200 protein-coding genes, 2 tRNA genes, 9 pseudogenes and 2 riboswitches (1 of these 213 running past the window's edge) are annotated in these 230,686 nt (G+C 63.0%); of the genes and pseudogenes, 129 read left to right on the top strand and 82 right to left on the bottom strand.

Annotation, left to right across the window (positions count from 1 at the left end; genetic code table 11):
• Window positions 1–1,071 carry the final stretch of a DNA topoisomerase III gene (locus tag OKW37_RS04650; protein WP_429356405.1) on the top strand. The gene continues 1,596 nt to the left of window position 1, outside the view, so the window shows 1,071 of its 2,667 coding nt (coding positions 1,597–2,667); its start codon lies beyond the left edge, outside the window; its stop codon occupies window positions 1,069–1,071.
• A gap of 188 nt (window positions 1,072–1,259) precedes the next feature.
• On the opposite strand, the gene OKW37_RS04645 is transcribed toward OKW37_RS04650, so the two are convergent.
• A complete protein-coding gene (locus OKW37_RS04645) occupies window positions 1,260–2,366 on the bottom strand; it encodes a LysR family transcriptional regulator (RefSeq protein WP_090802249.1) in 1,107 nt (368 codons plus the stop codon).
• 60 nt (window positions 2,367–2,426) lie between these two features.
• On the opposite strand from OKW37_RS04645, the gene OKW37_RS04640 reads away from it, so the two are divergent.
• Window positions 2,427–2,696 (top strand): hypothetical protein, encoded by a 270-nt coding sequence (locus OKW37_RS04640; protein WP_184146061.1) that lies wholly within the window; start codon window positions 2,427–2,429, stop codon window positions 2,694–2,696.
• A gap of 12 nt (window positions 2,697–2,708) precedes the next feature.
• Here OKW37_RS04640 and OKW37_RS04635 read toward each other — a convergent pair whose 3' ends face one another.
• Window positions 2,709–4,565 (bottom strand): phosphoenolpyruvate carboxykinase (GTP), encoded by a 1,857-nt coding sequence (locus OKW37_RS04635; protein ID WP_429407822.1) that lies wholly within the window; start codon window positions 4,563–4,565, stop codon window positions 2,709–2,711.
• A gap of 387 nt (window positions 4,566–4,952) precedes the next feature.
• Here OKW37_RS04635 and OKW37_RS04630 point away from each other — a divergent pair, with 387 nt between their 5' ends.
• On the top strand, window positions 4,953–5,966 hold the full coding sequence (locus OKW37_RS04630) for a D-2-hydroxyacid dehydrogenase family protein (protein WP_429407824.1): 1,014 nt from the start codon (window positions 4,953–4,955) through the stop codon (window positions 5,964–5,966).
• A gap of 58 nt (window positions 5,967–6,024) precedes the next feature.
• On the opposite strand, the gene OKW37_RS04625 is transcribed toward OKW37_RS04630, so the two are convergent.
• Both OKW37_RS04625 and OKW37_RS04620 read right to left on the bottom strand, forming a co-directional pair.
• Window positions 6,025–6,903 carry a patatin-like phospholipase family protein gene (locus tag OKW37_RS04625; protein WP_090805505.1) on the bottom strand — a complete coding sequence of 293 codons (879 nt, stop codon included), beginning with the start codon at window positions 6,901–6,903 and terminating at the stop codon, window positions 6,025–6,027.
• A gap of 78 nt (window positions 6,904–6,981) precedes the next feature.
• Window positions 6,982–7,384: pseudogene (locus tag OKW37_RS04620) on the bottom strand (PaaI family thioesterase).
• A gap of 200 nt (window positions 7,385–7,584) precedes the next feature.
• Between OKW37_RS04620 and OKW37_RS04615 the strand changes: the two are divergent.
• The 3 genes and pseudogenes from OKW37_RS04615 to traT all read left to right on the top strand — a co-directional run.
• Window positions 7,585–7,660 (top strand) — tRNA-Lys (locus OKW37_RS04615).
• A gap of 365 nt (window positions 7,661–8,025) precedes the next feature.
• A complete protein-coding gene (locus tag OKW37_RS04610) occupies window positions 8,026–8,649 on the top strand; it encodes a complement resistance protein TraT (RefSeq protein WP_429407827.1) in 624 nt (207 codons plus the stop codon).
• A 10-nt stretch (window positions 8,650–8,659) separates the two neighbouring features.
• Window positions 8,660–8,779 (top strand): annotated as a pseudogene (gene traT / locus OKW37_RS04605) (complement resistance protein TraT); the annotation flags it as partial.
• 114 nt (window positions 8,780–8,893) lie between these two features.
• Here the strand turns inward: traT and OKW37_RS04600 are convergent.
• Window positions 8,894–10,411, bottom strand: coding sequence for a sensor domain-containing diguanylate cyclase (locus tag OKW37_RS04600; RefSeq protein WP_429407829.1), 1,518 nt, complete (start codon window positions 10,409–10,411; stop codon window positions 8,894–8,896).
• Between the two features lie 436 nt (window positions 10,412–10,847).
• On the opposite strand from OKW37_RS04600, the gene OKW37_RS04595 reads away from it, so the two are divergent.
• Complete coding sequence (locus OKW37_RS04595) at window positions 10,848–11,435, top strand: LysE family translocator (protein WP_184060918.1); 588 nt, start codon at window positions 10,848–10,850, stop codon at window positions 11,433–11,435.
• 40 nt (window positions 11,436–11,475) lie between these two features.
• Here the strand turns inward: OKW37_RS04595 and OKW37_RS04590 are convergent, their stop codons facing one another.
• From OKW37_RS04590 to OKW37_RS04570, 5 genes are all read right to left on the bottom strand, one after another.
• Entirely contained in the window at window positions 11,476–12,348 is an 873-nt protein-coding gene (locus tag OKW37_RS04590; RefSeq protein ID WP_429407832.1) for an AraC family transcriptional regulator, read from the bottom strand.
• Window positions 12,349–12,489: 141 nt separating this feature from the next.
• Window positions 12,490–13,284 carry an ABC transporter substrate-binding protein gene (locus OKW37_RS04585; RefSeq protein ID WP_184060920.1) on the bottom strand — a complete coding sequence of 265 codons (795 nt, stop codon included), beginning with the start codon at window positions 13,282–13,284 and terminating at the stop codon, window positions 12,490–12,492.
• 64 nt (window positions 13,285–13,348) lie between these two features.
• Window positions 13,349–14,503, bottom strand: a complete 1,155-nt coding sequence (locus OKW37_RS04580) for a pyridoxal phosphate-dependent aminotransferase (RefSeq protein ID WP_429407834.1) — start codon at window positions 14,501–14,503, stop codon at window positions 13,349–13,351.
• Window positions 14,504–14,844: 341 nt separating this feature from the next.
• A complete protein-coding gene (dbpA, locus tag OKW37_RS04575; protein ID WP_429407836.1) occupies window positions 14,845–16,248 on the bottom strand; it encodes an ATP-dependent RNA helicase DbpA in 1,404 nt (467 codons plus the stop codon).
• A gap of 23 nt (window positions 16,249–16,271) precedes the next feature.
• The gene (locus tag OKW37_RS04570) at window positions 16,272–16,472 is read right to left on the bottom strand and encodes a hypothetical protein (protein ID WP_090802271.1); all 201 of its coding nucleotides are present in this window, start codon (window positions 16,470–16,472) and stop codon (window positions 16,272–16,274) included.
• Between OKW37_RS04570 and OKW37_RS04565 the strand changes: the two genes are divergently transcribed.
• Window positions 16,465–16,602: a hypothetical protein gene (locus OKW37_RS04565; protein WP_429407838.1), complete on the top strand. Its 138-nt coding sequence runs from the start codon at window positions 16,465–16,467 to the stop codon at window positions 16,600–16,602. The two genes, OKW37_RS04570 and OKW37_RS04565, sit on opposite strands and share 8 nt — an antisense overlap.
• Here OKW37_RS04565 and cadR read toward each other — a convergent pair.
• Window positions 16,595–17,026, bottom strand: a complete 432-nt coding sequence (cadR, locus tag OKW37_RS04560) for a Cd(II)/Pb(II)-responsive transcriptional regulator (RefSeq protein ID WP_429407840.1) — start codon at window positions 17,024–17,026, stop codon at window positions 16,595–16,597. The two genes, OKW37_RS04565 and cadR, sit on opposite strands and share 8 nt — an antisense overlap.
• Before the next feature lie 81 nt (window positions 17,027–17,107).
• Here cadR and OKW37_RS04555 point away from each other — a divergent pair, with 81 nt between their 5' ends.
• Complete coding sequence (locus OKW37_RS04555) at window positions 17,108–19,543, top strand: heavy metal translocating P-type ATPase (protein WP_429407842.1); 2,436 nt, start codon at window positions 17,108–17,110, stop codon at window positions 19,541–19,543.
• A 31-nt stretch (window positions 19,544–19,574) separates the two neighbouring features.
• Here OKW37_RS04555 and eutC read toward each other — a convergent pair whose 3' ends face one another.
• The gene (gene eutC, locus OKW37_RS04550; RefSeq protein WP_429407844.1) at window positions 19,575–20,366 is read right to left on the bottom strand and encodes an ethanolamine ammonia-lyase subunit EutC; all 792 of its coding nucleotides are present in this window, start codon (window positions 20,364–20,366) and stop codon (window positions 19,575–19,577) included.
• Window positions 20,363–21,757, bottom strand: coding sequence for an ethanolamine ammonia-lyase subunit EutB (locus OKW37_RS04545; protein WP_090802277.1), 1,395 nt, complete (start codon window positions 21,755–21,757; stop codon window positions 20,363–20,365). The genes eutC and OKW37_RS04545 overlap by 4 nt, the downstream gene beginning before the upstream one ends.
• A gap of 318 nt (window positions 21,758–22,075) precedes the next feature.
• Here OKW37_RS04545 and OKW37_RS04540 point away from each other — a divergent pair, with 318 nt between their 5' ends.
• Window positions 22,076–22,957: an AraC family transcriptional regulator gene (locus OKW37_RS04540; protein ID WP_429407847.1), complete on the top strand. Its 882-nt coding sequence runs from the start codon at window positions 22,076–22,078 to the stop codon at window positions 22,955–22,957.
• A 459-nt stretch (window positions 22,958–23,416) separates the two neighbouring features.
• Here OKW37_RS04540 and OKW37_RS04535 read toward each other — a convergent pair whose 3' ends face one another.
• The gene (locus tag OKW37_RS04535; RefSeq protein WP_260321167.1) at window positions 23,417–24,322 is read right to left on the bottom strand and encodes a dienelactone hydrolase family protein; all 906 of its coding nucleotides are present in this window, start codon (window positions 24,320–24,322) and stop codon (window positions 23,417–23,419) included.
• A gap of 424 nt (window positions 24,323–24,746) precedes the next feature.
• On the opposite strand from OKW37_RS04535, the gene OKW37_RS04530 reads away from it, so the two are divergent.
• Both OKW37_RS04530 and OKW37_RS04525 read left to right on the top strand, forming a co-directional pair.
• Complete coding sequence (locus OKW37_RS04530; RefSeq protein WP_429407849.1) at window positions 24,747–24,992, top strand: hypothetical protein; 246 nt, start codon at window positions 24,747–24,749, stop codon at window positions 24,990–24,992.
• A 4-nt stretch (window positions 24,993–24,996) separates the two neighbouring features.
• Window positions 24,997–25,158 carry a CHAD domain-containing protein gene (locus OKW37_RS04525; protein ID WP_429407851.1) on the top strand — a complete coding sequence of 54 codons (162 nt, stop codon included), beginning with the start codon at window positions 24,997–24,999 and terminating at the stop codon, window positions 25,156–25,158.
• Window positions 25,159–25,341: 183 nt separating this feature from the next.
• On the opposite strand, the gene OKW37_RS04520 is transcribed toward OKW37_RS04525, so the two are convergent.
• Together OKW37_RS04520 and OKW37_RS04515 are read right to left on the bottom strand one after the other, a co-directional pair.
• Window positions 25,342–25,566 (bottom strand): hypothetical protein, encoded by a 225-nt coding sequence (locus OKW37_RS04520; RefSeq protein WP_184060931.1) that lies wholly within the window; start codon window positions 25,564–25,566, stop codon window positions 25,342–25,344.
• 155 nt (window positions 25,567–25,721) lie between these two features.
• Complete coding sequence (locus tag OKW37_RS04515; protein WP_184060932.1) at window positions 25,722–25,907, bottom strand: DUF3562 domain-containing protein; 186 nt, start codon at window positions 25,905–25,907, stop codon at window positions 25,722–25,724.
• 384 nt (window positions 25,908–26,291) lie between these two features.
• On the opposite strand from OKW37_RS04515, the gene OKW37_RS04510 reads away from it, so the two are divergent.
• The 3 genes and pseudogenes from OKW37_RS04510 to OKW37_RS04500 all read left to right on the top strand — a co-directional run.
• The gene (locus OKW37_RS04510) at window positions 26,292–26,744 is read left to right on the top strand and encodes a hypothetical protein (protein ID WP_429407854.1); all 453 of its coding nucleotides are present in this window, start codon (window positions 26,292–26,294) and stop codon (window positions 26,742–26,744) included.
• 186 nt (window positions 26,745–26,930) lie between these two features.
• Window positions 26,931–27,638, top strand: coding sequence for a phosphate signaling complex protein PhoU (gene phoU / locus OKW37_RS04505; protein WP_184060934.1), 708 nt, complete (start codon window positions 26,931–26,933; stop codon window positions 27,636–27,638).
• A gap of 60 nt (window positions 27,639–27,698) precedes the next feature.
• Window positions 27,699–28,216: pseudogene (locus OKW37_RS04500) on the top strand (OB-fold nucleic acid binding domain-containing protein); the annotation flags it as partial.
• 90 nt (window positions 28,217–28,306) lie between these two features.
• On the opposite strand, the gene OKW37_RS04495 reads toward OKW37_RS04500, so the two are convergent.
• The 3 genes and pseudogenes from OKW37_RS04495 to OKW37_RS04485 form a co-directional block, all read right to left on the bottom strand.
• A complete protein-coding gene (locus OKW37_RS04495; RefSeq protein WP_184060935.1) occupies window positions 28,307–28,696 on the bottom strand; it encodes a response regulator in 390 nt (129 codons plus the stop codon).
• A 547-nt stretch (window positions 28,697–29,243) separates the two neighbouring features.
• Window positions 29,244–29,423 (bottom strand): DUF2934 domain-containing protein, encoded by a 180-nt coding sequence (locus tag OKW37_RS04490; RefSeq protein WP_184004408.1) that lies wholly within the window; start codon window positions 29,421–29,423, stop codon window positions 29,244–29,246.
• Between the two features lie 307 nt (window positions 29,424–29,730).
• Window positions 29,731–29,931: pseudogene (locus OKW37_RS04485) on the bottom strand (cold-shock protein); the annotation flags it as partial.
• 68 nt (window positions 29,932–29,999) lie between these two features.
• Between OKW37_RS04485 and hfq the strand changes: the two are divergent.
• Window positions 30,000–30,293 (top strand): RNA chaperone Hfq, encoded by a 294-nt coding sequence (gene hfq / locus OKW37_RS04480; RefSeq protein WP_260321168.1) that lies wholly within the window; start codon window positions 30,000–30,002, stop codon window positions 30,291–30,293.
• A 23-nt stretch (window positions 30,294–30,316) separates the two neighbouring features.
• Here hfq and OKW37_RS04475 read toward each other — a convergent pair whose 3' ends face one another.
• Window positions 30,317–30,580, bottom strand: a complete 264-nt coding sequence (locus OKW37_RS04475) for an XRE family transcriptional regulator (RefSeq protein ID WP_184060937.1) — start codon at window positions 30,578–30,580, stop codon at window positions 30,317–30,319.
• Window positions 30,581–31,394: 814 nt separating this feature from the next.
• Between OKW37_RS04475 and phaP the strand changes: the two genes are divergently transcribed.
• Window positions 31,395–31,967 (top strand): TIGR01841 family phasin, encoded by a 573-nt coding sequence (gene phaP / locus OKW37_RS04470; protein ID WP_184060938.1) that lies wholly within the window; start codon window positions 31,395–31,397, stop codon window positions 31,965–31,967.
• 411 nt (window positions 31,968–32,378) lie between these two features.
• A pseudogene (locus tag OKW37_RS04465) lies at window positions 32,379–32,486 on the top strand (cold-shock protein); the annotation flags it as partial.
• Window positions 32,487–32,896: 410 nt separating this feature from the next.
• Here the strand turns inward: OKW37_RS04465 and OKW37_RS04460 are convergent.
• On the bottom strand, window positions 32,897–33,169 hold the full coding sequence (locus tag OKW37_RS04460; RefSeq protein ID WP_260321169.1) for a hypothetical protein: 273 nt from the start codon (window positions 33,167–33,169) through the stop codon (window positions 32,897–32,899).
• Window positions 33,170–33,590: 421 nt separating this feature from the next.
• Here OKW37_RS04460 and OKW37_RS04455 point away from each other — a divergent pair, with 421 nt between their 5' ends.
• Window positions 33,591–34,142, top strand: a complete 552-nt coding sequence (locus tag OKW37_RS04455; RefSeq protein WP_429407858.1) for a hypothetical protein — start codon at window positions 33,591–33,593, stop codon at window positions 34,140–34,142.
• 372 nt (window positions 34,143–34,514) lie between these two features.
• Window positions 34,515–36,290: an SWIM zinc finger family protein gene (locus OKW37_RS04450; protein ID WP_429408491.1), complete on the top strand. Its 1,776-nt coding sequence runs from the start codon at window positions 34,515–34,517 to the stop codon at window positions 36,288–36,290.
• A 209-nt stretch (window positions 36,291–36,499) separates the two neighbouring features.
• On the opposite strand, the gene OKW37_RS04445 is transcribed toward OKW37_RS04450, so the two are convergent.
• On the bottom strand, window positions 36,500–37,828 hold the full coding sequence (locus OKW37_RS04445) for a hybrid sensor histidine kinase/response regulator (protein WP_429407860.1): 1,329 nt from the start codon (window positions 37,826–37,828) through the stop codon (window positions 36,500–36,502).
• A gap of 186 nt (window positions 37,829–38,014) precedes the next feature.
• Window positions 38,015–38,275 (bottom strand): hypothetical protein, encoded by a 261-nt coding sequence (locus tag OKW37_RS04440; protein ID WP_429407862.1) that lies wholly within the window; start codon window positions 38,273–38,275, stop codon window positions 38,015–38,017.
• Window positions 38,276–38,472: 197 nt separating this feature from the next.
• Between OKW37_RS04440 and OKW37_RS04435 the strand changes: the two genes are divergently transcribed.
• Window positions 38,473–39,306: a transporter substrate-binding domain-containing protein gene (locus OKW37_RS04435; RefSeq protein WP_429407864.1), complete on the top strand. Its 834-nt coding sequence runs from the start codon at window positions 38,473–38,475 to the stop codon at window positions 39,304–39,306.
• A 272-nt stretch (window positions 39,307–39,578) separates the two neighbouring features.
• On the opposite strand, the gene OKW37_RS04430 is transcribed toward OKW37_RS04435, so the two are convergent.
• The 3 genes from OKW37_RS04430 to betC all read right to left on the bottom strand — a co-directional run bounded on the left by OKW37_RS04430 (window position 39,579) and on the right by betC (window position 43,029).
• Entirely contained in the window at window positions 39,579–40,451 is an 873-nt protein-coding gene (locus OKW37_RS04430; protein ID WP_429407866.1) for a substrate-binding periplasmic protein, read from the bottom strand.
• 197 nt (window positions 40,452–40,648) lie between these two features.
• The gene (locus OKW37_RS04425; RefSeq protein ID WP_184060942.1) at window positions 40,649–41,374 is read right to left on the bottom strand and encodes a GntR family transcriptional regulator; all 726 of its coding nucleotides are present in this window, start codon (window positions 41,372–41,374) and stop codon (window positions 40,649–40,651) included.
• Window positions 41,375–41,478: 104 nt separating this feature from the next.
• Window positions 41,479–43,029: a choline-sulfatase gene (betC, locus tag OKW37_RS04420; RefSeq protein WP_429407868.1), complete on the bottom strand. Its 1,551-nt coding sequence runs from the start codon at window positions 43,027–43,029 to the stop codon at window positions 41,479–41,481.
• 491 nt (window positions 43,030–43,520) lie between these two features.
• On the opposite strand from betC, the gene OKW37_RS04415 reads away from it, so the two are divergent.
• The 10 genes from OKW37_RS04415 (at window position 43,521) to OKW37_RS04370 (ending at window position 53,904) form a co-directional block, all read left to right on the top strand.
• A complete protein-coding gene (locus tag OKW37_RS04415) occupies window positions 43,521–44,651 on the top strand; it encodes a porin (RefSeq protein ID WP_260321173.1) in 1,131 nt (376 codons plus the stop codon).
• Between the two features lie 466 nt (window positions 44,652–45,117).
• Entirely contained in the window at window positions 45,118–45,951 is an 834-nt protein-coding gene (locus OKW37_RS04410) for an amino acid ABC transporter ATP-binding protein (RefSeq protein WP_184060944.1), read from the top strand.
• A gap of 10 nt (window positions 45,952–45,961) precedes the next feature.
• On the top strand, window positions 45,962–46,633 hold the full coding sequence (locus OKW37_RS04405; protein ID WP_184060945.1) for an amino acid ABC transporter permease: 672 nt from the start codon (window positions 45,962–45,964) through the stop codon (window positions 46,631–46,633).
• 10 nt (window positions 46,634–46,643) lie between these two features.
• A complete protein-coding gene (locus tag OKW37_RS04400; RefSeq protein ID WP_184060946.1) occupies window positions 46,644–47,309 on the top strand; it encodes an amino acid ABC transporter permease in 666 nt (221 codons plus the stop codon).
• A 35-nt stretch (window positions 47,310–47,344) separates the two neighbouring features.
• A complete protein-coding gene (locus tag OKW37_RS04395; RefSeq protein WP_184060947.1) occupies window positions 47,345–48,223 on the top strand; it encodes a dihydrodipicolinate synthase family protein in 879 nt (292 codons plus the stop codon).
• 56 nt (window positions 48,224–48,279) lie between these two features.
• Window positions 48,280–49,296 carry a 4-hydroxyproline epimerase gene (locus OKW37_RS04390; protein WP_184060948.1) on the top strand — a complete coding sequence of 339 codons (1,017 nt, stop codon included), beginning with the start codon at window positions 48,280–48,282 and terminating at the stop codon, window positions 49,294–49,296.
• Window positions 49,293–50,585: an NAD(P)/FAD-dependent oxidoreductase gene (locus tag OKW37_RS04385; RefSeq protein WP_429407872.1), complete on the top strand. Its 1,293-nt coding sequence runs from the start codon at window positions 49,293–49,295 to the stop codon at window positions 50,583–50,585. The genes OKW37_RS04390 and OKW37_RS04385 overlap by 4 nt, the downstream gene beginning before the upstream one ends.
• 13 nt (window positions 50,586–50,598) lie before the next feature.
• A complete protein-coding gene (locus OKW37_RS04380) occupies window positions 50,599–52,080 on the top strand; it encodes an aldehyde dehydrogenase family protein (RefSeq protein WP_429407874.1) in 1,482 nt (493 codons plus the stop codon).
• Window positions 52,081–52,092: 12 nt separating this feature from the next.
• Window positions 52,093–53,124: a proline racemase family protein gene (locus OKW37_RS04375; RefSeq protein WP_429407876.1), complete on the top strand. Its 1,032-nt coding sequence runs from the start codon at window positions 52,093–52,095 to the stop codon at window positions 53,122–53,124.
• A 72-nt stretch (window positions 53,125–53,196) separates the two neighbouring features.
• A complete protein-coding gene (locus OKW37_RS04370) occupies window positions 53,197–53,904 on the top strand; it encodes a GntR family transcriptional regulator (RefSeq protein ID WP_429407878.1) in 708 nt (235 codons plus the stop codon).
• Window positions 53,905–53,952: 48 nt separating this feature from the next.
• Here OKW37_RS04370 and OKW37_RS04365 read toward each other — a convergent pair whose 3' ends face one another.
• The gene (locus OKW37_RS04365; protein WP_429407880.1) at window positions 53,953–55,365 is read right to left on the bottom strand and encodes a PLP-dependent aminotransferase family protein; all 1,413 of its coding nucleotides are present in this window, start codon (window positions 55,363–55,365) and stop codon (window positions 53,953–53,955) included.
• A 114-nt stretch (window positions 55,366–55,479) separates the two neighbouring features.
• Here OKW37_RS04365 and OKW37_RS04360 point away from each other — a divergent pair.
• The 3 genes and pseudogenes from OKW37_RS04360 (at window position 55,480) to OKW37_RS04350 (ending at window position 58,707) form a co-directional block, all read left to right on the top strand.
• Window positions 55,480–56,810, top strand: a pseudogene (locus OKW37_RS04360) (aspartate aminotransferase family protein).
• A 49-nt stretch (window positions 56,811–56,859) separates the two neighbouring features.
• Window positions 56,860–58,383, top strand: coding sequence for a CoA-acylating methylmalonate-semialdehyde dehydrogenase (locus tag OKW37_RS04355; protein ID WP_429407882.1), 1,524 nt, complete (start codon window positions 56,860–56,862; stop codon window positions 58,381–58,383).
• A 171-nt stretch (window positions 58,384–58,554) separates the two neighbouring features.
• A complete protein-coding gene (locus OKW37_RS04350) occupies window positions 58,555–58,707 on the top strand; it encodes a hypothetical protein (RefSeq protein ID WP_184060956.1) in 153 nt (50 codons plus the stop codon).
• A gap of 805 nt (window positions 58,708–59,512) precedes the next feature.
• On the opposite strand, the gene gyrB is transcribed toward OKW37_RS04350, so the two are convergent.
• The 3 genes from gyrB to dnaA form a co-directional block, all read right to left on the bottom strand.
• A complete protein-coding gene (gene gyrB / locus OKW37_RS04345) occupies window positions 59,513–61,984 on the bottom strand; it encodes a DNA topoisomerase (ATP-hydrolyzing) subunit B (RefSeq protein ID WP_429407884.1) in 2,472 nt (823 codons plus the stop codon).
• A gap of 114 nt (window positions 61,985–62,098) precedes the next feature.
• Window positions 62,099–63,202, bottom strand: coding sequence for a DNA polymerase III subunit beta (dnaN, locus tag OKW37_RS04340; protein WP_090802283.1), 1,104 nt, complete (start codon window positions 63,200–63,202; stop codon window positions 62,099–62,101).
• Window positions 63,203–63,732: 530 nt separating this feature from the next.
• On the bottom strand, window positions 63,733–65,331 hold the full coding sequence (gene dnaA, locus OKW37_RS04335) for a chromosomal replication initiator protein DnaA (RefSeq protein WP_429407886.1): 1,599 nt from the start codon (window positions 65,329–65,331) through the stop codon (window positions 63,733–63,735).
• Window positions 65,332–65,714: 383 nt separating this feature from the next.
• Here dnaA and rpmH point away from each other — a divergent pair, with 383 nt between their 5' ends.
• The 4 genes from rpmH (at window position 65,715) to yidC (ending at window position 68,380) form a co-directional block, all read left to right on the top strand.
• Entirely contained in the window at window positions 65,715–65,849 is a 135-nt protein-coding gene (gene rpmH, locus OKW37_RS04330) for a 50S ribosomal protein L34 (RefSeq protein WP_004198824.1), read from the top strand.
• 19 nt (window positions 65,850–65,868) lie between these two features.
• Entirely contained in the window at window positions 65,869–66,348 is a 480-nt protein-coding gene (locus OKW37_RS04325; RefSeq protein WP_429407888.1) for a ribonuclease P protein component, read from the top strand.
• Window positions 66,349–66,460: 112 nt separating this feature from the next.
• On the top strand, window positions 66,461–66,691 hold the full coding sequence (gene yidD / locus OKW37_RS04320) for a membrane protein insertion efficiency factor YidD (protein ID WP_167050029.1): 231 nt from the start codon (window positions 66,461–66,463) through the stop codon (window positions 66,689–66,691).
• A 30-nt stretch (window positions 66,692–66,721) separates the two neighbouring features.
• The gene (gene yidC, locus OKW37_RS04315; protein WP_184060959.1) at window positions 66,722–68,380 is read left to right on the top strand and encodes a membrane protein insertase YidC; all 1,659 of its coding nucleotides are present in this window, start codon (window positions 66,722–66,724) and stop codon (window positions 68,378–68,380) included.
• Window positions 68,381–68,517: 137 nt separating this feature from the next.
• Here yidC and OKW37_RS04310 read toward each other — a convergent pair whose 3' ends face one another.
• Entirely contained in the window at window positions 68,518–68,925 is a 408-nt protein-coding gene (locus OKW37_RS04310; RefSeq protein ID WP_018418931.1) for a helix-turn-helix domain-containing protein, read from the bottom strand.
• A gap of 382 nt (window positions 68,926–69,307) precedes the next feature.
• Here OKW37_RS04310 and mnmE point away from each other — a divergent pair, with 382 nt between their 5' ends.
• The 3 genes from mnmE to OKW37_RS04295 all read left to right on the top strand — a co-directional run bounded on the left by mnmE (window position 69,308) and on the right by OKW37_RS04295 (window position 72,485).
• Window positions 69,308–70,702 (top strand): tRNA uridine-5-carboxymethylaminomethyl(34) synthesis GTPase MnmE, encoded by a 1,395-nt coding sequence (mnmE, locus tag OKW37_RS04305; protein ID WP_429407890.1) that lies wholly within the window; start codon window positions 69,308–69,310, stop codon window positions 70,700–70,702.
• Between the two features lie 184 nt (window positions 70,703–70,886).
• Entirely contained in the window at window positions 70,887–72,077 is a 1,191-nt protein-coding gene (locus OKW37_RS04300) for a tyrosine-type recombinase/integrase (RefSeq protein ID WP_429407892.1), read from the top strand.
• Window positions 72,078–72,323: 246 nt separating this feature from the next.
• The gene (locus OKW37_RS04295) at window positions 72,324–72,485 is read left to right on the top strand and encodes a hypothetical protein (protein WP_184036753.1); all 162 of its coding nucleotides are present in this window, start codon (window positions 72,324–72,326) and stop codon (window positions 72,483–72,485) included.
• Between the two features lie 99 nt (window positions 72,486–72,584).
• Here the strand turns inward: OKW37_RS04295 and OKW37_RS04290 are convergent, their stop codons facing one another.
• Window positions 72,585–72,914: an ecotin precursor gene (locus OKW37_RS04290; protein ID WP_090802296.1), complete on the bottom strand. Its 330-nt coding sequence runs from the start codon at window positions 72,912–72,914 to the stop codon at window positions 72,585–72,587.
• A 285-nt stretch (window positions 72,915–73,199) separates the two neighbouring features.
• Between OKW37_RS04290 and OKW37_RS04285 the strand changes: the two genes are divergently transcribed.
• The gene (locus OKW37_RS04285; RefSeq protein ID WP_429407895.1) at window positions 73,200–74,321 is read left to right on the top strand and encodes a diguanylate cyclase; all 1,122 of its coding nucleotides are present in this window, start codon (window positions 73,200–73,202) and stop codon (window positions 74,319–74,321) included.
• Between the two features lie 29 nt (window positions 74,322–74,350).
• On the opposite strand, the gene OKW37_RS04280 is transcribed toward OKW37_RS04285, so the two are convergent.
• Window positions 74,351–75,190, bottom strand: coding sequence for an SDR family NAD(P)-dependent oxidoreductase (locus OKW37_RS04280; RefSeq protein ID WP_429407897.1), 840 nt, complete (start codon window positions 75,188–75,190; stop codon window positions 74,351–74,353).
• Between the two features lie 175 nt (window positions 75,191–75,365).
• Between OKW37_RS04280 and OKW37_RS04275 the strand changes: the two genes are divergently transcribed.
• On the top strand, window positions 75,366–76,301 hold the full coding sequence (locus OKW37_RS04275; RefSeq protein WP_429407899.1) for a GlxA family transcriptional regulator: 936 nt from the start codon (window positions 75,366–75,368) through the stop codon (window positions 76,299–76,301).
• A gap of 100 nt (window positions 76,302–76,401) precedes the next feature.
• A complete protein-coding gene (locus OKW37_RS04270; RefSeq protein WP_090805510.1) occupies window positions 76,402–76,827 on the top strand; it encodes an HIT family protein in 426 nt (141 codons plus the stop codon).
• 203 nt (window positions 76,828–77,030) lie between these two features.
• Here OKW37_RS04270 and OKW37_RS04265 read toward each other — a convergent pair whose 3' ends face one another.
• Entirely contained in the window at window positions 77,031–77,210 is a 180-nt protein-coding gene (locus tag OKW37_RS04265; RefSeq protein ID WP_090805511.1) for a hypothetical protein, read from the bottom strand.
• 622 nt (window positions 77,211–77,832) lie between these two features.
• Between OKW37_RS04265 and sap1 the strand changes: the two genes are divergently transcribed.
• The gene (sap1, locus tag OKW37_RS04260) at window positions 77,833–78,171 is read left to right on the top strand and encodes a surface attachment protein Sap1 (RefSeq protein WP_018418921.1); all 339 of its coding nucleotides are present in this window, start codon (window positions 77,833–77,835) and stop codon (window positions 78,169–78,171) included.
• Between the two features lie 252 nt (window positions 78,172–78,423).
• On the opposite strand, the gene araH is transcribed toward sap1, so the two are convergent.
• From araH to OKW37_RS04240, 4 genes are all read right to left on the bottom strand, one after another.
• Window positions 78,424–79,428, bottom strand: coding sequence for an L-arabinose ABC transporter permease AraH (gene araH / locus OKW37_RS04255; RefSeq protein ID WP_184060966.1), 1,005 nt, complete (start codon window positions 79,426–79,428; stop codon window positions 78,424–78,426).
• Between the two features lie 74 nt (window positions 79,429–79,502).
• The gene (gene araG, locus OKW37_RS04250; protein WP_184060967.1) at window positions 79,503–81,062 is read right to left on the bottom strand and encodes an L-arabinose ABC transporter ATP-binding protein AraG; all 1,560 of its coding nucleotides are present in this window, start codon (window positions 81,060–81,062) and stop codon (window positions 79,503–79,505) included.
• 92 nt (window positions 81,063–81,154) lie between these two features.
• A complete protein-coding gene (locus OKW37_RS04245; protein ID WP_187615161.1) occupies window positions 81,155–82,159 on the bottom strand; it encodes an arabinose ABC transporter substrate-binding protein in 1,005 nt (334 codons plus the stop codon).
• A gap of 160 nt (window positions 82,160–82,319) precedes the next feature.
• Entirely contained in the window at window positions 82,320–83,768 is a 1,449-nt protein-coding gene (locus tag OKW37_RS04240) for an aldehyde dehydrogenase family protein (protein WP_429407902.1), read from the bottom strand.
• 172 nt (window positions 83,769–83,940) lie between these two features.
• Here OKW37_RS04240 and OKW37_RS04235 point away from each other — a divergent pair, with 172 nt between their 5' ends.
• The gene (locus OKW37_RS04235; RefSeq protein WP_429356371.1) at window positions 83,941–84,918 is read left to right on the top strand and encodes a LysR family transcriptional regulator; all 978 of its coding nucleotides are present in this window, start codon (window positions 83,941–83,943) and stop codon (window positions 84,916–84,918) included.
• Between the two features lie 142 nt (window positions 84,919–85,060).
• Complete coding sequence (locus OKW37_RS04230) at window positions 85,061–85,615, top strand: YaeQ family protein (RefSeq protein WP_184061040.1); 555 nt, start codon at window positions 85,061–85,063, stop codon at window positions 85,613–85,615.
• Between the two features lie 44 nt (window positions 85,616–85,659).
• On the opposite strand, the gene OKW37_RS04225 is transcribed toward OKW37_RS04230, so the two are convergent.
• Entirely contained in the window at window positions 85,660–86,085 is a 426-nt protein-coding gene (locus OKW37_RS04225; protein ID WP_184060970.1) for a VOC family protein, read from the bottom strand.
• Window positions 86,086–86,578: 493 nt separating this feature from the next.
• Here OKW37_RS04225 and ada point away from each other — a divergent pair, with 493 nt between their 5' ends.
• The 4 genes from ada to OKW37_RS04205 all read left to right on the top strand — a co-directional run bounded on the left by ada (window position 86,579) and on the right by OKW37_RS04205 (window position 91,225).
• Window positions 86,579–87,739, top strand: coding sequence for a bifunctional DNA-binding transcriptional regulator/O6-methylguanine-DNA methyltransferase Ada (gene ada, locus OKW37_RS04220; protein WP_429408493.1), 1,161 nt, complete (start codon window positions 86,579–86,581; stop codon window positions 87,737–87,739).
• Window positions 87,736–88,656, top strand: coding sequence for a DNA-3-methyladenine glycosylase family protein (locus OKW37_RS04215; protein ID WP_429407904.1), 921 nt, complete (start codon window positions 87,736–87,738; stop codon window positions 88,654–88,656). The genes ada and OKW37_RS04215 overlap by 4 nt, the downstream gene beginning before the upstream one ends.
• A gap of 213 nt (window positions 88,657–88,869) precedes the next feature.
• On the top strand, window positions 88,870–90,486 hold the full coding sequence (gshA, locus tag OKW37_RS04210; protein ID WP_429407906.1) for a glutamate--cysteine ligase: 1,617 nt from the start codon (window positions 88,870–88,872) through the stop codon (window positions 90,484–90,486).
• 223 nt (window positions 90,487–90,709) lie between these two features.
• Window positions 90,710–91,225, top strand: coding sequence for a hypothetical protein (locus tag OKW37_RS04205; RefSeq protein WP_184060973.1), 516 nt, complete (start codon window positions 90,710–90,712; stop codon window positions 91,223–91,225).
• Window positions 91,226–91,276: 51 nt separating this feature from the next.
• Here the strand turns inward: OKW37_RS04205 and OKW37_RS04200 are convergent, their stop codons facing one another.
• Together OKW37_RS04200 and OKW37_RS04195 are read right to left on the bottom strand one after the other, a co-directional pair.
• Entirely contained in the window at window positions 91,277–92,839 is a 1,563-nt protein-coding gene (locus OKW37_RS04200; protein WP_429407908.1) for a DHA2 family efflux MFS transporter permease subunit, read from the bottom strand.
• Window positions 92,840–93,050: 211 nt separating this feature from the next.
• Entirely contained in the window at window positions 93,051–93,557 is a 507-nt protein-coding gene (locus OKW37_RS04195) for a MarR family winged helix-turn-helix transcriptional regulator (protein WP_429407910.1), read from the bottom strand.
• 258 nt (window positions 93,558–93,815) lie between these two features.
• Between OKW37_RS04195 and OKW37_RS04190 the strand changes: the two genes are divergently transcribed.
• Together OKW37_RS04190 and OKW37_RS04185 are read left to right on the top strand one after the other, a co-directional pair.
• The gene (locus OKW37_RS04190; RefSeq protein ID WP_429407912.1) at window positions 93,816–94,214 is read left to right on the top strand and encodes a hypothetical protein; all 399 of its coding nucleotides are present in this window, start codon (window positions 93,816–93,818) and stop codon (window positions 94,212–94,214) included.
• 279 nt (window positions 94,215–94,493) lie between these two features.
• A complete protein-coding gene (locus tag OKW37_RS04185) occupies window positions 94,494–96,098 on the top strand; it encodes an efflux transporter outer membrane subunit (protein ID WP_429407914.1) in 1,605 nt (534 codons plus the stop codon).
• A gap of 138 nt (window positions 96,099–96,236) precedes the next feature.
• Here the strand turns inward: OKW37_RS04185 and OKW37_RS04180 are convergent, their stop codons facing one another.
• The 8 genes from OKW37_RS04180 to gspG form a co-directional block, all read right to left on the bottom strand.
• On the bottom strand, window positions 96,237–97,016 hold the full coding sequence (locus tag OKW37_RS04180; protein WP_187612253.1) for a type II secretion system protein N: 780 nt from the start codon (window positions 97,014–97,016) through the stop codon (window positions 96,237–96,239).
• A 28-nt stretch (window positions 97,017–97,044) separates the two neighbouring features.
• Window positions 97,045–97,548, bottom strand: a complete 504-nt coding sequence (locus tag OKW37_RS04175) for a type II secretion system protein M (protein ID WP_090802323.1) — start codon at window positions 97,546–97,548, stop codon at window positions 97,045–97,047.
• Window positions 97,545–98,954: a type II secretion system protein GspL gene (gene gspL / locus OKW37_RS04170; protein ID WP_429407916.1), complete on the bottom strand. Its 1,410-nt coding sequence runs from the start codon at window positions 98,952–98,954 to the stop codon at window positions 97,545–97,547. Before gspL ends, OKW37_RS04175 begins: the two co-directional genes overlap by 4 nt.
• Before the next feature lie 28 nt (window positions 98,955–98,982).
• Window positions 98,983–100,098, bottom strand: a complete 1,116-nt coding sequence (gspK, locus tag OKW37_RS04165) for a type II secretion system minor pseudopilin GspK (RefSeq protein ID WP_429407918.1) — start codon at window positions 100,096–100,098, stop codon at window positions 98,983–98,985.
• A gap of 1 nt (window position 100,099) precedes the next feature.
• Window positions 100,100–100,774 (bottom strand): PulJ/GspJ family protein, encoded by a 675-nt coding sequence (locus OKW37_RS04160; protein ID WP_090802328.1) that lies wholly within the window; start codon window positions 100,772–100,774, stop codon window positions 100,100–100,102.
• The gene (gene gspI / locus OKW37_RS04155) at window positions 100,752–101,144 is read right to left on the bottom strand and encodes a type II secretion system minor pseudopilin GspI (RefSeq protein ID WP_429357151.1); all 393 of its coding nucleotides are present in this window, start codon (window positions 101,142–101,144) and stop codon (window positions 100,752–100,754) included. Before gspI ends, OKW37_RS04160 begins: the two co-directional genes overlap by 23 nt.
• Window positions 101,145–101,196: 52 nt before the next feature.
• A complete protein-coding gene (locus OKW37_RS04150; protein ID WP_409259081.1) occupies window positions 101,197–101,724 on the bottom strand; it encodes a GspH/FimT family pseudopilin in 528 nt (175 codons plus the stop codon).
• Window positions 101,725–101,913: 189 nt separating this feature from the next.
• On the bottom strand, window positions 101,914–102,378 hold the full coding sequence (gspG, locus tag OKW37_RS04145; RefSeq protein WP_184060982.1) for a type II secretion system major pseudopilin GspG: 465 nt from the start codon (window positions 102,376–102,378) through the stop codon (window positions 101,914–101,916).
• 135 nt (window positions 102,379–102,513) lie between these two features.
• On the opposite strand from gspG, the gene OKW37_RS04140 reads away from it, so the two are divergent.
• Window positions 102,514–102,927 carry a type II secretion system protein N gene (locus OKW37_RS04140; protein WP_184060983.1) on the top strand — a complete coding sequence of 138 codons (414 nt, stop codon included), beginning with the start codon at window positions 102,514–102,516 and terminating at the stop codon, window positions 102,925–102,927.
• 76 nt (window positions 102,928–103,003) lie between these two features.
• On the opposite strand, the gene gspF is transcribed toward OKW37_RS04140, so the two are convergent.
• Genes gspF through gspD form a run of 3 tightly spaced genes read right to left on the bottom strand, consistent with a single transcriptional unit; the run spans window position 103,004 to window position 108,121 of the window.
• The gene (gene gspF, locus OKW37_RS04135) at window positions 103,004–104,221 is read right to left on the bottom strand and encodes a type II secretion system inner membrane protein GspF (RefSeq protein WP_090802334.1); all 1,218 of its coding nucleotides are present in this window, start codon (window positions 104,219–104,221) and stop codon (window positions 103,004–103,006) included.
• Window positions 104,222–104,225: 4 nt separating this feature from the next.
• The gene (gspE, locus tag OKW37_RS04130) at window positions 104,226–105,746 is read right to left on the bottom strand and encodes a type II secretion system ATPase GspE (protein WP_409259361.1); all 1,521 of its coding nucleotides are present in this window, start codon (window positions 105,744–105,746) and stop codon (window positions 104,226–104,228) included.
• On the bottom strand, window positions 105,743–108,121 hold the full coding sequence (gene gspD, locus OKW37_RS04125; protein WP_429407919.1) for a type II secretion system secretin GspD: 2,379 nt from the start codon (window positions 108,119–108,121) through the stop codon (window positions 105,743–105,745). Before gspD ends, gspE begins: the two co-directional genes overlap by 4 nt.
• 497 nt (window positions 108,122–108,618) lie before the next feature.
• Between gspD and OKW37_RS04120 the strand changes: the two genes are divergently transcribed.
• Together OKW37_RS04120 and OKW37_RS04115 are read left to right on the top strand one after the other, a co-directional pair.
• Window positions 108,619–109,062 (top strand): lytic transglycosylase domain-containing protein, encoded by a 444-nt coding sequence (locus tag OKW37_RS04120; protein WP_184060985.1) that lies wholly within the window; start codon window positions 108,619–108,621, stop codon window positions 109,060–109,062.
• A gap of 145 nt (window positions 109,063–109,207) precedes the next feature.
• Window positions 109,208–110,500: a GTP-binding protein gene (locus OKW37_RS04115; protein ID WP_429407922.1), complete on the top strand. Its 1,293-nt coding sequence runs from the start codon at window positions 109,208–109,210 to the stop codon at window positions 110,498–110,500.
• Window positions 110,501–110,647: 147 nt separating this feature from the next.
• Here OKW37_RS04115 and OKW37_RS04110 read toward each other — a convergent pair whose 3' ends face one another.
• Together OKW37_RS04110 and OKW37_RS04105 are read right to left on the bottom strand one after the other, a co-directional pair.
• Window positions 110,648–110,926, bottom strand: a complete 279-nt coding sequence (locus OKW37_RS04110; RefSeq protein ID WP_018418891.1) for an HU family DNA-binding protein — start codon at window positions 110,924–110,926, stop codon at window positions 110,648–110,650.
• 17 nt (window positions 110,927–110,943) lie between these two features.
• Window positions 110,944–111,141, bottom strand: coding sequence for a hypothetical protein (locus OKW37_RS04105; protein WP_090802341.1), 198 nt, complete (start codon window positions 111,139–111,141; stop codon window positions 110,944–110,946).
• Between the two features lie 230 nt (window positions 111,142–111,371).
• Between OKW37_RS04105 and mnmC the strand changes: the two genes are divergently transcribed.
• From mnmC to OKW37_RS04070, 7 genes are all read left to right on the top strand, one after another.
• On the top strand, window positions 111,372–113,339 hold the full coding sequence (gene mnmC, locus OKW37_RS04100; protein WP_429407924.1) for a bifunctional tRNA (5-methylaminomethyl-2-thiouridine)(34)-methyltransferase MnmD/FAD-dependent 5-carboxymethylaminomethyl-2-thiouridine(34) oxidoreductase MnmC: 1,968 nt from the start codon (window positions 111,372–111,374) through the stop codon (window positions 113,337–113,339).
• A gap of 940 nt (window positions 113,340–114,279) precedes the next feature.
• Window positions 114,280–115,485 carry a cation:proton antiporter gene (locus OKW37_RS04095; protein WP_090802344.1) on the top strand — a complete coding sequence of 402 codons (1,206 nt, stop codon included), beginning with the start codon at window positions 114,280–114,282 and terminating at the stop codon, window positions 115,483–115,485.
• 87 nt (window positions 115,486–115,572) lie between these two features.
• A complete protein-coding gene (locus tag OKW37_RS04090; RefSeq protein WP_429407926.1) occupies window positions 115,573–116,688 on the top strand; it encodes a YbdK family carboxylate-amine ligase in 1,116 nt (371 codons plus the stop codon).
• Window positions 116,689–117,258: 570 nt separating this feature from the next.
• The gene (locus OKW37_RS04085) at window positions 117,259–117,897 is read left to right on the top strand and encodes a MarR family winged helix-turn-helix transcriptional regulator (RefSeq protein WP_429407928.1); all 639 of its coding nucleotides are present in this window, start codon (window positions 117,259–117,261) and stop codon (window positions 117,895–117,897) included.
• 142 nt (window positions 117,898–118,039) lie between these two features.
• Window positions 118,040–118,753: a glutamine amidotransferase gene (locus tag OKW37_RS04080; RefSeq protein ID WP_429407930.1), complete on the top strand. Its 714-nt coding sequence runs from the start codon at window positions 118,040–118,042 to the stop codon at window positions 118,751–118,753.
• A gap of 109 nt (window positions 118,754–118,862) precedes the next feature.
• Window positions 118,863–119,975 (top strand): NADH:flavin oxidoreductase/NADH oxidase, encoded by a 1,113-nt coding sequence (locus OKW37_RS04075; protein ID WP_429407932.1) that lies wholly within the window; start codon window positions 118,863–118,865, stop codon window positions 119,973–119,975.
• 213 nt (window positions 119,976–120,188) lie between these two features.
• Entirely contained in the window at window positions 120,189–120,722 is a 534-nt protein-coding gene (locus OKW37_RS04070) for an SET domain-containing protein (protein ID WP_184060992.1), read from the top strand.
• A gap of 83 nt (window positions 120,723–120,805) precedes the next feature.
• Here the strand turns inward: OKW37_RS04070 and OKW37_RS04065 are convergent, their stop codons facing one another.
• Together OKW37_RS04065 and OKW37_RS04060 are read right to left on the bottom strand one after the other, a co-directional pair.
• Complete coding sequence (locus tag OKW37_RS04065; RefSeq protein ID WP_184060993.1) at window positions 120,806–122,320, bottom strand: sensor histidine kinase; 1,515 nt, start codon at window positions 122,318–122,320, stop codon at window positions 120,806–120,808.
• Window positions 122,321–122,487: 167 nt separating this feature from the next.
• On the bottom strand, window positions 122,488–123,174 hold the full coding sequence (locus tag OKW37_RS04060) for a response regulator (RefSeq protein WP_013090980.1): 687 nt from the start codon (window positions 123,172–123,174) through the stop codon (window positions 122,488–122,490).
• A gap of 149 nt (window positions 123,175–123,323) precedes the next feature.
• Between OKW37_RS04060 and OKW37_RS04055 the strand changes: the two genes are divergently transcribed.
• The gene (locus tag OKW37_RS04055) at window positions 123,324–123,548 is read left to right on the top strand and encodes a DUF3717 domain-containing protein (protein WP_090802357.1); all 225 of its coding nucleotides are present in this window, start codon (window positions 123,324–123,326) and stop codon (window positions 123,546–123,548) included.
• A 104-nt stretch (window positions 123,549–123,652) separates the two neighbouring features.
• On the opposite strand, the gene OKW37_RS04050 is transcribed toward OKW37_RS04055, so the two are convergent.
• Both OKW37_RS04050 and OKW37_RS04045 read right to left on the bottom strand, forming a co-directional pair.
• A complete protein-coding gene (locus OKW37_RS04050) occupies window positions 123,653–123,943 on the bottom strand; it encodes a 4a-hydroxytetrahydrobiopterin dehydratase (RefSeq protein WP_187612237.1) in 291 nt (96 codons plus the stop codon).
• A gap of 209 nt (window positions 123,944–124,152) precedes the next feature.
• Window positions 124,153–124,392: pseudogene (locus tag OKW37_RS04045) on the bottom strand (phenylalanine 4-monooxygenase); the annotation flags it as partial.
• Window positions 124,393–124,542: 150 nt separating this feature from the next.
• Between OKW37_RS04045 and OKW37_RS04040 the strand changes: the two are divergent.
• The gene (locus tag OKW37_RS04040) at window positions 124,543–125,034 is read left to right on the top strand and encodes an Lrp/AsnC family transcriptional regulator (RefSeq protein WP_090805519.1); all 492 of its coding nucleotides are present in this window, start codon (window positions 124,543–124,545) and stop codon (window positions 125,032–125,034) included.
• An 86-nt stretch (window positions 125,035–125,120) separates the two neighbouring features.
• On the opposite strand, the gene OKW37_RS04035 is transcribed toward OKW37_RS04040, so the two are convergent.
• Both OKW37_RS04035 and OKW37_RS04030 read right to left on the bottom strand, forming a co-directional pair.
• The gene (locus tag OKW37_RS04035) at window positions 125,121–125,657 is read right to left on the bottom strand and encodes a class IV adenylate cyclase (protein ID WP_184051682.1); all 537 of its coding nucleotides are present in this window, start codon (window positions 125,655–125,657) and stop codon (window positions 125,121–125,123) included.
• Between the two features lie 235 nt (window positions 125,658–125,892).
• On the bottom strand, window positions 125,893–126,792 hold the full coding sequence (locus OKW37_RS04030) for a LysR family transcriptional regulator (RefSeq protein WP_429407936.1): 900 nt from the start codon (window positions 126,790–126,792) through the stop codon (window positions 125,893–125,895).
• A 145-nt stretch (window positions 126,793–126,937) separates the two neighbouring features.
• Between OKW37_RS04030 and OKW37_RS04025 the strand changes: the two genes are divergently transcribed.
• The 26 genes and pseudogenes from OKW37_RS04025 (at window position 126,938) to OKW37_RS03900 (ending at window position 157,539) form a co-directional block, all read left to right on the top strand.
• Entirely contained in the window at window positions 126,938–128,491 is a 1,554-nt protein-coding gene (locus OKW37_RS04025) for a CoA-acylating methylmalonate-semialdehyde dehydrogenase (RefSeq protein WP_429407938.1), read from the top strand.
• A gap of 150 nt (window positions 128,492–128,641) precedes the next feature.
• Window positions 128,642–130,357 (top strand): GMC family oxidoreductase, encoded by a 1,716-nt coding sequence (locus tag OKW37_RS04020; RefSeq protein WP_429407940.1) that lies wholly within the window; start codon window positions 128,642–128,644, stop codon window positions 130,355–130,357.
• A gap of 289 nt (window positions 130,358–130,646) precedes the next feature.
• Entirely contained in the window at window positions 130,647–131,426 is a 780-nt protein-coding gene (locus tag OKW37_RS04015; RefSeq protein ID WP_018418872.1) for an ABC transporter ATP-binding protein, read from the top strand.
• A complete protein-coding gene (locus OKW37_RS04010) occupies window positions 131,423–132,181 on the top strand; it encodes an ABC transporter ATP-binding protein (protein WP_184036876.1) in 759 nt (252 codons plus the stop codon). The genes OKW37_RS04015 and OKW37_RS04010 overlap by 4 nt, the downstream gene beginning before the upstream one ends.
• Window positions 132,182–132,243: 62 nt before the next feature.
• Window positions 132,244–133,458, top strand: a complete 1,215-nt coding sequence (locus tag OKW37_RS04005; RefSeq protein WP_429407942.1) for an ABC transporter substrate-binding protein — start codon at window positions 132,244–132,246, stop codon at window positions 133,456–133,458.
• A gap of 190 nt (window positions 133,459–133,648) precedes the next feature.
• Complete coding sequence (locus OKW37_RS04000) at window positions 133,649–134,533, top strand: branched-chain amino acid ABC transporter permease (RefSeq protein WP_184036882.1); 885 nt, start codon at window positions 133,649–133,651, stop codon at window positions 134,531–134,533.
• The gene (locus OKW37_RS03995; RefSeq protein ID WP_429408495.1) at window positions 134,533–135,504 is read left to right on the top strand and encodes a branched-chain amino acid ABC transporter permease; all 972 of its coding nucleotides are present in this window, start codon (window positions 134,533–134,535) and stop codon (window positions 135,502–135,504) included. Before OKW37_RS04000 ends, OKW37_RS03995 begins: the two co-directional genes overlap by 1 nt.
• Window positions 135,505–136,062: 558 nt before the next feature.
• Complete coding sequence (locus tag OKW37_RS03990) at window positions 136,063–137,229, top strand: ABC transporter substrate-binding protein (RefSeq protein WP_429407944.1); 1,167 nt, start codon at window positions 136,063–136,065, stop codon at window positions 137,227–137,229.
• Window positions 137,230–137,648: 419 nt separating this feature from the next.
• The gene (locus OKW37_RS03985; protein ID WP_429407946.1) at window positions 137,649–138,809 is read left to right on the top strand and encodes an ABC transporter substrate-binding protein; all 1,161 of its coding nucleotides are present in this window, start codon (window positions 137,649–137,651) and stop codon (window positions 138,807–138,809) included.
• Window positions 138,810–139,029: 220 nt separating this feature from the next.
• A complete protein-coding gene (locus OKW37_RS03980; RefSeq protein ID WP_187612230.1) occupies window positions 139,030–140,085 on the top strand; it encodes a branched-chain amino acid ABC transporter permease in 1,056 nt (351 codons plus the stop codon).
• 4 nt (window positions 140,086–140,089) lie between these two features.
• Window positions 140,090–141,875 (top strand): annotated as a pseudogene (locus OKW37_RS03975) (ABC transporter permease subunit).
• Window positions 141,875–142,651, top strand: coding sequence for an ABC transporter ATP-binding protein (locus OKW37_RS03970; RefSeq protein ID WP_429407949.1), 777 nt, complete (start codon window positions 141,875–141,877; stop codon window positions 142,649–142,651). Before OKW37_RS03975 ends, OKW37_RS03970 begins: the two are co-directional and overlap by 1 nt.
• Before the next feature lie 175 nt (window positions 142,652–142,826).
• The gene (gene mnmG / locus OKW37_RS03965; protein ID WP_429407951.1) at window positions 142,827–144,785 is read left to right on the top strand and encodes a tRNA uridine-5-carboxymethylaminomethyl(34) synthesis enzyme MnmG; all 1,959 of its coding nucleotides are present in this window, start codon (window positions 142,827–142,829) and stop codon (window positions 144,783–144,785) included.
• The gene (gene rsmG / locus OKW37_RS03960) at window positions 144,782–145,465 is read left to right on the top strand and encodes a 16S rRNA (guanine(527)-N(7))-methyltransferase RsmG (protein WP_429407953.1); all 684 of its coding nucleotides are present in this window, start codon (window positions 144,782–144,784) and stop codon (window positions 145,463–145,465) included. The genes mnmG and rsmG overlap by 4 nt, the downstream gene beginning before the upstream one ends.
• A 71-nt stretch (window positions 145,466–145,536) precedes the next feature.
• Entirely contained in the window at window positions 145,537–146,328 is a 792-nt protein-coding gene (locus tag OKW37_RS03955; protein WP_090802387.1) for a ParA family protein, read from the top strand.
• An 18-nt stretch (window positions 146,329–146,346) separates the two neighbouring features.
• A complete protein-coding gene (locus tag OKW37_RS03950; protein ID WP_090802389.1) occupies window positions 146,347–147,234 on the top strand; it encodes a ParB/RepB/Spo0J family partition protein in 888 nt (295 codons plus the stop codon).
• Between the two features lie 575 nt (window positions 147,235–147,809).
• Entirely contained in the window at window positions 147,810–148,355 is a 546-nt protein-coding gene (locus tag OKW37_RS03945) for an ATP synthase subunit I (protein ID WP_429407955.1), read from the top strand.
• Between the two features lie 165 nt (window positions 148,356–148,520).
• Window positions 148,521–149,372: a F0F1 ATP synthase subunit A gene (gene atpB / locus OKW37_RS03940; RefSeq protein ID WP_026225522.1), complete on the top strand. Its 852-nt coding sequence runs from the start codon at window positions 148,521–148,523 to the stop codon at window positions 149,370–149,372.
• Between the two features lie 81 nt (window positions 149,373–149,453).
• Window positions 149,454–149,723, top strand: coding sequence for a F0F1 ATP synthase subunit C (gene atpE / locus OKW37_RS03935; RefSeq protein WP_007180033.1), 270 nt, complete (start codon window positions 149,454–149,456; stop codon window positions 149,721–149,723).
• Between the two features lie 135 nt (window positions 149,724–149,858).
• The gene (locus OKW37_RS03930) at window positions 149,859–150,329 is read left to right on the top strand and encodes a F0F1 ATP synthase subunit B (RefSeq protein ID WP_090802394.1); all 471 of its coding nucleotides are present in this window, start codon (window positions 149,859–149,861) and stop codon (window positions 150,327–150,329) included.
• Window positions 150,330–150,331: 2 nt separating this feature from the next.
• Window positions 150,332–150,871, top strand: a complete 540-nt coding sequence (locus OKW37_RS03925; RefSeq protein ID WP_090802396.1) for a F0F1 ATP synthase subunit delta — start codon at window positions 150,332–150,334, stop codon at window positions 150,869–150,871.
• A 56-nt stretch (window positions 150,872–150,927) separates the two neighbouring features.
• On the top strand, window positions 150,928–152,469 hold the full coding sequence (gene atpA, locus OKW37_RS03920; protein ID WP_090802398.1) for a F0F1 ATP synthase subunit alpha: 1,542 nt from the start codon (window positions 150,928–150,930) through the stop codon (window positions 152,467–152,469).
• Window positions 152,470–152,609: 140 nt separating this feature from the next.
• A complete protein-coding gene (gene atpG, locus OKW37_RS03915; protein WP_184061006.1) occupies window positions 152,610–153,494 on the top strand; it encodes a F0F1 ATP synthase subunit gamma in 885 nt (294 codons plus the stop codon).
• Window positions 153,495–153,595: 101 nt separating this feature from the next.
• Complete coding sequence (gene atpD, locus OKW37_RS03910) at window positions 153,596–154,990, top strand: F0F1 ATP synthase subunit beta (protein ID WP_090802401.1); 1,395 nt, start codon at window positions 153,596–153,598, stop codon at window positions 154,988–154,990.
• A 158-nt stretch (window positions 154,991–155,148) separates the two neighbouring features.
• Window positions 155,149–155,574 carry a F0F1 ATP synthase subunit epsilon gene (locus OKW37_RS03905; RefSeq protein WP_008917918.1) on the top strand — a complete coding sequence of 142 codons (426 nt, stop codon included), beginning with the start codon at window positions 155,149–155,151 and terminating at the stop codon, window positions 155,572–155,574.
• 234 nt (window positions 155,575–155,808) lie between these two features.
• The gene (locus OKW37_RS03900; RefSeq protein ID WP_429407958.1) at window positions 155,809–157,539 is read left to right on the top strand and encodes an AMP-binding protein; all 1,731 of its coding nucleotides are present in this window, start codon (window positions 155,809–155,811) and stop codon (window positions 157,537–157,539) included.
• A 790-nt stretch (window positions 157,540–158,329) separates the two neighbouring features.
• Here the strand turns inward: OKW37_RS03900 and OKW37_RS03895 are convergent.
• Entirely contained in the window at window positions 158,330–159,121 is a 792-nt protein-coding gene (locus OKW37_RS03895; protein ID WP_429407960.1) for a transporter substrate-binding domain-containing protein, read from the bottom strand.
• A 294-nt stretch (window positions 159,122–159,415) separates the two neighbouring features.
• Between OKW37_RS03895 and hemE the strand changes: the two genes are divergently transcribed.
• The 4 genes from hemE to OKW37_RS03875 all read left to right on the top strand — a co-directional run bounded on the left by hemE (window position 159,416) and on the right by OKW37_RS03875 (window position 165,111).
• The gene (gene hemE / locus OKW37_RS03890) at window positions 159,416–160,516 is read left to right on the top strand and encodes a uroporphyrinogen decarboxylase (protein ID WP_429407962.1); all 1,101 of its coding nucleotides are present in this window, start codon (window positions 159,416–159,418) and stop codon (window positions 160,514–160,516) included.
• A gap of 474 nt (window positions 160,517–160,990) precedes the next feature.
• Complete coding sequence (locus OKW37_RS03885; RefSeq protein WP_429407964.1) at window positions 160,991–163,228, top strand: primosomal protein N'; 2,238 nt, start codon at window positions 160,991–160,993, stop codon at window positions 163,226–163,228.
• 169 nt (window positions 163,229–163,397) lie between these two features.
• A complete protein-coding gene (locus OKW37_RS03880) occupies window positions 163,398–164,828 on the top strand; it encodes a YeiH family protein (RefSeq protein WP_429407966.1) in 1,431 nt (476 codons plus the stop codon).
• A gap of 109 nt (window positions 164,829–164,937) precedes the next feature.
• Window positions 164,938–165,111, top strand: a complete 174-nt coding sequence (locus tag OKW37_RS03875; RefSeq protein WP_260321177.1) for a hypothetical protein — start codon at window positions 164,938–164,940, stop codon at window positions 165,109–165,111.
• Window positions 165,112–165,215: 104 nt separating this feature from the next.
• On the opposite strand, the gene OKW37_RS03870 is transcribed toward OKW37_RS03875, so the two are convergent.
• A complete protein-coding gene (locus OKW37_RS03870) occupies window positions 165,216–165,386 on the bottom strand; it encodes a hypothetical protein (protein ID WP_429335503.1) in 171 nt (56 codons plus the stop codon).
• Window positions 165,387–165,709: 323 nt separating this feature from the next.
• Here OKW37_RS03870 and putA point away from each other — a divergent pair, with 323 nt between their 5' ends.
• Together putA and OKW37_RS03860 are read left to right on the top strand one after the other, a co-directional pair.
• Window positions 165,710–169,648 carry a trifunctional transcriptional regulator/proline dehydrogenase/L-glutamate gamma-semialdehyde dehydrogenase gene (gene putA, locus OKW37_RS03865; RefSeq protein ID WP_429407969.1) on the top strand — a complete coding sequence of 1,313 codons (3,939 nt, stop codon included), beginning with the start codon at window positions 165,710–165,712 and terminating at the stop codon, window positions 169,646–169,648.
• 87 nt (window positions 169,649–169,735) lie between these two features.
• Entirely contained in the window at window positions 169,736–170,884 is a 1,149-nt protein-coding gene (locus OKW37_RS03860) for a branched-chain amino acid ABC transporter substrate-binding protein (RefSeq protein WP_090802413.1), read from the top strand.
• A gap of 95 nt (window positions 170,885–170,979) precedes the next feature.
• Here OKW37_RS03860 and OKW37_RS03855 read toward each other — a convergent pair whose 3' ends face one another.
• From OKW37_RS03855 to OKW37_RS03820, 8 genes are all read right to left on the bottom strand, one after another.
• On the bottom strand, window positions 170,980–172,713 hold the full coding sequence (locus OKW37_RS03855; RefSeq protein WP_429407971.1) for a thiamine pyrophosphate-binding protein: 1,734 nt from the start codon (window positions 172,711–172,713) through the stop codon (window positions 170,980–170,982).
• A 238-nt stretch (window positions 172,714–172,951) separates the two neighbouring features.
• The gene (locus tag OKW37_RS03850; RefSeq protein ID WP_090802417.1) at window positions 172,952–174,340 is read right to left on the bottom strand and encodes an L-serine ammonia-lyase; all 1,389 of its coding nucleotides are present in this window, start codon (window positions 174,338–174,340) and stop codon (window positions 172,952–172,954) included.
• Window positions 174,341–174,369: 29 nt separating this feature from the next.
• Window positions 174,370–175,500, bottom strand: a complete 1,131-nt coding sequence (locus tag OKW37_RS03845) for an alginate lyase family protein (protein ID WP_184061016.1) — start codon at window positions 175,498–175,500, stop codon at window positions 174,370–174,372.
• A 139-nt stretch (window positions 175,501–175,639) separates the two neighbouring features.
• Entirely contained in the window at window positions 175,640–178,576 is a 2,937-nt protein-coding gene (gcvP, locus tag OKW37_RS03840) for an aminomethyl-transferring glycine dehydrogenase (protein WP_429407974.1), read from the bottom strand.
• 68 nt (window positions 178,577–178,644) lie between these two features.
• On the bottom strand, window positions 178,645–179,025 hold the full coding sequence (gcvH, locus tag OKW37_RS03835; protein ID WP_184003117.1) for a glycine cleavage system protein GcvH: 381 nt from the start codon (window positions 179,023–179,025) through the stop codon (window positions 178,645–178,647).
• 59 nt (window positions 179,026–179,084) lie between these two features.
• Window positions 179,085–180,200 carry a glycine cleavage system aminomethyltransferase GcvT gene (gene gcvT / locus OKW37_RS03830; protein ID WP_429407976.1) on the bottom strand — a complete coding sequence of 372 codons (1,116 nt, stop codon included), beginning with the start codon at window positions 180,198–180,200 and terminating at the stop codon, window positions 179,085–179,087.
• Window positions 180,201–180,280: 80 nt separating this feature from the next.
• Window positions 180,281–180,440: riboswitch (glycine riboswitch) on the bottom strand.
• Window positions 180,441–180,461: 21 nt separating this feature from the next.
• Window positions 180,462–180,563: riboswitch (glycine riboswitch) on the bottom strand.
• Window positions 180,564–180,782: 219 nt separating this feature from the next.
• The gene (locus OKW37_RS03825; RefSeq protein ID WP_429407978.1) at window positions 180,783–181,133 is read right to left on the bottom strand and encodes a hypothetical protein; all 351 of its coding nucleotides are present in this window, start codon (window positions 181,131–181,133) and stop codon (window positions 180,783–180,785) included.
• Between the two features lie 217 nt (window positions 181,134–181,350).
• The gene (locus OKW37_RS03820; protein ID WP_429407980.1) at window positions 181,351–182,400 is read right to left on the bottom strand and encodes an oxidoreductase; all 1,050 of its coding nucleotides are present in this window, start codon (window positions 182,398–182,400) and stop codon (window positions 181,351–181,353) included.
• Window positions 182,401–182,744: 344 nt separating this feature from the next.
• On the opposite strand from OKW37_RS03820, the gene OKW37_RS03815 reads away from it, so the two are divergent.
• Complete coding sequence (locus OKW37_RS03815) at window positions 182,745–184,835, top strand: UvrD-helicase domain-containing protein (RefSeq protein WP_429407982.1); 2,091 nt, start codon at window positions 182,745–182,747, stop codon at window positions 184,833–184,835.
• Window positions 184,836–184,955: 120 nt separating this feature from the next.
• Here the strand turns inward: OKW37_RS03815 and OKW37_RS03810 are convergent, their stop codons facing one another.
• Window positions 184,956–185,855: a c-type cytochrome gene (locus OKW37_RS03810; RefSeq protein WP_429407984.1), complete on the bottom strand. Its 900-nt coding sequence runs from the start codon at window positions 185,853–185,855 to the stop codon at window positions 184,956–184,958.
• Window positions 185,856–186,163: 308 nt separating this feature from the next.
• Between OKW37_RS03810 and OKW37_RS03805 the strand changes: the two genes are divergently transcribed.
• Both OKW37_RS03805 and OKW37_RS03800 read left to right on the top strand, forming a co-directional pair.
• A tRNA-Arg gene (locus OKW37_RS03805) sits at window positions 186,164–186,239 on the top strand.
• 103 nt (window positions 186,240–186,342) lie between these two features.
• On the top strand, window positions 186,343–186,642 hold the full coding sequence (locus tag OKW37_RS03800) for a hypothetical protein (RefSeq protein ID WP_429407986.1): 300 nt from the start codon (window positions 186,343–186,345) through the stop codon (window positions 186,640–186,642).
• 30 nt (window positions 186,643–186,672) lie between these two features.
• Here the strand turns inward: OKW37_RS03800 and OKW37_RS03795 are convergent, their stop codons facing one another.
• Window positions 186,673–188,805: a tetratricopeptide repeat protein gene (locus OKW37_RS03795; protein WP_429407988.1), complete on the bottom strand. Its 2,133-nt coding sequence runs from the start codon at window positions 188,803–188,805 to the stop codon at window positions 186,673–186,675.
• Between the two features lie 414 nt (window positions 188,806–189,219).
• On the opposite strand from OKW37_RS03795, the gene OKW37_RS03790 reads away from it, so the two are divergent.
• From OKW37_RS03790 to rpsU, 6 genes are all read left to right on the top strand, one after another.
• Window positions 189,220–190,638 carry a flagellin gene (locus OKW37_RS03790; protein ID WP_429407990.1) on the top strand — a complete coding sequence of 473 codons (1,419 nt, stop codon included), beginning with the start codon at window positions 189,220–189,222 and terminating at the stop codon, window positions 190,636–190,638.
• 148 nt (window positions 190,639–190,786) lie between these two features.
• Complete coding sequence (gene fliD / locus OKW37_RS03785) at window positions 190,787–192,412, top strand: flagellar filament capping protein FliD (protein WP_429407992.1); 1,626 nt, start codon at window positions 190,787–190,789, stop codon at window positions 192,410–192,412.
• A 19-nt stretch (window positions 192,413–192,431) separates the two neighbouring features.
• A complete protein-coding gene (locus OKW37_RS03780; RefSeq protein WP_184051749.1) occupies window positions 192,432–192,731 on the top strand; it encodes a flagellar protein FliT in 300 nt (99 codons plus the stop codon).
• A gap of 211 nt (window positions 192,732–192,942) precedes the next feature.
• Complete coding sequence (locus OKW37_RS03775; protein WP_429407995.1) at window positions 192,943–196,377, top strand: tetratricopeptide repeat protein; 3,435 nt, start codon at window positions 192,943–192,945, stop codon at window positions 196,375–196,377.
• Window positions 196,378–196,819: 442 nt separating this feature from the next.
• Window positions 196,820–197,761 carry an aldo/keto reductase gene (locus OKW37_RS03770; RefSeq protein WP_429407997.1) on the top strand — a complete coding sequence of 314 codons (942 nt, stop codon included), beginning with the start codon at window positions 196,820–196,822 and terminating at the stop codon, window positions 197,759–197,761.
• Between the two features lie 418 nt (window positions 197,762–198,179).
• A complete protein-coding gene (rpsU, locus tag OKW37_RS03765; RefSeq protein ID WP_006050883.1) occupies window positions 198,180–198,392 on the top strand; it encodes a 30S ribosomal protein S21 in 213 nt (70 codons plus the stop codon).
• 100 nt (window positions 198,393–198,492) lie between these two features.
• On the opposite strand, the pseudogene OKW37_RS03760 reads toward rpsU, so the two are convergent.
• Window positions 198,493–198,842 (bottom strand): annotated as a pseudogene (locus tag OKW37_RS03760) (hypothetical protein).
• 162 nt (window positions 198,843–199,004) lie between these two features.
• The gene (locus OKW37_RS03755) at window positions 199,005–199,601 is read right to left on the bottom strand and encodes a DNA-3-methyladenine glycosylase I (RefSeq protein ID WP_429407999.1); all 597 of its coding nucleotides are present in this window, start codon (window positions 199,599–199,601) and stop codon (window positions 199,005–199,007) included.
• Between the two features lie 140 nt (window positions 199,602–199,741).
• Here OKW37_RS03755 and OKW37_RS03750 point away from each other — a divergent pair, with 140 nt between their 5' ends.
• Window positions 199,742–200,632 (top strand): BadF/BadG/BcrA/BcrD ATPase family protein, encoded by an 891-nt coding sequence (locus tag OKW37_RS03750; protein ID WP_429408001.1) that lies wholly within the window; start codon window positions 199,742–199,744, stop codon window positions 200,630–200,632.
• Between the two features lie 47 nt (window positions 200,633–200,679).
• Window positions 200,680–201,501, top strand: coding sequence for a Cof-type HAD-IIB family hydrolase (locus OKW37_RS03745; RefSeq protein ID WP_184065998.1), 822 nt, complete (start codon window positions 200,680–200,682; stop codon window positions 201,499–201,501).
• A gap of 101 nt (window positions 201,502–201,602) precedes the next feature.
• Here the strand turns inward: OKW37_RS03745 and OKW37_RS03740 are convergent, their stop codons facing one another.
• The 3 genes from OKW37_RS03740 to aqpZ form a co-directional block, all read right to left on the bottom strand.
• Window positions 201,603–201,896: a PXPV repeat protein gene (locus tag OKW37_RS03740; protein ID WP_018418797.1), complete on the bottom strand. Its 294-nt coding sequence runs from the start codon at window positions 201,894–201,896 to the stop codon at window positions 201,603–201,605.
• A 287-nt stretch (window positions 201,897–202,183) separates the two neighbouring features.
• Window positions 202,184–202,951, bottom strand: coding sequence for a histidine phosphatase family protein (locus tag OKW37_RS03735; RefSeq protein WP_429408003.1), 768 nt, complete (start codon window positions 202,949–202,951; stop codon window positions 202,184–202,186).
• A gap of 173 nt (window positions 202,952–203,124) precedes the next feature.
• Complete coding sequence (aqpZ, locus tag OKW37_RS03730; RefSeq protein WP_429408005.1) at window positions 203,125–203,865, bottom strand: aquaporin Z; 741 nt, start codon at window positions 203,863–203,865, stop codon at window positions 203,125–203,127.
• 287 nt (window positions 203,866–204,152) lie between these two features.
• Between aqpZ and OKW37_RS03725 the strand changes: the two genes are divergently transcribed.
• Window positions 204,153–204,455, top strand: coding sequence for an H-NS family nucleoid-associated regulatory protein (locus tag OKW37_RS03725; protein ID WP_013090908.1), 303 nt, complete (start codon window positions 204,153–204,155; stop codon window positions 204,453–204,455).
• A 299-nt stretch (window positions 204,456–204,754) separates the two neighbouring features.
• Here the strand turns inward: OKW37_RS03725 and OKW37_RS03720 are convergent, their stop codons facing one another.
• The gene (locus OKW37_RS03720) at window positions 204,755–205,819 is read right to left on the bottom strand and encodes a glycosyltransferase family 4 protein (protein WP_090802471.1); all 1,065 of its coding nucleotides are present in this window, start codon (window positions 205,817–205,819) and stop codon (window positions 204,755–204,757) included.
• Between the two features lie 797 nt (window positions 205,820–206,616).
• Between OKW37_RS03720 and flhD the strand changes: the two genes are divergently transcribed.
• From flhD to OKW37_RS03620, 20 genes are all read left to right on the top strand, one after another.
• On the top strand, window positions 206,617–206,937 hold the full coding sequence (gene flhD / locus OKW37_RS03715) for a flagellar transcriptional regulator FlhD (protein ID WP_090802472.1): 321 nt from the start codon (window positions 206,617–206,619) through the stop codon (window positions 206,935–206,937).
• Window positions 206,937–207,587 carry a flagellar transcriptional regulator FlhC gene (gene flhC, locus OKW37_RS03710; protein WP_184065986.1) on the top strand — a complete coding sequence of 217 codons (651 nt, stop codon included), beginning with the start codon at window positions 206,937–206,939 and terminating at the stop codon, window positions 207,585–207,587. The genes flhD and flhC overlap by 1 nt, the downstream gene beginning before the upstream one ends.
• Before the next feature lie 136 nt (window positions 207,588–207,723).
• Entirely contained in the window at window positions 207,724–208,584 is an 861-nt protein-coding gene (gene motA, locus OKW37_RS03705) for a flagellar motor stator protein MotA (RefSeq protein WP_090802475.1), read from the top strand.
• Window positions 208,585–208,606: 22 nt separating this feature from the next.
• Window positions 208,607–209,617 carry a flagellar motor protein MotB gene (gene motB / locus OKW37_RS03700; RefSeq protein WP_090802477.1) on the top strand — a complete coding sequence of 337 codons (1,011 nt, stop codon included), beginning with the start codon at window positions 208,607–208,609 and terminating at the stop codon, window positions 209,615–209,617.
• A gap of 83 nt (window positions 209,618–209,700) precedes the next feature.
• Window positions 209,701–210,078 carry a response regulator gene (locus OKW37_RS03695; RefSeq protein WP_018418789.1) on the top strand — a complete coding sequence of 126 codons (378 nt, stop codon included), beginning with the start codon at window positions 209,701–209,703 and terminating at the stop codon, window positions 210,076–210,078.
• A gap of 96 nt (window positions 210,079–210,174) precedes the next feature.
• Complete coding sequence (gene cheA, locus OKW37_RS03690) at window positions 210,175–212,544, top strand: chemotaxis protein CheA (RefSeq protein WP_184065983.1); 2,370 nt, start codon at window positions 210,175–210,177, stop codon at window positions 212,542–212,544.
• Between the two features lie 78 nt (window positions 212,545–212,622).
• Window positions 212,623–213,156 carry a chemotaxis protein CheW gene (locus tag OKW37_RS03685; RefSeq protein WP_090802480.1) on the top strand — a complete coding sequence of 178 codons (534 nt, stop codon included), beginning with the start codon at window positions 212,623–212,625 and terminating at the stop codon, window positions 213,154–213,156.
• Between the two features lie 39 nt (window positions 213,157–213,195).
• On the top strand, window positions 213,196–215,052 hold the full coding sequence (locus tag OKW37_RS03680; RefSeq protein WP_429408007.1) for a methyl-accepting chemotaxis protein: 1,857 nt from the start codon (window positions 213,196–213,198) through the stop codon (window positions 215,050–215,052).
• A 204-nt stretch (window positions 215,053–215,256) separates the two neighbouring features.
• A complete protein-coding gene (locus OKW37_RS03675; protein ID WP_429408009.1) occupies window positions 215,257–216,216 on the top strand; it encodes a CheR family methyltransferase in 960 nt (319 codons plus the stop codon).
• Window positions 216,213–216,932, top strand: a complete 720-nt coding sequence (gene cheD / locus OKW37_RS03670; RefSeq protein WP_018418784.1) for a chemoreceptor glutamine deamidase CheD — start codon at window positions 216,213–216,215, stop codon at window positions 216,930–216,932. The genes OKW37_RS03675 and cheD overlap by 4 nt, the downstream gene beginning before the upstream one ends.
• A gap of 5 nt (window positions 216,933–216,937) precedes the next feature.
• Window positions 216,938–218,026 carry a protein-glutamate methylesterase/protein-glutamine glutaminase gene (locus OKW37_RS03665; RefSeq protein ID WP_184066053.1) on the top strand — a complete coding sequence of 363 codons (1,089 nt, stop codon included), beginning with the start codon at window positions 216,938–216,940 and terminating at the stop codon, window positions 218,024–218,026.
• Window positions 218,027–218,087: 61 nt separating this feature from the next.
• Entirely contained in the window at window positions 218,088–218,483 is a 396-nt protein-coding gene (gene cheY, locus OKW37_RS03660; RefSeq protein WP_018418782.1) for a chemotaxis response regulator CheY, read from the top strand.
• A gap of 1 nt (window position 218,484) precedes the next feature.
• Window positions 218,485–219,195, top strand: coding sequence for a protein phosphatase CheZ (cheZ, locus tag OKW37_RS03655; protein WP_429408011.1), 711 nt, complete (start codon window positions 218,485–218,487; stop codon window positions 219,193–219,195).
• A 337-nt stretch (window positions 219,196–219,532) separates the two neighbouring features.
• Complete coding sequence (locus OKW37_RS03650) at window positions 219,533–220,078, top strand: DUF2844 domain-containing protein (protein ID WP_184065972.1); 546 nt, start codon at window positions 219,533–219,535, stop codon at window positions 220,076–220,078.
• 14 nt (window positions 220,079–220,092) lie between these two features.
• Window positions 220,093–221,412: a DUF3443 domain-containing protein gene (locus OKW37_RS03645; RefSeq protein ID WP_429408013.1), complete on the top strand. Its 1,320-nt coding sequence runs from the start codon at window positions 220,093–220,095 to the stop codon at window positions 221,410–221,412.
• Window positions 221,413–221,587: 175 nt separating this feature from the next.
• Window positions 221,588–222,823: a flagellar biosynthesis protein FlhB gene (gene flhB, locus OKW37_RS03640; RefSeq protein WP_429408015.1), complete on the top strand. Its 1,236-nt coding sequence runs from the start codon at window positions 221,588–221,590 to the stop codon at window positions 222,821–222,823.
• Complete coding sequence (gene flhA / locus OKW37_RS03635) at window positions 222,820–224,922, top strand: flagellar biosynthesis protein FlhA (RefSeq protein WP_184065964.1); 2,103 nt, start codon at window positions 222,820–222,822, stop codon at window positions 224,920–224,922. Before flhB ends, flhA begins: the two co-directional genes overlap by 4 nt.
• Before the next feature lie 247 nt (window positions 224,923–225,169).
• Window positions 225,170–227,119 (top strand): flagellar biosynthesis protein FlhF, encoded by a 1,950-nt coding sequence (gene flhF, locus OKW37_RS03630; RefSeq protein ID WP_429408017.1) that lies wholly within the window; start codon window positions 225,170–225,172, stop codon window positions 227,117–227,119.
• A complete protein-coding gene (locus OKW37_RS03625) occupies window positions 227,112–227,981 on the top strand; it encodes a MinD/ParA family ATP-binding protein (RefSeq protein WP_429408019.1) in 870 nt (289 codons plus the stop codon). Before flhF ends, OKW37_RS03625 begins: the two co-directional genes overlap by 8 nt.
• A gap of 30 nt (window positions 227,982–228,011) precedes the next feature.
• Complete coding sequence (locus tag OKW37_RS03620; RefSeq protein WP_090802497.1) at window positions 228,012–228,746, top strand: RNA polymerase sigma factor FliA; 735 nt, start codon at window positions 228,012–228,014, stop codon at window positions 228,744–228,746.
• Between the two features lie 93 nt (window positions 228,747–228,839).
• On the opposite strand, the gene OKW37_RS03615 is transcribed toward OKW37_RS03620, so the two are convergent.
• The 4 genes from OKW37_RS03615 to flgM all read right to left on the bottom strand — a co-directional run bounded on the left by OKW37_RS03615 (window position 228,840) and on the right by flgM (window position 230,620).
• Window positions 228,840–229,250, bottom strand: coding sequence for a type II toxin-antitoxin system HicB family antitoxin (locus tag OKW37_RS03615; RefSeq protein ID WP_090802498.1), 411 nt, complete (start codon window positions 229,248–229,250; stop codon window positions 228,840–228,842).
• Window positions 229,247–229,429, bottom strand: coding sequence for a type II toxin-antitoxin system HicA family toxin (locus OKW37_RS03610; RefSeq protein WP_013090886.1), 183 nt, complete (start codon window positions 229,427–229,429; stop codon window positions 229,247–229,249). Before OKW37_RS03610 ends, OKW37_RS03615 begins: the two co-directional genes overlap by 4 nt.
• 290 nt (window positions 229,430–229,719) lie before the next feature.
• On the bottom strand, window positions 229,720–230,166 hold the full coding sequence (locus tag OKW37_RS03605; RefSeq protein WP_090802500.1) for a flagella synthesis protein FlgN: 447 nt from the start codon (window positions 230,164–230,166) through the stop codon (window positions 229,720–229,722).
• 94 nt (window positions 230,167–230,260) lie between these two features.
• Window positions 230,261–230,620, bottom strand: a complete 360-nt coding sequence (gene flgM, locus OKW37_RS03600) for a flagellar biosynthesis anti-sigma factor FlgM (RefSeq protein ID WP_090802502.1) — start codon at window positions 230,618–230,620, stop codon at window positions 230,261–230,263.
• Window positions 230,621–230,686 lie beyond the last annotated feature (66 nt).

The raw sequence follows: 230,686 nt of genomic DNA, 5'->3' as shown, positions 1-230,686 counted from the left end.
CTGCTCACCGAAAAGTACCTGATCCGCGAAGGCCGTGATCTGATTCCGACCGCCAAGGCCTTCCAGCTGATGACGCTGCTACGCGGCCTCGGCGTGAAGGAGCTGACTGCGCCGGAGCTAACCGGCGAATGGGAATACAAGCTGTCGCAGATGGAGCGCGGCAACCTGCCACGCGACGCGTTCATGCAGGAAATCGCGCGCATGACGCAGACTATCGTCAAGCGCGCGAAGGAATACGATTCCGACACGATCCCGGGCGATTACGCGACATTGCAGACACCTTGCCCGCATTGCGGTGGCCAGGTGAAGGAAAACTACCGGCGTTTCGCGTGCTCGAAGTGCGAGTTCTCGATCTCGAAGATTCCGGGCGGCCGTCAGTTCGAGATCGCCGAAGTCGAAGAACTGCTGCAGAACAAGACGATCGGGCCGCTGTCGGGCTTCCGCAGCAAGATGGGGCGGCCGTTCTCGGCGATCCTGAAACTGTCGCTCGACGACGAGATCAAGAATTACAAGCTCGAGTTCGACTTCGGCCAGGACGCAGCCGGCGAAGACGGCGAGCCGCCCGACTTCTCCGATCAGCAGCCGGTCGGCGCGTGTCCGAAGTGCCAAGGCCGCGTTTTCGAGCACGGCATGAGCTACGTCTGCGAAAACTCGGTGGCGAATCCGAAGTCGTGCGACTTCCGTTCCGGCAAGGTGATCCTGCAGCAGGAAATCGCCCGCGAGCAGATGGCCAAACTGCTCGAGGAGGGTCGCACCGATCTGCTGACGAACTTCAAGTCGTCGCGTACCGGCCGTAACTTCAAAGCTTTCCTCGTCAAGCAGAACGACGGCAAGATCGGCTTCGAATTCGAGAAGAAGGAGCCGGCGGCGGCGAAGACCGCAGCGGCGAAGACTTCGGGTGCTCGTTCCGCGGCCAAGGCGATGCCGGAAGCGGACGAAGGTGATACCGCGGTGGCCGTGAAGGCCGAGCCGGCGGAAAAGAAGGTGGCGGCGAAGAAGGCGCCCGCCGCCAAGTCCGCGGCGGCCAGGAAGGCACCGGCGAAAAAGACCGCGGCGCGAAAAACCGGCTAGTAGGGCGAGATTCGGATCGGCGGCTCGCGGTGGTAGCAGGAATAGCTACATTAGCCACCGCAGTCGGCGATCCGTGCACAGCCCGCGGCGTAGTCCGCATCTGTCCATGAAAAAAGGCGCAGTCACTTGAGGTGACTGCGCCTTTTTAATGCCGGCCCGCATCGCTGCGGGCTTCGACATTCAGAGATTTACAGCGGCGATAACGCCGTCGGGCGTGGACTGCGATTGGACGACTTCGTCATCGGCTTCGGCACGGCCGGCGACAGCTCGCTATCGAGAAGCCGCGACAGCGGCTCGGCGCCATCGAACGCTTCCGGTGCGCGCGACTCGGCAGTCTCGAACGCGGCCGAGGTCGCCGGACGCTCCAGGCCGTCCTTGATCCACTGCTCGCCGAGCACGCTGTTCGGCGTCTGGTTGAAGTGCTCGACCAGATGGTCGATGAACGTGCGCACCTTGGCCGGCAGGTGACGGCGGCTTGGGTACGCAATATTGATCTCGACCTGCGGCAAACGGTAATCGCCGAGCAAACGCACGAGCCGGCCGCGCGTCATGTCGCGACCGATCAGATAGCTCGGCAGAATCGCGGTGCCCATGCCGAGCAGCGCAAACTGTCTCAGCATCTCCGTGTTGTTCGCGACGATCACGTTCGACGGCCGCACGCGCACTTCGCCTTCCGGCCCCGTAAACACGCGTTCATCGCCCCAGTATTCGGATGGCAGGCTCAGGCACGGGTGCTCGAGCAGATGTTCGGGACGCGTCGGCATGCCATGCTTTTCCAGATAAGCCGGCGTCGCGCAGACGGTCATGCAGCCCGTGGTCAGACGCCGCGTAACGATACTCGCGCTGCGCATTTGCCGCGCGATCACGACGCCGACGTCGAAGCCCTCCTCGACGAGGTCCACCTGACGATCGACCAGCGTGACGTCGGGAATGACTTTTGGATAGCGCTCCGCGTACGTTTGCAGCACGGGCGCGAGGTTATGCAGCCCGAACACGACGGGCGCGACGATGCGTAGCGTGCCGACGGGTTCGTGATTGCGAGCGACCACCATCTGTTCGACGTCTTCCAGTTCGTCGAGAATCTGACGGGCGCGCTCGAGGTAGACCTGACCGGATTCGGTCAGCGACAAGCTGCGGGTCGTGCGATTGAGCAGCCGCGTACCAAGACGGCCCTCGAGGTCGGCAACGTGACGGGTGGCGACCGCGTTGGAAATATCCATGGCGCTCGCGGCGCGGGCAAAACTGCCGAGATCCGCCACCTTGACGAAAACTCGCATCGACTGCAAATGATCCATATGACAACTCCCTGCCTTGTTACTGCTTCCTGACAATTGGTGAAAACCAGTGAAGCGAACTTGGAATTCTCCTACGACTCGCAAAATCGTGCAGAAGTTGCCCGCAAAATAGGAAATATTGTCAATTTTGGTACGACTGTGTCGATAAAACCGGGGTCTGACCAGCGATTATTCCCAAATCAAAAACAATCTGCTGCGCTGCATCTTGCTCTGTCTTTTTTGTTCGAACAGACGCAACGGTCGTTCGGCCGTTGCGGAACTCGAAAAAACGGAAGTAAACCGGGCGCCCAACGAAAAAACCGCCCGAGGGCGGCTTTTTATGCTGAGTGAGCACTCACATAATCACGCTGTAAGTTTTTCCTCGAGCGCGCGCTTCGCCTCAGTCAGTGCCGGCGGCAGACCGTGTTGCAGCGTGTCAAACAGCTTCGTGTGCAACACGAGCTCGTCGCGCCATGCAGCGTCATCGACGGAAATCACCTGCTCGAACTGCTCGCGGCTGAAGTTCAGCCCGCTCCAGTCGATGTCCTCATAGTGCGGCGAAATGCCGAACGCATGCTCTTCGCCCTGCGCGGTGCCTTCGATGCGGCCGACCATCCAGCTCAGCACGCGCATGTTCTCGCCGAAGCCAGGCCACACGAACTTGCCGTCCGCGCCCTTGCGGAACCAGTTCACGCAGAAGATTTTCGGCAGCTTCTCGCTCAACTGCTGCAGACGCTCGCCGGTCTTCAGCCAATGAGTGAAATAGTCGCTCATGTTGTAGCCGCAGAACGGCAGCATCGCGAACGGATCGCGGCGCACCACGCCCTGCTGTCCAGCCGCCGCGGCGGTGGTTTCAGAGCCCATCGTCGCCGCCATGTAGACGCCCTCGACCCAGTTGCGCGCTTCAGTGACGAGCGGCACGGTGGTCGAGCGGCGGCCACCGAAGATGAATGCGTCGATTGCGACACCGGCCGGGTTTTCCCAGTCCGCGTCGATCGACGGGCACTGCGAAGCCGGCGCCGTGAAGCGCGCGTTCGGATGCGCCGCCTTGCGGCCGGTTTCCTTTGCCTCGGCCGGCGTCCAGTCCTTGCCCTGCCAGTCGATCAGATGCGCCGGCGGCTCGTCGGTCATGCCCTCCCACCAGACGTCGCCGTCGTCGGTCAGCGCGACGTTCGTGAAGATCACGTTTTCCTTCAACGTGGCGAGCGCATTGTAGTTGGTCTTTTCGCTCGTGCCCGGCGCAACGCCGAAGTAGCCGGCTTCCGGATTGATCGCGTACAGGCGGCCGTCCTTGCCCGGCTTGATCCACGCGATGTCGTCGCCGATCGTCGAGATTTTCCAGCCGTTCAGGCCCGCCGGCGGGATCAGCATCGCAAAGTTGGTCTTGCCGCACGCCGACGGAAACGCCGCCGCCACGTGATGCTTGCGCCCGTCCGGCGAGGTGACGCCGAGAATCAGCATGTGTTCGGCGAGCCAGCCCTCGTCGCGGCCCATCGTCGATGCGATGCGCAGCGCGAAGCACTTCTTGCCGAGCAGCGCATTGCCGCCATAGCCCGAGCCAAAGCTCCAGATTTCGCGCGATTCGGGGAAATGCACGATGTACTTGGTCTTGTTGCAAGGCCACGACACGTCCTGCTCGCCCGCCGCGAGCGGCGCGCCGACCGAATGCACGCATGGCACGAACTCGCCGTCCTCGCCGAGCACGTCATACACCTTGCGGCCCATGCGCGTCATGATGCGCATATTGGTCGCGACGTACGGGCTGTCGCTCAACTCGACGCCGATATGCGCGATCGGCGAGCCGAGCGGGCCCATCGAGAACGGCACCACGTACATCGTGCGGCCGCGCATCGCGCCATCGAACAGGCCGTCGAGCGTCGAGCGCATTTCGGCCGGGGCGATCCAGTTGTTGGTGGGGCCGGCGTCCTCGGCGCGCTGCGAGCAGATGAAGGTGCGATCCTCGACGCGCGCGACGTCGGACGGATCGGACCAGGCGAGATAGGAATTGGGACGCTTGGCGGGGTTGAGTTTCTTCAGCGTTCCGGCTTCGACCATCTGCGCGCACAGGCGGTCATATTCTTCCTGCGAGCCGTCGCACCAGACCACTTTTTCAGGCTTGGTCAGCGCGGCGATGCGCTGGACCCAGTCGATCAGCTTGCGGTGTTTGATCCATGTGGGCGCCTCGATAGTGGGCTGGCCTTCGAACGAGGGATGATTCATCGACTTGTCTCCGTTTGAAGCAATAGAAAAACGGTACAAGCCCGGGGACGCTGCATGCGAGAGGCATTGAATTCATCGCGCCGACGTGTCAATTTTCCACTGGCGGCGCATGATCGCGCAGATCGTCCTGGGCCACACAGCTTGCCAGGCGGAGGCGCGCTTCCTACAAGGCTTCTGCAACCTTGTGTAAAGCGGCTTGCCTCAACACGCAACAAACTGCTAAAAACGTTCTCAATTCGTCCTCACGTAGCGTTGCCGTTCGGTTTGTGTGCGACAGCTTCTACGGTAGGACATCTAGCCAGACCAACGTGTGAGCTAAGTCACATGATGGGACAGTCAGCATAACATTCGGTTCGCACCAACGAGGTGCGCCGCAAATTACATACCATGAAGATTGCCATCCTCGACGATTACCAGGACGCCGTTCGCAAGCTCGACTGCTTTCAATTGCTGGCCGACCAGGAAGTCAAAGTATTCAACAATACCGTGCGCGGTCTCGGACAACTTGCGAGCCGTCTTGCGGAAGTCGACGCCCTCGTTCTGATTCGCGAGCGTACCCGCATCACGTCGCAACTACTCGACAAGCTGCCGCGTTTGCGCATGATCAGTCAGACTGGCAAAGTGTCGGGCCACATCGATCTAGCGGCCTGTACCGAGCGCGGCATTGCCGTGCTCGAGGGCAGCGGTTCGCCGGTCGCGCCGGCCGAACTGACGTGGGCACTCATCATGGCCGCCCAACGGCGTATTCCGCAATACGTGGCAAACCTTAAACAGGGCGCCTGGCAGCAGTCGGGGCTGAAGACGTCGGCGCTGCCGCCGAACTTCGGTTTGGGGCAAGTGCTGCGCGGACAGACGCTAGGGATCTGGGGCTACGGCAAGATCGGCCGACTGCTCGCTGGCTACGGCAAGGCGTTCGGCATGAACGTGCTGATCTGGGGCCGCGAGCACTCGCGCGAAGCCGCTCGCGCCGATGGCTACAGCGTCGCGGCGAGTCGTGAGGAACTGTTCGAGACCAGCGATGTGCTGTCCCTGCATCTGCGTCTGCACGACGACACGCGTGGCATCGTCAAGCAGGACGATTTGATGCGCATGAAACCGACCGCGCTGCTCGTGAACACGAGCCGCGCCGAGCTGCTCGAAGAGAGTGCGCTCGTGAACGCGCTGTCGCACAACCGTCCGGGGATGGTCGCGATCGACGTCTACGAAAGCGAACCGATCCTGCAAGGCTACAGCCTTCTGCGCATGGAGAACGTGATCTGCACGCCGCACATCGGCTACGTGGAGCGCGAGAGCTACGAGCTGTATTTTTCGGCGGCGTTCAACAACATCCTCGCGTTCGATGCCGGCGATACCGCCAGTGTCGCGAATCCGGAGGCGTTGCAGGGCGGGCGTCGGCGGTGATTGGTGGGCGAGGCGGCCGGCGGATCAGCTGTGTGCACGCCCCGCCCTGTCGCGTCGCTCATCGCGCTTCGTGCGCTCCCGCCTCCATCAATGCAGGGATGCGTTCAAGGAAGACCTCACCGTCGGCACGGCCAAGGTTATAGGCGTGCACCATCTGCGACGGACTCGTGTAATCCCAACTCGAAATCGGCACCTTGCGCGACGGTTGCACGTAAAGCCGCTGCTGCACGCCGTGTGGCACGACGAACATCTGCGGCCGCGGATAAAGACGCGTGACCATCACGAGCACGTTGCCCGGCGCGTCGGCATCTAGCGCGCCGACCGGCACGTTGTCGACCATGCCGCCGTCCAGCACCGGCCGGCCGTTGCGCCGCAGAACCGGCGTGAACGGCGGTGTACTCGACGATTGCAGGATCAGGTCGGCCAACTCGTCGACGCTTGCGCAATCCTGCGCGCGCACGAATTCCGGATGAAAGCCAAGCGTCCGACCGAGCGTCGGATGCAGCGTCTTACGCACGTATTTTTCGATGTTGTACGCGACCAGCCCTGCCGCGACCGCACTTCTCGCGCCGAGCCAGCGCGGCAGATGCGACACGCCGATGCGGATTTCCGGCGCCTGCGCGAGCCTGGAAAACTTGTCGCCATAGATATCGAGCAGCGCCTGACGGTAGATCCGGTAATGCGGGAACACCGACTCGCCGCGCAGCAGATTGCCCCAGTAGGCGTTGCGCGTGTTATGGCGCAGTGCGTCTTCGTAATAGCGCATAACCCAGTCGGCGTCGCCGCGCGTGTAAATCATGCACGCGGTTGCGGCGCCGGCCGAAATGCCGGTGATCACGCGCGGACGGATGTCGAGCTGCGGCTGCACGACGTCCCAGAAACCCGCCTGCCACCAGCAGCGGTTGCCGCCGCCGGCGAATACGACCTGATCGAACATGCTGCTTTTCCTTGCTTTCCTTTGCTCTTGCTGCGCGCAGATTGTGTTGGCGGCCCCCTCGGGTCCGACGCGCATTCACTAGAGCAGCGCGTAAGTCGTAGTGGCTTGAACCGCCATGTTGCCGCCTTCGTCGAACAGTTCGACTTCGCCAAACACGAGATTGCGGCCCATGCGCAGCACGCGCGCCTTGATCAGCACATCGCCCTTGCGGACCGCGCGCATGAAGTTGATGTTCAGCGACACCGTGCTCATCGGCTTGAAGCCGCCGAGCGCGGCGGTGATGGCGACGACCATCGCCGTATCCGCGGCCGCCATGAATACCTGGCCGCTGATCATGCCGCCCGAGTGTCGCCACTCGCCAGAGAACGGCAGACGCAGCGTGCGCACTTTCCTCGTCGACCTTGATCGGCGTCAACGTGAGCGCCCGGACCCATGGGGCGAGAACTCGGTCGAGCAGCTCGGTAATCTCTTTGTCATCCATGGGAATCCCCGGGCGAAAGCCGCGATGCTGCGTGCGGGAGGTGTCCGCGACATGATACCGGCAGCGTTGGACGCGTCGATGTTTTCGGGATGACGGCTTTGTCGAGGGAACGCTCAAGTTCGGGCGATGCGATCTTTTTAATAACACTGCGAAAAGGGCTTGGCAATCTCAAAAAGATCCTGCATAATTTCGTTCTTGTTGGGGCGTTAGCTCAGTTGGTAGAGCAGCGGACTCTTAATCCGTAGGTCGAGTGTTCGAGTCACTCACGCCCCACCACCAGATTCAAGCAAAAAGCCCGGTCACTGCGACCGGGCTTTTTGCGTTCTGGCGCCTGTGCAGGCAAATGGGACAACGCGGCTGCGGCACACCCATTCGCAAACTACTGCGAGATTGCGCAAGCTGCGCAGCCCTATCACCATACGCCCAACATCCGCTCCCCCGTAATGGCCATGCCATTACCCAATTAGCATAATTTCGCTTCTAACCCTAAAGATTCCCAAGCTAGCAGCCGACATTCCACATGCCCTTCCTTTCCTCATAAGCATGCAAGGACGGGTATCAGCGAAGAAATTAATTCAAATGATTGGCCAGCGTGCAGCAGGGGGACCGTAGTGATCTGCTGCAGAAACACAGGGGAAATTATGAAATTGAACAAACTTGCACTTACAGCAGTTCTTCTGGCTACGGCCGGCACCACCAGCTTGCTGACCGGGTGTGCGGCGACCCAGGTTGCGATCAGCAAGCACGACCTCGATGTCCAGACAAAGATGTCGGACACGATCTTCCTGGACCCGGTCGCCGATTCGAAAAAGACTGTTTTCGTGCAGATCCGCAATACCTCCGACAAGCCTGATTTCGACATCGCGGCTGACGTGAAAGCGGCCGTCTCGGGCAAGGGATACCGCATTGTCGGAGACCCCGACCATGCGCAATATATTCTTCAGGCAAACATCCTGCAGGTAGGCAAGGTCGCTCCGTCGGCGGCCCAGGAAGCATTCGGCGGATATGGCGCCCCTCTTGGCGGTGCCTTTCTTGGCGCGGCCGCCGCGGCATCATTTGGTAGCACGCATGCCGCGCCGATCGCTGGCGCGGCCCTCGCGGGCGGCCTGATCGAACTGGTCGCCAACGCTGCAGTTAAAGACGTGTACTACACCGCCATTACCGACGTGCAAATCAAGGAGCGCCAGCACAGTGGCGTAGCGAGCCACGAAAACTCCACACACAACCTGCACCAAGGCAACAGTGGCGGCACAACCGTGACGTAGCGAAGATACGAACTATCGTACGTATCAGACCCGCATCTTAAGCGTCGCCAACAAGGTGAATCTCGAGTTCGCTGAAGCAGCGCCGCCGCTGCGCAGTGGGCTGGTGCGCGTTATCGCTGGCTCGTTCTAATCCAGGCATCGACAACCGGCGCGAGGTAGCACGTCGCGGAAATCAGAAAGGGTTGCACGCGAAAGCGTCGCAACCCTTCTTCATTTCCGGCGCAGAAAAATCAGGAGCGACCGGTCACCCAACTCCCATCTGCGCGACCCTATTCCTGCCACGGGCCTTTGCCGTATACAACGCCTCATCGGCAGCCCGAACGACGACGCTGACATCCGTCACCCGATCCGACCGCGACGTGGTCGCGCCGATGCTGACCGTCACGCGACCGAACTCGCCGCCCTGGTGCGCGATGCCCAACTCGCCGATCGCCACGCGGATGTTCTCGCCGACCACCCCGGCGCCGGCGGCGTCGGTATCCGGCAGCACCACGACGAACTCCTCGCCGCCGTATCGACCGACGCAATCGCCCGGCCGCTGGATCACCCTGCGGATGCAGCGCGCGACCGCGGTCAGCGCGACGTCGCCGGCCTGATGACCATACGTATCGTTATAGGCTTTGAAGTGATCGATATCGACGAACAGCAGCGATAACACGCTGCCCGTGCGGCGCGCGCGCAGCCATTCGCGCTCGAGCGTTTCGCACAGCGCGCGGCGATTGGGCAGGCCGGTGAGTCCGTCCGTGCCGGCAAGCCGTTCGAGCTCGTGCTCCACCCGCTGTCGACGCTGCAACTCGGCGCCGAGCCACGCCGCCAACACGATCACGCCGATCCCGAAGATCAGCATCAGCGAACCGATCGTCAGCGCGCGCCCCCACCAGCCCGCGTAGATATCGTCGGTCGCCTCGGCGACCAGCACGATCAGCGGCAATTGCGGAATCCGTCTGAACGAGTAAAGCCGCTCGGCGCCATCGAGCGGCGAAGACGCGATTAAGCTGCCCTCGTCTTTCGCGAGCAGGTGCTGGAAGAACGGCGTCTTGCTGATGTCGCTGCCCGTCACGTGTCGATCGTCGGGCCGTCGCACGATGATCGTGCCGTCCGTTCTGACGATCGACACCGAGCCATGCTGCCCGATCCGCAGATCCGCGAACAGGCTCGTGAAATACTCCTGATCGATACCGAGCGCGACGATTCCCGCAAACGATCCGTCAGGCCGGGACAGTCGCCGGCTCAGCGCGATGCTGCGCGAACCGGGTCTGAGTCTCGAGTTGTACGGCGCGCTGACATCGAGCCCGAGATCCGGATCTTCACGATGAATCCTGAAGTACGGACGGTCCGAGAGGTTTCCCCCGCGCGGCACGTCGCTATCCGAATCGATCACGACGTTGCCCAGTGCGTCGATCACCACCATCGCGCCGACGTATTGCCCGGTCGCCGCGCGATCGAACAGGATCTCGCGCCGCAAACGCGGCGAATCGAGCACGCCCGGACGCCCGAGGCCATCGGCGACGGCCTGCAGCGACAGCGCGTACAGCTCGAAATTGCGCGCGATATCGCGCTCGGTGATCGTCGCGACATCGCGCGTCGAATCGAGAGCGCGCGCAATCGCATCCTCGCGGCTCTGATACAGCGCGTAGCCACACAGCGCGAGCATTGCGAGCACCACGCCGCATCCCGCGTAGATGACACCATCGCGTGGCATCCGCCATCTGCGCGCCCATGCGATCAGGACGTGAAACCGGGCCTTTCTTTTGTGGATCATGTGCTCTGCGTTTCCAACGGCGGGAGTCCGTTTGTCGAAGTACTCACTACGCTTCCGGTTTGTTGGGACAGAGCACCCAGCAGATAGCGAATCCATACGCAAGTGGAATCACGCATTTTCGAGGCTTCGGACTGTTTATCGGGCCGAATAATCGCCCGCTGCATAGGGGCATATCATAAGTTTCGATAAATAGAATTTACCTGATAATTCAAAAATTGTTTTTCCTCGGTAACGTTTGCGCGTATTTCTTTTTTAAATTCAAACGCGTGTTTGTTATCGAATCATCGCGTCATCGCCTAATGTTTTTGTGAACCGTTGAAGCCGCAGCGGTTTTAGCTTCTTATCGATTGGGCAATTTCCTTCAATACATGCCCTCGCCGCCTCGTTACCGTTGAGCGTCGCAATCCATTCGCACACTCACGTTTCGAGGCATCCGATGACCGCATTACTCTCGATGGCCGCGTTCGCGCTCGCCAGTTCCATTTCTCCCGGCCCGGTCAACGTCGTCGCGCTGAGCGCCGGCGCGCAGCACGGGCTCGCCGCGAGTCTGCGGCACGTCACTGGCGCGACGGTCGGTTTCACGTTGCTGCTTCTGTTGATCGGCCTCGGCCTGCACGAATTGCTCGCGCGCTTTCCCAATCTGATCGAGATCGTCAAATGGGCGGGCGTGGGCTTTCTGCTCTACATGGCCTACAAGCTCACCATCGATGACGGCCAGCTCGGCGCGGACAAGCCGGCGCGCGGGCCGTCGTTCGCGCACGGCGCGGCCATGCAATGGCTCAATCCAAAGGCGTGGCTCGCGTCGCTGGCCGGCATGAGCGCGTATGCGGCAGGCGGCGACGGCGGGCTCGTCTGGCAATTCACGGCGCTGTACTTCGTGATCTGCTATCTATCGATCGCGAGCTGGGCGTATGCCGGCACGTTTTTGCGCAGGCATCTGCGTGAAGCGAAGCGGGTCCGGGTGTTCAATCGCGTGATGGCGGCGCTGCTCGCGCTCAGTGCGATGTATCTGCTCGTCGAGTGACGCGAGCCGCGCCTGCTTCCCGAGGCGGCTTGATGCCGCGTCACGCTCCACTGCGATATTGGCCCGGCGTCGCCGCCACCAGCCGCTTGAAGGTGCGCTGCAAATGCGCCTGATCGGCGAAGCCGGCATCGAGCGCGACATCGGCGATCAGTGCCCCGCGCCGCAGTTGCCCGCGACTGTACTGGATGCGTCGGTTGATCAGATACGCGTGGGGCGTCATGCCGTAGCGCAGCTTGAACGCGCGTATCAGGTGCGACGCGGACAGCCCGGTGGCTTCGCACACATCGTCGAGTTTCAGCGCGCGCGTGCAGTTTTCGGCGATGTACTCCGCGGCGCGCGCGAGTTGGCCGCTCACGGCACGCTCGGGCAGGCTCGCCGGATTGAGCGTTTGCTGCACGCTGGAGAAGAAGGTGATGGCCGCGCTTTCCTTGCGCAGGGTGTCGTTGTCGTCGTCGTTACCGGCGAGAATCGCACACAGCCGGTTCAGGCTGTCGAACAGCGCGGCATCGAGCGTCATGATCTGCGAAAACGCGCGGAACGCATGGTTCTCGTTGAAGCCCAGCTCGTGCTGCAGTTTCGTGAACCACGCAACGTCGACGTGCAGCATCCGATACGACCACCGCTCGCCGGCAACCGGGTTGCACGCGTGCACATCGTCGGGGTTCATCATCACGACGGCGCCCGCACCGACCCATTCCCGCGCGTGGCGGTTCAGGTACACGCTGCGGCCTCCCGTCACCGCGCCGATCGAAAACGTTTCGTGCGAATGTTTGGCGTAGCAGACCTTGCGGCCATCGTCGATGGAACGCGCCTCGATGAACGGCAGCGCCGCGCTGCGCCAGAAGCGCGGCGCGTCTGCGCCTTTTGCGCGTGCGGTGTTCGCAGCGCTTGCCGCTTCGATCGTCTCGCTCATGCGCGCTCTCCGGTTGATCCGCCGACTTCGCCGTTGTCTCCGACTTCGCGAAGCCTACGTATCGTAGCCGTCAAACGCATGGCCAACAAGCGAACGCGCGGCGCCGCTCGCAAACGGCGCCGCCGGCCGAACGCGACGCGATTACTTCGCGCTGACGTCGATATTGCCGAGATATTTCGCGGCGAGCGTCTTCACCGTGCCGTCGGCTTGCACCTTCGCGATCGCGGCGTTCAACTGATCGCGCAGCGCGGTATCACCCTTGCGAATGCCGTATGCGATGCCGCTGCCGAGAATCTTGTCGTCACGCACAGGCTGACCGACGAACGCGTAGCCCTTACCTTCGGGCTTCGACAGAAAGCCCGTTTGTCCGGCCGGCGCGAGCACGAGCGTGCCGTCGAGACGGCCAGCCGTCAGATCGGCATAGACCTGGTTCTGATCCTGATACGGCAGCACGATCACGCCGGCCGGTTCCCAATGCACCTTAGCGAAGGTCTCCTGAATCGAGCCTTGCAGTACGCCGATGCGCTTGCCCTTCAGCGACTCAGGCGTCGGCTGCAAACCGCTGTCGCTGCGCGCGATCAGCTGCGACGGCACGCGATAGACGACGGTCGTGAAATCGATCGCCTGGCGGCGCTGCTCGGTCGCGTTCATCGCTGAATTGATCGCGTCGAACTTGCGGCCTTGCAGGGCCGGAATCAGGCCGTCGAACGAGGTTTCGACCCACTTGCACGTCATGTGCGCGGCCGCGCAGACCGCATTGCCCACGTCGATATCGAGCCCTTGCAGTTCGCCGTTCGGTCCTTTCGACTCGAACGGCGGGTACTGCGCTTCGAGGCCGAAACGCAGCGTCGCGGTATCGGCGGCGCTTGCGGCCGACGATGCTGCGAGCGACGCGCCGGCACAGGCCAGCGCCAACAAGCACTTGAGCAACTTCATGACATCTCCCTTCATACTTCGAATACTTTGACGACTTCGACACTTCGAGTGTGCTCTCGCGCGCTCAGATTTCACACAAACGCCGCGCGCCTTCGAGCAGCGTCGCGTCGTCCTTCGAGAAACTCAGGCGAATCAGCCCTGAATCCGTGCCGTCGGTGTAGAACGCCGACAACGGAATCGTCGCGACGCGCGCATCGCGGATCAGGCGCAGCACGAAATCGCTGTCGCTTTCATCGGAGAAGCCGCGGAACCGGGCGAGCATAAAGAAACTGCCTTCGCTCGGCAACAGCTCGAAGCGCGATTCGCGCAGCGCATGCGCGAGCAGATCGCGTTTCTTCTGATAGAAGTCGGACAGGCCGAGGTAACTGTCGCGATTGGCGAGCGCGTCGACGAACGCGTGTTGCATCGGCGTATCCGCGGAGAACACCATGAACTGATGGACCTTGCGGATCTCGTCCATCAGCGCGGCGGGCGCGAGGCAGTAGCCGACGCGCCAGCCGGTCACGTGGTACGACTTGCCGAACGACGACACGATCACGCTGCGCTCGGCGAGTTCCTGATGGCGCGCCATGCTCTGATGCTTCGCGCCGTCGAACACGACGTGTTCGTAGACCTCGTCGGACAGAATCACGATGTCGGTGTTGCGCGTGAGCACCTTCAGCCGCTCGATATCGGCGTCGCTAAAAATCGTCGCGGTCGGATTGTGCGGTGTGTTGACGATGATCATGCGCGTCTTCGGCGTGATCGCGGCGGCGACTTCATCCCAGTTCACGCGGAAGTGATCGAGCGACAGCTTGATCGCGACCGGCTTCGCGCCCTGCAGGCGCACGATCGGACCGTAGCTGTCGAACGATGGCTCGAAGTAGATCACTTCGTCGCCCGGATGCACGAGCGCGCTGATCGTCGAATAAAGACCTTCGCTCGCGCTCGCGAGCACGGTCACCTCGCTGGCGGGGTCGTAGCGCACGCCGTACAGCGTTTCGACCTTGTCGGCGAGCGCTTCGCGCAGCGCGCCGATGCCGGCCATCGGCGCGTACTGGTTGTGGCCGGCGCGCATCGCCCGCGCGACGCCGTCGACGAGCTTCGGGTCCGGCGCGAAATTCGGCGCGCCCTGCGACAGGTTCAACGCATCGTGTTGCGCGGCCAGTTGGCCGATCACGGTAAAAATGGTGGTGCCGACGTCCGGCAGTTTCGAGCGGGCTTGCATGGCGCTCTGCATAAGACTTTCTCCCTATCTACACCCGCCGGCGGCCGCGCGAATGGCGGCGGCGGGGCATTCCTTCCGGTGGGGTGATTAGGCATCAGCCAAAGAACGCTCACAATCGAAACTTTGTCATGCGCGGCATGCGTTTTCTTCATGGCTCGCGCGAAGCCGCTCGACGCAGGCCTAAGCCGGCAGGTTCATGGTTTGCGGGGACGCGGTGTGGATTTCGGGGAATGCGGGTAACTGCGTAGGTATGAAGGAATGTGATGCTGAGCGGCCCGGTCGCGAAAACGGCCACTGACGCGGCCGTTTTTCGAGTTATTGGACTTTCAATGAAAGCCGGAGCTTCGGGTGAATCAGGCTTCGTCCATCAAACGAACCTTGACCTTGCGCCCCTTCAGCTTGCCCGCGCTGAGCCGGCGCACCGCCTCGCGCGCGATGCTGCGCTCCACCGCGACATAGGTCGACATGTCGGTCACGTTGATCTTGCCGATCTGCGAGCCCGCGAAGCCGGCGTCGCCGGTCAGCGCGCCGAGCACGTCGCCGGGACGGATCTTGTCCTTGCGGCCGCCGAGGATCTGCAGCGTTTCCATCGGCGGCAGCAGCGGTTCGTTGTTGCCCGCCTTCAGCTCGGCCAGCTTGTGCCATTCGACGTCGCGCTTGTGCGCCTGCTCGATCCCACCGACGCGCCCCATCTCGTCCATACTCGCGAGACTCAGCGCCCAGCCTTCCTGATCGGCGCGGCCCGTGCGGCCGATGCGATGCGTGTGCACTTCCGGGTCCGGCGTCACGTCGACATTGATCACCGCTTCGAGTTGCGCGATGTCGAGGCCGCGCGCGGCGACGTCGGTCGCGACGAGCACCGAGCAGCTGCGGTTCGCGAACTGGATCAGCACCTGATCGCGCTCGCGCTGATCGAGTTCGCCGTGCAGCGCAAGCGCATGGAAGCCCTGCGCGCGCAGCACGTCGAGCAGATCGCGGCACTGCTGCTTCGTGTTGCAGAACGCGATCGTGCTGACCGGACGATAGTGATTCAACAGCAGACCGACCGCGTGCAGACGCTCGTCTTCGGTCACTTCGTAGAAGCGCTGACGGATCTTGCTGTCGTCGTGCCGCTCGGCGAGTTTGACTTCCTTCGGGTTTCGCAGGAATTGCTGGCTCAGCTTCGCGATGCCCTCGGGGTACGTCGCCGAAAACAGCAGCGTTTGGCGCTCTTTCGGGCATTGCCTTGCGACCTTCGCGATGTCGTCGAAGAAACCCATGTCGAGCATGCGGTCGGCTTCGTCGAGCACGAGCGTGTTCAGCGATTGCAAATCGAGGCTGCCGCGTTCGAGGTGATCCATGATGCGGCCCGGCGTGCCGACCACGACGTGCGCGCCGTGCTCGAGGCTCGCCGTCTGCGGGCGCATCGGCGTGCCGCCGCACAAGGACAGCACCTTGATGTTTTCTTCCGCGCGCGCGAGACGGCGGATTTCCTGCGTGACCTGATCGGCGAGTTCGCGCGTCGGGCACAGCACCATTGCCTGCGTGCCGAATTTGCGTACATCGAGGCGCGCGAGCAGCGCCAGCGAAAACGCCGCGGTCTTGCCGCTGCCGGTTTTCGCCTGCGCGATCAGATCTTGACCGGCGAGCGCGATCGGCAGGCTCGCGGCCTGGATCGGCGTCATCTCGACGTAGCCGAGCTGCGTCAGGTTCGCGAGCGTGGCGGGCGGTAGCGGCAACTCGCTGAATGCGGCGCCGGCGGGGGTGGGACTGTTCATAGGATCGTCTGTAGGAATCGCGATTACTCGGCCATCGGGCCCTGATCGGGGCGGCCCGGCAACTGCTCGTACAGCACCGCGCCGTTGTCGCCGTCGAAACGCTCGACGTAATTGCGCGCGCCGCACAGCGGGCAGCGGAACAGCAGCCCCTGGCCTTCGTTCTTGATGACGACGTCGGATTGCTCCCACTGCGCGCCGCAGGACTGGTTTCTACAGGTGAACACGTTGATTCTCCAACTGGATTCGATGATCGATCGGCAAGGTCGCACATGCGGCCTTGCCGTGTATGGGGTTGCCGCGCCGGCGCTGCGTCGTGACGGGATAGCGCTCGACGGCAAGCATGGCGTCAGCTGAGATGCGTATGCCGCGGACGCGGCACGGCCACATCCATGTCGGTCAGGCCGTGCACGATGCCGCAGTCTTCGACCGGATGCTCGCCGTGGCATTGGTCGCGCAGCGTCGTCAGTTGCGCCTTCAGCTGCTGCAGTTCTTCGATACGCGTGTCGATGTGCGCGATGTGCTCGTCGACCAGCGTATGCATGCCGCCACAGCCGTTCGCCGGCGCGTCGGTCAGACGCAGCAATGCGCGGATTTCGTCGTGAGTCATGTCGAGCGCGCGGCAATTGCGGATGAAGCGCAGGCGCTCGACATGCTTTGCCGTGTAACTGCGGTAATTGGCTTCGGTGCGCTCCGCCTCGGGCAGCAGGCGCTCTTTCTCGTAGAAACGGATGGTTTCCGTCGTGCAATGGGCGATTTTCGCCAGTTCGCCGATTTTCATGGACCCTTCCTCCACGCGGCCTTGACCTTGTAGTGGCTTCAGGGTGTTTACTAGACCACAAATCGCACGAGGAAGCCACCAATGCCTGACACCTGCCGTATTGCCACCGATCGTCCGGAACTGGACGAAGCCTGTATGCACGGGGGTTGCGGCGACGTTGATGCGCGGCGCGACCATGATCACGGCAGGGGCACGGGTGAGGGATGTGGGCATTCGCATGGCGGTGAACATGCTTGTGGCGCCGACGTGGGCGGCGGTGATCGGCATGAAGGGCACGATCATCAGGACGGTCATGATCACGGCCACGCCCATGATCATGCTGCTGTCGCTTGCTGCGCCGCTAGCGCTTTTGCGCCTGCGTCGCTGCGCCTGCCTCCGTCCGAAGCCCTCGGCGACGACCTTCGCACCGCAATCCGCATCCTGCAGATGGACTGCCCGACCGAGGAAGCGCTGATCCGCAAGAAACTCGGCCGTATGCCGGTCGTGCGTAGCATGGACTTCAACCTGATGCAGCGCGTGCTGACTGTCGTCCACGCGCCGGAGGCGCTCGAGTCGGTCCTCGCCGCCCTGCGCTCGCTCGACTTCACGCCCGAACTGGCAAGCGACGCCGGAAAGGGTGGGAACGCCGACGCGGTGCCCCAAGCAGCCACTGACGCAATGCGCAAGCCGTGGTGGCCCCTGGTCCTCGCCGGCATCGTCGCGGGAGCCTCAGAAGCCGCTGGCTGGCTCGGCGCGCCGGCCTGGTTGGTGGCGGGTATGGCGGTCGTCGCGATTGCCTCCTGTGGCCTCACGACATATCGCAAGGGCTGGGTCGCGCTGCGCAACGGCAACTTGAACATCAACGCGCTGATGAGCATCGCCGTGACCGGCGCGGCGCTGCTCGGCCAGTGGCCCGAAGCCGCAATGGTGATGGTGCTCTTCACGATCGCCGAGCTGATCGAGGTACGCTCGCTCGACCGCGCGCGCAACGCGATCGAAGGGCTCATGCTGCTCACGCCCGAACAGGCCAGCGTGCAGCAGCCCGATGGAGCGTGGCAGCCCGTCCGCGTCGACGCGATCGTGCCCGGGACGCTCGTGCGCGTGAAGCCGGGCGAGCGGATCGCGCTCGATGGCGAAATCGTCGCGGGCCGCTCGAGCGTCGATCAGGCGCCGATCACCGGCGAGAGCCTGCCCGTCGACAAGGCGATCGGCGACGCCGTATTCGCCGGCACGATCAACCAGGCGGGCTCGTTCGATTATCAAGTGACGGCGGCCGCCGGCAACACGACGCTCGCGCGGATCATCCACGCGGTCGAGGAGGCGCAGGGCACGAAGGCGCCGACGCAGCGCTTCGTCGATGAATTCGCGCGCGTTTATACGCCGATCGTGTTCGCGATTGCGCTCGCCGTCGCTCTGGTCCCACCACTCGTGTTCGGTGGAGCGTGGCACGCGTGGGTGTACAAGGCGCTGGTGCTGCTCGTGATCGCGTGTCCGTGCGCGCTCGTCATTTCGACACCGGTGACGATCGTCAGCGGGCTCGCGGCCGCGGCGCGCAAGGGGATTCTGATCAAGGGTGGCGTTTATCTCGAACAGGGTCGCAAGCTGACCCGGTTGGCGCTCGATAAGACCGGGACGATTACGCACGGGAAGCCAGTGCAGACGGAGTTTGAGGTGGTTGGTGACGCGCGTGAAACGTTCCGATACCGCACGCTTGCGGCAAGCCTCGGGGGCCGCTCCGACCACCCTGTTTCGATGGCGATCGCTGCTGCCGCCAATGACGACGGCGTCGAACACCTGCACGTCGATGCGTTCGAAGCGATCGCTGGACGCGGCGTGCGCGGCGATATCGACGGTATCGCGTACTGGCTCGGCAATCATCGCCTGGTCGAAGAGTTGGGCCGCTGCTCGCCGCAACTCGAAGCGCGTCTCGATGCGCTCGAACAGCACGGCAAAACCGTCGTGATGCTCGCCGATGCGCAGCGCGTGCTCGCGCTGTTTGCGGTCGCTGACACGGTGAAGGAAACGAGCCGCGCCGCCGTCGCCGAATTACGGCGGCTCGGCGTCGGCACCACGATGCTGACCGGCGACAACCGTCATACCGCCGAGGCGATCGCGCAGCAGGTCGGCGTCGATGAAGCGCGCGGCGATCAGTTGCCCGAGGACAAGCTCGACGTGGTCACGCAATGGTCGAGCGATGGCGCGACGGTCGGCATGGTCGGCGACGGCATCAACGATGCGCCCGCGCTCGCGCGCGCTGACATCGGCTTCGCGATGGGTGCGATGGGTACCGACACCGCGATCGAAACCGCCGACGTCGCGTTGATGGACGACGATCTGCGGAAGATTCCGACGTTTATCCGGTTGTCAAAGGCGACCTACGGGGTGCTGGTGCAGAACATCGCGCTCGCGCTTGGCATCAAGAGCGTGTTCCTCGTGCTGACGTTGATGGGCTTCGGCACGATGTGGATGGCGGTGTGCGCAGACGTCGGTGCGAGTTTGCTGGTAGTGGGCAATGGGTTGAGGTTGTTGCGCAAGTGAGTGGGCGTGCGAGATTTACGCTCGTTGCTTCCTACGCTGAACCGTCGTTCACGGCAGGATGCATCGGAGCGCTGGCTAGCAGCTCATCGCTGTCGTCTTTCAAGCCCACCCCTGTCAGTCTCAGCTTCCTCGCCTGCGTGAGCAGGTAATGCAGCTTGTGCGCGGCCTGCGGATAGTCGAGGCCTTGCGGGCGCACGTTGGAAATGCAGTTGCGCTGGGCGTCGCTGCACCCCGTTTTCGGCGCGTACGTGACGTAGATGCCGAGGCTATCCGGTGAACTCAAACCCGGCCGCTCGCCGATCAGCATCACAACGATTTTCGCGTCGAGCAATTCGCCGATCTCGTCGCCGAGTGCGACGCGCGCCTGACGCGCGACCACTACGGGACCGATGGTCCAACCCGCGAGCTTTGGATGTATAGCTTGCAGCAACGGTACAGCCTGCTTCGATGCGGCGAACGCCGATAGACCATCGCCGATCATAAACAGCACATCGCTTGATTGCGATGGCAGTCGGGCAAGCGTCGCGCGACTCTCCTCCGACAGACGCCGCCCAAGATCGGGGCGCCTCAAATAATGCTCGCGATCCGGCGCGGCGCTATGCACGTCGAGCGTGTTGAAACCTTGCGCGCGCAGCTGTGCGTGCAGCGGGTCCACGTCGAGCGGATGGTGCACGGCGTCGCGCGCCTGCGCATGCGCGAGATTGAACGCGAGCAATGGTGCCGTCGGCAGGCTGTTGCCCGCTCGGCCCAACGCGATGCGTGCCTGCGTAAACCGACGCAGTGCGCTCCACGGGTCCTTGTCGAGTGCGTCGTTCTCGCTCATGCAATCCCCATCCAGTCGCGCGCACCTTCGAGCAGCGGTTGCCGCGCCGATGCGCCGATCAACGCGCCGCGTGCGTCGATGATCTGCATCGACTCCAGCCATTCCTCGAATTCCGGCGCCCGGCGCAAACCGAGCACGTCGCGCACGTACAGCGCGTCGTGAAAGGACGTGCTCTGATAGTTGAGCATGACGTCGTCCGCGCCAGGTACGCCCATGATGAAATTGATGCCCGCTACGCCGAGCAGCGTCAGCAGATTGTCCATGTCGTCCTGGTCCGCTTCGGCGTGGTTCGTGTAGCAGATGTCGCAACCCATCGGCACGCCGAGCAGCTTGCCGCAGAAGTGATCCTCGAGACCCGCTCGCGTGATCTGCTTGCCATCGTATAAATACTCGGGGCCGATGAAACCGACTACCGTGTTCACCAGAAACGGCTTGAACTTGCGCGCGACCGCATAGGCGCGCGCCTCGCAGGTCTGCTGGTCAACGCCGAAATGCGCATCCGCCGACAACGCGCTGCCCTGCCCCGTTTCGAAGTACATCAGATTGCTGCCGACGGTGCCGCGTTGGAGCGACAGCCCCGCCTCGTACGCTTCCTGCAGCAGCGCGAGCGAAATGCCAAAGCTCGCGTTCGCTTTTTCGGTACCGGCGATCGACTGGAATACGAGATCGACCGGCGCGCCTTTTTCCATCGCGGCGATCGTGCTCGTCACGTGCGTGAGTACGCACGACTGCGTCGGTACCTGATAGCGCTGGCGGAAGTCGTCGATCATCTGCAGCAGCTTCGTGATCGCGGCGAGGTTGTCGCTCGCGGGGTTGATGCCGATCAGCGCGTCGCCGCAGCCGTACATCAGGCCGTCGAGCATCGAGGCGGCGATGCCTTTGACGTCGTCGGTTGGGTGGTTCGGTTGCAGGCGTACGGACATGCGGCCCGGTAAACCGACCGTGTTGCGAAAGCGTGTGATGACCGGGCGTTTACGGGCGGCGGTGATCAGGTCCTGGTTGCGCATCAGCTTTGAGACGGCGGCGACCATTTCTGGTGTTAGGCCCTCGGTGATGCGGGTGAGTGCGTCGGTGTCGGTTGTGGTGCTGAGTAGCCAATTGCGGAAGTCGCCTACTGTCAGATGGGAGATTTCGGCGAAGGCTGCTGGCGAGTGATCGTCGATGATCAGGCGGGTGACTTCGTCGGTTTCGTAGGGGATCAGCGGTTCGTTCAGGAACGTGCGTAGCGGCACCTCGGCGAGCGCCATTTTGGCGGCGACCCGCTCTTCTTCGCTCGCTGCCGCGATGCTTGCGAGCTGGTCGCCCGAGCGTTGCGGGCTCGCTTTCGCGAGCAGGGTCTTCAGGTCGGCGAAGCGGTACGTGCGACTGCCGATCGACTCGGTGTAGCTCATGTTTGCGGCTCCATCGCCTCGCGCGAACGCGGGTAGGAATGGGAACGGCGGTTACATGCTGCAGGTTGCTTGCTGCTGGTGCTGGTGCTGCTCACTACACGATAGCGCCAAACGGCGGCAGCGTCACGTTGCGGAGATTGGGGCTGTTTGCCGATGCTGTGTTTGGCGCTCCTGCTCGCGTCCACGGGGCGCGGTCAACAGGCGCTCAATCCCCTTTGTGCGCACCGCTTGAAATCCGCAGGATTTGGTAAACGGCCGACACTCGCTGACGTGATACTTTGTTCGCATCCTCTCGCGACAATTTTCTGCGGTCCAGTCATGAACGAATCAGACCATCGGGCTCGATACGAGACGCGACTCGCACGCGTGCTCGACCATATCTACGATCACCTCGACGAACCGCTCGATATAGGACGGCTTGCGGAGATTGCGTGTCTGTCGCCGTATCACTGGCACCGGATTTATCAGGCGATGTATGGCGAGACGGTCGCGACGACCGTGCGGCGTTTACGGTTGCATCGCGCAGCGGGTTTTCTTGCGAGTAGTTCGATGCCGATTGCTCAGATTGCCGAGCGTTCGGGGTATAGCAGTTTGCAGTCTTTTTCGCGGACGTTTTGCGCGGTGTTTGGTGTGCCGCCGGCGCAGTATCGCAGGCAAGGCACGCATAGCCGGTTTCGTCCGGCGCTTTCAGGAGACGATCAGATGACGATGATTCGTGAGGTCGTGATTCGTTATGTGGAGCCGATGGAGATTTTGTCGGTCGATCATGTCGGACCTTATATGCAGATCGGAAAGGCTTTTGATGCTTTGTTGGGGTGGCTTGCGAAACATACTCTGCTCGAGGCGCAGGTGCGGATGATCGGGGTTTACTTCGATGATCCGGGAGTGGTCGAGGAGAAGGCGTTGCGCTCGAAGGCGGGTGTGTTGTTGCCGGGGCCTGTGATGGCTGAAGTGGCTTCGGCTGTTGGGATGGGTGGGGCGGTTTCTGCTACGCGTATACGCGGTGGGGAATATGCGGTGTTGCGGCATGTGGGGCCGTATAGCGATATGCGAGCGGCTTATGAGTGGTTGTACGGGACCTGGCTCGTGCAGTCTGGGAGGGAGGCAGCGGATGCGCCGGTGTTTGAGGAGTATTTGAACAGTCCCAAGGAGACTGCGCCTGCGGAGTTGGTTACGGAGATTTGTTTGCCGTTGGGGTGAGGTGTGGGTGGCTGGGTTGGTGCTCGCTGGTTCTGCGTCCTGCGATGTTGCTGTCGTTATGTGCGTATACGTTGCGCGTGTTTCGGCGTGCTTCTCCGGTTTTTATAGTCTTTATATATGTATACGTAGTAATAGTTAACAAGTGGGGCGTTCGGCTGTGGATAACGTGGAAGTTCGTTTACGGATCAATGCGCTGCAGAATCGATAACCCTTGGGAGCGCGGGCGGACAGGTTAACGGAGCCAGGGAGAATTTTTAGCCGACCGGTTACCGCGGCGCATTTATCAAGGTTTCGCCCACAATGTGTTCGGCTGTTTTTACAAAAGTTTTCCAAAGGGGGATGTGGATAAGTGGCCTCGAGTGGAAGGCCATTTTTTGAAGAAGATCTCGCAGAAAGCAAATCTCCGCGCGTTTTACGTAACAGCCCAAAGCAATGCTGTTCCCGCCAGTCTCAACGGAATCACGGGGCACGTGTCGGTGTCGGCTTAAGCGTAGTGGTAACCAGGTTGGCTATTGCCTTCTTCGTTTGCTCCGTCGCGCTCTCGTCGTACCCGATTGTCACGCCCCGTTCGACACAGGGGTCCGCATATGAGAACGGCAGGTTGCTTTTGACGTTAAGCAAATGTCCCGCACTGCGTTCTTCCCATGCACAATTGCGCACTGTTTGCGCTTTCGGCAGGGAGGTTGGATGTGCGAAGGCGCGCGCATCGAAAATATGATTAACCCCGGCAAACTCGGTCAGCTCTACGTCCGCCCCCTTGGCTTTCAGCCGTTCCACATAGGCCTTGCAAGGCGCGACCGGGTCATAGTTGTCTGCGCTTCCATGGAATATGCGAATGGGAGCCTGTGATACGTTGTCGTCATCGAGGTAGTGGGCACTGCAGTCTGGGTAAAGCGGAACATAGGCTGCAAATCCTGGAGTCGACGCATCGGCATGCGCTTTCTGGAAGCGCACCATGCTCGCGTAGAGCGTGTCTTGCCCTCCACGGGAAAAGCCCATTAGCATCACGCGGCTCGCGTCGACATGAGGGTTTTTGGAAATAAGGCTGAGCGCGCGATACGCGTCTTCTGTCTGGGCGAGTCTGCCAAGCTGACTCTGGTCATTGATTGTGTTTTCTATGCCTCGGCTCGTGAAACTGTCGACAACGAAAGTGGCAACGCCCAACGACAGGAACCACTGCTCCCAGTCCGCTATCTGGCCGCCGATACCCCCAGACGGGTGCAGCAGTATGACGGCGGGCAGCCTGTCGGTCCCGGATCGAGGCAGCCGCAATTCACCGGCTATCGTCACGCGCTTGCCGTCTTCGCTTCCGGCCAGAAATTGCTCGTCTGTGAGCGTCATCGACTCGAATGGAATGACTTCCATTCGCGCCACCTGCGCGTAGGGGACGCGCGGAATGCAAAGGAGCACAAGGACTAGCAAAAGGAACGGCAAGCCTCTCACACTTGCGAACATGGCCGTCTCCCATGAGTACGGACAGAGTTATTTATGCAGCGTTATAGGCGGTCCGGGCAGGAATGCAATGCAAATGACAGAATTGTCGTGATACGACAGACGGTGACGGCAGACGGCAGGCACTTTATCGATTCGCCGGGTCGCGCATGTCCAGAAAATCGAGGATTCGAGTCGCTTTTAGCCGTCCGGAGTCGCCGAGCGCGGTCGGCGCGCGAGCGTAGCGCCGATTTCACTTCGCCGCCCCCAGGTTGATTCCTGAGCGGGAGATGTTTGGCCTGAATGTCGACTCCGCGAGCAGGAAGAAAAGCTCAAGCAGTATCAGCACGTCGACGTATTGTTCATCAGCCTGACTATTAATGAAAAGTTTAAAACTCTTATTGAACGGGTCGACCGGTATCGAAGTGATGCACTATCGTTCAGCAACAGGACAATCGCAAATGCTGGTGTTGAACGGATAGTTCAACACGCGATGGCCGCCGCCGAAAATCAGATTTGTGCACAAACTGTCCTGACGCCACTGGATGAATTTGCGGCGCGGCGCGCGGAGCAAGCCAGCAGGATGTTGAAAGAAGCGCGTTAGGCGCGTGGTCTCGAATCGGGACGCTGACTACGCAGCGCTTCACGATGTACGTATCGCGGGGAAGAGGCTGCGATATTCACTCGAATTCTTCACGCCGGTACTTGACGACCACTACCTGGCGGCGATTGAACAACTCGCACAGGTCCAGGAGCACCTGGCCATTTGAACGACTTGGTGACCAGCTAAACCTTACTCCGCGAATATGCTTTTCAGCTCGGCGAACCGCATGCGTTGAAGAAGGCAGTCAAATATCTGGGGGAGCAGCAGCAACTCCACGGACGGGTCGCGCTCGAAATGCTGCGTACAGGCTGTCAGGTGGGGCCGTGAGTACAGCCATTCCTGAATCATTCTAGCTACCAGACGCTTTCCGCTTCCTCGACTCGACCCGTCGCGACAGGTCGGTCAGCAGCCATCTAGCAACTACGTCAGGCCCGTTCATGTCATGGCTGGCGAACTTGATTTCGTCCTCGAAGTAGACGATAACCGTGCCGCTCATGACGCGGTAGCGGCCCCGATAGCGGGTGCCATCCAACTCGACTTCGATTTCCCTGGTTGTTTCGTAATCTTCGACCATCAACACCGCCCTGTAATAACTATGACCAGTCGAACTTACCCAATCACATGAGGTACGTCAACGACACAGGAGCAGGAGCCTTTCGGTGCACTTCTTCAATGCGGCAGAATGCGGCGTTGCACGGCGTCGCGATGGTTATTGATGTCAATTCGGCCCTAGTGCCGATGTCGCAAATTCTCGCGAACACGCTTGGCCACGAGAACTGTCATGTAATCCATCACCCGCGCGCCGTCGCTGTATTCGGCCCGCGTGTCCTCATACAGCTTCGACACGGTCTCGGTGGGGGTATTGGTGTCGGAGGCAATAGCCTTGATGACATCCTCAGCGTTGGGCTGGGCCATGGCGCTCTCCTAGCGTTGAGTAGGAACGGCAACTTCGGGAGGTCGATTAGACGACGCTGCCCAACCGCATGCAAATTGAATAGACCTATCGCTTCGTTTTGTCTTTAGGGACGCTTTTGTGTTCTGTTGACCACTGGTGCGCTTACTCCACTGCCTGGTGCCCGACACAGATGAGCTGCGAAAGGCACATGTTCGGCGCGCACTGCACAAAATCAATCTTTTCAGCTACTTGTCCCGCTTGCCCGGGAATTGTCCATAGCCTTGCAAACAGATTGTGTGGACAACTTGATGGTCCTGGCATGAGGGCGGCATCTCGAATGCGGTCTGGCAATCGCAAATTAACGGTATATACTGTTTATACCGTTTATCAGTCTGGAGATGGTCATGAGTGAACCCAGCGTGAGGAAGCCGACGAAGAAGGCCTTTCACTTCCCGAAGAATGTCAACGGCCATGCGAAAGCCGATGAGAAGCCAGCGGATGAGAAGAGCGTGGCCGCAGCCGCAGCACCGGATGCCCAGCCGGCTCCGACGAAGGCCGGCAAACAGAAGCGCGCGAAACCCGTTGAGGCAGCGCAAGTCAGTCCGGCAGCCGAGGTGAAAGCGAAACGCGCGAAGAAAGAGAAGGTGGTTCGCGACAGCTTCACGATGCCGAGGTCCGACTACGAGAAAATCGCGGCGCTGAAAAAGAAGTGTCTCGACGCAGGCGTCTCGGTGAAAAAAAGCGAGCTTCTTCGCGCTGGTCTGCTCTTGCTGGACTCGGCCCCCACCGCCGAGGGTCTGCTGGCAGCTGTTTCTGCGGTCGAAACCGTCAAGACTGGTCGACCAGCAAAATCGTAGCTGTACCACGGTCCGAGCGGATTGCCCGTGCGGGCCGGGGTTCGCCGCTGTGCTTCGCTGAATGCTTCTGCACGGTTCCTGGAACATCGGCCACTGTTCCATACGACGCGCGCCATGACGTGATGGAGCGGTCACGAAACCGCGCGGCGATTACAAAAACAGCTGGGTTGGCTGGCACGGATTCCTATGCCCGATAACCACCTTTCCAGTCGATTCGACGCTGACATCAACCACGTATTGTCCAAAGTTTTCGAGATGGGCGGTTTCGTTGAATCGCAAGTCATGAATGCGATGCAGGCGCTTAACCACCTCGATTTGGACCTGGTCGACAGAATCATCGCCGACGAGCGTCGAGTCAATGCCATCGAAGCAGAGGCCGATGAAGAGTGCATCAACATCATCGCGCGGTACCAGCCGGCTGCACGCGACCTGCGTCTGCTGATGGCCATTTCGAAGATCGTCACGAACCTCGAGCGTGCTGGGGATGAAGCGCGGAAGGTCGCTAAGCGGACTCGACGAATTGCAGAAGACCACAATGCACCGACCATCAATGTCGCGGAAATCGCGTTATCCGGTGAGATGGCCATGACTATCCTCCGCGGTGCGCTTGATGCATTCGCGCGCCTCGACACAGTTGCCGCAGCACAAATCGTCCGCGACGACGACGCTATCGATGACCAGTTTCGTTTGTTCGTCCATGAGCTGGTGAAGTACATGATGGAGGCTCCCCGAATCATCCCCATCGCGCTGGACTACCTCTTCATCGCAAAGGCCATCGAACGCATTGGCGACCATGCGACGAACATAGCGGAATTCATTATCTACGTAGTCAAAGGCAAGGACGTGCGCCACGTTTCCCGTGAACAACTCGAACGCGAAGCATTCGGTCAATGATAGAGCGTGAAAGCAGGACGAAGCAGGGAGCGCATCGGTCGCGAAGACGGACTGACAGCGATGCGCTTCTCCTCGCCTTCGCAGTTAGTACGGGATGCACAACGCCATGGCGTCAAGGTGCTGCCAGTCGATGTGGCCATCAGCGTTTGGGACTCGTCGCTTGAGCACAGTGCTGGCATCGTCGCTGACTATCTCGGTCTGTCGGTCTTACGCTTGGTCGACATCCGCTCGAACTGCTGCGGCCGGAGTTGCTCGCAAACCGGCTGATGCCAGCGTCGACTCTGCGCACCTATCGCGACGAGCGGCTCGCACGAGGCTGCGGTCTTGTTACCGCACGGCAACGGCCGGGCACTGCGAAGGGGGTCATGTTTGTGACGCTTGAAGACGAGACCGGCAACGTGAATGTAATCGTGTAGCCGAGCCTGCTCGAGAAGCAGAGAAAGGAAGCGCTCGGCGCATCGCTACTTGCCGTGTACGGAACATGGCAATGCGAAGGTGAGGTTCGACATCTGGTCGCGCAGCGCCTTGTCGATATGTCTCACCTGCTTGGCGGCCTGATTACTGCGAGCAGAAATTTTGCTGACTTACCAACGTGCCTTTGGAATCGGCATTTCCTTTCAACAGCCATCTTTCGATTTCCCTCGTCAGCACAAGAGGCGGCTTTTCGACTACGTTGTCTTGCGGCGCTGTTGCTCGCGATGGGTTATGTGGTCCGCCAGCAGCCGTCGCATTGTGGCCAGCAACACCGGTCCGTCCACGGGTTTGGGAAGGAAGCCGTCGTAATTGATGAAGGCCGGTGGACTGGGTTCGCCGGAAACCAGTATGAAAGCAACGTCAGCTAGTCCAGGCAGCGTGCGCAAACGATGACAGAGTTCGCTGCCCGACATCACCGGCATGCGCCAGTCGGCGACCACTATGTCGACTGGGGATTCGATGAACATTGCCAATGCTGACTGGCCGTCGCTCGCGCTTCTTACATCAAATCCGTCAGTGGCACAGATCGCGCCCCACGCGGCCAAAGCCTCCGCATCATCGTCTACCAGCAGTACGCTTGTCATGACCAATTGCAAGAGTCGCCACATGTCGTTTGGCAGCTTGATGCAGGTCAAAGTTCACGGGCCATGCATCGACGCCGCATACGCGCAGGGTGCGGGAACAGGTGGTGGAGGGGGCGCCGGTGCAGGCCAGGTGGCACCGGAATGGGAACGCCGAAAGCAAGCGGCGCTACAAAGTCACCATCTGGCGCGTCCGGCGCAAACACCATGGGTAAGTCGGGCGATATGTCGCAGAAACAGACGAAGCCGAAAATGCAGAAGAAGAGGGAATGAATGCGCCCGCCTCTGACAGCAGTGGAATGAAGAAGACTTACAAGGGTGTCGCTGCGGAGGCACGCCGTTTAACCTGCCAGGTCAGCCTCGCGGTCAGGAGCGCGGTGCGGCAGGACACCAGCGACGCTGGATAGCGTCCGGAACGTCGAGTGGTCGGCGCAAAGCGACAACGAAGAGGCTCGTTGCGAGCATTGCGCCGCTGTCGCTCCGCTTTCAATAATTGCAACTCGACCAAGCGGTCAATGGCGGCTCTTCGTCAGCGCCATTCCAGTTTTCGTCACAGCGGCAGCCGCCCCTTTAGGTCGGCTCCGCTCCCGTCGGCATCGGATTCTTCCTCTTCTATCTGTGCGCGGGGTTGCTCCCAATACTCGTCGGCGCGACCGTCGGGGCTGCCGTCTTTTTCCCGGAGCTCGTAGGCCCGTACACGAATCTTCTCTTCCCGCGAAACGTTGTCCATTGCTCAATCCTCCAGAGATTTTTCGCGAGCAGCTACTCGTGAAGTTGCTCCGCGTGCCAGTTTCACAGCGGAAGGCGAAAGCGTCGATGCGGGAGCAGAAAGGCCCACGCCGACGAACGGGTCGAAGCAATTGGCGTCCGAGTCATGCGTGATGACGCCGCCGCGCCGCGCTTCGCGTTGACTTCCAATCTCGGCGCTTGGTGGCGGATTCTGCTTTTTCGACAGGCGCTCCTGGCCGACTCCGCTTTGAAAGTACGACGCCTGACGAACCGGCGCCGTAAGCGGCAAAGAGACAGACTATCTCCTGGACTGGCTTGATATTCGCGGCTTGCTTGCCCTTCGGCCCTATCTTCACGTCGAAGCTGACCTCCTGATTCTCTTGCGGCGACTTGAACCCGTCTGCGCTGATTCCCGAGAAGAGGGCAAACAGGTCTTCACCGCTGCCATCCGACGTGATGAAACCAAAACCCATCGCATCATTGAACCACTTTACGGTACCGCTTGCCATCATTGTGTCCAGAATCGAAAAGGCTGGCCGCTTCAGGTATCGCCGGTACAATCCAAGGACCTATCGCCTTGACCTTGAACATGACCGGACGCCCAGGCGTACAAGACGATTTTTTGCAGATGCCCGTGAACGACAAGACCACCGTAAACGTGTTCCTCGTGAACGGCATCAGACTGAGCGGTCAACTGGCCGCCTTTGACCAGTTTGCAGTTCTGCTGGAGTCTGGCCCGGGTGCGCAACTTGTCTTCAAACATGCCACTTCGACCGTGTTGCCGGTCAATGGCAGGAGCCAGGCACGTGACCCGACCGAGGTGCCGGTGAGTGGCGACAAGCCGAACCGCGTGCGAGGCCGTGTCCGATGAGAACTGCCATGACATGCTGTCGCTTACGCTTGACCTGCGCATAGCCAGACGACGTCCACGTCGAGAAGTTCAGAAAGGCGCGCACAATCCGTGCTCTTCGGAACGGTAACTCCGGCGCGCCAAAGGGTCACCTCGTGTTCCGGTACGCCGAGTGACCTGGCCACCCGACCGGAGGTCACCTTGGCGCGCTTGATGGTCATGTCCAGTCGTGCAGCGAAGGCCCGCCTGGAGCCGTTGTGTTTGAGAGTGCCTTGCAGATGTACATCAAGATTCGGACGACGATTCATGACGTGCAATGCTCCTGTAACTCATCGTGACCAAACCTACGTGCTTCAGGCTACGAAGGTGTGACACGACTTCGACGTTGATGCTTGCGGTCGAACGCCATCAACCGGGCTGGCATGTCGTTCGCGTGAACTTCACTGCACCTGAACGCCCGTTGCGGCGCGCCTTCCCCGCTCTGAGTTAACGCTTTAAATGCCCGGTGTAATCGACACGGATACCGTTTTCCTATCCCGTACGTGGCCAGAAGTCACTCCGCCGCTTTCTTCGAGTGAAGTAGCAGCGCAATGACAACGCTCGCAGACGTAGGTCTGTCGGAAAACCTACCCGGAGGTCGGCACCTGTTCGTGCGTCACCGGCTTTGGTCACCAGCGGGTCCGGGAAGTTCCAGTGGCGAATATCTGCTTGCGTGGAAAAGAGCGGCGTTGTTCCACGACCTCGTCACACATCGCGATGATGGTCTCCGGCGAAAGCGCCATCGCAATAAGGACGCAGACGCATCCAGCAGGTGGCGGCGAGAGAAAAAACACCCTTTTTCAAGTGTGCCCCAGATAGGCAGATTCAATTGGCGCCCCGACCGCTGCCGTCCTGTAATTGTATTTTCGTCGTCTGCAGTTCCTGCATCTGTCGACGTCCGCAGAGCACCCTTACGCAGCCCAGTGCTGAGGACGTTGTACGGGCTCGTGGCCAAGACCAATACGCCTGCGGAGCCGGTGTCGAAAATACAGCTGCTCGGGAGCTTCCATACGACGCGCTTCATCAGTTGGTCACCGTTGCCGAACATGCTGGGCGTTGGGCATACATCTTCCGGAGGCGAACATGGCTGATTTTCAGGGACAGGCTGCTACAGCGCAGCAAGCTAATCTTGACTTCTTTTTCGGCCTGGCCAGCAGAATGCTGGAGGGCGAGGAAAAGCTCGTCAGACTGAATCTGGATACGGCGAAAACGACGCTTGCCGATTGGCACCAACGCGAGCAAGACGGGCTGGCGAAGAAGGACCGACAGGAAGTTACCGGTCTGCAAGATGCGCTGGCGCTGCACTCGGCGGAGAAGGTCCTGACGTACGAACGTCAGGTTGCGGAGATTGCGTCGACCACGCAAACGCAACTGGCAGAGGTCGTCAATGCGCGGTACCAGGAGGTCAGCCGCCAGGTTCAATCGTTCGTCGAGAATCTCGCGCAAAACGCCCCGGTCGGCTCCGAAGCCGCAATCGCATTTCTGAAACAAGCTATCACGCTGGCCAACACCACTCAGGAAAGCGTGCAAAAGGCCACGAAGCAGGCAGTCGAAGTCGCGCAAAGTAACCTGGACGCCGCAACAAAAGCCGCATCGGAGGTGACCGAAGCGGCTGACCAGGCAGTCGAGAAAGCAGCAAAAGCGGCGAAGCAATAATTTGAAGGAACGTTGAACCCGTGGTCGCACGGCGCGGCGACCTAACGCGCCTGGCCGCACACTGCGACCTGGCCGCTACCGGACAAGCCCAGCTCTCGTGGGCGCTGGTCGGCCGTTCGGGCGCACGTCATGTCCGCCCACGTCTGTTACCAGGCTCGCGCCGAGACGGGTGCTTTTCAAATTTTGTCGGGAACGGACGTCCCACGTAAAAAAACAGCCTCGTACAGAGGCGGCAAGTCACTACTTGGGAATACTGGGCGATGAAATCTCCCCTTAACGCTAAAGGGGCCTCAGACGTTCGAGTGAGCTGTGCGCCTATTGGACTTCCACTCAGAGAACATTGCGCAACGGGTATTGTTTCGTCAAAGCCATCCAATCCAAAACCGTGGGAGGATCTGTTGCGCACTTCCCGAGGTTCAGGCAAAGGGCTTCAAATCGCTGCAGGAAAACCAGAAGGTAAGCTTTGGCCGGAAGCAAGGCCCGAAGGGTAAGCAGGCAGCGAAAATCTATCCAAGCTAACACCTCAGCGCAACTCGCTGACACGCAAAAGAATGGCCTTAGCTCAATCGCAGTTACGTTATCCGAGACTCCGACAGTGAAGTTGTAGTCTGCTGTGGTACATGGGTCAATCCGGGTAAAACGCCGATTCTGAGCGCTCGACATTTCGCTCGTTCCCGGCGCGGCCGCGTCGAGATGCTTAGCAGCAAAACTCAGAACTCGTTCAGTTCCCGTCGCTCGGGCGGTCTGCACCTGCATAGCTCACGCTTGCTCGATTTGTGCCGGGACGGCCGAGGCGCCGTGCAGTGGCGCCCCACGTGTCCGTGGACTTCGCTCATCTTACGAAAATGCGGCTCGATAGCCGTGCACCGGCCCGAAACCAGATTGAATCCCGAGCGCCGCGATTGAGCGCGGCGAACTCGTGACCGTCATCAAAAGGTGGCGGCGGCCCCCTGTACGAGAGGGTGCTCTGCAGTTGACTTCCGCCTATTGGCAGTGGGCGGGAACACGCTCCACCTGCCGTCATCGTGCCTGAAGAAAAACAACGCGCGCGCTCCGGCTGGTGACGACGTTTCGACGCACACGTAGCGTCTCCCATTCCCTGCGGTGCGACTGAATCTGGTTACATGAACGTGCATCGTGGGAGCCGGTGCGAGCCACTTTTCGACCTGACAACGCAGGGACTGCCCGTTCGTGTTTTTCATGTTCCGCTCCAGCAGGTTTTCCGTTCAGGTAACGGGACGGTTTTCACCGTTCATCTCCTTAACGCCGCAGACGCCCGCAATGTTGACCAGGGATTTGTGATTTCTGAAACCGGATATTTCGAGGTGAGTGGGCCTCAGAGAATTGCCAGGAGCTGGACGGCCGACGGCACAGGCCGGCCCGAACCCTGACCATCGACATCCGCGGCGCCCGCGTTGCCTGAGGGCGACTCCTGTCGCCTCGCCATGCATCGGCAGTTCCGGGTTGCTGATAAATCGACAGGATGGACGCCTTGTCAGACAGGTCCGCGAAGAAGTCCGAGTTTTTGCCGCTCAAGGAAAACGCGAACACCGTGCCTCTCACAGCGCTGCGCGACGGGCAAGCTAGAATTGTGCTTCGACTCACGTAGAGAGAAATGAGCAGATGAATGATGCATTCGAGCGCCGTGCCTTGTTGCTTCACCTTGGAGATGTACTGGAGGTCGTGAACCGTCTCCTGAAATGTGGTGACGGCCACAAGACCGTACGCGAACTGGCCGCAGCGCACGACCCGCTTGAAGGCTTCCCGCTCCTCGAACAGGTATCGCCGCGGATGACAGCAGAGCAGTTTGTTCAGCGAGTGTCAGACGCCTTCTTCGCATGGCCACGGGAACTGCTTGAGCCTGAGCTGAATCGCAAGCGTCTTGCTTCCACTGTTCGACGGAGTCTGTTTGCCGACAACGCAAACGGATGGCGTGCGTACGTCGCTGCGTTGCGTAGCGACGTTCGGTGGTTCGGTGTGGGCTTGCCGTCGGTGAAAGCTGGCGAGGACGTGTGCGCTGACTCGACCGATGGCAGTTCCGAAAGCTTGCAGGCGGACGAGGCTCCGAGCGCTGGCGATGTCGAGCGTAATGACGGACAAGCCGAGGACCAACGGGAGAGCGTTGAAAGCAGTGGGCGAGTCTACCCCTCATGGCCGTGGAAGTCCGACGCGTAAGTTGTGGAGACGACGTGAGGGTAGATGAATGGTTCGCTTGACCTGACTCCACGTCGCCGCTGATTCCGCTGCGTTCGTCGACGTCGACAGGGTCCGAATTGTGCGCGCCGCCGCTCTACGGGAGCGTTACGCTTGGGGCGCTGACAAACCGTGCTGGTAGTACCCCTCGACTGCTTATATCTGTCGTATCGCTCAAGGAAAGACGTAGTACCAACGGACGCGCCTGGTCCCTCCCGAAATTGGAATTCCTCCTGCAGAGTCAGGGAATTTCGCATGCGACGGGCGCCTTTGGGTGGCCGTTGGTTTTGCGGATTCGTGCCACAGCCGATTGGCTCGTGCATCCTTCTTTCTCGCATATCTCCAACGTACGCCATGTCCAGCCAGTCACCACTTCACGACATCATTACCCTCGCCGAAATCCAGTCGCTCGCGGACACGAAAACGTTCGGGCGCGGCAAGGCGTATTTTCATGAGGGCGCCGTATCACGCCTCGAAGAGCGCGATGGTGTCCTTCGCGCGAACGTACGTGGCACGCACAGGTACCGCGTCGAACTTGGCGCGGGCGACGACGGCGAGCTGACCTACGAATGCGACTGTCCGGTCGGCGAGGACGGTATCTTCTGCAAGCACGGGGTCGCGGTCGCCCTGTCGTGGCTCGAGAATACCGGCGCGGAAGTGTTTCATGCCGATGAGTCAAAGCCGGCAAAGCCTCGTAAAAAGCGCAAGACGTACGAGGAGCAGATTCGTGAATATGTTGCGACGCTGAATGCGGAAGCCGTGCGCGAACTGTTGCTGGAAGCGGTCGAGCGCGACATGGCGCTGCGCGACAGGCTGTTGCTCGCGGCGCGTGCGGCAAACGCCGGTGACCTCCCGGGCATGAAGACCGCGGTACGACAGGCGACGCGCATTTCGCGGCCGCTCGACTGGCGCGAAGCCGGCGCGTACGGCGACGGCCTGATGGCGCTCGCGGACATGCTGCGGCAGCGGCTTGCCAGTCCTCAGGCCGCCCAGGTGGTCGAGCTTGCGGAACTGGCGATTGCCGGCGCCGAAGCAAGTCTCGAGCAGATTGATGACTCCCGGGGTGATGTGATGCCGGCCATCATGGAGCTTGCCGCCGTACATCTCGAAGCATGTCGACAGACGCGACCGGACCCAACGAAGCTCGCGGAGCGACTGTTCCGGTTCCAGACCGACGGCATGTGGGATACCTTCTACGATGTGTTGCCGGCTTACGCCGAACCGCTCGGCGACCTTGGGATTCATCGGTACCGCATGCTTGTAGAAGACGGATGGGACGGCCTGCCGGCACTGGCGCCGAGCAATGAGTTTCGCCGGTCGTTCGACCCGCTACGCATGCGACTGGAACGCGCGATGGAGGCGCTGGCCGACCTCGACGGCGATGTGGACGCACTGGTTCGCATCCGGTCAAAGGACCTGTCGAGTCCCTACCGCTTCCTGCTGGTCGCAGAGCTTTGCGCGAAGCACGGGCGCTACGACGAAGGACTCGCGTGGGCCGAACGCGGCCTCATGGAGTCAGGCAAGAACGTGGACCAGCGTCTGCTCGACTTCTGCATCCAGGAGCACCTGCGGCGCGGCGAATTCGAGAAGGCTGATGTGCTCGCGTGGCAGCGTTTCGGGATGCACCCGGGTGCAGAAGCATTCGCCGCCCTGATGGATGTCGCCAGCGCGACTGGCCAGCATGATATGACACGCGAGCGCGCGCTCAATCATCTGTGGAGTCTTGTTCGTGCTGAAGAGGCGCCGACCAAAGCGAAGCGCAATTCCTGGCAGATGCCGACGCGAACCGAACTGGTCAAAATCTTTCTCACCGGGCGCGAGTACGACACGGCGTGGAAGACGTTCTGCGGCGGTCCCGTGGCGACAACTATGTGGGCAACGATGGCATCCATTCGCTCAAAGACCCATCCGCACGACGCCATTGTCCTGTATCACCGCCTGCTACCCATCGCCGCCGAGAGTGGAACGCGTAACGCCCGTTATGAGGAGGCGTTCGGCATCGTGCGGACTATCGGGAAATTGCGAGCAGAACTGAAGGAGCATGCGCAGTTCGCCGATGAACTGCAGACCATCCGCGAGACCTATCGTGCCAAGCGCAACTTCATGAAGCTGCTGGCGACACTGGGTTAGTCGTGGCTGTCTACTCAAGCGCGCGGCCAATCAGGTCCTGGGGCATGCGCTTCGCCCCCGGTTTCGAAGCTGGCGACGATGCGGGAATCCTTGATGAGTTTTGTTCCCTGCACAATACTCCCGCCGACGGCATATTGGCCGTTCGGGGCGATGGCATGTCCCGTGAGGGGTAGCCTCCTTTATATGTTCCGGATGCCGTCCTCGATGTGTCACGAGCGGTGCCAGTCTTTACGATGTCGGGTCGCGTCCCAACGTCTGTGCCAGATTTTCGTAACCAGTGAGTCGGCGGAATTAGCGCTGCCCGGGAATGATGCCGTCCCCATCGACACTTTCCGCCGACCGCGACGCCATGAGCGCATGACATCCGCGAGGTCATCGAGCGACAGCGGTTTGATGAGATGGCAGTCAAATATCCGCTCATCAATCTGAGGTCTGCCTGGGGTATCGGTACTGCCGGTCAATGCGACCAGTTTCGTCAGGGAGCATTGGGCGCGAAGGCGAAGTAGTTGTGCGAGCTCGATGCCATCCATCCCTGGCATCGTGATATCAATCAGCGCAACGTCCGGCGTGAATGATTCCACTATCGAGAGCGCGTCGGGTCCGCTCTGTGCCCGCTTCACCTCGTGCCCCTCCAGCTCCAGCAATGTGCCGAGCGCCGCCGTGGCGTCTGCGTTGTCGTCCACGAGAAGGATGCGAGCCGGTGCCATGGTGCGTGTCGCGGACGCGACGGGGGCACTCGTGCTTTTGCAGACAATGGGGAGCTGCACGGTGACTTCCGTCCCTTGGCCTTCACCGTCGCTCGCAACGATAACCGTGCCGTTGTGTGCGGCAACCAGATGCTTCACGACCGCCAGTCCGATTCCGAGTCCGCCTTCTGCCTTTCCGCGTGCTGACGCCGACTGGGCAAACATCTCGAAGACGTGTGGCAGCAGTGACGGCGAAATGCCCGCGCCGTTGTCCCTCACCGTGATGACCGCAGTGCGGGGCGATGAATCGTGTATCGGCTCGATGCTCAGGTCCGGTGCCTCGACTGACAAAGTGATGTCGCCGCCGGGAGGGGTGTATTTCACTGCATTCGTCAGCAGATTCGATATGACCTGGGTGAGTCGGGCAGCGTCGGCGTGAACGGTCACCGGAAACGGCGGAATGGTCACATGGATGCGGTGCTCACCGTTTTTGACGTCGGCTTTCATCGCCGTCACTGCATCGGCCACGATATCCTGGAGCAGCCCGTATGAAGGGCGAGTGGAGAGCTTTCCATGCCTTATCCGGGACGCGTCGAGCAGGTCGCCGACGAGTCGTTTGAGTATCCGCATCTGCCTGTCGGCGATGCCGAGCGCAGACAACACGGCGGGATTATCTGTAGCGAGCTTTCGTGCGGCCGTCAGGGCACTGTCAATGGGTGCGAGAGGATTGCGCAGTTCATGGCTCAGCAACGCAATGAAGTCGTCCTTGCGTGCTTCGGCGAGAGTCAGAGCATTCCTTGATGCCTCCGCCTCTGACGCGCGCGCTTCGGCGTCGGCCTTTGCCCGGGTCATCGTGAGCGCTGCACAGGTGAAGTTCGCGAGACTGGTGAGGATTCTACGGTCCTCGGTATCGAAAACGCGTTCCCTGTCGTGAGACATCACCCACAGGGTGCCCCACGGGTCAGGTTCGCCCGGAATCGGTACGACCAGTTCTTCGATAATCTCGGGGGCAATGTGTTTCAGAAAGGCGAAGTGGCGCTAGGGAAAGGAAAAGAGTTGCCCCGTTGCCAGTTCAAGCGTCACGCCGCCTGGACTCTCCGCTATCGGGATGGTGCTGCTCACGGCGGCAAGGCATGCACCCGAAACCGCGACCCAGCGGAAGATGGGCGTGCCGTCGGTGTCCGTTTCCACTAGGCCGATGCCAGCGCTGCCCGCATCACACACCCTCAGTGCCATATCCGAGAGCGTCTGCAGCATGGTGCCGTCCCACAACGTCAGTGCCTGTGCCAGACGGTGCATCGCGCTGCTTTGCCGCCTCCGCTTCTACCGCCCGGCTTTTGCGTCGGCCTTCGCCCGGAAGGCCAGGGCAATCGCCTAGTTGACAAGTCGAATTTTGACTTCCTATTATGCATACACAGGTGCACACATCTAAGCACACATAGTTGTGTGACGTACGCATGTTCGTCGCCGGGATTCCCCTTGTTTGAGAGGTCATCATGGTTCGGCTGTCTCGTTTTACCCGTCAAGCTTTGTTGTGTCTGGTTGCCGCTGGTTGCGTCATTGCCAGTGTGCCGGCTCGCGCTGACGACTCCTCCGCATGGCTGAGCGTGAAAACGGCAGGTGTCCTGCGATGCGGCGCGGCGGTCGCGCCTCCGTATGTGATGCGCGACCCGAAGACCGCGGAATACAGCGGCTTCTTCTCCGAGCTTTGCCGAAACTTCGGACAGAACGTCCTGAAGGTGAAGGTCGAGTTCGTCGACACCACGTGGGACAACATCGTTGCAGGTCTGCAGTCGGAAAAGTGGGACCTTTCGATGGCGCTGAACGACACACCGGACCGCGAAAAGGCGATTTCCTTCTCGGTGCCGGCAACGGATTACAACGTTTCGTTCGTCTATAACAAGAACAACCCGAAAATTCCGAAGGGTGCTCACACTGTTGCGGAAATTGACAAGCAGGGCGTGACTATCGCGGTCATGTCAGGAACTGCGCAAGACAAGGCTATTTCGGCAGTTATCAAACAGGCTAAAATCATGCGCTTGCCAGGCAACGATGAGACGCGTCTTGCTCTCATGTCGAAACGCGCTGACCTTCTTGCTGACGCCAACATCACTAACATGCTGTTGACCGAGGCGCATCCCGAATGGGCGGCCACCGTCCAGCCGACCCCGCCTCTTGCTCAGCAGGAAGTCGCATTCGGCGTTCGGAAAGAGACGCCTGCGGCTGACATCGCCGTCCTGAACAAGTACGTCAATGAGCAGGTCAAATCGGGCGCCGTCAATCGCCTCATCAAGACATCGGTCCAGGCCATGCTCACCTCGAACAAGTAACACATAGAGAAGTAATACACCGAGCGCTGCGATGGCCCTGCCGGCATCGCGGCGCCGTTCCATTTGCGATGCGTACAAGTTGCGCAAGTCCTCTCTCCCTGTTCCATTTGCATGGCGCTGCAGCCCAGCCCATTTCAATGACTGTTCGGCTACCTGCGGCTTCAGAGTGGCCTCGAGTTATGCGCTCTCGTCGGGGCGCTGTTCAATCAGTCTCCAATCAGACCGCCAACGGGGTTTTTTAGAGGTCGTTGGCGGCTTGAATACGGAAGTTGTTACTTTGCGGCGTCGAGCATTTGTTGAACCGAAGCCTTCACAAGCTTGTCGACCGACCCAGACTTCACCTGAGACGCAATGAAGTCGTTGAGAACTGCAACGTCCGCAGGCGGAGTACCCTTGCGAAGACCAAACGCAACGTTCTGGTGCGCGAGTGGGGGCGTTGGGCTGAACGCTGCTGCCCAGTCCGGGTGCGCCTGCGTAAGAAGCATGTTCGTGATGCTCGGGTCTGCAACCAAATCTGCTCGGCGGGAAAGAAGGGAAAGCCGTACCTCATCGTCCCCCGGCAAGCGAACAATCTCTGCCTGCTTCAGGGCAGCAGTAATGGCTTTGTCCGCGGCGGTGCCAGACATGACGGCAATTCTGATGTCCTTCTTGTCGATGTCGGCAAGGGAGTGGATACCTCCCGCGAACTTGGGATTCTTCTTGTTGTACGCGAACGACAGGCTGTAGTCGATGGCCGGAGCGGAAAAATCGATGGCTTCCCGTCGGGCAGGCGTGTCGTTGAGCGCCATGGAGAGGTCCCACTTTTCCGACTGCAAGCCGGCGACGATGTTGTCCCACGTAGTGTCAACGAACTCCACTTTGACCTTCAGAATCTTCTCACCGAAGTCACGGCACAGGCTGCTGAAGAATCCGCTGTGCGTCCCGGTACTGGGGTCGCGCATAACATAGGGAGGTGCGACAGCGGCGCCACAGCGAAGTACGCCCGCCTTTTTGACGGCTTGCCACGTGTTTGCATCATCGGCCTTGGCCGGCATGCTTGCGAGGGCAGCGGAGAGAAATGCCGCACATGCTGCGGCACCAAGAGTCAAGCGAGAGTTACCTAACATGTCGACCCCAAAAAAGAAAATGATGGTGTGGTCAATCAATCCGTTCGAATGGTGCACATCAGTGCATTGAGCTTCTTCACCTGGCAATATTTGACTGGAAATCCGACAAATTAAAATGTCGTCCTAACAAAACTGTCTGAAGCCCGTACCTCCAGTTGACGTAACCCGCTTGTTAAAGGCGACAACCGCCGGATGTCGCGTTCAATACGTCAACCAGCCGACCCAGAACAGGCACCTCATGACCCCTCGACGGTTTTGCTCAGGTCAACCTCAGAGACCTGGTCGCTTCGCATGAATTCGAAAAAGCTCTCCCGAAAGTGCCTTGTCTGTTCCAGCGCCAGGTTGTCTGCCAGGTCGGGTTCGCAGGCGCGGATGGCTTTCAACATCATCTCGTGCTGTTGATACAACTGATTCGCATCGTGTGTCTGTCCCAGGTGCTCGATGTGCAGATTGAACATCCGACGGCGTTCGTCGAGCAGGCGCTCATAGAACGCAGCCAGGTAGGGATTCCGGCCTGCACGCGCTGTCGCCATATTGCAGTTCTTGTGGGCCGCAGAAACGCTGAGATAGTCACCTGTTGCGATTGTCTCGAGCAATTCCTTGTTAGCAGCCGCAATCATGACCAGATCCTCGTCCGTACGATTTGTCGCGGCGAGTCTGCAGTTCAGGCGATGAGCGATACCGAGCGCCTCGACGTACTTCGGGAACGCCTCCAGTTCGATTGGCGACACAATCGTGCTTCGGTTGGGAAGCACGACTGCGAGACCGTCGCCGACCAGCCGAATCAACGCTTCGCGTATCGGGGAACGGGACATCTGAAACCGGTCGGCCAGCGTTGCCTCGTCAAGAAGCCTTCCTGGTCGTTGCGCAAGGTTCAGAATCTCGGTGCGAAGCGTCTGATACACCGTTTTGGTGCTGGTTACCTTTCCTCGGCGCTCGTCGTCAGTTAGGAGAGTGTTCATAGCATGCTTCGTTTTGATTGGATACCGCAGTCAATCTGGTTTGTTCGGGAAGATTGCGGAGAGCCTTCCAGGACTTCCCGACTATCTGGGTCGCCGGGCCGTGTTCAATCGCTGTCGGGCAATCTCAGGTACGACCGCTGTTCTACCTCGGGGAAATACTCTCCGCGACGAACAAACTTCGTGTGGTCGCGAACCGCATTCGGATAAGTTTCCCAGTCGATAACCCGACCAGTCTGCAGCGAGCGCATCAGGAACTGCCTAGTTCGCTGATTGGCCGCGACTTCTTCCCGAAGGTCTTCAAGGTTCCACGTTTCCGCCAGAATCGTCTTGAGTTCTTCGAGGATGGGGCGAGCCTCCGGGTCGTCGGCGAGGTTATTGACCTCACCCGGGTCTGCATCAAGATTATAAAGCTGGGAAGGATACGCCCTGGAATAGACCAGCTTGTACTTTCCCTTTCGCACCATGACGCGTGGAGCTTTCGTCCCGCCGTCAAGGTGCTCAGCAAGAACCACCCGGTCGGGCTCATCTTTCTTCATCAAAGACAGAAGGCTGCTGCCTTCGTAGGCCGTCACGATGGCTTTCTCGTCTCCATTAGCAATGTCAACCAGAGTGGGGAGCACATCGACGAGTGATACGGGGGCCTTTACGCGTCCGGGACCCTTTGCGCGCGGGTCGTAGAAGAAGAGCGGTATGGATAGCGCGGGTTCGAACAGGTTTTTCTTGAACCATAGACCGCGCTCGCCAACCATGTCGCCGTGGTCCGACGTGAACATCAGAATCGTGTCTTTTGCCATCCCGGTGGCTTCGAGGGCCGCCCGTAGTTCTCCCACGCGCTGGTCGATATAGGAAATCATAGCGTAGTAGCCATGCCGCGCGCGCCGATAGACTTCGTCAGTCACGTTGTACGTGTCGAGACCGTAGTGAAAGTACAGGCCGCGGCTATGGGGGTCCATCTTGTCGAGTTCAATTTCGGCGACGCGAGGCTCGTCGATTTCCTCGTCCTTGTAGAGATTCCAGAACTCGGGAGTCGAGACGTACGGGTCGTGAGGCTGCGTGAACGAAACTGTCATGAATAGAGGGCGACCGTCACCATATCGACGCCAGTCGTAGATTTGCTGAACCGCACGCCTGGCGACTTCATCGTCGTAGTCGATTTGGAGTGACCGCGCGACGGCATTCGCGTCGGCGACCGTTTCAACGCTTGACACGCCCTGGGTCTTGACATGCGTTTCCGGGTGCTCCGGGTCGCCGACCTCGTCATAAGTCAGCGGCGTCCAGCTGAAATCCGCGGGGTAAATTTCGGTGGTCAGACGGTCCTCGAACCCATGGTGCTGGTCGGGGCCGACGAAATGCATCTTGCCGGACAGACACGTGTAATAGCCGGCGTCCCTAAGGTAGTGAGCGAATGTGGGAACGGACGCGGGAAACTCGGCCGCGTTGTCGTAAGCGCCAATCCGGGAAGGCAGGCGCCCACTCATTAAAGCAAAGCGCGATGGCGCGCAGAGCGGGTACGGACAGTATGCGTGCTCGAAAACGGTGCCCTCAGACGCTAGCTTGTCCAGATGCGGCGTTTTGCAGACTTTGTTGCCATACGCAGGGAGCGCGTAAGCCGTCAACTGGTCGGCCATGATGAACACAATGTTGGGCTTCTTCATCGAACGTTCCTTGTCACCTCGTCTCACGGCACAACCAGCATCGGTTTTTCGAGGGTTGAGCCATCCCTGTGCTATCCGTTGCATCCCGTTTGGGCCTTCCGGATTTCCTTCAATCATTTTGTCGACTAAAATTCGACAAGTAAACTGTTTTTTTGGGTCGCCCACCGGTTTTTCACCTCCGCGTTAACCCGATATATCGCGACACTTCGGTTCGAGCGGTACCTATCCGGTTTTTGTTCGCTTGACCTTGTCGAAAATTGGGCGACATAATCGGCGCAAGTTGCACACTTTGATGTATACACTGCAGCGTTTGAATATCTGAGAGCGCTGTTAGCCGGGCGGTTCGTGGAAGCGAGGCCGGCGGTTCCTCAGGGTGGTGCTGCTGTCGGAGGCGGCAACAGATGTCGACTCCGTGCATGGTGCGGCAGGTCTCCTGCAGGTTGGGTCTTCGTAACGCAAGCTGATTTAAACAATATATTGAGGAGTCCGATATGAAAGCTTCACGGCTGTTTGGCGCTGCTATTGCAATGATGCTCGCAAATGTCGCCAACGCTCAGAGCGGCGCCACCTTGTACGGAATTATCGACGCGGGATTCAACTACGTGAGCAATCTCAAAACCGGCAACGGTGCGCACGCGTTTATGTTGTCCGATGGCCCTCCGCAGGCAAGTCGATTCGGCCTGAAGGGGGCAGAGGATATCGGGGCTGGGAACAAGGTTATCTTTCAGCTCGAGAATGGTTTTAGCGTGGCGAACGGCAATCTCGGCCAAGGTGGCCGGATATTCGGGCGCCTCGCCTGGGTGGGGATGTCGGGGCAGTCTTGGGGTAAGGTTACCCTCGGTCGTCAGTACGACCCGGTTGTTGACTACCTTTATCCGCTGACTTCGTGCGGCACCTACGGCGGCGGATACATGTGCCATCCGTTCGACAGTGACAACATCGGCAACGACTTCCGCGTCAACAATTCCGTCAAGTACACGAGTCCGAACCTGGGTGGTTTCACGTTCGGAACGATGTACGGGATGAGTAATCAGGCCGGAGGGTTCAAGCAAAACCGTGCGTATAGCGTTGGGGGTTCCTATGCGAACGGGCCTATCTATCTCGGCGCGGCATTCGAGCAACTGGATAATCCAGGCACAAACGCCGATGGCGCTGTTTCATCCAATGCAGACGCTCCGTTCGTCGCAGCCCGTCAGCGCATCTACGGTGCGGGTGGAACGTACACGATTGGCCCCGTGAAGCTGGCAGCGTCATGGGCCCGGACGGTGCTTGATGGCATCAAGTCAGGCCCCATCGTTTCCAGCTACCTGCGACTCGACAATTACGAAGTAAACGCGACCTACACGTTCACACCGAGCGTCCTTTTGTCCGGCGGCTACTATTTCACGAGCGGCAATCAAGCTTCCGCAACCGGGGACCTGCATCCGAAATGGCACGAATTTAACGTGATGCTGGATTACATCCTTTCAAAGCGCACGGACGTATTCGCAATGGCCATTTACCAGAAGGCAGCCGGGGATGCGACCTTTGCGAGCATCTACGCAATCGGGCCCACCGCGACGGAGGCACCGGGAAGCGCCCGCCAGACCGTAGTGCGGCTGGGTATCCGTCACAAGTTCTAAATCAAATTAAAGGCTTTCGCATCAGCGGAGGCCTCTTTGCGCACCTTAGCACGCACCGTCTCCCAGGCATCGCAGCGATGCAGTGAGCATGGAGCGGCCGCAGCTGACGTGTTTTTCAACCTTTCACTTTTGCCTGAATTGCTGTCGATATAAGCCTCTCAGCAGCAAGAAATCACTGGCAATTCTGTGCTGCGGGTTAACCCCCTGAGCGGTTTCCCTGAAAACCTCGAATAGAGGTTGACAGTGCAAATTTCAGCCGCCTAAACTGTGTGCAACGCTGCATACATCAGAGAATGCAATGCAGCACGCGGCGAGATGTATGGTGAAGGGCGGTCCGCCCGAAACCCTCCCTGCCGGGTACCAGCCGCCGGACATGAGCGCCTCGGCCGGAGTTGCTTGAAGACCGTCAGTTTTGGCTCGCTTACTTATTCAGGCGCATCGCACGCGCTTCGCTGGAGAGACTTCAATGTTGTCACCCCAAACCATGGCCATTCAACCCAACGGACAATCCGCCGTCCATGACGTTCCCGTCTCCACAACCGGAGACTTCGTCCAGTTTCGCCAGGTGTACAAGTCTTACGGCGAGAACCTTGTCGTCATGGACAAGATGGACCTCGACATGCGTGCTGACGACCGCCTTGTCATCATCGGCCCTAGCGGAAGCGGAAAAAGCTCCCTGCTGCGCGTCATGATGGGCCTCGAGGGAATTCAAAGTGGCGAGATTGGCTTCCGGGGCCAGCCCTACATTCGAGGCGCTGATGCAGGACGTGCAAAACGCATTGACGCCAAGCTCCAGAAGCAAATCGGCATGGTGTTTCAGCACTACACTCTCTTTCCTCATCTGTCGGTGCTCGGCAACCTCATTCTCGCCCCCGTCAAGGCTGGCGGCCTGTCGAAAGCAGAGGCCACCGAGCGTGCGCGGATATATCTCGCCCGGCTGGGGCTGGAAAGCAAGCTGCATGCATATCCGAGCCAGCTCTCCGGCGGTCAGAAGCAGCGCGTTGCAATCGCCCGCGCATTGATGCTCGAGCCAAAGCTGATGCTGTTCGACGAAGTCACGTCGGCACTCGACCCGGAAATGGTCGTTGAAGTGCAGAACGTAATGCTGCAGTTGGCTGAACAGACGATGGCCATGATTATCGTCACGCACGATATGCATTTTGCGCGTGATATCGGCACTCGTGTGGTGTTCTGCGCAAGCGGAAAAATCGTGGAACAGGGCGCACCTGCCGAAATGTTCAAGTGTCCGAAAGAGGCTCGCACTCGCGAGTTCCTCGAGAAAGTTCTGCATCTCGACTGAGGTTAAAGCCATGAACTACCACTTTGACTTTAGTTTTCTTGAAGGCAGTGTTGGGGCATTGCTTTCTGGCCTCAGGGTGACGTTGGAGCTGGCTATTGCCTCCAACGCCATGGGCCTTGTTCTGGGCTTCCTTCTTTGTCTCTTGGCGATGAGCCGCTGGGCAGTCGTTCGATGGCCGGCTCAGCTCTTCATCGAGTTTTTCCGCTGCACACCCGCACTGCTGCAGATTGTGTGGTTCTTCTACTGCATTCCGATGCTCGCAGATGTGTTCATCGACCCCATCGTTATGGGCGTGCTTGCGCTCGGCCTGAATCTCACTGCCTTCAACGCGGAAGCGTATCGAGCCGGTGTCCAGGCAGTTCCCAAGGAGCATCTCGACGCGTGCGTTGCGTTGGGACTGCGTCCCTGGCAGCGTACGTTCTACGTCGTGCTGCCACAAGCCCTGCGAAATGCGATGCCTGTTCTGATGACCAACGGCATCGGCAGTCTTCAGCAAAGTGCTCTGGTTGCCATCGTTGCTGTTGCTGACCTGATGTACGTCGCCAAGAGTCTCGCGACTGAAGCTTATCGTCCTCTCGAGACTTACTCCGTCGTGGCGCTGATTTACTTTGCACTAACCTTGCCCATCTCGAAGCTAGTGCATCTTGTCGAGCGCCGGCAGGACGCGGCTATGCAGCGATAAGGAACTGAACATGAGCCTCAACTTTTTTGCCGTCTTTCCCTATTGGCACGTCCTGCTTAAGGGGCTGGGCGTTACGCTGGCTTTTACAAGCAGCTGTGCAGTGATAGGGAGCCTCGCAGGATTCATGTTGAGCCTGCTGCGGATGTCGCCGACACCATGGGTTAAAGGGCTGACCACTTTTTATGTCCAGTTCTTCCGCGGCACGCCACTGCTGATTCAGCTTTTCTGGGTCTTCTTTTGCTTCCCGGTTATTTTCCGGATACCGATTCCTCCGTACCTGTCAGTCGTCATCTCACTGACCATGTACATGGCGGCGGTTACGAGCGAGACCTTCCGTGGAGCCCTGAAATCAATTTCGGCCGAACAGCATGACGCATGCACCGCCCTCAGCCTCACGCCGCAAGCGAAGGTTCTCTATGTGATTTTTCCACAGGCACTGCTCAGGGCGGTTCCGCCGCTCCTTTCGAACATTGTCAGCCTGTTCAAGGAGAGCGCGCTCATCTCGTCGGTGGGTGTCGCAGACCTGATGTTTGTTGGAGAGAGCATTTCCAACAGCACGGCTCGGCCGGTGGAGTTCCTGACCGCAGTTGCAATTATTTACTTCCTTGTCGCGTTCCCGCTGACACGTCTGGTCGGGCTGGTTGAATCGCGCTTCCTCAGACGTTTTGCCTATTAACCCAAACAGTATTTTTGATTGTCGGAGTAACTCAAATGCAGATGAAAGGTATCCTGCCCGCACTCGTCACCCCGTTCAATGTGTCCGGTGCGGTCGACCACGACACGCTTGCGTCCATCCTCGAGTTCCAGCTCAAGGCTGGCGTCAGTGGATTCGTTCCGCTGGGCTCGACGGGCGAATACTACGCGCTTACGCACGACGAGCGACGCGCCATCCTGAAGACGGTCCTTGAAGTCGTGGGTGACCGCGGCATGCTCATCGGCGGCGCAAACGGCTCGTGCACGCGCGAAGTCATCGAACAGGTCCAACTGGTCCGCGACGCGGGCTACAAGAACGTTCTCATTGCTCCGCCGTACTACGCGCTGCCGTCGCAGGAAGAGCTTATCGGCCACTACGAAGCCATCCTGAAAGCAGTTCCGGACGTCGACATCGTCCTGTACAACTACCCTGTTCGCACGAATGTCGAAGTGGGCTTCGGCGTGCTGGACGCGTTCAAGGACAACCCGCGCGTCATCGGCATCAAGGAAAGTAGCGGCAACCTGTTGCGCGCCATCGAAATCGGCGAGAAGTACAAGGACAATTACCAACTGTCGTGCGGCTCGGACGACCAGGCGCTCGACTTCTTCCTCTGGGGCGCGAGCAGCTGGATTTGCGGTCCGGCAAACTGCTTCGTGAAGCCGGTGGTTGATTTCTACAACAAGTTCACCGCTGGCGATATCCGCGGCGCGCAGGACGTGATGCGTTCTCTGTTTCCGGTTATGGCGACCATGGAAGCAGGCAAGTTTGTGCAGAAGGTGAAGTACGGCTGCGAACTCGCCGGCTTCAAGGTCGGTCCTGCACGTATGCCGCTCAAGCCGCTCACGGACGAAGAAAAGACAGCGTTCCGCGCTGTTTTTGAGGCCGCCCAGGTCTGACGCACGCGCGCCGACGGACACATTCCGTAGGCGCATTTCTTTCACGAGACATCGGAATGACGAGACATAGTTTCAGGTGCATCGAAGGGCACGCAGAGGGCATGCCAGTCCGCATGGTGATTGACGGCGCGCCTCAGCTTACGGGGAAGTCGATGAACGAGCGCCGTGAAGAGTTCGTCGCGACGTACGACTGGATTCGTCGTTCTCTTATGCTCGAGCCCCGCGGGCACTCTCACATGTCGGGCACCATCCTCTATCCGGCATTGTCTGCTGGGTCGGATATGAGCCTGCTCTTCATAGAGACGTCTGGTTGCCTCCCCATGTGTGGGCATGCGTCAATCGGATCCATTTCGTTCGCACTTGAAGCAGGTCTTGTTCATCCGAAGTCGCCCGGCAAGGTCGTTGTCGATGTGCCTGCCGGGCAGCTTACTGCTCACTATGAGACGGAAGGCAGGCGTTTGACCTCCGTCCGCTTTACAAATGTACCGAGCTTCCTGCTGTATCGCGATGTGGAAGTGGTCCATCCGCGGTTCGGCAAACTGACCATCGATATTGCCTACGGTGGCAACTTCTATCCGATAGTCGAGGTGCAGCCGAACTTCCCTGGCTGCGAGCATTTCTCCCCCGAGGAACTGCTTGATTGCGGCCGCCAGATGCAGGTCTTGGTCAACCACACGGTCGATGTTGTTCACCCCGACAACCCGAACATTCGCGGCGTCAAGCACTGTATGTGGACGGGTGCTCCGATTTCGAAGGACGCCGATGCTCGCGCCGTCGTCATCGCAGGTGACAGCCTGATTGACCGTTCGCCTTGTGGAACGGGCACGTCGGCGCGCGTGGCTCAGCGCCATGCAATGGGGCTGCTGCAGCAAGGAGAGACTTTCACCCATCAAAGCCTCATCGGTAGCCATTTTATCGGCCGTGTTGAATCTACGCTGAAGTTAAAAAGTGGTATCGATGCCGTGCTGCCGAGTGTTGAGGGACGCGCCTGGATGACTGGGCGTTCGGAGCACTACGTCGATGACTCGCAACCCTACGCGCATGGCTTTGACCTGCAGGAGTTCTCCAAGTGAACGCCGTTCCTCGTGATTCTTTCACGGCCAGCCAGGCTCCTGTAGTGCAGGAATCCGCCGCTGTCGTCGGTGGCGGCATCATCGGAGTCTGCTGCGCACTCTATCTTCAGCGCGGTGGCTACGCCGTTACGCTGGTTGACCCCGAAGCGCCAGGCAACAGTACGGCGAAATGGAGTTGTGGCCAGATGGCGGTGAGCGAAATCATCCCGTTGTCGAAACCCGGCATTTTGATGAAGGTACCTGGCTGGTTGATGGACCAGAAAGGTCCTCTTGCATTGCGCCCAAGTGCACTGCCGGGCATCGTGCCGTGGTTTTTCCGTTTTCTCATGTGCGCGCGCCATTCGAAGATTGTCGACATTGCGCAGTCAATGGCGACGCTCACGCACGACGTGTATGCCGACTATGCACCGTTGCTTGATGCCTGTGAGGACAAGACCTTGATGGGTGAGCGTCCGATTCTTGAAGTCTTCGACAATCCAGCGGGCATCACCCACGAGCAACCACACCTCGACCTGCGCACATCCCTCGGCTTCAAATCGCAGCGGCTGAACGCAAAAGAAATCGGTGACCTTGAGCCCGCATTGGCAGGACGCTTCGCTCACGGTTTGCTCTTTGCTGACTGGCGAGCGGTCAGCGACACAGAGGGCTTCGTTGCCGCGCTCACGGAAAGTTTCGTTGCCCACGGTGGTCGGCGCATTCGCGCGGAGGTCACCCGCATCGACGAGTCGAATGGGCGAGCAACGGGTGTCACGCTAGCAAACGGCCAACGCGTGCAGGCCAGTGCGGTTGTTGTGGCCTCTGGCATCGGTTCGCGACGGTTTTTCGACGCACTAGGTGTCAGCATCCCGCTCGAGGGTATTGCAGGCTACCAGGCCGTACTTGCGAATCCGGGCGTCGAAATCCGTCATTCCACAATCTATGCGGACGGAGGCTTCTGCTTCAGCCCGATGACGCGTGGCCTTCAGATTGGCGGCACGATTGAATTCGCTGGACGCGACGCGAAACCGAACTTCAGGCGCGCCGACATCATCCTTGAAAAAGCAAAGCGGGTGTTACCGGAACTCCAGACGGACGATGTCGAGTATGGCGTTGGCTATCGTCCCTTCCTGCCAGACACTAAACCCATCATCGACCGTTCACGTCGTCTGCAGAACGTGTTTATGGCATTCGGCCACGGCCAGCTCGGTCTCACATTAGGCGCAACAACTGGACGTCTGATTGCAGACATGGTTGCCGGGCACCCGACGAAACAGAACCTCACACCATTCAGCGCCTACCGCTTCTCCTGACGGGACGAATTCGATGAAATCGTACGAGCATCTCTATATCAACGGCCAATGGGTTTCGCCCCTGCAGGGTGGGACTTTCGATACGGTTGACCCGAGCAATGAGAAGGTGATTGCAAAGGTCGCTGCCGCAACCTCGGAAGACGTCGACCTTGCAGTCAACGCTGCCCGCAAAGCATTCGACGAAGGCCCATGGCCCCGTATGAGCGGCGCCGAGCGCGCCGCTGTCCTTCGCAGAATCGGGAAGGGCATTCGTGACCGTTTGCAGGAGCTTGCGGAAATCGAAGTTCGTGACAATGGCAAACCGCTTCCGGAGGCCCTATGGGACCTGGGCGATGCAGCCGGTTGCTTCGAATTCTATGCGAGTCTCGCCGAGAGGCTGGATGCCGATGCCGAGAAGCCTGTTGCGCTTTCCGATGACCGCTTCAGCTCGGTTGCTCGCAAGGAACCGGTCGGTGTCGCGGGGGCCATCATCCCCTGGAACTTTCCGATGTTGATGGCCGCATGGAAGGTCGCGCCTGCTCTCGCAGCTGGCTGTACCATGGTCCTGAAACCGTCGGAGCTCACGCCTCTGACTGCGCTTGAGCTCGCCGACATTGCGGCCGGTGCTGAACTTCCTCCCGGCGTGCTCAACGTGGTCACCGGTCTTGGCAAGGACGCAGGCGCCCCGCTGAGCGAGCATCCGGGTATCGACAAGCTGGCGTTCACCGGTAGCGTTCCGACCGGTACCCGAATCATGCAGGCCGCTGCGCGCGACATCAAGAATGTGAGCCTCGAACTGGGCGGCAAGTCGCCGTTCATTGTCTTCGAAGATAGCGATATCGATGCGGCCGTCGAATGGATTATGTTCGGCATCTTCTGGAACCAGGGAGAGGTTTGCTCTGCGACGTCGCGCGTTCTCGTGCAGCGCGAAATTTACGGGCGCCTGCTCGAGCGGCTGGAAGAGGAAACGCGCAAAATCACTATCGGGAACGGTCTTGAGGACGGCGTGCTGCTTGGACCACTCGTTAGCGAGGGGCAGTATGAGAAAGTGCTCGAAGCCGTCGCGCGTGGCAAGGAAGAAGGCGCGCGACTGGTAACTGGCGGAGAACGACCCGCACACCTCGATAAGGGTTACTTTATGGAGCCCGTCGTTTTTGCCGATGTACCGGAAGAAAGCTGGGTCTGGCGTGAGGAAATCTTCGGGCCGGTCGTATGCATTCGACCGTTCGACACTGAGGCGGACGCGGTGCGGTCCGCAAACGATTCGCGCTTCGGCCTTGCTGCGGCGGTGATGTCGCGCGATAACGAGCGCTGCGAACGTGTCGCGCGAGCGCTGCGCGCCGGCATTGTCTGGATTAACTGCTCGCAACCGACTTTTACGGAAGCTCCATGGGGTGGCTATAAGCAAAGCGGTATCGGCCGCGAACTTGGCGAATGGGGCCTTAACAACTATCTGGAAACAAAACAGATTACGCGGTACGACAGTGACAAGCCATGGGGCTGGTACATCAAGTAAGGTGGGTCAATCATGCGCTGGAAAAAGACACTCCAACTCGTAGACGTGCACTGCGAAGGCGAGATTGGCAAGGTTATCACGGCAGGAGTCGTCGGCATCCCCGGTGAGACCATGCTCGACAAGATGAACTACATCAACGAGGTGGACGACAGTCTGCGCAGACTGGTCGTGCTTGAGCCGCGAGGCTGCCTGCAGATGTCGGTCAATCTCCTGCTGCCGCCGACTCGTCCTGAAGCACACGCCGGATTCATCGTGCTGCAGGCGGACAAGGCGCATCCGATGTCGGGCAGCAATGCCATTTGCGTGGTCACAGCGTTGCTTGAACTCGGTATGGTCGAGATGCAGGAGCCGGAAACGACTGTGGTGCTCGACACGCCAGCGGGATTGGTTACCGCCCACGCGAGCTGTAAGGACGGGCGTTGCACCGAGGTCTCACTCGACATGATGCCGTCGTTTGTCGAACAGCTGGACTTTAGCTTCCAGACGTCGCACTTCGGAACAATCAAGGCGGACATTGCGTTCGGCGGCGTCTATTACGCGCTCATCGACGTCGAACAGGTTGGGCTGGAGATTGCGCCAGAGAAGGCCCGCGAGCTTGCCGAGCTTGGCGTGTCGCTGAAGGATGTCATCAACGGGCAGATTCGGATACAGCATCCGCTCTACCCACAGATTAACGAGGTCGCCTACGTGATGTTCCGCAATCGCGTGACTGACGAACTGTATCAGACGTGCACGACACTGCCTCCTGGTCGGGTCGACAGGTCACCGTGCGGAACGGGAAGCTCGGCCAATCTGGCGACGCTGGCCGCCCGAGGCCTGGCGGACGTTGGCAGTCGGCTGAAATCGCGCTCGACAATCGGAGGCGAATTTACCATCGAGCTCCTCGGCAAAACCGAGGTAGGAGGCAGGCCGGCGGTGCTCCCGCGTGTTCAAGGGCGGGCGTGGGTCTACGGAATCCAGCAGATTGGGGTCGACCCTGACGACCCGCTCGCCGCCGGCTTCATGCTGAGCGACACCTGGGGCTCGGGTTTCCTGAAGGCCTGAGGCGGAGTGCGCGCGATGATAAACTTGAATGCGCGCCCGTCTTTCCGGGCCCACGATGATGGCGGTGAAACGATGAGCAAAGGCACGACAGAGACTGAGACCAACGTGCGCCGGCATGGCGGACGGTACATCTACGAGGAGTTGCGAAAGCAGATTCTGACGCTGCAACTCAAGCCAGGCGCCCCGCTGGACGAGGTATCGCTTGCGGAGCAGTTTGGCCTTTCGCGTTCGCCGGTGCGCGATGCGCTTGCGCGACTGACTAGCGAAGGCCTGGTGACCATTCTTCCGAACCGCACGACTCTTGTCACGCCGTTCGAAATTGAAGAATTCCCCAAATACATTTCGGCACTTGACCTCATCCAGCGAGCGGTCACGCGGTTGGCAGCACTGCACCGAACCGATACCGACCTCGCCCGCATCCGTAAGGCAGATGACGTGTACATGCAGGCGGTGGCAAGTGGCGATTTCCAGGCGATGTCCGAAACGAACAAGGCTCTGCACATGGCCATCGCGCATGCGGCGAACAACCCTTACTTCGTCGGATATTACGAGCGGCTATTGGGTGAAGGCCAGCGACTGTTGCATCTGCATTTTGACTTCACGGTCACTTCGCCGACAGCGGCGAAGCTCGGACGCGACCACGACGAACTGATAGACGCGATAGCGAGGAAAGACGCCGAGGCGGCGGAAAAGGCCGCGCACGAGCACACCATGCTGTTCCAGAAACGGTTTCTTGATTACATGCGACAGAACATGACGGAATCGATGGCCGTTCTGTGACCCGTTGCAGGCAGCTTTGGTCTCTCCAAGTCTGCCTTTTTCGCAAAGCTAGGCGGCGCCGCTGGTCAGCCCCTTCATAAACGTCCACAGTTCCGGAACGTCGGACGCCGCTGCATTGAATCTGAACCACTCAGATGCGGGCTCCCCTGGTCGGAAATATGAGCCAGGAGCAAGCCAGATGCCCTTGCTCAACGCATCATTTGCAACTGCGATGCTGTCTTCCGGCCGAATAGGCAACTTCGCCCACAAAAACAGCCCTGCATTGGGCGCGTGGAATATTTCGAGGCCGGCTCTGGCCATGGACTCAGTCACGCGCGCGTGCGCATTGAACAGCCGTTCCCGGATGTGAGCGGTATGACGGTCGTAGTGCCCTTCTATAAGGACGGTCGCGACAGCACGCTCGGTAACTTCGGATGAGGTAAGGCCGACCGCCATCTTTGTCAGGGCGAACCGCGAAACGAGGTCTCGGCTGGCGGCGATATATCCGACTCGCATTGCGGGTGTGATGGTTTTTGAAAAGCCTGATACGTAGATGACCCGTTGCAGACCTTCCATCGCCGCGAGGCATGGCGCGCCAGGCGGAGCGAGCTCTCTGGAGATATCGTCTTCAACAATCCACAGACCTTCGCGGTCGGCAATCTGAAGCAGGCGGAACGCTGACGAAGCGCTAAGCGATGTTCCCGAAGGATTCTGCAACACGGTATTGATGAACAGGCCCTTCGGGCGATGTCGCTTCACCACCTCTTCAAGTTGCGCGCTATCGATGCCGTCAGGTGTACGCGGAACACTCACCACGTTGACGAATGCCACCTTGAGAATCTGCAGCAGATTGCAATAGCACGGGTCTTCAACAATCACCGTGTCACCGGGCCGAAGAAGAGTCCGAACGAGGAGGTCCAGCGCCTGAGTGACGCCTTGCGTCAACAGAACGTCAGTGGTACCTACGGACAGCGAATATCTACGCAACGAATTAGCGATATGCTCGCGCAGTGTCGCGAGTCCGTACGGATGGCCGTAGCCTCCGATGCGGGGTCCTGGCACGCGGCTTACTACGCGCAACGCGTGTTGAACGCCACTCTCGTTTATCCAGTCGTTTGGAATCCACCCGCATCCCGCCTTGATGGGCACAGACTGGTCCGCAAAAACGTCGGACAGTAGCCACGCGGCGTTTAAACTTGGAGCGCTCCAGACAGGCGCAGCAGGCGCTTTGGCTGCTGGAGTTGCGACACGGTAACCTGCTCCGGCACGGGCGTTCACAAGCCCTAGCGAAACAAGCCGTTGGTATGCTTCAGAGACTGTGTACGTGCTCAGGTTATGAGCTTTCGCAAGCGTTCGTACAGAAGGCAGCATGGTGCCGGCGGGGTACGTACCCTGTCTCAGTTCCTGCCCGATTGACGAGACAATCTGGTCGACCAGCGTACCTTCGTTCTTCCTGACGCGGGACAGGTTCAGTTCGAACATTTCAATACAGTCCGGGAGAAGTAGTTAGTACAGTCTGACCGTTTGTTTTCGGCTGTCCAGTGATTGTAGCGTGCGAAGTCGATAGAGTTGACTCCATATTCACGGAGTCAACTCATGAGCACAACGCAAACCGGGCCGGACCTCTCGAACTTCTGGATGCCGTTCACGGCGAACCGGCAATTCAAGGCAGCACCCCGACTGTTCAAATCTGCGAAGGGCATGTACTACACGACCGTGGACGACCGTCCCGTGCTCGACGCGACGGCAGGTCTTTGGTGCGTGAACGCGGGCCATGGCCGCTCGGAAATCACGGAGGCTGTCGCTGAGCAACTCGCAACGATGGACTATGCGCCGACGTTTCAGATGGGCCACCCGCTCGCATTCGAAGCAGCGACCGCGGTCGCCGAATTGATGCCGGTGGGCCTCGACCGTATCTTCTTTACAAACTCGGGTTCGGAGTCGGTCGACACAGCGTTGAAGATAGCACTCGCCTATCATCGTGCGCGCGGTGAAGGGCAACGTACCCGCTTCATCGGCCGGGAGCGTGGTTATCACGGTGTTGGGTTCGGCGGCATTTCAGTCGGTGGCATCCTGGCAAACCGCAAGACGTTCTCCGGTAACCTGATGCCACATGTGGACCACCTTCCGCATACGCTGAACATCGCGGAGGCAGCGTTCACGCGTAGCCAACCGACCTGGGGTGGACATCTGGCAGATGAGCTTGAGCGGCTCGTCGCGCTCCACGACGCCTCGACCATCGCCGCCGTTATAGTCGAACCGCTTGCAGGGTCGACTGGCGTAATCGTTCCTCCGAAGGGCTACCTTGAGCGACTCCGCGAGCTGTGCACCAGGCACGGCATCCTGCTGATTTTCGACGAGGTGATTACCGGATTCGGGCGCTTGGGCGCGCCGACGGCGAGCGAATATTTCGGCGTAGTTCCGGACGTCCTCACGATGGCGAAGGCAATCAATAACGCGGCCATTCCAATGGGTGCCGTTGCGGCCAGCCGCGCGGTCCATGACACGGTGGTCAATGCAGGAGCGGAGAATGCTATCGAGTTTTTTCATGGCTACACCTACACTGCGCATCCCGCCGCGGCAGCAGCTGCTATTGCAACGCTCGATATCTACAAGCGGGACCGACTCTTCGAGCGTGCAAAAGAGTTGTCCGGCGTTTTTTCGAAGATGCTGTACACGAGCTGCATGGCTCACCGTACGTGAAGGACATCCGGAACCTCGGTCTGGTCGCCGGTATCGAGCTCGAATCGCGTCCGGGTGCACCGGGTGCACGCGGATACGACGTATTCCTCAAATGCTTCGAGGCTGGCGTACTCGTGCGTTACACCGGTGACATTCTTGCCTTCTCGCCGCCACTGATTATCGACGAGCAGAAGATTGACCAGATTTTCTCAACGGTGCAAGACGTACTGCGCAACGCTGCCTGATTTTAACCACCAGGCCGCCATCGGCCAGACAAGCATCTGGAGTTCCGAAATGAATGTAGCAAATGAAACAGCGAACCTCTCTATCAAGCAGGTTAGCCACTTCATCAACGGTCAAATCGTTGTGCCGTCGAGCGACCGCTTCAAGGATATTTTCAACCCCGCAACCGGAGAGGTGACCGGCGGAGTGGCCCTTGCCTCCGTCGAAGAAGTCGACCAGGCGGTGCAGGCAGCCGCGGCAGCTTTCCCGAGCTGGAGCGAGACTGCTCCGCTCAAGCGTGCGCGCATCCTGTTCAAGTTCAAGGAACTGCTGAACAAGCACCACGACGAGCTGGCGATGCTCATCACGCGTGAGCACGGCAAGGTCTTCACCGATGCGCAGGGCGAAGTGGTACGTGGCATCGAAGTTGTCGAATTCGCTTGCGGCATTCCCAATCTCCTGAAGACGGACTTCACCGACCAGATTGGCGGCGGCATCGATAACTGGAACCTGCGTCAGCCGTTGGGCGTGGTGGCGGGCATTACGCCGTTCAATTTCCCCGTGATGGTGCCGATGTGGATGTTCCCGGTTGCGCTGGCCTGCGGCAACACGTTCTTGTTGAAGCCGTCCGAGCGCGACCCGTCCGCTTCGGTGCGCCTCGCCGAACTGCTCAAGGAAGCTGGCTTGCCGGATGGCGTCTTCAACGTGGTCAATGGCGACAAGGTGGCAGTCGACGCGCTCATCGACCATCCGGACGTCGCCGCCCTGTCGTTCGTCGGCTCGACGCCGATTGCGGAGTACATCCATACGGAAGCGTCGCGTCGCGGCAAGCGCGTGCAGGCGTTGGGCGGCGCGAAGAATCACCTCGTGGTGATGCCGGACGCAGACCTGGACCAGGCGGTGGATGCGCTGATTGGTGCCGCCTACGGCTCCGCCGGCGAGCGCTGTATGGCTATCTCGGTGGCGGTCGCCGTGGGTGACACCGGGGACGCCCTCATCGAGAAGTTAATTCCGCGCGTCAAATCGCTTGTTATCAAGAATGGCGAGAAACTCGACGCTGAAATGGGGCCGCTCGTGACGGCCGAACACAAGGCGAAAGTGGCCGGCTACATCGCTTCCGGCGAAGCCGAAGGTGCCAGGCTCATCGTTGACGGGCGAACTCACCCGGTCTATTCGAGGCCAGGGTATTTCATCGGCGGTACCCTCTTCGACGACGTTCGGACGGACATGAAAATCTACAAGGAAGAGATATTTGGGCCTGTTCTTGCGGTGATTCGAGTGCCCGATGTCGCGAGCGCAGTGAAGCTAATTAACGCGCATGAGTTCGCGAACGGTGTCTCGCTTTACACGTCGGACGGCGGCGTGGCCCGGGCGTTCGCGCGACAGATTCAGGTCGGCATGGTCGGCGTGAACGTGCCCATCCCGGTTCCGATGGCATGGCATTCGTTCGGCGGCTGGAAGCGTTCCCTTTTTGGCGACCATCATGCTTACGGCGAAGAAGGCGTACGCTTCTATACGCGCTACAAGAGCGTCATGCAGCGTTGGCCGGATAGCATTGCCAAGGGAGCCGAGTTCACAATGCCCGTTGCGAAGTAAGCTCATGACTTGGCGCGGTCGGCGGTTGCGGATGGCGTCCACTGGCCGAGCCGAGCCAGGCTCAGTCGCTTGGGTCATACCACAACAAGATTGTAGTGGCGGCAAGCGCGCCCCCGCGTTTCAACGCGGGCGCCAGAAGTCGCATGGAGGATTGAAAACATGGAGGCTTGGATGTTTCGTCGCGGTCCTCTCAAGTGGCTCTTGGGGGCGAACCGCGACGAGACGGCGCTGCAGATGCAAGATGCGGTGGATTTGCTGGCAAGGGGGTGGCCGGAAGATTATCCGGCCGGAACGGTGGAATGGTTGATTGCGGGACAGGTTTGACCCAGTGAGTTCGAGCGGGCTCTGATGGTGCCTGTAGACCCATCCGCGATTCGTACGGAGGGCTTTCACGCCTCGCGTGACGCTTCGGAGCCCCCTCCCTAAAAGTGTCCCTCAGCCGCCCTGCGCCCAAAAATTTCAAAGAAAACGGGGGGTAAAAAGACGAGCCGCTCGATGGTTACATGCGCTACCGAATAAATGCGTCCCTAGCCATAGCTGACAAGGCTTTGACCGTTTCGGCACTCTCCGTCAGGGAGGCTTCCATGACGAGGTCGAGGGACACTTTCTTTTTTGCCGGGCACACGGGATGCCGGCCAGCGCCCACGCACTCCACCGTCACCGACTTCGCCAGATTCCAGGTTTTTGCCGGCGTCAGATAGGAGCGCATCAACGGCCATCGCCGCTAGGAGTCGTTCTGAGGCGGTCAGCGCAGTGCGTCTATCTAAAAGAGGCGCATTCGCTAGAGAAGCAAACCGGGTCACCCCAACTACGATGCTCTGGCGCGACCAACGAAGCCGCTGTGCGTGAGCTGGGCGATGCTGTCGCAGGCGAAATCGTTTTCAGTACATTGGGCGGGAGCACAGACGAAAACCGCGGACCAGCGGACGCAGCAGAAGTCCGGCTGAAAAGCCCCCCTGATTGTTGCCGAGACCGAAAAAACTACGGCCACCTCAACACTGTGGCCGTCATTCGTGCGGCTGTGACGTTAGTAAGGTGCCGTCATGTGAGCTATCGGAGCGCGTCTATCGATAAATGTCTCAATGGATGCTTCCCAAAATCTCAGGTTATGACTCCTGCTACAACACCCTCAAACGTCGATATTCCCCGCCCTCAACGCATTCGACTCAATAAAAGCCCTGCGCGGCTCCACATCGTCCCCCATGAGCGTAGTAAAGATGCCATCAGCAGCAATAGCATCCTCAATCTGCACCCGAAGAAGACGCCGCACCGCAGGATCCATAGTCGTCTCCCAAAGCTGCTCCGGATTCATCTCCCCGAGGCCTTTATAGCGCTGCTTGGACATATTCCTCTCAGCATCAGCCAGCAGCCACTTCATCGCACTCTTAAAGTCGGTGACAGCCATACTCCGCTCCCCACGCTTGATCACAGCGCCAGAGCCGATCAACCCCTTGAACGTATTAGCGGTGGTCACAAGCTGCTGATAATCCGCAGTCAACTGAAACTCTTCATCGATCACAGAAATCTTCTGATTCCCATGATGCGTCCGCGCGACGCGCAGCGAGCGCAGCTCCCGCACCGGGTCATACATCGTCGTAACGCGCACTTCCGGCTTCAGCGCATCATCCCGCAGCTTCGCCTCAAGCGCGCGAGCCGAAGCTTCGGCCGCCTGCTCGCTGGAGAGGTCGATAACGACGCCATCCATCACGGCCTCGAGCGCACCCGCGTCATACAGCCGGCTCAACCGATCAACCACTGCCTGCGCCAACAGATAAGCCCGAGCCAACTCACCCAACGCATCCCCGGTAATCGGAGTCGCACCTTCAGAAGCCACCAACTCCGACCCCTGCAACGCGAGCCGAAGAATATGAGCGTTGACTTCCGACTCATCCTTCAGATACCGCTCATCCTTCCCCGCCTTGATCTTGTAAAGCGGCGGCTGCGCGATATAGATATACCCGCGCTCGATCATCTCCGGCATCTGCCGATAGAAGAACGTCAACAACAGCGTCCGGATGTGCGCGCCGTCGACGTCAGCATCGGTCATGATGATGATGCGGTGATAGCGCAGCTTGTCGAGGTTGTAATCTTCCTTGCCGATCCCGCAGCCAAGCGCAGTAATCAGCGTAACGATCTGCTCGGAAGAAAGCAGCTTGTCGTAACGCGCCTTCTCGACGTTCAGCACCTTGCCGCGCAGCGGCAAGATAGCCTGAAACTTCCGATCACGCCCCTGCTTCGCCGACCCTCCCGCCGAGTCACCCTCGACGATATAAATCTCCGACTTCGCCGGATCCTTCTCCTGGCAATCGGCGAGCTTCCCGGGCAAACCGACGCCATCGAGCACGCCCTTACGGCGCGTCATCTCACGCGCCTTGCGCGCCGCATCGCGGGCACGCGCCGCATCGACGATCTTGCCGCAGATGATCTTCGCGTCGCCCGGCGTCTCGAGCAGGAATTCCTCGAGCGCCTTTGCGACCACTTCTTCCACCTGCGCGCGCACTTCCGACGACACGAGCTTGTCCTTCGTCTGCGAGCTGAACTTCGGCTCAGGCACCTTCACCGACAGCACGCACGACAGCCCTTCACGCATGTCATCGCCCGACGTTTCGACCTTCGCCTTCTTCGCGACTTCGTGATCGGCGATGTACTTATTGAGCACGCGCGTCATCGCCGCACGCAGACCGGTAAGGTGCGTGCCGCCATCGCGCTGCGGAATGTTGTTCGTGAAGCACAGCACGTTTTCGTTGTAGCTGTCGTTCCACTGCATCGCCACTTCGACGCCCACACCATCCTTCTCGCCGATGATGTGGAAGATGTTCGGGTGCAGCACGGACTTGTTCTTGTTGATGTACTCGACAAAACCCTTCACGCCGCCGACGAACGCGAAATCCTCTTCCTTGCCCGAGCGCTGATCCACCAATCGAATCCGCACGCCGTTATTGAGGAACGAAAGCTCACGAATCCGCTTCGCGAGAATGTCGTAGTGGTATTCAACATTGCCGAAAATCTTTTCATCGGCCATGAAATGCACTTCGGTGCCGCGGTTTTCGGTGTCGCCGATCACCTGTATCGGCGACGTGGTCACGCCGTCGATCTCTTCGAGCACGCGGTTCTGCGGCACACCACGGTGGAATTCCATGAAGTGCTTCTTGCCATCGCGGCGCACGGTGAGGCGCAACCACGCCGACAGCGCGTTCACGCACGACACGCCCACGCCGTGCAGGCCGCCCGACACCTTGTAGCTGTTCTGGTCGAACTTGCCGCCGGCGTGCAGCTCGGTCATCACGATTTCGGCGGCGCTGCGCTTCGGATCGTGCTTGTCGTCCATCTTGAGGCCGGTCGGCACGCCGCGGCCGTTGTCGGTGATCGACACGGAGTTGTCCGCGTGGATGATCACCTGGATGTCGTTGCAATGGCCGGCGAGCGCTTCGTCGATCGAGTTGTCGAGCACTTCGAACACGAGGTGGTGCAAACCGGTGCCATCCGATGTATCCCCGATGTACATCCCAGGCCGCTTGCGCACGGCTTCCAGACCTTCGAGGATCTGGATGGACGAGGCGCCGTAGCTGTTATCGGGCTGCGTATTGTTCGTTTCAGTCATGGATTTTTTCCGGTTCTGCGTTACTGCAAGGTTGCTGCTCTGGACTTTTCAAAACGCCATAAAAACGCCAAAGGGGCGCTGCGCCCCTTGGTGTTCTTCTTGATGTTGGACGCGTCAGATGCGCATCGGCATCACCACGTACTTGAATTCGTCGTTCTCGGGAATCGTGATCAACGCGCTGGAGCTGGCATCACCCAGGCTCACCTGCAGCATGTCGACCTTCAAATTCGCGAGCACGTCGAGCAGATACGTGACGTTGAACCCGATATCGACGCTGTCGCCGTCGTATGCGATTTCCAGTTCTTCCTGCGCCTCTTCCTGATCGGCGTTGGTCGACATGATCTTCAACTGGCCCGGCTCGACGATGCAGCGCACGCCCTTGAACTTATCCGACGTCAGAATCGCCGCGCGTTGCAGCGAACGCTGCAGTTCTTCGCGGCCAATCTGGAATTTGTTCTTGTGCGACTTCGGAATCACGCGCTGGAAGTCGGGGAACTTGCCTTCCACGAGCTTCGACACGAGTTCAACCTGACCGAACGTGAACTTGACCTGCGTCTGCGCGATGTCAATCTTCAGCGTGTCGTCGATGTCTTCGAGCAGGCGCTGCAGTTCGAGAATCGTCTTGCGCGGAATGATCACTTCGTGGCGCGCGAAGGAGCCCTCGATCTTCATCGACGAGAACGCGAGACGGTGACCGTCGGTCGCGACCGCCATCAGCTGATCGCCGTCCACCACCAGCAGCATGCCGTTCAGGTAGTAGCGGATGTCCTGCTGGGCCATCGAGAAATGGACCATGCCGAGCAGCTGGCGGAACGTCTTTTGAGGAACCACCAGGCTCGCGCCGTAGTCTTTGGCCTGAGCGACGGTCGGGAATTCGTCCGCGGCGAGCGTCTGCAGCGCAAAGCGGCTCTTGCCGGATTGCACGGTCAGACGCTTGTCGTTCAGCGTCAGCGTGACCTGGCCGTCAGGCATCGCGCGCAGAATGTCGAGGAGCTTGCGCGCTGCCACCGTGGTCGCGACCGAATCGCCGCCCACGCCGAAATCGGCGCGCGTGGTGATCTGCAACTCCAGGTCGGTCGACAGGAACGATACGTCAGGACCGTTCTTGGTGATCAGCAAATTGGCGAGGATCGGCAACGTATGGCGGCGTTCGACGATGCCGCTCACGGTTTGCAGCGGCCTGAGGAGGTTGTCGCGTTCGGTCTTGACCAGTTGCATAGGGTTCCTTCGTTGGTATAACGGCCTGCACGCCTTACGGGACAAGCGTTTCAGCGCGCAGCCACGGCTCCCCGCCGGCGCCCTGAAAAGCGCCCGACACGGCGTGAAATCCGCCCGTCGCCGCCGGGCGGTTAAACCTGTATTGTGCCTGAAAACGGGACCGCCTCACTAAAATGGGGGCGAGTTCGGGAATAAACAGGTCGATTTTCTAGGGCGTGGTCCGGGCTGCCGCCGACTTGTCGCGCCGCTGCGCGGCGCTACCGGTTCGCAGGCTCGTTGTTCCGCCACTTCTGGCCGGTTGCGCCGCAAATTCGCCACGGGTTTGCCGCGCTTTTTACGTCGCTTCTGCCCGCTTACCGTCGCGTTCCTTGTCATTTCCCGTTCGGACCCGACAGCGCCGCCGGGTTGTGAGTCCCCTGCCCGTTTCTCGATTTACAGCGTTTTCGCGGCCTCATTCAAACCACTGCGTAGCCGCTTCCGGCGTTTCCTGCCGCCGACGTCCGTTTCACGGTCGCGTGCGGCCAGCCCGTTTAGCCCTTCAGCGTCTGCTCCAGCACGTGCAGTTCGTGATTCAGCTGCGCGTCCTTGCTGCGCTCGTCGGCGATCTTGCGCACCGCGTGCAGCACCGTCGTGTGGTCGCGCCCGCCGAAAAGCTCACCGATTTCCGGCAGACTCTTCTGCGTCAATTCCTTCGCCAGGTACATCGCGATCTGCCGCGGCCGCGCGATGTTCGCCGGACGCTTCTTCGAATACATGTCCGCGACCTTGATGCTGTAGAAGTCGGCGACCGTTTTCTGGATGTTTTCCACCGAAATCTGCCGGTTCTGCACCGTCAGCAGGTCTTTCAGCGCTTCCTTGGTCAGTTCGATCGTGATTTCGCGGCCGTGGAACTTCGAATACGCGAGGATCTTGCGCAGCGCGCCCTCGAGTTCGCGCACGTTCGAGCGGAGATGCTTCGCGACGAAGAACGCGACGTCCTCATTGAGGCTCACGAACTCCGATTGCGCTTTGCGCATCAGAATCGCGACGCGCATTTCGAGTTCGGGCGGCTCGATCGCCACCGTCAGTCCGGAGTCGAAGCGCGAGATCAGGCGATCGTCGATACCCGAGATTTCCTTCGGATACGTATCGCTCGTGATAATCACTTGCGCCTTGTTGGCGACCAGCGCCTCAAAAGCGTAGAAGAATTCCTCCTGCGTGCGCGACTTGCCCGAGAAGAACTGAATATCGTCGATCAGCAGCAGGTCGAGCGAGTGGTAGTAGCGCTTGAAGTCGTCGAACGCCTTGCGCTGGTACGCCTTCACGACATCGGACACGTACTGTTCCGCGTGGATGTAGCGAATCCGCGCGCCGGGTTTGTCCATCAGCAACTGATTTCCGATAGCATGGATCAGGTGTGTCTTGCCGAGGCCCACGCCACCGTACAGGAACAGCGGGTTATACGAAATGCCGGGGTTGTCGGCGACCTGGATCGCCGCGGCGCGCGCGAGCTGATTCGCCTTACCGGTCACGAAGTTGTCGAAGGTCAGCACGGGGTTCAGCTTCGAGCGCTCGTACATCGAGTCGCTCTCGCTGGATGCCGTCGCGCCCACGCCTTGGCCTGGGCGCCACGTGCGACGTCCGGCGGCGGCTTCGTTCGCGTCCAGGCTCGGCAGATCGAGATCTGCGACGTTTTCGGCGGCGCTGCGCGAATTCGCGTTTTGCGCTGCGAGCGCCGCAGCCGCGGCTGCGGGATTCGCGCGCGCGGCATGCGCGGCATGCACGGCGCCGACAGCCGCATCGACGGCCGCGACGCCGCCGGCATTACCGCCCTGCGGCGCGGCCGAAGCCGGGCGTGCCGACGACGGAGCCGGCGCCGCGGCCGTTGGGCTACGCATACCGGCCTTCGGATCCAATACGAATTGCACGTCCACCGGCGCATGCCAGAAATCGCGGGCCATATCCGCGATGCGGCCGGAGAACTGGCTCTTGACCCAGTCGAGCTTGAAGCGGTTCGGCGCGGCAATGCTCAACGTGTTCGCATCGGCGTCGAAGGCGACCGGGGCCAAGGGTTTGATCCACGTCACGTACTGCTGGGGCGTAAGCTCACGCTCCAGCAATGCGGAACAGTGTTGCCAGAATTCGTTCATCAAGTTGCTATCGTTATGGTGTGCACGGCGGTCGCCGCTGCCCCTGTCGCGCACGCGCAACAAGGCCCTGAGCAGCCAGGCGTAACAGCCCCAGGCGCCTGTGCCACAAGGGTCTGCGGGACAAGCGTGCCGGAGCGGCGTGCAACATTTTTGGGAAGTAAGGCGAGATTCTAACGCCAAAACGAACCCGAAAGTGAGTTATCCACAGGGACCGATCGCTTGGTCCGGCAACCCCCGGCTGCGCCAGACGACGGCTAAACTATTGACGGCCAACGGAAAACCAGTTTAAATAGCGGGTTCCGCGAAAACCAATTTCAGTAAACCACCGGCCATTGCGCTTTCAGCGATGATCGCGCGGTTTTTTTCGATCAAGTGAGAGCAACATGAAACGTACTTACCAACCTTCCGTTACCCGTCGCAAGCGCACCCATGGCTTCCGCGTTCGCATGAAGACCGCTGGCGGCCGCAAGGTCATCAACGCACGTCGCGCGAAGGGCCGCAAGCGCCTCGCGATCTAAGGCAAGCGGATTGCGCGCTGTGACCGAAACCCGCGGCGAAGCGGGAGCGGCCGGGGCGCAGCAACCGGGCTCGGTTCCGTTGCGAGCGCAAGCCGCCTTCCCCAAAGCCGCAAGGCTGCTAAAAACGGATGAATTTTCATCCGTTTTTCGTTTGCGGCCGTGGCGCCGTACCGCACACTTCGTCGTGTACGGCCGGCCCACCGGCAACGAGGCGCGTCTTGGCCTCGTGATCGGTAAGAAGTATGCGCCGCGCGCGGCCACGCGGAATCTGGTGCGCCGGATCGCGCGCGAAGCCTTCCGGCTGCGTCGCGCGGAATTCGGCGGTTGGGATGTGCTGCTGCGTCTACACACGCGTTTCGACAAAAAAGCTTTGCCGAGCGCGTCATCGCCGCCGTTGAAGGCGCTGTGCCGCAGCGAAATCGAGGCGCTGCTCGACAAGGCAGCGCGCGAAATTACCCGTCGTCAGGCGCCGCCCGCGGAGGCGCCCAAGACGGAATGACGCAGTGACCGCCCGCACCACGGTCGCCGCAATGGGCGTTGCGCCGGCAGCTTCAGAGCGCGGGCGTCGTCCTGTACTTCACGTTGCGCGGCGCCGTACGGCCGCACCTGCCATGCAAACGGTACTCTTCGCTTTATTGCGCTTTTACAAGCTTGCCGTGAGCCCCATGCTCGGCAACCGGTGCCGTTTTTACCCTTCCTGCTCTGATTACGCGCGCGAGGCAATCCAGTATCATGGCGCCGCGCGCGGGACTTATCTCGCCGTGAGGCGTGTTTGCCGCTGCCACCCGTTTTCCGCGGGCGGCATCGATCTCGTCCCGCCACCCACTTCTGAAAAGCGCTGACGCGCCGTTCCATCGACACTGAGACAACGCATGGATATCAAACGCACCGTCCTATGGGTCATCTTTTTCATGTCAGCTGTCATGCTGTTCGACAACTGGCAACGCGACCACGGACGCCCGTCGATGTTCTTCCCGAGCACGACGCCGACCCAGACCGCCGGCAGCGCCACGCCGGGCACCACGACACCGGGCACCCAGCCGGCCGATCTGCCGACAACCAACGCGGCCGCGCCGGGCAACGCGCCAGCGGCCGAGCAATCGCAGCTCGTGAAGTTCGGCACCGACGTCTATAGCGGCGAAATCGACACCCGCGGTGGCACATTGTCGCGCCTGTCGCTCGTCAAGCAGGGCGACGGCAAGCAGCCGGATCTCGTGATCACGCTGTTCGACAAAACGAACAATCACACGTATCTGGCGCGCACAGGCCTGCTCGGCGGTGACTTCCCGAATCACAACGACATCTTTACGCTGATGCCGAATCAGCCGACCCATCTGGCCGACGGCCAGAACTCGTTCCAGATGAGCTTCGAGTCGCCGGAAAAGGGCGGCCTCCGGGTCATCAAGACGTATACGTTCACGCGCGGCAGCTACGTGATCGGCGTCGAGACGAAGGTCCAGAACGTCGGCACCACGCCGGTGACGCCGCAGCTCTATATGGAACTCGTGCGCGACGACCAGCCGGTCGAAACGCCGCGCTTCTCGCACACGTTCATCGGACCGGCTGTCTACACGAACGAGCATCACTTCCAGAAGATGACGTTCAGCGATCTCGACAAGAACAAGCAGAACTTCGCGACGTCGGCCAACGACGGCTGGGTCGCGATGGTCCAGCACTACTTCGCGTCGGCCTGGATTCCGCAGGAAGGCGTGAAGCGCGAGTTCTACGCCGAGAAGATCGATCCGTCGCTGTATCGCGTCGGCATGAAGGAGGCGATGCCGACCATCCAGCCGGGCCAGACCGTCAGCGTGTCCGCGCGTCTGTTCGCCGGTCCGGAAGAAGAAAAGATGCTCGCAGGTATCGCGCCGGGTCTCGATCTGGTGAAGGACTACGGCTGGGTCACGATCATCGCGAAGCCGCTGTTCTGGCTGCTGTCGAAGATCCACGGCTATGTCGGCAACTGGGGCTGGTCGATCGTGCTGCTCACGGTGCTGATCAAGGCGGTGTTCTTCCCGCTGTCGGCCGCGAGCTACAAGTCGATGGCGCGCATGAAGGCGATCACGCCGCGCATGCAGGCGCTGCGCGAGCGTTTCAAGGGCGATCCGCAGAAGATGAACGCGGCGCTGATGGAGCTGTACAAGACCGAGAAGGTCAATCCGTTCGGCGGCTGTCTGCCGGTCGTGATCCAGATCCCGGTGTTCATCTCGCTGTACTGGGTGTTGCTGTCGTCGGTGGAAATGCGCGGCGCGCCGTGGATTCTATGGATCCATGATCTGTCACAGCAGGACCCGTACTTCATCCTGCCGATCCTGATGGCCGTGTCGATGTTCCTGCAGACCCGCTTGAACCCGACGCCGCCGGACCCAGTCCAGGCGAAGATGATGATGTTCATGCCGATCGCGTTCTCGGTGATGTTCTTCTTCTTCCCCGCAGGTCTCGTGTTGTACTACGTCGTGAACAACGTGCTGTCGATCGCGCAGCAGTACTACATCACGCGGATGATGGGCAGCTCGAAGGTGAAGCCGGCCTGATGTTCCGTCCGGTGGCGGCCCGCAGGGCCGCCGTGACGCAAGCTCAAAACGAAAAGCCGCCCGGTGCGAACCGGGCGGCTTTTTTTATGGTGCGGCTGAAGGAAATGCGGCGGGCGGCTGCGCTTGAGTTTCGTCGTTCACTCTTCGTCGGAATCTTCGCCGTAAAAACGCACGATCATTTCCTCGACCAGATTCCGGTCCTTCGGGGTCAACGATGCGATCTTCGAAGCGAGTTCGATCGTTTCGGGTGTCGGCGGATATTTTTCGCCACGTGCCATCGGTCGTGCGCTGGCGCCGGGCGGTGGTCCGTAATGGAGCCAGTGCTCCTTGACGTTCAACCATTCGGCGAGCGTGCGCAACTTGTCCGGCTTCGGGATCGTCGTGCCCGTCAGCCATTTGTGTGCGGTCTGGGGCGTCACGGGCCGCTCGCCGTAATAGCGAAGATTGAATTGCTCGGCGAGTTTGGTCCCGCCGCGGATTTTCAGCGGCTCGAGCAGATCCTTCAGCCTCTTGGCGAAGGCGGCTTTTTCTTTGTCGGTCGGCATGGGCCAGATTGTGCAATTCGGAGTTCAGCCAGTTGACAACCGATCAAGCTTTGTTTTCTCTTATTTGAGATAGTTTTAGCTTGTAGCGCGCGCCCCGTAACGCGTTGCGCGAATTTGATTTTTTTCATCTCTCGATTGCCAGGCTTGGCTTTGCCTGAACCGCAGTTCCTGCCGAGTCTCAACAATTCCTAAGTAGCGCGGTAACAATCCTAGCTTAATTGAGATAAATCTGAGTTGTTCAAACAATAGAGGCGAACGGGCACGTCATCCGCTTCGCGTCCTTGTCGCCAGCGCTTCCGTGCGAAGCGCGCGCGTTACAATGCCTCGCGCCGGCTCGACCGACGCGGCCCTGCTCCTCCCCTCCCGTTTCACCCGACTTCACATGCTCACGACCGACTCCGATCCCATCGTTGCCATTGCTACCGCGCCCGGCCGGGGAGGCATCGGCGTCGTGCGGATTTCGTCCGGCCGCGCTGGCGCGGCGGCGGCCCAGCCGTTGATGCAGGCCCTCACCGGCCAGACGCTCGCGGCGCGTCACGCGAGCTACGTGCCGTTTCTCGACGCGAGCGGCAATCCGCTCGATCGCGGCATCGCGCTGTACTTTCCGGCGCCGCATTCGTACACCGGCGAGCACGTGCTTGAACTGCAAGGCCATGGCGGCCCGGTCGTGCTGCAATTGGTCCTGCAACGCTGCATCGACGCCGGCCGCGCGTTCGGTCTACGGCTCGCCGAGCCCGGCGAATTCACGCGTCGCGCGTTTCTGAACGACAAGCTCGACCTCGCGCAGGCCGAGGCCGTCGCCGATCTGATCGAGGCAAGCACCGAGGCCGCCGCGCGTTCGGCCGGCCGCTCGCTCGACGGCGCGTTCTCGCGCGACATCCACGCGCTGGTCGAAGAGGTGATCACGCTGCGGATGCTGGTCGAAGCGACGCTCGACTTCCCGGAAGAGGAGATCGACTTCCTCGAAGCCGCCGACGCGCGCGGCAAGCTCGTGCGCATACGCGAGCGTCTCGCGCACGTGCTGAGCGAGGCGCGCCAGGGCGCGTTGCTGCGCGAAGGTTTGTCGGTCGTGCTGGCGGGGCAACCGAACGTCGGCAAGTCCTCGCTGCTGAATGCGCTCGCCGGCGCCGAACTCGCGATCGTCACGCCGATCGCCGGCACGACGCGCGACAAGGTCGCGCAGACGATCCAGATCGAAGGCATCCCGCTGCACGTGATCGACACGGCCGGCCTGCGCGAGACCGAGGACGAGGTCGAGAAGATCGGCATCGAGCGCACATGGGGCGAGATCGAGCGCGCGGACGTGGTGCTGCATCTGCTCGACGCGCGCGCCGGAATGACGGCCGGCGACGAAACGATCGCCGGACGCTTTCCGCGCGGCGTGCCCGTCGTCCGCGTGCTGAACAAGACCGACCTGACAGGGCTCGCGCCCGCGACGCAGGCGCTCGACGCCGACCTCGAACTTAGCGAGGTGCGGCTGTCGGCGAAGAAGGGTGACGGCGTCGCGCTGCTGCGCGACGAACTGCTGCGGATTGCCGGCTGGCAGGCGGGCGCGGAGAGCGTCTATCTCGCGCGCGAGCGGCACCTGATCGCGTTGCGCGCGGCCGACGAGCATCTGGCGACCGCCGCCGTGCATGCGGAGCAGAACGCGCAGGCGCTCGATCTGTTCGCCGAGGAATTGCGGCTCGCGCAGGATCAACTGAACTCGATCACCGGTGAGTTCAGTTCGGACGATCTGCTCGGCGTGATTTTCAGCCGATTCTGTATCGGCAAGTAACGCCGAACTTGTGCGTCGCCGCAATACGGCCGTCATATAGGCTCTCGCGGCCGAATCGGTGCCGCTGCCGCACACGCGAAAATCGCACTCCGTCGACCAAAAACCCACCGGATTTTTGGTACACAACCGGGCAAAGGATTTAGAATCCAGCTGTCCGAGCCTAAACGTACAGCGTCCCCAAAGCATGCCCCGCCTCGCCACCCCGCTCACCGAATCCGAGATCCGCGCGCTCGAACCGCGCACGACCCGCTACTGCGTCGCCGACGGCAACGGCCTCGTGATCGAGGTCATGACGACCGGCACCAAGGTCTGGCGCTTCCGCTATACGTTGAACGGCAAGCGTCAGCCGCTCGCGACCATCGGCGATTACCGGATGATTTCGCTGCGCGTCGCGCGCGCGAAGGCGCAGAAGTACGCGGCGCTCGTCGCGCAGGGCATCTCGCCGGTCGCCACCGCGCGGCGCGATCGCGGTGCCGAGAGCAAGGCCGACGTGCTGCGCGAAGCGGCCGAGCTTTATCTCGCGACGGCGCTGGCCGGCAAGTCGGATGAATATCGCCGCACCACGCGGCGCGCGCTCGACAAGGACGTGCTGCCCGCGATCGGCAACAAGCCGATCGGCGCGGTCACCGCTGACGACGTCGTCGCGATCTGCGAGCGCATCAAAAGCCGCGGCTCGCCGAAAATGGCGCTGCACACGCGCAACGTCGTGAAGCGCCTGTACGCATATCTGATCGCGCGCCAGCTCGCGACCAGCAATCCCGCGGAGGTCGTACCGGCGCGCTCGATCGCGACCTTCGACAGCCGCACCCGCGTGCTGTCCGGCGCCGAGATCGGTGTCATGCTGCGCACGATCGACACATCCAATATCCGCCGTCCGCTGAAGCTCGCGCTGCATCTGCTGGTGCTGACGATGGCACGCAAAGCGGACCTCGTCGAATCGACATGGGTCGAGTTCGATCTCGACGACGCGCTGTGGACGATCCCCGCCGCGCGCCTGAACGCGCGCGAGGACCGCGTCGTCCGTCTGCCGCGTCAGGCGGTTGCGCTGCTGCGCGAGCTGCAGCGCGGGCGCACCAGCGAGACGTTCGTGTTCCCGAGCGTCAGGGGCGACGATCGGCCGATCGCGAAAAGCACGCTGAACCAGGCAGTCAAGGCATTGGGGCTCGACGTGGAGCATTTCGTGCTGCATGACTTTCGTCGCACCGCGTCGTCGCATCTGCGCGACATGGAACAGCAAACAGCTGCGGGGGGCGACATCGCGAAGCGTGAAGCAACCGACGAAGCGGCGTGGCAGGATCGCATGCTTCAGAGTTGGGCGGACTTTGTCGATAGCCAGATGGAAGTCGCGCGGCAGACGGCGAACGGGACGGCTTGACGGCATTGTCATGGGTTTTGGCGCCATGTGACGCTTGCCGTCAGGCCGGCAACAGGATGGTACACAGGCTAATGCGACCTCGCCCAGACGCTAGGCAAATAAAGGAAAAATCATCAAAAAAACAGGTTTCCAAACCGGGCGCAAATGCACCTTTTTTCGCTTCTCTGGACCGTTTGACATCGTCGTTCTTTCCCCGCTTCCTTCGCCTACACTGAGAGATGGATGCAAGCCGATACGGAGGTTCCGATGCCTGAATCAATGCTCGCTTATCTGATGGGGCCCGCCGTCATGCTGGTGGTCGGCCTTGCCATCTGGATGATGTCGCGTCACCGCGACCCGTCCAGGCCGCCCAGGCTCGAGCGCTGGCTCGACACGCATTACGCGGAGTGGCTGCATCACAAGCATTAAGCCGTGCCTCAAATGGAAAAAGGCCGTCGCATTGGGCGACGGCCTTTTTGTCTGCGCGTTGTTCGGCTGAATCATCCGCGCATCAGAGCCTGGCCGCGCTCACCACTGCGGCTCGGGTTGCGGTTGCGCATAGCCGTACTGTCCGGGCGGCGGTGCGCCGCACGCGACATAGGCGCGCTGATACTGGTCGTAGCAATATCCGGGCGGCGGTGCCACGTAAGCCGGCGCGGGCTGGTACGCGGGCTCGGCATAGACCGGCTGCGGATACGCGACCACCGGCGCCGGCGTCAACGCCGAGGTGACCACCGCGCCCAGCACCGCGCCGCCAATCAGCGCACCCACCACATCACCGCCGTGTCCGTGCGCGGACGCCTGGCCCGCCACCGTCAAACTACCCGCCATTACCAACGCCACTGCGATCTTTTTCATATTGAGCTCCCGCCGTTCAGGCATGGACGAATTGTCGCCGGCGCGCGCGGAAATAGATGCTGCAGTTGGTAACCGGAGATTAACTCTGTAACAGGTGCATAACGTTGGACGCGTTAACCCACGCGAGGCATTGCGCTGCTTTTCATCCAGGCATCGCGGGGAAGATCGCCGCGCTGGCCTTGATGCGGGCGCCGACTATTATCTGACCAAGGGCAGTGGTCAACGAGCGCCTCGCCTCCCCGCAAGCTGACGCGCCCTCCCTGAACTTCATCCCGGCCGAGCCACATGGACACCTCTAAACCGCCCCAGAACGCCGCAACGCTGCATCCCGCAGACGACGCGAACGCGCAGGCGCAGGCGCACGCGCTCGTCGCGGAGGATGCGCCCAGTCTCGCCAGCGACGACGCGCTCGCGCGCATCCTCGCCGACCCGCCGGCGGCCGAGTGCCCGATCATGGTGCTGCTGGTCGGCGACCAGGCGGTCATCGCCGAGGGGGTGCGCGAGGCGCTCGCCGACGAGCCGGGCATCGACTTTCGCTACTGCGCGTCATGGGAAGACGCGGTGCGCTGCGCCGAGGAAACGCGCGCGACGGTGATCCTGCAAGATCTCGTGATGCCGGGCACCGACGGTCTGACGCTGGTGCGGCAATACCGGCTGAATGCCGCCACTCGCGACATCCCGATCGTCGTGCTGTCGACCGACGAAGAGCCGCTCGTCAAAAGCGCGGCGTTCGCGGCCGGTTCGAGCGACTACCTCGTGAAGCTGCCCGACCGCATCGAGCTGATAGCGCGCATCCGCTATCACTCGTGCTCGTATCTACACCTGCTGCAACGCGACGAGGCGTACCGCGCGCTGCGGCAATCTCAGCGGCAACTGCTGGCGACGAATCTGGAGTTGCAGCGGCTCACGCATTCGGACGGTCTGACCGGCCTGTCGAACCGCCGCTACCTCGACCAGTATCTGGCCGCCGAATGGCACCGTGGCACCCGCGACAAGACCGGCCTCGGCCTCCTGATGATCGACGTCGATCACTTCAAGGCCTACAACGACACCTACGGGCACGTCGCCGGCGACGAAGTGCTGAAGAGCGTCGCGCATACGATCGAAGCGTGCCTCGGCCATTCACTGGATCTCGCCGCGCGCTTCGGCGGCGAGGAGTTCGCGGTGGTCGTCCCGGACACGTCGGCGGGTGGCTTGCGCCTGCTCGCGGAGAAAATCCGCATCGCGGTCGAAGACCGCGCGATCACCCATGCGGGCTCGGCAGAGGGCGTCGTCACGATCAGCATCGGCGCGGCGATGGTGGTGCCGTCGGCCGCCGAACCGGTCACGACGCTGATCGAGGCCGCCGGCGTCGGCCTGTATCGCGCGAAACACGACGGCAAGAATCAGGTGGCCGTGAGCGGCTGAGTCTGGCGCCGCCCTCCTCAACCTTCGGCTTACGCGGCCACGGCGCGCGTATAGCGCTCGGCCGGCGCGCTGCGCGACAGATTCGGCTGCAGATGCAAACGCGCGCTGTTCAAACGCTCCCAGTCGGCGGCATCGGGCAACGACGGGATCGTCACCAGTTCGCCCTGATCGAGACCGGCAAGCGCCGCGTCGACCATGTCCTCGGCGCTCATCACGATCTGCGAAGGCAGGTTCTCGACCGCGAGACCCGCGCGATCCCAGAACGCGGTGCTCGTCGCGCCCGGCAGCACCGCTTGCAGCCGCACGCCCTTGCCGCCCACCTCGTGATGCAGCGACTGCGTGAGGTTCAACACGTAGGCCTTGGTGCCGCTATAGGTGCCGTTCAACAATTCCGGCGCCAGCGCGACGATCGACGAGATATTGATCACCGTACCGGCGCCGCGCGCGATGAAGCCCGGCAACACCGCCGCCGTCAGGCGCGTGAGCGAGGTCACGTTCAGCTCGATCATCTGCTCGAGTTCATCGATGTCGGAGTCGAGCAGCGTCGCGGTCGCGCCGACGCCCGCGTTGTTGATCAGCATCGTGATGCCTGGCTCGGCGCGCAACTGGTTCTCGGTGCGGCGCACGTCGGCCTTGTTGGTCAGATCGGCGCTGACGGTGCTCACGCGGCGGCCGGTTTCCTTCGTCAGCCGGTCGGCGAGGCTGCTGAGGCGTGCGCCGTCGCGCGCGATCAGCAGCAGGTCGTAGCCGCGTCGCGCGAGCCGGTCCGCGTAGACCGCGCCGATACCCGACGATGCGCCCGTGACCACCGCCGTACCCTTGCCTTCGTTCGAATTGCCTTGTACGCCCTTGGCTGCCTGCGTTGCCATTGAAGCTCTCCTTGTGGGCTGCGCATGATGCGGCCGCCCTGTCCGGTGAATGGGAACATCCGTGAACTCGCCGCCTGGCGGCTTTTGCGCTGATACGGCGGGGTTGACGAGCTGAGTTTAGGCGCGTACTGTTTTGTCTCAAATGTCGTATTTCCCTCGTTTCCGGACATCGCAAATGAAACGCATCGCCGTGGTGGTCTTTCCGGGCTTTCAGATCCTCGACATGGTCGCGGTATCGATTTTCGAACTCGCCAATCAGGACACCGGCGAGCCCGCGTACGACGTCGCGGTGATCTCCGAGCACGGCGGCATGGTGCGCAGCTCGGCGGGCGTCGAGGTCGCGACGCGCCCGTTCGACGATCCCGCCTACGACACGGTGATCGTCACCGGCGCGATGGAGATCGCGCCGTCGTCGCCGGGGCTGCTCGCGTTTCTGAACGACGCCCTCGCCGCCTCGCGCCGCACCGCGAGCATCTGCACCGGCGCGTTCGTGCTCGCCGAAGCGGGCATCCTCGACGGCCGCCACGCGACTACGCACTGGGCGCATGCGCGCGATTTGCAACGGCGCTTTCCGCGCGCGCGGGTCGACGAGGACCGCATCTTCATTGTCGACGGCTCGGTGTGGACGTCGGCCGGCATGACCGCGTGTATCGATCTGTGCCTCGCGCTCGTCGAGAACGACCTCGGCGTCGCGGTTTCGCGCGCGATCGCGAAGAAGCTCGTGGTCTATCACCGGCGCACCGGCGGGCAATCGCAGTACTCCGCGATGCTCGATCTCGAACCGAAATCCGATCGGATCCAGAACGCGCTGTCGTATGCGAAGAGTCATCTGCGCGAGCCGCTGACCGTCGAGCAGCTCGCCGACGTCGCGCATCTGAGCCCGCGCCAGTTCAGCCGCGCGTTTCGCGACGAGACGCGCCAGTCGCCGGCCCGCGCGATCGAGGCGCTGCGTGTCGAAGCGGCTCGCACGATGCTCGAAACCGGCCGTCATTCGATCGAAACCGTCGCAGCCGACACTGGCTTCATCGACCCCGAGCGGATGCGGCGCGCGTTTTTGCGCGCGTTCGGCCAGCCACCTCAAGCGATCCGGCGTGCCGCACGCGTGGCGTAAGCGTTCGGGTAGAGAATAGGAAAGCCGCGGTGCGAAGCTACGCAAAAAAGTATCCCGCTCGACCCGTGAATCGAACCCAGCCCAAATGAAAGGAAACGCGATGAGCTACAACGACAGCAACCCGTTCGCCAAAATCTTGCGCGGCGAACTACCATGCATCAAGGTGGCCGAAAACGACCAGGCGCTGGCTTTCATGGACTTGATGCCGCAGGCCGACGGCCATCTGCTCGTCGTGCCGAAGGAAGCGGTCGCGGAAATTTTCGATCTGTCGGATGCGGCGCTCGTCGCGTCGACGCGCATGGCGCAAAAGCTCGCGATCGCGGTGCGCGCGGCACTGCGTCCTGACGGCGTGTTCATCGGCCAGTTCAACGGCGCGGCGGCGGGACAGACAGTGCCGCACGTCCATTTCCACGTGATTCCGCGCTGGGAAGGCCAACCGCTGAAGCTGCATGCGCGCGAGGTCGCCGATCCGGACACGCTCGAAGCGCTCGCCAAACGGATTCGCGCGCACTGGCGCGCCCACTGAAGCGCGACGCGAGGCCTGCCGACGCAACGTCGCGCCCCGCATTACGGTCACGCCCGGTAACAACTGTAAAAGCCGTTGAAACCACCGATTAGCGTGTCGCGACTAGACTCCTATTGCCTTGTGTTCAAGGCATTGAGTGTGGATCTCTTTTTTCAGCCTGCCCCTGTGGCAGGCTTTTTTTCTTTGGGGACCGCTTCGCAATCTCAGAGCCGCTCGCGCGAACGGCGTAGCGGATGCCGCCAGTCGATGCGTCGGCGACGCGCTCGCAACGGCCGTCCGTCATGCAGGTCTCGATGCTCCTGCCACAGTTCGTCGGAAAAAAGAAACATGACGATCAGCAGCGGAACGACTAGAAAAATCCCGAGTATGACGTGCTCGTTCACGATAGCCTCCGGGTGCAGGAGATTCATTTTCATTGTAGAGCACCGCTTGTACCCGCATACCGGCTCGACGAAGATCCACCTGGATTCAGGCCGCACGCGAAGGGTACATCGCACTGCGATCGCGCCCCCTCGCCTGTCCATGCGGCTTTGCGCCGCGCGGCTTTTTTTCATGCGTTTTCGGCAATGGCGCGTTGCAAGCGTTTCACCAAGGCCCGTGAGAGACGGCTGGCACTGTTTATTTTCTACACTTGCCTCATTATTGCGCATCGCCGCTTTTGCCTGTGGAATGACTTTGTGTGCGACGCACAAACCCATTGATTAAATTGTATTAAATCGCTTAATTGACGCTACGCGTTTACGTGAATGCGCGCGCAAAGCTTTACCAGCTAAGGCATGTGCGAGAGTGGATTTTTAGTTATTCATTTCATTGCCATTCGGTCAGGCGTGTGCTCAAGCTTTAATCAGCTTCGACAGCAGGTGCGACAATTCGCCACTGTTGCGATCGCACACAAGATGTGCTTGTCGTTCTCATCGGTTCTCCTAGAGTGCGAGATGCGGGTCCACCGTTAAAGTTAAATACATAGCTAACCGAGATTTTTTTCGGCCCGCCCCGGAGGAACGAATGAAAACTCGAATTGCCGTTGTTTTCGCCATCGCGGGTTTGGCTGCCGCTAGCGTTCAGGCGCAAGACGTCGTGATCAAGCCGCAGCAAACGATCCAGTTCAAGGCCAATGCCTATGGCTGCGTATCGAAGGACAAGCTCGATGCCGCCGATCACCACGCGCAAGCCGGTGAACAGCAGCAGATGCAGGAATTCTTCTCCGGATATCAATGCGTGTCGACTCCGACCGACTCGAGTTTCCGCGTGGTGCGCGTGGTCGGCCACGACGTCGAGTTCGTGAATTCAGCCAATAGCGATACCGAGGGGCTCTGGGCGAACGACCGATTCATCAAGCAATAAGTACAACACCGGTATTCCGGCAAAAGCCGGAATACCGTCGCATGCGTATCCGCTGCGGCTTTAAAAGTCGCAGGCGTGAACGCGTGAGCTAAAAGAGACGGCTTGGGCATTCCGATGCCAAGCCGTTTTTTATTGCTTTTGATACTTGCCAGACTTCACCTGCAATAAAAAAGCCGATGCGGGTTTTATCGACCCGCATCGGCAGTACGCCTTCTCGCAAAGCGCAGGAAACCGGCCACGAGCAACGGCGCGTCAGTGCACGCGCTTGCTGCGGCGGAACTGGTCGAACAGAACCGCGAGCAGCAGGATGCCGCCGCGAATCAGGTACTGGTAGAACGTCGGTACGTTCAGCAGGCTCATGGCGTCCTGTACCGAGCCCATGATCAGCACGCCGACCAGCACGCCGGAGATCGTCGCGACACCGCCCGTCAGCGACACACCTCCGAGCACGCACGCGGAAATCACGCCGAGCTCGAGCCCGACCGACGTCTTCGGATCGCCGAGGCTCATGCGCGACGCGAGCATCACGCCCGCGAAGCCGGTCACGAGGCCTTGCAGCACGAACACGGTGATCTTGATCCGCGTGACGGGCAGCCCCGCGAGCACAGCCGCTTCGCTATTGCCGCCGACGGCCAGCACGTTCTTGCCGAACACGGTCTTTTTCAGCAGGAAGCCGAACAGAACGAAGCCGACGATGTTGCTCCAGATCGGATAAGAAATGCCGAGGAACGAGCCGCCGCCGAGGTCGAAGAAGCGCTCCTCGGAGATCATCACCGCGTCGCCGTTCGAGGTGATGTACGCGAGGCCGCGCACGACCTCCATCATCGCGAGCGTGACGATCAGCGAGTTGATCTTGTAGCGCGCGACCAGCGTGCCGTTGACGAGCCCGACCGCGCCGCCCGCGAGCACGCCGGCCGTGATGCCGACTAACACGCTGTGCGTCGCGGTGATCAGCACGGAAGCCACCACGCCCGAAAACGCGACGATCGACGCCACCGACAGGTCCACCTCGCCGAGCGCGAGCACGAACATCATCGTGACGGAGATCGAGCCGATCAGCGTGACCGACAGCAGCAGGCCCTGGATATTGCGCGTGCTCAGAAAGTCTGGGACCGTGAACGACAGCACCGCGAACAGGATGACGAACACCATCACGATGCCGGATTTGTTGATCAGGTCCCAGGTGCGCGCGGCGCGCGCGGCCAAGCCCACGGAGGCGACGGCGGGGGTCGAGGAATCGGTGGAAGGTGTATTCATGATGTCTGTTCCATTCAATGCCGTTTTCGTTGCGATATTCGGTAAGAGGTCTGGTGGCGCGATCCGTTGCGCGATCAGCGCGGCAATGCCAGCTTGATCAGCGCATCCGGCGTGGCCTGCGCCTTTGGCAGATCGCCGACGATGCGGCCTTCCTTCATCACGATCACGCGATCGGTCACGCCGATCACCTCGGCGAGATCGCTCGACACGACGATGACCGTGCGGCCCGCCTCGGCGAGCCCATACAGCAGCCCATAGATCTCGCTGCGCGCCCCGACGTCGATGCCGCGCGTCGGCTCGTCCATCAGGAACACGTCGATCTCTTCGGCGAGCCAGCGCGACAGGATCACCTTCTGCTGATTGCCGCCGGACAGCGTGCCGATCGGCGTGTCGCCGTTGCGCGTCTTGATCGCGAGCTTGCCGATGAACTCACGCGTGGTCTGCGCTTCCTTGCGGCCATTGAGCACGCTGAAGCGGCTGAAGTGACGGCGGCAGCTGATGTTCAGGTTGTCCGACACCGACGCGATCGACACGATGCCTTCCTGCTTGCGATCCTCGGGACACAGCGCGACACCGGCGCGCACCGCGTCGCGCGGCGTGGCGAACTGCACGCGCTTGCCCTTCAGCGCGACCTCGCCGGCGCTCGGCTTGACCGCGCCGTAGATCAGCTTCATCAGCTCGGAGCGGCCCGCGCCGACGAGCCCGAAGAAGCCGACGATCTCGCCCTTGCGCGCCGAAAACGAAGCCGGTTCGCGCAGGCCCGGTCCCATCAGGCCGTCGACCTGAAGCTGCACGTCGCCGTGCTCGCGCGCGCGATAGCCGTACACATCGGTGATCGAGCGCCCCACCATGCAGCTGATCAGCCGATCGCGATCGAGTCCCGCGCCGGCCTCGAAGGTGTCGATGCGGCGGCCGTCGCGAAACACGGTGACGCGATCGCACAGTTCGTAGACTTCATCCATCCGGTGCGTGACGTAGATGATCGCGCGGCCTTCGGCCTTCAGCGCGCGGATGATGCGGAACAGTTGCGTGGTTTCGCGCGACGACAGCGAGCTGGTCGGTTCGTCGAACGCGATCACGCGCGCGTCGCGCATCAGCGCCTTGCCGATTTCGATCATCTGCCGCTGACCGATCGACAGATGCTTGACCTGCTGCGACGGATCGAGCTTTTCGCCGAGCCGTTCGAGCTCGCGCATCGCACGCGCGACCAAAGCCTTTTCGTCCAGTACGCCGAAGCGATTCGGCAGGGCGCCGAGCATCAGATTCTCGGCGACCGTCAGCTCCGGCACCAGATGCAGTTCCTGATAGATGATCGCGATGCCCGCGGCGATCGCCGCCTTGGTCGTCGCGAACTGCTGCTCGACGCCGTCGAGCGACAACGTGCCCGAGACAGGATGATTGACGCCGGACAGCACCTTCAGCAGCGTCGATTTGCCGGCGCCGTTTTCGCCCATCAGGCCGTGCACCTCGCCGCGGCGCACTTCCAGCGAGACCTGGTCGAGCGCGAGCACGCCCGGAAAGCGCACGGTGATGCCGTCGAGCCGGAGATAGGGGGCGTCGGATGCGGGCGTCGATGCAGGCGAGGGCGTGCGCACCGCCTCGCTGGCATGAGACCCGGTGAATAAGGACGTCATCGAAAAACCTCGAACGGATGAAAGCTGAGCGGGCCGCGCTCGCGCTAAACGCGAGGCACGAGGCGGCCCGCCGTCTGCTGCGAGAACCTCGCTTAAATACCCAGTTCCTTGCGCACGTCCAGCCAGTTGCCGCGCACCATCAGCTTGCCGGTGGTCTGCGTGTCGGCGGGCGGCTGCTTGCCGTCCTTGATCCACTCGATAAGGTTCTCGGTGCTTTCCTTGCCGTGGTTCGTCGAGCTGACCGCGATCGTGCCGTAGAAGCCCGTCGGTTCCTTCTTCTGGAACTCGGCGAACGCCTCGCCCGCGCCGTTGATGCCGACGCCGATCACGTCCGCGGCCGGAATATGCAGCTGTTCGGTCGCGCGCACGCCGCCGAGCACGCTTTCCTCGTTGAGCGCGAAGATCACCCACTTCTTGATGTTCGGATGCTGCGCGAGCACCGGCGATACCGCGTTGAAGCCGCCTTCGTCGTCGGTGGTTTTCTGCGGCGCGTCGAAGACGTTTTCCTTCTTGAAGCCGCCGGCGAGCAGCGACTGCGTCGCGCCGTCGGTGCGCAGCTTCGCGGTCGGCAGCTCATAGTCCGTGATACGCAGCGCGCCGACTTCCTCAGGCTTCCAGCCACGGCGCTTCATTTCGTCGGTGATCGCCTGGCCCACCTGGTTGCCGATCTTGAAGGCCGACATGCCGAGGTGCGGCACGTTCGCCAGCGGCTTGCCGGTTGAATCGACCAGCTGGTCGTCGACGGTCACGAACTTCATGTTGTAGCGCTTCGCGCGCGCCTGAATCGCCGGTCCGAGACGCACGTCGGGCGCGCAGATCACGAAGCCCTTCGCGCCTTGCGCGCCGAGGTTGTCGATCGCGGCCAGCACTTTTTCGCCATCGGGCGTGCCGATGTTGACGACCGAGAAGCCGTCCTTCTTGCCGAGCGCGCTCGCGGCTTTCTGTTCGTTGATGAACCACGCCTGTTCGGGCATCTTCACGAGGAAGCCGACTTTGAGCGGCTCATCCGCGTGGGCGGACAGTTGTGCGGCGAACGGGGCGGCGAGGGCGGCGGCGGCCATCGCGGTCAGGGTCAAACGGCGAAGCTTGCTGGTCATCTACTGTCTCCTGAGGGTGAAAAGCTGCATTGATGTCGTGTAGTTGCAGCGGGGTAACGCGGGCGGCGTCAGCCGTCGCGCGAATCGGGGCGGATCTGTGCGCGGCACGCCGGGCGGTTCGCGCAAGTCGCGGTGAAAACTGTGGCGTGGCTCATTGCTTCTAGCTCGCCAGGTACGCCGTTTTCACGGCGGTCCAGAACGCGGCATCGCTCGCGCCATAGGCCGACGCCTTGCGCCCGCCGCCGGGTCCATGATGCTCGACGGTCGTGGTCGGCAGATTGATCGTGACGAGACCGCTCTGCACGTGGCGGCGAAAATGCCGCGCGCGTTCGAGCGAGCGCGTACAGATGCCGGCGCACAGTCCGTAGGCGGTGTCGTTCGCGAGATGTAGCGCGTGTTCGTAATCGTCCGCGCGCAGCACGACCGCGAGCGGCCCGAAAATCTCTTCACGCGCGATCCGATGCTCCGATTCGCCGATAAACAGCGCCGGCTCGAAAAAATAGCCGCGCGTCGCGCGCTCCAGTCGCCGCCCGCCGCGCAGCAACTGCGCGCCTTCCTGCTCGCCGACGCGCACGTAGTCGAGATTGCGTTCGAGCTGCGCGGCGTTCGCCACCGGGCCGATATCGGTGCCGTGCTTCAACGCGTGATCGACGGTGAGTTTCGCGAGCTTTGCCTGCAACGCGTCGACGAACGGCGCGAACACCGCGCGTTCGACGATCAGCCGCGCGGCAGCCGTGCTGCGCTGGCCGGTCGCGCTGAAGGCACCGCTGAGCGCCGCGTCGACCGCGCCGTCGAGATCGGCGTCGGCCAGCACGACGAACGGATTCTTGCCACCCATCTCGAGCTGCACGCGCGCCTGGCGCGTCGCGGCGGCCTGCAGCACGCGCGTGCCGGTGTCGGACGAACCGGTGAAGCTGATCGCCGCGACGAGCGGATGCGCGACGATGCGCGCGCCGACCTTGCGCCCGCTGCCCATCACGAGGTTGAACACGCCGGCCGGCAAGCCCGCGCGACTGACGATCGACGCGAGCGCCGCCGCGCAGGCCGGCGCCGATTCGGCCGGCTTGTAGACGACGCAGTTGCCGTGCGCGAGCGCGGCGCCGATCTTCGCCGCGGCGATCGCGAGCGGCGCGCTCCAAGGCGCGATGATGCCGACCACCCCGAGCGGCTCGCGCGTCACGTCGATTTCGACGCCGGCACGCGCCGACGCGTGCGGCTCGACGAACGCGCGCAGCGCCTCGGCCGCGAATAGCTTGAACAGTTGCCCTGCGCGCGTCGCTTCGGCGAGCGCCTCGGGCAGCACCTTGCCGACTTCACGCGCGAGCAGCCGGGCCAGTTCCTCGCGGCGCGCGAGCATTTCGCTGCCGATCGCGTCGAGCGCGTCGGCGCGGCGCTGTGCGGAGGCGAGCGACCAGTCGCGAAACGCCGCGTGCGCAGCCTCGATCGCGCTGTCGGTCTGCCGCACGTCCGCGCGCACGTATTCGCCGACCGGCTCGTCGAGATCCGACGGATTGAGCGACACGCCCGTGGTCGCGCCAGTCTCCCATCCGCCATTGATGTAATGGCGAACCGGGCTGGCAACGAGGGGGACGAGCGGATCGCGGTTCATCGGCGAAAAAAGGCGCACCGTAAGTTCACAAAAGTCCACGAATGGTATGAGCCGGCCCAATAACTTTCCAATCCCTTTTTAGGCTTCTCCGATATCAGTTTCGGTATGGCATCATGGAGCTTCAGAGGAAGAACGTACAAAAATCGCTCGTAAAGACCCAGGAGACCCTGCGATGACGCGTAGCTATTCGAACTGGTTCGTGCGCGCTCGGCTGAAGACGCGCCAGTTGCTGCTGCTTGCCGCGATGGAGGAGGAGGGCAACGTGCGCCGCGCGGCCGACGTGCTCGGCATGACGCAGCCGGCCGCGTCGCGCCTGTTGAAAGAGCTCGAGGACATGCTCGGCGTGAGCCTGTTCGACCGCACGCCGCACGGTATGCACGCGACGCTGTACGGCGAGGTGATGATCCGCCACGCGCGCATGGTGCTGTCGAACCTGAGCCAGGCGCACGACGAAATCTCGGCGCTGCGCGCGGGGCTCGCGGGTCAGGTGCGTATCGGCGTGATCGCCGCGGCGGCCGCGACGATGGTGCCGCGCGCGATCGCGAGCGTGAAGGCGCGTTATCCGCAGTTGCAGATCTGGACCGAGGTCGAGACCTCCGACGTGATGCTGCCGCGGCTCGCCGAAGGCGATCTCGACATCATGATCGGCCGCGTGCTCGAAAGGCAGAACCAGTTCAAGACCGACGTGCGCTACGAACCGCTCGCCGACGAACCGCTGTGCGTGGTCGCGCGTCCCGGCCATCCGCTCGAAAATGAAACGGGATTGACGCTGCGAGGCATCGTCAACGCGAGCTGGGTGCTGCATCCGCCGGGCAGCGTGCTGCGCCATCGCTTCGACCTGATGTTTTCGCAGATCGGCCTGAATCCGCCGCAGAACGTCGTCAATACGAACAACTTCCTCGCGATTTCGAGCCTGCTGCTGCAAAGCGACATGTTGGCGGTTTTGCCCGATGAAGTGGCGCGCCAGTACCAACAGTACGGGGTATTGAAGCGCGTACCGATCGATTTGCCTTGCAGGATGGATACATTCGGTATCATCACGCGCCAGTCGCATCTGTTGTCGCCGGCGGCCGCCGTCGTGCTCGACGCGCTGCGAGATGCGGCTCGCGACGTGTACGGCACGGCCACGGAACCCGCGGTGGCCCGGTAAATGCTTCCTTCTGTGTCATAGGCACCTGCTGACGGCGCGGGAGGAACATACGATGTACAGCAAACACAAGAAACGGCAACGCGCCGTCGACGATTCATTTTCGCTGCGCTCCGGTGGAGCGAGCGCCTGGTTTAGCAACGGCATGGCTCTCAAATCGACGATATACAAGGCGGAACTGCAGATCGCTGACATGGACCGGCACTATTACGCCGACCATTCGCTGACGATCGCCCGTCACCCCTCCGAAACCGACGAACGGATGATGGTCCGCGTCGCCGCGTTCGCGCTGTTCGCGCAGGAACGGCTGGAGTTCTGCAAAGGTTTGTCGGATGTCGACGAACCGGATCTGTGGGCGAAGGATCTGACCGGCGCGATCGACACGTGGATCGAGGTCGGCCAGCCCGAGGAGCGCCGCATCGCCAAGGCGAGCGGGCGGGCGAATCACGTGGTCGTGATCGCGTATGGCGGGCGTACTTCGGAAATCTGGTGGCAGGGCGTGCGCAACAAGGTCGAGCGCCTGCGCAACGTGACGGTCTGGACGCTCGGCGAAGACGTCGCGGCATCGCTCGGCTCGCTTGCCGAACGCACGATGCGGCTGCAATGCACGGTGCAGGACGGCGAAGCATGGCTCGGCAGCGCCGAAGCCGATGCGGTGAAGATCGACTGGACCGTACTGAAGGCCCCCGCCGATGCGTGACGGCTCAGGTCTGAACCAGTTTTTGCGCCGCTTCGTTCTCGCATTCAGAGCGACGTGACCCGCGCCGCTTCCGGCGGCCCCTTCAGCTCGACCATATTGCCCTCCGGGTCGAACAGATACAGCGACGGCCCGAATCCGTCCGCGCCATAACGCACTCCCTGTTCGCCGAGCCGCGCGCCATGCGCGCTCAAATGCGCCTTCAGCGCGTCGGCGTCGAACGACTCGACGCGCAGACACAGGTGGTCCATGTTGCGCCCCGTGCCCGCCGCGCCGTTTTCCGCGCGATCGAGCTTCGCGCCGACCTGCAGCAGATCGATCAGCGATCGGCCCGCGCGCAGTTGCGTGAGGCCGAGTTCGCGCTGCTCCTTTTCAACACTGCAACCGAGTACGTCGCAGTAAAAGCGCGCGAGGGTTTCGACCTGCGTCGCCCGGATCACGACGTGGTCGATCTCGCGAATGTGGATTTTCATGTCGAACGCCCTTTCGCTAGTTCGGAGAACCGATTAGGAAGTGTAGGAGAAAGGAAAGGGCGGGGTGGATCGGCGGGAAGTCGTGGGCGAACCGGACCAAATGCGGACCAGGGGCGGACAGAAAACGCAGGCAAAAAAAAGCCCGCTCAAGTAGAGCGGGCTGAATCCATATCAGGAGGAGACATGGAGGAGACAGGTACTAATATACACATCGGCTTGGTGCGACGCAATAACTTTTTAAGGGAAAACCCGATATCGTGCGAAATTGCCGCAGTTTGAGGCAAAACGTCCGGCCACAGGGCATTCCAAGGCGCTTCGGATTGCGATTTGCCGGGTTTGACCCCACTACGGGTACGGACAAGCGCGTCCGAATGACAGAGCAAGATCCGGCGCGTACTGTGTAGCGTTCGGGCCTAGATTGATGAGCATCGACACTGCCTGCCCATCCGGGCCCCAGGACATCATGAACGCCACCACTCGCCATTCCGTCCCCATGCGCACCGCCGCCGACCTCGACGCCACCCAGTGGCGCACCGACGACGAACGCTGGGACGCCGTCACCCACCGCGACCGCGATGCCGACGGCGCATTCTTCTACGCGGTCAGGACGACCGGCGTGTTCTGCCGGCCGTCGTGCGCGTCGCGCCAGCCGCGCCGCGAAAACGTCGCTTTCTTCACCGATGCCGCCGCCGCGCGCGCCGCGGGCTTTCGCGATTGCAAGCGCTGCCAGCCCGGCGGTCTGCCGCGCGAGCTCGACATCGTCGCCAGGGCGTGCGCCGCGCTCGACGCCGATCCGCAGCAGCGCCTCACGCTCGCGCAACTGAGCGATGCCGTGCACGTGAGCCCGTTCCATTTGCAGCGCCTGTTCAAGCGCGTGGTCGGCGTCTCGCCGCGTCAATACCAGGCCGCGCAACGCGGCGCCGCGTTGCGCGATGCGCTGCAGGGCGGCGCCGACGTCACGCGCGCGACGCTCGACGCCGGTTTCGGCTCGCCGTCGCGAATGTACGACAGCGCGCCGGCCGAACTCGGCATGGCGCCGTCCGCGTATCGCCGCAAGGGCGCGGGCCTGACGGTGCGCTATGCGAGCGCGCCGACCTCGCTCGGCTTCGTGCTGGTCGCCGCGACTGACAAGGGCATCTGCAAGATCGGTTTCGGCGACGACACCGCGCTGCTGATCGACGAATTGCGCGGCGAGTTCGCGAATGCCGAGCTGCGCGAAGACGCCGGCCGGCTCGCGCCGTTCATCGCACAGATCGACGCGTATCTGCGCGGCACGCGCCAGGACTTCGAGTTGCCGCTCGATATCGCGTCGACCGCATTCAAGCAGCGCGTGTGGGATGCGCTGCGGCGAATCCCGTACGGCGAGACACGCAGCTATTCGCAGATCGCCGAGGCGGTCGGCTCGCCGCGGGCGGTGCGCGCCGTCGCGAGCGCATGCGCGACCAACCCGGTCGCGCTCGCGATTCCTTGCCATCGCGTCGTGCAGAAGGGCGGGGCGCTCGCCGGCTATCGCTGGGGGCTGCCGCGCAAGGCCGCGTTGCTCGACAATGAGGCGCAGCACGCAGGCGGCGTTTCAGCCAGCGACGCGCCCCGCCGCGACGCAAGCCGCACAGATGCCGACTCCCACAACTCCCAACTGGATCACGCCGCTTGAGCACGCTTCACGAGGTTGCAACTCTCGAATTGCCGTTCAAGGCACCGTTCGACTGGCCGCGGCTGCTGCGCTTTTTCAGCGGCCGCGCGACGCCTGGCGTCGAAGCCGTCGAGGACGGCGCGTATCGTCGCGCGATCGACTGGAACGGCGACGGCGGCACACTCAGCGTGCGGCTGCATCCGCGCAAGCGCTGCATCGTCGCGAGCATCGAAGGGCCGGCGAGCCGCCACGCCGATGCACTCGCCGCGCCAATCGCAAGAATGTTCGATCTGTGCGCCGATCCAAAGAAGATCGCCGCCGGACTCGCGGCGGACCCGTGGCTCGCGCCGCTCGTCGCCGCGGTGCCCGGCCTGCGCGTGCCGGGCGCGTGGTCCGGCTTCGAACTGGTGGTGCGCGCGATCGTCGGTCAGCAGGTCAGCGTGAAGGCCGCGACGACCATCATCGGACGGCTCGTGCAGCGAGCGGGCGAACGCATCGACGGGCATCCGCACGAAAACACCGCGTGGCGTTTTCCGACGCCGGCCGCGCTCGCCGAAGTCGATCTCGCGCAGATCGGCATGCCGGGCAAACGCGTCGCCGCGTTGCAGGGCTTCGCGCGTGCGGTCGCGAGCGGCGACGTGCCGCTCGACAGCAGCGACACCGTCGACGCCGCGAGCCTGCGTGCCGCATTGCTCGCGCTCGCGGGCATCGGCCCATGGACCGTCGAATACGTCGCGATGCGTGCATGGCGCGATCCCGATGCATGGCCCGAGGCGGATCTCGTGCTGATGCAATCGATCTGCGCGCGCGATCCTTCGCTCGTACGGCCCGCGCAGCAGCGCGGCCGCACCGACGCGTGGCGGCCGTATCGCGCGTATGCCGCGATGCATCTGTGGAACGAGGTGGCGGATCGGGCGGGCGGTGCGCGCGGGGGATGAGCTGAGCGTCGTCGCGACGTGCCGATGCCGATGGCGTAGTTCAGCGCGACCTCGACGTGCCCGCTGAAACTCCGCCGAAGTGGCCGCAAGCAGCGGTTCTGGCGAGATGTTAAAGTGCCCGCTACTGAAAATTCCGCCGAACGTTGTCAGCCGCTATACCGTCTGTGAATCGTCTGGCGATACACGGCGACCGGCAACGCCCAACTTGCATCAATGCCAAACACCACACCTTCCTGCACGACCGACGCGCTTTCGCACCGCCTGTCCGTGCTCGACTCGAGCCCGCAGCGCGATGTGCTGATACGCGGCCTGCGCGGCATCGAAAGGGAAAGCCTGCGCGTGACGCGCAACGGCCAGCTCGCGATGACGCCGCATCCGCGCGCGCTCGGCTCGGCGCTCACCCACCCGTCGCTGACGACCGACTACTCCGAGGCGCTGCTCGAGCTGATCACGCCGGCTGAGCAGGACGCCGCCGAAACCCTCGCGCAACTCGACGTGCTGCATCGTTTCGTCTACGCGGAGCTCGGCGACGAGATCCTGTGGAACAACTCGATGCCGGGACTGTTGCCCGCCACCGACGATGGCATTCCGATCGCGCACTACGGCACCTCGAACATCGGCAAGCTGAAGTACGTGTACCGCGTCGGCCTCGCGCTGCGCTATGGCCGCACGATGCAGTGCATCGCGGGCATCCACTACAACTATTCGCTGAGCGAAGACGTGTGGCGCCTGCTGCACGCCGATCAGCAATCCACCGCGAACGCCGTCGACTTCCAGTCCGCCCGCTATCTCGCGCTGATCCGCAATTTCCGCCGCACGAACTGGCTGCTGATGTATCTGTTCGGCGCGTCGCCGGCGCTCGATCGGCGCTTTCTCCGCGATCGCAAACACACGCTCGAGACGTTCGACGCCGACACGCTGTACCGCCCGTACGCGACCAGCCTGCGCATGAGCGATCTCGGCTATTCGAACACGACCGCGCAAGCCGCGCTGCACGCCGACTACGACACGCTGCCCGGCTATCTCGACGCGCTCGCGAAAGCCGTGAGCCAGCCGTATCCCGCCTACGAGCAGATCGGCACGCAACGCGACGGCGAGTGGGTGCAGATCAACACCAACGTGCTGCAGATCGAAAACGAGTTCTATTCGACGATCCGTCCGAAGCGCGTCACGTATCCGGGTGAGCGGCCGTTGCATGCGCTCGCCGCGCGCGGCGTGCAATACGTCGAAGTGCGTTGCATGGACATCGATCCGTTCGAGCCGGCCGGCATTTCGCTCGAAACGTCGCGCTTTCTCGACGCGTACCTGCTCGTGTGCGCGCTCGACGACAGCGCGCCCCTGCCTCCGCCCGCGTACACCGAAGCGAACCAGAACTTCGGCCGCGTGACGATGGAAGGCCGCAAGCCAGGCCTCGAACTGGTTCGCGACGGCAAGCCGGTCGCGATGATCGACTGGGCCGACGAACTGCTCGTGAAAATCGACGCCGCGGCGGCCGTGCTCGACAGCCTGAAGGGCGGCGACGAACACGCGCGCGCGGTCGCCGCGCAACGCGCGAAGCTCGCGGACGTGTCGCTGACGCCATCGGCGCGCGTGCTGCAAACGATGCGCGACCAGCAGCAAAGCTTCCTCGCGTTCGGCCTCGCGCAAAGCGAAGCGCACGCCGCGTACTTCCGTGCGCGTCCGCTCGATGCCGCGCAGTCCAAGGCGTTTGCCGACCTCGCGGTGCGATCGCTCGACGAACAGGCGAAGCTCGAACGCGACGAGGTTGGTTCGTTCGATGCGTTCGTCGCTGCGTATCGGGCCTATACGCTCAATCGCTTCAGCGTCTGAGCGTTCGGACCACAGCATCCCGGAAGTGCTTCAAGCGGCCCACGTGGCCGCTTTTTCTTTGCCCCGAGTAACGCGCAGGTAACCTCTACGGATTGCGCTCTTCGGGCGTCCGCGGAATCGGCAAATACTCCGCGCGACGTCGCGATTCTCCGATCTGGGTGAAACACCGCTTCGATGGGGTAGTCCAAAATCTTATGACATGCTCCACAGGGGAGGTATCGACGTGAAGAACAAAGCTCTGTTGGCCGCGCTGTGTCTCTTGGCGACGACGGCATGCTCGACCCAGGGTCAGGTCGATCCCGATGTCATGCAGATCGCGACCAGGCCGTTGACGTGTTCGAACAAGGCCGAATGCGACCTCTGGTGGCAACGGGCGCAAACGTGGGTCGCGAGTCATTCGAAATACAAGATCGAGACCGCTAACGACTCACTGATCCAGACCGCCGGCCCGGACGGCGGCAAGCGCGCGCTCGCGTTTGAGATCACGCGCGCCGCGGGTCCCGATGGCACCACCACGATCGGCTTTTCGGCGCATTGCGACAGCTCGCTCGGCTGCAAGCCGAATCCGTGGGAAGCCGGTGCGGATTTCAAGCAGTATGTGAGAGGCACCACGGGCACAGCCGCCAGCGCGCCGCAAGGCAGCGCGACGCCATCGCAGAACGCGCCCGATGCGACGCATCCGGAGACGACGCCCCGTAACACGACCAGGCTGCCGAATGGCGAGGCGATGTCGCAATAGATCGAGCGGTGGCCGCAGCGGCGATGCGTTCGCCGCTGCCGCGCGTTTGCTTCAGTGTCCTAATGAAGGCCCGGCGCCTTTGCGCGGCTTCGTGATCCACACGAGCACCGCCAGCACGATAAACGCCGCGCCCGAGATGCGGAAGAAGTCGTTGGTGGCCATCATGTACGCCTGACTCGTCACCACCTGGTTCAGCTGCGCGGTCAGGCTGTCGCCGGAGAGCCCGACGCCCGCCAGCGCATTCGTATAGGCGTTGGTGTTCGCCGAATACGTGCTGACCGTATCTGCAAGCATCGCGTGGTGATAGATCGTGTCGTTTTCCCAGAACGTCGTGCTGATCGCGGTGCCGATCGCGCCCGACAACGTGCGGAAAAAGTTCGACAAACCCGACGCGCTTGCAAGACGCTCGTCGGACACGCTCGACAGCGTGATCGTCGTCATCGGCACGAAGAAGCAGGCGACGCCGATCCCCTGCACGAGCCGCGGCAGGATCACGTGGCCGAACGGTACGTCGAGCGTGAACGTCGAGTTCCAGATCGATACGATCGCGAACACGATGAACGCGAAGCTCGCGACCATGCGCAGATTCAGCCGATGCATGTTCTTGCCGATCATCGGCGACAGAAACAGCGCGAGCAATCCGACCGGTGCCGTGGCGAGACCCGCGAGGCCGGCCGTATAGCCCATCACCGTTTGCAGCCATAGCGGGAAGATCACCACCGAGCCGAAGAACGCCATGAAGCCGAACGAGACGATCACGACGCCGAGCGCGAAGTTGCGATCCTTGAACAGCGACAGGTCGACGATCGGCTCCTTCTCGGTCAACTCCCACACGAGCAGGAACGCGATCGACACGAGCGCGATCACGGCGAGCGCCACGATGAACGTCGAGTTGAACCAGTCGCGGTCCTTGCCGAGGTCGAGCATCATCTGCAGACACGACACGCCGGTCACGAGCAGCACGAGGCCCACCGCGTCGATGCGCTGGCGCGTCGTCTGCGTCTCGCGGCCACGCAGCAGCAGATACGCGCAGAACGCCGAGAACAGGCCGATCGGCACGTTGATGTAGAAGATCCACGGCCACGTGAAGTTATCGGTGATGTAGCCGCCCATCACCGGGCCGAAGATCGGCGCGCAGATCACGGTCATCGCCCATAAGCCGAGCGCGAGTCCACGTTTGGCGGGCGGGTAGGAGCGCATCAGGATCGTCTGCGACAGCGGCACCATCGGCCCGGACACGAGCCCTTGCACGAGCCGGAATGCGATCAGCGATTCGAAGTTGTGCGCGAAACCGCAGGCCGCCGACGCGATCGTGAACAGCAGCACGGACAGCGTGAAGAGTCGTACCTCGCCGACGCGTCGCGCGAGCCAGCCGGTCAGCGGCACAGCGATCGCCGAGGCGACCGAGTACGACGAGATCACCCAGGTGCCCTGGCTTGCGGCGACGCCGAGGCTGCCGGAAATGGTCGGCACCGCGACGTTCGCGATCGAGGTGTCGAGCACCTCCATGAAGGTGCCGAGCGCAAGGCCGACGGTCAGCAGCGCGAGCGTGCCGCCCTGGAGCGGGGCGAGTTCTGATGCGGGCAGCGTGGCGTTGGAAGCCGTGGCATCCATAGGTTTGTTCTCCTCAGGCGGCGAAAGCTTGTCGCGGCAGCCTTATCGGGTGTTTCAGATACGATGCTTGCATGCCGCATCACCCTCTGCCCAGACAGATATCTGATGACAATGACGCCTTGGAAAAGCGCCTCGTGATTGTCCTGCTAGTACTTCGTGATGACGCGCCGCCGCCATCCGACGACGACCGTTGTTTGACGCATGCTTCGGCTCATCCCGGCGGCTCGCCCGGCGGTGGCGCCGGTCCGCAACCCACGTCGGCGTCTGCCTCGGGACCGTTTGCGATGAAACGGGCGAGCAGGTGAATCAGCGTCGCGTGCTCCTCGGCGGTAAAGCCGCGCAACTGGTCGTTCAGCACAGTTGCGCCGAGGTTCGGCAACTGGCGCGCGGCCTCGTGGCCCTGCTGCGTCAGCTCAAGTTTCACCATGCGTCGGTCGTCGCTGCTGCGGGTGCGCACGACGAAGCCCTTCTTTTCCAGCCGGTCGAGCAGACGCGTCATCGAGCCGCTGTCGTACGACATCGCGCGCGACAGCTCGAATGGCGTGCTCGCGCGCCGCGACGACAGCATCAGAATCACGCCGATCTGCTGCGCGGTGAGCCCGAGCGGCTTGACCGCACGGTCCGTGCGCTCGACCAGCACGTTGCGCGCTTTCGTCAGGTAGTAGCCGAGACTGCTCGTGAGCTCGACCTCGTCCGCTTTGTAGGGGCCATCAGTCATGGGGTATCCGCAACATCCAGGCAAGACGAAGTTTAGCTGCCTAAGCAGACAAGTCAAATCGCATTTTGCGGTGCGCAACGAGGCCAACCGAAATACAACGATCGAATCAATTGCGCCGCACAGTATCTTGAAATTTGATTGCATAGTCAATATTATGACAAGCAATGAGTTTCGCGCGTCCTGCGCCATTCGAGACCATGTTCTGACCGATCGACCGCACGCCGCCCGCCTCGCGACGCGCGCCAAAGGATTTCCCCGATGCTGTACCTCAAAAACACGCTTGGCGGCCTCAGCCGCTCACTGACCGATTCCGCACTCCATACCTTCCAGGGCCGACACCGTTGGTGGAAGCTCGCGCTGTTTGCGGGACTGTTCGTGCTGCCGGGTGGGTCGGTGGGTGTCGCGTTGCTCGCGTGGGCCGAGCATCGGAGGGGGACGAAGCGGGCGAGCAAAGGCAGCGTTGTGGGCGAGGAATCCAGCGAGATCGTGCTGCCGAAGGAAAGCTTCGTGATAAAGGCGGGAAACGTCGTCCCCGCGACGGCCAACAGCGGTAACGCTTGCCTCGCGCCTGGCGGTGCGTCGTGCCGGGCCTCCGCTGGCAAGCTCGCGTGTCAGCGTCAACGCCAGCAGACCCAATCCACGGAATCGCGGCTCTGAAGCTGCACCGATTCGCAGCGCGCTTTTCGGCACACAGTTTCGCTTCGTCTCGCCGTCTGAACCACCGCGAACCCGCAGCCCCTCGCGCCGCCGGTAACAACGCGTAACCAGCGCGTCACCGCAAGTAACACACCTGCGCACCGCCTCGCATTAACCTTTCGGCTTTCAGTTTCCCGCGCTCGCGCGGGCTCATACGCTAACATTCCGGCAGACCACGATCTCGCCCGGCCGGTGGCGCCATTCCCGGCCGCATTGCGGCGTCCAGAAGGAATTCATTGCATGCAGTCTGATCGAATGTCGCGGGCGCTTGCGCCGCGCGTCCTGTCCCTTGCCGTGAGCGCGGCCTGCGCGACGCTCCTGGCCGCCTGCGCGGTCGGTCCGAACTATCAGCGGCCGGCCACCGAGATCCCCGCGTCGTTCAAGGAAGCCGCGCCCGGCTGGAAAGTCGCCGAACCCGCCGATCAACACGACCGCGGCGACTGGTGGGCGATCTACGAAGACCCGAAGCTCAACGAACTCGAAGCCAAGCTCAACACCGCGAACCAGACCATCGCGCAATTCGCCGCGAGCTACCGGCAGGCGCGCGCGCTCGTCGGCGAAGCGCGGGCAGCGTACTTCCCGACGATCGGTGCGTCGGCGGGCGCGACGCGCTCGGGCAACGGCACGCAAACCAGTGGCAATGCGACTACGGCGACCAGTCGCGAGGGCATCACCAACAGCTTCAACGTGCAGATGACGGCGAGCTGGGAGCCCGACCTGTGGGGCTCGGTCACCCGCTCGGTCAACGCGCAGAAAGCCGGCCAGCAGGGCGCGGCCGCCGACCTCGCGAACGCGCGCCTGTCCGCCCAGGCCACGCTCGCGCAGACCTACTTCCTGCTGCGCGCGCTCGACTCCACGCAGAAGCTGCTCGACGACACCGTGATCGCCTATCAGCGCTCGCTGCAACTCACGCAGAATCAGTACGCGGCCGGCGTCGCCGCGCGCTCGGACGTGATCCAGGCGCAAACGCAGCTGCAATCGGCGCAGGCCGCCGCGATCGACAACGGCATCCAGCGCGCGCAGGACGAGCACGCGATCGCGGTGCTGGTCGGCGTGCCCGCGTCGATGTTCTCCCTGCCGCCGATGCCGCTCACCGCGACGCCGCCCGCCGTGCCTGCGCAGATGCCCTCTGCGCTGCTCGAACGCAGGCCGGATATCGCATCGGCGGAACGCAAGGCCGCGGCGGCGAACGAGCAGATCGGCGTGGCGATCGCCGCCTTCTTCCCGTCGCTGACGCTGTCGGCGACCGGCGGCTTCGAGAACTCGGTGTTCTCGCAATTGTTGACGTTGCCGTCGCGCTTCTGGACGCTCGGCCCGCAACTGGCCGGGACGATCTTCGACGCCGGCCTGCGCAAAGCGCAAACCGAGGCCGCGCGTGCCACCTATGACGCGGATGTCGCGACCTATCGGCAGACGGTGCTCGCCGCGTTCCAGGACGTCGAGGACAACCTCGCGTCGCTGCGCATCCTCGAACAGGAAATCGTCGTGCAGCGGCAGGCGGTCGACTCGGCTCGCCAGGCGCTCGCCATCGTGACGAACGAGTACAAGGCGGGTACGGTCGGCTTCGTCAATGTGCTGACCGCGCAGACCACGGCTTTCACGGCCGAACAGAAACTCGAGAATATCGCCGGGCAGCGGATGGTGTCGTCGGTGGGGCTCGTGAAGGCGCTCGGCGGCGGCTGGGACGCGTCGCAGATGAATCGCGAGACCGGCGATGTCGCGGCGCCCGCGCCGCTGCCGGCATCGGCGCCGAGGGCTGCGGCCACGTCAGTCGGCGCGCCGTCCATCGCACAGAGCACCGCGTCGGGCACAGACGCGCTGCAAGCGCGGGTGCAGAGCAAATAATGTCCGCTGTGCTCGCCGCGCAGCAACGCCACGAAACAGAAGAGGCATGGTCGCAACTCGCGGCCATGCCTCTTTTTTCATCGCGCCACGCGCGCGAAACACGCGCCTCGGCACACATCAGCGCACGTCAGCCCCAACTCAGTGCACGAACGTCAGCGCCACCGTATCCGGCCCGCTAGGCCGGCCAAGCAGATTCAGCAGGCCGGCGAGGTTATCGTGCTGTTCCGGCGCGGCGCTCGCCGTGCCATGAAACGACGTCGATGCGGCCGACACCGTGCCGCTGCCGGTCAGCGTCAACGGACCCTTGATCGTGCTCAGATCGAGCGCCGACGACGTGCCCTGCGCCTGAAACCTGACCCGGTACGACCCGAGCGGCTTCACGAGCGACACCCGGGAGCTGACGTCGTCGAACATCATCGTCAGCTGGCCGAACGCTTCGCCGTTGAAACTGCGCCACTCGGACCACGACAACTGCACGTTGCCCTGCAGATCGAGCGTGTTGAATGGCGCGCCAAGCCCCGCGAGCAGCGACGCCGGCACCGCGAGCACGCCCGGCGTGACGGTTGCGCCGCGCGGCGTCGCTTCGACCGTGACCGGATCGGGCATCGCCTCGCTATGGCGCATGACCATGCGCACGCGTCCGGTGAAAAGCGGCCAGAACGACGTGCGCCATTCGATCCGACCAGGCAGCAGCGTCGCCGCGCTCATATCGGCGCCGGCGGCCAGCATCAGGGTCGCCGAGCCGTGCCACAGCGAGCCCTCGGCGTCGACGAGATTGACGTGCCCGTGCGTTTGCCGCGCGAACTGCGGCGTAATCCAGGCGGCCGGCAGTAACGCGAGCGTCACCGCCGCCACCGACAAAACGGCGACCACCAGCCACGGCAGCGCCGCACGCAGGCGCCACATCCAGTAATTCATGCGAGATCCTGTAGCGAGCGGCGCGTGGTTATTTCGCGGTCGACGGTTGCAGCGCGACCGTCAGATCGACCTGGCCGTCGTCTTTCAACGCGGTGATGTGCGCCTCGGAGACCTGCACCTTGAACTGCTTGCGCACGTCATCGACCCACGCGGTCCAGGCCGGAAACGCCACGTTTTTCATTTGCACCTGCACCGCGTTGCCGACGAACTGCACCTGCGTCGCGGCAAGGCCATGTTCGCCGAGCGATGCGGAAAGCGCGTCCTTCAGCGCCGCGCCGGTCGGCGCGACACCTTGCGCGGCCGCCGACAGCGAGCGCGCCTCGTTCGACTGCGCGGTCATCTGCGCAAGCTGCCGCTGCAGGCTGGGCAGCGATTCACGCAGGTGCGCGCGGCCTTCCTGCGCGGGCGCCCACAGCACCGACCACGCAATCGCCACGGCGAGCGCGGCGCCGCCCCACGTCAGCAGCGCCTTTTCGCGATCGGTGCGCTGGTCCCAGAAGCCAGCCCATGTTTGAGCGAGTTCAGCTTTCATTGTCCGTTCCTGATGGTCCACTTGCCGGTACTGCTGTCGATCGCGCCGGTAAGGCCGTTGCGCGCGAGGCGCTTGGCGAAGTCGGGGTCGACCTTGACCGCGGGTTTGAAGGTCACGTCGAGGCGGTGCTCGTGATAGTCGAGCGCGGCAATGCCGTTGACCGGCAGCGGCGACAGCGAGCGCGCGAGGCCGTCGGCGAGCGACAGGAAATCCTCCGGCGACAGCTCGCCCGCCGCCACGCGCAGCTGTTGCACCTGACGCGCCATCTGATCGGGCGCGTCGAGTACGACGGTCGTCTTCGGGAACGTATTGAGCAGCAGCTCCGTCATCTGCGTGTTGATCGCGTCACGCTGACGCGCAAGCATCAGCCACTGCACGTTCGCGCCGATGATCGCGACGACGAGCGCGGCGAGCGCGAGCACGATCGGCAGACGCAGACGCCGCAGCGTCGCGCGATCGAGGCGCCACGGCTGCGACGCGAATTCGAACTGGCACAGGTCGAAGCGGCATTCGAGCGCGCGTCGCGCGAGCTGCTCGAACGGCAGCGGACTCGCGCCGTGAATATGCGAGGCGAGCCGCGCGGGACTCGTCGTGGATTGGTTCGGCTCGTTGCCGGGCACCTCGGTCAGCATGTACAGCGACACCGGCGCCGCACCCGCTAGCGCGGACAGCGTCGCGTTCACCGCATCGGCCGGCGCCGCGAAACCCTCGCCCTGGACACCGCGTGCAATCGCCAGTTCGACGCGCGGCACGCCGCTGTCGAGCGCGCCTTCGACGAGCAGCGCGGGTGCGGTCTGCACGACCGCACCGAGCACCGCGGCCACCATCGGCACGATGGACGGCGCTTCAGGCGCGACCACCGGCGCGATGCCCGGTAGCGACGTCGCGACGCTCGCCGCGCCAGCCATCGCCGGCTCGCGCACTTCGGCTGTTTCATCGTCGTTCGCGGCAACTTCGGTCACCGGCGCCAGCGGCAGGCAACGCGTGACCGGCACCGCGCGCAGACTGCGATGACCGGCCGTCGTGAACGCCTCACAGATGAAACGGAACCAGCCGCGATCAATGATCGCGAGCAGGTGCCGACCTTCACCAAGCCCCTGCGGATCGACCGCGATATGGCAGGTCTGCGGGTCCTGGATCAGTTGATCCTCGACGATATTGGGCAGCGCCTGGCGCAGCTTCGGGCCACGCAGCGGCGGCAGCGTCGCGGGCATCAGCAGCAGGTCGCGCGCGGCGAGCATCAGCACCGTCGTGCCGGCGCGCGGCAGCAGCGCGAGCGCCGAGCGGCCGGCGCGCTGCGTGCGCCCCGTCTTGTCGAGCAGCACGAACGGCAGCTCGGGCAGTTGCCATTCCTGCGAGGGCACCGCCGGATCACGCGGTGGCAATAGGACGATCAGCGTGCTCAAAGGCCACTCTCTCTATGGATTGCGTTGTTCACAGTTGGTCTTGTACCCGCACGATACGCGTGGTGTGAGTCAGTGGATCGCGATAGACGAGCGTCGTGCGATCCACTTCGGCGCGCTCGTGCTGCACACTGCCGTGGACTAAAAAGTAGCTCGAATTGACGTCGAACTGATTCGGATCGATCGACACCGATTGCACACCGGCGGCTGTCAGCGCGAGCTGCACGTCGCCGACGTTGCGGAAAAACACGGTCTGGCGCCGCGCGACGAGTGCTTGCGCCTGCGACACGGTCATGCCCGGCACCTCCGCCGCGATCACTTCGGCCGACGCGGTGTTCATGTTGATCGCGGTGGTCGTAGGCAGCACGGTGACGAACGGCCGCAGCTTCGCGACGATCTCCGGCGTGTAGCCCGGAATGTCGAGCAGCGAATCGACGCCCGTCATCAGCAGCGGCGCGACCGCCACGTTGTCGTCGCCGTCCTCGATGCCGGGCTGGTTCGTGAAGTTGCCGCCCGTCATACCGCCGCCGCCGCCCACCTGCGGCGTGCTGCTGATGGACGTGCCGGTCTGAAAGCGCGTCGCCGACTGCGACAGCCCCGCGCGCACGTGCAGCGCGGTCACTTTGGCGAGCTGCCCGCTCAGGCCGAGCGACACCAGCAGGCGCTGATACGCGGCCATCTGCTCGGCGCTGATTTGCGTCACGCCGGGTGCCGGACTTGCGACCAGATTGCGCAGATTGAATCGGGACTGCGCGTCCTCGATCGAGCCCGACAGGTAGGTGGCCGCGCCTTGCTCAGCGCGTACCTCGCCAATCTGGCCGAGAAAATCCGACAGCCGGGTTTTCGCGATCGGCACGCCCCACAAGCCGCCCAGATACGTGATGCCAGCCGACGTATCGCCTTCGGAGCGCAGAATCAGCCGGGTCCAGTCGAGCGCGCCGCGCGCGACCCATTGCGCCTGCGACAACAGCCGCTGATTCTCGATGCGCCGGATTTGCACCTGCTGGCGCCACAACATGCCGGACACGAGGATCGCCGACAGGGCGACGACGAGCAGCGCGCTGATGATGGCCACACCGCGCTCGCGCGCGCCGGCCACGCGCGAACCGGATGCCGACTTTTTCGACGACGACGAGGAGAACGTCATGTCATTCTCCGACCAGAAAAACGCGCGTGACCGGCCGCGCGAGCGATGTTGCGCCGATGCTGACCTCGAGCCCCGTCACCGAGCGCGGCATCGGCGCGTTGCCGAGCTGCGGCACCTTCAGGTTGTTGACGGCCTCGGTCATCGCGGTCTGTACGTCGTTCATCCGTATGGTCCAGCCGAGCTTCGGCACGTACATGCGCGCCGAGATCGAGCCGACGCCACCCATCAGCGGCACCGCGCTCCAGCCTTCGTCGCTGCCGTGCAACGCGCGCCGCAATTCGCCGACGTTGCCGAGCGGCGGCGACGCGTAGCGCACCACGCGGCCGTTCGAGATCTGATAGCGCACCACCTGCAGACGCGGCGCGGTGGCCGGCAGCACCATGTGCCGCACGATCTGCAGCGCGTTGCCGGACACCGAGACCGCGGCCTGGCCGGATTCGTCGTCGCTGGCGGCCTGGCGTGCGTCGATGCGCATCTGGTCGAACAGCTGCGCGAACACCCGTTCGTCTTCCATCGCGTTCGTGATCGTCGTGCGGCCGCGGATGATCTGATCGAGCCCGCGCCATGACAGCACGGCGATCACCGCGAGGATCGCGATCGCGACCAGCAGTTCGATCAGCGTGAAGCCGCGCGCGCCATAACGGCGGCGGCGCTCACAGCGAGCGGTTGTTTTCATTCGCGACCACCGTGACCATCTGCGCGAGATTGCCGGACTGCCCAGGCATCGTCACCATCACTTCGACACGGCGAAACACCGGATTCGGCGTCGCCGTCACATGCTCGGTACAGCGCAGTTGCAGATTGCCTTGCGAGCAATCGAAGCTCGTTGAGCCGATGTTGGGCCATGCATGCTTCAGATGAAGGTCCGCGAGCGCGTTGTCCGCGCTCCAGCCGGCGAGCAGACGCCGGTGCAGATCGGCTTCGCCGCTCGCGAGACTGCCGACCGCGCGCAGCGACGCGGCAAGCGCGACCGCGATGATGGCGAGCGCGACCAGCACCTCGATCATCGTGAAGCCACGCTCCTCGCGGCACCCGACATCGCGCATCATGAAGAGGGAAGGGGCACGGACCGACCTGCCATAGCGAAGCATCCGCATCTCAGCGCACCTCGTAGCGGCCATTGCCGGTACCGACGATCGTCGCCTGGCCGGCCGCCGAAAACAGCGTGACCTGCACCGGCACGTCGATCGCCTCGGTACCGAACACGATGCGATCGGCGTGCGAATCCGAGCCCGGGTAACTGATCGCGACACTGGTCACACCGCCTTCCCACTGACGCGGTCCGAGCAGATCGTCGCGCAGCGGACGCCAGCCGTCCTGGGTGCGCTGATCGAAACGGAAACCGCCCTCGAACGGCTGCCACGCGATCGGCCGCGCGCGCACCTGCGCTTCATCGCCAGCCGATTCGAACAGCAACGCGAGACGCTGCGCTTCCTCGTTCAGATCGGTGCGCGGATTGCGGGTCATCGTGACCGCGGTCAGCGACACGAGCAGGCCCGCGATCACGAGCACGACCATCATTTCGAGCAGCGTGAAGCCTGCCGCGCGGCGGCGGCGCAGGCGGGAGCGCGGCCGCGAAGCCGTACACGGAGTGTCCACACGGGACTTGCAAGCGGACGTGCGCATAGTGCCGGGCATCGACGATCAACGGAAATTCATACAGCAATGCATCGGTGAAGCACGCACGCTTGCACGCGCCGCGAACATAACGGCGTGGCGGGCAGGGCGCCTCGCGAAACAAGCGGCCGAACCGGTGGCAAGGAGGGCGCGTGCATGAACATCATCGAGTCTGCCGGGATGCCAGGTTCAGCCTGTTCATTGCCAGGACCCGACGTCGGAGTCGTTGCCCTCGCCGCCCGGCTTGCCATCGGCGCCGTAGCTGAACACATCGACCTCGCCGTGCACGCCGGGATTCAGGTACTGGTACGCATTGCCCCACGGATCGTTCGGCAGACGCTCGAGATAGCCGCCTTCCTTCCAGTTGTTCGGCACCGGGTCGGTGGACGGCTTTTCGATCAGTGCGTGCAGGCCTTGCTCCTGGGTCGGATAGCGGCCGTTGTCGAGGCGATAGAGCTTCAACGCCTGCATCACGGTGCCGATGTCCTGCTTCGCGGCAACGCGCCGCGCTTCGTCCGGACGGCTCATGATCTTCGGCACGATCAGCGCGGCGAGAATGCCGAGAATGGCGATCACGACCATGATTTCGATCAGCGTGAAACCGCGTTGACGACGGCCGCGCGAACCCGCGTTGTCAGCGCGGCGAATGGTCGACAGTTGCATAGGTTGCTACCTCTTTTCAGGTGAAATTTTCGGCCCGGCCTATCAGATTGAACACGCCGGGCCGTCATTTTAATGTCATGCAGTTGAAGGGCTTCAACCCACCGCAATTTTCACAATAGTCCGTACAATGTGCGCATGAACGCCATCCAAATTCGCCTCCTGTCGCTCGCGCTGTTCGCCGCTTTCTGCGCGACGCTGACCTACTGGGTCATCACGCTCATCACGTTGTCCGGCGCGCCGTTGCCGGCTGCGGCGGCGCATGCGCAGGTCTCGACCGATCAGGCCGCGACGCTGTTCGGCGGACAGCTCACGCGCAACGTCAATCAGGACATCCATCTCTTCGGCATCCTCGCGTTGAGCAAAGGCGCCGCGGCGATCGTCAGCGTCGGTGGCGAGCCGCCGCGCGCGGTGTCGCTCGGCAGCACGCTGATGCAAGGCACCAGGCTCTCCGAAGTCCGCGCCCGCTCGATCATCATCGACCGCAATGGCGCCCACTCGGAAATCTTCCTCCCCGCCTACTCCAGCGGTCCCACCATTTACGTGCGCTGAAACCCGAAGCGGTTGCGCGGCTGATACCGCATGCCGCGCAAATCCTTTCTCTTCCTTCCTCGCGCTACGACGACTACTACTGCACGAGGTTGTTCAGTTCGATGATCGGCAGCATCACCGCGAGCACGATCACCAGCACCACGCCCCCCATCGCCAGGATCAGCAGCGGCTCCAGCAGGCTCGTCAGGAACATCGTGCGACGCTCCAGCTCGCCCGCTTCGCCATCGGCCGCGCGATCGAGCATCGTCGTCACGTCGCCGGTCGCTTCGCCCGAGCGGATCAGGTGCACGAGCACCGGCGGAAACGTCTTCGTGTTGCCGAGCGCGCGCGACAGCGACGTACCTTCGCGCACTCGCACGATCGCGTCGTCGATGTTCTCGCGCATCGCATTGTTGCTGAGCGTTTCGGCCGCGGCTTGCAGCGCGCGCAGAATCGGCACGCCCGCCGCGGTCAGAATGCCGAGCGTGCTGGCGAAGCGGACCGTGTTATAGCCGCGCACGAGCTTGCCGATCAGCGGCGCGGTCAGCAGCCAGCGGTCGAAGGCGAGCCGTGGGCCCGGTTGCCTGAGGGTCGCGCGCACCAGATAGACGACCACGATCGCGCCGATCAGCATCGCCCACCACCAGTGCCGCACGAAGCCGGACAGCGCCATCATCACGATCGTCAGAAACGGCAGTTGCTGCTTGGTGCTCGCGAACACGTTGACGACCTGCGGCACCACGTAGCTGAGCAGGAACGTGACGATGCCGAACGCGATGATCGTGACGATCGTCGGATACGTGAACGCCAGCACGATCTTCTGCTTCAGTGCATTGCGCTGCTCGATGTAGTCGGCGAGCCGCGACAGCACCAGGCCGAGCTTGCCCGTATGTTCGCCGGCCGCGACGAGCGCCCGGTAGATCTCGGGGAAGTCCTTCGGATGCTGCTGCAGCGCATTCGCGAGCGAATGACCGCCGAGCACTTCGGCGCGAATCGCCGCCATCAGCTCGCGGATGTAGTCGCGCTCCGACTGCTCGGTGAGCACCGCGAGCGCTTCGTCGAGCGGCAGACCCGCGATCAGCAGACTCGCGAGCTGCCGCGTCAGAATGGCCTGCTCGCGCTGCGACAGACGACGCCCGAGCGCAAGCCGCTGATTGCGCTCGCCGCGGGTGCGCGACGCCGCCGGTTCGACGACGAGCGGAGTGAGTCCCTGCGAGCGCAGGTTGGTGCGCGCGCCGCGTGCACTGTCGGCGTCGAGCACGCCTTTTTGTGCCTTGCCCGCCGCGTCGATAGCTTCGAAACGGAATGCCGGCATGCGCTTATGCTCCGCCCGTCACGCGAATCACTTCTTCGAGCGACGTCAGTCCCGATGCGAGCCAGCGCTCCGAATCCTCGCGCAGCGTGCGCATGCCGTGCGCGCGGCCCGCTTCGAGAATTTCGGCGTCCGCCGCGTTGCGGTGGATCAGCGCACGGATCGTCTCATCGATCAGCAGCAGCTCGTAGACGCCGCGCCGTCCCGCGTAACCGGATTGGCCACAACGGTCGCAGCCGACCGGATGCCAGCGCTTGCTGCCGTCCTCTTCGGTGCGCTCTTCGCGGCACACCGGGCACAGCCGCCGTACGAGCCGCTGCGCGAGCACGCCGAGCAGCGACGAGGCGAGCAGATACGGCTCGACGCCCATGTCGGTCAGACGCGTGACCGCGGATGCCGCGTCGTTCGTGTGCAGCGTCGCGAGCACCAGGTGGCCGGTCAGCGACGCCTGCACCGCGATCTGCGCGGTTTCGAGGTCGCGGATTTCACCGATCATGATGATGTCCGGATCCTGACGCAGAATCGAGCGCAACGCGCGCGCGAAGCTCATGCCGATCCGCTCGTTGACCTGGGTCTGGCCGATGCCGGACAGGTCGTATTCGATCGGGTCTTCCACCGTCATGATGTTGGTGGTCGCCGTCTCCAGTCGCGACATCGACGCATACAGCGTCGTGGTCTTGCCGGAGCCGGTCGGGCCCGTCACGAGCACGATGCCGTGCGGCTTGCCGATCAGCTTGTCGAACTTGCCGAGCGTGTCGGATGCCATGCCCAGCGCTTCGAGATTCAGTCGCGCCGCGTCTTTTTCGAGCAGCCGCAGCACCGCGCGCTCGCCGTGGCCGGTGGGCAGCGTCGATACGCGCACGTCGACCGGACGACCGCCGACGCGCAGCGTAATGCGGCCGTCCTGCGGCAGACGTTTCTCCGCGATGTCGAGCTGCGCCATGATCTTGATCCGCGAGATCAGCGCGCCGTGCAGCGCTTTTTTCGGCCGCACCACGTCGCGCAGCGTGCCGTCGACACGAAAGCGCACCACGGACGCATTCTCGAACGGCTCGATATGAATATCCGATGCTTGTTCGCGCGCCGCTTGCGTGAGCAGCGCGTTGATCATGCGGATGATCGGCGCGTCGTCTTCCGATTCGAGCAGATCCTCGACCTCGGGAATGTCCTGCATCAGACGCGACAGATCGACTTCGCCTTCCACTTCACCGACCACCTGCGCGGCGCTGCCGTCCTGGCGCGCATAGGCCTGGTTGATCGCCTGCGCGAGATCGTCGGCGGGCACGCGCACCACCGATACCGTGCCGTAGTTGCGCGCGATTTCGGCAAGCGCGGCTTCGCTCGTGCGCTCGCTGATCCAGACTTCGAGGCTATCGGCATACTGATGCGCGACCAGGATCTGGCCGCTGCGCGCGAAACCGTACGGCACGAGCCGGGCGGCGAGCGGCGAGGGCGCCGCGCGCTCGCCGGCGGCGGCGCCGTTCAACAGACCTTGCGATGGCGCGGTTTGCGCGGGCGTCTGCGTCACGGACGCGCTCCCGGCGATACCGTACTCGGCACCACTCCGCTGGCCGGATCGACGACCGCCGGTTGCGGCACGGGTTGCGGCACGGGTTGCGTCGTGGGCTGCGCGTTGGCTTGCGGCACGGCCTGCGGCGGTACCTGTTGAGGCACCTGTTGCGGTGCCTGCTGCGGCATCATCTGCTGGCGGCGCATCTGGTTCAGATCGAACAGGTTCAGCGCCGGCACACCGCCCTGGCTCGGGCCGAGCGGCATCGGCGGCACGATCGGATCGTCGCGATCCCTCATGATGTTGTTGTCCGAACGGTACGCACCCTGCACGCCCTGGATGTAGTCGTAGCGGTTCGCCGTGACGGCCTGGGTGGTGTCGCGATCGGCGAGAATGACCGGGCGCAGGAATACCATCAGGTTAGTCTTGTCGCGCGTCTTTTGCTCGGAGCGGAACAGCTGGCCCAGCCACGGAATGTCGCCGAGCAGCGGCACCTTGCTGTTGCTGACCTGGTAGTTGTCCTGCATCAGGCCGCCGAGCACGATGATCTCGCCGTTATCGCACAGCACGGTCGACTGGATCGAACGCTTCGTGAATTCCGGGCCCGCCGGGTTCGTCGCCGCGTTGTTCGTACCGTTCACGATCGCCGAATCTTCCGTGTAGAGCTGCAGCTTCAGGATGCCGCCGTCGGTAATCTGCGGCTTCACGTGCAGCGTCAGACCGACGTCGACACGGTCGAACGTGTTGAACGCCGCGCTCGTCGTGCCGCTCGTCAGGTTCGAGTACGAACCGGTCTGGATCGGCACGTTGGTACCGACGATAATCTTCGCTTCTTCGTTATCGAGCGTGATCAGGTTCGGCGTGGACAGCACGTTCGCGTCGGCAGTCTGCGACAGCGCCTGCAGCAGCGCGCCGAGACCCTGCACGCCGAAAATGTTGTGGATCCAGCCGACGTTCAGGCCCTGTTGCAAGTTCTGGGCGCCCAGCGCCGTAGCGAGACCGCCGGTCGAGCCGGCAGCGGCCGCGGCTGCCGTCAGGTTGATGATGCTGTTGCCCGAGCCCGTCGACAGGTTGGTACCGGCAAACAGGTTACCGTTCGCGACCTGCCACTGAATCCCGAGGTTGCCGCTCGTATTCGAGTTCAGCTCGACGATCAGCGCCTCGATATACACCTGCGCGCGACGTGCATCGAGCTGGTCGATCACCGCGCGCAAGTTGCGGTACGTCGCTTCGGGCGCCGTGATGATCAGCGAGTTGGTTGCGGGATCGGCCGTGATCATGCCGCCGCCCTGGTCTTCGCTCTTCTCCTTTTCTCCGCCGAGAAAGCCGCCACTATTACTATTCGAGCCCGAGGCGCCGCCGCCCATCGGCGAGTTCATCGAGCTGCCGCCGAGGCCGCCTGACGGCAACGGTGGCGTGCCCGACGTGCCCGTCGAATTGCTGGCGTTCGACAGACCGCCGCCGCCACCACCACTGCTGTTCTGGTTGAACGAGTTCGCCTCGTTCGAGCCGCCCGACGAGCCTTCGCCGCCGCCCTTGCCGAGCATGCTGCGCAGCGTGCGCGCGAGCTTCGTCGCATCCGCGTTGCGCAGCGGCACGACGTGAATGTTGCCCGGCATCGTGGTCGGCACGTCGAGCTGTTTCGCGAGCTCCTTTGCCGCCGCGAGACGTGCGGTGTTCGACGCGCGCATCAGTAGCGAGTTGGTGCGCGGATCCGACGCGATCGACACCTTCAGCGTCGCGTCCGTACTGCCTATCGCGCCCGGATCGAGCATCTTGTTCATCTGCTGCGCGATGTCGATCGCATTCGCATTCTTCAGCGGCACGACCGCCACCGACTGGCCTGCCGCGTTATCGATGCCCGCGATGATCTGCGCGATGCGCCGCACGTTGTCGGCGTAGTCGGTGACGACGATCGTATTGTTGGCGGGGTAGGCCGCGACGGTGTTGTTCGGCGAAATCAGCGGACGCAGTACCGGCAGCAGGTTGTTGGCCGATTCGTTCCTCAGCGTGAAGACCTGCGTGACGACCTGGTCGCCGCGCGCCGTCGGCGCGTTGCCGACGTAGGTCGGCACGCCTTGCAGCTTGGCGTCGGCCTCGGGCACCACTTTCAGCACGCCGTGATCCTGCACGAGCGCGAAGCCCTGCATGCGCAGCGCGGACTGCAGGGTTTTGAGCGCCTGATCCTCGGGTACCGCGTTTTCGGACACGAGGTTCAGTTGCCCCTTCACCCGCGGATCGACGATGATCGTCTTGCCGGTCGCCGCGCCGATCGCCTTGGCGACCTGGTCGATGTCGGCGTTGACGAAGTTGAGTGTCACCTCTGCCTGTGCTGTCTGCGCGGTGATCAGTCCAGCCACCAGCAGCGCCGTTGCCACGCGACGCAAAGCCATACAATTTCTTCTCATGGAATGTGATATCGATGCCGGCAGCCTCTGCCACCGGCGGTCATGCGATGCGGACCTGGCAGCAAGCTACCGCCCGGTCGGTCTGTGAGCCGGCCCCAAAAGCGAGTTTCGCTTCGAGCTCCAGCGTCCCGACGTCCGAAAAAAACGAACAGTAACAGCTTTTCATGTCGGATTTGAAACAAAACAAGGGGCCTCATGCGAATCCTTAGGGGATCGCAGGGTTGTTATTAAATTGAAAGCTGACCGGCACCGTACACAGACGCCATTACCCGGCTTTGTACGGTCTTATGTCGGTTAGCCAACTTGACGAAGGTCGGACTGCCGGTATGATACGAGCCGTTCGACTCACTGCTATGCGTTTGCTGACGCGGGTTTTCCCCGATGCTCGACAAATGCCCGGCCAGCTTGCCGTTGCGGCCGAAATGCAGCCGGCAAACTGCCTTACCGATTCTTACCTCGGGTTTATCCAGTCCTGTTGACCGATGAAAAGTCCGCTCGTCACCGTCGCCGCCACGCTCGCGCTGCTCGTCGCAGCCGGCTCCGCGCGCGCCGACTGCTTCGACGAAGCGGCGAAGTATCAGAAGGTCAACCCATTGATTTTACGGGCTATCGCGTGGCAGGAGTCGCACAACCGGCCGGATGCGCAGCACAAGAACGCGAACGGCTCGACCGACTACGGTGTGATGCAGATCAATTCGGTGCATCTGCCGGTGCTCGCCCAGTACGGGATCTCGCAGGGCACGCTGATGGAGCCGTGCAAGAACGTTTATATCGCGGCGTGGCATCTGCGCCGCCAGATGAACAAGTACGGCAATACCTGGCAGGCGGTCGGAGCATACCACTCTGAGACGCCGACGTTGCGGGACAAATACGCGCAACAGATCGCCGCGATTCTGCGCAGCTGGAAGTTGATGCCCGCGCGGTAGGCTTCTCCAGCGCTGTCGCTCGCGCAGGCCACGCCCGTTTTAATGCACAATGCGGCTTCATGCTGCTGTCGCGCCGTCGCAGCGACGCCGACCATTTGGCCCCGCCCCCGGCACGCCTTTCAATCCTCCCGTATTCCGTACCGCGATGAACCAGCCGCTATTGCCCATCACCGTGCTCTCCGGTTTTCTGGGCGCCGGCAAGACCACGCTCCTGAATCACATCCTCGCGAATCGCGCCGGTTTGCGCGTCGCCGCGATCGTCGACGATCTCGCCGCGGTCAATATCGACCCGACGCTCGTGCGCCAGGCGGCCGACCTGTCGAGCGTCGACGAGCAGGTCGTTGAACTCGAGAACGGCTGTATCTGCTGCACGCTGCGCGACGAGCTGCAAAACGAAATCCATCGCCTCGCCGGCGAAAATCGCTTCGACGCGCTCGTGATCGAATCGAGCGGCATCGCCGAGCCGATGTCGAGTGCCGAAACCATTACATTCGAGGGCCACGAAGGCGCGTCGCTCGGCGACGTCGCGCGGCTCGATACGATGGTCACGATCGTCGATGCGTTCAACTTCCTGCGCGATTACGCGTCGGTCGACGCGCTCGCCGAACGCGGCATCACGGTCGACGAAGACGACGACCGTACGATCGTCGAATTGCTGATCGAGCAGATCGAGTTTTGTGACGTGCTCGTCGTGAACAAGATCGATCTCGTCAGCGCCGACGAGCTCGCGCGTTTGCAGCGCATCCTCGCACGCCTGAACCCGCGCGCGGTGCAGCTCGTGAGCCGCTTCGCCGACGTGCCGCTCGAGCAGATCGTGAACACCGGACGCTTCGATTTCGACGAAGCGTCGAATGCGCCGGGCTGGCTCGCGGCACTCGAGCACGAGCACGGCGGTCAACACGGCCACATGCATCGCAGCGAAGCCGACGAATACGGCGTCGGCCATTTCGTCTATCGCGCACGCCGGCCGTTTCATCCGCAGCGGCTGTGGGAGCTGCTGCATCGGGAGTGGAAGGGCGTACTGCGTAGCAAGGGATTCTTCTGGCTCGCGACGCGCAACGATATCGGCGGTTCGCTATCGCAGGCCGGTGGCGCTTGCCGGCACGGTCCGGCGGGCATGTGGTGGGCCGCGCAGGATCGCAGCGAATGGCCGGCAGGCGACGACGAGCTGGCCGCCGAAATCGCCGCCGACTGGTACGGCGCGCCGGACGATACCAGCATCGGCGATCGTCGTCAGGAGTTCGTGCTGATCGGCGTGGATATCGACCCTGCCATCTGGCGCGCGAAGTTCGACGCCTGTCTGCTCACCGACGACGAATACGCGCTCGGGCCGCAAGCCTGGCAGCAGTTCCCTGATCCGTTCCCGGCGTGGGAGTTCGACGACCACGATCATGATGATGATCGCGGCCGTCATCATCACGGGCACGGCGACGACTGAGAACATGGCGGACATGACCACGGCGCGAACGCGCATCGTCATGACTGAACGAAGCACGTCCCGCGCTTGAACCATATGCATGGACGAAAAAAAACCCGCCACTGGCGGGTTTTTCTCGCGGGTGTCAACTGCCCGGCAGGAATCTGCCTAGCGCTTGTTGACCGAGTCCTTGAACGCCTTGCCTGCCGTGAATTTGACGGTCTTGGCAGCCGGGATCTTGATAGTTTCGCCGGTCTTCGGATTACGACCCGTACGCGCTGCGCGCTTGCCCGAACCAAAGCTACCGAAGCCAATCAACTGGACCGCCTCACCCTTCGACACAGACTTCTTGATCACTTCAAGCAACGTGTCCAGCGTTTCACCGGTTTGAGCCTTGCTGGCGCCCGTCTGTCCTGCGACAGCGTCGATCAGTTCCTGTTTGTTCATTAAGGTTCCTTTCTGAGTTAGGTTGATACGAACAGCGCGACCGCGCCGATTATACGTGCGCGCACCGCGCCGTCGAGCAGCTGCGGCCCTGATCCTGACGATCTCCCGCGCCGGACAAAACCCTGTTCGGCGGCCGTGCTGCCGCTCCCTTCGCGGCGCTTGCTATGATAGCGCAGCGCAAACCCAATCAGGATAAGGGTTTCGAGGAATTGCACGGTTTTCGGGCCGTTCTTGCAAGGAAATCGAAATTTTGCCCCTCAGCACCCCCTAAACGAGGGCTGAAACCCAGTCCTGGCGGGGGTTAGCGTTGGTTTTTGCCAACGCAGCAAAGCGTCTAAATGCGTCCTGATGGGTCTTTTACGGCGACTCGCGCGCAGCGCGCGCCGGCTCGAACCATCGAACCCGCTCTTTCGAGCGACCTTTTGAGCGTGTTTTCCCGTCGCGCATGACCGATCCGCTGATCCCCGCCGTCCTCGCTTTCCGCGACAACGGCAGCCCCTTTTCACCACGCTACGACGACATCTATCACAGCGCCGTCGGCGCGCTCGAGCAGGCTCACTACGTCTTTCTGCGCGGCAACGAATTGCCCGAAAGATGGCAGAGCCGCCGTACGTTCACCGTGCTCGAAACCGGCTTCGGCATCGGCATCAACTTTCTCGTCACGTGGGCCGCATGGCGCGCCGATCCGGCTCGCTGCGAGCGGCTGCATTTCGTGTCGACCGAAAAGCATCCGTTTAGCGCCGCCGATCTGCGCCGCGTTCACGCAACGACGATCTCCGATCCGCTGATCGCCGGGCTCGCGGACACGCTCGCGAACGCTTGGCCGATGCTCGTGCCCGGCACGCACCGGCTCGAATTCGAAGGCGGCCGCGTCGTGCTGACGTTGATCTTCGCCGATGCGCTCGACAGCCTGCCCACATTGCGGCTGCGTGCCGATGCGTTCTATCTGGATGGCTTTGCGCCCGCGAAAAATCCAGAGCTGTGGAGCCCGGCGATCTTCAAGGCGCTCGCGCGCGCCGCGGGCGATGACGCGACCTTCTCCACCTATAGCAGCGCGGGCGACGTCAAACGCGCATTGACGCAATGCGGCTTCGAGTATCGCAAGGTCGACGGCTTCGGCTGGAAACGCGCGATGCTGGTCGGTCGCTTCGCGCCGCGCTGGCGTGTGCGCCGTTATGAGCCGCCCGCGCCGTTCTGGCACGACGAACGACACGCGGTCGTGATCGGTGCGGGACTGGCCGGCTGCGCGGTGATCGAGCGGCTTGCGGCGCGCGGCTGGCGCGTGACTTCGCTCGAGCGGCATGCGTCGGTTGCACAAGATGCGTCTGGCAATCCAGCCGGCGTATTCCACCCAATGATTTCGCGCGACGACAGCGTCGCGTCGCGCGTCACGCGGGCGGGCTTTCTGTACGCGCTCAATCGTTGGGCCGCGCTCGAAAGTGCAGGGCATCGGCTCGCGCGCGGCGATCGCGGTCTGCTGCAGATCGCCGCGGACGACGACGAGGCGCGCGCAATCGGCGAGGCCATCGGCGCGTTCCGCTATCCGTCCGACTACGTGACGCCGGTGTGCGCGTCCGATGCCGAGCGACTCGCCGGCGTGCCGCTCGCGCGTGGCGGCTGGTTCTTTCCGCGCGGCGGCTGGATCGATCCGGCTTCGCTGTGCGCGGCGCAATTCGCATCGGCAGGCGGCTTGCTCGAACGACGCTTCGGTGTCGACGTCGCGCGGCTCGAACGTTCCGGCGATCAGTGGACCGTCTTCGATATCGCGGGAAAGGTAGTCGCGCGAGCGCCGGTCGTGATCGTCGCTGGTGCGCATGAAGCTGCGCGCATCGCTGGCTTGCGTCATGCGCCGACCCGCAGCATTCGTGGTCAGTTGAGCTTGCTGCCGGCGGGTACCGTCGCGCCGCTTGCGCTGCCGGTGATCGGCGAGGGCTACGCCGTGCCGCTCGCGAACGATGTCACGCTGACAGGCGCGACCTATGAACTCGACGAGCCCGACACGTCGCTGCGCGCGGACGGTCATCGCGAGAATATCGAGCGCGTCGCTCAGATGTTGCCGTCGTTCGCAAGCGCACTCGATGCCGCGCCGCTGACCTCGCTCGCCGGACGCGTTGCGTTTCGCTGCGTGAGCTCGGATCGCATGCCGATGATCGGCCAGTTCGCCGACGAAGCCGCTGCCGCCCGCGATGCTGCCCGCCTGCGCGGCGCATGGCCGCTCGATCTGCCGCGCCTCGACGGTCTGTACGGCGCATTCGCTTATGGTTCTCGCGGGCTGGTGTGGGCCGCGCTCGGCGCTGAACTGATCGCCTCGCAGATCGAAGGCGAGCCGTGGCCGCTCGAACGCGATCTCGCGGAAGACATCGACCCTGGGCGTTTTCTGCTGCGGTCCTTGCGACAGGGAACGATCGGTTAACCGGCTTCGACCATTGCGAAGTTATCTCTGCGCCCGGCACATTAACTCCGCCCGCCCGGTAAACCAGGTTCCGGCTTATCCACTACCACCTGTGGATAACCGCGCGGTTAACCGGCGCAAGTCGTGTGGAACCGTTGTGGACGTAAACGGGGTAACTGGGACATCGCGAAAAAGTGCGAAAAGTTGCTCGCGTATACCGGCAGCCGCCGCACATGCTGTGCATCCGGTTATGCGGCCGGGAACTCGATGATTTGTTTCGGTAAACATAGGTTATCCACAGAAACCGAGGCAGCTTGTTAACTGTTACTACGTATACATACGGTAAACCAGTAAACAGCAAAGACGGGGGCTAACGCCCCGCCGATCGGGCTAGCTGAATTTCGTTCGAGTTCGCGTAAAACGGATCGCTCGACGCGCTGCGTTAACGACAAAACCGCGCATCGAAATCACCGAAGCAGCGGCAACGCCCCGGAGCGGATTCGCCGTTTGCGACGTGGTCGAAACTGATGCGATACCTCGAAAAAAGGTCGCTTTTTCCGTTCACTGGGAAAATAACGTTCTTTTTTACCGTTTTGCCTGCGAGTTAACGTCTTTTCGGTTAACCCGGAAAAAGCTATGGCACAATCCCCGTTTTTCCGCGTCGTGCCACAGCAACTGACGGCACGCGCAGCAATGGAACGGTGCCGGTCAAACAGAATCTGATTCAAGGTCGACGGCGTTCCTTCAGCATCCCTGTTGCTACTGCCGCATCCCGTGTATGTGCCCGACTCCGTGCGGTTCTTCGCGGCCGTGGCGCATTCCGATCATCCGATCATTGAAACCTCGCAACGCTGATTTCGCGAAGCGCTTGCGACAACGTGCGCTCCCCGTGCGCTCGTGACGGCGTGCGTGTGCGCCGGTTCGTGTCGTCTGCCGTTGCTGCCAAGGAGAACCCATTACGATGAATTCGGCGTTTTCGTTTTTGCCAGCGTGGCCGCTTTCGCCCGACGCCATTTTCTGGGCGGGTCTTGCATTGCTTGCCGCCGGTCTGTGCGGCGAGCTTTGCTATCGCGCGTGGCGTTTACCGCGCATTTCCGGCTATGCGGTGATCGGACTCGTGGCCGGCGCGGCAGGCTTTGGCGTGATCGATGCAGATTCCGCGAGCGCCGCGCGGCCGCTGCTCGACGTCGCGCTCGGCCTGTTGCTGTTCGAACTCGGCAGCCGGCTCGATCTGCGCTGGATCCGCCGTAATCCGTGGCTGATTCTGTCGAGCGTCGCCGAAGCCACGCTGACTTTCGTGCTGGTGCTGCCCGTGTTGCTGTTTCTGCACGTGCCGCTGATGGTCGCGACCGTACTCGCCGCGATCGCGATGGCGACATCGCCCGCGATGGTGATCCAGCTCAAAACCGAACTACGCGCGGAAGGCCAGGTCACGCAGCGTCTTCTGACCTTGACCGCGCTGAACAGCATGTACGCGGTCGTGATCGAAAAGCTCGTGTCGAGCTGGCTGCATCAGGAGGTTTACGGCAACGTGTTCGCGACCATCCTGCAGCCGTTGTACCTGCTGGTCGGCTCGCTCGTGCTCGCGTATCTGCTCGCGCGCACCTGCACGTTCTTCTATCGGCGCCTGAACATGCAGGACGAGCATTCGTTCGTGGCGCTGTTCGGTCTCGTGCTGCTCGCGATCGCGATCGCGCATCTGTTCAAGCTGTCGACGATTCTCGCGCTGCTCGCCGCGGGCATCATCGTGAAGAATCACGAAGTGCGTCCGCAGTTGTGGCCAGAGCATTTCGGCACCGCGGGCTGGCTGCTGACGGTGATCCTGTTCGTGCTGACGCTGACGTCGTTCGAATGGAAGCACATCGCGTTGGGCGGAGTCGCCGCGCTGGGTCTGATCGTTGCTCGCCTCGTCGCGAAGCTGGTCGGCGTGCTGGCGTTCGCGAAGCCGAGCGGCCTGAACTTGAAGCAGGGCATCGCGCTCGGCCTGTCCTTGTCACCGATGTCGGCGCTCGCGTATCTGCTCGTCGACGACACGTACAACCTGTATCCGAACTTCGATCCGCAGCTGCGCGCAATCGCTATGTGTTCGATTTTCGTGCTGCAGATTCTCGGGCCGTGGCTCGTCTATCGCAGCCTCGCGCTCGTCGCCGAGCGGCGCGAGGGGTAAGCGTGAAACACGCATGGGCTGCCATGCGCGTTTCACGAACCCGTCTTTCAATTCCTTCGCCTCAAACGACCTGACTCAGGGGACGCCATGTCACTCGAACCCTTCATCGACTCGAAACCGTTCACGTTCGGTATCGAGCTCGAAATGCAGATCGTCAATACGCATGACTATGATCTGACCAAAGCCGGCACGGATCTGCTGCGCCTCATCAAGGACGAAAAAATCCCCGGCAATATCACGCCGGAAATCACCGAAAGCATGATCGAGCTGTCGACCGGCATCTGCACGTCGCACGAACAGGCGGTCACCGATCTGCGCAAGATTCGCGACACGCTGGTGTCCGCGGCCGATCATCTGAACGTCGGTCTGTGCGGTGGCGGCACCCATGCTTTCCAGCAATGGAGCGAGCGGCAGATCGTCGATACGCCGCGCTTTCAGTATATTTCCGAGCTATACGGCTATCTCGCGAAGCAGTTCACCGTGTTCGGCCAGCACGTGCACATCGGTTGCCCGAATCCGAACAGCGCGCTGTATCTGCTGCATTCGATGTCGCGCTTCATCCCGCATTTCATTGCGTTGTCCGCGTCGTCGCCTTTCGTACAGGGCGTCGATACCGGATTTCATTCGGCACGTCTGAATTCCGTGTTCGCGTTTCCGCTGTCGGGCCGCGCGCCGTTCGTGCTGACGTGGGACAGCTTCGAGGAGTATTTCTCGAAGATGGTCCACACGGGCGTGGTCAACAGCATGAAGGATTTCTACTGGGATATCCGTCCGAAGCCGGGCTTCGGCACGATTGAGGTCCGCGTGATGGATACGCCGTTTTCGGTGGATCGCGCCGCGGCGATCGCCTGCTACATCCAGACGCTCGCGCGTCATTTGTTGCTCGATAAGCCGATCGTGCCGCAGGAAGACGACTATCTGGTCTACACGTTCAACCGTTTCGAAGCCTGCCGCTTCGGACTCGGTGGCACCTGCATCAATCCGCAAACCGGTGAACGCAAGACGATTTCCGAAGATATTCTGGAAACGCTCGAACAGATCGGACCGCATGCGGAAGCGCTCGGCTCGGTGAATGCGTTGGCCGAAGTCGGCGCGATCGCGCGCGGTCAGGTCAACGACGCGACATGGCTGCGCAGTGTGTTTGCGCAGGAAAAGTCCTTGCACGAGGCGGTACGCCAGCAGTGTCTGCAATGGCGCGCCTAGTCGCGAAGACTTCATGAAACCGTTTGCGTGCGCCAGCTACGCGACGTTCCGACGAAACCCGCCGCGTGCGGGTTTTTTTTCGTAAGAAAATTTTTATGGTTTTTCGCGCGCGCAACCCTTCAGGTTTTTCGAAAGTTTACGTATACCAGCGTAGTAGTCGTAAGCAGGCATTGCCAAAGGCTGTGGACAACTGAATAATTTCCTGCAAAGTCAATGCGCTGGGGAAATGATAACTGGGCTCGTAAAACGGGCTCCGGCCACGCCTGGCAAGCGCAACCGAGGAAACGTTCAACACGCTGCAAGTGCTTGTTGCAAAACGGTACACAGGCTGTCCAAGCGTTTTCCCCTGCTTATCCACAGCTCGCGTTGGATAAGTTAGCTGTACGATTAGCCGCTGTCGCATAGAATGTCGTTTTTCGCCGCCTTCGGCTTCCAGGACGGTGTATTTTTGAGATAGTACAAACGGTTTCATCCGCGGTTGGACGAAGCTACCCCACACACGCAACGGGTGTACTCCGGCAGGCAGCCGCCGGCATTGCACCAAAGCGGTAAATAAACGAATCGAAGATTATGAGCGAAGGCGTATACGGAGAACAGGCAGCCGGGCGAGTGACCCACAGCCTCTTGCGATTGAGCACGGCGATGCGAAGCCAGGCTTGGGAATGGGCGGAAGGCGCGGGCCTTACGCCGACCCAGGGCGAGATCCTCGTGCTGTTGATGCAACGTAAGGGGCCGATGCGTCTCGGCGAAATCGCGCGTGAAACGGCGCTGACTGCCGCGACCACCAGCGATGCGGTCAGCACGCTCGAGACCAAGGGCCTCGTCGAAAAGCGTCGCGCACTCGACGACGGTCGCGCGCTCGCGGTACGTCTGACCTCGCGTGGCCGCACCGCTGCCAAACGCGCCGCGCAATGGCCGGACTTCCTCTCGAAGGCGGTCGGTACGCTGCGCGAGGACGAGCAGTCCGTGTTCTATCGCACGCTGCTCAAGACCATCTATCAGCTCGAAGCGCAAAACACGATTCCGCCGCATCGTATGTGCCTGAGCTGCACGCATTTCCAGCCGAGCAAGAATCCGAAGAAGACGCCGCATCACTGCGCGCTGCTCGACCTGAACATGTTGGACACCGATGTGCGTCTCGACTGCTCCGTGCATGAAACGGCGGACGTCGCTACCCAGAAGAAGACCTGGAAGATCTTCGCCCAATAACCGGCGTCTTCCTGGGCAATCCGCTAACATGGCCTGGCCGGCGACGGCGGGCGGTATGCGCCGCCTCCTTGCCGGCTGGTGCCGTGCAAGGATAAAGTCGTTGGCGGCAGGTCGTTAGTCAACCTGAAGATAGGGCAGGCCGATGAATCGGGAAGTACTCGCCATCCGCCATGTGCACTTCGAGGATCTGGGCAGTCTCGAGCTCGTGCTCGGCGAGCGCGGGCGTCCGGTCCGTTATCTCGATGTGGGCGTTGCCCGTATCGAGGCGCCCAATCCGGTTGCCGCGTCGCTGATGGTCGTGCTGGGCGGCCCCATCAGCGCTACCGACGACGCGCTGTACCCCACGCTCGCGCCGCTGCTGTCGTTGATCGAAAAACGCATCGCGGCCGGTCTGCCGACACTCGGTATCTGCCTTGGCGCACAACTGATCGCGCGGGCGCTCGGTGCGCGCGTCCACCCCGCGGCTCAGGCCGAACTCGGCTGGACGCCGCTCACGCTGACCGATGCCGGCCGCGCCTCGCCGCTGCGTCATCTCGATGGCGCTCATACCTCGATGCTGCATTGGCACGGCGACACCTTCGATCTGCCGGCCAACGCCACCCGTCTGGCATCGACTCCGGCTTGCGAGAATCAGGCCTTCGCATGGGGCGATCACGTACTGGGCTTGCAGTGTCATCCCGAGATCCGCACCGATCGGTTCGAACCTTGGCTGATAGGGAATGCGAACGAACTCTCGGGCCACGGCATCGACGCGCGTCAGTTGCGCGCCGACACCGGCCGATACGGTCCCGTGCTCGAAGCCGCCGCGTGCCGCATGTTCGGCGAATGGCTCGATCACGTCGAGACGCAAGCCTGAATGGCCAGCCGAATAGCGACGTAAGCGTCCAGCCAGGTGCCACGTTCATGCAGTAAACCGCGTGCGGTGCTATCCTCGATCGCTCTCGGGCTTTCACTGGGCGTAATCCATGAGCGCGCTTTTCTCTCCGCTCACGCTGCGTAGCGTGACGCTTCCCAATCGGATCGTCGTCTCCCCAATGTGCCAGTACTCCGCCGAACGCGGCGAAGCGACCGCCTGGCACATGATTCACCTCGGCGGTCTCGCGCTGTCCGGCGCGGGCATGCTGTGCATCGAAGCAACCGCCGTCGAGCCGGACGGGCGCATCACCCCCGGCGATCTCGGCTTGTGGGACGACGCGACCGAAGAGGCGCTCGTGCCGGTGCTGGCCGCGATCCGCAAGCATTCGCACGTCAACGTGACGATGCAACTGGCGCACGCGGGCCGCAAGGCATCGAGCCACGTGCCGTGGGAAGGCGGCCAGCTGATTGCGGTGTCGCAAGGCGGGTGGCTGCCGCATGCGCCATCGGCGCTGCCGCACAAGCCGGGCGAGGAGCCGCCGCTCGCGCTCGATGTCGTCGGCCTGAACCGGATTCGCGAGGCGTTCGCCGCGTCCGCGCGGCGTGCCGCGCGTCTTTGCATCGATGCGCTCGAAGTGCATGCCGCCCATGGCTATCTGCTGCATCAGTTCCTGTCGCCGATCGCCAATCAGCGCACCGACGACTACGGCGGCTCGGTCGAAAACCGCATGCGTTTTCCGCTCGAAATCTTCGACATCGTGCGTGCCGCATTTCCTGCCGACAAACCGGTCGGCGTGCGCGTGTCGGCGACGGACTGGGTCGAAGGCGGCTGGACGCTCGAAGACACGATCGCGTTTGCACACGAGCTGGAAAAGCGCGGCTGCGACTGGATCGACGTGTCGTCGGGCGGTGTCTCGCCGCTGCAGCAAATTCCGCTCGAGCCAGGCTATCAGATTCCGTTCGCGAAGGCGGTCAAGCACGCAACCGGTCTGACGACGATCGGCGTCGGACTCATCACTGATCCGCTGCACGCCGAGCAGCTGATCGAAACGGGCGATGCCGATCTGATCGCGCTGGCTCGCGCGCTGCTCTATAACCCGCGCTGGCCGTGGCACGCCGCCGCTAACCTCGGTGCGACCGTCGAAGCGCCGCCGCAGTACTGGCGTTCACAACCGCGTGAGCAGAAAGCGCTGTTCGGCGACATTTCGTTTGGTCAACGGTGACGCCCGTCGCACGTTGAACAAACGCATCGGCTGACGGTTGAAGGAAGCCGTGGACAACGTGTAGGATGCCGGTTGTGGCGCGGTGCGCGTCGCAAGTCGACGCGGCGCTTTCAGGGCGCCGCGTTTGCTATTCGCGTCAGAAAAAAGCCGCGCGCACGACGTGCCTGACGATTGCCAGATTTGATTCCCCAGTTCTTCACAAGGATTCATTCAATGAATTCACGCAGGATCGCCGTGCGCCGTTCGGGTGTGCACGGCAAAGGCGTGTTTGCTCTCGAACCGATCGCGGCCGGCGAGCGACTGATCGAATACAAGGGCGAGCGGATTACCTGGAAAGAAGCGTTGCGCCGCCATCCGCATAATCCGGCTGAACCGAATCACACGTTTTATTTCGCGCTGGATAACGGCAAGGTCATCGACGGCAAGGTGAACGGCAATAGCGCGCGCTGGATCAATCATTCATGCGCGCCGAACTGCGAAGCCGAGGAAATCGACGGACACGTGTACGTGCATGCGCTGCGCGATATCGCGGAGGGCGAGGAAGTCTTTTACGACTACGGCCTCGTGATCGACGCGCGTCAGACGAAAAAGCTGAAAAAGGAATACGAATGCCGCTGCGGCGCGCGCAAGTGCCGCGGCACGATGCTGGCACCGCCGCAGAAGGGCAAGGGCGGCGGCAAGTCGGGTAAAGGCGCCGACAAGGCGGAAAAGTCGAGCAAATCGGCGAAGAAATCGAAGAAGAAATGAGCCGCGGGTCGGTGCGCGGCGGTAGCTGTCTGCGCTGATCGAAGCGCTGAGGCGAACGCCGCCGCGGCAGCCGGGCAAACTTTCTACAAATCGACCGGCGCCGAGTGCGCCGGTTTTTTCGTGGCGCGCCGTGCGTTGGCATCGTTGGCGGTGGCAGCGCCTGCGGACGCACCGGGCGGCAGCAACGGAATCCTCACGATAAAGCGTGCGCCGCCCTCCGGTGCGTCCTCGTAATGCACGCTGCCATGATGCAGCACCATGATGTCGTGGACGATCGCGAGGCCCAGACCCGCGCCGCTGTCGACGCCCGCCTCGGTCTGCCCGTCGCCGCGGAAGAATCGCTTGAACAGATCCGACTGCTGCGAACGCGGCACGCCCGGCCCGTTGTCTTCGACGACGATCTCGGCCATGCGCAGATCGTCGATCAGCGTCTGCGAAACTGTGACCGTGATACGCCCGCCGTCGACCCGCGAAGGCGGCACATACTTCAGCGCGTTATCGAGCAGATTCGCGATCACTTCATGGAGCAGCACAGGGTTGCCGCGCGCCATCAGCGGGTCATCGTTGGACGGATCGTCGAGGCGCTGGAAGCCGAGGTCCACGTGTACCGGTAGCGCGCGCGGCACCCATTCGGCGCCGGTGTCGAACGCGAGCGCGGCCATGTCGACATTGACGAAGCGGGCCGCCTGTTCGCCCGGCTCGGCGCGCGCGAGCGACAGCAATTGATTCGACAGCCGCACGGCGCGATCGGCCGCGGCGCGCAGTTCGCGCACGGCAGCGAGCGTCTGCTGTGGATCGCGTGCGACGACCGCCTGCTCCGCATGCAGCTTCACGGCGGTGAGCGGCGTGCGCAGCTGATGCGCGGCATCGGCGATGAATTTACGTTGCGCATCGAGGGCGGCTTTCAGACGATCGAGCAACGCGTTCAGCGCGCCCGTCAGCGGACGGATCTCGACCGGCACATAGGTTTCGTCGACCGGCTCGAGCGACGTGTGCGTTTGCCGGTTCAGCGAATCGGCGAGCGCCGTCAGCGGATTGAGCTGCTGATTGACGACGCGCCACACGATCACCCAGCCGGCTAGCAGCAGCAGCAATAACGGCATCATGATCGCGATGAGGAACTCGGCGGCGATGCGGAAGCGGTGATGCACGGGCTGGCCGACTTCGACGACGATCGGATTACCGCTCGGCTGATCGACGCGCACCTGAGCGACCCGCACGGTCACGCCTTCGTGCTGCGTCTCGAACACGTACGCGTAATGCATGCGGCGCACGTTGGTGCCTTGCAGCGGCAGATTGTGATCGCCGGCGATTTCGGTGTCACCGGTGCTGATCCGGTAGACCAGATGCTCGACGGGGTCGGAGAACATCGCCTGCGCGAGCGGTGGCACCGTGATCGGCGCTTCCGGTCCGGCAATCTGGATCTGTTTGGAGATCGCGGTCGCGAGGTCCGCGAGCGAACGGTCGACCACGTGCTGCGTGTACTGCCATGCGAGCCAGTAAGCGATCAGGCCGCTCATCAGCGCGAGCAGCGACAGGGGAGCAGCGAGGCGCCGCAGCAGCGTGCGGCGCAGACTATTGGCGGCCGGCTGGTGCATGATCGAACGCGCGGGAAAGTTGTGACTGCGGTGGCAACTGCGGTAGTAATGGCGCGAGGCGCCTTGAGACGGCCCGGGGCCCGGCACAAGGCGCCCCGGGCACAGCCGATGCGCGGCGCCGCTCCGGCGCCGTCAGGCCGCGACGCAATGCGCGGCCTTCACGACGATCATGCGGCCTGGCGAATTTCCTGCAACAGGTAGCCAAAGCCACGCACGGTGACGATTTCGACACGGCAGTTCTCGAGCTTCTTGCGCACGCGGTGCACGTAGACTTCGATCGCGGTATCGCCGAGGTCGCCGCCGAAGTGTGTCAGATGATCCTGTAGTTGCGCCTTGCTGACGACGCGGCCGTGACGCAGCAGCAGCATTTCGAGCACCGCGAATTCGCGCGGCGACAGTTCGAGCGGTTTGTCGTCGTTGAAGATGCGGCGGTCGACGCCCGACAGCCGCACGCCGCCCAGCGACACTTCCGGACGCGGCATGTCACCGTGCGGACCGCTGCGGCGCATCACCGCGCGAATACGCGCTTCGAGCTCGGCCGGCTCGAACGGCTTCAGCATGTAGTCGTCCGCGCCCGAGTTCAGGCCTTGCACGCGGTCGTTCAGTTCGTCGCGCGCGGTCAGGATGATCACCGGCGTGTGACGGTTGCTCTGGCGGAAACGCGACAGCAGCGTCATGCCGTCGATGCCCGGCAGACCCAGATCGAGGATCACGAGTTCGTGGCGATTTTGCGTGAGGGCCTGCTCGGCAAAGATGCCGTCATGGACCATGTCGACGGTGAAGCCGGCTTGTTCGAGACTGCTTTGGATGCCGCGTGCGATGGGGCGGTCATCTTCGATCAGAAGGAGTCGCATGGATTTCGCTCAAGTACAATGGGTTTAGGCGTTTGGGCAAGCGGTTCGCCGGGGCGCCTGCTACACAGCCAGCGTGCGAAGCGGCGGCAGACGCGCCACGAAGCAGCTGTCGAGCCGAATCGAAGCACCGTGCCAGCCATCACGAAGTCATGTCCGAGATCAGCATTCACGAACTGGAAGCCGCGATCAACTTCTGGCGCACCCGCTCACCTTCAAGCGGCGACGAACACGTTCTGTGCAAGGAGGCAAGCGCGCTCTCCAAGCCGTATGCGCTGCTGATTGTACAGCGTCAGCAGTCGCTATCACTCGATCGTTTCGACCCGATTGCACGGCAGGCCTGGGAAGCTTACGTTCAACTTAAGAATAGCCTGTAGAACTGAAGGTTTGCCTAAGGAATTGCCTGCATTGTCCTTTCATGGTCACCTGATTAGGCGGCGAGTTATGCATAAACACGCATAAAGGCCCGTAATTATTGGTATTACATAGTAATCCCGTCGATGAATGCGGCAAGCGCGATGTCGCGTTCGGTCACGCCGTTCGCTTCATGGGTGGACAGCGTGATGTCGACCTTGTTGTACACGTTGAACCACTCGGGATGGTGGTCCATCTCCTGCGCCTTGATCGCGACGCGCGTCATGAAGCCGAAGGCCTCGTTGAAGTCGGCGAACTCGAACGCGCGGCGAATCGCATCGCGCTCAGCCACGCTTTGCCAGCCATTCAGTTTCGCCAGTTGCTGGGTTCGCTCGTCGGAAGTCAGTTTCTGAATCATGGTGTTACCTCGCTCGTCGAACTCGCTCGCCGGCAGGCGGACGAATCCGTCATTTTTTCATGGTTGCGCAACGCTCGCCGCACGCTGGGCCGGATCGGTTTGCGATGGCTTTTCGTTCAAACGTCGCCGCCGGTGTTCCAACCCTCGCGGGTGCCACGCGTAATCACGCAGTCGCCGTCGAACAGGTCGCCCGCCGCGTAGGCAGGCGCGTTGACGTCTTCGAAGGACGGCACGCGCTCCGACGGCAGGCCGATGCGCTCGACGCCCGCGAAGAATTCATCGCAGACACGGCCTTCGAGCAAGGCTGTTTGGCGCGCGTACAGTTGTCGCCAGCCCGCATGGTCAACCGTGCCGTAGCACTCAAGCGGCTGATCGATCGTGAAGTCGGCGCGGGTCTCGAGACCGGCGTCGAACTGTTCCTTGAGTTTGGCGGTGCTGGCGGTGGACATGGCGAGGCTGCCGTAACAAGACGGATTGCATGAGATCGGTGTATGCGAGTGTAGAGCGGAGCACGTGCGGAAAGGGCGCAAGTTTCGCGTATAAGCGGATAGTTATGCGATAATCGCGTGTTAAATGGCAGATTAATGCGGGATATCACCATGCTTGAACTCGACCACTTCGATCTCGCGCTGCTCGACGTGCTGCAGCGCTTCGGCCGCGCCACGCATCAGCAGTTGGCGGAGCAGGTGCCGCTGTCGCCGTCGCAGATCGGGCGACGCCTGCAACGGCTGGAACAGGTCGGCGTGGTGGATGGCTATCGCGTCGTGCTGCGGCCCGAAAAGCTTGGGCTTGGCGTCACCGCTTTCACGAGCCTGAAGCTGAAGCATCACGGCGATTCGATCATCGAGCAGTTTCAGCAGCAGATCGACTTGCTGCCCGAAGTGCTCGAATGTCACGCGGTCGTCGGCGATGCCGACTATCTGCTGCGCATCGTCGCGCCGGATCTGAATTACCTGTCGACCTTCGTGATGAAGAAGCTGATGCGCGTGCCGGGTGTCGATAGCGTGCGCTCGAATATCGTGCTGACCACGTTCAAGCGCAATGGGCCGTTGCCGCTCGGGCATCTGGCGCCGGGGGCGGCGGCGGTTTGAGCGTTCGAAGCCGTTGCCGGCAGTGCCGACTGACAGGAAGAGGGAGCCGCGCATGCGTTGCCGCGGCCCCTGCGGTGACGGGATCTCTATGCCGCCCGCTGCGGCTCGTCGTCGGCATTCAGCAGATCGACATACGCGACCGGCACCAGATCCGCTTCCGATACGCCAAGGCTCTTGAACATCGCTTGTGCTTCCGCGTGGCCGCCTTCTTCGTCGTCGTCCTGCGCGAGCACCACTTCGAGTTCGACGAAATCGCCGAGACCGTCGACGCGATCCAGATGAATCCGCGTGCGCCCGCTCAGATATACGTGCCGCTCTTTCGAGACGATGCCGCGCGTGGTCAGCGCGGTCGCGAGCAGCGCATGCATCGCTTCGGGATTCGTCACCGGACTGCGCGTGTAGTACGACGCCTTCGGGCCGTCGCGGTCGTCGCGCTGATAGAAGATCAGCTCGGCCGGCGTGCCGTCGTCGAACTGGCGCAGCTTCAGGCGGCCGCGCGGCACGTCGTAGAAAAAGTCCTGCTGGCGGAAGATCAGCGGCGCGTCCGTCGCGAGCTGTGCGGCGCGCTCGCGCAGTTGGTCGAAATGCTGGGCGCGGGCTTTGATTTCGATGTTGCGTGCCATGTCAGGCTCCTGTGGATGGGGAAGTGAGCGGCGGCTCCGGAGTTGCTGGTGTTGCCGGGCGGAGGCCGCCGGGAAGGACGAAGCCAGGCGGAACGGAAAGCTGCGAGGGCGCTGCGCGAGCGCAAACCGCTAATCTAGCAAAAACTTCGTGACGGAGCGGTTTCAGCTCGGCGGACAAGTGGGAGAGGGCGGGCATTAGCGAGACTCATATCGCAACGCGTCAGACCGTCCCCGCTCAAATCGCCCACTGCTGTTCGATCAGCTTCAACGCCGCCGCGATCGCTGGCTCGTCCTTGCGCTCGTCGAGCGTGATGAAGCTCAGCTGCGTCGGCACCGTTATGCCATCGACGATCGTCAGCGCGTGCGCATGCGCCTCCGCGATCGCGGTTGCATCGCGCGCAAGCGTGAGACCGACGCCCGATTTGACCAGATCGAGCATCGACGGCTCCTGGTCCACCTCGGCCACCTTGACCGGCTTCACACCGGCTTCGCCGAAACAGCGCGACAGCAGCCGGTTGTGCGCGGACGCCGGCGGCGTCCAGATCCACGGCAGCGCCGCGAGCGAGCGCCAGTCTCGCGCACCCTTCACGCGATCTTTCCAGCCCGCCGGCGCGAGCACGCGATACTGGAAATGCGTGAGCGTGACCGCGTGAAACGTGGCGCCGTCGCGCGTCTCGTCGTCGGCGGGCAGGCCAATGTAATAGCCGACGTCGAGCTCGCCCGCGCGAATCTGTTCGCGCACCCAGCCCGACATGCCGTGGCGCAGCGCGGTTTCGATCTGCGGCCAGGTCTCGACGAGCTGCTTCAGGAAACCGCCGAGGCGCAAAAACTCCGGGTCGAGAATGGTGCCGATGCGCAGGCGCCCGCATACTTCCTGGCGCAGCGTCTGCGCCGCCCGCTGGACGTCGGCTGCCGCGCCGAGCGCGCGTTCGGCATGCGGCAGCAGCGCCTGGCCGTCGCGGGTCAGCGCGAGCCCGTGCGAAGTCCGCGTGAACAGCGTCACGCCGAGCGTCTCCTGCAAGTGCTTGATTTGCAGGCTGACGGCAGGTTGGGTCAGATGCAGTTGCACCGCGGCACGCGTAAGGTTGCCCTCGCGTGCGACGGTGACGAAGGCCCTAAGGAGAGTCAGATCCATATGCTGATATTAGCTCGGCTTATAGCGCAGATGAGCATTACTTATTGGATTTGTCGCTTGTAAGGGCCGTACGCTTGGTGTTCAGCACGCTTGTGCGCGCGGCATCGCGCGCGAAGCGGAAGATTTCACAGGAAAGAGGAACGAGATGAGCGAGACATATTCCAACGCAACCGCGCAGGACGAAGCCGCACGCAGCGCGGCGAGTGCACGCGCGCTGAGCCATTTCATCAACGGCAAGACGGTCGAAGGCACGAGCGGGCGCTTCGGCGACGTCTTCAATCCGGCGCTCGGCAGCGTCAGCGCGCGCGTGCCGCTCGCGAGCGTCGCCGAGGTGGACGCCGCGGTCGCTGCCGCCAAAGCCGCGTTTCCCGCCTGGAGCGAAACCGCGCCGATCAAACGCGCGCGGGTGCTGTTCAAGTTCAAGGAACTGCTCGACCGTCATCACGATGAGCTCGCGGAGCTGATCACGCGCGAGCACGGCAAGGTGTTTTCCGACGCCAAGGGCGAGGTGATGCGCGGCATCGAGATCGTCGAATTCGCGTGCGGCATCCCGAATCTGCTGAAGACCGATTTCACCGATCAGATTGGCGGCGGCATCGACAACTGGAATCTGCGGCAGCCGCTCGGCGTGGTCGCGGGCATCACGCCGTTCAATTTCCCGATGATGGTGCCGTGCTGGATGTTCCCCGTCGCGCTCGCGTGCGGCAACACCTTCGTGCTGAAACCGTCCGAACGCGATCCGTCCGCGTCGAACCGGCTCGCCGAACTGCTGAAGGAAGCCGGCCTGCCGGACGGCGTGTTCAACGTCGTGCACGGCGACAAGGTCGCGGTCGACGCGCTGCTCGTGCATCCGGAAGTCAGCGCGCTGTCGTTCGTCGGCTCCACGCCGATCGCCGAATACATCTACACCGAAGGCACGAAGCGCGGCAAGCGCGTGCAGGCGTTGGGCGGTGCCAAGAATCACCTCGTCGTAATGCCCGACGCCGATCTCGACCAGGCCGTCGACGCCCTGATCGGCGCCGCCTACGGCTCGGCCGGCGAGCGCTGCATGGCGATTTCGGTGGCGGTCGCGGTGGGGCATATCGCCGATGAGCTGATCGAGCGTCTGACGCCGCGCGTGAATAGCCTGAAGATCCTCAACGGCATGGAAGCGGCGGCCGAGATGGGGCCGCTCGTCACCGGCGCGCATCGCGACAAGGTGCTCGGCTATATCGACGCTGGCGTCGCCGCGGGCGCGAAGCTCGTCGTCGATGGGCGCGGTCATCAGGTCGCGGGGCACGAGAAGGGTTTCTTCCTCGGCGGCACGCTGTTCGACGACGTGTTACCCGACATGAAGATCTACCGCGAGGAGATTTTCGGACCGGTGCTGTGCGTCGTGCGCGTGCCCGACTTCGCCTCCGCAGTCGAACTGATCAACGCGAATCAGTTTGCGAACGGCGTGTCCCTGTTCACGTCCGACGGCGGCATTGCACGCGCGTTTTCCCGACAGATCGAGATCGGCATGGTCGGCATCAACGTGCCGATTCCGGTGCCGATGGCCTGGCATTCGTTCGGCGGCTGGAAGAAGTCGCTGTTCGGCGATCATCATGCGTACGGCGAGGAAGGCGTGCGGTTTTACACGCGCTACAAGAGCATCATGCAGCGCTGGCCTGACAGCATCGCGAAGGGCGCCGAATTCACGATGCCGGTCGCCAAGTAAGCTAGCGGCTTTGCGCGGCATCAAGTCGGCAAGCGCGCCAGGAAAACAATAAATGCGCAATAAAAGCGCAATAAAAGCGTTTCGCGGCGCATGCGTGGAAGCGATCGAGCAGCCACGCGTGCGCCGCAAAGATGCTTAGGAGGCTGAACGATGAGTCATAGCGACAGTACGCCTCGCGCCGCGCGGCGACTCGAAGGCGAGTTCGACTACGTCATCGTCGGCGCGGGTACCGCCGGCTGCGTGCTGGCGAACCGGCTCACCGAAGATCCCGACATCCACGTGCTGCTGCTCGAAGCCGGGGGGAAGGACGACTATCACTGGATTCACGTGCCGGTCGGCTACCTGTATTGCATCGGCAATCCGCGCACGGACTGGCTGTACAAGACCCAGGCCGAGCCGGGTCTGAACGGCCGCACGCTGTCGTATCCGCGCGGGCGTGTGCTCGGCGGCAGTTCGTCGATCAACGGCATGATCTACATGCGCGGTCAGCGGGAAGACTACGACGAGTGGGCGCGTGTGACGAACGACAGGACGTGGTCCTGGAACGCGGTGCTGCCGGTCTTCAGGCGCAGCGAGGATCACCACGGCGGCGCCAACGAAGCGCACGGCGCGGGCGGACCGTGGCGCGTCGAGAAGCAGCGCCTCAAATGGAAGATTCTCGAAGAGTTCGCGCAAGCCGCGCAGCAAACCGGCATCCCCGCCACCGACGATTTCAATCGCGGCGATAACACCGGTGTCGGCTACTTCGACGTCAACCAGAAGCGTGGCATTCGCTGGAATGCGTCGAAGGCATTTTTGCGGCCCGCGTTGAAGCGGGAGAACCTCACTGTCATCACCGGCGCCCACACGCAGCGTGTCGTGTTCGATGGCCGCCGCTGCACCGGAGTCGAATATCGTGGCGGCGAGGTCGACTATCTCGCCAAAGCGCGTTGCGAAGTGATCCTTTCCGCCGGCGCGGTCAACTCGCCGCAACTGCTCGAATTGTCCGGTGTCGGCAATGGCGCGCGTCTGCAGAATCTCGGCATCGAGGTCGTTCAGGATCTGCGCGGTGTCGGTGAAAATCTGCAGGACCATCTGCAACTGCGCATGGCGTATCAGGTGCAGGGCGTGCGCACGCTGAATACGATGTCCGCGCACTGGTGGGGCAAGCTGATGATCGGCATGCAGTACGCGTTGTTTCAGAGCGGACCGATGTCGATGTCGCCGTCGCAACTTGGCGCGTTCGCGAAGTCCGACGCCGACGATCGCTCGCTGTCGCGACCCGATCTCGAGTATCACGTGCAGCCTTTGTCGCTTGATCGCTTCGGGGAACCGCTGCATCGCTTCAATGCGTTCACGGCTTCGGTGTGTCAGCTGCGCCCCACGTCGCGCGGCAGCATTCATATTGCGTCGGCCGATGCTTGCGCGCCACCGTTGATCGCGCCGAACTATCTGTCGACCGACTACGACCGCCACGTCGCCGCGAACGCGCTACGTCTGACGCGTCGCATCGTCGCGGCGCCCGCGCTCGCGCGCTATCAGCCGCGGGAGATCCTGCCGGGCCTCCAGTATCAAAGTGAAGAAGAATTGCAGCAGGCCGCGGGCGCGGTCGGCACGACGATCTTCCATCCGGTCGGCACCTGCCGCATGGGCACGACCGACGATCCCGCCGCGGTCGTCGACAATCGGCTACGAGTTATCGGAGTCGAGGGCTTGCGTGTCGTCGATGCGTCGGTGATGCCCAACATCACGTCAGGTAACACCAATTCGCCGACGCTGATGATCGCCGAGCGCGCCAGCGACATGATCCGCGAGGATCGTCGCGCGCGCGTGAGCGGCAGCATGGCCGCGCATACCGGTGTTGCCGCGTCGATGTCAGCTGTGTGACATGACTCGGTGAGCGCACCAGTCAGGTTTTCCGCCGCGTACGTGAAGCGTGTGAACCGCGCGTCACATACGCACGGCGCGGGCCTCGTTCCCTAAGTGCAAATCCCAATGATTGCGCTGCATCATTGGCGCGACAATGGCAGCCATGCTGCGTGCCGCGCCATGGCTCACCGTCCGGATTGGTGCAGCACGCCAACGAGCGGCAAGGGGTGCCGCAAAAATAACAAGTCGCGCGGAGCTTCGCGCGGAAAGATCGTAGTGCTTCGCCTTACTCCGTATGGAAGGGAACATGATTCTCGGCGATACGATTCTCGAAACGCGCGGCCTCACCCGCGAGTTCAAAGGCTTTGTCGCCGTGAACGGCGTGAACCTGCGCGTGCGCCGTGGCTCGATCCATGCGCTGATCGGCCCCAATGGAGCGGGCAAGACCACCTGCTTCAATCTGCTCACCAAATTTCTCGAACCCACCGCGGGCCAGATCGTTTTCAACGGTGTCGATATCACCGGCGAACGGCCAGCTCAGATCGCGCGGCGCGGCATCATTCGTTCGTTCCAGATTTCCGCGGTATTTCCGCATCTGACGGCATTGCAGAACGTGCGCATCGGGTTGCAGCGCTCGCTCGGCACCGCGTTTCACTTCTGGAAGAGCGAGCGTACGTTGCGCCGTCTGAACGATCGCGCGATGGATCTGCTGACCCAGGTCGGCCTGACCGATTTCGCCGATGTGTTGACGGTCGAGCTCGCCTACGGCCGCAAGCGCGCGCTCGAAATCGCGACCACGCTCGCGATGGAGCCGGAACTGATGCTTCTCGACGAGCCCACGCAAGGCATGGGTCATGAGGACGTCGATCGCGTGACCGCGCTGATCAAGAAAGTGTCGGCCGGACGCACGATCCTGATGGTCGAACACAATATGAATGTGATCGCCGGTATCTCCGACACGATCACCGTGCTGCAACGGGGTGAAGTGCTCGCTGAGGGCAGCTACGCGGAAGTGTCGAAGAATCCGCTCGTGATGCAAGCCTACATGGGCAGCGCCGACGCGGCGCTCGCCGGAGCCCACGCATGAATACGACGGTCGAGCGCGAAGGCCTCGAAGCGAACGAAACGAAAAGCGGCGCACCCGCGCTGGAAATCGCGGGACTGCAAGCCTGGTACGGGGAATCCCACATTCTGCACGGCGTCGATCTGTCGGTCGGCCGCGGCGAGGTCGTGACGCTGCTCGGACGCAATGGCGCGGGCCGCACCACGACGCTACGCGCGATCATGGGCCTCACGGGTCGCCGTACCGGCTCGATCCGTATCGACGGACGCGAAACCGTCGGCTTGCCCACGCATCGCATCGCGCATTGCGGCATCGGCTATTGCCCGGAAGAGCGCGGCATTTTTTCGAGCCTGTCGTGTGAGGAAAATCTGCTGCTGCCGCCGCCCGTCGGCGACAAGGCGCGCATGATGTCGCTCGAGGAAATCTACGCGATGTTCCCGAATCTGCACGAGCGGCGCATGAGTCAGGGCACGCGGCTCTCGGGCGGCGAACAACAGATGCTCGCGGTCGCGCGGATTCTGCGCACTGGCGCGAATCTGCTGCTGCTCGACGAAATCTCGGAAGGGCTCGCGCCCGTGATCGTGCAGGCGCTCGCGCGCATGATCGTTACGCTGAAGGCGCGCGGCTACACGATCGTGATGGTCGAGCAGAACTTCCGCTTCGCCGCGCCGCTCGCGGATCGTTTCTATGTGATGGAGCACGGCATGATCGTCGAGCATTTCGGGGCTAGCGAGCTCGAAGGCAAGATGCCGGTGCTGCACGATTTACTGGGCGTATAGACACGGACACACGCGCGCCCGACTGCCTCTGATAACCACAAGCGAAGAACCAGGAGACATGCATGAAAAGGAACCCACTCGCGCGAATTGCCTCACTCTGTTTCGCAGTCGCCGCCGGCACCGCACTGACGCTGGGCAGCGCGCAAGCGGCCGACGATGCTGTAAAGATCGGCTTCATCACGGACATGTCGGGGCTGTACGCGGATATCGACGGGCAGGGCGGTCTTGAAGCGATCCGGATGGCGGTCGCCGACTTCGGCGGCAAGGTCAACGGCAAGCCGATCACGGTGCTGTACGCGGATCACCAGAACAAGGCGGACATCGCGGCATCCCGCGCTCGCGAGTGGTTCGACCGCGACGGCGTGGACATGGTGATCGGCGGCACGAACTCGGCGACCGCGCTGTCGACTAACACCGTCGCGGGCGAGAAGCACAAGGTCTATATCAGCGTCGGCGCCGGCGCCGATACGTTGACCAACGAGCAATGCACGCCGTACACGATCCACTACGCATACGACACGACCGCGCTCGCGAACGGCACGGGCTCGGCCGTGACGAAGCAGGGCGGCAAGACCTGGTACTTCCTGACGGCAGACTACGCATTCGGCAAGGCGCTCGAAAAAGCGACCGCGGAGGTCGTGAAGGCGAACGGCGGCCAGGTGCTCGGCGAGGTGCGTCATCCGCTGTCGGCGTCGGACTTCTCATCGTTCCTGTTGCAGGCGCAGGCGTCGAAGGCACAGGTCCTCGGCCTCGCGAACGCGGGCGGCGACACGATCAACGCGATCAAGGCCGCGAAGGAATTCGGCATCACCAAGACGATGAAGCTCGCCGCGCTGCTGATGTTCATCAACGACGTGCACAGCCTCGGTCTCGAAACGACGCAAGGTCTGGTGCTGACCGACAGCTGGTACTGGAACAAGGACGCCGACACGCGCAAGTGGTCGCAGCGGTACTTCGACAAGATGAAGAAGATGCCGTCGAGCCTGCAGGCTGCCGACTACTCGGCGGCGATGAACTATCTGAAGGCGGTGCAGGCGGTGGGCTCGACCGATCCGGACAAGGTGATGGCGCAGTTGCACAAGACGAAGATCGACGACTTCTACGCGAAGGGCTACATCCGTCAGGACGGCAGCATGATCCACGACATGTACCTGATGCAGGTGAAGACGCCGGCCGAATCGAAGGAGCCGTGGGATTACTACAAGATCACTGCGACGATTCCGGGCGATCAGGTCTTCACGACCAAGGCGCAGACCCGCTGCGCGCTGTGGAAGTAAGCGCGGGCGCAGTAAGCGGTCGAGGACCGCGCAGACCTGAGAGAACCGCCGGCGCTGCAGGGGCACGCGCTGGCGGATGACCGTTTCAGATGCCGTACGCCGATGGGCGGCGTCGCCGCTCGTCGCGTGCCGGCCGGATCGTGCGTCACCGATCTCACCTTGACGATGGCTTGAAGGGCTAAGGGCTTCAATGGACATCTTTGGCGTTCCGCTACCGGCGATGCTGAGCCAGCTTCTGCTCGGGCTCGTGAACGGCTCGTTCTACGCGATTCTGAGCCTCGGGCTGGCGATTATTTTCGGCCTGCTCAACGTGATCAACTTCGCGCATGGCGCGCTGTTCATGCTCGGGGCGATGCTCGCGTGGATGGGGCTGTCGTATTTCAATCTGCCGTACTGGGTGATGCTCGTGCTCGCGCCGCTGATCGTCGGACTGGTCGGCGTCGCGATCGAGCGCTCGATGCTGCGCTGGCTTTACAAGCTCGATCATCTGTATGGCCTGTTGCTGACGTTTGGCCTCACACTCGTGATCGAGGGCGTATTCCATTCGATCTACGGCTCGTCGGGCCAGCCGTACGATGTGCCGTCGGCGCTGTCGGGCGCGACCAATCTCGGCTTCATGTATCTGCCGAACTATCGCGCATGGGTGGTCGTCGCGTCGCTGGTCGTGTGCTTTGCGACATGGTTCGTGATCGAGAAGACGCGGCTTGGCGCGTATCTGCGCGCGGGCACCGAAAACCCGAAGCTCGTCGAGGCGTTCGGCGTCAACGTGCCGCTGATGATCACGCTGACCTACGGCTTCGGCGTCGCGCTCGCGGCGTTTGCCGGCGTGCTCGCCGCGCCGGTGATTCAGGTCTCGCCCCTGATGGGCCAGTCGATGATCATCACCGTGTTCGCGGTGGTCGTGATCGGCGGCATGGGCTCGATCATGGGCTCGATCCTGACCGGCCTGATGCTCGGCGTAGTCGAAGGACTCACGCGTGTGTTCTACCCCGAGGCGTCGGCGACCGTCGTCTTCGTGATCATGGCGCTCGTGTTGCTCGTGCGTCCGGCGGGTCTTTTCGGCAGGGAAAAATGATGCAGAGAAAGGTGCTCTACGGTCTGCTGCTGATCGTGCTGCTCGCGGTGCCGGTGCTCGGCATCTATCCGCTCTTCGTGATGAAGGTGCTGTGCTTCGCGCTGTTCGCGGCCGCCTTCAATCTGCTGATCGGCTATACGGGCTTGCTGTCCTTTGGTCATGCGATGTTTCTCGCGTCGGCTGGTTACGTCACCGGCTATGCGATGCAGACGCTCGGCTTTTCGCCGGAGCTCGGCGTGCTGAGCGGCACCGCGGCGGCGACGCTGCTTGGGCTCGTCGTCGGCTTCTTCGCGATTCGCCGTCAGGGTATCTACTTCGCGATGGTGACGCTCGCGCTCGCGCAGATGGTCTACTTCGTGTTCCTGCAGGCGCCGTTCACGCACGGGGAAGACGGTCTGCAAGGCGTGCCGCGCGGCAAGCTGTTCGGCGTGCTCGATCTCTCTTCGGACCTCGCGCTATATTTCGTCGTGCTCGCGGTGATCGTCGCGGCTTTCCTGCTGATCGTGCGGATCGTGCATTCGCCGTTCGGGCAGGTGCTCGTCGCGATCAAGGAAAACGAGCCGCGCGCGGTGTCGCTCGGCTACGACACCGACCGTTTCAAGCTGCTCGCATTCATCCTGTCGGCCGGCATTGCGGGTCTCGCGGGTTCGCTGAAGGTGCTGGTGCAGGGCTTCGAAACGCTGAGCGATGCCTATTGGACGATGTCCGGCCTCGTGATCCTGATGACGCTGGTGGGCGGCATGGGCACGCTGTTCGGGCCGTTGCTCGGCGCCGCGTTGATCGTGTCGCTCGAAGACAGGCTCGGCGATATCGGCTCGGCACTCGCGTCGATGACCGGCATCGACTGGTTCCGCTCGCTCGGCGAATCGGTGACGATCGTCACCGGGCTGATTTTCATCGCGTGTGTGCTGGCGTTCCGGCGCGGCATCGTCGGTGAGATCGTCGCGCGAGTGCGACCGTTGCGGGCTTGAGATTGGCTGGTTGATCCCGCCCGCGTGGTCGCTCGCTTGATGCAGTGCGGTACGAAATTGCTTCGACGTCCGATCTAATTGCGGCTCGTGCTGAAGGTCCGCTGGATCAGGGACTCGGGCGAACCTGTGGCAAACCGTGCGACGAAAAGCGCCCTACGCGCCCCAATCCGGTGCCGCAGTGCACCACTAGGGTAATTGCTAGTTGTGACTGTTGGGGTGGTCGTTTAATCTTCATGCAGTTCTGATGCACCACGAATTTGCAGGTGGAGAACGAGGAGACAAGTGAGGCACTCAGTGCCCAGAAGAAAGCGCTGTTGGATTGATATCCAACAGCGCTTTTTTATTTGTGTTTATCGAATCTTTGACGCGATCGCCCGGCTATTTCACGCGCCATTTTTTACTCTCCGCCAACCGCTGCAGGTAAACATCACAAGCCTGCGAAACGCTTGCAGCACGGCGCTTGCGTCCGCTACACTCGCTTATTCACCGACCACTGGGTTGGCAATTAAATCCGCGGATTTAATTGCAATTGAATAACGGGGTTAATAGAGGAGCAGGATGAAGTCGGCATTGCGTTGGATCAGCGCGGCATTGGTCGCCACAGGGGTCTCGGCTGCCTGGAGCGGCCATGCATTCGCGGACGTGAAAATCGGCGTCACCGTGTCGGCAACAGGACCGGCCGCATCGCTCGGCATTCCGGAAAAGAACACGATCGCGCTACTGCCGAAAGAAGTGGCGGGCCAGAAGATCGACTACATCGTCCTCGACGACGCAACCGATTCCACCCAGGCGGTCAAGAACGCCCGCAAGCTCACTAGCGAAGACCACGTCGATGCACTGATCGGCTCGACCGTCGTGCCGAACTCGCTCGCCATGATCGACGTCGCTGCCGAAACCTCGACGCCGATGATCTCTCTGGCCGCGGCCGCGGGCATCGTCGAGCCGATGGACGCGAAGCGTGGATGGGTCTTCAAAACGCCGCAAAACGACATTCTGATGGCCACGGCGATTGCGCAGCACATGGCCAATCACGGTGTGAAGACGGTCGCGTTCATCGGCTTTTCCGACGCGTACGGCGAGAGCTGGTTCAAGGAATTCAGCAAAGCCGCTGACCTCGCGAAGATCAAGATCGTCGCGACCGAGCGCTTCGCGCGCAACGATGCATCGGTCACGGGCCAGGTGCTGAAGATGATGTCGCAGAACCCGGACGCGGTGCTGATCGCCGGTGCGGGCACGCCGGCCGCGCTGCCGCAGAAAACGCTGAAGGAGCGCGGCTACAAGGGCAAGTACTATCAGACGCACGGCGTCGCGAACAACGACTTCCTGCGCGTGTGCGGCAAGGATTGCGAAGGCACGTGGCTGCCCGCTGGCCCACTGCTGGTCGCCGAGCAACTGCCCGAGGCGAATCCGGTGAAGAAGAGCGCACTTGCGTACAAGCATGCGTATGAAACGGCATATGGCGCGGGGTCGGTGTCGACGTTCGGCGGTCACGCATGGGACGCGGGTCTGCTGCTGCAGCATGCGATTCCGCTCGCGTTGAAGAAGGGGCAGCCAGGCACGCCGGCATTCCGCGAGGCGCTGCGTGCCGCGCTCGAAGGCACGAAAGATCTGCCCGCGTCGCACGGCATCTTCAACATGAGCGGGAACGACCATGCCGGCCTCGATCAGCGGGCGCGCGTGATGGTGCAGATCGTCGACGGCAAGTGGAAGCTCGCCGGCGACTGAGCGAAGGCTCTGCGCCACGGGACCTCATCGAAAAAGACGCGTGCAGTTGACGCGTCTTTTTTATTACCCGGGCCAGGTGTCCGCATCGCGCAAAAGTGTGGTTTCGCTGCTTCAGGACAAACCCGCATTTGGCGCACGCTCTCTTGACCGTCGATAATGCAGAACGCAAACTACTAACATATTAGTGGTTTATGAGATGCCTGGTTGGAATAAAGCCCCGGCACAGAAACGCGGCGTATGACGCGAATGCGCACTCGCGCGACGCGAGAGGAGCGGTACCCAACGCAGCTGGGGAAGGTATGCGCGCCGAGCAGGGAAAACCATGCTTGGCACACCTGAACCCGCTCACTAGATTCAAACACCCGGCCCAGCAAGCCGGCTTACAGATAGGCGCTTTTCAAAGCGTTTGGAGACTCGCAATGAAAAAGACAAGGCATTGGGTACGCACCGGCATCGCGATGGCGCTGATGTGCGGCGCGGGGGCTGCATTCGCGCAGGTGAAGATCGGCGTCACGTTGTCGACGACGGGGCCGGCCGCGTCGCTCGGGATTCCTGAAAAGAACACGATCGCGTTGCTGCCGAAGGAGATCGGCGGCAAGAGCGTGCAGTACATCATCCTCGACGACGGGTCGGACACCAGCAAGGCCGTGCAGAACACGCGCAAGCTGATCGACGAAGACCACGTCGACGCGATCATCGGCTCGACCGTCACGCCGAATTCGCTCGCGATGCTCGATCCGGCCGCTGAGGGCAAGACGCCGGTGATCTCGCTCGCGGCATCGGCCGCGATCATTCAGCCGATGGATGCGAAGCGCGCATGGGCATTCAAACCGCCTCAGAACGACAGCCTGATGGCCGAAGCGATCGCCGATTACATGCAGCATCACGGCGTGAAGACGGTCGGCTTCATCGGATTCTCGGACGCATACGGCGACAGTTGGAACACGACGTTCGACGCCGCTGCGAAAGCGCACAACCTGAAGATCGTGTCGAACGAGCGCTTCAACCGCACCGATGCATCGGTGACGGGCCAGGTGCTGAAGACGATGGGCGCGAATCCCGACGCGGTGCTGATCGCGGGCTCGGGCACGCCGTCGGCGCTGCCGGCCAGGACGCTGAAGGAGCGTGGCTACAAGGGCAAGGTCTATCAGACTCACGGGGTCGCGAACAACGACTTCCTGCGTGTGTGCGGCAAGGATTGCGACGGCGAACTGCTGCCGGCCGGTCCGATTCTCGTCGTCGATCAATTACCGGATTCGAACCCGGTCAAGAAGTCGTCGGAAGCCTATAAGAACGCCTATGAGAAGGCGTATGGCGTGGGTTCGGTCGCGACCTTCGGCGGCCACGCATGGGATGCCGGCCAGATGTTGCAGGCTGCGATTCCGGTCGCGCTGAAGACCGCCCAGCCGGGCACGCCGGAGTTCCGCGTGGCGCTGCGCAACGCGCTCGAAAACATCAAGGAGCTGCCAGTGTCGCACGGCATCATGAACACCACCGCGAACGACCACAACGGCCTCGACCAGCGCGCACGCGTGATCGTGCAGATCGTCGACGGCAAGTGGAAGTTGCAGAACAACTAAGACTATTTACAAAAACCAGTAGCGGTACGCGCCTCTCGCGCAATCATGCGGTGCATGACGCCGCATTGCCATTGTGTTCGACGACAATGGCATCGACCGCCGCGCCGCGTCCCGGCGCGGCGGTTGTCTTTTCTGACATGCAGATCGATGGCCGGCTTCGCACCGCGCCGTCGCGACTGTTTCGCGGTTTTTCGATTTCGACGCTTCAGGACGAGGAAGTATGGATCTATCAATTGCGGCGATCCTCGCGCAGGACGGCATCACGACCGGCGCGATCTACGCGCTGCTCGCGCTTGCGCTGGTGCTGGTGTTCTCCGTCACGCGGGTGATCTTCATCCCGCAAGGGGAGTTCGTTTCGTACGGTGCGTTGACGCTCGCCGCACTGCAAACGCAGAAGTTTCCGGCCACCTGCTGGCTGTTGATGGCGATGGGCGCGGCATGCTTCGTCGTCGAGACGGCGGCCGTGTTGCGGCATGCTGAGCGGCGTCGTCATGCGGCGCGCACGCTGCCCGTGCTGGCGGGGAAGTACCTGCTGTTTCCGATCGCGGTCTACGCGCTCACGCGCGGCATCTTCCTGCAGCCGCTGCCGATGATCGTGCAGATCGCGCTGACGCTGCTGATCGTGATTCCGATGGGTCCGTTCGTGTATCGCCTTGCCTACGAGCCGATCGCGGAGGCGACCACGCTGCTGCTGTTGATCGTCGCGGTGGCCGTGCATTTCGTGATGGTCGGTCTCGGCCTCGTGATGTTCGGCGCCGAAGGCTCGCGCACCAACGCGTTTTCCGATGCGACGTTCAACATCGGCACGTTGTCGATCTCCGGCCAGAGCCTGTGGGTGATCGGCACCGCGGCCGTGCTGATCGGCGCGCTGTATTTGTACTTCGATCGCTCGATTTCGGGCAAGGCGTTGCGCGCGACGTCGGTGAACCGGCTCGGCGCGCGGCTCGTCGGCATCGGCACCACGCAGGCGGGACGCCTCGCATTCACGCTTGCGGCGGGGCTCGGCGCACTGTGCGGCATCCTCGTCGCGCCGCTCACGACGATCTACTACGACTCGGGCTTCCTGATCGGTTTGAAGGGCTTCGTGGGCGCGATCATCGGCGGTCTGGTCAGCTATCCGCTGGCGGCGGCCGGCTCGATTCTCGTTGGTCTGCTGGAGTCGTATTCGTCGTTCTGGGCTAGTGCTTATAAGGAAGTGATCGTGTTCACGTTAATCATCCCGGTGCTGCTGTGGCGCAGTCTTGCGAGCCCGCACGCCGAAGAGGAAGCGGAGTGACACGATGAAACGAATCATGCAAAAGAAGTTCTTCTGGTTGTTCCTCGTGGTGCTGTTCGCTTTGCCGGTTCTGCCGCATCCGATCCATGTACCCGAGTACTGGGTCACGCTGCTGAACTACATCGGTCTCTATTCGATCGTCGCGATCGGCCTCGTGCTGTTGACCGGCATCGGCGGGATGACGAGCTTCGGGCAGGCCGCCGTTCGTTGGCATCGGCGCGTATGCAACCGCGTATCTGACGACGAACTTCGGCGTGTCGCCGTGGCTCGCGCTGATCGCGGGCGTGATCGTCACTGCCCTGGTTGCGCTGATGCTCGGTCTCGTGACGATGCGCCTATCCGGCCACTTTCTGCCGCTCGGCACGATTGCGTGGGGGCTCGCGCTGTTCTACCTGTTCGGCAATCTCGACATGCTCGGCAAGTACGACGGCATCAACGGCATCCCGGTGTTGAATGTTTTCGGGATCAATCTTGAGTCCGGCCGCCATATCTATTACCTGATCTGGGTGGTCGTGCTCGCTGCGGTCGTCTCTGTTCAGAATCTGCTTAATAGCCGGCCGGGTCGCGCAATCCGCGCGTTGCGCGGCGGTGGTCTGATGGCCGAGGCAATGGGCGTCAACACCGGCTGGATGCGCGTCGTGATTTTCGTCTATGCGGCGGTGCTTGCGTCGGTCTCGGGTTTTCTGTACGCGCACTTGCAGCGCGCCGTGAATCCGACGCCGTTTGGACTGAATCACGGCATCGAGTTCCTGTTCATGGCGGTGGTGGGCGGCGTCTCGCACGTCTGGGGCGCGGTGCTCGGCGCGGCGATCCTGACCGTGCTGCAGGATTATTTGCAGACGCTGCTGCCAAAACTGCTCGGCGAGAACGGCAACTTCGAAGTGATCGTGTTCGGCATCGTCATGGTGCTGCTTCTGCAGTACGCGCGGCAGGGCGTCTGGCCGTTCGTCGCGCGCTTTTTCCCGCGTGGCCCGCGGGCGCATCTCGCCGATCACGCGGATCCTCTGCCGCAGCGCAACAAGCCACAGACCGGCGAAGACCTGCTGACGGTGAACAAGGCGCGCAAGCAGTTCGGCGGTCTCGTCGCGGTGAACGACGTCAGCTTCGAGGTCAAAGCAGGGCAGATCATCGGGCTGATCGGACCGAACGGCGCAGGCAAGTCGACGACCTTCAATCTCGTGACCGGTGTGCTGCAGGCGACGAGCGGCGAGATCACGTTCCGCGGCGAGCGCATCGATGCGCTGAGTTCGCGTGAAATCGTCAAGCGGGGCATCGGCCGGACGTTCCAGCACGTGAAGCTGCTGCCGGGTATGACCGTGCTCGAGAACGTCGCGATCGGTGCGCATCTACGTGGCCATGCGGGCGTGTGGCGCAGTGTCGTGCGGCTGAACAGCTCCGAAGAGCAGCGGTTGATGGCCGAAGCCGCTCGACAGATTCGCCGCGTCGGCCTCGAACAGCACATGTATGACGAAGCGGGCAGCCTGGCGCTTGGTCAACAGCGGATTCTCGAAATTGCGCGCGCCCTGTGCTGCGACCCGACTCTGCTATTGCTCGATGAACCGGCCGCTGGTCTCCGGTATCAGGAAAAGCTTCAGCTCGCCGAACTGCTGCGCAGACTGAAGACAGAAGGGATGAGCGTGCTGCTCGTCGAGCACGACATGGATTTCGTGATGAATTTGACGGACCGGCTCGTGGTGATGGAGTTCGGCACGCGGATCGCTGAGGGCCTGCCGCAGGAAGTCCAGCAGGATCCGGCGGTGCTCGAAGCGTATCTGGGTGGGGTGGAATGATGGACGACATGACAACGACCGGCGTGGCGGCAGCGGGACCGATTCTCGAAGTGAGCCATTTGTCCGTCCGCTACGGCAAGGTTGAAGCGCTGCACAATGCGGCGATCAAGGTGCGGGCGGGGCAGATCGTCTCCGTGATCGGCCCGAACGGCGCGGGAAAGTCGACGCTGCTGAATGCGATCATGGGCGCGTTGCCGACGTCCGGTCATGCGAAAGGCGCGATTTCCTATCAGGGCGACGACGTCAGCGCGATGCCGGTCGAAAAACGCGTTGCGCTTGGAATGTGCCTGGTGCCGGAAAAGCGTGAGCTTTTCGCTTCGATGACCGTCGAGGACAATCTGCTGCTTGGCGCCTACCGGCGCAAGCGAGCAGGGGAGCGCAACTTTCTCGATCAGCTGGAACCGGTGTTCGAACTGTTTCCGCGGCTGAAGGAGCGGCGCAAGCAGGCGGCCGGCACGCTTTCCGGCGGCGAGCGGCAGATGCTCGCGGTCGGCCGCGCCCTGATGGGCAAGCCCGATCTGCTGATGCTGGACGAGCCGAGCCTCGGTCTCGCGCCGCTGATCGTGAAGGAAATCTTTCACATCATCAGCGCCTTGCGGCAGACGGGCGTCGCGACGCTGCTGATCGAGCAGAATGCGCGCGCTGCATTGCAGATCTCGGACTACGGCTACGTGCTGGAAACCGGCGAGTTGGCGCTGGAAGGACCGGCAACCGACCTCGCGCAAAATCCCCGGGTGATCGAAACCTATCTCGGTCTTGCCAAAAAGGTCGCATAAGCCTGCACTTATTTCGCTGATCGCTGTCTCTGGACGCGGTGTGTTTCACGTGAAACACACCGCTTTTTTATTGTTTCATCATTCGGACGAAATTCGGGCCGCAACTGAAGCCGTTATAATTCGCCCATACATTTCTTTTGAAGGCTCACGCGACGATCTGGCGTGAGATCCCGCGATGCTTTTTCCCACAGAATTTGACGTAATCGTCGTCGGTGGCGGTCATGCCGGCACCGAAGCTGCTTTGGCGTCGGCGCGCATGGGCAACAAAACGCTGCTTTTGACCCATAACATCGAGACCCTTGGTCAGATGAGCTGCAATCCGTCGATTGGCGGCATTGGCAAAGGCCATCTGGTCAAGGAGGTCGACGCGCTGGGTGGCGCCATGGCGGCCGCTACCGACGAAAGCGGCATCCAGTTTCGGATCCTGAATTCGTCGAAAGGACCGGCGGTCCGCGCGACGCGCGCTCAGGCTGACCGCGTGCTGTACAAAGCGGCGATCCGCCATCGTCTAGAGAATCAGCCGAACCTCTGGCTATTTCAGCAGGCCGTCGACGATCTGATGGTCGAGGGCGACCGCGTGGTCGGCGCCATCACGCAAGTGGGTATTCGTTTCCGGTCGCGCGCGGTGGTGCTAACCGCGGGCACGTTCCTCGACGGCAAGATTCACGTGGGGTTGAACAACTACACCGGCGGACGCGCGGGCGACCCGGCTGCGGTTTCGCTGTCGGCGCGGTTGAAAGAGCTGAAGCTACCGCAGGGCCGGCTTAAAACCGGTACGCCACCGCGAATCGACGGTCGCACGATCGACTATTCGCAGCTCGAAGAGCAGCCCGGGGATCTGGACCCGGTGCCGGTGTTCTCGTTCCTCGGGCGTGTCGAGCAGCACCCGCGACAGGTGCCGTGCTGGGTCACGCATACGAATCAACGGACACACGACATCATTCGCGGCGGTCTCGATCGTTCGCCAATGTACACGGGCGTGATCGAGGGGGTGGGGCCACGCTATTGCCCGTCGATCGAGGACAAGATTCACCGGTTTGCGTCGAAGGAATCGCATCAGATCTACCTCGAGCCGGAAGGTCTGACGACCAACGAGTTCTATCCGAACGGGATCTCGACGAGCCTGCCCTTCGACGTGCAGCTCGAGCTGGTGCGTTCCATGCGCGGGCTCGAGCATGCGCATATCCTGCGCCCGGGCTACGCGATCGAGTACGACTATTTCGATCCGCGTGGCCTGAAGGCATCGCTAGAAACGAAGGTGATCAGTGGCCTGTTCTTCGCCGGACAGATCAACGGTACGACCGGCTACGAAGAGGCAGCTGCACAGGGCACTCTGGTCGGCATCAACGCCGGTCTGTTTGTGCAAGGCAAGGAAGCATGGTGTCCGCGTCGCGACCAGGCTTATCTCGGCGTGCTCGTGGACGATCTAGTCACGCGCGGGGTGTCCGAGCCGTACCGGATGTTCACGAGCCGCGCGGAGTACCGTCTGAGCTTGCGCGAAGACAACGCCGATACGCGGCTGACGGAGATCGGGCGCGAACTCGGCGTGGTCGATGACGCTCGCTGGGACGCCTTCAGTCGCAAGCGTGACGCTGTTTCACGTGAAACACAGCGCTTGCGTTCAACCTGGGTCAATCCTAAGACCTTATCGGCAGAAGAGGCGACCGCCTTGCTTGGCAAGCCAATCGACCACGAATACAGTCTCGCGGACCTGCTGCGTCGTCCGGGCGTCAGCTACGACGGCGTCTGTGGGCTGCGTGACGGCACTTGTGGCGCGCCCGAAGCACTTGCGGAAGACCCCGTGCTGCTCGCGCAAATCAAGGAACAGATCGAAATTGGCGTCAAATATCAGGGCTACATCGACCGACAGGCCGGTGAGATCGAACGCAACGAGGCGCAAGAGAACACGCGTCTGCCTGAAGGGCTGGACTACACCGAGGTCCGTGGGCTGTCGTTCGAAGCTCGCCAGAAGTTGATGCAGTTCCGGCCGGAAACGATCGGACAGGCGTCGCGTATTTCCGGTATCACGCCTGCCGCCATCTCGCTGCTGATGGTCCATCTGAAGCGTGGCCTCGGGCGTCGTCCGTCGAAGTCCGCCGAGCCCGGCGCCGACAGCACGCCGGTGGTTCAATGACGGCAGCGCAGAGGGGAATCGACCAGCAGGCCTTGGCGTCATTGCTGGCGGACGGTGTCCGTGAACTTGGTCTCGAACTCAGCGACGCGCAGCAGCGCAAGCTGCTCGATTACGTCGCGTTGCTCGCGAAGTGGAACAACATCTACAACCTGACAGCGATCCGCGACCCGAGGCAGATGCTAATCCAGCACATTCTCGATTCGCTATCGATCGTGCCGCACCTGGCGCCGCGCGGGCCGTCGTCGGTGCTCGACGTCGGTTCGGGCGGGGGGCTGCCGGGCATCGTGCTCGCGATCGTGCTGCCCGATTGGACCATCACGACAAACGACATCGTCCATAAGAAGACTGCCTTTCAGTCGCAGGCGAAGGCGGAACTGGGCCTCGCGAACCTGTCGGTTGTGACCGGTCGGGTGGAGACGCTGCGGCCTGGCGCCGAAGTACCGGCAAAGTTCGACGTAATTGTCTCGCGCGCGTTCGCAGAACTCTCGGATTTCGTTACACTGGCCCGTCATCTGGTTGCGGAGCAGGGCGCAATTTGGGCGATGAAGGGTATGCGGCCGGATGCCGAAATCGCGCGTCTGCCGGCGGGCGCTCACGTGGAACAGATCATCCGGCTGAACGTGCCGTCGCTCGACGCCGAGCGGCATCTGATCGAGGTGCGAGTGGACCCCGAAAGCTGACGGCCGCCTCGGCCTGGCAACACCCTCAACGATTTTCACTTCATCCAAGCAGCAAAAGGGACACACCAACGATGGCAAAAATCTTCTGCGTTGCGAACCAGAAGGGCGGCGTCGGCAAGACGACCACCACAGTCAATCTGGCCGCGAGCCTGGCAGCGCAGGGACAGCGAGTCCTTCTCATCGATCTGGACCCGCAAGGCAACGCCACGATGGGCAGCGGTATCGACAAGGCCGAATGTACGAACACGGTCTACGAGGTGCTCGTGGACAACGTGTCGGTGGCCGATGCGCGCGTACGGCCCGAGGCGGTCGGATACGACGTGCTTCCCGCGAACCGTGAGCTCGCGGGCGCCGAGGTCGAACTCGTCAGCATGCAGAATCGCGAGCGTCAACTGAAGGCGGCGCTCGCCGGGGTCGAGGGCGAGTACGATTTCGTGCTGATCGATTGCCCGCCGGCTCTGTCACTGCTGACGCTCAACGGACTATGCGCCGCGCACGGCGTCGTCATTCCGATGCAGTGCGAATACTTCGCGCTCGAAGGGCTGTCCGACCTCGTCAACACGATCAAGCAGGTCCATGCGAATCTGAATCGCGACCTCAAGGTGATCGGTCTGCTGCGCGTCATGTTCGATCCGCGCATTACGTTGCAACAGCAAGTCTCGGATCAATTGAAAGAGCACTTCGGCGACAAGGTCTTCGACGCGGTGATTCCACGCAACGTGCGATTGGCCGAGGCGCCCAGCTATGGGCTGCCCGGTGTGGTGTTCGACAGGGCGTCGCGAGGCGCGCAGGCGTACGTGCAGTTCGGCGTCGAAATGATTGAGCGGGTGCGCGCGCTGAATGACGCGCCCCAGGCATCCTAAGCGGATCGAGGAAGCACGATGAACGCAGTAGCAAGAAAGAAAGGACTGGGCCGCGGTCTGGAGGCATTGCTCGGCGGCACCGCCGATATCACCGAGGCAGCGGTGATCGACGGCGCGCCGAACGTATTGCCGCTCGGCAAGATGCAGGCGGGCAAATACCAGCCGCGCACGCGCATGGACGAAGGCGCGCTGCAGGAGCTTGCGGCGAGCATCCGCGCGCAAGGGCTGATGCAGCCGATTCTCGTGCGTCCGATCGCGGCGGACCGCTATGAGATCATCGCGGGGGAGCGGCGTTTTCGCGCGGCGCGGCTTGCGGGCCTCGACGAGGTGCCGGTGCTTGTGAAGGACGTGCCCGACCAGGCCGCCGCGGCGATGGCGCTGATCGAAAACATCCAGCGCGAGGATCTGAATCCCCTCGAAGAGGCCCAGGGTATCCAGCGCCTGCTCGACGAATTCAATTTCACACATGAGCAGGCGGCAGAGTCGGTGGGCCGCTCGCGCAGCGCGGTGTCGAACCTGCTGCGTCTGCTGAACCTTGCGACACCGGTACAGACGATGTTGCTCGCCGGCGATCTCGACATGGGCCACGCTCGCGCGCTGCTCGCCGTCGATGCCGCGACGCAGATCACGCTGGCCAACCAGGTCGTCAACAAGCGCCTGTCTGTGCGCGAGACGGAAAAGCTGGTTGCGATGACCACGAAGGTGACGCCGGCGGCCAAGGCCCGCGCGAATCCGGACGGCGGCCGTGACACGCGACGCCTGGAAGAGGAACTGTCGGACCTGCTGTCCGCTACGGTGAAAATCAAGCTCGGCCGACGCGGTCGCGGCCAGGTGCTGGTGGACTTCGGCGATCTCGACGCGCTGGAAGGCATTCTGGTTCGTTTGCGCGGGAACGCGAACGTCTGAGCACAGATTGGCGCTCAGCAGGCAAGAGTGGTGAACGGCTGGCGGCCTGTGCATGAGCACTGCCGCGAGTTGGTCTACCTCGGTGCGAGCGACTATTGTGGATTCCAAAACAACCGATGCACGAATAATCAGGAATCCTAGCTTCGGACGCTCCACATTCACGCGATAATCATCCTGACGAGCCGCTATCAAAAGCGACCCGATCATCATCGAAATTTGCGGTGAGGCTGATTCAGCTCAATAGAAGAGCTATCCCGTTCAGCCCTTAAAAAAGAGGCATTTGTTGCATTTTCGAGACGTCTGCCGCTGCGTCGGAACGCACTGCCAACGAGCTTCGATCCACGCGACCACCCGCACGGGTTTTGCCGTCCCCCGCCCGCCTTACATTTGACGTGTTTCGCGTCGTTAGCGTACGTTTTACCGCATCGTGAAGGGAAGTTTCACGCGGTTATAGGCTGGCCTAAAGTCTTGAATTGCCTGCAACTATCGCTTACAATCGCCCGGATTTAATTGCACGGCAACCCCGTAAGCGCTGCGTAAACTCGCGGGCTGAACGAGACTTTCGGAACATTGCGATGGCGGTCAAAACGTCGAATCTGTCGCCGGAGAATGGTGACGACAGACACCGCGCTGAACGCTCCGCACCCGAGATGTCCTCCAGTCGGCAGTTCGATCCGGTCGAAGCGTGGGATGACGCGCAGGAAGATAACAATATCGTTCCGCTCACGCGGGCCGAGGCGGAAAAGCTGTTTGGTCCCGGCGTGGGTCGTCCATCGCGCGTAACGCCGTTCAGGGTCGTCGCAGCGCAAATGGTTTTGTCCCTGGTCGCAACGCTGTTGTGGTGGCTGTTCTACAAGCCGCCGGGCGCTGCTGCGCTGTCCGCGTTCCTCGGGGGGGCGATCTGCTGGGTGCCGGGCGCGTTGTTCGCGGCACGACTGAAAAAGCAGGGCGGCGCCGAGACCGTGATGAGCTGGATGATCGGCGAAGCACTCAAGATGGGGACAACGATTGCGATGTTTGTCGCAATCGCCTTCTGGTATCACGACGTACGCTGGATTCCGCTGCTCGTGACCTACCTCATCGCGCTGAAGACTTACTGGATCGCCTTGGCGTGGCGCTAAGGTAGCAGCACAAAAAACAGCAGCAAAAAGAATTTAAGGCCGGCGCGCAGCGCCGGCACGGGTGTGCGGGTGAGACAGGGCCCGCACCCGGCGCGTTCCCGCAACACAGTGTTCCGGCGGGAGCGGCCTCGAACGATTTTCGACAATTTGGGTGGCTTTAACGATATGGCAGCTAGCGAAGGCACGCGCGCAATGGATCCGTCCGAGTACATCGCGCACCACTTGCAGAACTTTTCCACCGCACACCAGACGTCGATTTTCGACATCCATGTGTGGAATCTCGACACCCTGTTCTGGTCGATCGTGTGCGGCCTCGTCACGATCTTCGTGCTGCATCTGGCAGCCCGCAAGGCAACGGCCGGCGTGCCGGGTCGCTTCCAATGCGCGATCGAAATGCTTGTCGAAATGGTCGAGGATCAATCGAAGGCCATGATCCACGGCTCGCGCACCTTCATCGCGCCGCTCGCGCTGACCGTGTTCGTCTGGGTCGCGCTAATGAACTCACTCGACTTCATACCCGTCGACCTGCCGGGCCGTGTGATCGGCTGGCTGGGTCTGTCCGAAGCCATCCCGCACCACCGCATCGTGCCGACCGCCGACCTGAACGGCACGATCGGTATCGCGCTCGGCGTGTTCGTGCTGATGATTTACTACAACTTCAAGATCAAGGGCGCTGGCGGCTTCGTGCATGAACTGCTGTCCGCTCCGTTCGGCGCGCATCCGCTGCTGTGGATCCCGAACCTCGCACTGAACATCATCGAGTTCGTCGCGAAGACGGTCTCGCTCGGCATGCGGTTGTTCGGCAACATGTACGCGGGCGAACTGTTGTTCCTGCTGATTGCCCTGCTCGGCAGCCTCTGGAGCTTCGGCGCGGACACGACGGTGCTTGGCTTCATCGGCCACGTGGTCGCCGGCACAGTGTGGTCAATCTTCCACATCCTGATCGTTCTGCTGCAGGCGTTCATTTTCATGATGCTGACGCTGGTGTACATCGGCCAGGCACACGACACGCACTAACCTGCGTTGTCGGCAAAGAATCGTAGTTTTTCAAATCCCAGTTCCAACCAGTTCTAAAAGACTTTTCACAAAGGAGTGATCATGCAAGCTTTCATCGCCAACATCCAGGGTCTGACCGCCATCGGTATCGGCATCATCATCGGCCTGGGTGCTATCGGCGCCTGTATCGGTATCGGTCTGATGGGCGGCAAGTACATCGAAGCATGCGCCCGTCAACCGGAACTGATGAACCCGCTGCAAACCAAGATGTTCCTGCTGGCTGGTCTGATCGATGCGGCGTTCCTGATTGGCGTTGGTGTGGCAATGCTGTTTGCGTTCGCGAACCCGCTGCTCTCGAAGCTGGCAGGCTGAGGTTCCTCGGAGGTTTGCGCCTGAGCTATAAAGGTAAAGGCGCAGGGCGGAACGGGTACTGGGGCGCTGATCGAGCAGAATCGATGAGCGCCTTGCCGTTTCACTTTCCGAACTAGCAACGTTTAAGGAAACACCGTGAATCTCAACGCAACCCTGTTTGCGCAAATGGTCGTGTTCCTGATCCTCGCGTGGTTCACGATGAAATTCGTGTGGCCGCCGCTGATCAACGCCATCGATGAGCGCGCGAGGAAGATCGCCGACGGTCTGTCCGCCGCGGAAAAGGGCAAGCAGGAACTCGAAGCCGCTCACAAGCGCGTCGACCAGGAACTGGCTCAGGCTCGCAACGACGGCCAGCAACGCATTGCCGACGCTGAAAAGCGCGCTGTCGCAGTCGCCGACGAAATCAAGGCTCAGGCGCAGGCGGAAGCCGCCCGCATCATCGCGCAGGCGAAGGCCGACGCGGATCAGCAAGTCGTGAAGGCGCGCGAAGCGCTGCGTGGCGAAGTTGCTGCACTCGCTGTGAAGGGCGCTGAACAGATCCTGCAGCGCGAAGTCGACCAGGCGGCTCATGCTGACCTGCTGAATCAACTGAAAGCCGAGCTCTGATCATGGCCGAACTTGCAACCATCGCCCGTCCGTACGCGGAAGCGCTGTTTGGCGTGGCCGAAGCTGGTGACATCGCCGCCTGGTCCACGCTCGTGCAGGAGCTGGCACAGGTTGCGCGTCTGCCCGAAGTGCTGTCGATCGCCTCGAGCCCGAAAGTGAGCCGTGCCCAGGTAAGCGATCTGCTGCTGGCCGCGGTCAAGTCGCCGCTCAAGGACAACGCGCAAGCGAAGAATCTGGTGCAGATGCTGGTGGACAACCATCGCCTGCAGCTGCTGCCGGAAATCGCCTCGCAGTTCGAAGAGTTGAAGAACGCCCGCGAAGGGGCAGCAGATGTGCTGATCGTCAGCGCATTCCCGCTCGAAGGTGCGCAGTTGAACGAACTCGTCGCAAGCCTCGAACGCAAGTTCAAGCGCAAGCTGAAGCCGACGGTCGAAGTCGATCACTCGCTGATCGGCGGCGTACGCGTGACGGTCGGCGACGAAGTGCTCGATACCTCGGTCCGCGCGCGGCTCGCCAGCATGCAAACGGCCCTGACGGCCTGAAGCGCTTCGCGTTTTAGCGGCTGGCACGCAACAGAATTGACTATCAGGAGCGAATAATGCAACTCAATCCCTCTGAGATCAGCGAGCTGATCAAGAGCCGGATCCAGGGCCTTGACGCGAGCGCAGACGTTCGCAACCAGGGCACCGTGATCTCCGTGACCGACGGTATCGTGCGTATCCACGGCCTGTCGGAAGTGATGCAGGGCGAAATGCTCGAATTTCCGGGCAACACCTTCGGTCTCGCGCTGAACCTCGAGCGCGACTCGGTCGGCGCCGTGATTCTGGGTGAATACGAACACATTTCGGAAGGCGACATCGTCAAGACGACGGGCCGCATTCTCGAAGTGCCGGTGGGTCCGGAACTGCTCGGCCGCGTGGTCGACACACTCGGCAACCCGATCGACGGCAAAGGCCCGATCAACGCGAAGAAGACCGATGCAATCGAAAAGATTGCCCCGGGCGTGATCTGGCGTAAGTCGGTTTCGGAACCGGTCCAGACCGGTCTGAAGTCGATCGACGCGATGGTGCCGATCGGCCGTGGCCAGCGTGAGCTGATCATCGGCGACCGTCAGTGCGGCAAGACCGCAGTCGCAGTCGACGCGATCATCAACCAGAAGGGCAAGAACCTCTTCTGTATCTACGTCGCGATCGGCCAGAAGGCTTCGTCGATCATGAACGTGGTGCGCAAGCTGGAAGAAACCGGCGCGCTGGAATACACGATCGTCGTGTCCGCTTCGGCTTCGGAATCGGCTGCGATGCAGTACCTCGCACCGTACGCCGGCTGCACGATGGGCGAATACTTCCGCGACCGCGGACAGGACGCGCTGATCGTTTATGACGACTTGACCAAGCAGGCTTGGGCATACCGTCAGATCTCGCTGCTGCTGCGCCGCCCGCCGGGCCGTGAAGCTTATCCGGGTGACGTGTTCTATCTGCACTCGCGTCTGCTTGAGCGTGCTGCTCGCGTGTCGGAAGAGTACGTCGAGAAGTTCACCAACGGCGAAGTGAAGGGCAAGAGCGGTTCGCTGACGGCACTGCCGGTCATCGAAACGCAGGCAGGCGACGTGACCGCATTCGTTCCGACGAACGTGATCTCGATTACCGACGGCCAGATCTTTCTTGAAACCGACCTTTTCAACGCAGGTATCCGCCCGGCGATTAACGCTGGCGTGTCGGTGTCGCGTGTGGGTGGCGCGGCTCAGACGAAGGTCGTGAAGAAGCTGTCGGGCGGTATCCGTACCGACCTCGCGCAGTACCGTGAACTCGCTGCGTTCGCGCAGTTCGCATCGGACCTCGACGAAGCGACCCGCAAGCAGCTCGAGCGCGGCCGCCGCGTGACGGAACTGCTGAAGCAGCCGCAGTATCAGCCGCTGCAGGTGTGGGAACTGGCTGTGTCGCTGTTCGCGGCGAACAACGGCTATCTCGACGACCTCGAAGTTGCTCAAGTCCTGCCGTTCGAAAAGGGCTTGCGCGACCACCTGAAGTCGAGCCATGCTGACCTGGTCAAGCGTATCGAAGACACCAAGGAACTCTCGAAGGACGACGAAGGCCTGCTGCACACGGCCGTCAAAGACTTCAAGAAGTCCGGCGCTTATTGATCCGCGAGTGATCCGCAAGGCATAAACGGACCTTGAAGCGGCGCGGGCCGCATGCGAATGCTCCCGCGCTACTTCGGCCGCATTGCATGGGACCCGAGTTAGCGCTAAAGCGCTAACTCGGGCCGACAAAGGAGCAAGCAATGGCTGGAATGAAGGAAATTCGCGGCAAGATCAAGAGCGTGCAAAACACGCGCAAGATCACGAAAGCGATGGAGATGGTGGCCGCATCGAAGATGCGCCGCGCTCAGGAGCGCATGCGCGCTGCTCGCCCGTATGCCGACAAGGTCCGCGATATCGCCGCGCACATGAGCCGTGCGAACCCGGAGTATCGTCACCCGTTCATGGTGTCGAACGAAGGCGCGAAGGCGGCCGGCATCATCCTCGTCACGACTGATAAAGGTCTGTGCGGGGGGATGAACACCAACGTGCTGCGTGCGTCGCTGCAGAAGTTCAAGGAACTGGAAGGCCAGGGCAAGACGTTCGAGGCAACCGCGATCGGCAGCAGGGGTCTGGGCTTCCTGAACCGCCTGCAGGCGAAAGTCGTCTCGAACGTCGTGCAACTGGGCGATACGCCGCATCTGGAAAAACTGATCGGCGCTGTGAAGGTGCAGCTCGACCTGTACTCGGAAGGGAAGATTTCGGCGGTGTACCTCGCGTACACGCGCTTCGTCAACACGATGAAGCAGGAGCCGGTGATCGAGCAACTGCTGCCATTGTCGGCGGACCAGTTCGAGCGCACGGAAGAAGACGGTACGACGCCGAGCACGCAGTGGGACTACATCTACGAGCCGGATGCGCAGGCAGTGGTGGACGAACTGCTGGTGCGTTATGTCGAAGCGCTGGTCTATCAGGCCGTCGCGGAAAACATGGCATCGGAGCAGTCGGCCCGCATGGTCGCGATGAAAGCCGCTTCGGACAACGCGAAGACGGTCATCAACGATCTGCAGCTCGTCTACAACAAGAGCCGTCAGGCCGCGATCACGAAAGAACTGTCGGAAATCGTCGGTGGAGCGGCGGCCGTCTGACCCCGGTCAGGCAGGTCGTTGCGTGTGCGCCCGAGCGGCGCGCCCATCGGAGAAACTGCGCCTTTGCGCGAGTGAAGAATTGAGTATCTAAAGGAAAAGCGATGAGTACTACTGCTTTGGTAGAAGGCAAGATCGTACAGTGCATCGGCGCGGTGATCGACGTGGAATTTCCGCGTGAAACCATGCCGAAGATCTACGACGCGCTCATTCTGGAAGGTTCGGAACTGACGCTCGAAGTCCAGCAGCAGCTGGGCGACGGCGTGGTCCGTACCATCTGTCTGGGTGCTTCGGATGGTCTGCGCCGCGGCACGATCGTGAAGAACACGGGCAACCCGATCAGCGTGCCGGTCGGCAAGCCGACCCTCGGCCGTATCATGGACGTGCTTGGCCGTCCGATCGACGAAGCCGGCCCGATCTCGAGCGAAACCACGCGTGCGATCCACCAGAAGGCTCCGGCGTTCGACCAACTGTCGCCGTCGACCGAGCTGCTCGAAACCGGCATCAAGGTTATCGACCTGATCTGCCCGTTCGCGAAGGGCGGTAAGGTGGGTCTGTTCGGTGGCGCCGGCGTGGGCAAGACCGTGAACATGATGGAACTGATCAACAACATCGCGAAGGAACACGGTGGTTACTCCGTGTTCGCCGGTGTGGGCGAGCGTACCCGCGAAGGGAACGACTTCTATCATGAAATGAAGGACTCGAACGTTCTCGACAAGGTCGCGCTGGTGTACGGCCAGATGAACGAGCCGCCGGGCAACCGTCTGCGCGTCGCGCTGACCGGCCTGACGATGGCCGAGCACTTCCGTGACGAAGGCCTCGACGTGCTGTTCTTCGTCGACAACATCTACCGTTTCACGCTGGCCGGTACCGAAGTGTCGGCACTGCTCGGCCGTATGCCGTCGGCAGTGGGCTATCAGCCGACGCTGGCTGAAGAAATGGGTAAGTTGCAAGAGCGTATTACGTCGACCAAGACTGGCTCGATCACGTCGGTGCAGGCCGTGTACGTCCCTGCAGACGACTTGACCGACCCGTCGCCGGCTACGACCTTCGGCCACCTCGACGCAACCGTCGTGCTGTCGCGTGACATCGCTTCGCTCGGTATCTACCCCGCGGTGGACCCGCTCGATTCGACCTCGCGTCAGATCGACCCGCACGTGATCGGCGAAGAGCACTATTCGATCACGCGCGGCGTGCAGCAAACGCTGCAGCGCTATAAGGAACTGCGCGACATTATCGCGATTCTGGGCATGGACGAACTCGCGCCGGAAGACAAGCTCGCCGTCGCGCGCGCTCGTAAGATTCAGCGTTTCCTGTCGCAGCCGTTCCACGTCGCTGAAGTGTTCACGGGTTCGCCGGGCAAGTACGTGCCGCTGAAGGAAACGATCCGTGGCTTCAAGATGATCGTCGAAGGCGAGTGCGACCACCTGCCGGAGCAAGCGTTCTACATGGTCGGCACGATCGACGAAGCCTTCGAAAAAGCCAAGAAGATCCAGTAAAGGTCGGGTGTAACGAAGCGGGCGCCGACCTCGCGCATCACGGCTGCCAAAACGGTAGTGTTGCGCAAAGCCAGCGTCTCTGATTACGCTCAACCCGCCTTGCATGGGACGGGAGTCAGCACTCAAGCGCTAACTCTCGTCGACAGGAGTCGACACATATGGCAACTATTAAAGTAGACGTCGTCAGCGCGGAAGAGGAAATCTTCTCGGGCCAGGCGAAGTTCGTCGCGCTGCCAGGCGAAGCGGGTGAACTCGGCATTCTGCCGGGCCACACGCCGCTCATCACGCGGATCCGTCCGGGTGCGGTGCGCATCGAAGTTGAAAACGGCGAAGAAGAGTTTGTGTTCGTCGCCGGCGGCATCCTCGAGGTCCAACCGGGTGCAGTGACGGTTCTCGCCGACACCGCGATCCGCGGCAAGGATCTCGACGAAGCCAAGGCCGAAGACGCACGCAAGCGTGCGGAAGAGGCGCTGCAGAACACGGGCTCGAACCTCGAGTACGCGACCGCACAGGCGGAACTCGCGTACGCGACGGCGCAGCTCGCGGCAATCCAGCGTTTGCGCAAGCTGCGCGGCCAGCACTAAAGCAGCACGTAGTGGAAGAAAGCAGCCTGCGCGGCTGCTTTTTTTTGATAGCTAGTTGACGTTTACGTAAAGGTCGGCAAAATCCACGAGGTTGGAGAAACGGACGGTCGCCGCTCGCCGCGGTCGATGCGACGCGGTGCGGGTAAGACTTGATGCCGGCCGGATACGCGCCGGTGCACAATCGATTTCAAATTCATTTCAATCGAGCGCGCTTGCGCTCACGGAGACAACACCATGGCAACGCATAGCTCGGGAGAAGGTGCGCTCATCGAACCTGCGGATGGACTGTCGTATGTGCGCGGGTCGACCGAAAATCCGTTGAGCGAAGCGACCGTCGGCGAGCTTCTGCGCGACACCGCGGCGCGCTTTCCCGACCGGCCGGCCGTGGTGTTTCGGGAGCAGCGCATCCGCTGGACGTGGAGCGAATTCGCGCAGGAAGTGGATGTGCTTGCGTCCGGGCTGCTTGCACTCGGCATCGCGAAGGGCGATCGCGTCGGCATCTGGTCGCCGAACCGCGTCGAGTGGCTGCTGACGCAGTTCGCGACCGCGCGTATCGGCGCGATCCTCGTCAACATCAATCCTGCCTACCGGCTCGCGGAGCTCGAATACGCGCTGAACAAGGCCGGTTGCAAGGCGATCATCACCGCCGAGCGCTTCAAGACGTCGATGTACCTCGAGATGCTGCAGGAACTCGCGCCCGAATTGGCGACGCAGCCGCCGGGCGAACTGCATGGCGCGCGGCTGCCGGAACTGCGCTACGTGATCCGCATGTGCGACACGGAGACCCCAGGCATGCTGAGCTTTTCCGACGTGATCGAGCGTGGCCGTGCGTCGTTCGACGCCACCCGGCTCGATGCGATCGGCGCGACGCTGTCGTGCCGGGAGCCGATCAACATCCAGTTCACGAGCGGCACGACGGGCAATCCGAAGGGCGCGACGCTGACGCATCGCAACGTCGTGAACAACGCGCGCTATATCGCGATGGCGATGCGGCTCAGCGAGCAGGACGGCCTGTGCATTCCAGTGCCGCTGTACCACTGCTTCGGGATGGTGCTGGCGGTGCTCGCGTGCGTGTCGGTCGGGGCGAACATGGTGTTTCCGGGCGAGGGCTTCGATCCGGCCGCGACACTCACCGCGACGGCGGAGGAAAAATGCACCGCGCTGCACGGCGTCCCGACGATGTTCATCGCAGAACTCGACCATCCGAGCTTCGCCTCGTACGACTTCTCGCGGCTGCGCACCGGCATCATGGCGGGCTCGCCGTGCCCGATCGAGACGATGAAGAAGGTCGTCTCGAAGATGCACCTGAGCGAGATCACGATCGCCTACGGCATGACGGAAACCAGCCCAGTCTCGTTCCAGAGCTCGACGACCGATCCGCTCGACAAGCGTACGACGACAGTCGGTCGCATCCAGCCGCATCTCGAAGTGAAAATCGTTGATCCGCTCGGCAATATCGTGCCGGTCGGCGAAACGGGCGAGCTATGCACGCGCGGCTACTCGGTGATGCTCGGTTACTGGGGGGACGACGCGAAGACGCACGAGAGTATCGTCGACGGCTGGATGCACACGGGCGACCTCGCGACGCTCGACGCCGAAGGCTATTGCAACATCGTTGGCCGGCTGAAGGACATGCTGATTCGCGGCGGCGAAAACATCTATCCGCGCGAGATCGAGGAGTTTCTGTTCCGTCACCCGAAGATCCAGAGCGTGCAGGTGTTCGGCGTGCCCGATACCAGGTATGGCGAAGAAGTATGCGCGTGGATCGTGCTGCGGACCGGCGAACAGGCGACGGCAGAAGAAATCCAGCAGTTCTGCCAGGGACAGATTGCGCACTACAAGGTGCCGCGGTATATCCGCTTCGTCGATGAGCTGCCGATGACCGTGACCGGCAAGGTGCAAAAATTCGTGATGCGCGAACGGATGATCGGCGAGTTGAAACTCAGAGAGGACAAGACGGCATGACGCCGCCGCAGCACGCTGCGCAGCCAAATATGCCAAATAGGTACGGTAGAACAGGAGTTGCGCGGCGAGGATTCGTCGCGCGCAAACGTTTGAGCAGGCGAAAAAAAAGCGGGCCTGGAGCCCGCTAAAAACCACACGCTACGGGGTTAGCGCGAGGAGACCAAAGATGGGACGGTTATCACGACGCCCCTGCGTCGATGACGGCCCCAGCAGGGATGCCCCTTTACAGGGCTTCGGCAAGCGCCGACCGGCAAGTGCATCGTATCCGCTCACACCACGCACACAGCCACATCCGTGTTGAAACCGTTGAGGGCATTGTGGGCGAATTACCCTATGAACGCGGTAACAAAGTGTTTCAGGTTGTAACGCCCGCCAGATAAGGCGCTGCGGGATTTATTGCCAAAATGAAACCTTTAAAACGTAGTTATTACCGATGACTACGCCGCAATTTGATACGCATGATTGATGCCATTCATGACGCCTGGTGCAGCAGAAATTGGGTCACTAATCAGCGTGAAATGGTTGCGTCTGCAGCGTTCGAGCGACGAATTTCCTGCGGTACCAGCGCTGGGACCCTGCCCCGAAATACATCGCAATTCGATGAAAAACCTGTGATGCAATGCAGCAAAGCAAATCCGCTTGTGCAGCGTATTGGAAAGGGGCGCATCGCTGCACCTTGGACCTGACCCGGACAGTTATACGACCCGACGACGTCGCCCTTCGTTACATCATCGCCGGCCCCCCAAATCTCCAGGCGCGCGCAGGCCGCCCTCCAACGGACACGGTCGGCTTACTTCAACCACTTGTCCGAGATAGCCTGATACTCGCCGGTCGCTCGAGCGAGATGCAGCCACTGATCGACGTATTGCTGGAACGCGACATCCCCGCGCGGTAGCAACCAGGCCTTCTCGCCGTACTGGAACGGCTTGTCCGGATGCACCGAGCAGAGGCCGGGATTGAGTTTCTGCTGCAGCAGCGTTTCCGACGCATCCGTCACCATCACGTCCGCCTTGCCCGCGAGGATCTGCCTGAAGATCGTCACGTTGTCCGGATAAACGGTCACGTTTGCGTGCGTGAAGTATTGCTTCGCGAACTTCTCGTTGGTGCCCCCCGGATTGACGATCACTCGTGTGGACGGTTGATCGATCTGCGCGACCGTCTGGTATTTGTTGACGTCGTCGCAACGGACGATCGGCGTTTTGCCGTCGATCATGTAAGCCTGTGTGAAGAACGCATGCTTCTGGCGCTCGAGCGTCGGCGACACACCGCCAATGCCGATGTCGCACTTTGCGACGAAGTCGTTCATCAGGTTCGACCACGACGTCTTGACGAACTCGACCTTCACGCCGAGCGACTTCGCGAGCGATTCAGCCATGTCGATATCGATGCCCTCGAACTGGCCATCGCCCCTGTAGAACGAATACGGCTTGTAGTCGCCGGTCGTGCAAGCGCGCAGCGTGCCGCGGCTGATGATGTCGTCGAGCCTGGACGGCGCGGGCGCGGCGTTTTGCGCGCTGGCTACGCCGACGTGCATCAGGACGCCGGCGAGCGCGCCGAGCATTGCGAGTGCTGCCTTCTTCATCGAGTCTCCTGGCGGTGTGTAGTGTGCAGTTCATCGGTAAAGCTGTTGGATAGTAGCTTGGCAGCGCGGGCTTGAACATCGGCCGTTCAGCCAGGGCGACCCGGGCAGCGGAAGACATCGACCCTGACCCGTGCGCGCAGTGGCGGCCGGTAGCTGATCGAGGTGCGTCCGAGTTGCTTCCCGCCCGCTTCCCACGACGCGCCGTCGCCACATTCATTACCCCGCGACACGCGATGTCCGGAGCCGCCTCCGGTAAAATGCTCCTTTGCCCTCAGCTCTTCAGTCGCACGCAACGTGGCCCATCAACTCCTGAACGACACTTTTCTGCGCGCGCTGCTGCGCCAGCCCACCGACTACACGCCGATCTGGCTGATGCGGCAGGCTGGCCGCTATCTGCCGGAATACAACGCCACGCGCGGCCGCGCGGGCAGTTTCCTCGGTCTCGCGAAGAACCCGGCTTTCGCGACGGAAGTCACCTTGCAGCCCCTCGATCGCTATCCGCTCGACGCCGCGATCCTGTTCTCCGACATCCTGACCGTGCCCGACGCGATGGGCCTCGGTCTCGAGTTCCTCAACGGCGAAGGGCCGAGATTTGCCCGTCCGGTGCGCACCGAAGACGACGTCGCGCGCATAGCGGTGCCCGACATCGACGCGACACTGCGCTACGTGACCGACGCCGTGCGTGAAATCCGCTCGGCGCTGAAGGACGCGCAAGGCCGCCAGCGCGTGCCTCTGATCGGTTTCTCAGGCAGCCCGTGGACGCTCGCGTGCTACATGGTGGAAGGAAGCGGCTCGGCGGACTTTCGCACCGTCAAATCGATGCTGTACGCGCGTCCCGATCTGCTGCAGCGGATTCTCGAGGTCAACGCGCGCTCGGTCGCGGCATATCTGAACGCGCAGATCGAAGCTGGCGCGCAAGCGGTGATGATTTTCGACACATGGGGCGGAGCGCTCGCCGATGGCATCTATCAGCGCTTTTCGCTGCGCTACATCGAGCAGGTGGTCAGCCAGCTGAAGCGCGAACACGACGGCGAAAAAGTGCCCGTAATCGCGTTCACGAAGGGGGGCGGCTTGTGGCTCGACGACATCGCCGCGAGCGGCGTCGACGCGGTGGGCCTCGACTGGACCGTGAACCTCGGCAAGGCGCGCGAACGTGTCGGTGGCAAGGTGGCGCTTCAGGGCAACATCGATCCGTCGGTGTTGTTTGCGCCGCCTGCCGCGATCCGTATGGAAGCGCGCGCGGTGCTCGACAGTTTCGGTAACCATCCCGGCCACGTTTTCAATCTGGGTCACGGCATTTCACAGTTCACGCCGCCAGAGCATGTTGCTGAACTGGTCGACGAAGTGCATCGTCACAGCCGCGCTATTCGTAGTGGCGCACATACGCCCGCGTGAGTGTGTAATCATTACCGTTTCTTGTTGCACCGCAGCGAATTGGGCTCTCGCCCTAAGGACCGCAGCTCCGCGAATACGCCGCCAGATGGTGGTCTTACGAAAGTCAAGAGCTGACTTATGCACACTTCGCACGCTGCGGCGCGGTAGAGACTTTAATCGTGCCCCGACCCTTGCACATACTCGGCGCATTTGATCTGAGCCTTGTCGGGCAAGGGTTTGCGGGGCGCGTGATGAAATGTGCGGAATCCCACACAAGGCCGTCGCGGCGCCGTTTGCAGCCCGTCGAAGCGAAGTTCTCAACAAAGTTATCCACAGGGCCGCGAGCCGAGCGCAATTGTTCAGTCGAATCCAAAACTTAGCGGTGAAATTAAGGTTTTACTTTAACTTCTACGGCTTCGCGTTCCGTGCGACCCACCCCGCGCCGCGAGTTGGCCTCGTGCCGGCTCATCCTCAGCGCCACGCCGAGTGAACGAAATGTTCGTCCGCGTCGCGCTCGACCATCCGCTGCCGACCCTGTTCGACTACCGCTGCGACATCTCCGGGGCGGCTGTCGTAGGCACGCTCGTCAGCGTTCCATTTGGCAAGCGGCACGTGGTGGGGCTCGTTTGCGAAGTGACCGCTCACAGCGACGTGCCGGCCGAGCGCCTGCGTGATGTGGATCAGGTCTGCACGGCGTGTCCGCCGGTGTCGACACATTGGCTCGCGCTCGCCGCATTCGCCGCGGACTACTATCAGCGCGGTCTCGGCGAAGTGGCGCTGCCGGGGCTGCCGCAGGCGCTGCGCGACGCGTCGCGCTGGTCGCGGCTGTTCGCGCCGGAAGAGCGCTATCGGTTGACGGCCGAGGGCCGCACGGTATTGCCTGACGCCTTGCCGGCCCGCGCGACCGCGCTCCGAGCGCTCGCGCAAGCGCTCGCTCGAGCCGACTTCCTCCTCGCTGCCCACGCCCGCGCGCTGCATCCGAAGGCGCTGGCGACACTCGACACATGGCAGACGGCAGGCTGGGTCACGCTCGATGTGATCGACGCCGCCACGGTGCCCGCCGCCGCGTCGCTGCCGAACATGCCCCCGCCTGCCCTGCCAACCCTCACCGACGAACAGGCGAGTGCCGTCGAAGCGATCCGCGACGCCCACGGCTTCGCGCCGTTCCTGCTGCACGGGGTGACGGGCAGCGGCAAGACCGAGGTGTATCTGCGCGCGCTCGCCGCGATTCTGGCCGGCAAGCCCGATGCGCAAGCGCTCGTGCTGGTACCGGAAATCAACCTGACGCCGCAGTTCGAGGCGGCGTTCCGCGCCCGCTTCGCCGCGCTCGACGCCAGCGCGATCGTCACGCTGCATAGCGGCCTCGCCGAAGGCGAGCGCGCCCGCAACTGGTTCGCCGCGCATACCGGCCGCGCGCGCATCGTGCTCGGCACGCGGCTCGCGGTGCTCGCGTCGCTGCCGCGGCTGGCGATCATCGTCGTCGACGAGGAGCACGATCCGGCCTACAAGCAGCAGGAAGGCTTGCGCTATTCGGCGCGCGATCTCGCGATCTATCGGGCGAAGCAACTCGGCGTGCCGGTCGTGCTTGGCTCGGCGACGCCGTCGCTCGAGAGCTGGTGGCAGGCAGATCAGGGCCGCTACGAGCGGCTCACGCTGTCGCGCCGCGCCGTCGCCGAGGCCGCACTGCCGAGCGTGCGTCTCATCGATCTCGAAGACGAGCGCCGGCGCGGGCGGGCATCGATCGAAGGTTTGTCGGGCCCGTTGATCGCCGCGATGAAGGCGCGGCTCGAACGCGGCGAGCAGAGCCTCGTGTTCCTCAACCGCCGTGGCTACGCGCCGCAACTCGCCTGCGACGCGTGCGGCTGGGTGGCCGGTTGTCCGCGCTGCAGCGCCTACGTCGTGCTGCACAAGCCCGAGCGCGCGCTGCGCTGCCATCACTGCGGCTGGGAGTCTCGTATCCCGCGTTCGTGCCCGGAGTGCGGCAACGTCGATATCGCACCGCTCGGGCGCGGCACGCAGCGCGTCGAGGAAACGCTTGCGAGCGCGGTGCCGGGCGCCCGCGTGCTGCGAATCGACGCCGACAGCACGCGCCGCAAGGGCAGCGCGCAGGCGTTGTTCTCGGACGTGCACGCGGGCGAGGTCGATATTCTGGTCGGCACGCAGATGATCGCGAAGGGACACGATTTCCAGCGCGTGTCACTGGTTGGCGTGCTGAACGCCGATACCGCGCTGTTTTCGCATGATTTCCGCGCGAGCGAGCGCCTGTTCGCGCAGCTGATGCAGGTGAGCGGCCGCGCGGGCCGCGCCGGTCTGCCGGGCGAAGTGCTGGTGCAGACGCGCTATCCGCGTCACGCGCTGTATCACGCGCTGTGCCGTCATGACTACGTCGGCTTCGCCAATGCGACGCTCGCCGAGCGACGCGACGCGCACCTGCCGCCGTTCGTCTACCAGGCGCTGTTGCGCGCCGAAGGCCGCACGCTCGAAGCGGCGCTCGCGTTTCTGCAGCAGGCCGCCGCCGAACTTGCGCGGATTCCTGCCGCCGGGCGCGTCACCGTCTACGACGCAGTGCCGCTCACGATCGTCAAGGTGATGCACGTGCATCGCGCGCAGCTGCTGATCGAAAGCGCATCGCGCGCGGCGCTGCAGGCTACGCTGCGCGCGTGGCAGCCACTGTTGCGCGTGCTCAAGGGCGTGCTGCGCTGGAACCTCGAAGTCGATCCGCTCGACATCTGACGCCACGGGCCAGATGACGCCCGCCATACTTCTTTGAGTCATATCCATAGAGCGAATGATCGTTTCGCTTTGCGATCCCGCTCGCCTATAGTCGCCAAATCGGCGCATTTTGGGGCTAAACGACAATAACTTCGCGCCGATGCCACTCAACTTTCGTGGGGCATCTGCAATGAGCGACACCCATCACACCGTGCCGGAGGGCGCCGCGCCGGGTCAGCGGCAAGGTACACAAGACGCGCAAACCGCACGAGGCAGCGGCTTTTCGCTGACCGAAGACTGGCTCGCCGCGGGCGTCGGCCTGCTCGTGATCGTGATCGCGTGGGCGCTGTTCGCGTCGGGCAGCAGCATCAAGTGGCTCGCGGTCGCGCCGGCCAAATGGTCGAGCGTCGCGCAGGCCGCGCAGGACATCGGCAAGCATCTACCCAACTACTTCGCGCTATTCGCGACATTCGCGGTGCTGTTCGGCGCGAGCGTCGCCCTGCTCCGGCAGCGCGTCGGCGCGTTTCTCGCCGCGTTCGTCGTGGTGTTCGTCGCTTCCGCGCTGATTCTGACGCTCGGCGCATGGGTCGACGCGTCCAGGTACAACCTCGAGCCGCCGCTCGTCGCGCTCGCGCTCGGGCTGCTCGTGTCGAACCTGTTCACGCTGCCGGAGTGGCTCGCGGCCGGGCTGCGCGTCGAGTTTTACATCAAGGTCGGTATCGTGCTGCTCGGCGCGACGCTGCCGTTCACGCTGCTCGTGTGGGCCGGTCCGGTCGCGGTCGTCCAGGCGAGCATCGTGTCATTGGTGACGTTCTTCGTGATCTTTCTCGTTGCGCGAGCATTCGGACTCGATCGACGCTTTGCCGCCGTGCTCGGTGTCGGCGGCGCGGTGTGCGGCGTGTCGGCAGCGATCGCGATTGCCGGCGCGGTACGGGCGAAACGCGAGCAGGCGTCGGTCGCGATCACGCTGGTCGTGCTGTGGGCGATCGTGATGATCTTCGTGCTGCCGTTCGCGTCGCGCTCGCTCGGACTGCCGACGGCCGTCGCCGGCGCCTGGATCGGCACCTCCGAATTCGCCGACGCCGCGGGCATCGCCGCCGCCCAGGCCTACGGCGATTTCGCGCGCCACGCAGGCGGCGCGATCGCCGGCGCGCCGGAAGCGTCGTTGCAGGCCTTCACGCTGATGAAGGTGGTCGGCCGCGACATCTGGATCGGCATCTGGGCGTTCGTGCTCGCAATCGTCGCGACGACGCGCTGGGAAGCGCAGGACAGCGGCGTCGCCGCGCGCGCGAATGCCGGTGAGATCTGGGCGCGTTTCCCCAAGTTCGTGATCGGCTTCGTGATCGCGTCGGCGTTGGTCACGTGGATCGCGAGCCATTATTCATTCGCCGATTACCGTCAGGTCGTCACGCCGGAGTTCGTCGCGCCGATCACGGTGCTGCGCACGTGGGCGTTCACCTTCTGCTTCCTGAGCATCGGTCTGACGACGCGCTTGCGCTCGCTTGCCGCGACCGGTCTGAAGCCGTTCCTCGCGTTCACGGCGGGCGTGGTGGTCAATATCGCGATCGGTTACGCGCTGTCCGCACACGTGTTCGCGTCGTACTGGAACAGCCTCGGATAACGCCATGAAGATTTCGATGGATCGTGGCGCCGGCGCTGCGCCATACGTAGGCGCCGTAGAGCGCAGCTGCGCGGCGGACGCGCCCTGCTGCGCCGCATGCCGGCATCGCGTGAGCGAACGGGATGCGCTCGAGCAGCGCATCCCAGGGCTTGCCGTGTTCAGTTCAGGGTTCGGCGCGAGCGTCGCCGATAGCCGACTGTGTGGTCTGCATGACCAGTTGGTATCGCCCGGCGATGTCTGTGCGCGGTTCGAGCCGGTTGCGCCGTCGCTCGGGCCGCGCTGATCCAACAGCGATCTTCAGGCGCAACTCCCCCGCGCCAATCCAGTCGCGAATCCCCACATTCGCGCGCATCCGGCTTCATGAGCCGTTGCGCGCCTCTCCTGATCTCAGTCGTTCAGCGCGTTTCGCGTATCGCCCGCCGATCCACGCGAGGCCGCGCTCGCACGCTTGCGCTCCTCTTCGCGCCGATTCGAGCCCCGTGTCGCGCCTCGAATGAAAAACACCGCACAGGCCGCGCACAGCGCCCAGATGCCCAGTATTACCAGCCACTTTTCCATTACACCAACCCTCGAGAACCCCGTTTATCTTTTCTGCGTGCCCTGAAACCGACGTTTCGGGCCGTCCGTCTTCGTGCTTCTGTATATCGGCGCGCGAAGTCGTTTGATAAGGCTTATTTCAGAAAGAATCACGCCAGGGAAAGTACCGATCGAAAACACCCCGGTTCGACTGTCGGTCATCGCCCGGAAACCCATGTTCCATAAGGCTTCCGACGGGGTGCAACCAACCTGCCGATTTGGTTGCACCTTTTTATTTGGAGGCGTACGATTCGCCCAACTTTTAGTCTTTCGCCAGGCTCGCGCCCGATATCAGAGAAGGAAACATGGCTAGCACCACCCTTGGCGTCAAGGTCGACGACCTCCTGCGTTCCCGGCTCAAAGATGCCGCCACCCGCCTCGAGCGCACCCCGCACTGGTTGATCAAGCAGGCGATTTTCGCCTACCTCGAAAAGATCGAGCACGGCCAGTTGCCGCCCGAACTGTCAGGCGCGACCGGCACGGCCGATCTCGCCGACGGCGCGGCGGTCGAGAACGAGGAAGACGGCGCGTCCCATCCGTTCCTCGATTTCGCGCAGAACGTGCAACCGCAGTCGGTGCTGCGCGCGGCGATCACCGCCGCGTATCGCCGCCCTGAACCTGAGTGCGTGCCGTTCCTGCTCGGCCAGGCGCGTCTGCCGGCCAACCTCGCCGGCGACGTGCAGGCAATGGCCGGCAAGCTCGTCGAAACGCTGCGCTCGAAGAGCAAGGGCGGCGGCGTCGAAGGGCTGATCCACGAGTTTTCGCTGTCGAGCCAGGAAGGCGTCGCACTGATGTGCCTCGCCGAGGCGCTGCTGCGCATTCCCGACCGCGCGACCCGCGACGCGCTGATCCGCGACAAGATCAGCAAGGGCGACTGGAAATCGCACGTCGGCCAGGCGCCGTCGCTGTTCGTCAACGCGGCGACCTGGGGCCTGATGATCACCGGCAAGCTGGTGACGACCAATAGCGAGACGAGCCTGTCGTCGGCGCTCACGCGCCTGATCGGCAAGGGCGGCGAGCCGCTGATCCGCAAGGGCGTCGACATGGCGATGCGCCTGATGGGCGAGCAGTTCGTGACCGGCGAGAACATTTCCGAAGCGCTCGCGAACAGCCGCAAGTACGAGGCGCGCGGTTTCCGCTATTCATACGACATGCTCGGCGAAGCGGCCACCACCGAGGCCGACGCGCAGCGCTACTACGCGTCGTACGAGCAGGCGATCCACGCGATCGGCAAGGCCGCGGGCGGCCGCGGCATCTACGAAGGTCCCGGCATCTCGATCAAGCTGTCGGCGCTGCACCCGCGCTACTCGCGCGCGCAGCAGGAACGCACGATGAGCGAGCTGCTGCCGCGCGTGCGTTCGCTCGCGATCCTTGCGCGCCGCTACGACATCGGCCTCAATATCGACGCCGAAGAAGCCGACCGCCTCGAACTCTCGCTCGACCTGCTCGAAGCGCTGTGCTTCGATCCTGAGCTGCAAGGCTGGAACGGCATCGGCTTCGTCGTGCAGGCGTATCAGAAGCGCTGCCCGTTCGTGATCGACTACCTGATCGATCTGGCGCGCCGCAGCCGTCACCGTGTCATGGTGCGGCTCGTGAAGGGCGCGTACTGGGATACGGAAATCAAGCGCGCGCAGGTCGACGGCCTCGAAGGCTATCCGGTCTACACGCGCAAGGTCTACACCGACGTGTCGTACCTCGCCTGCGCGAAGAAACTGCTCGGCGCGCCCGATGCCGTCTATCCGCAGTTCGCGACGCACAACGCGCACACGCTGTCGGTGATCTATCAGCTCGCAGGCAATAACTACTACCCCGGCCAGTACGAGTTCCAGTGCCTGCACGGCATGGGCGAGCAGCTCTACGAAGAAGTCACCGGCCGCGACAAGCTGAACCGCCCGTGCCGCGTGTACGCACCGGTCGGTACACATGAGACGCTGCTCGCGTACCTCGTGCGCCGGCTGCTCGAGAACGGCGCGAACACGTCGTTCGTGAACCGCATCGCCGACGAATCCGTCGCGATCAAGGAGCTGGTCGCCGATCCGGTCGAGGAAGCGTCGAGAATCGTGCCGCTCGGCGCGCCGCACGCGCGCATTCCGCTGCCGCGCAATCTGTATGGCGCGCAACGGCTCAATTCGATGGGCTTCGATCTGTCGAACGAGCATCGGCTCGCGTCGCTGTCGTCGGCGCTGCTCGCGAGCGCGCATCATCCGTGGCGCGCCGCGCCGATGCTCGAAGACAACCAGATCGCCGTCGGCGCCGGGCGCGACGTGCGCAACCCGGCCGACCATCGTGATCTCGTCGGCACGGTCGTCGAAGCGACGGCGGAGCACGTGAGCGCCGCGCTCGGCCATGCGGTGGCCGCCGCGCCGATCTGGCAGGCGACGCCGGTCGAGGCGCGCGCGGATTGCCTCGCGCGTGCCGCGGATCTGCTCGAAGCGCAGATGCACACGCTGATGGGCCTCGTGGTGCGCGAAGCGGGCAAATCGCTCGCCAACGCGGTCGCGGAAATCCGCGAAGCGATCGACTTCCTGCGCTACTACTCGACGCAGATCCGCGACGAGTTTTCGAACGACACGCATCGGCCGCTCGGTCCGGTGGTCTGTATCAGCCCGTGGAATTTCCCGCTGGCGATTTTCATGGGCCAGGTGGCCGCCGCGCTCGCGGCCGGCAACACGGTGCTCGCGAAACCGGCCGAGCAGACGCCGCTGATCGCAGCTCAAGCGGTGCGAATTCTGCGCGAAGCGGGCGTGCCGGCGGGCGCGGTGCAACTGCTGCCGGGCAATGGCGAGACGGTCGGAGCCGCGCTGGTCGCCGATCCGCGCACGCGTGCGGTGATGTTCACCGGCTCGACCGAAGTCGCGCGTCTGATCAACAAGACGCTGTCCGGCCGACTCGATCCGGATGGCAAGCCGATTCCGCTGATCGCCGAAACCGGCGGCCAGAACGCGATGATCGTCGACTCGTCGGCGCTCGCCGAGCAGGTCGTCGCCGACGTGCTGCAGTCGTCTTTCGACTCCGCCGGTCAACGGTGTTCGGCGTTGCGCGTTCTTTGTCTGCAGGACGATGTCGCGGACCGCACGCTCGAAATGCTGACGGGCGCGATGCGCGAACTCGCGCTCGGCAACCCGGATCGGCTGTCGACCGACGTCGGCCCGGTGATCGACCTGGACGCGAAGCGCAGCATCGACGCCCACATCGCGGCGATGCGCGACAAGGGCCGCAAGGTCGAGCAACTGCCGCTGCCGGAGGGCGCGACGCAGGGTACTTTCGTGCCGCCGACGCTGATCGAGCTCGACAGCATCGACGAGCTGAAGCGCGAAGTGTTCGGTCCGGTGCTGCACGTGGTGCGCTATCGCCGCAGCCAGCTCGACAAGCTGCTCGAACAGATTCGCGCGACGGGTTACGGTTTGACGCTCGGCATCCACACGCGCATCGACGAAACGATCGCGCACGTGATCAGCCGCGCACACGTAGGCAACATCTACGTGAACCGCAACGTGATCGGCGCGGTGGTCGGGGTGCAGCCGTTCGGTGGCGAAGGACTGTCGGGTACGGGGCCGAAGGCCGGCGGTGCGTTATATCTGCAGCGTCTGCTCGCAACGCGTCCGGCTGGTTTGCCGAAGTCGCTCGCGCAGGCGCTGGTGGTCGAAGTACCGCAGGCGGCGCAGGCTGCAGAACAGGGCGACAATCCGGTGGCCGCGCTGAGCGTGTTGCGCGACTGGCTGATCGCCGAGCGCGAGCCGCAGCTTGCCGCGCGTTGCGACGGCTATCTGTCGCATGTGCCGGCGGGCGCGACCGCGGTACTGTCGGGGCCGACCGGCGAGCGCAATACGTACACGCTGGGCCCGCGCGGCACGGTGCTGTGTATCGCGTCGACGGCGAGCGGCGCGCGCGTGCAGTTCGCGGCGGCGCTGGCTACGGGAAATCGTGCGTTGTTCGAGGGCGCGGCCGGTGAACAATTGGTTTCGCAATTGCCGGCGTCGCTGAAGGCCCACGCGAGCGTGAAGAAGAGCGCCGACGCGCCGTTCGACGCCGTGCTGTTCGAAGGCGACAGCGATGAGCTGCTCGCGCTCGTGAAGGAGGTGGCGAAGCGCGCGGGGCCGATCGTGTCGGTGCAGGGCGTCGCGGCCCGTGCGCTCGCGAGCGGCGACGAGGACTACGCGCTCGAGCGTCTGCTTACCGAGCGCTCGGTCAGCGTGAATACCGCGGCGGCAGGCGGCAATGCGAATTTGATGACGATCGGTTGAGCGAACCTCGGCGATTTCTTCAATAGAAAGGAAGCGGCACGGCGACCCCGACACCGCTTTATCCACACCTGGTATCAAGGAGAAGCTATGCAACACAAAATGAAACAGCTGGCAGGCGCAGCTCTGGTTGCCGCCATGTCGCTGGCGGGGACGGCCAACGCTCAATCGACGGAAGACGTGAAGATCGGTTTCGCCGGTCCGATGACGGGCGCACAGGCGCACTATGGCAAGGACTTCCAGAACGGCATCACGCTCGCGGTCGAAGAGTTCAACGCGACGAAGCCGGTGATCGGCGGCAAGCAGGTTCGCATCGTGCTCGACTCGGCCGACGACCAGGCCGACCCGCGCACCGGCACGACGGTCGCGCAAAAGCTCGTGGATGACGGCATCAAGGGCATGCTGGGCCACTTCAACTCGGGCACGACGATTCCGGCCTCGCGCATCTACGCGAACGCGGGCATTCCGCAGATCGCGATGGCGACGGCGCCGGAATACACGCAGCAGGGCTTCAAGACCACCTTCCGCATGATGACGTCCGACACGCAGCAAGGCTCGGTCGCTGGCGCGTTCGCGGTGAAGAACCTCGGCATGAAGAAGATCGCGATCGTCGACGATCGCACCGCTTACGGCCAGGGTCTTGCGGATCAGTTCGAGAAGGCTGCGAAGGCGGCAGGCGCGACGATCGTCGATCGTGAATACACGAACGACAAGGCCGTCGACTTCAAGTCGATCCTGACCAAGCTGAAGTCGTCGAACCCGGATCTGATCTATTACGGCGGCGCGGATTCGCAAGCAGCACCGATGGTCAAGCAGATGAAGCAGCTCGGCGTGAAGGCGCCGCTGATGGGCGGCGAAATGGTCCACACGCCGACCTTCATCAAGCTCGCCGGCGATGCGGCGAACGGCACGGTGGCTTCGCTCGCCGGTCTGCCGCTCGAAGAAATGCCGGGCGGCAAGGCATACGTCGAGAAGTACAAGGCGCGCTTCAACGAAGACGTGCAAACGTACTCGCCGTACGCGTTCGATGGCGCGATGGCAATGTTCACCGCGATGAAGAACGCGAACTCGACCGATCCTGCCAAGTACCTGCCGGTGCTCGCCAAGACGTCGAAGCCGGCCGTGACGTCGGCCAACCTCGCGTACGACGCGCGCGGCGATCTGAAGAACGGTGGTATCACGCTGTACAAGGTCGTCGATGGCAAGTGGACGACGCTGCAAAGCGTGGGCGGCAAGTAAGTTTTTTGCTGACTACGGTTGATAGAAAACCCCGCTCTGGCGGGGTTTTTTTATAGGCGGCGCGTTCGACACGCTGTCAGGCCACGTGGCGATTTTCACTGCCCGCGCATCTTCCTCCCCTGCTCACGAATCATCTCGAGCGTCGCCGCGGGCGTGCTCGCTTCCTGCGGCATGCGAATTTCGATCACGGCCGGCAGCTGCGATTCGATCGCGCGTTGCAACGCCGGCAGAAAATCCCCGGTACGTTCAACGGTTTCGCCATGCGCGCCGAACGATCGCGCGAATGCCGCGAAGTCCGGATTCGTGAGGCCGGTGCCATGCACGCGATGCGGATAGTGTCGCTCCTGATGCATGCGGATCGTCCCGAATTGGCTGTTGTTGACGACGATGAACAGCACGCGCAGGTCGTACTGCATCGCTGTCGCGAGCTCCTGCGCGGCCATCATGAAGCAGCCGTCGCCGGCGAGCGCGACCACCGCGCGCTGTGGATACAGCGACTTTGCCGCGAGCGCCGCCGGCACGCCGTAGCCCATCGCGCCGCTCGTCGGCGCGAGCTGAGAACGGAAGTGCCGATACGAGAAATGCCGATGCAGCCACGTCGCGTAATTGCCCGCGCCATTCGTGAGGATCGCGTCGTCGGGCAAGTGGGCGCGTAACTGCTGGATCACTTCGCCCATCTGCACGTCGCCGGGAATTGGGCGCGGCTTGCGCCAATCCAGATACGCGCGATGCGCTTCCTCAGCGGCACCCGCCCAGGCGAGCCTGCCGGACGACGACGGTTGCAGTTCCGCAAGCATCGCCGCAAGCTCAGGCATGCCCGAGACGATCGGCAGATCGGCCGCATATACGCGGCCCAGTTCTTCCGCGCCCTGATGCACGTGCACGAGCGTCTGCTTCGTCTTCGGGATGTCGAGCAGCGTGTAGCCGTTGGTCGTCGCTTCGCCGAGGCGCGGACCGAGCGCGAGCAGCAAGTCCGCGTCGCGAATGCGCTGCGCGAGCGCCGGGTTGATGCCGAGACCGACGTCGCCCGCGTAGTTCGGATGCTCGTTGTCGAAGGTGTCCTGGAAGCGGAACGCGAGGCCAATCGGCAACTGCCAGTTTTCGATGAAACGCCGCAGGTCCGCGCATGCGGCCGCTGTCCAGCCGCTGCCGCCGGCGATCACCATCGGCCGTTGCGCGCCTTCGAGCAACTCGCGCAGCTTCGCGATCTGCGCGGCCGATGGCGACGCCGCCACGCGGTGATAAGCGGGTGCGCCAGGTACCGCGTCGCAGGCGTCGCTCAGCACGTCTTCGGGCAGCGCCAGCACGACCGGCCCGGGCCTCCCCGAGGTGGCCGTATGAAACGCATGGCTCAGATATTCGGGGATGCGCTTCGGGTCGTCGATCTGCGCGACCCATTTCGCCATCTGACCGAACATGCGCCGGTAGTCGATCTCCTGAAAGGCCTCGCGATCGAGATGTTCGCGCGCGCACTGACCGATCAGCAGAATCATCGGCGTCGAGTCCTGAAACGCAGTGTGAACGCCGATCGACGCATGCGTCGCGCCCGGCCCGCGCGTGACGAGTGCGACACCCGGGCGGCCGGTCAGCTTGCCGAGCGCTTCGGCCATGTTCGCGGCCGCGGCTTCGTGACGGCAGACGATCGTCTGGATGCGCCCGGTTTCGTCGTGCAGCGAATCGAGCACGGCGAGAAAGCTTTCGCCGGGGACGCAGAACACGCGCTCGACGCCGTGTGTGAGCAACGCCTCGACGACGAGGCGCGCGCCGGTCGTGCGTGCGGTATGGGAAGCGATAACGGAATTGGAAGCGGGAGCATTCGGCAGCGACATTGCGAAGAAGCCTCCTGGCAGTGCGTGGGTGCGTTGGGATGGAGCCGCATCGGCGGAACGTGCAACAGCGGCCGATGGGCGCTTCGACAGCTTACGCCGAGCATGTGGGCGTTGTCATGGCGCAGCGCAACGGTTCGATCGGCGTGCGCGCAACACGATCGCGCAAATGAAAACGCGAGCCGCAGGGCCCGCGCTTTTCCGATGCGATCGCACGCAATTGAATGCCGCGCTCAGCGACTCAACACTCGACGATATTTACCGCGAGGCCGCCGCGCGACGTTTCCTTGTACTTGGTCTTCATGTCCGCGCCGGTTTCGCGCATCGTCTTGATCACCGAATCGAGCGACACGTAGTGGCTGCCGTCGCCGCGCAACGCCATGCGTGCGGCATTGACCGCCTTCACCGATGCCATCGCGTTGCGCTCGATGCACGGAATCTGCACCATGCCGCCGACCGGATCGCAGGTGAGCCCGAGGTTGTGCTCCATGCCGATTTCCGCGGCGTTCTCGACCTGCTTCGGCGTGCCGCCCATTACGGCGGCCAGCGCGCCCGCGGCCATCGAGCATGCGACGCCGACTTCACCCTGACAGCCCACCTCCGCACCGGAGATCGACGCATTCAGCTTGTACAGGATGCCGATCGCGGCGGCCGTCATCAGGAAGTCGATCACGCCCTGCTCGTTCGCGCCCGGCATGAAGCGCGTGTAGTAATGCAGTACCGCCGGAATGATGCCGGCCGCGCCATTGGTCGGCGCGGTGACGACGCGCCCGCCCGCCGCGTTCTCTTCGTTGACGGCGATCGCGTACAGGTTGATCCAGTCGACCATGGACAGCGGATCCTGCAAGGCGCGCTCAGGGTTGCCCGTCAACGCGCGATACAGCTGCGGCGCGCGCCGCTTCACCTGGAAAGGTCCGGGCAAGTGACCATCGGCATCGGGATTGTTGATGCCGCATCCGCGCGCGACGCATGATTGCATCACGTCCCAGATCTTCAGCAGACCCGCGCGCGTCTCTTCCTCGCTGTGCCAGACGCGCTCGTTTTCCCACATCAGCTGCGCGATGCTCTTGCCGCTCGCCGCACACAGTGCGAGCAATTCGTTGCCGGTACGGAACGAATGCGGAAGCTGATCGACGGCGCTCAATACCTTCGTGTTCGGCGCGCCGGCCGTCACGACGAAGCCGCCGCCGACCGACAGATAGGTCGACTCGCGCAGCGTTGCCCCTTGCGCATCGAAGGCGAACAGCTTCAGGCCGTTCGGATGCTCGGGCAGCGCCTGACGATAAAACGCGATGTGCTCTTTCTGCACGAAGGGCACCTCGTGCGTGCCGAGCAGCGCGAGTTGGCGCGACGTGCGCACTGCTTCGAGCCGTTGCGCGATCGTCTCGGGATCGACGGTGTCGGGCGCGTCGCCCATCAGGCCCAGCATGACGCCGCGATCGGTGCCGTGGCCCTTGCCGGTCGCGCCGAGCGAGCCGTACAGCTCCGCCTTCACCGATGCGGTGGAAGCGAGCAGCCCGTCGCGCTCGAGTCCCTGGACGAACATCAGCGCCGCGCGCATCGGCCCGACCGTGTGCGAGCTCGACGGACCAATGCCGATTTTGAAGAGATCGAAGACGCTGACTGCCATGTACTGCTCCCTGCCTATAGATAAAGAGTTTAGCGCGCCGGCAGCGGCAAGCACACGGCGAGCCACGCGGGCGGCGTCGGTGCGAGCTGCAGCGCGACTGGCGTAAAGCGTCCGTCGAGACGGGCCGCCAGGTGAAACAGTTCCGTCGCGTTCTTCGGATCCCACTGACCCGAATAGCCGGGCAAGCCGGCCTCGCGACGTTTTGCATCGAACGCGACGTTCGAATGCACGAATTCCTCATGCGTCTGAGCGCCGGTAGCAAACGGCACGAGCCAATTCAGCGCGGCGAGCAGCGTCGCGCCGTTCGCGCCCTTTTCTTGCAGCCAGTTGCGGTTGTGGCGGCGCGCGGCGAGCGCGGCCGTCACCAGCGGTTGCAGATCGTAGGTCACGTAGTGCAGCGCATCGCGCTCGCCGAAGTCGATCGTCGAGCCGTCCGGGGCGATGTTGTCGCCGATATGCTCGACGAACAGCCGCTGCGCGGCGTTGATCATCTTGCGGTTGTCGAGCGTGAATGCCGCCATCGCGATCAGCTTGATGCGGTGGCTTTGCCAATTGTTGCGGAACGTGCCCGTGAGCGGCCGCGGCTGCGCGTCGATCTGCGCGATGTAGCCGTTCGCGAGCTTCGTCAGAAACGCCATCGCCGCGTTGCGCGTTTTGACGGGCAACGCGCTCGCGGTCATGTCGTACGCGAGGATCAGACCTTCGAAACGCGTTTCGTCGATCGGATCGAAGCTCGGCTGATAGGTCGTGACCCACGCGTACAGCAGACGGTCGACGAGCTTCAGGAAGCGGTCGTCGCTGGTCGCGCGCCACGCGAGCGCGGCGTCGCGCAGCAGGTCGAGATCCTTCTCCGCTTCGACGCTCTGATCGTAGATGCCCTCGTGCGGCAGCGTGCCCTCGGTGTGCAATTTGGCGAGCGCATGCGGCTGCTCGTTCAGATGGGCCTGCACGTTGGCGACGAGCGCCTTGACGCCGGGGTCGGCATTGGTGCGCTCGCTCGTTTGCAGCGCCGGCGCCGCGCAGAAATTCATCGCGGCCTGCGCCGCGCGCAGCGGCAGCAACGCGGCCGCTGCGGCCAACAGTACCGCGTAAGCGGGCCCCCACGGACGGACGCCTGCCGCCTCGGCCCGGCTTTGCATCAATCGCACCTTTCGCGCCATGCGAAACTCCTCGTTAGGCTGATTCGGTGTGTGATGTTAGCCGGTTGCGGCTTTCAACGACAGGACCGCGGGTGGACCGCTCGCGGACGCCGACGGACCTACACAGAGCCGCGCATGACGTCTCGCCGACTCGCGCTGCTTACTCGTAATCGGCGATCGGCACGCACGAGCAGAACAGGTTGCGATCGCCGTACACGTTGTCCGCGCGACCGACCGGCGGCCAGTACTTGTTCGCGATCAGCGTCTTCAGCGGGTAGGCGGCGGTCTCGCGCGCATACGCGTGCTTCCAGTCGTCCGAGATCACGACCGCCGCCGTGTGCGGCGCGTGCTTCAGCGGATTGTCCTCGCGCTCCGCGCGGCCTTCCTCGACCGCGCGGATTTCCTCGCGGATCGCAATCATCGCCTCGATGAAGCGGTCGAGCTCTTCCTTCGACTCCGACTCGGTCGGTTCGACCATCAGCGTGCCCGGTACCGGGAAGCTCATCGTCGGCGCGTGGAAGCCATAGTCGGCGAGGCGCTTCGCGACGTCGTCGACGGTGATGCCGCTCGTGTCCTTGATCGGACGCAGATCGAGAATGCACTCGTGTGCGACGAGGCCGCCGGGGCCCGAGTACAACACCGGATAGTGCGGCGCGAGCTTGTTGGCGACGTAGTTCGCGTTGAGGATCGCGGTTTCGGTCGCGGCGCTCAGGTTCTTCGCGCCCATCATCGCGATGTACATCCACGAGATCGGCAGGATCGACGCCGAGCCGTACGGCGCGGCCGACACCGCGCCGATGCCATCCTCCGAGCGCTGGTAGCCCGACGAAGTCTGGTTCGGCAGGAACTGCGCGAGATGCGCGCCGACCGCGACCGGACCGACGCCCGGTCCGCCGCCGCCGTGCGGAATGCAGAAGGTCTTGTGCAGGTTCAGGTGCGAGACGTCGCCGCCGAACTGACCCGGCGCGCACAGGCCGACCATCGCGTTCATGTTCGCGCCGTCCACGTACACCTGGCCGCCGTGCGCATGCACGATCTCGCAGATTTCGCGGACGTTCTGCTCGAACACGCCGTGCGTCGACGGGTACGTGATCATGATCGCCGCGAGCTTATCGGCGTGCTGTGCGGCCTTCTTCTTCAGGTCTTCGATATCGACGTTGCCCTGCGCGTCGCATGCCACGACCACGACCTGCATGCCGGCCATTTGCGCCGACGCCGGGTTCGTGCCGTGCGCCGAAGCGGGAATCAGACAGACATCGCGATGCGCTTCGCCGCGCGACGCGTGATAGGCGTGGATGATCAAAAGACCCGCGTACTCGCCCTGCGAGCCCGCGTTCGGCTGCAGCGACACGGCCGCATAGCCGGTCGCGGCGACCAGCATCTCTTCGAGCTGATCGATCATCTCGCGGTAGCCGACGGTTTGTTCGGTCGGTGCGAACGGATGGATCTGGCCGAACTCGGGCCACGTGACCGGCAGCATTTCCGACGTCGCATTCAGCTTCATCGTGCAGGAGCCGAGCGGGATCATCGAGCGATCGAGCGCGAGATCCCTGTCCGACAGACTGCGCAGATAGCGCAGCATTTCCGTTTCCGAATGATGACGGTTGAACACGTGATGCGTCAGGTACGCGCTCGTGCGTTCGAGCGCGGCCGGCACCGACGCAGAGTTCGATGCGTTGAGCGCGGTGTCGAGCGCGTCGACTTGCGGCACGTCGCTCGTGAAGGCCGCTTGAGCGAACACCGCGAGCAGGTCGGCCAGATCGTGGCGCGTGGTGGTTTCGTCGATCGACAGGCCGACTTGCGTCGCGCTCACGTGGCGCAGGTTGATGCGCCTGGCCGTAGCCGCGTCGTGCAGCGCTTGCGTGCGGGCGCCGGTGTCGAACGTGAGCGTGTCGAAGAAAGTTTCGTTGACGAGCTGATAGCCAAGCTGCTTCGCGCCTTCGGCGAGCAGCGTGGCGATGCGATTGACGCGCAGTGCGATCGTCTTCAGGCCACGCGGGCCGTGATAGACCGCGTACATGCTCGCCATGATCGCGAGCAGCGCCTGCGCGGTGCACACGTTCGAGGTCGCCTTCTCGCGGCGGATGTGTTGCTCGCGCGTTTGCAGCGCGAGACGCAGCGCGGGGTTGCCTTGCGCGTCGACGGTTACGCCGACCAGACGTCCCGGCATTTGCCGCTTGAATTCGTCGCGCACCGCGAGGTACGCGGCATGCGGGCCGCCGAAGCCGACCGGCACGCCGAAACGCTGCGTATTGCCGACCGCGACGTCCGCGCCCCATTCGCCCGGCGGCGTAAGCAGCGTCAGCGCGAGCAGGTCGGCGGCGACGACGACATGGCCGCCCGCCGCGTGGATCGCTTCGGTCAGCGCGCGGTAGTCGCGCACGTCGCCGTTCACGCCCGGGTATTGCAGCAGCACGCCGAATGCGTTGGCGTCGGCGGCTTCAGCGGCCGGGCCGACTTTCACTTCGATGCCGACCGGCGTCGCGCGCGTCTTCACGACCTCGATGGTCTGCGGCAGCACGTCGTCGGCAACGAAGAACACGTTCGACTTCGGCTTGCCGACGCGTTGCAGCAGCGTCATCGCTTCGGCGGCGGCGGTCGCTTCGTCGAGCAGCGATGCGTTCGAGATCGCGAGGCCGGTCAGGTCGGTGACCATCTGCTGGAAGTTCAGGAGCGCTTCCAGACGGCCTTGGGAAATTTCAGGCTGGTACGGCGTGTACGCGGTGTACCACGCCGGATTTTCGAGCACGTTGCGCAGGATCACCGTCGGCGTATGGGCGTTGTAATAGCCCTGGCCGATGTAGGAGCGGAACACCTGGTTCTTGTCCGCGAGCTCGCGCAAGGCGGCGAGCGCTTCGGCTTCGCTCTTCGGTTGCGCGAAGGGGCCGAGCGGCAGCGTTTCGGTGCGGCGGATCGTCTTCGGGATGACGGCGTCGATCAATGCCGCGCGCGACGCGAAGCCGAGTGCTTCGAGCATCGCTTGCTGGTCGGCCGTATCCGGGCCGATATGCCGTTCGGCGAAGGCGTCGTGCACTTCGAGCGCGGCGAGCGAGAGAGGAGTGCGGTTCATCAGACGATCCGGGTGTTCGAGCTTCATGGGTGTTCCTGGCGGCGCGGCGCGCCGTTGTGCGAGCGCCGCGCCTGACGGTTAAAACAAAAGGCGACTCAGGCGCCGATCGACTTCGCGTAGGCCTCGGCGTCGAGCAGGCGGTCGAGCGACGCATCGGCGGCCGGCTTGATCTTGAACAGCCAGCTGTCGTACGGCGTGCTGTTGACGGTTTCGGGCGAGTCCGCGACGGTCGTGTTCGCCTCGATGACTTCGCCCGAGACCGGCGCGTAGATATCGGAGGCGGCCTTCACCGATTCGATCACGGCGACGGTGTCGCCCGCGGTCACGGACTTGCCGAGTTCCTGGACTTCGAAGAAGACGATGTCGCCGAGCGCTTCCTGCGCGTGGTCGGTGATGCCGACCGTCAGCGTGCCGTCCGCTTCGGTGCGGACCCATTCGTGCGATTCGGTGTATTTCAGTTCGGCCGGGATGCTCATTGGATGCTCCTGAACGGTATGTTCGGTAGTGTTTGAATGTGGGGGCGCGCGCCGGCCGCTTAGACCGCCAGCACCTTGCCGTTGCGCACGAACGGCAGTTTTACCACGCTTGCGGGACAGGCTTTGTCGCGAATCTGGACGTGCACGGTGTCGCCCGGCTGCACGCCCTTCGGCACGCGCGCAAAGGCGATCGATTCCTGCATGGTCGGCGAGAACGTGCCGCTGGTGATTTCGCCGTCGCCGTGCGGCGTGACGACTTTCTGATGCGCGCGCAGCACGCCCGCGGCCTTGCCGTTTTCCTTCAGCAGGATCAGGCCGACGAACGCGGCGCGCGAGCCGTCGGCTTCGAGGCTGCTCTTGCCGACGAACTCGCGCGGCGAGGCCAGGTCGACGGTCCATGCGAGGCCGGCGTCGAGCGGCGAGACATTGTCGTCCATGTCCTGGCCGTACAGGTTCATGCCGGCTTCGAGGCGCAGCGTATCGCGCGCGCCGAGACCGGCCGGGCGCACGCCGTGGGCCGCGAGCGCCTTCCACAGCGCTTCGACGTGGGTAGCCGGCACGATGATCTCGAAGCCGTCTTCACCGGTATAGCCGGTGCGCGCGACGGTCAGCTCGCCGAACGGCGTGCCGTCGACGCGCGCGGCGTTGAACGGCTTCAGCGCTTCAGTCGCGGCGCGCGCGGCCGGCACGGTTTGCCAGGCCTTTTCGCGTGCGTTCGGGCCTTGCACGGCGACGATCGCCAGATCGCGGCGCGGCGTGATGGTGAGACCGAAGCCGCCCGCGTTGAGCTGGCCGAACCAGGCGATGTCTTTGTCGGCGGTGCCGGCGTTGACGACCACGCGGAAGTGGTCTTCGGCGAAGTAATAGACGATCAGATCGTCGATCACGCCGCCGTTCGGATTCAGCATGCAGGAGTAGAGCGCGCGGCCCGGTGTTTGCAGCTTCGCGACGTTGTTCGCGAGCGCGTATTCGAAGAACGCGCGGACGCGCTCGCCGGTGAAGTCGACCACGCACATGTGGGACACGTCGAACATGCCGGCGTCGGTGCGCACCGCGCGATGTTCCTCGATCTGCGAGCCGTAGTTGACGGGCATGTCCCAGCCGCCGAAGTCGACCATGCGAGCATTGAGCGCGCGGTGAGCGGCGTGGAGCGGGGTGTGTTTGAGTTCGGTCATGGGGCCTCGGGCATCTCGCGAAACAAAAAAGGCCATGCGGCGCACTGCCTCGCGGCCGTGTGCCTGCGAGCGTGGTTCTGCATGACCCCTCTGTCCTCGATACCTGAGAGATTGCGCCGCCGCGACTGGCTCAATGAGCTCGATTCGTCACGGTGAAACGCGCGCCCCTTCGGTGGGCAGCCTGCCTGCGGTGCACGAGGTGCGCGCGGATGGCTACTGCCGCTCTCCAGAGTGCGAAAAAGCCGCCGGAAGACGGGTTTTTCGACGCGGTCGGTCCTTTTGCCTGAGAGTTTGCGGGTGTGCCCCTTCGGCGGCGCGGCCTGCGATTTTTCGCCTGCCAGCACGCTCTCCCGACGCGTGCGGCGAATTTACGCGACGGGCCGGGGCTTGTCAAATAAAGGCCCGGGAGCGGTGTGGGGCCGGCTGTGGCTGTTCGGGGGCGTCAAAAAGAAAAGCGCGGACCGTGGTGCCCGCGCTTTTCAGTTGCTTCTCCCGGTGCCATCCGTGACCGCACGATGAGCGGTAGTGGGGGCTCACCTGGTGGCTCGTTTGCCGATTCGGTTTGACCACTTGCTCGCTGGCTCACTCGCCGATCGCATGAGCCGCATTGTCCAGTTCCTGATTCAGCACGCGCTGTTCTTCCGCGGACAAACCGCCGCCATGCTGGGCGGCCATGTCATGCGCTTCCTGGCGGATCGTCTCGAGACGGTGATGCAGCGCGGCGCCTTGCGGCGGCGGGTAATAGCCCTGATTCACGCGGTTATCGATACGGTGCGCGAGATTGTCGATGCGGCCGTCGACCTGATGCAGACGCTGGTCCGCGATCTGCTGCGGAGTCGGGCCCGGATGCGGCGCGGGCGGGGGCGTTACCACGCAGGCGGCGACGGAGCCGAGCAGCGCGCATACAACAAGGGCATGGATGATTCGAGACATGGATTCTCCCGGAGTCGTTGTCGTGTTGGGTTGCTACCTCATTAGCAACGGCTGACGAAGAACGCCCGCTGACCTGGCAGCGGGCGAATTTGTAACGTTATGTTCCTTTCCGGAGCGTCAGGAAAGCCCGCGCCGACAGCCTTCGCGGCGCTAAAGGCGTCCCGTTTTTGGTACACAGATCGTGGTGGCGCGGTGTCGACGCGCAGCGGGGCGGGGTTCAGCGAATCCGCTCGAACGGCAGTCGCACGCCCTGCTCGGAACTGCGCGCGGCCAGGTCGATGATCGTCATCACGTCGACCGCGTCGCGCGTGCTGATCGGAAATGCGACGCGGTTCTGGATCGCGTCGGCCAACGCAATATAGAAGCCTGCGTACTCGCCGTTGCGGGTCGGCAATTCGCACTCGACTTCCTCGTCGCCTTCGAGCACGCGCAGCATGCCGGGGCTGTTGCCGGCGCCGAAGCCTGCGTCGCCGGGGCGCAGGCCCGCTTTCAGCTGATCTTCCTGGGTGTCGAGGCCGTACTTCACGTAGCTGCCGCGCGTGCCGTGGATAGCAAAGCGCCGTCCCGGCAACGCGGTCAACGCGCTTGCGTGCAGCACGACCTCGAACTCGTCGTAGCCGAGCTGGATGTGCACGTAGTCGGGTGCACTTGCGTCGTCGCGATGGGTGCGCACCGTCGCCGATACGGTCCGCGGCGCGCCGAAGAGGGCGAGCGCCTGGTCGATCAGATGCGGACCGAGATCGAACAGCAGACCGCCGCCGCGCGTCACGTCTTCGCGCCAGCGCTGACGCACGCCCGGCCGGAAGCGGTCGAAATGCGATTCGTACTGCGTGAGGCGACCCAGTTCCACGCGCGCGAGCAGATCGCGCACGGTCAGAAAATCGCCGTCCCAGCGGCGGTTGTGAAAGGGCGCGAACAGCTTGCCGCGCGCGAGCGCGATATTGGCAAGCGTGTGGGCGTCGGCGGCGCTCAGCGTGACAGGCTTGTCGACGACCACATGCTTGCCGGCTTCGAGGGTGCGGCGCGCGAGGTCGAAGTGGGTGTCGTTGGGCGTCGCGATCACGACGCAGTCGATGTCGTCGAGCGCAAGCAGCGCGTCGAGATCGGCGACGATTTTCGCGTGCGGATAGTCGGCGTGCGCGCGCTCGGATTGCCCGGTCGCAATCGCGGCGACCCTCGCGCGTCCGCAGTGTTCGATCACCGGTGCGTGAAACGTCGCGCCGGCGAAGCCGTAGCCCATCAATCCAATTTTCAGCGATGCGGACATGCGAGTCTTCCTGGAGGAGCGGCGCGCCGCCTTGCCACCGCGGCGGCGGCGCGCAATCTGATCATTGTGGCATTTGTGGGCTGGACTGGGGGCTGAGCATGACGGCCGGCCATGCGCGCAGCCCGTCGGGGCGTCCGAACCATCGAGGCATCCAACGAGGGCGCCCATCGCGGTGGCCATCGCGGTGGTCATCGCAGTGGCCATCGCAGTGGCCATCGCAGTGGCCATGTTAACATCGCACCTCTCGCGCGCATTGCGCCGCGCAGCATGCCCCGGGCCTTCGGCCGGCGCCACCCGCCGGTCCGACCTCAGCGGCCCTCAACCGTATTACCCATCCACAAACGATGTCCGCAGGCCTGAACCCCGCTCAAAGTGAAGCGGTCCGTTATCTCGACGGCCCCTGTCTCGTGCTCGCCGGCGCCGGCAGCGGCAAGACGCGCGTGATCACGCAGAAAATCGCGCACCTGATCGAAGCGAAGGGCTTCGAGCCACGCCACATCGCCGCCGTCACGTTCACGAACAAGGCCGCGGCGGAGATGCGCGAGCGCGTGGGCAAGCTGCTCGAAGGCAAGACGCTGAGCGCACCCGGCAAGGAAGGCCGCAAAGTGCCCGTGAACCAGCTGACGGTGTGTACGTTCCACTCGCTCGGCGTGCAGATTTTGCGTCAGGAGGCGGAGCATGTCGGCCTGAAGCCGCAGTTCTCGATCATGGATTCCGACGACTGCTTCGGCATGATTCAGGAGCAGGTCGGCTCGACGGACAAGGGCTTCATCCGCAAGATCCAGTCGATCATCTCGCTGTGGAAGAATGGCCTGATCATGCCCGAGCAGGCGATCGCGACCGTCTCGACCGAGGACGAGCATCAGGCGGCGATCGTCTATCGCAACTACGTGGCGACGCTGCACGCTTACCAGGCGGTCGATTTCGACGATCTGATCCGCCTGCCCGCCGAACTGTTCGCGAGCAACGAGCAGGTGCGCGACCGCTGGCAGAACAAGCTGCGCTATCTGCTGATCGACGAGTATCAGGACACCAACGCGTGCCAGTACGAACTGGTGAAGCTCCTGGCCGGCAAGCGCGCGGCGTTCACGGCGGTCGGCGACGACGATCAGGCGATCTACGGCTGGCGCGGCGCGACCCTCGAAAACCTCGGCCAGCTCGGCAAGGATTTCCCGAACCTGCACCTGATCAAGCTCGAGCAGAATTACCGCTCGACGGTGCGCATCCTGAGCGCCGCGAACAACGTGATCGCGAACAATCCGAAGCTGTTCGAGAAGAAGCTGTGGTCCGAGCACGGCATGGGCGACACGATCACGGTGACGGGCTGCAACGACGAGGAGCACGAGGCGGAGTCCGTCGTGTTTCGGCTGTCCGCGCACAAGTTCGAGCGGCGCGCGAATTTCCGCGACTACGCGATCCTCTATCGCGGCAACTTCCAGGCGCGCATCTTCGAGCAGGTGCTGCGCCGCGAACGGATTCCGTACGTGCTGTCGGGCGGCCAGTCGTTCTTCGATAAGGCCGAGATCAAGGACATCTGCGCGTACCTGCGTCTGATCGCCAACGCGAACGACGATCCCGCGTTCATCCGCGCGATCACGACACCGCGTCGCGGCGTCGGCAATACGACGCTGGAGGCGCTCGGCGCGTTCGCGGGTCAGGCGAAGGTGTCGCTGTTCGAGGCGGTCTACATGGGCGGCATCGAGGCGCGTCTGTCGCCGCGTCAGATCGAGCCGATGCGCGCGTTCTGCGACTTCATGCAGCGCCTGACCGACCGCGCGGAGAAGGACGCGGCGGGCACGCTACTCAATGAGCTGATGGAGGCGATCCACTACGAAGCGTATCTGTACGACGCGTTCGACGAACGCCAGGCGCAGGCGAAGTGGCAGAACGTGCTGGAGTTCATCGAGTGGCTCAAGCGCAAGGGCACGAAGGAAGAGCCGGAGCACGGCAGCGGCAGCGAAGCGACCGGCTACGACACCGCCGACGGCTTCGGCGACACCGGCAAGAACCTGCTCGGGCTGATCCAGACGGTCGCGCTGATGTCGATGCTCGAAGGCCGCGAGGAAGATCCGGATGCGGTGCGGCTGTCGACCGTGCATGCGTCGAAGGGGCTCGAGTATCCGCACGTGTTCCTGGTCGGCGTCGAGGAAGGCATCATGCCGCATCGGGGCGGCGCGGACGACGAGCCGATCGACGACGCGCGCATCGAGGAGGAACGCCGGCTGATGTACGTCGCGATCACGCGCGCGCAGCGCAGCCTGCATCTGAACTGGTGCAAGAAGCGCAAGCGGGCGCGGGAGACGGTCGTCTGCGAGGCGTCGCGCTTCATCAACGAAATGCTGCTCGACGATGCGCCGCCGCCGACACCGGAAGAAGCGCCGATGTCGCCGAAGGACCGGCTCGCGAGCCTGAAGGCGTTGTTGCAGAAGTCGTGAGCGGGCGGGACGGCAAGTGCCCACCAGGTGCGGTTGCTTGCGATTGCACATAAAAAATCCCTGCATCGCGTTAGCGCATGCAGGGATTTTTCATTTCAGCGACGACCGATGCCGTGTGCTTTACTTCACCGCGCTGACCATATAGTCGACCGCGGCCTTCACGTCCGCATCCGATGCGTTCGAGCCGCCCTTCGGCGGCATCGCGCCCTTGCCGTGCAGCGCGTAGTTGTAGACGGTGTCCATCGGGTCCTTCAGGCGCGGCGCCCATGCTTCCTTGTCGCCGAACTTCGGCGCGTTCAGCACGCCGGCCGCGTGACAGGCCTGGCATACCGACTGATACAGCGCCTTGCCGGCCTGCGAGGCGTCCGCGCTTTGCGCGCCACCTGCTGCCGGGGCGGGAGTCTGCGGCACGCTGGCCATTGCGGCCAGCGCCGCGGCGGCCTGGGCCGCGCCCGCATCCGATGCACCTGCTGCACCGGATGCCGCTGCCGCACCGGATGCCGCGGCCGCGCCCGCCGCCGGCTGCGCCGGCTCGGGGAAGCTCGCGCCCGAATTGTTCGCCATATAGACGACCGCGCGCGCGATCTCGAAGTCACTGTAGTCGTCGGGGCTCGTGCCGCCGCGCGGCGGCATGGCGCCCTTGCCGGACAGGGCGGTGTGCCACAGCGTGTCGAAGCCCTGCGCGATGCGCGGCGCCCAGTCTGCGGTGTTGGTGAATTTCGGCGCGCCTGCGGCACCCGACGCGTGACACGCCGAGCAGACCGCCTTGTAGACTTCCTCGCCCGTCTTGTAGACGCGCGGTGCGTTGGCGTCGCGGATCTCGACTTGGGCGATCGGATGGATGCGGGAGGTGACTTCGGCTTCGGAGAGAGAGTCGGTGCCGGCGCCGGTGCGCGTCGAATTATCGACGTAGACGGCGAGCAGAACGATGATGACGATCGGCACAGCAAACCCGGCGATGACCGCGGCGATAAGCTGTGCTGGGGTTTTGATCGGGGCTCCGTGTGGTGCTTCGCTCATGCTTGTCTCGTCTCCGTGGGTGTGTGAGCGGTACAGCGCGACGGCAACTTCTTGTTCTTTATCAGCCACGGACGATTATAGACGCAAGCTTTCGGCGGCGGCGAGGGGGCCAGGACGGTGTTCAGCCGGCGTTTACCCGGATCGGCATGGACGATGGCAGGAGTCGGGGAAGACGCTGGGATGGGCGTCGGAAGCCGTCCTGTGGACGGTTCGGCCGAAACCGGGTATCCTTGCGGTCTCTCGCGTTGGCGTCGCGTCCGTTCTGGTTGGCGCGCTTTCGCGTAGATTCCCCGCAGTTTTGTGGTGAAGCGCCCGTAGCTCAATGGATAGAGTACTGCCCTCCGAAGGCAGGGGTTGCTGGTTCGATCCCAGCCGGGCGCACCAGGATTAGACATGATGCCGGGTTCGCAGAAAACCCGATAAAACAAGGCCCTTTGGCGAAAGCCTGGGGCCTTTAGTTTTTTGTCGTGGCGTCAGAACCAACGTCTTGCGCTCCAACATGGCGTGCTTCCTGCATCAGTTGCCGGTCTCATCACGCCCCAGCAACGCCGACGACCGGAAAACTTTCTGCGCGAACCCGGAAGCCGCTTCAAGCCACCCTGAAATCCGAGGCCTGCTGAACCAGTTGACCGGCATGGTCGTGCAACGAACTGGCCGCCGCCGCGTTCCGCTGCGTCATCTGGCCCATCTGCGACACCGCCTGGTTCGCCTGCTCGATGCCTTGGTGCTGCTCGTGCTCTGCGCGCCTATGATCGCTGCCGTGGTGTTTCGCAGCATGTGTGACTAGCCTCACTTCAGCGCAAGCGCGGCGTTGATATCACACGCCGAACCACGCAGCGCAAACCTGTCGCACGCGCTCCGCGACCGCGGGCCACGGTTCATCCAGCCCTCGCCTGAACAGGCGAACCGTATTGGGATACCACGGCGAGTCGTCACGGCCGTGCATCCACCGCCAGTCCACGTCGCGTGCCGGCAAGAGCACCCAGCATGGTTTGCCGAGCGAGGCTGCCAGATGTGCTGTCGAAGTGTCCACACAGATCAGCAGATCGAGTTGCGAGATGACCGCAGCCGTGTCGGTGAAGTCTTCGAGATCTGCGCCGAGAGGCAGGATCGGGAGGCTCGCAGGGAATGACAGCGCTTCGTCTTCCCCCGCGCCCTTTTGCAGGCTCACGAACTTCACGCCCGGCAGGCTCCAGAGCGGCGCCAGTGTGTTGAGCAACGGTAGCGAACGGTGCACGTCGTTGTGGTGTTTCGGGTTGCCCTTCCAGACGAGACCCACCCGGTGTCCCGCGCCCAGCACAGCAAGGCGCGCGCGCCAATGCTCGACGCGCGACGGGGCCAGGGTGATGCGCAGGGGAGGCGGAATCGTGTCGAGCCTTGTGCCCAGATACAGCGGTGCGCTGAGGGCGCTGATCCAGCAATCGAAATCGCCGGCGCGCGCCGAGGCTTCGTCATGACTGAGCACCGCGTCGACTCCATCGACATCGGCGAACAGGCGTTGTAGCGGTGCCATACAGGCAAACGCGACGTGCGCGGCGCCCTGAGCCTTCAACAGGCGCAGATAACGCCCGAACTGCAGCATGTCGCCGAGTCCATCCTCCTGCCAAACGAGGAGTGATTTGCCGGCGAGCGGCTCGCCTCGCCAGCGCGGACACCTCAGCATCGACTGCGTGGAGTGATGCGCGAACCCAGCCATCTCGTAGCGGCATTCGTAGAGGAGAAAGCCTTCTTCGAAGCGGCCCATGCCGATGAGCAGCGTGGCGAGACGGAACTTCGCGTCGCCGTAGTCGGGGCGCAGCGCGAGCGCGCGGCGGTAGGCGGCTTCGGCTTGCTCCGGGTCGCCGAGCTCTCTCACGATGCTGCCGATGTTGAAGTGTGTTTCGGCGATGTCGGCGCGCAACGTGAGCGCGTGGCGAAACGCCGCGAGTGCCTCGGGCAGGCGCGCTTGCGCAAGCAGCGTGCAACCCAGGTTATTGGCCGCTTCGACGCGGTTCGGCGCGAGCCGAAGCGCCTCGCGATACGCGCATTCGGCATCGACCAGTTGGTCCAGTGCGTGCAGGACGCAGCCGAGGTTGTAGTGCGCCTCGGCGAAGGCGGGGCGCAACGCGAGCGTCTGCCGGTAGGCGCTCTCCGCCTCGGGCAGGCGCTTGAGTTCGGTGAGCACACAGCCGAGATTGTTGAGCGCGTCCGCGTAGGCGGGGCGGATCTGAAGCGCGAGGCGGCAAGCCAGCTCGGCTTCCCGGAGCCGGCCGAGCGCCCTATAAAGCGCCCCCAGGTTGTTCAGTGCCTCGGGATATTGCGGGTGCGCGAGCAGCGCCTGCCGATACGCTTCTTCAGCCTCTTCGATCCGGCCGCGATCGCGCAACAGATTGCCGAGGTTGTTGTTCGCCTTGGCAAATTGCGGATTCACGGCGAGCGCTGTGCGATAGGCCGCCTCCGCTTCGTCGAGGCGGCGCTGTTCATGAAGCACGATGCCGAGGTTGTAGTTCGCGTCGACGTGGTCCGGGCGAAGTGCGAGCGCCACCCCGTACGCGGCCTGGGCCGCGTCATGCCGTCCGAGACGGTGCAGCACGATCCCGCGATTGCTGTGCACATCGGCGTCATCGGGGCGTATCGCGGCAAGCCGCCCGTAAACTGCTTCCGCTTCGGCAAGCTGATTGAGGGTCGCGAGCATCGCTCCGAGCCCCAGATACGCGTCGGCGAAATCCGGCTTCGCTTGAATGCAGCGCAACCATAGAGCTTGCGCCCGCGCGGGCTGGCCCACACCCGTGGCGCACATGGCCGCGAGGTTGAGCGCATCGGCGTGCTCCGCGTCCTCGGGCGTGGCCTTCGCGCCGACGAGCGGTGCAAGCAGCGCCAGTGCGTCGGCGAACTGCCCGGTGGCGCCGAGGGCAGTGGCTTCGCTCAGAATGTGCTGGCGCGTGGGGGCAAGTGGGCTCGTAGCGGTCACGGTCGTCGTAGAGGGGCTGTGGATTCGCAGCTTAAGGCATGCGCACGCGCGGCGGCGGCCCGAATTGAGCTGGCAGCTCGGTTCAATTCGACCGATGACGTGCTGCGCGCGCTTTGTCTTTCGGAGCCGTAAGGCCGGGTGCAGATCAAGGGCGATCGGATGCTCGATCAGCATTGCGACGCGAAGTGGCTTCGACGCCTGCGAGCCTTAAGCCGCCGAAGGACGAAGCCTGGCGTCCCCCATCTTGAAAAGCGCCTCCCCACTGCACGCGGGCGAGGCAAGGGCGTCAGCCCAGAGGGTCGCATCAACAAGGTAGCTAAAGTTTTTCCAGGTGGGGTCGTAATCACAAACAAGGCGGCAGGCCAACGAACCCGCTGCCGTTACTGGGCCGATAGCCCCATCAGGAGAATCTCAATGCTCGGAATCAACACCAACACCAACTCGCTCGTCGCGCAACAAAACCTGACCGGCTCGGGTAGCGCACTGTCGCAAGCGATCACGCGGCTGTCGTCGGGCAAGCGCATCAACAGCGCAGCAGACGACGCAGCAGGTCTTGCGATCTCGAACATCATGCAGACCCAGATCAACGGTCTGAACCAGGGTGTGTCGAACTCGAACGACGGTACGTCGATGGTGCAAACGGCATCGTCGGGTCTGTCGTCGCTGACTTCGTCGCTCCAGCGTATCCGCCAGCTTGCTACGCAAGCAGCTAACGGTTCGATGACCGACAACGACCGTGCTGCACTTCAACAGGAAGTGAACCAGCAAGTCTCGGAAATCAACCGTATCGCGTCGCAAACGACGTACAACGGCATGAACGTCCTCGACGGCTCGTTGGGCAACGTGTCGTTCCAGGTCGGCGCAAACGTCGGTCAGTCGATCTCGCTGAATCTCTCGCAGTCGATGTCCGCTGCTTCGATTGGCGGCGGCGTTCCGGCATCGGGCAACACGCTCGGCTCGTTCTCGGTCTCGCTGGATAGCAACGGCGCTGCGGCTGCGGCTGCGGGTATCACGTCGGTTACGGCTTCGTGGGACAACGCTACGAATTCGGTCTCGTACACGGACCAGAACGGTAACGCCATCACCGATGCTTCGACGATCACGGCCTTCTCGAATGCCCCCGCGGGCGAAGTGACCGGTGGCGCCGCGCTTCCGGCTGCAGCAGGTGATGCTTCGCAGACGTGGACGCTTAATACGAACGGCAGCGAGAACGCTACTGTCTCGCAGATCAACGTGATTGCCGACGGTAAGGGCGGCTTCACGCTCACGGACCAGAACGGGAAGGCCTTGACTAACGCTGTTGCTACCGCAGTCTTCCAAGGCGGTACTATTGGTACGGACAGCAACGGCAATACCACGCTGACTGGCGAAACCGGTGCGGCTATGTCGACCGACGTCGAAGCGGTAACGGGCGCTATCGCGACCGCGAATCAAGTGGCCGGCGATAACCCGAATCTCGATGCTGCGGGCAAGACTACAGACGCAATGGGCGCGACCATCGACAAGCTGAGCCAGTCGAACACGGTTTCGCAGATCGACATCTCGACCAAGGACGGCGCTTCGGCAGCAATGCTGACCATCGACAACGCGCTGAACGCTGTCAACAACCTGCAAGCAACGCTCGGCGCGGCACAAAACCGCTTCAGCGCAATCGGCACGACGCAGCAAGCTCAGTCGACCGACCTGTCGACCGCACAATCGTCGATCCAGGACGCCGACTTCGCACAAGAAACGGCTAACCTGAGCAAGGCACAGGTTCTGCAACAAGCCGGTATCTCGGTGCTGGCACAAGCGAACTCGCAGCCGCAGCAGATCCTGAAGCTCCTCCAGTAAGGCGCTTCCCGCTGCAGGCAGCCGGCGCGCGGCTCGATGCGCGCCGGACGCAAACCCGTCGGGAGGCTTGCCTCCCGATTGTCTTTTCCCGCGTTACCCCGCTTGTTAAATCGCTTTAACCGGCATTGCCGACGCACGGAGCCTCCTCATGTCCACCGTAACCGGATCGACCACCGTAACCGGATCCACCACCAGCGCGATCGCGAGTGCAGTCGCCACCACGACAGCCGACGCCAACGCCACGGTGCAGGCAGCCGCCCAGTCGATCATTAGCGGCTCGACCAATTCGTCGATGGACACAAGTTCGCTCGTTACTGCGCTCGTCAACTCGAAGTCTGCCGGCCAGGCCGCGACCATCGCTGCCGAGCAGACTGCGGACAACACGCTGATCTCGGCCTACGGCACGCTCTCCGCGGCACTGTCCGCGTTGCAGGCCGCCGCCGAGCCGCTCAGCGACGGTGCGACGCTCAACTCGTTCTCGTCCACCTTGAGCGGCAGCGGCGTTACCGCCACAGCCAGCACGGGCGCTGTGGCAGGTTCGTACTCGCTCAATGTGGCGCAGGTCGCCACGTCGCAAGTGCTCACCTCGGCGGGCTACAGCTCGACCAAAAACCTGGCTTCCGGTGCGGCCACGATGGCCCTGACGGTCAACGGCAACACCAGCACGATTTCCCTGAATAGCTCGAACAGCACGATTGCCGGCATTGCATCGGCGATCAATTCGGCCAACGACAATCCCGGCGTGGTCGCGACCGTGGTGACCGGCGCGGACGGCGCGCATCTCGTGCTGCAATCGACCTCGACCGGCGCGTCGAGCGGCATCAGCATCGCGATCAACGATTCGAGCTCGACCGACGACCTGAACAAGCTCGCGGTGACGACCATCAACGGCAAGGCGATCTCCAGCGCGAGCGACCTCACCGCTCAAGTTCTGGATAGCAGTGGCAACCCGGTTCTCGATAGCAACGGCAACCCGGAGACCTACAACCCCAGCCAGTCGACCATTACCGGCACAGGCTGGACCCAGACGCAGGCCGCCCAGGATGCGTACTTCACGCTCGGCGGCGTGGGCGTAACCAGCTCCTCGAACTCCGTGACGACGGCCGTGTCCGGCGTGACGCTGAACCTCACGGCAGCGGCGGTCGGCACCACGCAGACGCTCACGATCGCGCAGAACACCAGCGCGGAGTCCTCGGCGATCAACAATTTCGTCAGCCTCTACAACACGCTCGTCACGACGATGGGGGCGCTGACGGCGTACAACGCGAACTCGACGTCGCAGGGCGTGCTAATCGGCGATTCCACGTTGAGCACGATCCAGAACCAGCTCGCCAAGATCGTGAGCGGCGGCGTGGGCAGCGGCACCTCGCAGACGACGCTTGCCGCGATCGGCGTTACGCTCCAGGCGGACGGCACGCTGTCGGTGGACGACACGACGCTCAGCAATGCGTTGCAGAACAACCAGTCGGTTGTAGCCTCGCTGTTCAATTCGACCAACGGCATCGCCGCGCAACTGGACGACAGCATCACAAACTACACCTCGTCCGGCGGCATCATTCAAAACCGTACGGACGCGATCAACGCCGACCTGACTAGCCTCTCGAACCAGCAGACGACGCTGACAGCGTGGCAGGCTCAGCTCACCAGTATGTATACCGCGCAGTTCACAGCGCTCAACACACTGATGGCAACGATGAACAACAACTCGCAATACCTCACGCAACTGTTCGGTGGCACCAACAGCGCAGGCGCGCTCGCCACGAACAAGAGCTGAGCGCGACGAGGAGCGAGCCATGCAGAACGTCGCCCCGATCGAGCGCATCTGGCAGATAACGAAAGACCTCGAACTGGCGGTCGCTGTTGGCGAGTGGGAGCGGGCCGCGCAGCTCGCGGACGAGCGCTCGCCCCTCCTGACGGCGCTCGGCGCGCCCCAGCCGCAGGAGGTCATCGTGCGGCTCAAGGAGATCCACGAGATCGACAGCCGCATCGTCGAGGCCGCGCAGGCCGCGCAGCAGGTGCTGGGCGCCGAGTATCAGGCGAGCATGCAGGCGAGCCGCAACGCCGGGCAGTATTTGAGCATGGCGCGGTACTGAAGCAGGAGCAACGGTTCATTGCGTCCTTCGCGGCGCAATGGCGTACTCTGGCCCGCCTTGTGCGGGCTTTTTCTTTTCCGTTTCTTTGCCCTGAGAGTTCATCGAAGGCAAATTGGCGGCCGTTTTGGCGCTAGCTCGGACGATCGGCGTAATTGGCCGCCGCCCATAATTCGAACGTTCCGAGTTCTTGACGCGTACGCGCGCCTTCGTCATGACCGCCTTCCTCTGCACCGCCACACCTGCTGCCAAATTGCAGCAGAATCACGACATCGCGCTCACCATGCAGAGCGCGATCGAACATCATCGCCAGCAGGAATATGACGAGGCGGCCGCGCGCTATGCCTCCGTCCTGGAGGCCGCGAGCGATCACCCCGACGCGCACTACCACCTCGGCGTGCTGCTCGTGCAAACGGGGCGGCCCTCCGAAGCAGTGCCGCATTTCGAGGCGGCGCTTGGGCAGATGCCGAAAAATGGGCAGATCTGGGTCTACTACATCAACGCCCTCGTCGCCAGCCAGCAGACCGAGGCGGCGCGCGTCGTGCTCGACCTCGCGCGGCATCAAGGCCTGCCCGAGGCGGCCGTCCAGATGCTGCACGCGCGCATCAATGGGGAAGAAGCGCCGCTCCCGGCCACGCCGGAGCCCGAGGCTGCGACCGCTCCCGCTCCCCAGGCTGATGCGAGCGGGAGCGACTCGCGCCCCCCTGCGGCATCCGATCCGGACGAGCGCGTGAAGCTCGATACGCGCCGCGCAAGCCTCAAGGAGATGCGCCAGCTCCAGCATCTCTTCAACAGCGGGAAATTCGAAGCGGCGCTGAATGTGTCCCGCCGCCTGACGCAGCAATATCCGTCGCATGGCGAATGCTGGTACGAACTTGGGCGTGTCCTGCAACGCACGGGCCGCTACAACGAGTCCGTCGAGGCAGCCGAGCACGCCGCCCGCCTGCTGCCCAACTTCATTGCCGCCCGGACGATGCTGACTGACGGGCTGATTACCACCCGCCAATATAAGCAAGCCGAAGCGCATTGCCGGCAGGCGCTGGAAAAATATCCCGAAAGCGCCGCGCTACATCGCAACCTGGGTACCGCCTTAGAGGAGATGGGCCGGTACGCCGAGGGGATCGTCCATCTCCGCCGTGCCGTGGAACTGGCGCCGAACGACGCCCTCGAGTGGGACGCGCTTGCCCTCTCGCTACTCAAGCATGGTCTGTACGACGAAGCCGAAACCGCTTTCCGCCGTGCGCTAAAACTGGCACCGATGCAGGCGATAACCCACAGCAACCTGCTGTTCAACCTGATGCACAAGCCGGACCTCGATGCGCTCAGCGCATTCGCGGAGTTCCGCGAGTTTGCAGCGCGCCACGAAGCGCCGCTGCGTGCGCGTCGGCCCCGGCACACCAATGACCGCGATCCGTCGCGGCGCCTGCGAGTCGGTTTTGTTTCCGGCGATCTGCTCGGTCACCCGGTTGCGTATTTCTTCCTGTCGGTGCTAGAGCATCTGGCGCTCGATTCGAGTCTGTCACTGCACATCTATTCGAACTACGCGGTGACCGACGGCTTCACCGAGCAGATTCGTGCGCATGCGCAGACGTGGAGCGAAATCTTCGGCATGAGCGACGACGCAGTCGTGCAGAAGATCCGCGACGACGGCATCGATATCCTCATCGACCTGTCCGGCCATACCGGCCGCAACCGGCTCGTGGCCTTCGCGCACAAGCCGGCGCCGGTCCAGGCGAGCTGGATCGGCAATCCGGCCACGACGGGGCTGGACGCCGTCGACTATTACCTGTCGGACCGTTTTGTCACGCCGCTCGAACAATTCGAGCGCCAGTTCTCGGAAAAGCTCGTGTTCCTGCCGGCGCTCGCGCCGTTCAAGCCGCACCCGCAAGCGCCGGACGTCAACGAGTTACCTGCCCTGAAAAACGGCTTCATCACGTTCGGCAGCTTCAGCCGCATCGTCAAGATCGGGCCTGAAGTCGTGGCGCTCTGGGCACGCGTGCTGCGCGAGGTACCGGATTCGCGCATGGTCATCGGCGCGATTACGGCACGGGAGCAGATGGACAAGCTGACCGGGCTGTTCGCGAGCGAAGGGATCGACTTGAGCCGTATCAGTTTTCTGCAGCGCGGGAATGTCTCGACTTACCTGCAGCAGCACAATCTGATCGACGTCTGTCTCGACACGTTGCCCTTCGGCAATTCGACCACGACCATGCAAGCATTGTGGATGGGCGTGCCCACCATGACGCTGCCCGGCGTTTCGATGGCGAGCCGCGGCAGCACGGGGTGGCTCTCGCACCTCGGGCTCGACTCAGCCTTCGTTGCGCAGGACAAGGACGACTTCGTGCGCAAGTGCGCCGCGCTGGCCGCCGACCCCGAAGCGCTCGCGGTAGTGCGCGGCGAGCTGCGCGAGTATTGCAGACAGTCGGTCCTGACCGACGCCGGCGCGATCTCCAACGCCGCCTCGCGCGCGTTTCGCACCATGTGGCAGCGGTGGTGCGACGGACTGGAGCCTGAGCATTTCGAGGTTCTGGCGCATGTCAGCAATGCGCACACCGCCGGGGACAGCCCAGCAGGCCTGTCGCCCGAGCAGCGCGCCACGCTGGCCGGTGAATTCGTCGATACGCTCACGCTCCTGCTCGACAAGCAGCAGTTTGCCGAGGCCGAAGCTGTAGCCCGCCAGTTCACCACGCTCTTGCCAGAAATCGGCAAGGCATGGCACATGCTGGCGACGTCGCTGCGGCAGCAAGGGAAACCCTTTGAGGCACTGGAGCCTTTGCGCAAGGCCGATACCCTGCTGCCGAACGACAGGAATATCCGCCAGGAACTGAGCCGAGTCTCACAATACGTGAGCGATCTTGAGCGCATCGCGCCGGTCAACCGGGCTGAGCCAGCGAGCGAGCTGGCAGCGCTCAGGGCGGATAGCCGGCAATACCGGCATCCAGTCGGCGCCCTGATCGCCAACGTGCCGGTTCTGATCCCGACCTTTAACAACGTCACATATCTGCGCCGGATGGTGTCGCAGCTCCAAGGCAGAGGATTGCGCAATCTCATCGTCGTGGACAACGCATCGAGCGCCCCCGGTATGCTCGACTACCTCGCCAGCATCCAGGATACGGTGAGCGTCGCACGGCTCGACCACAATGTCGGGCCGCGCGCGTTCACGCTTTCAGACGTCATCTATCACCGGCTGCCGGACATTTTCTGCATTACCGATCCCGATCTCGAACTGAATCCCGAGTTGCCCGATACTTTCCTGTTCGACCTGATAGACGCCACGGAAGCTTTGAAAATCGGCAAGGCCGGCTTTGCTCTCGACATCTCGCAACCCGCGCTGATGGACGAGAAAGCACTCTCCATCATGCAGTCGGACGGCGTGAAGAACTATGGGCTGATCGACTGGGAAGCACGCTTCTGGCAACAGCAGATCGCGGCGACCGCCAACGGTGACCCGATCTTTCGCGCGCCGATCGATACGACCTTTGCGGTCTACAACAAGCGGTACTTCCGCCGCGAAACTCATCTGGCTGCGGTGCGTTTCGGTGGACGGTACACGTGCAGGCATCTGCCCTGGTACAAGGACAACGGACTGGATGCTGCGGAGGATCAGTACTACCGCGAACACCAGGCATGGTCGACGTTCCTGAAGTGACCATTGCGCCTGGTCGGTCAACTAAAGCTTTGTTGCGGGCACGTGGGGTAGAGCGATAGTTCAGGCGACAGACTATCGGCGGGCGTCACGCTGAACGCCTCGCCGTCCTTCGGGCGTACTCGAGATCGGGACGCTCAAGACGGAGCCGGCCACAATTACCGAGACGTCTGTGTACGTGCCGGTCGTTTGCGTCGTCGTATTGGCCGAGTTGTCCTGACCCTATAGATCATCGCGCCGGTGGTTGTTCTGAATAAACTTGAGACGTGCGCAAACTATTGCGCCATCTTTTGCGCCACGCATCGACCGCGTTCAAGCGCGAGGCGTGCGGCGTAGCCTTCGTGTCCGGGGCTGCAACGTAGTGCGAGGCGGCGTATGCTCAACGGTCCCGGGTTTGCCCGGCCATTTCCCGCATTGCGTTCGCCCACTCATACCTGGAGCCATCATGGAACTACGCAGGATCGGCACTTCCTCGTTGCAGGTCGCCCCGCTCATGTTCGGCGGCAACGTATTCGGCTGGACGGCCGATGAAGCCACCTCTTTCTCGATCCTCGACGCTTTCGTTGAAGCCGGACTCAATTTCATCGACACCGCCGATGTCTACTCGGCCTGGGTGCCCGGCAACCAGGGCGGCGAGTCGGAGACGATCCTCGGCAAGTGGTTCCGTCAGAGCGGCAAGCGCGAGCGGATCGTGCTTGCGACCAAGGTGTCGAAGCATCCGCAGCGCAAGGGGCTATCGGCCGCAAATATCCAGGCGGCGGTCGAAGACTCGCTGCGCCGCCTGCAAACCGATTACATCGACGTCTATTTCTCCCACGACGACGACACCGCGACGCCGCTCGCCGAAACGCTCGGTGCGTATCAGAAGCTGATCGAGGCGGGCAAGGTGCGCGTGATCGGCGCGTCTAACTATACTGGCGCGCGCGTCGAGGAAGCGCTCGCGGTATCGCGCGAGCACGGGCTGCCCGGGTATCAGTTGCTGCAGCCCGAATACAACCTGTACGACCGCGCGCAATACGAGAGCGACAGCGAGCCGGTGGCGCTCGCGAATCATCTCGGCGTGGTCGTCTATTACAGCCTCGCGAGCGGGTTCCTGTCAGGCAAATACCGCAGCGAGGCCGATCTGGCCGGCAAGGCGCGCGGGAGCCGGGTCGAAAGATACCTGAACGGGCGCGGCTTGCGGATTCTCGGCGCGCTCGACCGCGTCGCGCAACGGCACGGCAGCACGCCGGCCGCGATCGCGCTTGCATGGCTGATCGCGCGCCCGAGCGTTACGGCCCCTATTGCGAGCGCAACCTCGGTCCAGCAGTTGAAGAGCCTGGTCGCGGCCGTCCAGCTGTCCCTCGCCGCCGACGATATTCGTGAGCTGGACGAAGCGAGCGCCTGATAAGGCGAACACCTCGGCCGCCAACGCGGGGGCGATCCGCGCCAGGGAATAGCCTGGCGCAATCGGTGAACCCCTGGTAGGATGGCGAGTTTCCTGATATGATCGGGAGTGAATTGAGATCTTTGCCTGTTTCGTCAGTGTTCTTGGTTGATGAAAGGTTGGCGAAACGGCAACAGACGCGGCTTTTGCATTACGTCTGTCCGCGTTCCGCGGTGAACTCCCCACCTCTCTTTTCCGGCCTCCGTGGCCGCTTTGCCTCTCGCTTCATTCGTGGTTTGGCCGGGGTTGTTTATCAGCCTCGCGTTTGCCTGTTACTGGCCATGAATCGGAGCGACCGGAGGGCCGGCGCGTGAGTGGTGACCTGAGCGGTTACCGCCATGCAATTAAACCCGTATCTAGTGATTGAGTTAGGAATTACATGACGACGATTCTTCTGAAGGAAAACGAGCCGTTCGAAGTGGCAATTCGCCGCTTTCGTCGCGCAATCGAAAAGAATGGCCTGATCGCTGAACTGCGTGAACGCCAGTCGTACGAAAAGCCGACCACGGCTCGCAAGCGCAAGAAGGCAGCAGCTGTTAAGCGCCTGCACAAGCGTCTGCGCAGCCAGATGCTGCCGAAAAAGCTGCACTAAGCACGCTTTTTACATACGCCGAACGGCGGTGTGAGCTTCGAAAGAAGCCACATCGCCGTTTTGCTTTTACAGCGTCGGATTTTGCCCCTGCGTGCAGCCGTTACGCCGCGCTCCTCAGCCGTTCGGCCGACAGCCCGAACTCGCGCGCGATCGAGCCCAGCCGGTCGTGCCACTCCCATGTGCCGAACACGTCGTGCACGTTTTGCAGGCAACTGAGCAAAGCGATGGTCACCGGGTCGTATACGTTCATGCGGGCGCGAAGCAGCGCTTTTTTCAGCGCGGCCAAGCCGACATCCATGTAAGCGGGAGGTTGCCGACCGGGCAGCCGCCGCAATAGCCGCGGTAGGCGCCGCCGCCCCTCGGTAGCAACGCAGCGCGTTTCTGTTCGAACAGATGCGTGACGGACTGATCGTAAATGTCCTGGTGGGTCAGGAAGCTAAGTGTTTTCATGGTTGGTCTCCCGCGTCCGAGGCGGTAGTTATTTGTTGTTGAGCGCGCATCGCGTGAGCGCATGGCGACGAGTATCCGCCGTGCGTCGTCCGACGAAGGGCCGACTACGCGCATGAAAGGGCGCCAATTCACGCGTTTGCGCCTCCCGCGGACGCCGTGGCGTCACCTCGCCTTCCGACCACGCCCCTTCTTGCCCAGCGACACGCATCGCTCACGACACATGCAGGTCGTCTCATGATCGTTGACCATGCCGACCGCCTGCATGAATGCGTAGCAGATCGTCGAACCGACAAATTTGCAGCCGTAGCGCTTGAGCGCCTTGCTTAGCGCGTCCGATACTTCCGTCGACGCAGGTGCATGCTTATACGAAGCCCATTCGTTCTGAATCGGCGTGTCGTCGACGAATGACCACACGAAGTTCGCGAGCGAGCCATGTTCGGCCTGAATCTGCTGCACAGCGCGCGCGTTCAGGATGGCCGCCTCGATTTTGCCGCGATGTCGAACGATGCTTTCATCGGCGACGAGCGCATCCACGTGCTTCAGCGTGAAGGCCGCGACCTTGTCGATGTCGAAGTCGGCGAATGCACGGCGGTAGCCGATGCGCTTGTTGAGGATCGTCGACCATGACAAACCGGCCTGCGCGCCTTCGAGCACGAGCATCTCGAACAGGTGCTGGTCGTCGCGCGAGGGCACACCCCATTCGGTGTCGTGGTACTGTGCGAGCGCTTCGCTCGATACCCAGTTGCATCGTTGTGTCACTGTCGTGCCCCCGCGTGGTCATGTCGTTCGCCAGCATAGCGGAAGCGGTGTACGCCGCAAGCTGGCCAATCGGCTAATTGCGCGATTCAAACTGACCTGCCACGCTAAGCGTTATTCACCCACGGAACTGATTCGATTCGATGAACCACGACTTCTTTCTGATCGGCGTCGACGGCGGCGGCACCGGCACGCGCGTCGTGCTCGGCGACGCGCAGGGCCGCGAACTGGCGCAAGCGGCAAGCGGCCCATCGGGCCTTGGGCTCGGCATCCCGCGCGCATGGCAGTCCATTCAGGCCGCCTGCGGCGAAGCGTTCCAGCGAGCCGGAGTCGCGCTGGACTGGTCGCGTTGCGTGCTCGGTTGCGGACTGGCGGGCGTCAACAATCGCGACTGGCTCGCCGAGTTTCACCAGCAGGCGCCGCGGCTCGCCGGACTGGCCGTCGAAACCGACGCCTACACGACCCTGCTCGGCGCGCACGACGGCGCGCCCGGCGTGATCGTCGCACTCGGCACCGGCAGCGTCGCGGCTTCGCTCGCGAGCGACGGCGAATTCCGCATGGCCAGCGGCTACGGCTTTCCATCGGGCGACGAAGCGAGCGGCGCGTGGCTCGGCCTCCGGCTGATCGTGCACGCGCAACAGGCGCTGGATGGCCGCGTTGCCGTCGACGATCTCACGCAAGCGCTGCTAGCGCATACCGGCGCGCGGGATCGCGACAGTCTCGTCGTGTGGCTGTGCACGGCCAATCAGACTGCCTACGCGCGGCTCGCGCCGATCGCGATCGAACACCGCGCACATCCGTTCGCGGCGCGGCTGCTCGGCGAGGCCGGCGTCGAAGTCGGCAAGATGATCGCCGCGCTGGACGCGACGGACGCGCTGCCGGTCGCGTTATGCGGAGGCCTTGGTATGCCGTTGCGCGAGTACGTGCCGCAGGCGTATCAGGCGCGCCTGCGCGAGCCGCGGGCGGATTCGGCGCATGGCGGCTTGCAACTGGCGCGGCGCGAGGCGCAGCGGCTGGCTCGAGGAGACCTGTAAAATACCCGCTTTGACGCTGCCTCGACGGTTCAGCCGCCGGACTCACCATGTATAAAGTCATCGCCACGGATCTCGACGGCACACTGCTCAACGCCGATCACCAGGTAGACCCGTTCACGGTCGCCACGGTGCGCAAGCTCGAAAGCGACGGGCTGCAGTTCGTGATCGCCACCGGGCGGCATTACTGCGACGTCGCGGGCATCCGCGATCTGCTCGGCATCAATCCGTATCTGATCACGTCGAACGGCGCGCGCATTCACGCGCCTGACAACACGGTGATCCACGCCGACGATTTGCCGCCGGCGATCGTCCAGCGTCTCGTGCAGCCCGAAATTGTCGGCGCGCATGGTCGAGTGATCGTCAGTCTGTTTGCAGACGAGGCGTGGCTCATCGACCGCGACGCGCCCCATCTGCTGGAATTTCACCAGGATTCCGGCTTCACGTACGAAGTGACCCACCTGCCGAAGCACGATGGCGTCGACATTGCCAAGGCGCTGTATATCGGCGATCCCGCCGATCTCGCGCAGGTGGCCGCCAATCTGGAACGCGACTTCGGCGAACGACTGTACGTGACGTATTCATTGCCGGATTGTCTCGAAGTGATGACCGCGAATGTGTCGAAGGGGCGCGCCCTGCAGATCGTGCTCGAGCGTCTCGGTGTCGACGCGTCGCACTGCGTCGCGTTCGGCGACAACATGAACGATATCGATCTGCTCGAGACGGCCGGCCATCCATTCATGATGAACAACGCCAATCCCGATCTGATCACCCGTCTGCCGCATGTGCCGCGCATCGGCAACAATTTCGAGGCGGGTGTTGCGCATCATCTGCGCAAACTGTTTGCGCTCAACGACGAACTGGCATCTTGAACCGTAGTCACTGCGATTGAAAGCGGCCCGCATCCACTCGCGTGGATGCGGGCCGCAACAGTTGCTCGCGAAGCGCGCAGCGTGCGCTCCGCTAGCGCTCGTCAATCCCGCCAGCCGCGGTGCTCGCCTCGATTGTCATGACCCCAGCGACGGTTGTCGTGACCCCAGCCCCGGTCATCGCGGTGATAGTCGCGGTAGTAGTCGCCGCGCGGGTAGCGATGATCCCAGCCGCCGTAGTACACCGGCTCCGGCGCCGCGTAGACGCGCGCGGGCGCGGCATAAACCGGGGCACCGAGCGATAGGCCGACGCTCAGATCCGTATGCGCTTGCGCGACGCCGCATGCGCCCGCCGCGAGTCCGGCAGCAACCAGCAAGTGAGTGACGATGCGTTTCATGTTGGTCTCTCCTGTGAGGCGACGTAGGTTTGTCGCACAGGGCCAATGTACGCACTCGAGGTGGGCTGGACTGCGACCAGATGTTACGGACTGCAAGCATCGTCGAAGTCATCGAAGCTAGAAAAAACGCTCGCGCGGACGTTGCGCGCAAATACCTTACTTCGCTTGCAGCCGCGCCGCACGGGGCTTTGCGGCGGATCAATTCAAGCCGGCAGGCGGCTGGTCGCGCACGCTCGCCGCTTGCCGCGCCAGCGCACGTAAACACGGCTTACATCTGTGTTGCTCAATTAATCCGCCGCGGGCGCCGAAGCGGCCGAAGTTGCGGAAGAGGCCGCCCCTGCCGAAGATGTCGACACTCCCGGCAAGGCCGCGCAAGGGCAATCGGTTGCCCGCCCGTCGAGCCCTTCGCGATCGTGTTTGAAGCTCGCGCGCGGCGTGCCGTTCTGCCAGTCGAGTCGGACGATGTAAATGCTGTCGAAGTCGTCGCTTTGCCATTTCGGCACGTCGGCCGCGCGACCGCCATGCGCGCTCAACATCTGCCGCAACAGCTTCTCGATCAGCTTGTGCTCCCAGGCAACGACGATCAGCTTGCCGCGATTGGCCGGGTCGACGAGCGCGTTGCCGAGCAGGTCGATCTGCGCAAAACCGTACGGTGTTTGGACCGGCATCTGGAATTGAATCGCGGTCGGTTCGATCGTCGCGAGCGGGCGCACGTAATAGTACGGATGACCGCCGTCGTCTTTTTGCTGGGCGGGGTCGGGCGCGTAGATCGCATCGGGTTTGCCGAATTTGGCGGCGATCACGGCCGGCAACGCGAGCGCACGGTTGAGCCCCTGGCAGTCTAGCTGGCCGTACCCCTGCGCGGGTTTCTCGCCGTGTCGAACGAATACGAGGGTTTCGATATTGCCGCCCGCCGCGGCAACGACGGGGACCGCGGTCGCAACGACGGTCGCCGTGTTCGTCGCCGCGGACGCGGCCGGCAACGCCATCGTGCTCGCGCACACGCCGCCGAGCGACAGTGCGACGCCATGCAGGAATCCGCGGAAACGGTTCATCGAAAGCACCTGTGCGAGGCTGGGAAGTCGCCCGATTCTAGCAGCGGTGCCCACCGGCACGCGGCCGGCGCGGCATTCATATCGCATTGGCGAGCGCAATGAATAATGGGCGCCGAGGCGCCCATTCATGCCGGCTACGCGACGATCGCGAGACCGGGGCGTCGAACTGGCCGTCAGTCGAGCGCCAGCTTGCGCGCATCGCTGCTGCGATCCTCAGCGATCAGCGGATAGACGACACCCGCGATCACCGCACCGATGATCGGCGCAACCCAGAACAGCCACAGCTGATCGATCGCCACGCCGCCGACGAATAGCGCCGGGCCCGTCGAGCGCGCCGGATTGACCGACGTGTTGGTGACAGGAATCGAGACCAGATGGATCAGCGTCAGGCACAGGCCGATCGCGATGGGCGCGAAGCCGGCCGGCGCGCGGCGGTCGGTCGCGCCGAGAATCACGAACAGGAAGAAGCCAGTCATTACCACTTCGCAAATGAAGGCAGCGGCGAGCGAGTAGTGACCCGGCGATTGCTCGCCGTAACCGTTCGTCGCGAAGCCGCTCGCGACGAGGTCGAAGCCAGGCTTGCCCGACGCGATCAGCGACAGCACGAATGCGCCGAGCACCGCGCCGACCACCTGCGCGACGACATAGGGCAGAAGATCGCGCACCGGAAATCGGCCGGCGACGGCCAGTCCGACGCTCACCGCCGGATTCAGGTGGCAGCGCGAAATGTGGCCGATCGCAAAAGCCATCGTCAGCACGGTCAGGCCGAAGGCCAGCGACACGCCGACGAAGCCGATGCCCAATCCGTGAACCGGCCCGGCGAAGTTGGCGGCGAGGACCGCGCTGCCGCAGCCTCCGAGCACGAGCCAGAAGGTGCCGAGCAATTCGGCAACGAGGCGCTTTGACAACTGCATGTTTGGTGATCCTAAAAAGAATGGGTACTTCAGAAGCACGCATCGAAAAGGGCGAGTACGTACCTTGAGCGCGCAATTCTAGGCAGACAGCGCCAAATCGAGTGTCAAAGATTGTCAATCCGCACAGAATTTATAAACTATTACGAGATAAAGCGCAGGTTTTACAATTCACACTCTTTAATAATTATCAGAGGAAAATTCGCTAAACCGGTATTAGTCGCCATTGCGAATTTTTATAATTGCAGCTAGTCTGCGGTCGAATGAGTTCTAGAAAAGGGGAGAACCGAATGTCTCAATATGCAGACCTCAAGGCGCAGATTGCCAAATTGCAGGCACAGGCAGAAGAAGCGCGACGCACGGAAATCGACAATGTCGTCGCCGACATCCGCCAAAAGATCGCCGAATACGGTCTGACCGCGCAGGATCTCGGTTTCGCGGTCGCCGCCAAGCGCGGCCGCCCGCCCAAGAAGACGCCGCTGCCGGCGAAATATCAGGACCCGAAGTCGGGCAATACATGGAGCGGGCGCGGCAAGCCGCCCAAATGGATCGTCGGCAAGAATCGCGAGCGATTTCTGATTGGCTCGGCGTGACGCCCGCCCGACCTGATGTGAGACGGGGTGAAGGCGGTCTGAAGGTTTCTTTGCTGTTTGGCTTATTCGCCGCGCGCAAATCCACCGTGGAAGCGCAACCATCCCTGTATTAAAAAAGCCGCCCATACAGGGCGGCTTTTTCGCGTCCGGCAGCCAAAAGACTTCGTTTTTCGCTCGCGCAAACGATTCCGATGCCGGACTCGCCGCTATTGCGGCGTTATAAGCGAAGGTTCACAGCGCCGCTTCAATGCGGGCCGAAAACGGCCAGCCGTAAAAGCGCCGGCCGTTTTCAGGCGCGCCTAGCCGACCGCGACCTGGCGCAATACCGGGCGCCGCGACGTTTCAATCAAGGCGGAATAGCCGTCGATATAGTTCTGCGCCATCGTTTTCGAACTGAAGCGGCGTTCGAACTGGGCGCGGATTTCGATGCGCGACAGCTCGTCGAGACGCTGCAGAGCCGCTACCGCGCCTTGCACGTCCTCGACGATATAGCCGGTCACGCCGTGGTCGATCACCTCAGGCACGGAGCCGCGGTTGAACGCGATAACCGGCGTGCCGCAGGCCATCGACTCGATCATCACGAGGCCGAACGGCTCGGACCAGTCGATCGGGAACAGCAGCGCCTTCGCGCCCGACAGAAACTCGGGTTTCTGCGCCTCGTTGATCTCGCCGACGAACTCGACATGCGCCATCGACAGCAGCGGCTCGATCTCGCGCTTGAAGTACTCCATGTCGACCTTGTCCACCTTGGCGGCGATCTTCAGCGGCAGACCGCTTTGCGCGGCGATCCTGATAGCTGTATCGACGCGTTTTTCCGGGCAGATGCGGCCGAGGAACGCTAGATATTCGGGCTTCTTGTGCGGCTGCGGCGTCAGCAACTGGTCCGGCAGACCGTGATAGATCGTGTTGAGCCAGTTGGCCTGCTGCAGCGGCAGACGCTGCGAATCCGAAATCGACACGACCGGCACATGCGAGAACGCGTCGAACACCGGCTGTAATTCCGGCAGGTCGAGACGACCGTGCAGCGTGGTCACGAACGGCGTGTCCATCGTCGTGAACAGGGGGAACGGCAGGTAGTCGAGATGGAAGTGCAGCACGTCGAACTCGTGCGCGATCTTGCGGACCTTTTCCATCATCAGCACGTGCGGCGCCAATGCATCGCGAATCGTCGGATCGAGGCGCAGCGCGCGCGGCCAGCACGCCTCGAGATTGGCGGACGTGACCGAGTCGCCGCTCGCGAACAGCGTGACGTCATGGCCGAGCTCGACCAGCGCTTCGGTCAGATACGACACGACACGTTCGGTGCCGCCATAGAGTTTCGGTGGGACAGCTTCGTAGAGCGGCGCGACTTGTGCGATTCGCATGCGTTTTCTCCTGTGTCGATCAAAGTTAGCGCTGTGGCGCCGACCCGGATCCCATGCGGATTTTTGATACTTACCGGGGCTTCGCACCACGGCTGAATGGCGCGTGGTACGTCTGCCTAACCGGACGGTTGGGCGCGGTTTGCCCCGCCCGAGGGGGCTCCGAAATAGCTATCGGGTAATCCCTTAGCCTTCATTATCGGGATCGACCGCGGTAATTCGAGTTATTTTTCAAACGCTTAATGTTGTTACAGCGCGAAACATCGACCGTTACAGCTGCCGCGCAAGGTCGAGCCGCCAACAGTCCCCATCATCGGGAAGCGTAATTCCACCGACTCAATCAAGCTCGACAGGCGAAATGCACCGTAGCAAGCGGCGGACCCGAGGGTCGGATGAGCCGGAAAAGATCTCTAACCGAGCCAGATTGCAGCCGGCTGAAAACGTCTTATAATTCTTTTCCACCGATTTACGGTGCGGCGGTGAAGTTCTGAAAACTCACCATCCGGTACACGCCGCAGCCGTATAAATTCCCAGCACGCATCGTCAGTCCCGCCCCGCGCATCAATTCGGCCCAATTCGTGCCTCGCCGCAACCCGGGTTGTAGGAATAATTCCTACACAAATGACGGATTAATCCGTCACCCAGCTGGGGTGTCTCTCCGATTTTCGGCTGTGCCCCCTTTCGAGACAATGCTTGCAAGACCAGAGACGAGCGGATTCGCGCGGATTCAGCGCGCGCGTTCGAGCAAACGTTTCCGCAAAAATCGGCCTGACCAGCCGGGCATACGAACGGGGGAAATCATGAGCACGACTAGCCATATGCTCAGTGAGATCAGGGAAGTCAATCTTTCCTATCTGCTGCTCGCCCAGCGTCTGCTGCGCGAAGACAAGCCGATGGGCATGTTCCGCATGGGTATTTCGGACCAGCTGGCCGACGTGCTCGCCAATCTGTCGTTGGCGCAGACCGTCAAGCTCGCGGCGTCCAACCAGATGCTGTGCCGCTTCCGCTTCGACGATCACGCGGTGCTGTCCGCCCTTGCGGACAAGGACAAGTCCAGCGCGATGGCGCAGGCTCATTCGGCGATCCTGATGGCGAGCCAGCCGGTCGAGCAGATCGGCTGATGGCCAGTAAGAGCGTCTTACTCGAAGTCCGGGAAATCACCCTCGCGATCGAGCTGATCGAACTGGGCGCGCGTCTGCAATTGCTGGAGGCGGAAACCAGCCTGTCGCGCGACCGGCTCGTCAAGCTGTACAAGGAATTGAAAGGGGTGTCGCCGCCCAAGGGCATGCTGCCGTTTTCGACCGACTGGTTCATGACCTGGCAGCCGAACTTTCATTCGTCGCTGTTCTACAACATCTACCGTTTCATGGCCGGTCACGGCGGCTGCCGCGCGATCGAATCGATCGTGAAGAGCTACCGGCTGTATCTCGAGCACGTGCAGTTGCACGACGACGAGCCGGTGCTCAGTCTCACGCGCGCCTGGACGCTGGTGCGCTTCTTCGACTCGGGCATGCTGCAGATGAGCGCCTGCCGCCGCTGCGGCGGCCACTTCGTCGCGCACGCGCACGATCCGCAGCACGGGTTCGTTTGCGGGCTGTGTCAGCCGCCGTCGCGCGCGGGCAAGACGAAGAAGGCGGCGCAAACGCGGGCCGAGCGGCAAATCGCCGTCGCCGGAGTCCCGGCCGAGGTGCCGCAAGTGACCGACGCGCGAGCTCACGAGGCCCGCTGCCCCGCCCCCACGCTCGATACCCTCGTCACCGCCGAAGTCTGAGCAGCACGCGTTGAGGCAGCGCAAGCCTCTGGTTTACACCGGACTCGAGCGCCGTCTTTTTCCCCAAAGTTTTCCGCCTCGGTGCCGTAAACCTGACTAACGACGGTAACCGTCGCCTTTTTGTGAGGGCTCGGCAGTGCTGATTTTCGTGGGAACACTCGTGACGCTGTTGTCCGTTTTCGGCGGTTACGCGCTCGAAGGCGGCCATCTCGGCGCGCTGCTGCAACCCGTCGAGGTGCTGATGATCGTCGGCGCCGGAGTCGGCGCATTCATTCTCGGTAACGGGATGAAGACGATCCGGGCGACCCTGCGCGTCATTCCGACCCTGTTCAAGGGCGCGAAGTACAACAAGGACGTCTACATGGAGCTGATGGGGCTCCTGTACGTGCTGCTCGCGAAAGCGCGCAAGGAAGGCACGCTGACGCTCGAAGCCGACATCGACGATCCGTCGAAGAGCCCGATCTTCACGCAGTACCCGAAGATCCTCGCCGACAAGCACATCATCGAGTTCCTGACCGACTACCTGCGGCTGATGGTCGGCGGCAACATGAATGCATTCGAGATCGAAAGCCTGATGGACGAGGAGATCGAGACGCACCACCAGGAAGGCGAGGCGCCCGCGCACGCGCTGACCAAGGTCGGCGACGCGATGCCGGCGTTCGGTATCGTCGCCGCGGTGATGGGCGTCGTGCACACGATGGCCTCGGCCGACAAGCCGCCCGCGGTGCTCGGTGAAATGATCGCGCAGGCGCTCGTCGGCACGTTCCTCGGCATTCTGCTTTCGTACGGGCTGATCGGGCCGCTCGCCAGCGTCGCCGAGCAGCGCGTGACCGAGTCGACCAAGATGTTCCAGTGCATCAAGGTGACGATCCTCGCGAGCCTGAACGGCTACGCGCCGGCGATCGCGGTCGAGTTCGGCCGCAAGGTGCTGTTCTCGACCGAGCGCCCGTCGTTCGCCGAGCTCGAAGAGCACGTGCGCCGCGTCAAGGCGAAATAAGCAGGCGACGGGAACCGAACCGATGAGCAGCAAGGACAAAGACCGCGCAATCGTCGTCAAGCGCAGCGCGCCGAAAAAGTCCGGTCATCACGGCGGCGCGTGGAAGCTCGCGTACGCGGACTTCATGACCGCGATGATGGCGTTCTTCCTGCTGATGTGGCTGCTGAGTTCGGCCTCCACCGTGCAGCTGAAAGGTATCGCCGACTACTTCAACCAGCCGTTGAAGATCACGCTGTGGGGCGGCGATCGCAGCGCCGAAGACTCGAGCATCCTGAAGGGCGGCGGTCGCGACATCTCGACCGACGCGCAGGGCGTGACCCGCTCGACCGACGGCAGCAGCAGCCGCGCCGAGCGCACCGCGTCGCACAACGACGACGACTCCGTGAAGCAGCTGACGGGCGCGCTCGAACGCCAGGAACAGGTGCGCCTGCACGACCTGCAGGTCAAGCTGATGGCCGCGATCGAGGCGAACCCGGTGCTGCGCCAGTTCAAGCAGCAGATCCGCATCGACTCGACGCTGACCGGCCTGCGCATCGAGATCGTCGACTCGCAGAAGCGGCCGATGTTCGCGACCGCACGCGACGTCGTCGAGCCGTACATGCGCGACATCCTGCGCGAGATCGGCCACACGCTGAACGACGTGCCGAACCGCATCATCGTGCAGGGCCATACCGACGCCGTGCCGTACGCGGGCGGTGAGAAGGGCTATAGCAACTGGGAGCTGTCGGCCGACCGCGCCAACGCATCGCGGCGCGAGCTGGTCGCGGGCGGCATGGACGAAGCGAAGGTAATGCGCGTGCTCGGTCTCGCGTCGACGCAGAACCTGAACAAGGCGGACCCGCTCGATCCGGAGAACCGTCGCATCAGCATCATCGTGTTGAACAGGAAGTCCGAGGAGGCGCTCGATCACGACGACTCCACGACGACGACCCTGTCGGACGACGCAGCCGGCTCGAAGCCGCTGCTGCAAAGACTTGCGCAGCCGGTGACGGCTGCACCGAAGTTGCCGGCGGCGGCGCCACCGGCCCAGTAACAGACCGCGGCCGCCGGGCCGCGGCCCGCGCCCGACCGGCGCGCACCGCCCGGCGGCCCAGTGTTAAGCGCAGCGAGGTTTTCATGATCAGGCACATCCTGGCAATCGACGATTCGGCATCGATGCGGCAGATCCTCGCCGCGACGCTGACGGGCGCCGGCTATGAAGTCACGCTCGCGGCGGACGGCAACGAAGGGCTCGAAAACGCGCTCGCGATGGCGTTCGATCTCGTGTTGACCGACCAGCACATGCCCGGCAAGACCGGTCTCGATCTGATCACCGCGCTGCGCGGAAATCCAGCCTATCAGGCGACGCCCATCCTCGTCCTCACGACGGAATCGGGCGAACCCTTCAAAGAGGCGGCGCGCGCGGCGGGCGCGACCGGCTGGATCGAAAAGCCGCTCGACCCGGACATGCTGACCGAGCTGGTGGCGGCGCTGGCCGAACCGGACCCGGCTTGATCCGCGTCATCAACACCTTTAGACACAGTACAGATAGCTCTCGACGCGCCTCTACGGCGACTCAAGCCAGACAGGCACTCTCGCGGTGAACCAGGCATGACACTCGACATCACACAGTTCTATCAGACGTTCTTCGACGAAGCGGACGAACTGCTCGCGCAGATGGAGCAATTGCTGCTCAATCTCGACGTGGCCCACCCGGACCCCGAAGACCTCGCGGCGATCTTTCGCGCCGCGCATTCGATCAAGGGCGGCGCGGCAACGTTCGGTTTCACCGCGCTCACCGAGACCACGCACATTCTCGAGTCGCTGCTCGATCGCGCGCGCAACAACGAGCTGGTGCTGCGCAAGGACATGATCGACACGTTCCTCGAAACCAAGGACGTGCTGTCCGGCCAGCTCGCCGACTATCGCGCGAGCGCCGAGCCCGATGCGGCGGTGGCGCGCGCGATCTGCGCGAAGCTGGAGCAGCTGCACGCGGAAAGCCGCATGGGCGGCGCGCCGGCAGCGGCGGCGAGCGCCGAAACCGCGCCGGCCGTGAGCGCCCCCGCGCCTGCAGCAGCGCAGGCGACGGCAACCCAAACAACAACACAAGCAACCGCGGTACAGCAGCAAGGCGGCACCCCGCCCGAGCACGTCGTCGAACAGGCGGTGCAGGCGGCGGGCGAATGGATCGACGGCGAACCGGCACAGACCGGACAAGCCGCGGGCACGGCCGACAGCGCCGGCCCACATCTGAAAATTACGCTACGGGGCGTGGGAGAGAAAGACCAGGAGCTGCTCACCGAAGAGCTGGGCAACCTGGGCAACATCGTCGGGCAGGTCAAGAGCGGCAGCGATCTGACGCTGTGGCTCTTGAGCGACGTATCTTCCGACGACATCATCGCCGTGTGCTGCTTCGTGATCGACGAAAGTCAGATCACGATCGGCCGTGGCACCGCGCCGGCGGACGACGCGCAGCAGGGCGAACCTGGAACGCCCGACGCTGCCGTTCCGACACCGGCGCAATCTGCGCAATCCGCGCAGGTCGCGCCCGCCGCTCCCGCGGCGCAAGCGCAGGCGCAGCCGGTCCTTCACACCGAGCCCGCAGCATCGTCGACCCCGGCGGCCCTCACCGCTGCGCCCGCAAGCGCACCCGGTCAGGCGGACAGCATCGAGCCGCCGCCTGCGGCACCCGCGGCGGCTCAGGCGGCGGCCAAACCGGCTTCGGCTGCGTCCGCCGATCAGGACCGCAAGGCGCCCCGTCCGGCCGCCGCGGCGGCCGGCGCCGAAGGCAGCTCGATTCGCGTCGGCGTCGAGAAGGTCGATCAGCTGATCAATCTGGTCGGCGAGCTGGTGATCACGCAGGCGATGCTCGCGGAGACCACCAGCACGTTCGATCCGGCGCTGCACGACCGGCTCTTCAACGGCATGGCGCAACTCGAGCGCAACGCGCGCGATCTGCAGGAAGCGGTGATGTCGATCCGCATGATGCCGATGGATTACGTGTTCAGCCGCTTCCCGCGTCTGGTGCGCGATCTCGCGGCGAAACTCGGCAAGGAGGTCGAACTCGTCACCTTCGGTCAGGCGACCGAACTCGACAAGAGCCTTATCGAACGGATCATCGACCCGTTGACGCACCTCGTGCGCAACAGTCTCGACCACGGCATCGAGACCGTCGAGGCGCGGCGCGCGGCGGGCAAGGATTCGACCGGTCAGCTGGTGCTGTCGGCGGCGCACCACGGCGGCAACATCGTCATCGAGGTCAGCGACGACGGCGCGGGCCTGCGCCGCGACAAGATCCTCGCGAAGGCGGCCAAGCAGGGCATGCAGGTCAGCGACACGATGAGCGACGAGGAAGTCTGGAACCTGATCTTCCTGCCGGGCTTCTCGACCGCCGAGCAGGTCACCGACGTGTCCGGCCGCGGCGTCGGCATGGACGTGGTGAAGCGCAACATCCAGTCGATGGGCGGTCACGTCGAGATCACGTCGCACGCGGGCAAGGGCAGCACCACGCGGATCGTGCTGCCGCTCACGCTCGCGATCCTCGACGGCATGTCGGTGAAGGTCGGCAACGAGATCTTCATCCTGCCGCTGAACTTCGTGATGGAGTCGCTGCAACCGCGAGCCGAAGACATTTACACGGTCGCCAACGGCGAGCGCGTGGTGCGCGTGCGCGGCGAATACCTGCCGCTCGTCGCGCTGCACGAGGTGTTCAACGTGTCGGATGCGAAGCAGGAGCCGACCCAGGGCATCGTCACGATCATGCAGACCGAGGGACGGCGCTTCGCGATGCTGATCGATGAACTCGTCGGCCAGCAGCAGGTGGTCGTGAAGAATCTGGAAACGAACTACCGCAAGGTGCACGGCATTTCCGCGGCGACCATTCTGGGCGACGGCAGCGTCGCGCTGATCGTGGACGTCGCGGCGCTGAACCGCGAATCGCGTCATGCGCATGGGCATGCGCAGGCGATGAGCCTCGCCTAACGCACGCAGCAAACGCGGCACTGACAGACATCGCAACACAACTTCAACTCAATTCATCCCAACCGTTTGGGGGCTAACGTGGCAGAAGTCCAATCCATCAATTCGAGCGTCGCAAACGCGAGCGGTACGAATGGCCGCCGCGACGCGCAGGCGGACGCCGGCGGTCAGGAATTCCTCGTCTTCACGCTCGGCGCGGAAGAGTACGGCATCGACATCCTGAAGGTGCAGGAAATCCGCGGCTACGACAACGTGACGCGCATCGCCAATGCGCCCGAGTTCATCAAGGGCGTGATCAACCTGCGCGGCATCATCGTGCCGATCGTCGACATGCGGATCAAGTTCCATCTCGGCCGCGTCGAGTACGACCATCAGACCGTCGTGATCATCCTGAACGTCGCGCATCGCGTGGTCGGCATGGTCGTGGACGGCGTGTCGGACGTGCTGACGCTCGCGGTCGATCAGATCATGCCGGCACCGGAATTCGGCGCGACGCTGACGACCGAATACCTGACCGGTCTCGGCACGGTCGACGGCCGCATGCTGATCCTGATGGACATCGAGAAGCTGATGACCAGCTCCGAGATGTCGCTGACCGAAACGCTCGGCGTCTGAGCGCAGGCAGTAACGGAACCCGGCACAAGGAGCATCAAAATGCTGAGCAGGTGGTCGATCCGCACGTCGCTGACGATGGTGGGGATTCTTCTGGCGGCGCTGACCGTAGTAGTCGGCGCGCTCGGGCTGACCGCGCTGAATCGCGCGAGCGGCTCGCTCGATCGCATCGCACGCGGCGAACTGGTCGCGATTCATGCGCTCGACGATGCGTCGGCGTATCTGTTGCGTTCGCGCATCGCGATCGATCGCTTCAACACGCTGACGGCCGCCGGTAACGCGGACGAGGCGAAGAAGGCGCTCGATCGCGCGCAGGAGCTGCTCGGCAAGAGCAAGCAGAGCTGGCAGGCGTATCTCGACGCGCCGAAGCACCGCGTCGAGCAGGCCTTGCTCGACGATGTGCTCGCGAAGCATACGACGGTGATGCACGACGGCGTCGACGTCGAATTCGCCGCGTTGAACGCGAACAATCTCGACGCGTATCACGCGGTCGCGGACACGAAGATCAGCCCGATGTTCATCGCCTACGACGCGGCCGCCGCCGCGGTGATCCAGGCGTTGCGGCAGAGCGTGGCCGATCAGGAAACGAGCGCGCAGTCGAGCGCGTCGCTGATGATCATGCTGATCGGCGTGACCACGGTGTTCGCGCTGCTGGTGGTGGTCGGCATCCGTTTCGCGCTGCGCGGGCTCATCGTGCAGCCGCTGAACGACGCGACCGCCTGTTTCGAGCGGATCGCTGGGGGCGACCTGTCCACCCCCGTCGAGGTGTTCAGCAACAATGAAATCGGCCGCCTGTTCGCGGGCATCAAGCGGATGCAGGAAAGCCTCGCAACGATGGTGCGCGCGGTCCGCAGCGGCACCGAATCGATCGACACCGGCGCGCGCGAAATCGCGATGGGCAACACCGATCTGTCGCAGCGCACCGAGCAGCAAGCGGCGTCGCTGCAGGAAACCGCATCGAGCATGGATCAGTTGACCGGCACCGTGCGGCAGAACACCGAGAACGCGCGCCAGGCGAGCCAGCTCGCCGTCAACGCGTCGGACATCGCGACGCGCGGCGGCGACGTGGTGAGCCAGGTCGTCACGACGATGCAGCAAATCGCGACCAGTTCGAACAAGGTCGTCGACATCATCGGCGTGATCGAGGGCATCGCGTTCCAGACCAACATCCTCGCGCTGAACGCGGCGGTCGAAGCCGCGCGCGCCGGCGAACAGGGCCGCGGATTCGCGGTCGTCGCGGGCGAAGTGCGCAGCCTCGCGCAGCGCAGCGCGAGCGCCGCCAAGGAAATCAAGGAGCTGATCGGCGATTCGGCCGACAAGGTCAGGAGCGGCTCCGAGCTGGTCGGCCGCGCGGGCACGACGATGGACGAAATCGTGCAGGCGGTGCGTCGCGTGACCGACATCATGGGCGAGATCAGCGCGGCGTCGGAAGAGCAGTCGGGCGGCATCGAGCAGGTCAACCGCGCGGTCGTGCAGATGGATTCGGTCACGCAGCAGAACGCGGCGCTGGTCGAGCAGGCGGCGGCCGCGGCGGCGTCGCTCGAAGATCAGACGCGGCAGTTGCAGGCGGTGCTGGGTGGCTGGAAGGTAACCGGCACACCGGCGCGTCAGAGCGCTCCGGCGACGCGTGCGCAGACGCCCGCGCGGCTCGCCAGGGCTGCACCGCAAGCGGCGAGCGCGGCGACTCCGGTGAACCCGGTGGGCGCGAGCAAGGAATCGAAGGCAACCGCGGCGAGCGCGGCGCCCCCCACTCAGCACGACGCGGCCGCACGCGTCGAACCGACATTGAAGCCCCGGCCGGCCGCAGCCGCGGCTCGCGTCACGACCGACACGCCCACGCGCGCCGCTCCGCCGGGCACGGCGAAGGCGAGCTCGGACGCGGACTGGGAAACATTTTAGGCAACGGCAGAGTGACATGTGGTCAACCGGCATCGCGCCCGCGGATGGGCGAAGCATCGAAGCACGCGCAGCACGCGTGTCGCGAGCCGGCCATATGTCGATGGTACTCGCGGGAGGGCGCGACCCCGCGACGACAATTCCTACCTCCCAGGCAGTCCGGCTGGGCGGCGAGCGTGATGGCTCATATCGCAGACAGGAATTTTGATGATGGCAACGCGCGCAACACAACGCCCCGCGCGGGCAGCACCTGACGGCACAGAGCCGGCCAGGTCCGTCGAGACGGGCCGCGATTTCGAATTTACGGCGGCCGATTTCGCCCGCATCCGCGAGCTGATTCATCGCGGGGCGGGCATCTCGCTGTCGGACCACAAGCGCGACATGGCGTATAGCCGCCTCGCGCGCCGCTTGCGGGCGCGCGGCATCGATACGTTCCGGCAGTATCTCGATCTGCTCGAAGCGGAAAACGATCCGGCCGAGTGGGAAGCGTTCACCAATGCCCTGACCACCAACCTCACGGCGTTTTTCCGCGAAGCCCATCACTTTCCGATCCTCGCCGAGTTCGTGCCGCGCCGTGCGCAACCGGTGTCCGTGTGGTGCTCGGCGGCATCGACGGGCGAGGAGCCGTACTCGATCGCGATGACGCTGATCGAAGCGCTCGGCGACGGCGCGCGCCAGGCGTCGGTGCTCGCGACCGACATCGACACCCAGGTGCTCGCGAAGGCCGAGGCCGGCGTCTACCAGTTCGACCAGGTCAAGCACCTGTCGCCCGAGCGGTTGAAGCGCTTCTTCCTGAAGGGCACGGGCGCGCATGCGGGGATGGTCAAGGTGCGTCCCGAAGTGCGCGCGCTCGTGCGCTTCGAGCAACTGAACCTGACCAATCGCGATTACCAGTTGCGCACGCAGTTCGACGCGATCTTCTGCCGCAACGTGATGATCTATTTCGACAAGCCGACGCAGGCGCAGGTGCTGTCGCGCTTCGAGCCGCTGATGAAACCGGGCGGCCTGTTGTTCGCCGGCCATTCGGAAAACTTCACGTACGTGACGCAAGCGTTCCGGCTGCGCGGCCAGACCGTCTACGAACTGACGCGTGACGCGGGCGGCGCGCGCGCGCCGTCGCGCGCCAACGCGCATGACGCGCATCAATCGAGCGGGGTGGCCGCATGAGCAGCACGCTGCCGATCGCTTCGAACCTGTACTACGACAACCACTTCCAGCGCCCCGGCGTGAAGCTGTTGCCCAACGAGTTCTATACGACGAGCGAAGACATGGTGCTCGTGACCGTGCTCGGCTCGTGCGTCGCGGCCTGCATCCAGGACCGCACCGCGGGCATCGGCGGCATGAATCACTTCATGCTGCCCGACGACGGCGCCGACGTCGCGCAGGCCGCGTCGGACTCGATGCGCTACGGCGCGTACGCGATGGAAGTGCTGATCAACGAACTGATCAAGGCGGGCGGGCGGCGCGAGCGCTTCGAGGCCAAGGTGTTCGGCGGCGGCGCGGTGCTCGCGGGCATGACCACGATGAACATCGGCGATCGCAACTCCGAGTTCGTGCGCCGCTATCTGGCCACCGAAAAGATCCGCATCGTCGCCGAGGACCTGCAGGGCTCGCACCCGCGCAAGGTCGCGTTCATGCCGCGCACCGGTCAGGTGATGGTGAAGAAATTGCGCTTGCAACAGGAAGCGGGCGTCGCCGAGCGCGAGCAGGCGCTCGTGCGGCAAAGCGCCGAAGCACGCGCGGAGCGGCTCGCCGCCGCGCGCAAGCGGGTCGAGCTGTTCGCGAAGCCGGCCGCCGCCGCCGCGCGGCCGAGAATCGAACTGTTCGGCGCGAGCCCGCGCCCGACTCATTCCAACAACGCCAGAACCACAGAGGAGGCGTGAGCGCTGTGCAAAAGATCAAGGTATTGTGCGTCGACGATTCGGCGCTGATCCGCAGCCTGATGACCGAAATCATCAATAGCCAGCCGGACATGACGGTGGTGGCGACGGCACCCGATCCGCTCGTCGCGCGCGAGCTCATCAAGCAGCACAACCCGGACGTGTTGACGCTCGACGTCGAAATGCCGCGCATGGACGGCCTCGACTTTCTCGAGAAGCTGATGCGTCTGCGGCCGATGCCGGTCGTGATGGTGTCGTCGCTGACCGAGCGCGGCAACGAAATCACGCTGCGCGCGCTCGAACTCGGCGCGGTCGATTTCGTGACCAAGCCGAAGGTCGGCATTCGCGACGGCATGCTCGACTACGCGGAAAAGCTCGCCGACAAGGTTCGCGCGGCAGCCCGCGCGCGCGTACGCCAGGCGGCGCCGGCGCAGCATGCGGCCACCCAGACCGCGCAGGCGCCGGCCGGCGCCGCGCCGCTCTTCAACAACCCGCTGCTGAGTACCGAGAAGCTGGTTATCGTCGGCGCCTCGACGGGCGGCACCGAAGCGATCCGCGAAGTGCTGGTGCCGCTGCCGCCCGACGCGCCCGCGGTGCTGATCGCGCAGCACATGCCGCCGGGCTTTACGAAATCTTTCGCGCAACGCCTCAATGGTTTGTGCCGGATTACCGTTAAAGAAGCAGAGCACGGCGAGCGTGTGCTGCCGGGGCACGCGTACATCGCGCCGGGCCATGCGCATCTGTTGCTCGCGAGGAGCGGTGCGAACTATATTGCGCATCTGTCCGACGACCCGCCGGTGAACCGGCATCGTCCGTCGGTCGATGTGCTGTTCCGTTCGGCCGCGCAGCATGCGGGCAAGAACGCCGTTGGCGTGATCCTGACCGGCATGGGGCGCGACGGCGCGGCCGGGCTGCTGGAGATGAAAAAGGCCGGTGCCTACACGCTGGCGCAGGACGAGGCGAGTTGCATCGTGTTCGGCATGCCGCGCGAGGCGATCGCGCTCGGCGCGGCCGACGAAATCGCCGCGCTGCCGGACATGAGCCGGCGCGTGATGGCGCGTTTGTCGTCGATGGGTGACCGCGTTCAGCGGGTATGATGCGTGCCGGATGGAATGACGCGGCCGAGCGCCGCAACATGGATCAAGCAAAGGGAAAGAAATGGACAAGGGAATGAAGATTCTGGTGGTTGACGATTTTCCGACGATGCGCCGGATCGTCCGCAACCTGCTGAAGGAACTGGGCTACTCGAACGTCGACGAGGCGGAAGACGGCGCGGCCGGTCTCGCGCGTCTGCGCAGCGGCAGCTACGAGTTCGTGATCTCCGACTGGAACATGCCGAACCTCGACGGTCTCGCGATGCTGAAGGAAATCCGCGCCGACGCGAGCCTCGCGCATCTGCCGGTGTTGATGGTGACGGCCGAGTCGAAGAAGGAAAACATCATCGCGGCGGCGCAGGCCGGCGCGAGCGGTTACGTCGTCAAGCCGTTCACGGCCGCGACGCTCGACGAGAAGCTCAACAAGATCCTCGAGAAAATGGCGAAAGCCGGGAGCTGACGTGACGCCGCCGACCCAAACGCCTGGCGCCGAAGCTGGGAACGACAGCGGCGACTTCGCGTCGGACCGCATCCTTGCCCGCATCGGACAACTGACGCGCACGCTGCGCGATTCGATGCGCGAACTCGGGCTCGACAAGCACGTCGAGCGCGCGGCCGAAGCCGTGCCCGATGCGCGCGATCGTCTGAAGTACATCGCCACCATGACCGAGCAGGCCGCCGAGCGCGTGCTGTCGGCGATCGACGTCGCGAAGCCGATCCAGGAGCAGTTGCAGCAGGACGCCGGCGCGCTCGACGCGCGCTGGGAGCAGTGGTACGCCGCGCCGATCGAGCGCGAGGAAGTGCGCGCGCTGATGAACGACACGCGCAGCTTTCTGCGCGGCGTGCCCGAGGCGACCGGCGCGACCAACTCGCAGCTGATGGAGATCATGCTCGCGCAGGACTTCCAGGACCTGACCGGCCAGGTGATCAAGAAGATCACCGACGTCGTCTATCTGATCGAGCAGCAATTGCTCGGCGTGCTGGTCGAGAACATCGCACTCGAGCGGCGCGAGCAGTTCGCGGCGAACGCCGCGGCTCTCAAGGCGGAGGTGTCGTCGACGGGCAGCCCGGAGCATCTGCTCAACGGTCCGCAGATCAATCCGGAAGGCAAGACGGATGTGGTGCAGGATCAATCGCAGGTCGACGATCTGCTCGCGAGCCTCGGTTTCTGAGCAAGTGTCTCGGCCCGGCAAGCGCGCCGGGCTGGTGGTTTCTCCGCGATTTGCGCCAAACACGCATTCAATGAGTACCGGCTACCCATCTTCCGTACGTTTTGCTGCTAGTAATAGTCGGCAAGTCGCGCGCGTGGGCGCGCCTTGCGCCGGCTGAAAGAATCCGCAGGCATACTACGAGGTCAAAGCGGTACGGCACCCGGCCCGCGCAACGCCGGGCAGTCGCCCGGTGAGGCCATCCCTCAGCGTTGCGGCCGCGGCGGTGCCGTATCATCTGCCTATAAGCGGCCGCTTCGCGCAGTCGGCGAAGCGTGCCGCGGCTCGGGAGGAGCTTCTCATGTGGAGTCGTATTGGTCGCGCCGGAGTCACGGCGCTCGTATTGCCATGTTCGTTACTGGCCCTGACGGCCGCGCAATCCGCCCATGCGGCGTTGGGCAGCGCGCCGCTCACCCCCCCGTCCGACGCGTCGGTGTCCTCCCGCGTGGTGCAGCCCGCCAGCGGCACATCGCAAAGTGTCATGCGTTCTGAATCGAGCGCGGCGTCTTCCACATCTTCCACACCCGCTTCCTACACGGTACGCGAGACCACGTTCGGCAACGGCACCGTGGTGCGCGAATACCTGAGCACGAGCGGCGCGGTATTCGGGATTTCGTGGCATGGTCCGCAAATGCCCGATCTCAGTGATCTGCTCGGCAGTTATTTCCCGCAGTACGTGGCCGGCGTGAAGGCCGTGCGGGCCGCGCGCGGCAATGCGCGGGGGCCGGTCGCCGTCGACGAGAGCGGGCTGGTGGTGCGTTCGGGCGGCCACATGGGCGCGTTCAGCGGCGTCGCGTGGCTGCCCTCCGCGCTGCCGGCCGGCGTCAGCGGTTCCGACATCCAGTAACGGCGAGGACCACGATGCGAACCATGCTCACGACAGCGAACCTCAAAAGCTGGATGCAGGCCGCGCTTGCCGTGCTGCTCACGGCGACGCTCGTCGCCTGCGGAGGCGGAGGCGGCGGTAGCGACAACAACTCCAGCTCCAACAATGGCGGCAACACCTCGAACGGACTGAACGGCGGTTCGCTGCCGGCCAGGCCGACCCAGCAGCCGATCTCCGCGAATGCGTCGAACACGGTGCCGATCACGGTCGGCCGGGGCGTTTCGGGTGTCATCAACATCCCGACCGTCAGCGTGAGGATCTGCGCGCCAGGCTCGACCAGCAACTGTCAGACCATCGACAATATCCAGGTCGACACCGGCTCGTTTGGCCTGCGCGTGGTCAGTTCAGTGCTCAATTCGACGCTGCTCGGCGCGCTGCCAGTCAGCACGATTGGCAGCAACGGCGCGCAGCTCGCCGAGTGCGCGACGTTCGCGGACGGTTACACGTGGGGCTCGGTGCGTACCGCGATCGTGACGATCGGCGGTGAAACGACGACCAGCAGCATCCCGCTGCAGATCATCGGCGACAAGGCCGCGAGCACGGTACCAAGCGGCTGCGGCAGCGGCCCGGCCGAAAACACGGCCGCCGATCTGGGCGCGAACGGCATCCTCGGCATCGGCACCGCGCCGACCGATTGCGGCGCAACCTGCGCGAACACGACGACCGCGGCAACCTACAGCAACTACTTCGCCTGTCCGAACGGCACGTCGTGCACGCGCACCGCGGTGCCGATTCCGCAACAGATCGCCAATCCGGTCGCGAACTTCCCGCTCGACAACAACGGCGTGATCGTACAGATGGCACCGGTGTCGAACACCGGGCAGGCGTCGGCGACCGGCACGCTGGTGTTCGGCATCGGCACGCAGGGGAACAACCCGCTTGCCGCTGCGCAGGTATTCACGACCGACCCATACGGCGACCTCAACAACAGCACCTTCAACGGCACGACCGTCCAGGCGTTCCTCGATTCCGGCTCGAACGCCTATTTCTTCGGCGATAGCACGCTCACGCTGTGCGGCAGCCAGTTCGCGGGCTTCTATTGCCCGTCGTCGGCGCAGACCCGCACGGTCACGCTGGTCGGGAAGAACAACGTGTCGGCGGTCGCGAGCATCGGCATTCTGAACGCGCAGACGCTGTTCGCCAACGGCAGCAACTACGCGTTCAACACGCTCGCCGGCCAGATCGGCGGCAACGCCAGCTTCGACCTCGGTCTGCCGTTCTTCTTCGGCCGCTACGTGTACTACCACCTCGATCAGACCGCGAGCGGCGGTCCCTCCCCCTTCGTCGGCTACTGAAGCCGCACGTCGATTCAATGCCGGACGGCGCGCGTGACAGACGCGCGAGCCGTCCGCTCATCCTTCGAAATACCCCCGTTTCTCCGCCCTTATCCGCCGATCGGCGCTTGCGTCGAGCAGGAATAATCGCTGTCACTGGAAAGAGGCGCCGTGCCTCGGCCGACTGGAGAGCTTTGTGGCAGAGGACAGCGACCTCGAAAAAACCGAATCCGCCACCCCTCGGCGCCTGCAGAAGGCGCGCGAGGAGGGGCAGATCGTGCGTTCGCGGGAGTTGTCGACCTTCGCGCTGCTCGCGGCCGGGTTCTACGGCGTATGGGGCATGTCGGGCAGCATCGGCGAGCATTTGCAGAACATGCTGCGTGCGTCGCTCACCTTCAACCACGCGAGCGCGTTCGACACCAGCCGCATGCTGATCGGCGCGGGCTCAGCGGGTCGCGAAGGACTCTACGCGCTCGTGCCGATCCTCGGCGTCACCGGACTTGCCGCGCTGCTCGCACCGATGGCGCTGGGCGGCTGGCAACTGTCCGCGAAAGGGCTCGAGCCCAAGTTCAACCGGCTGAACCCGATCGAGGGCCTCGGCCGCATGTTTTCGATCAACGGACCGATCCAGCTCGGCATGTCGCTCGCGAAGACGCTGGTGGTGGGGTTGATCGGCGGCACGGCGATCTGGAATCGCCACGAGCAATTCCTCGCGCTCGCGACGCAGCCGCTCAATCTCGCGCTCTCCAACTCCGTGCATCTGATCGCGGTGTGCTGCGGCATGACGGTGGCCGGCATGTTCGCGGTGGCCGCGCTCGACGTGCCGTACCAGCTGTGGTCGTTCCACAAGAAGCTGCGCATGACGAAGGAAGAAGTGAAGCGTGAGCATCGCGAGAGCGAAGGCGATCCGCACATCAAGGGCAAGATTCGCCAGCAGCAGCGCGCGATCGCGCGGCGCCGCATGATGGCGCAAGTGCCGAAGGCCGACGTGGTCGTGACCAACCCGACCCACTTCGCGGTCGCGCTGCAATATACGGACGGCGAGATGCGCGCGCCGAAGGTGGTCGCGAAGGGCGTGAACCTCGTGGCCGCGCGGATTCGCGAGATCGCCACCGAAAACAACGTGCCGCTGCTCGAAGCGCCGCCGCTCGCGCGTGCGCTCTATCACAACGTCGATCTGAATCGTGAGATTCCGGGGCCGCTCTATGGCGCGGTCGCGGAAGTGCTCGCGTGGGTCTATCAGTTGCGCCGCTTCAAGGCCGAAGGCGGCGACGTGCCGGTCGCGCCGACCGAACTCGACGTGCCGCCCGAACTCGACAAGGGCGGCGTAGCGGACGAGGACGCCGCCGAGGAAGCCGCCAACACGCTGAACCCGGCCGACGACAACGCCAACGACGCCACTAGCGACGACAACAACGGAGCCTCCGCATGAACGCTCGCGCCGGTTTCCTCGCCCGACGCCCGGATGCGCTGAGCAGCACCAACCTGCGCGCCCTCGCCGGGCCGGTGCTGATCTGCATGATCCTCGGCATGATGATTCTGCCGTTGCCGCCGTTCCTGCTGGATCTGCTGTTCACGTTCAACATCGCGCTGTCGGTGATGGTGCTGCTCGTCAGCATGTACACGATGAAGCCGCTCGACTTCGCCGCGTTCCCGAGCGTGCTGCTGTTCTCGACGCTGCTGCGGCTGTCGCTGAACGTCGCCTCGACGCGGGTCGTGCTGCTCGAAGGCCATACCGGTCCCGATGCGGCCGGTCAGGTGATCGAGTCGTTCGGCCACTTCCTCGTGGGCGGCAACTTCGCGGTTGGTATCGTCGTGTTCGTGATCCTGATGGTGATCAACTTCATGGTGATCACGAAGGGCGCGGGGCGGATCGCCGAAGTGTCCGCGCGCTTCACGCTCGACGCGATGCCCGGCAAGCAGATGGCGATCGACGCCGATCTGAACGCCGGCCTCATCAACGAAGAGCAGGCTCGCACGCGGCGCAAGGAGATCTCTCAGGAAGCCGAGTTCTACGGCTCGATGGACGGCGCGAGCAAGTTCGTGCGAGGCGATGCGGTCGCCGGCCTCCTGATCATGGTGATCAACATCATCGGCGGGCTGATCGTCGGGATGGTCCAGCACGACATGAGTTTTGCCGCGGCGGGCAAGAACTACACGCTGCTGACGATCGGCGACGGCCTCGTGGCGCAGATTCCGTCGCTGGTGATTTCGACGGCGGCCGGCGTGATCGTCTCGCGCGTCGCGACCAACGAGGACATCGGCACGCAGCTGACCGGCCAGCTGTTCACGAACCCGCGCGTGCTGATGATCACCGGCTGCATTCTCGTGCTGATGGGCCTGATCCCGGGCATGCCGCACTTCGCGTTCCTGATTCTCGGCGGCGGCCTGATCCAGCTCGGCCGCACGATGAAGAAGCGCACCGAGGAGCGCAAGAACGCACCGGCGCTCGTCGACGTCGCGCCGGCCGCGCTGGCGCCGGTCGAAAACGCCGAGGCGAGCTGGGACGACGTGACGATGATCGACACGCTCGGCCTCGAAGTCGGCTACCGGCTGATTCCACTCGTCGACAAGAACTCGGACGGCGAACTGCTCAAGCGGATCAAGAGCATCCGCAAGAAGTTCGCGCAGGAAATCGGCTTTTTGCCGCCGGTCATTCATATCCGCGACAACCTCGAATTGCGGCCGAACGGCTATCGGATCGCGTTGAAGGGCGTCGAGGTCGGCTCGGGCGAGGCGTATCCGGGCCAGTGGCTCGCGATCAACCCGGGCCAGGTATCGGCCGCGCTGCCGGGCACGCCGACCCAGGACCCGGCGTTCGGCCTGCCCGCCATCTGGATCGACACGAATCTGCGCGAACAGGCGCAGGTATACGGCTACACGGTCGTCGATTCGAGCACGGTGGTCGCGACGCACCTGAATCACCTCGTCGTCACGCACGCGTCGGAGCTGCTCGGCCGCCGCGAGGTGCAGTCGCTGGTCGAGCGGATGCAGAAGGACACGGCGTCGCTTGTCGACGATCTGGTGCCGAAGATGCTGCCGCTCACCACGCTGCAAAAGGTGCTACAGAACCTGCTCGAAGAAGGCGTGCCGATTCGCGACATGCGCACGATCCTCGAAGCGCTCGCCGAACACGCGACCAAGCTCACCGACCCGCACGACCTCACCGCCGCGGTGCGGCTCGCGCTGGGCCGCGCGATCACGCAGCAGTGGTTCCCCGGGACCGCCGACATGCAGGTGATGGGCCTCGACGCGAACCTCGAACGGGTGCTGTCGCAGGCGCTATCGACCGGACCGAACCCGGGCCTCGAACCGGGTCTCGCGAACACGCTGCTCACCGAAACGCAGAAAGCGATGACGCGTCAGCAGAACCTTGGCCTCGCTCCGGTGCTGCTGGTGCAGCACGCACTGCGGCCGATGCTCGCGCGCTTCCTGCGCCGCAGCCTGCCGCAGCTGAAGGTGCTCTCGTATGCGGAAGTGCCCGATACGCGCAACGTCAAGGTGGTCAATCTGATCGGCGCGCACGGCTGACCAAGGTCGCTCGCTCGCGGCTGTCGATACAACGCAACCGGCGCTCAAATGGGGCGCCGGTTTGCGTTTGCACGGCTCTCCCAGGCTCGTCGAACGATGCGTCTGCCGTGTGTCCATCGCGCGAATTACCCACCTTTAACGGTCTTTATCCATCGATCGTCGCCCGACGCCTTTCGCAATAATTGATCGCAATGGGAAGCGGTGTATTGCCGGTCCGTCAGTCCGTATACCTCATCGGGGGTCCAGCTTGAACATTCGTAAATTTGTCGGTGCTACCAGTCGCGACGCGCTGCGTCTCGTTCGCGAAGCACTTGGCCCCGATGCGGTCGTGCTGTCGAATCGCACGATGGACGACGGCAGCGTCGAAATCGTCGCGCTCGCCGATAGCGATCTCGCCGCGATCACGCCGAAAGCGCGCGAAGGCGCGCAGGCCGCGGCGCTCGGCACGGGCTCAGGTGCGGCATCGACGCTGGCCCCGCGCGGCTTGTTCGCGGCGCCGACGAATCCATACGCGAGCGCAATGCCGGACGTGTTTTCGTCGGTGTTCGGCGCGAGCCCGGAAGCGGGTGGTGAAGCGACGCCGGCGATCGAGCCGGCGAATGCGACTGCGGATTTCATGGCCGGCTCGGTGAACAGGACGGCGCTCAATTCGGCGCTCAGCCAGGCGCTCAGCATGTCCGCGAATCAAGCAGCGCCCGCCGCAAGCCAGTCGGCGTCCAGCGCGGCCACATCGTTCAACGCACCGGCCACGCCCGCCGCTGCCGCCGCGCCTTCCGGCGCGAGCGCCCGCGCCGCGGCCGCGCGCCTGTCGAAAGACATCCGCGCGGATTTGCTGAAAGCTGCCGGCGTGCCGGTACCGCCGGCAATCCCATCGAGCGAAGCCGCCGCGCCGCGCACGATGGCCGAGTCGAATCCGTGGCTCATCGATCACGCGCGCCGCCTCGCGGCCGAGCAGCAGCAACAGAGCGGCCAATACAGCGCGCGTCCCGCCGCGATGACGCCCGCCGTCGCGACCGCCAAAGGCCTCGGCAGCGCAGTCGACGCGCGGCCGGCCGCCGTGCCGCCGGTGATCGACACGCCCGACTGGGCGCGCGATGCCGCCGAAGCCGCTGCGCGCCGCGCCGCTCAGAAGATCGCGCCCGTGCCGTCCGCTACTGACGAAAGCCGCACGCCGTCCGCCGTCGCCGAAGCGATCAAGGGGCGCATGGAGCAGGTCGTCAAGGACACCGTGATGAACGAGCTGTCGTCGATGCGCGACATGATGGAAGAGCACTTCGCGGGTCTGCTGTGGGGCGATCGACAGCGCCGCAGTCCCGCACGCGCCGCGCTCACCAAGCACCTGTTCGCCGCCGGCTTTTCCGCGCAGCTCGTGCAGATGCTGGTCGACAACCTGCCCGAAGATGTCGACACGATGGATGGCGGCATGGACTGGGTGCGCTCGGTGCTCGAGTCGAACCTGCCGGTGATGGAGGACGAAGACGCGCTGATGGAGCGCGGCGGCGTATTCGCGCTGATGGGGCCGACCGGCGTCGGCAAGACGACGACCACCGCGAAGCTCGCAGCGCGCTGCGTGATGCGCTTCGGCGCGAGCAAGGTGGCGCTGCTGACGACCGACAGCTACCGCATCGGCGGTCATGAACAGCTGCGCATCTTCGGCAAGATTCTCGGCGTTTCGGTGCATGCGGTGAAGGACAGCGCCGATCTGCAGCTCGCGCTCTCGGAGTTGCGCAACAAGCACATCGTGCTGATCGACACGATCGGTATGAGCCAGCGCGACCGGCTCGTGTCCGACCAGATCGCGATGCTAAGCCGCGCCGGCCAGCCGGTGCAGCGTCTGTTGCTGCTCAACGCAACGAGCCACGGCGACACGTTGAACGAAGTCGTGCAGGCGTATCAGCGCGCGCCGGACCAGCAGCCGCTCGCCGGCTGCATTCTGACCAAGCTCGACGAAGCGACCAACCTCGGCGGCGTGCTCGATACGGTGATCCGCTACAAGCTGCCGGTGCATTACGTATCGACCGGACAGAAGGTGCCGGAGAACCTTTACGTCGCGACCAAGAAATTCCTGATCAAGAGCACCTTCTGCATTCCGCGCGACAGCTCGCCGTTCGTGCCGCACGACGACGACATCCCCGCTTTGCTGTCCTCGCTGTCCGCACGTTCGACGGCCGAGCTGCACGAGGTTCGCTTTGGATAAGTTCGTTTCGGATCAAGCCGAAGGGTTGCGGCGGCTGCTCGGGCGCGGCGGCGCGCGCGTGATCGCGTTGGCGGGTGCGTCGTCGGGCGTCGGTAATACGACCGTGGCGGTCAACCTCGCCGCGGCGCTCGCACAGCAGGGCAAGGACGTGCTGGTGATCGACGAATGCGTCGGTGAGAAGTCGGTGAGCGCGATGCTTGGCGGCTTGCGCGGCGCGGGCAACTTCGCGGCGGTGATGCGCGGCGAGAGCCCGGTCGATTTCGCCGCCGCGCGTCACGCGCTCGGTTTTTCGGTGCTGTCCGCCTCGCGCAACAACCGCGAGGGGCATACGGAGGCCGAACTTGGTGTGCTGCTCGGCGGCTCGGCCGATATCGTGCTGATCGACGCGCAACTCGACGACGAAGGGCATCTGTCGCCGCTCGCCAAGCAGGCACATGACGTGATGATCGTCGCGCGCATGTCGGGCGAGGCGATCACCGAGGCCTATGCGTGCATCAAGCGTTTGCATTACGCGCACGCGATCGCGCAGTTGCGCGTGCTCGCGAATCACGTCCAAAGCGCCAACGACGCGCAAGCCGCGTTCGCGAATCTCGCCGGCGTGGCCGGCCGTTACCTGACCGTCGCGTTGGAAAACGCCGGCTGCATTGCGGCCGACGTGCGCATCGCACGGGCACTCGAGCTGTCGCGCTGCGTGGTCGACGCGTTTCCGTCGACACCGGCCGCGCGCGACTTTCGCCATCTCGCCGCCGAATTGCAGTACTGGCCGATGCGGCCAGCGATGTCGTCGCAAACGCCCTGGCGGGCGCCTGCGACAGTTACAGCGGCGCACCACGCCGACCAACCGTCCGCGCATCACGCTTGAAAGGCGTGCACGAAGGACAAGGGGAGCACGATGTACAACGCTCAGGGAAAGATTTCTCAGGCCGAAGTTTTGACGAAGTACGCACCGCTCGTGCGTCGACTCGGCTTGCAGCTTGTCGCGAAAATGCCGGCGAGCGTCGATCTCGACGACCTGATCCAGGCCGGCATGATCGGTTTGCTGGATGCCGCCGGCCGCTACAAGGAAGACCAGGGCGCGCAGTTCGAGACCTATGCCAGCCAGCGGATTCGCGGCGCGATGCTCGACGAGTTGCGCAGCAACGACTGGCTGCCGCGCAGCCTGCGCCGCACGTCGCGCGAAGTGGAATCCGCGGTGCACAAGGTGGAGCAGAACCTCGGCCGCTCGGCGAGCGAGGCGGAGGTCGCCGAGCACCTGCAAATGCCGCTCGACGAATATCAGTCCATGCTGCAGGACCTGCATGGCAGCCAGCTGATCTACTACGAAGACTTCGACCGCTCCGCCGACGACGAACCTTTTCTGGACCGCTACTGCGTCGATCATTCCGATCCGCTCTCGGCGCTGCTCGACGACAGCCTGCGCTCGGCGCTCATCGAAGCGATCGACCGCTTGCCGGAGCGCGAGAAGCTGCTGATGTCGCTGTACTACGAGCGCGGCATGAATCTGCGCGAGATCGGCGCGGTGATGGAAGTCAGCGAATCGCGCGTGTGCCAGTTGCATAGCCAGGCCGTGGCACGCCTGCGCGCCCGACTGCGCGAAATGGCCTGGGCGAACGCCGAAGCGAACTGACGCCACCGCGGCGCCGCACGCCGTTTTTCAAACGCCGTCTGCAGATGCGGCGGTGCGCCGATGCCGATGCCCGCCTGTGCCACCTGCCGTTGCTCAGGCGTTCGCCATCTCATGCTCGGCGGCGAGCGCGAGAAACGCCGAGCGCGACATACCGCGCGCCTGCGCATACGCGTCGATCTCCTGCACCAGCACCTCGGGCAGCGAGATGTTGATGCGAACCGCCTTCTTCAACGCCGGAATATTGCGCGTCGTCACGAAACCCCATGTGAACCCCGCGAACTCGGGATTGCGCCGATGCTCGCCTAGCGTGAGAGGCTCGGGCAGCGGCAGCCCTTCGTCGAGCAAGGTTTCGAGATGCGATTCGATTGCCTCTTTCGCGTTCACATACGCTTGTTCGAGCGTGTCGCCCGCGGAGTAGCAGCCTGGAATATCGGGCACCACGACGCCGAACGCGTGCGTGTTGTCTCCGGGTTCGATGGCGATCGGAAAGATCAGATGCTTCATTTGAGCCCCGCCTGTTTCAGAATGCTGTTCAGGGTGCCGGCCGGCAAATCTTTTTTCGGATGCGGGACGGTCACGAGCCCCCGTTTTCCCGCGTGCCTGAAATGATGGTGACTGCCCGCTATGCGGACGAGCTGCCAGCCATTCGCTTGAATCAATTTGACGACCTCGGCACTGTTCATACATCATACCCTCCATTATACACACGCCTACACAAACTAACGAGCAAACAAGCTTCCGCCCGTCGAATTGCGGCCGCGTTGAAGCCGCGGCGTTGGCGAAAGCTCGAACGAAGTCACCATTTCAACGTGACGAGGTGGACTAGCGCCAGCTAGCCGAACGGCTAACGCAGCGCGGAACGGACAGGGAAGTGGGTGGAAAAGCGGCGGCGGAAAACGAAAAAGCCCGTCATCGACGGGCTTTTTCATTCATTTCGTGTATTGCTCGATTGCAGGCCGGGCAGGCGGGCCGATCAAAGTCCCGAATAAGCCGGAACTCGTCCATCCGGCCCGTACAGATTCGTCTTGCGCGGCACGTTGACTTGCAGCGCCTTTAGCGCGCGCTCGTTGTAGTCCATCCGCACGCGGATCAGCTCGCCGTTGTTGGTGTTGACGCGCCGCGCGCGATCCGCGGCTTTCTGCAGCAGCTTCCATTGCGTCGCGACGCGCGCGTCGGTGCTGGCCGCGAGCTCCATGCCGGACCAGCCGGTCGGAAAGCCGAGTTCGGCCAGATGCGAGTCGCGCGCGGCTTCGAGCCTCGCGAGCACGCCGATCAGCTCGGTTTTCTTCTCGACGATCGCCGGCAACTGCTCCAGCGGCGAGATCGCCGTCAGCGCTTTGGTTTCGAGAGTGAGGATCGAGGCGAATGCCTCGACGGTCGAATATTCTTCGATCAGGGTAGCAACGAGGGCGTCTTTCATATCAACAACTCGCTACGCACACTGGCTCGCGAACGGCGCGCGAACCGGGTTGGTCGGAGGCCGCCCGGCAGATCACCGCGCGGCGAAACGCCGATCAGTTGCCGGTCGACGAGGTTTTGTTCTGCAACAGGTCGCGCGCCGTCTGCAGCACGCCGTCGGCGATCTTGCCGGAGTCGATCTGCAGCTTGCCGTCCTTGATCGCCTGTTTGATCGACTCGACGTGCGCGGTGTCGATGTCGGCCGAGCCGGAGGCCGCGAGGCTGCGCAGATGCTGCGACAGACCCGACAGGCTCACGCTCGTTTCGCCCGACGCGCTGCTCGCGGCCGGCGCGGCCGTGCTCGTCGCGCCCTGGGTGGTGCTGGCTGCCGGCGTGGCTTCGTCGCTCTGCTGCGAACGGGACAAAGCGTCTTTCAAGGACGGCAGATTTGAAGAGGTGGTGGGATCGACTTTCACGATTGGCTTCCCTAACGATTTGATCCTGATAACGGCAACCGCTGATCAAAACTTTAGCGCAATCGC

It is taken from the genome of Paraburkholderia sp. MM5482-R2 (genome assembly GCF_050436125.1).
In the GTDB taxonomy this organism is placed as follows: Bacteria; Pseudomonadota; Gammaproteobacteria; order Burkholderiales; family Burkholderiaceae; genus Paraburkholderia; species Paraburkholderia tuberum.
This window is presented reverse-complemented; position numbering and strand designations above follow the sequence as displayed.

Bases quoted from the DNA above. Each gene is read 5' to 3' on its own strand.
- OKW37_RS04535 (WP_260321167.1), bottom strand. From the start codon at position 24,322: ATGGAAGTCATTCCATTCGAGTCGATGACGCTCACAGACGAGCAATTT.
- OKW37_RS04555 (WP_429407842.1), top strand. From the start codon at position 17,108: ATGCCTGACACCTGCCGTATTGCCACCGATCGTCCGGAACTGGACGAA.
- OKW37_RS03815 (WP_429407982.1), top strand. From the start codon at position 182,745: ATGTCCGCAGGCCTGAACCCCGCTCAAAGTGAAGCGGTCCGTTATCTC.
- cheD (WP_018418784.1), top strand. From the start codon at position 216,213: ATGAGCAGCACGCTGCCGATCGCTTCGAACCTGTACTACGACAACCAC.
- mnmC (WP_429407924.1), top strand. From the start codon at position 111,372: ATGACCGATCCGCTGATCCCCGCCGTCCTCGCTTTCCGCGACAACGGC.
- OKW37_RS04195 (WP_429407910.1), bottom strand. From the start codon at position 93,557: ATGACTGATGGCCCCTACAAAGCGGACGAGGTCGAGCTCACGAGCAGT.
- dnaA (WP_429407886.1), bottom strand. From the start codon at position 65,331: ATGAACGAATTCTGGCAACACTGTTCCGCATTGCTGGAGCGTGAGCTT.
- flhC (WP_184065986.1), top strand. From the start codon at position 206,937: ATGGCCAGTAAGAGCGTCTTACTCGAAGTCCGGGAAATCACCCTCGCG.
- gspK (WP_429407918.1), bottom strand. From the start codon at position 100,098: ATGACGTTCTCCTCGTCGTCGTCGAAAAAGTCGGCATCCGGTTCGCGC.
- rpsU (WP_006050883.1), top strand. From the start codon at position 198,180: ATGACGACGATTCTTCTGAAGGAAAACGAGCCGTTCGAAGTGGCAATT.
- OKW37_RS04075 (WP_429407932.1), top strand. From the start codon at position 118,863: ATGAGCGCGCTTTTCTCTCCGCTCACGCTGCGTAGCGTGACGCTTCCC.
- OKW37_RS04230 (WP_184061040.1), top strand. From the start codon at position 85,061: ATGGCTCTCAAATCGACGATATACAAGGCGGAACTGCAGATCGCTGAC.
- OKW37_RS03820 (WP_429407980.1), bottom strand. From the start codon at position 182,400: ATGTCCGCATCGCTGAAAATTGGATTGATGGGCTACGGCTTCGCCGGC.
- yidD (WP_167050029.1), top strand. From the start codon at position 66,461: ATGCAAACGGTACTCTTCGCTTTATTGCGCTTTTACAAGCTTGCCGTG.
- OKW37_RS04445 (WP_429407860.1), bottom strand. From the start codon at position 37,828: ATGACCCGGGCAAAGGCCGACGCCGAAGCGCGCGCGTCAGAGGCGGAG.
- araG (WP_184060967.1), bottom strand. From the start codon at position 81,062: ATGACGTCCTTATTCACCGGGTCTCATGCCAGCGAGGCGGTGCGCACG.
- OKW37_RS04415 (WP_260321173.1), top strand. From the start codon at position 43,521: ATGAAAGCTTCACGGCTGTTTGGCGCTGCTATTGCAATGATGCTCGCA.
- OKW37_RS04355 (WP_429407882.1), top strand. From the start codon at position 56,860: ATGAATGTAGCAAATGAAACAGCGAACCTCTCTATCAAGCAGGTTAGC.
- OKW37_RS04630 (WP_429407824.1), top strand. From the start codon at position 4,953: ATGAAGATTGCCATCCTCGACGATTACCAGGACGCCGTTCGCAAGCTC.
- OKW37_RS03985 (WP_429407946.1), top strand. From the start codon at position 137,649: ATGAAAAAGACAAGGCATTGGGTACGCACCGGCATCGCGATGGCGCTG.
- OKW37_RS04410 (WP_184060944.1), top strand. From the start codon at position 45,118: ATGTTGTCACCCCAAACCATGGCCATTCAACCCAACGGACAATCCGCC.
- OKW37_RS04180 (WP_187612253.1), bottom strand. From the start codon at position 97,016: ATGAATTACTGGATGTGGCGCCTGCGTGCGGCGCTGCCGTGGCTGGTG.
- gcvP (WP_429407974.1), bottom strand. From the start codon at position 178,576: ATGAAGCTCGAACACCCGGATCGTCTGATGAACCGCACTCCTCTCTCG.
- OKW37_RS04440 (WP_429407862.1), bottom strand. From the start codon at position 38,275: ATGCACCGTCTGGCACAGGCACTGACGTTGTGGGACGGCACCATGCTG.
- mnmE (WP_429407890.1), top strand. From the start codon at position 69,308: ATGCTCACGACCGACTCCGATCCCATCGTTGCCATTGCTACCGCGCCC.
- OKW37_RS04310 (WP_018418931.1), bottom strand. From the start codon at position 68,925: ATGCCGACCGACAAAGAAAAAGCCGCCTTCGCCAAGAGGCTGAAGGAT.
- OKW37_RS03790 (WP_429407990.1), top strand. From the start codon at position 189,220: ATGCTCGGAATCAACACCAACACCAACTCGCTCGTCGCGCAACAAAAC.
- flhD (WP_090802472.1), top strand. From the start codon at position 206,617: ATGAGCACGACTAGCCATATGCTCAGTGAGATCAGGGAAGTCAATCTT.
- OKW37_RS04400 (WP_184060946.1), top strand. From the start codon at position 46,644: ATGAGCCTCAACTTTTTTGCCGTCTTTCCCTATTGGCACGTCCTGCTT.
- ada (WP_429408493.1), top strand. From the start codon at position 86,579: ATGCGCACCGCCGCCGACCTCGACGCCACCCAGTGGCGCACCGACGAC.
- phoU (WP_184060934.1), top strand. From the start codon at position 26,931: ATGCCCGATAACCACCTTTCCAGTCGATTCGACGCTGACATCAACCAC.
- gyrB (WP_429407884.1), bottom strand. From the start codon at position 61,984: ATGACTGAAACGAACAATACGCAGCCCGATAACAGCTACGGCGCCTCG.
- OKW37_RS04200 (WP_429407908.1), bottom strand. From the start codon at position 92,839: ATGGATGCCACGGCTTCCAACGCCACGCTGCCCGCATCAGAACTCGCC.
- aqpZ (WP_429408005.1), bottom strand. From the start codon at position 203,865: ATGCAGTTGTCAAAGCGCCTCGTTGCCGAATTGCTCGGCACCTTCTGG.
- OKW37_RS04055 (WP_090802357.1), top strand. From the start codon at position 123,324: ATGTCCGAGATCAGCATTCACGAACTGGAAGCCGCGATCAACTTCTGG.
- OKW37_RS04390 (WP_184060948.1), top strand. From the start codon at position 48,280: ATGACGAGACATAGTTTCAGGTGCATCGAAGGGCACGCAGAGGGCATG.
- OKW37_RS03895 (WP_429407960.1), bottom strand. From the start codon at position 159,121: ATGAAGAAGGCAGCACTCGCAATGCTCGGCGCGCTCGCCGGCGTCCTG.
- OKW37_RS04490 (WP_184004408.1), bottom strand. From the start codon at position 29,423: ATGGACAACGTTTCGCGGGAAGAGAAGATTCGTGTACGGGCCTACGAG.
- OKW37_RS03650 (WP_184065972.1), top strand. From the start codon at position 219,533: ATGTGGAGTCGTATTGGTCGCGCCGGAGTCACGGCGCTCGTATTGCCA.
- OKW37_RS04020 (WP_429407940.1), top strand. From the start codon at position 128,642: ATGAGTCATAGCGACAGTACGCCTCGCGCCGCGCGGCGACTCGAAGGC.
- OKW37_RS04380 (WP_429407874.1), top strand. From the start codon at position 50,599: ATGAAATCGTACGAGCATCTCTATATCAACGGCCAATGGGTTTCGCCC.
- OKW37_RS04580 (WP_429407834.1), bottom strand. From the start codon at position 14,503: ATGCAGAGCGCCATGCAAGCCCGCTCGAAACTGCCGGACGTCGGCACC.
- dbpA (WP_429407836.1), bottom strand. From the start codon at position 16,248: ATGAACAGTCCCACCCCCGCCGGCGCCGCATTCAGCGAGTTGCCGCTA.
- OKW37_RS04150 (WP_409259081.1), bottom strand. From the start codon at position 101,724: ATGCGCACGTCCGCTTGCAAGTCCCGTGTGGACACTCCGTGTACGGCT.
- OKW37_RS04060 (WP_013090980.1), bottom strand. From the start codon at position 123,174: ATGCGACTCCTTCTGATCGAAGATGACCGCCCCATCGCACGCGGCATC.
- OKW37_RS04085 (WP_429407928.1), top strand. From the start codon at position 117,259: ATGAGCGAAGGCGTATACGGAGAACAGGCAGCCGGGCGAGTGACCCAC.
- OKW37_RS03970 (WP_429407949.1), top strand. From the start codon at position 141,875: ATGGACGACATGACAACGACCGGCGTGGCGGCAGCGGGACCGATTCTC.
- OKW37_RS04115 (WP_429407922.1), top strand. From the start codon at position 109,208: ATGAACCAGCCGCTATTGCCCATCACCGTGCTCTCCGGTTTTCTGGGC.
- OKW37_RS03735 (WP_429408003.1), bottom strand. From the start codon at position 202,951: ATGAACCGTTTCCGCGGATTCCTGCATGGCGTCGCACTGTCGCTCGGC.
- gspD (WP_429407919.1), bottom strand. From the start codon at position 108,121: ATGGCTTTGCGTCGCGTGGCAACGGCGCTGCTGGTGGCTGGACTGATC.
- OKW37_RS04035 (WP_184051682.1), bottom strand. From the start codon at position 125,657: ATGGCACGCAACATCGAAATCAAAGCCCGCGCCCAGCATTTCGACCAA.
- OKW37_RS04175 (WP_090802323.1), bottom strand. From the start codon at position 97,548: ATGAAAGCTGAACTCGCTCAAACATGGGCTGGCTTCTGGGACCAGCGC.
- betC (WP_429407868.1), bottom strand. From the start codon at position 43,029: ATGAAGAAGCCCAACATTGTGTTCATCATGGCCGACCAGTTGACGGCT.
- OKW37_RS03955 (WP_090802387.1), top strand. From the start codon at position 145,537: ATGGCAAAAATCTTCTGCGTTGCGAACCAGAAGGGCGGCGTCGGCAAG.
- OKW37_RS04270 (WP_090805510.1), top strand. From the start codon at position 76,402: ATGAGCTACAACGACAGCAACCCGTTCGCCAAAATCTTGCGCGGCGAA.
- OKW37_RS04005 (WP_429407942.1), top strand. From the start codon at position 132,244: ATGAAAAGGAACCCACTCGCGCGAATTGCCTCACTCTGTTTCGCAGTC.
- mnmG (WP_429407951.1), top strand. From the start codon at position 142,827: ATGCTTTTTCCCACAGAATTTGACGTAATCGTCGTCGGTGGCGGTCAT.
- OKW37_RS04405 (WP_184060945.1), top strand. From the start codon at position 45,962: ATGAACTACCACTTTGACTTTAGTTTTCTTGAAGGCAGTGTTGGGGCA.
- OKW37_RS03870 (WP_429335503.1), bottom strand. From the start codon at position 165,386: ATGGAAAAGTGGCTGGTAATACTGGGCATCTGGGCGCTGTGCGCGGCC.
- OKW37_RS03725 (WP_013090908.1), top strand. From the start codon at position 204,153: ATGTCTCAATATGCAGACCTCAAGGCGCAGATTGCCAAATTGCAGGCA.
- OKW37_RS03850 (WP_090802417.1), bottom strand. From the start codon at position 174,340: ATGGCAGTCAGCGTCTTCGATCTCTTCAAAATCGGCATTGGTCCGTCG.
- OKW37_RS03610 (WP_013090886.1), bottom strand. From the start codon at position 229,429: ATGAACAGTGCCGAGGTCGTCAAATTGATTCAAGCGAATGGCTGGCAG.
- OKW37_RS04025 (WP_429407938.1), top strand. From the start codon at position 126,938: ATGAGCGAGACATATTCCAACGCAACCGCGCAGGACGAAGCCGCACGC.
- OKW37_RS04275 (WP_429407899.1), top strand. From the start codon at position 75,366: ATGAAACGCATCGCCGTGGTGGTCTTTCCGGGCTTTCAGATCCTCGAC.
- OKW37_RS04510 (WP_429407854.1), top strand. From the start codon at position 26,292: ATGAGTGAACCCAGCGTGAGGAAGCCGACGAAGAAGGCCTTTCACTTC.
- OKW37_RS04070 (WP_184060992.1), top strand. From the start codon at position 120,189: ATGAATTCACGCAGGATCGCCGTGCGCCGTTCGGGTGTGCACGGCAAA.
- OKW37_RS04000 (WP_184036882.1), top strand. From the start codon at position 133,649: ATGGACATCTTTGGCGTTCCGCTACCGGCGATGCTGAGCCAGCTTCTG.
- dnaN (WP_090802283.1), bottom strand. From the start codon at position 63,202: ATGCAACTGGTCAAGACCGAACGCGACAACCTCCTCAGGCCGCTGCAA.
- OKW37_RS04285 (WP_429407895.1), top strand. From the start codon at position 73,200: ATGGACACCTCTAAACCGCCCCAGAACGCCGCAACGCTGCATCCCGCA.
- phaP (WP_184060938.1), top strand. From the start codon at position 31,395: ATGGCTGATTTTCAGGGACAGGCTGCTACAGCGCAGCAAGCTAATCTT.
- OKW37_RS04080 (WP_429407930.1), top strand. From the start codon at position 118,040: ATGAATCGGGAAGTACTCGCCATCCGCCATGTGCACTTCGAGGATCTG.
- OKW37_RS04370 (WP_429407878.1), top strand. From the start codon at position 53,197: ATGAGCAAAGGCACGACAGAGACTGAGACCAACGTGCGCCGGCATGGC.
- OKW37_RS04610 (WP_429407827.1), top strand. From the start codon at position 8,026: ATGAAATTGAACAAACTTGCACTTACAGCAGTTCTTCTGGCTACGGCC.
- atpA (WP_090802398.1), top strand. From the start codon at position 150,928: ATGCAACTCAATCCCTCTGAGATCAGCGAGCTGATCAAGAGCCGGATC.
- sap1 (WP_018418921.1), top strand. From the start codon at position 77,833: ATGAAAACTCGAATTGCCGTTGTTTTCGCCATCGCGGGTTTGGCTGCC.
- putA (WP_429407969.1), top strand. From the start codon at position 165,710: ATGGCTAGCACCACCCTTGGCGTCAAGGTCGACGACCTCCTGCGTTCC.
- OKW37_RS04540 (WP_429407847.1), top strand. From the start codon at position 22,076: ATGAACGAATCAGACCATCGGGCTCGATACGAGACGCGACTCGCACGC.
- OKW37_RS04140 (WP_184060983.1), top strand. From the start codon at position 102,514: ATGAACGCCATCCAAATTCGCCTCCTGTCGCTCGCGCTGTTCGCCGCT.
- OKW37_RS04010 (WP_184036876.1), top strand. From the start codon at position 131,423: ATGAATACGACGGTCGAGCGCGAAGGCCTCGAAGCGAACGAAACGAAA.
- gspF (WP_090802334.1), bottom strand. From the start codon at position 104,221: ATGCCGGCATTCCGTTTCGAAGCTATCGACGCGGCGGGCAAGGCACAA.
- eutC (WP_429407844.1), bottom strand. From the start codon at position 20,366: ATGAGCGAGAACGACGCACTCGACAAGGACCCGTGGAGCGCACTGCGT.
- cadR (WP_429407840.1), bottom strand. From the start codon at position 17,026: ATGAAAATCGGCGAACTGGCGAAAATCGCCCATTGCACGACGGAAACC.
- OKW37_RS03720 (WP_090802471.1), bottom strand. From the start codon at position 205,819: ATGCGAATCGCACAAGTCGCGCCGCTCTACGAAGCTGTCCCACCGAAA.
- OKW37_RS03855 (WP_429407971.1), bottom strand. From the start codon at position 172,713: ATGTCGCTGCCGAATGCTCCCGCTTCCAATTCCGTTATCGCTTCCCAT.
- OKW37_RS03605 (WP_090802500.1), bottom strand. From the start codon at position 230,166: ATGAAAGACGCCCTCGTTGCTACCCTGATCGAAGAATATTCGACCGTC.
- OKW37_RS04435 (WP_429407864.1), top strand. From the start codon at position 38,473: ATGGTTCGGCTGTCTCGTTTTACCCGTCAAGCTTTGTTGTGTCTGGTT.
- OKW37_RS04240 (WP_429407902.1), bottom strand. From the start codon at position 83,768: ATGAACCGCGATCCGCTCGTCCCCCTCGTTGCCAGCCCGGTTCGCCAT.
- gspI (WP_429357151.1), bottom strand. From the start codon at position 101,144: ATGCGCGATGTCGGGTGCCGCGAGGAGCGTGGCTTCACGATGATCGAG.
- gspG (WP_184060982.1), bottom strand. From the start codon at position 102,378: ATGCAACTGTCGACCATTCGCCGCGCTGACAACGCGGGTTCGCGCGGC.
- OKW37_RS04645 (WP_090802249.1), bottom strand. From the start codon at position 2,366: ATGGATCATTTGCAGTCGATGCGAGTTTTCGTCAAGGTGGCGGATCTC.
- OKW37_RS04015 (WP_018418872.1), top strand. From the start codon at position 130,647: ATGATTCTCGGCGATACGATTCTCGAAACGCGCGGCCTCACCCGCGAG.
- OKW37_RS04190 (WP_429407912.1), top strand. From the start codon at position 93,816: ATGCTGTACCTCAAAAACACGCTTGGCGGCCTCAGCCGCTCACTGACC.
- OKW37_RS03900 (WP_429407958.1), top strand. From the start codon at position 155,809: ATGGCAACGCATAGCTCGGGAGAAGGTGCGCTCATCGAACCTGCGGAT.
- rpmH (WP_004198824.1), top strand. From the start codon at position 65,715: ATGAAACGTACTTACCAACCTTCCGTTACCCGTCGCAAGCGCACCCAT.
- OKW37_RS04280 (WP_429407897.1), bottom strand. From the start codon at position 75,190: ATGGCAACGCAGGCAGCCAAGGGCGTACAAGGCAATTCGAACGAAGGC.
- cheY (WP_018418782.1), top strand. From the start codon at position 218,088: ATGGACAAGGGAATGAAGATTCTGGTGGTTGACGATTTTCCGACGATG.
- OKW37_RS04595 (WP_184060918.1), top strand. From the start codon at position 10,848: ATGACCGCATTACTCTCGATGGCCGCGTTCGCGCTCGCCAGTTCCATT.
- OKW37_RS04295 (WP_184036753.1), top strand. From the start codon at position 72,324: ATGCCTGAATCAATGCTCGCTTATCTGATGGGGCCCGCCGTCATGCTG.
- OKW37_RS03645 (WP_429408013.1), top strand. From the start codon at position 220,093: ATGCGAACCATGCTCACGACAGCGAACCTCAAAAGCTGGATGCAGGCC.
- OKW37_RS03745 (WP_184065998.1), top strand. From the start codon at position 200,680: ATGTATAAAGTCATCGCCACGGATCTCGACGGCACACTGCTCAACGCC.
- OKW37_RS04460 (WP_260321169.1), bottom strand. From the start codon at position 33,169: ATGAAAAACACGAACGGGCAGTCCCTGCGTTGTCAGGTCGAAAAGTGG.
- OKW37_RS04395 (WP_184060947.1), top strand. From the start codon at position 47,345: ATGCAGATGAAAGGTATCCTGCCCGCACTCGTCACCCCGTTCAATGTG.
- OKW37_RS03995 (WP_429408495.1), top strand. From the start codon at position 134,533: ATGCAGAGAAAGGTGCTCTACGGTCTGCTGCTGATCGTGCTGCTCGCG.
- OKW37_RS04030 (WP_429407936.1), bottom strand. From the start codon at position 126,792: ATGGATCTGACTCTCCTTAGGGCCTTCGTCACCGTCGCACGCGAGGGC.
- cheA (WP_184065983.1), top strand. From the start codon at position 210,175: ATGACACTCGACATCACACAGTTCTATCAGACGTTCTTCGACGAAGCG.
- OKW37_RS04235 (WP_429356371.1), top strand. From the start codon at position 83,941: ATGACGCGTAGCTATTCGAACTGGTTCGTGCGCGCTCGGCTGAAGACG.
- OKW37_RS03750 (WP_429408001.1), top strand. From the start codon at position 199,742: ATGAACCACGACTTCTTTCTGATCGGCGTCGACGGCGGCGGCACCGGC.
- OKW37_RS04065 (WP_184060993.1), bottom strand. From the start codon at position 122,320: ATGCACCAGCCGGCCGCCAATAGTCTGCGCCGCACGCTGCTGCGGCGC.
- OKW37_RS03695 (WP_018418789.1), top strand. From the start codon at position 209,701: ATGATCAGGCACATCCTGGCAATCGACGATTCGGCATCGATGCGGCAG.
- OKW37_RS04495 (WP_184060935.1), bottom strand. From the start codon at position 28,696: ATGACAAGCGTACTGCTGGTAGACGATGATGCGGAGGCTTTGGCCGCG.
- OKW37_RS04625 (WP_090805505.1), bottom strand. From the start codon at position 6,903: ATGTTCGATCAGGTCGTATTCGCCGGCGGCGGCAACCGCTGCTGGTGG.
- OKW37_RS03905 (WP_008917918.1), top strand. From the start codon at position 155,149: ATGGCAACTATTAAAGTAGACGTCGTCAGCGCGGAAGAGGAAATCTTC.
- OKW37_RS04475 (WP_184060937.1), bottom strand. From the start codon at position 30,580: ATGAATCGTCGTCCGAATCTTGATGTACATCTGCAAGGCACTCTCAAA.
- OKW37_RS04040 (WP_090805519.1), top strand. From the start codon at position 124,543: ATGCTTGAACTCGACCACTTCGATCTCGCGCTGCTCGACGTGCTGCAG.
- gcvH (WP_184003117.1), bottom strand. From the start codon at position 179,025: ATGAGCATCCCGGCCGAACTGAAATACACCGAATCGCACGAATGGGTC.
- OKW37_RS03885 (WP_429407964.1), top strand. From the start codon at position 160,991: ATGTTCGTCCGCGTCGCGCTCGACCATCCGCTGCCGACCCTGTTCGAC.
- OKW37_RS04290 (WP_090802296.1), bottom strand. From the start codon at position 72,914: ATGAAAAAGATCGCAGTGGCGTTGGTAATGGCGGGTAGTTTGACGGTG.
- OKW37_RS04050 (WP_187612237.1), bottom strand. From the start codon at position 123,943: ATGATTCAGAAACTGACTTCCGACGAGCGAACCCAGCAACTGGCGAAA.
- OKW37_RS03860 (WP_090802413.1), top strand. From the start codon at position 169,736: ATGCAACACAAAATGAAACAGCTGGCAGGCGCAGCTCTGGTTGCCGCC.
- OKW37_RS04350 (WP_184060956.1), top strand. From the start codon at position 58,555: ATGTTTCGTCGCGGTCCTCTCAAGTGGCTCTTGGGGGCGAACCGCGAC.
- OKW37_RS03740 (WP_018418797.1), bottom strand. From the start codon at position 201,896: ATGAAACGCATCGTCACTCACTTGCTGGTTGCTGCCGGACTCGCGGCG.
- OKW37_RS03990 (WP_429407944.1), top strand. From the start codon at position 136,063: ATGAAGTCGGCATTGCGTTGGATCAGCGCGGCATTGGTCGCCACAGGG.
- gcvT (WP_429407976.1), bottom strand. From the start codon at position 180,200: ATGACCGAACTCAAACACACCCCGCTCCACGCCGCTCACCGCGCGCTC.
- OKW37_RS04590 (WP_429407832.1), bottom strand. From the start codon at position 12,348: ATGAGCGAGACGATCGAAGCGGCAAGCGCTGCGAACACCGCACGCGCA.
- OKW37_RS03770 (WP_429407997.1), top strand. From the start codon at position 196,820: ATGGAACTACGCAGGATCGGCACTTCCTCGTTGCAGGTCGCCCCGCTC.
- OKW37_RS04365 (WP_429407880.1), bottom strand. From the start codon at position 55,365: ATGTTCGAACTGAACCTGTCCCGCGTCAGGAAGAACGAAGGTACGCTG.
- OKW37_RS04225 (WP_184060970.1), bottom strand. From the start codon at position 86,085: ATGAAAATCCACATTCGCGAGATCGACCACGTCGTGATCCGGGCGACG.
- motB (WP_090802477.1), top strand. From the start codon at position 208,607: ATGAGCAGCAAGGACAAAGACCGCGCAATCGTCGTCAAGCGCAGCGCG.
- OKW37_RS04375 (WP_429407876.1), top strand. From the start codon at position 52,093: ATGCGCTGGAAAAAGACACTCCAACTCGTAGACGTGCACTGCGAAGGC.
- OKW37_RS03620 (WP_090802497.1), top strand. From the start codon at position 228,012: ATGTACAACGCTCAGGGAAAGATTTCTCAGGCCGAAGTTTTGACGAAG.
- OKW37_RS03825 (WP_429407978.1), bottom strand. From the start codon at position 181,133: ATGTCTCGAATCATCCATGCCCTTGTTGTATGCGCGCTGCTCGGCTCC.
- OKW37_RS04585 (WP_184060920.1), bottom strand. From the start codon at position 13,284: ATGAAGTTGCTCAAGTGCTTGTTGGCGCTGGCCTGTGCCGGCGCGTCG.
- OKW37_RS04520 (WP_184060931.1), bottom strand. From the start codon at position 25,566: ATGGTCGAAGATTACGAAACAACCAGGGAAATCGAAGTCGAGTTGGAT.
- OKW37_RS04245 (WP_187615161.1), bottom strand. From the start codon at position 82,159: ATGACCAGCAAGCTTCGCCGTTTGACCCTGACCGCGATGGCCGCCGCC.
- OKW37_RS03925 (WP_090802396.1), top strand. From the start codon at position 150,332: ATGGCCGAACTTGCAACCATCGCCCGTCCGTACGCGGAAGCGCTGTTT.
- OKW37_RS03780 (WP_184051749.1), top strand. From the start codon at position 192,432: ATGCAGAACGTCGCCCCGATCGAGCGCATCTGGCAGATAACGAAAGAC.
- fliD (WP_429407992.1), top strand. From the start codon at position 190,787: ATGTCCACCGTAACCGGATCGACCACCGTAACCGGATCCACCACCAGC.
- OKW37_RS04160 (WP_090802328.1), bottom strand. From the start codon at position 100,774: ATGAAAACAACCGCTCGCTGTGAGCGCCGCCGCCGTTATGGCGCGCGC.
- rsmG (WP_429407953.1), top strand. From the start codon at position 144,782: ATGACGGCAGCGCAGAGGGGAATCGACCAGCAGGCCTTGGCGTCATTG.
- atpG (WP_184061006.1), top strand. From the start codon at position 152,610: ATGGCTGGAATGAAGGAAATTCGCGGCAAGATCAAGAGCGTGCAAAAC.
- OKW37_RS04120 (WP_184060985.1), top strand. From the start codon at position 108,619: ATGAAAAGTCCGCTCGTCACCGTCGCCGCCACGCTCGCGCTGCTCGTC.
- OKW37_RS03950 (WP_090802389.1), top strand. From the start codon at position 146,347: ATGAACGCAGTAGCAAGAAAGAAAGGACTGGGCCGCGGTCTGGAGGCA.
- OKW37_RS04455 (WP_429407858.1), top strand. From the start codon at position 33,591: ATGAATGATGCATTCGAGCGCCGTGCCTTGTTGCTTCACCTTGGAGAT.
- OKW37_RS03680 (WP_429408007.1), top strand. From the start codon at position 213,196: ATGCTGAGCAGGTGGTCGATCCGCACGTCGCTGACGATGGTGGGGATT.
- OKW37_RS03615 (WP_090802498.1), bottom strand. From the start codon at position 229,250: ATGAAGCATCTGATCTTTCCGATCGCCATCGAACCCGGAGACAACACG.
- OKW37_RS03810 (WP_429407984.1), bottom strand. From the start codon at position 185,855: ATGAGCGAAGCACCACACGGAGCCCCGATCAAAACCCCAGCACAGCTT.
- OKW37_RS04545 (WP_090802277.1), bottom strand. From the start codon at position 21,757: ATGAGCTACACCGAGTCGATCGGCAGTCGCACGTACCGCTTCGCCGAC.
- OKW37_RS04090 (WP_429407926.1), top strand. From the start codon at position 115,573: ATGTCACTCGAACCCTTCATCGACTCGAAACCGTTCACGTTCGGTATC.
- OKW37_RS03980 (WP_187612230.1), top strand. From the start codon at position 139,030: ATGGATCTATCAATTGCGGCGATCCTCGCGCAGGACGGCATCACGACC.
- atpD (WP_090802401.1), top strand. From the start codon at position 153,596: ATGAGTACTACTGCTTTGGTAGAAGGCAAGATCGTACAGTGCATCGGC.
- flhA (WP_184065964.1), top strand. From the start codon at position 222,820: ATGAACGCTCGCGCCGGTTTCCTCGCCCGACGCCCGGATGCGCTGAGC.
- OKW37_RS03775 (WP_429407995.1), top strand. From the start codon at position 192,943: ATGACCGCCTTCCTCTGCACCGCCACACCTGCTGCCAAATTGCAGCAG.
- OKW37_RS04425 (WP_184060942.1), bottom strand. From the start codon at position 41,374: ATGAACACTCTCCTAACTGACGACGAGCGCCGAGGAAAGGTAACCAGC.
- atpB (WP_026225522.1), top strand. From the start codon at position 148,521: ATGGCAGCTAGCGAAGGCACGCGCGCAATGGATCCGTCCGAGTACATC.
- OKW37_RS03945 (WP_429407955.1), top strand. From the start codon at position 147,810: ATGGCGGTCAAAACGTCGAATCTGTCGCCGGAGAATGGTGACGACAGA.
- gshA (WP_429407906.1), top strand. From the start codon at position 88,870: ATGCCAAACACCACACCTTCCTGCACGACCGACGCGCTTTCGCACCGC.
- OKW37_RS03845 (WP_184061016.1), bottom strand. From the start codon at position 175,500: ATGGCGCGAAAGGTGCGATTGATGCAAAGCCGGGCCGAGGCGGCAGGC.
- OKW37_RS04635 (WP_429407822.1), bottom strand. From the start codon at position 4,565: ATGAATCATCCCTCGTTCGAAGGCCAGCCCACTATCGAGGCGCCCACA.
- OKW37_RS04300 (WP_429407892.1), top strand. From the start codon at position 70,887: ATGCCCCGCCTCGCCACCCCGCTCACCGAATCCGAGATCCGCGCGCTC.
- OKW37_RS03880 (WP_429407966.1), top strand. From the start codon at position 163,398: ATGAGCGACACCCATCACACCGTGCCGGAGGGCGCCGCGCCGGGTCAG.
- yidC (WP_184060959.1), top strand. From the start codon at position 66,722: ATGGATATCAAACGCACCGTCCTATGGGTCATCTTTTTCATGTCAGCT.
- OKW37_RS04450 (WP_429408491.1), top strand. From the start codon at position 34,515: ATGTCCAGCCAGTCACCACTTCACGACATCATTACCCTCGCCGAAATC.
- OKW37_RS04110 (WP_018418891.1), bottom strand. From the start codon at position 110,926: ATGAACAAACAGGAACTGATCGACGCTGTCGCAGGACAGACGGGCGCC.
- araH (WP_184060966.1), bottom strand. From the start codon at position 79,428: ATGAATACACCTTCCACCGATTCCTCGACCCCCGCCGTCGCCTCCGTG.
- OKW37_RS04515 (WP_184060932.1), bottom strand. From the start codon at position 25,907: ATGGCCCAGCCCAACGCTGAGGATGTCATCAAGGCTATTGCCTCCGAC.
- OKW37_RS04600 (WP_429407829.1), bottom strand. From the start codon at position 10,411: ATGATCCACAAAAGAAAGGCCCGGTTTCACGTCCTGATCGCATGGGCG.
- atpE (WP_007180033.1), top strand. From the start codon at position 149,454: ATGCAAGCTTTCATCGCCAACATCCAGGGTCTGACCGCCATCGGTATC.
- OKW37_RS04185 (WP_429407914.1), top strand. From the start codon at position 94,494: ATGCAGTCTGATCGAATGTCGCGGGCGCTTGCGCCGCGCGTCCTGTCC.
- OKW37_RS03675 (WP_429408009.1), top strand. From the start codon at position 215,257: ATGATGGCAACGCGCGCAACACAACGCCCCGCGCGGGCAGCACCTGAC.
- OKW37_RS04095 (WP_090802344.1), top strand. From the start codon at position 114,280: ATGAATTCGGCGTTTTCGTTTTTGCCAGCGTGGCCGCTTTCGCCCGAC.